This is a genomic window from Paraburkholderia lebeckiae (genome assembly GCF_014201005.1).
Taxonomy (GTDB): Bacteria; Pseudomonadota; Gammaproteobacteria; order Burkholderiales; family Burkholderiaceae; genus Paraburkholderia; species Paraburkholderia tuberum.
Genome location: NZ_JACHDK010000004.1, coordinates 285,256 through 448,166, shown reverse-complemented (window position 1 = coordinate 448,166; position 162,911 = coordinate 285,256). Strand labels below are relative to the sequence as shown.

The window sequence follows — 162,911 nt, the reverse complement described above, 5'->3', positions numbered from 1 at the left end:
CCTTGAATGTATTTCCGTAACGCGCCAACTTGTTCTCTCTTTATCGCCCCCAGATTCCAATTTTATCCAGGCGACAACCATTGTGACGCGGGGGGCAGAGAGTGAGGCGCTTAGATGGTTGAGCATCGCCAACGGCCTTGGCCTGCATGAAGCCGATGATGTTTATATCCCGGTGATGCTGACCGCTTGGCTGATCGTCGCTGTAGTGGCTTATATCGCGATCATGAAGCTATGGCGGCACCATCGCGGCAAAGAGCCACATTGAGAAATAGCGAGTGACGACCGCACTTGTCCGTAGGCTGTTCAAGGTGGCGCTATTTGTCGGCCTGTTCTGGCTTTCCGTGCCCTACGTCCACACATACCCTATACCGATGCCGGAAAGGCAGGCGCTTGCGTGGTTACGCGCTGCAAATCGGCTTGGCATTCGCGACCCGGATGATTTATACATCCCGGTCATGCTGCTGGCTGATCTGCTTGTGGCGACGCTTGCCTATATGGTGATCATGAGGCTATGGCGGCGCTATCAACGCAAAAACTAACAGGGTCGATGAGCAGCGATCAGGCCGAATTCATTCCTGCGCGGTCCCGTCCAGTCCTGCGCGTGATGATCGCGTTGCGGGGGTTAACTGGTGGGTCAGAAAGTGCGCGTTTGCTCAGAGACAGGCGGGACAAGGCTTTGCGCGGCGCGCGCGAATTTTGGTCTGGAAGGCGATCCCTTCGATGATCCCGGTGATATCCGCGATTCTGGTGGAACTCGTCCTGATCTTGCTCATCGTATCGACCAACGGCGGTGCTCAGCGCAATTTTTCAAAGGCCCAGCTCGCTCAGACCTGGGTGATCGTCGGGGCGGCGACCCAGCGGCGAATGGAACTTGCGATCGCTTGCCTTGATCGGCACGTCGTTGATACAGGCATACCGGTGGTGCATCGGACCATCAGGTCCAAACTCCCAGTCCTCGTTTCCGTAGGAGCGGAACCAATTGCCAGCGTCTTCCGCAAGTCGAACCTTCTCGATTGCGGATTCAAGGGTGAACGGTGGGATGGGCGGGCGCACTTCAGCGTTTGTGGACATCACAGACTCACCAGCGCAACCGCGCTACACGTTCGTCATCTCGAAAGAACTCAGTCTGAGAAATCGGTTGACGCCGACAGTGCCTTCCACGTTTCAGTTTCCGTAGCCACATAGGCGTTCTTTTCAGCTATCGCCTTCAGCGTGTCGGTTCCGAGCGGCAGACGCAGTGGCGGTCTCGGTACATCGACAAGCGTGACGAGGGTCTTCGCAAGCTTCTGCGGGTCGCCCGGCTGATTGTGATTCATTCCTTCAGCGAATCGACGCACGTTGCCCGACGTCTCGTCGTAGTCGTTGATGACCTCCTTGCCGACGACGAGCGACGACGCATCGAGGAAATCGGTACGGAAATAGCCGGGTTCAACGACGGTCGCGTGAATGCCGAGTGGCTTCAACTCCGCGTGGAGCGCTTCCGTAATGCCTTCGACGGCGAATTTCGTCGAGCAATACACCCCGAATCCCGCCGCCGAGCGATAGCCGCCGATCGAGGACACGTTGATCACATGGCCCGAGCGCTGTCCCCGCATCACTGGCAGCACCGCACGCGTGACCTTGAGCAGTCCAAAAACGTTGGTGTCGTACATGCGACGCACGTCTGCGTCGGCCGATTCCTCTACGGCTGCGAGCAGTCCGAAGCCGGCGTTGTTGACCAACACGTCGATCCTGCCAAACTTTGCCAAAGCTGCCTGCGCGGCTCTTTTGGCCTGCTCCTCGTCAGTTACGTCGAGCGCGACCGGCAACAGCGCAGATGATTCGCCAAGACGCTCAATGATCGCCCGAACGTTGCGCCCCGCCGCAACCACTGCATTTCCGTCCGCCAGGGCCGCTTGTGCGATCAGTGCGCCTAACCCGCGTGAGGCGCCCGTAACGAACCAGACGCGCTTGAACTCGTGCTTCGTAGCGTTACTCATGATGTGCTCCCGTTTCGTGGTGAATGTGAAGAGAAGCATAGGGCGCGCGATTAACAGCTACTAGGCGTCGAATGCTAGACTCATAATCAACTAATATTTGCGAATGGAGTCAGCCATGAATGAGGTCCGGGCGATTTCGGTGTTCGTCCGCGCAGCAACGCTCGGCAGCTTCCGTCGGGCAGCTGCGGACCTGGGCATCTCGCCGCAGGCCGCGAGCCACGCGGTCATGCAGCTCGAAAAGTCGCTTGGCGTCCGGCTGTTTCATCGGACAACGCGAAAGTTGAGTCTGACCGAAGAGGGGCAAAAACTATTGCAAGGTGTCGAGCCAGCGCTCGCTATGTTGTCGTCCGCGATTGACGATGCGCGCCGTTCGGGAGAGGAAGTTGCAGGGCCCCTACGGATAAGCGCTCCGACGGCACTCGGGCGAACGGCACTCTGGCCATCGATCCTTGAGTTTGCGGCGCTATACCCTGAAGTGCAGATCGATATTCGCTTCGACGATCATTTCACCGACCTCGTCAGCGATCGCGCCGACGTCGGCTTCCGCGGCGGGTCCCCGCCTTCCGAGGGGGCGATTGCCAGGCGACTGCTACCGATTCAGTTGATCGTATGCGCGTCGCCAACCTATCTCGAACGGTACGGCACGCCGAAAACCGTGGACGAGCTCGATGCGCATCGTTGTTCTGGATACCGGCGTGCGAACACCGGCAAGCAGGCGCCATGGGAATTTATGGTGGGCGGGGAGATTGTGTATCGGGAGATGGCTGCTTCGGTTTGTTCGAACGATATCGACGCGGAAACCGAAGCGGTACTGGCCGGCGTGGCAATTGGGCAGCTTGGAAGCTTCTCGGCCGTCTCACACATCCGGGCTGGACGGCTCGTGCCTTTGCTCACTCAGCATTTGACCCAGCGCGAGTCGATTTACGTCTACTACCGTCGCCGGACGGAACAACCGCTGCGCGTGAGAACCTTCATCGACTTCATCGTTGCGCGCCTCGCGGACAACAGTCAATTTTTCCTCACAGCAGAGGAGTTGGTTACTTCGACGAGCAGAAGCAGCCGCGCCAGGAGCAGACGAACTGCCGCGTAGGGGTGTCTGTTGCGGCAAGCGTAGCCAGCCGTGGTAAATCAGGCGCCAACTGCAAGCAAGGCTTCGTAGCGGGACAAGGGCGTAGCGAACGAGCCGTTTCCGCCCTGTACATCAATGATCGTGTAACAATCCCTCCAACGACCGCGAGACGCCAGCGAGCGTCGAGCCGGGGGATGCGCACGTCAGCCCGGGAGCATCAGATGAAGCCCATACGTAATACCGACTCTGTTTCAGGAGAGTGGTACATCGACACTGCATGCATCAATTGCGGTGCATCTCGTCACGTCGCGCCTGGGCTGATTGTCGAGCGCAACGACAAGAGCGTCTTCGTTCGGCAGCCGGCCACACCTGAAGAGCAGCTCGGTGCCTGGCGTGCGGTGCTCGTATGCCCTACGGCGTCGGTACGCAGCGAAACGAAACAGCCTCGTCCGAACGCAGAGATCTTTCCGCAGCAGATCACATCGGGCGTGTGGCGCTGCGGATTCAACGCACGGTCGTCGTTTGGCGCGCATTCTTATTTTGCCGCGCGTCCGGAAGGCAATCTGCTCATCGACTCCCCGCGCTATGCGGCGGAACTCGTGAAATGGTTCGACGGCGCTGGCGGTATTGCGCACATTCTGCTGTCGCATCGTGACGACGTCGCAGACGCGGACAAATACGCGCGTCAATTCGGCGCGCGCGTCTGGATTCACCGCGAGGACGTGTCGGCCGCCCCATATGCGACGGATCTGCTCGATGACGGTTCAGCACTGGACATTGCGGCCGGCGTGCGCGCGATCCCTGTACCCGGGCACACTCGAGGTAGCGTCGTGTACCAGCTCGATGATCGCGTGCTGTTCTCGGGTGATTCGCTTGCCTGGAGCCCAAGCCAGCAGGACCTGGTCGCGTTCAGGGACGCGTGCTGGTACTCGTGGACAGCGCTCACCGAATCGCTCAGCAAGTTGGCCGCGTATCGCTTCGAATGGTTGCTTCCCGGTCACGGTTGGCACGCGCATTTGCAGGCTGAGGAAATGAATGCCCGCTTGCTCGCATTGGTTGCACGCATGCGAAAGGACTGAATTCGCTGTTTTTCGCTAAAACGCGTCGTCCTTGCCCCTGTGGAAACGCTTGAACTCGAACCGCACGAACGTCAGAAAGACACCCCGATAACAAAAGCATACGGACGCTGCAACACCGGGCGAGTAAGCTCCGCCGTCGCGACGCCCCGCATGACGTCCGTCCCTCACGCTCATCAAGCGCGCGGAACAGGACTTCGAAGCTCGCGCCGAATTGAATCGCGCGGACACCGGCAAGCCCGTCTGAGGCCTGCAAGACGCGCATTTGATGAGCATTTCACGCGTTAGCAGCGGATTCGACATCGACATCATCGCAACCGGGGGAACCGGTCGCGAGCGGCGCACTCGCGCCTCGTTTCCTACTATCGAGAGAGATACAAGCAATGACTTCACTATTCGATCTGAGCGGGCGCACGGCGCTCGTCACCGGCTCGGCACGCGGCATCGGCTTTGCATTGGCCGAGGGCCTCGCGATGGCAGGTGCGCGCGTGATCCTGAACGGCACGCAGGCCGATACGGTTGCCGCCGCCGCAAAGCGGCTCGCCGACCAGGGACTCGACGCACGAGGCCGCGCGTTCGACGTGACTGACGAACGGGCCGTCGCCGACGCCTTCGCGCAATGGGATCAGGACGGCGTGCAGATCGACATCGTCATCAACAACGCCGGCATCCAGTTTCGCAAGCCGCTCGTCGAACTACAACTGAGCGACTGGCAGCGCGTGATCGACACCAATCTGACGAGCGCATTCATCGTCGCGAAAGAGGCTGCGCGGCGCATGATCGCGCGCGGCACGGGCGGCAAGATCATCAACATCGGCTCGCTCACGAGCGAGGCCGCACGCGCAACCGTCGGCCCGTACACGGCGGCCAAGGGCGGCATCAAGATGCTGACCCGGGCGATGAGTGCCGAATGGGCGGCGTCGAACATCCAGGCGAACGCGATCGGTCCCGGTTACATCCTGACCGACATGAACCAGCCGCTCGTCGAGAACGCGACGTTCGATGCGTGGGTCAGGAGCAGCAATCCCGCTCAACGCTGGGGCAAGCCTGAAGAGCTCGTCGGCACCGCGGTCTATCTGGCTTCGGCGGCATCGAGCTACGTGAACGGCCAGATCATCTACGTCGACGGCGGCTGGCTGGCCGTCCTTTGAATGCAGAACCGCGCGGTGGATAACACGACAACAGCCCGCCGCCGGCAAGACACCCTTACGCCCTTCCTATCCGGAGACATCATGGAAAGCGTCAAACCCATTGCGACCCAAATCATCATGTGGCTGCCGTCGAGAATGGTCCGGCACCGAGCCGCCCAACTTCGTGATTCAGGAACTCAAGGGGCCAGGAGCAGCATTGCGGTACGTGTTTCCCGGCCTGCCCGAATTCCGCAACGGATAGGGGTACGCCAACGACAGACCGGGGTAACGACGTGGACGCAGACGCGGCTGAAGGACGGCACGTTGCAGATGCCGTAACGTCGTCAGAGCGCGCTTTCGCCGCAAGCCCGCGCGACCTGCACGTGTTCGATTCACTGCGTTCGATGCGGGACATCGTCAGGGAAGGGATACGGTGCGTGAGGCCCCGGCCATTCTGGCGCGGGCGGTCCGCTCAACGCATCGCAACCACTTAAGCCAAAGAGAACCATCCCGGCGAGCAAACCGGTCGCAAGGCGGTGCAGCATCGCTCTTGTGTCCATGTTGCACCTCCACGCACATCACTGTTTTGCGGTTGGACCTGCAATTGCCTACAGGTTGCGCTGCGATGGCGTGCGCACCGTCATGCGCACGCGGCCGAAAGTGTGGCAACCAGCTCAGGCCGCTTCCCGGTTGGCTCGCTGGAAGACGCGAGCGGCTCGCTCATCCGGAACACCGCGACCGCGCCGTCGAGCGCGCCCGCCTGCTCCTCCAGCGACGCCGCGGCAGCCGCAGCCTGCTCGACGAGCGCGGCATTCTGCTGGGTCGCCTTGTCCATGTGCGTGACCGCGCGGCTGATCTGCTCGATGCCCCGTGACTGTTCTTCCGAAGCCACGCTGATTTCGCTCACGATACGGGTCACGTTGCGCGCCGCGCCAACGATCTCCGACATGGTCACGCCGGCGCGAATCGCCAGTTCGGATCCATTCTCGACCTTCGCCACCGAGCCGACGATCAGTTCCCTGATCTCTTTCGCCGCGGCCGCCGAGCGCTGCGCCAAAGCACGCACTTCACCCGCCACCACGGCGAAGCCACGCCCTTCGTCGCCGGCTCGCGCGGCTTCCACGGCGGCATTCAGTGCAAGTATGTTGGTCTGAAAAGCGATACCTTCGATCGCACCAATAATGTCTACGATCCTGTTCGAGCCCGACGACATGTCGGCGATCAGGTCGATCACCTGATCGACCACTTCGCCGCCACGCGCCGCGGTTTGCGACGCGTTTTCAGCGAGCGTATTGGCCTCGCGCGCGTTATCGGCGTTCTGCCTGACCGTCGCCGTCAATTCCTCCATACTCGCGGCGGTCTGCTCCAGCGTCGCCGCCTGCTGTTCGGTGCGCACCGACAGATCGGCATTGCCGCTCGCGATCTCGCGCACACCCTGTGCGATTGCCGCCGTGCCGAAACGAACCTGACTGACCGCGCCAACGAGACTCTGCTGCATGCGGGCCAGCGCGCCCATCAGGCGACCCATTTCGTTGGCGCGCACGCCGCCGATCTGCCCAGTGAGGTCGCCGGCCGCGATTCGTTCGAAGTGCTGGATGACCGCGTCGATCGGTCGAAGAATCGCTGCTTTCACCATGAAGCGCGTGCAGAGGCCAAGCACCAGCGCGACCAGCCCGATTGCAGCGAACACCCAGCACAGCAGACGAAAGTGCTGCTGCGCCGAGGTAAAGCGTGCTTCCTCGTGCTGCATCTGGAAGTTCCCGAGCGCAGATTCGGCATGTTTATAGTCGCTGAACACCGCATCGGGCGTCTGCCTTTCCGTGGTCCGGAACGTGATGAAATCGTTCTGATCGAGCGCCGTGACTTCGGGCAGAAGCACCTGTTTCAGTAACTGCTCGCGCTTTGCGCGCAGCGCGTCGGTCAGCGCCTTCTCGTCGTCGTCCGACGCAGGTTGCGCGAGATAGGCCGCCAGTTCGCGATCGCTGTCCGCGAGCCCGGCGTGGACGCGAGCGAGCACCGCATCGGTGGGCTTTCCCTGTGCCACGAGCGTTTCGTAGGCGCCGAGATCGACGCGCACATTCAGCAGCGCCTCCCCGCTCGCGGCGATGTGGCGCATCGCAACGGTCTCTTCGGTATACATCTTCTCGAGCGCCGCGTTGGTGGCCTTCAAACCAGCGACGGATATCGCGATCACGAACATCAACGCGGCGGTGTAGCCCGCGATGGTCACGGTGAGCGCGGTTCTGATAGTCGTATTGCTGAACATGCCTCTCCCTCGCCTGCTGAAATGAAAAAGCGGCCGCGGAAAAGTCCGCAGCCGCAAGCTGGAGAACATCGTTGAAACGGATGCGCTGCGAGGCTGTGTTCCCGATCAGAATCGGGTACGCACACCCGTGGTCAGTTCGAGCTGGTTGGTCGCGCCGAACGTGCCGCCGACCGTATAGCCGCCATGCAGCCTCATATAGTCGCCGGCCAGATACACTTCAGTGCGCTTGGACAGGTGATAAAACGCCGACCAGTACAGCGTTTCCTTGTAACCGTTGTGCAAGCCCGAGGTCGGATCGAAGGCGCCGATGTTCGCGTTCGGAATATCGCCGTCGGTGTTGTACGCGGCATTCTTCACACGCATCTGCTGATAGCCGAGCTGGTAATCGAGCGGACCCTTCGGCGACAGCTTGAGCGACACGGTCCACGCGTTATCCTGACGCTGACCCAGCGCGCCCTGATTGCCGAGGTAGCGGAAGTACCCTGCATTGGCGCGCAGAATACCGAACGTATAGTTGCCGCCGACCGAGAACGACTGGTTCGTGTTGCCTTCGCGGTTCACGTGGCTATAGAAGCCCGACACGTTGAACGGGCCGCCGTTATAGCCCAGCGCAGCCTGATAGTTGGCGTTGGAGCCAAAACTCGTCGAGTTGCCGAACGCGTAACCCGCACTCGCGAAGATGCCGTTGCTGAACAGCTTCTTCCACGCGACGCCGTTGTTATAACGCGTGCCGGTCGCGCTGGCCGCGTAGAAAATCATCTGCTTGAAGTTGTTCGAATTCGTCCAGCCGCCTTCTTCGTACCTCAGCTTCGCGCTGCCATACGGATCGCCATAAATCGCCGCTGCATCGCGTGCGATGGTGTTCTGGAAGCCTGCCGTAATCTTGCCGAACGTGTCGTTCTCAATACCGACCCATGCGTCACGGTCGAAAATCTGACCCGGATCTTCCATTTGGCCGTTGGCCACGACGAATTCGCTCTCGAGCCGGAAGATGATCTTGGAACCACCGCCGATGTCCTCTGCACCCTGCATGCCCCAGCGGCTGCCGCTGAACCAGGGTTCGCCGTCGTTGCCCATGCCGATGACATGATTGCCGTTCGCATCAGCATGCGTCCGATAAGTCGGGAAGCTCAGGTCCATCAGGCCGTAAAGCTGAACGCTCGACTGCGCGTGTGCGCCGCCTGCCCCGAGTGCGCTGAGCGCGACAGCCAGCGAAAGATACTTCTTCTTCAAGATCGTCTCCTCAGACTACTGCGTTGAAATCGTGTTTTCCGTACTCACGGTTGCGTCCGTTTCAAGGTCCCGGCAACCGGTTCGGTATGCGAATGTTCGTCATGCTAGTCACCCCAATCCTTCACGCTCCTTTCCCGTGTTATTTATACAAATCAGTGACTCTACTGATATACGCAATGACGCTTGCACCAATTATTCGGAATACTTCTGTCTGCAACCTCAACGACCTATTTCGAGCTGACAAACTCGTTCGTATATGTTTTGCCCAACTCGACGTGCTTGCCCTTGACCGACGGATTGAACGCCGACAGCACCTTTAGCACCGTGGTCGGACCGTCGGCCGGCATCTTGCCGTCCGCTGTGTACATCGGCAGCGACGCCTTCAGCGCGCTCACGTAGAGCGGCTTGTCTTTCTGATAATCGTCGGGCATCTTCGCAGCGATTTCTTCTGCGCTATGCGCGTGGATGAACTGCATCGTGCGAACGAATGCATGCGCGAGCTTCGTTGCCTCGGCCTTGTGCGAATCGGCCCATGCAGCTTGCACGTAGAGACTCGACGCCGGATAGGTGCCCCCCAGCGCGGCCTTCGTGCCTTCGACCGAGCGCATGTCGACGAGCACCTTAGCGTCGCCGGACTTCTGTATGGCCGAGACGGTCGGTTCAGTCGTCATGCCGGCGTCGATGCGGCCTTGTTTGATCGCCGCGATGAAGCTGGCGTCAGCGCCCACCGGCAGCATCGTGTATTCAGTGGACTGAATGCCGTGCTGTCCGGCAAGGTATTGCGTAAGGAAGCTTGTCGAAGAACCGAGACCGGTCACACCAAGCGTCTTGCCCTTCACGTCCGCCATCGATTTGACGGTTTCAGCCGCTTTGGTCGAGACCATTTCGACCTCGCCCGGCACTTGCCCGAACACGACGATTGCCTTGACGTCCTTGCCTTTGGTTTGCAGATCGATCGTATGGTCGTAGAACCCGACGACAGCCTGAACGGCACCGGCTAGCAGTTCATTTTCAGCATCGACGCCCGCAGGCTGCGACAGCAGTTCAACGTCGAGCCCCTCGTCCTTGAAGTACCCGAGCTGTTCGGTCAGGCGAGCCGGCAGGTAGATCAGTTTGGTGATACCGCCCACCATGATCGTGATCTTGCTGCTATCCGCGGCTGACGCGTGCTGCGAGGCAAGGCTGAACAACAGGCTGGAAGCAACAGCAATATGACGAAACGTACTGAACTTCGGTTGCATCGATAGTCTCCGTTATTGTCGGCGGCGAAAGGCCGCCTCTCTGCATCGATGGCGCGATTGTCGAAGCGCGAACCCTTCCCCCAGCTTTCACGGCGAGGACCTGCATTTAGGGGATTTCCATGAGACGGCCTGACTATCCGCGCAAGCACGACAGCGTTGCAATCAGCAAGACTCCGTGTAGGCAGCAAATTCGGCGGCCGCCGGTTTTGCTCATGGAAAACCCCCATCGGAACGTGCAGTGGCTGAAAGCGTTCAGAAGGTTCGGCTCTCCTAGAATTGCATCATCGATTGCGGTGATCCCATCGTGCTTTCAACGCCGACCATCGGCGCAATCGCGGCTTGACTTTGCACGGCGACGTCTTTCGGATGGAACGCGATGCTGGACGAGCCGACGCAATGACAATGCGTATACCTGCTACCTGACGACGCGCATGCCGCGATAGCCGCAACATGACTAACGATGGCATTGAGCACTACCTGATCCGCGGCGTGACGTCGCAGTGCAAGCTCTTCCGGCCAGGCGACTGGGCCGAGCGCCTGACCGGAGTTGTTGCACTGTTCGTCGGGGAACGCTGCCCCGGCAACCCGATAGCCAGCACACCGCTTGCGATGCCGGTTGTGGAGCAGGACATCAAATGCCTACGCATCTCGAACGAATTGCGACATATCTGTCCGGACGGATTTGATTTTGTGATGCGCTTCGCCAGCGACAACGACCTGAAGGTCGATATCTGCCGCGCGCTGAACGATAACCCTGGACGAGATCCGCAACCTGAGCGGCAGACATCCGGAAGCAACGCAAAGGACCGGATGAATGTGTCGCCGGTTCCAACTGCCGCTACCGTTGCTACAGAGTCGAGCGGCTGATGCGACCGCCAGGAGAAGGCTGATGGAGACACTCACTGAAGTGCGTTACACCTACGCGTGCGCAGCATGCGGATATCGCGGGCGCGTAGTTCGTCCGGACGCGTCACATGCGAGAAAGCTGGCCATTTGCGCGCGGTGCGATGGACAGGTGTGGCTCAGCGTCGATGCCGCAACCGCCCCCGGAGAAGCTTCGGCGGCCTTTTCAGCGCAAAGGCTATCAGCCCGCACAAGTCGCGGATGATGCAGAAGTTCTGCATCGCCAACCATTCCGGGTTGATCCGTGATTCGATCCGGCACGGCGTAGTGCCTGGGTGAACTCGCGGGCGCCTTTTTGCCTCGTGCAATGGGCCATCCCGCTGCCGTTCATCGATCGGATATCAATTCAACTGTATCGAAACGCGAGCCCGGAAAACATTCCCGGCGCGCTAACTCAAGGAGACACGCTGTGTCCATCACCACACCTACGCCGGAGCATTCACCGGCGGCGCCCGCGCAGCGGTCCGACAACGCCACCCGATTCTGGCCGGAAGGCTGGTGGAAGCTGATGGAATACAGAATCGGCATCATCCCGCTGCCGGTTTATTTCATTCTGCTCGCGCTAATCACCGGGTTCGCGGTGACGGGCAAGATTCCGGGCGAGATTTCGATGGCGATCGCCGTGCTGGCGTTCTTCGGCTTCACCTGCGCGGAGCTAGGCAAGCGCCTGCCGCTTCTGCGCAATATCGGCGCGGCCGCGATCTGCGCGACGTTCGTACCTTCCGCACTGACTTACTATCACCTGTTGCCCAAGCCAATTCTCGGCCTCACGACCGAGTTCACGAAGCAGAGCAATTTCCTCTATCTGTTCATCGCGTCGATCATCGTCGGCAGCATTCTCAGCATGGACCGGCGCGTGCTGATCAAGGGCTTTCTCAAAATCTTCGTGCCGCTCGCGCTGGGTTCGCTGGCCGCATGCATCGTCGGAATCGCGGTCGGCTCGGCATTCGGACTCGGCGTGCGTCATACGCTGCTGTATATCGTCGTGCCGATCATGGCGGGGGGTGTTGGTGAAGGCGCCATTCCGCTGTCGGTGGGCTATTCCGAAATCATGCATCTGCCGCAGGGCGAGCTGTTTGCGCAAGTCTTGCCGCCGGTGATGCTCGGCAGCCTCACTGCCATCGTGCTCTCCGGCGCGCTAGACATGCTCGGCAAGCGCTTTCCCCATCTCACCGGCGAGGGGCGCCTGCAACCTGGCGAGACAGACGAAATGGATCCTGTCCAGCAGGAGATTCGCGGTCATATCGACGTGACGCATATCGCGGCGGCCGGCATCACGGCGATCACGCTGTACCTGCTCGGCTTGATGTGCCGCAACCTGTTCGGTCTGCCCGCGCCGGTTGCCATGCTGTTCCTCGCGGTGTTGGTCAAGCTGGCGCGCGCAGTCTCGCCGCCGTTGCAGGAGGGCGCATTCGTCGTCTACAAGTTCTTTTCGACCGCGGTGACGTATCCGCTGCTGTTCGCGATCGGCGTCGCCATGACGCCATGGGACAAGTTGATCGCGGCGTTCACGTTGGCCAATATCGTGACGATCGTCGCGACCGTGGCGACGCTAATAGGCACCGGCTTTCTGGTTGCGCGCCGGCTCAAGCTCTACCCGATCGACACGGCGATCGTTAATGCATGCCATAGCGGCCAGGGCGGCACAGGCGACGTCGCGATCCTGACCGCGGCGAACCGGATGCAACTGATGCCCTTCGCGCAGATCGCCACGCGCATCGGCGGTGCTATCGTCGTCACGCTGACGTTGATCGTGCTCGCGCATATCGGTTGATGCGTTACTGGCCATGGGCCCGCGATGGTCGCGCAACGCGCATCGCGCGGCTCGCCCAACGAGAGCCGGTCTAGCTAAGCCTGGCCTCGGGCGAAGCAACGAAATGCCCCGGCGTCACGCCGACCGCGCGCCGAAAGTGTCGGCCAAGGTGACTCTGATCGAAAAATCCGACTTCGGCAGCGACCTCACAGGGCGGCACGCCGTCACGCAACAGCCGTTTAGCGTGCTGAATTCGCACCAGACACACATAGCGATGAGGCGAAATACCCACCTCTTTGCGAAACAGGGTGGCGAAGCGCGAAACACTCAACCCGGCGGTGCCGGCGAGCGTCGCGAGGCTGACGGGCTGCGCGAACGAGCTCTCGATAAAAGCCACGGCCCGCCTGATCGCGCGCGACATCCCCACTGTCCTATCGCCTGTGCAGTCGTAGAAGACTCCGGTCATGTTCTATCCCCTCGCGCTACGTTTTCGTAGCGGCATCAGACCCGCACCGTGCCAGACTGCGCGAGCACGCTCGCCGCAGCAGCACCGTCGGGCGGCCCGCTCTGGTATCGCTCCAGTTCCGCTTCGCTGCGATGGCACAGCACCTGCGCGCCGCTCGCGAGCGTGCGCACGCTCGGCGACGTGCGATTGCAGACACCGTCGATGCGCATCGGGCATCGCGCGAGAAATGTGCAAAGCTCCGGTTCATGAGTCGACTCACCGATCGGCGGCAACGTCTGATGACAACGCTCGCCCGCTTGTTCGAGCCAGCCGGCGCGAAGCTCCGGCGCCGACGACACGAGCAGATGCGAATACGGGTGATACGGCGGCGCCGACAACGCGTCGCGGTTGCCCGTCTCGACGCGGTGCCCCGCGTACAGCACGACGATGTCGTCGCTGATCGCACGCACCTTGGCGATGTCGTGCGTGATGAACAGATATGACACGCCGAGCTTCTTTTGCAGATCGCGCAGCAGCTCGAGAATGGCAGCGCCGACCACCGTATCGAGCGCAGACGTGACTTCGTCGCACAGGATCAACTTGGGTTCGGCGGCCAGCGCCCGCGCGAGATTCACGCGCTGTTTCTGCCCGCCCGACAGCTCTCCGGTGCGCCGCTGCGCCAGCTCGGCAGGCAGGCGCACCAAGCCGAGCAGTTCGGCGACGCGGCGCCGCGCGGCCTCGCCCTTCATGCCGTGATAGAACTTCAGCGGACGCGCCAGCGTGCGCTCGACGGTGTGTGTCGGATTAAGCGCGGTGTCGGCGTTCTGGAACACGATCTGGATACAGCGAAACTGTTCGCGGCTGCGGCGGCTGAGGTTGGCGGCGAGCGGCTCACCGTCGAGCAGCAGATTGCCGCGCGCCATCGGCACGAGCCCGGCGATCACCTTCGCGAGCGTCGTCTTGCCCGAACCGGATTCGCCGATCACGCCTACCGTCTGACCACGATCGATCACGAGGTCCACGTCGCGCAGAATGACCTTGTGCGGCCAGCCCTTCGCGTCGGTGCGGCCGTAGCCGGCCGTCAGACCGCGCAGTTCGAGCAGCGGCGCCGTGTTCGGCTGGGCTGCGCCGGGAGCCGCCGAGGTGGAGGCAGCCGGGGCGACGGGCGTCACGGCAGCAATCAGGCTTTGCGTATACGGGTGCGCCGGCGCATGCAGAATCTGTTCAGTGCGGCCCGTTTCGCGGATTTCACCGTTGCTTAGCACGACGATGCGATCCGCCATCTGCGCGACCACCGCCAGATCGTGCGATACGTAGACGGCCGTCATTCCGCATTGGCGGATCACGCTGCGAAACGCTTGCAGCACGTCGATCTGCGTGGTGACGTCGAGCGCCGTGGTCGGTTCATCGAGGATCACGAGTTCGGGGTCGGTGATCAGCGCCATCGCCGCCATCAGCCGCTGCAACTGGCCGCCCGACACCTGGTGCGGGTAGCGCCGGCCGATCGTCTCCGGGTCCGGCAGCGCGAGCGCGCGGAATAGTTCGACCGCTTTGGCCCGCGCGGCGCGCTTGCCGAGCGTGCCGTGAATCAGCGCGCTTTCGATCACCTGGTCCATGATGGCGCGCGCCGGGTTGAACGCAGCGGCCGCGCTTTGCGCGATGTAGGCAACCTTGCGGCCACGCAATCCCGCGAGCGCTTTCGGCGAGAGCCCGAGCACGTCGGTGTCGCCCACCCGGATCGCGCCGCCCGCGATGCGGCAGCCGCTGCGTGCATGGCCCATCAGCGACAGTGCGATCGTGGTCTTGCCCGAGCCCGATTCGCCGATCAATGCGAGCACCTCGCCGCGCGCAATTTCGAAGTCGATGTCATGCACGATCGTCGTATCCGGCTCGCCGGGCCGGCTTCCCACCACGCGCAGGCCCCGTACCTCGACCAGATTCGACGGGGGTAACGGCGCGGTCCTCGAGATGGCCTCAAAGGCCGCCTGGGCACGTCTGAAAAAGGGTGCCTTCATCAGTGACCTCCATCGGCATCAGGCATGCCCTTGCGGCGGCCATGATGCGGCAGTCCGTCGATCAGCAGGTTCACGCCGACCGTGAGGATCGCGATTGCGATCGCGGGCAGGATCACGACCGGCACGCCTTCACCGAGGCCGGCGATGTTCTCGCGTACCAGCGAACCGAGATCGGCATACGGCGGCTGCACGCCGAGACCGAGAAAGCTCAGGCTGCTCAATAGCAGCACGACGAAAGTGAAGCGCAGTCCGGTGTCGGCGAGTATCGGATGAATCATGTTCGGCAGCATCTCGAAGCACGCGATGTAGAGCGCGCTTTCGCCGCGCGCCCGCGCGACCTGCACGTATTCGAGCGTGCCGATATTGACCGCCAGCGAGCGGGCGATTCGGTACGAGCCCGGCATATAGCTGATCGCCGCGGTCACGATCAGCAACGGCAGTGACGAGCCGAACGCGGCGACGATCATCAGCGCGAACATCTTCGACGGGATCGACGTCACCGCATCGAGCAGCCGGCTCATGGTTTCGTCGATCCGGCGGCCGGCCACGGCCGCGAGCAGTCCCAGCATGGTCCCCGTGAGCGCCGCGAGCAGCGCCGCCGCCAGCGCGAGCACGACCGTCAGGCGCATCCCGTAGATGATGCGGGTCAACATGTCGCGACCCAGGTAGTCGGAGCCGAACGGCAGCTTCGCGCTGAAGCCCGCGAATACGTCGGGCGTGAGGATCGCGCCGACCGAATGCGGCGCGATCCACGGTGCGAACGCCGCGACGAACAACGCGCAACTGACCATCGCCAGGCCGATCCAGCCGCCGGTCGACAGGTTCATGCGTTGCGCGAGGCTGCGGCGGCGCACCGGTCGAGGCGCCGGGCCTCCGCCGCCGCCCCAGGACCGCGCGGGATCGGCGCCCTGCGGCATCATGCTGCTGCGTTGCACCGGTTCGAGCGCGCCGAGCCGGTGAGACGCATCGGAAGAAGGTCGAAGAATCGTCATGTCCGCAGCCTCGGGTTCGAGATGATGGCGCACAGGTCGGCTAGCAGCACGAGCAGCAGATAGCCGAGGCAGAACAGCAGCGTGCAGGCCTGTACGAGCGGGAAGTCGCGGTTGCTGACCGCGTCGACCATCAGGCTGGCGAGGCCCGGGTAGTTGAAGATGGTCTCGACGACGATCACGCCGCCAAGCAGATAAGACAGGCTCAGCGCGATTGCATTGGCGATCGGGCCGATCGCATTCGGCAGTGCGTGGCGCAGTACCACGCGGGCGGGGCTCGCGCCCTTGAGCATCGCCATTTCCACATACGAAGAACTGAGTTGCTCAATCACCGCGGCGCGTGTCATGCGGGCCATCTGCGCGATCACGACCGCGCACAGCGTGACGACCGGCATCGCATACGCGCGCAGAAAGTCGTGCAGGCTCTCGATCTCACCGCTGTACGACAGCGCTGACAGCCAGTGCAGCTTGACGGCCAGCACCAGCACCGCCAGCGTCGCGATCAGGAACTCGGGCGTGGCGACCAGCGACAGCGTACCGAGGCTCACGATCCGATCGATCAGCGAGTCGCGCTTGACTGCCGCGAGAATGCCCGCCGACACCGCGATCGGCACCGACACCCCGGTGGTGATCGCCGCGAGGGTCAGCGACTTCGGCAGGCGCCCTTCGATCATCTCGGACACCGGCAGATTGCTCGACAGCGAGACGCCAAAGTTCGCGTGCAGCAGACCGACGAGCCAATGGAAGTACCGCAGGTATGCCGGCTGGTCGAGGCCGAACTGCAGCCGCAGCGCCGCGACCGTATCCGCCGTCGCCGACTGGCCGAGTGCGGCCTGCGCGGCATCGCCCGGCAACAGGTTGGTGATCACGAAGATGATGATCGAGACAATCAGCAGCGTCAGCGCAGTGACGGCGACGCGCCGGCCGATCAACTGGGCGATATTCCCGTTCATGGGCATGAGCTCCTCGGTTAGGCTGCGCGACACGGCGAGTCACACATGAGCCGTGCCGCTCGGGTGCGCTGCGGCTACCTGCCGCGAGCGGCGCGGCGGGGGCCACCCGCCGCGTCCGGGCGCTTCAGCGGGTCACGCGTTCCACCACACGTACTCGGCGAAGTTGAAGCCCATCATCGCGCCGGTAGGCACGGGCTGAAGCCCTTGCAAGTGCTTGTCGTTCGCATCGAGCAGGCTCAGGAAGGTCGGGATGCCAATGCCGCCCTGCTCCGATACCAGCACCTGCATGTCGCCGTACATCTGCTTGCGTTTCGCATCGTCGGTTTCCGAGCGGGCCGCGGCCAGCAACTGGTCGAACTTCGGGTTGTTCCAGCCCGACTCGTTCCACGGGGCGTCCGACTTGAAGAACTGCGTGAACAGCACATCGGCGCTCGAGCGCGGATTGACGTTGCCGAACCCGAGCGGATGCTTCATCCAGTGCGTCGACCAGTAACCATCCGCCGGCACGCGGTTGATGTCCAGGTTCACGCCGATCTTCGCGGCGGACTGCTGCAGCAGCACACCCATCTCGATCGAGCCGTTCGCATCGGTGGTCGCATAGATCGGCGGCAGCGTCGTACCGATTGCTCCGGCTTTCTGGAAGTGGAACTTCGCCTTGTCCGGGTCGTGGGGACGCTGCGGCAGCGACGCATCGAAGTAGCGGTGTCCGGGCGGAATCGGTTGATCGTTGCCGATCACCGCATAACCGCGAAACACCGCCGAGCGGATCTGGTCACGGTCGAACAGATACTTCATGCCCTGCACGAAATCGGGGTTGCCCGTCAGCGGGTTGTCGCGGCGCATGATCAGATCGGTATAGAGGCCCGACCTGGTCTCGCGCACCTCGTAGCCCGGCGTCGCGGCAATGCGCTGCGTCGCGCGCGGATCGACGGAATTGATCAGGTGAACATCGCCGGACAGCAGCGCATTCACCCGTGCCGCGTTATCGCCGATACCGATCAGCTCGATCTGGTCGAGGTAAGGGCCGCCGCCGGTCTTCCAGAAATTGTCGTTACGGATGCCGACGGTCGAAACGCCGGGCTTGAACGTCTTCAGCTTGTACGGGCCGGTGCCGACGGCGGTCGTGAAGTCCGTCGTGCCGTCCTTGATGATCACGAATTGCGGCGTGGCAAGAATCACGGGCAGGTCCGCGTTGGCGGACGCGAGCGTCAGCGTGACTTCGTTGGGACCGGTCTGCTTCGCCTCCACGAACTGTTCGGCAAGCGTCTTCACCTTCGACGCCGTTGCCGGATTCTTGTGACGCATCAGCGAGTAGACGACATCGGCGGGCGCGAGTGGCTTGCCGTCGTGGAACGTGACGCCTTTGCGCAGTTTGATCACCCACACTTTCGCGTCGCTGGTGTCGATCGATTCGGCGAGATTCATCCTCGGCGTCAGCGACGAATCGAGCTGCGTCAGGCTGCTATAGAACATGAAGAAGCGGATGTAATCGGAGCCTGCCGAACCCTTGGCCGGGTCGAGCGTATCCGCGGTCGAGGATGCGTCGTAGGCCACCCGGATCTTGCCGCCTTTCTTCGGCGTGGGTGCCGCGAATGCCGGGCGAGCCCCCGCCAGCAGACCTCCCGCGCCGGTGGCAAGGATGCCGCCGGCGGCCAGCAAACGCATCATGTCACGGCGGCTGAAGCCGCCCGTTTTGATTGGGTCGTCGTACATGCAACTGCTCCTCACTCGTGATTGAACGCGGGGTATCCAGCATTGGTGTTCGACGGCGCTCCGCGTGCTGGTCGCGGCGCGGCGGCATTGCATGAATCGATTTAAGCACTGCAAAAAATGGCGTTGATCGCGTATCGGTGGATTCGACCATTCGAAAACATGGTTTTGAGTGGTCAAAACAGCATGATTTGCCGCTCCTGGCGTTGACCCTGATGTTCTGGACAGGACGCCCCCCACGATGAGAAGTTCGTACTAGTCAATGACCGGGCAACGTGCAACAGTCGCGGCACGGCCGACTATTCACGGAGCGCCCCGTGTCCGATCCAACGCCTCACGCACGTTTCACCTACAGACGCCTGACAGCCGACGACATCCCTGCCGCTCAACGCCTGTCCGCCGCGATCGGCTGGCCGCATCGCCGTGAAGACTGGCGGTTCTCGGCACGCACCGGGATCGGCTTCGTCGCCGAGACGGCTGGCGCGCTGGTCGGCACCGTGGTCTGCTGGAAGTTCGGCGCGGATCAGGCGACGCTGGGCATGCTGATCGTTGCGCCGGAGCATCGCGGCGTGGGTATCGGCCGCACGTTGCTCGCGCACGCGCTCGACGAGCTTGGCAAGCGTGACATCACGCTCTATGCGACCGAGGCTGGCCAGCCGTTGTGCGACGCGCTCGGCTTCGAGCGTTGCGGCGCGCTCGACCAGATGCAGGGTGCGGCGTTCCGGCCGCCGCTCGTTGCACTGCCCGCCAACGAGCGGCTGCGCCCGCTCGGGGCGAGCGACACGCAGCAACTCGTCGCGCTCGAATCACGCGCTAGCGGCCTCGATCGCAGCCACGTACTGCCGCCGCTGCTCGATCTGGCCGACGGTATCGCGCTCGATCGCGACGGCGAACTACTCGGCTTCTCGCTGTTCCGCCGCTTCGGACGCGGCTTCGTGATCGGCCCTGTCGTCGCCAGCGCGTTTCCCGACGCCGTGCGGGCCAAGGCGCTGATCAGCCATTGGCTCGCGCTGAACGAAGGCGCGCTGGTGCGCATCGACGTGCCGCACGGACACGGCCTGCGCGACTGGCTAACCGGCCTCGGTCTCGCACGCTCGGAGACGGTCGTGAAGATGCGCCGGCTTGCATCCGCGCCAGCCGATGGCGAGTCGAGCCGCGCCGACCCGGGGCTGCATCAGTATGCGGTGATCGCGCAGTCGCTCACCTGAGCCAGGTGAAGCCACGCTGAACCTGAACCCGCTGCACCGCGGCGCATCTCTCTTCCACATGCAAACACGGTCGCTCATGCACGGCAGCGTTGGGGTTCGCCCTGCTATTAAGCACGCCCAGCAGAAAATGCTGTCTGCGGGGTGAAAAACGCTGCGTCGACGCTCTTTAGGCTTTTTTTTGGCTGAACGGCACGCATACGGCTGTCGCTACTATCGAGGGGTGACTCTTACCTGATCGCCACGTGCGGGGAACCACCATCATGTCAAACTCATCGCTGATCGACGCCGACCGCAAGCACCTGATTCACCCGGTCATCAACTATCGCGCGCACGAGGCGCGCGGCACCACCGTGCTCGAATCCGGCCAGGGCGCGTATCTGCGCGATATCGACGGCAACGAACTGCTCGACGCATTTGCGGGCCTGTGGTGCGTGAACGTGGGTTACGGCCAGCAGAGCATCGTCGAAGCGGCGACGCGCCAGATGACGAAGCTGCCCTACGCGACCACCTACTTCCACTTTTCGTCGGAACCGGCGATCGAACTCGCCGCTAAACTGGTGTCGCTTGCGCCCGCTTCGCTGCAGCACGTCTATTTCACGCTCGGCGGCTCCGATGCGATCGACTCCGCGATACGCTTCATCACGCATTACTTCAATGCAACGGGGCGCCCGGCGAAAAAGCAGATGATCGCGCTCGAACGTGGCTATCACGGATCGTCGTCGGTCGGCGCGGGGCTCACTGCGCTGCCCGCGTTCCACCGCAACTTCGACCTGCCGCTGCCGCACCAGCACCATCTGCCGTCGCCGTATGCGTACCGTCAGCCGCAAGGCAGCGACGCGCAAGCGCTGATCGCCGCATCCGTCGCCGCGCTCGAAGCGAAAGTCGCGTCACTCGGGGCGGAGAACGTCGCCGCGTTCTTCTGCGAGCCGATCCAGGGTTCGGGCGGCGTGATCGTGCCGCCGGTCGGCTGGTTAAAGGCGATGCGCGACGCGTGCCGCCGCCTCGACATCCTGTTCGTCGCCGACGAGGTCATCACGGGCTTCGGTCGTACCGGCCCGCTCTTCGCGTGCGAGGCCGAACAGGTCGAGCCGGATCTGATGACGGTGGCCAAGGGGCTGACCTCCGGTTATGCGCCGATGGGCGCGGTACTGATGTCCGACGAAATCTACCAGGGCATTGCAGGCGATGCGCGCGATACCGCGGTCGTCGGTCACGGTCAAACCTACTCCGCGCATCCGGTGAGCGCCGCCATCGGGCTCGAAGTACTGCGTCTCTATCAGGAGGGCGGTCTGCTCGCGAACGGTATCGCGCAGGCACCGCGCTTTGCCGCCGGGCTCGACGCGCTGCTCGATCATCCGCTGGTGGGTGACTCGCGTCATCGCGGGCTGCTCGGCGCGCTGGAACTGGTCGCGGACAAGAACTCGCGGGCACGCTTCGATCCGTCGCTGAAGCTGCCGGACCGGATCACGGCGGCAGCCTACCGCAACCGCCTCGTGTTCCGCGCATTCGGCGACAGCATTCTCGGTTTCGCGCCCGCGCTCTGCTTCGGCGAGGCCGAGTTCGAACAACTGTTCGGCCGTCTGCGGCGCACGCTCGACGAAGTGCTCGACCAGGCGGAGGTGCGTGCCGCATTGCGCGGCGCGAGCCGCGCGGCCGCCTGAGCGCGTGATAACATCGGCCTGCGCGTTGCTTGACCAAGGCGAAGCGCAACGAAGCGAAAAGCAGAACCTTCGACGGGCAGACCGATACATGACGACAAGCGGCGACACGAAGCTGGACCGGATCGACCTGCGTATTCTTTCGCAACTCCAGAAGAAAGGCCGTATCACGAACGTCGAGCTTGCGGACGCCGTGGGGCTCTCGCCGAGCCCCTGTCTGATTCGCGTAAAAAGGCTTGAAAAGGCCGGCTATATCGTCGGCTACGGCGCACATATCCAACTGCAGAAACTCGGTGACGTGCAGATCGTGTTCACCGAAGTCACGCTCGCCGACCATCGTCGCGAAGACTTCGCCAAGTTCGAGGCGGCGATCCGTCCTGTGGACGAGATCATTGAATGCCATCTTGCGAGCGGCGGCTACGATTACCTGCTGAAGTTCGTCACGCGCAGCGTCAATCATTATCAGAGCGTGATCGAAGGGCTGCTGGAGCGCGACATCGGCATCGAGAAGTATTTCAGCTACGTCATCATCAAGACGCCATTCGTGAAATCCGAATTCCCGCTGGAAACGCTCTTCTCGCAGCAGCATCAATGAAGCGGTGATGGTTTCGGCTGCGCGCGCCGGCCCGATCGGGTCGAATGCGTTCGAGGCCACCGGCGCGACGCCGGTGGCCTGTCGACTTGCAGTCAACCGTTCGCGCTCAGCTATTCCCCCGGCGTTCTGCCAAGCACACGTTTGAAGTGCCGGCATAGATGGCTTTGATCGAAGAAGCCCACCTCGGTCGCGACGATCGACGGCGGCAAGCCTCGTCGCAACAGGCACTGCGCATGCCGTACGCGCACTAGCCGCACATATTGCTGCGGCGACACGCCAATCTCCGCGCTGAAGCGCACCGCAAACCTCGAAATGCTCAACTGCGCGACGGCCGCCAGTTCGGTCAGGCTGATCGGCTCGGCGAAACAGGCATCGATGAAGTCGAGCGCACGCTGCACGGCACGGCTCACGCGATTCGGCGCGCGCGTCGGATGACGGCTCGCGCCCGCAAGCTCAGGCGCGGATGATAATGAGGTTGGGCTCAGGCTCAGCATCGACGCTCCGCTCACGCAACGCGCGACGTGGGCGGCACTGTCGGTGCCGTCTCCCGACTGGCCGCGAAGCGGCGGATGTCGAACGGCTCGAGCGGCGTGCTGGTGGCGCCGGTGTCGATCAGTTCGGCCATCGTGTCGCCTACGCCCGGACCAAGCTGAAAACCGTGGCCGCAAAAACCGAACGCATAGAACAGGCCGCTGGTCGTCCCGCTTGCGCCCATGATCGGCTTGTCATCGGGCATATAGCCCTCTACGCCGCTCCACACCCGGATGATGCTCAGCTTGCGCAGCATCGGCGCGACCCGCTGCAGCTGTCTGAACTGCAGCAACGCGCTTGACGGGAGAACCTTCGCGCGACGCTCGTCGAGATACGCAGGCGCACGCGCGCAGCCGCCGATCACGATATTGCCGCGCGCGACCTGGCGGAAATACACCACCTCTTCGATCTGCGGCGACGACACGCCGACCACCGGCTGGATCGCATACGGCACGGGTTCGGTAACGGCCATCTGTGGACCGTTGACGGCGATCGGCACCGCTTCGCCAAATTGCTCGGACAGCAGGTTGCCCCACGCACCCGCCGTGATCAGCAGCACGGGCGCATGAAACGTGCGGCCATCGGCGCTCGTGGCGCGAAACTCGGCGCCCTCTTTTTCCACCGTCACGACATCGCAGTTTTCGACGATCTGCGCACCGAGCCGAGTCGCGGCGCGGGCGAACGCGGGCGCCGCGAGGCGCGGATTCGCGTGCCCGTCCATCTGCGAATAGGAGCCCGCCAGCACCTCCGCACCGAGAAACGGAAACCGCGCGCGCAGCGCGTCGCCGCGCAACAGGTCGAGCTTGAGACCGTAGTGCGCGGCCTCCTTCGCATAGGTTTCGAACTGGTCGGCCTGCTCTTCGCGATAACAGACGCGGACATGGCCCGACATCAGAAACTCGGCGTCGTGCTGGATCAATTCCGGCAGACGCCCCCAGATTTCGCGCGAACGGTTCGCCAGCGGCAACTGCGGCAGAAAGCGCCCTTGACGGCGCACGTTACCGAAGTTGGTGCCGCTCGCCTGCTGCCCGACGAGCTGGCGCTCGAGCAGGATCACCGAGCGGCCCCGCTGCCTCAGAAAAAATGCGGCGGACGCCCCCATGAACCCGCCGCCCACGATCAGAACATCGGCTTGTGCACGGTTCACTCGGTATCCTCCACGGTTGCGATGGCCAGCGGCTTTACCGGCGCCTGTCCACGAAGTCTGCCAACCTGCTCGAGCGGCACGTTCGCCGCCGCCGCGATCACCTCCGCACCCGCATGGCCGCAGTAACGTCCCTGACAGCGCCCCATACCGACACGGCTAAAGGCCTTGGCACGGTTCGCTTCCTGCGCGCCTTCATCGCGCACCACGCGGCGCAGTTCGCCCGCGGTGATGCCTTCGCACCGGCAAACGATCGTATCGTCGGACAGACGCGCCGCCTGCGCGGCAGGCCACGCAAACGCCTCCACGAGACCGAGCCGGAAGCGATCCATTTTGCGCAGTTCACGCGTCAACGCGTCGAGCGTGGTCGCCGCAACGGGCCGCCCGAGATCGCTCAGCGCAGCGTGGGCCGCGAGCCGTCCGGCGACCTCGGCGCCGTCCGCGCCGAGCACGCGCGCGCCATCGCCCGCGATATAGACGCCCTTTTCGCTACTGCGACCGAGTTCGTCGATTTGCGGCACCCATTGCCGCGTGATCGCGTCGAAACGGAACGCACAGCGCGCGAGATCGGCAAGCTGGGTTTCCGGCCGCAGGTGATAGCCGAGACCGACCGCGTCGCATTCGACCTGCGAGACGTTGCCGCGCGCATCGCGAAAGCGTACGCCAAGCACGCCGTCGTCCGGAGTGCCGAGAATTTCGAGCGGCTCGATGCCGTTTTCCACCCGCACGCCTGAGCGCTTCAATGCGGTCACGAGCGCGCGGCCCTTGCGCAATACGTCGACGCGCGCCAGCAATTTGGGCAGCGCGCGCAAGCGCGCACCGGTCTTCGACGTGTCGAGTACTGCCGCTACCCTGGCGCCCGCCTGCACATACTGGTTCGCGACCAGATATAGCAATGGGCCGGTACCCATGAAAACGACCTGACGGCCAATCGCGCAGGCCTGCGACTTCAGCGCGATCTGCGCGGCACCGAGGCTGTAGGTACCGGCGAACTGCCAGCCTTTGACCGGCATCAACCGGTCGGTCGCGCCGGGGCACAGGATCAGCGCATCGTAGCGCAACGCGCTCGCGTGTCCTTCATGCACGATATGCAGCTTGCCTTGCGCGACGTTCCACGCCAGCGTCTGCGGACGGTAATCGATCTGCGGGCGCAGTCGCTCGAAAGTTCGATGGAGGTTCTCCGCGCGCGCGGCTTCCGTGCCGTACAGCTTCGAATACGGCCGCGTGAAGCCATCTGGCTGACGCCGGTAGATCTGGCCGCCATCGCGCCTGCCCTCGTCGACGACGATCGGGCGGATGCCGGCCGCCAGCAGCGTTTGCGCGCAGCGCACCCCTGCAGGCCCTGCGCCGACGATTACGATGCGGGGTTCGGCCATTGCGCCTCCGGTTGCGTCGTGACGACGCGCATGCCTGCTTCGACCACCGTGGTGCAGGCGCGCAACCGCTCGCCATCGGCGGTCCATACCCAGCAGTCCTGACACGCGCCCATCAGGCAAAAGCCCGCGCGTTGTTCCGCGCCGAACTCGGACTGCCGCACATGCCGCACCGAGCACAGCATCGCAGTGAGCAGCGTGTCGCCGGCCAGCGCTTCGACCGGCGCGCCGTTGATCGTCAGTTCGACTTTGGCGCGAACCGTCTCGCCTACGCGTACGAATCTGCCGTTCATGCCGCGGCTCCTGCCATACCGTCGGGCGCGACATGAGCGTCGCTGCGATTGGTCAGCACGTGGCGCAGGAACTCGCGGGTGCGCGCCTCGCGCGGCGAGCCCAGCACCTGCTGCGCCGTGCCCTCCTCGATGATGAGTCCCGCGTGCAGAAAACACACCCGGTCTGCCACTTCACGCGCAAAGCCCATTTCGTGGGTGACCACCAGCATCGTCATGCCTTCCCGTGCGAGGGTGCGCATCACGCCGAGCACTTCGCCGACCAGTTCTGGATCGAGCGCCGAGGTCGGCTCGTCGAACAGGATCGCCTTCGGCTTCATCGCGAGCGAGCGCGCAATCGCCACCCGTTGCTGCTGCCCGCCCGAAAGCTGATGAGGATAGGCGTGCAGCTTGTGGCCGAGCCCCACCTTGTCGAGCAGTTCAGACGCTTCGCGTTGCGCGTCCGCGCGCGCGAGGCGCTTGACGTGCACCGGCCCTTCCATCACGTTCTCGAGCGCCGTACGGTGCGGGAACAGGTTGAAGCGCTGAAACACCATGCCGACCTGGGTGCGCAACTGGTTGATGTTACGCGCGCGCTGTTCGACGCGCTCGCCGAGCAGACGAATCTCGCCTTCGTCGTATGACTCCAGCGCGTTAATGCAGCGCAGCAGGGTGGACTTCCCCGAGCCCGACGCACCGATCAGGCAGACCACTTCGCCCTGGCGGACGTTGAGCGAAATGCCCTTGAGAACGGGCACGGTGCCAAAACTCTTGTGCACATTCGTGATTTCGATCATCGCATCCTCACTTCGCACTTATCTCGCCCTGTGCCGACCGAAACGTCGTTCAAGCGTGCGGGTCATGCTCATCAGCGGCAAGCTCATCGCGAGATAGCCGAGCGCGACGAGCGTATATACCGTCAGATTCTGAAACGTCGACGACGCGATCAGTTGGCCTTCGCGCGTCATTTCGGCGACCGTGATGGTCGACGCGAGCGATGAATCCTTCAGCATCATCACGAGCGTGTTGCTGTACGGCGGCAGCGCGACCTTGATCGCCTGCGGCAGGATCACCCGTATCATCGTCTTCACGCGGCCCATGCCGATCGACTGCGCGGCTTCGTACTGGCCCGGATCGACTGCCTCGATACCCGCCCGGAAAATTTCCGCGACGTAAGTCGAGTAACCGAAACCAAGCCCAATGATGCTGGCCTGCAGCGCCGACACCTGGATGTGGATTTCCGGCAGCACGAAGTAGATGTAGAACAGCAGCACGATCATCGGCAGGCCGCGCACGACGTTGATCATCGTGCTCACACCGCGTACGACGAGGGGATAGCGCGACATCTTCAACAATGCCCAGGTCAGGCCGAGCACGGTGCTCAACAGCAGACAACCCAGCGTGATGACGATGCTCATCACCGCGCCTTGCAGCAAAATCGGTACAAAGTCGGCTATATCTTGCCAGTGCATGTCGTGCCTTCCATTGCTCTTCGTATTCGTTCAGTCCGCCGCGCCGCTGCGCGACGGACCTGGCAGGACGAGTCCCGCGTCGCCGCGGGCACGGCTCTTTTCACGCGAAGCCAATCAGCTCACGAGGTGCCACTTTTTGAGGATCGCGTCGAGCGTGCCGTCGGCCTTCATCTTCGTCAGCGCGTCGTTGATCTTCGCCATCAGCGCGCTGTTGCCCTTCTTCACTGCGATCGCGATGTCGAACTTTTCCATCGGCACATACGCGTCGTCGACCCGCGTCCCCGCCATCGCGCCCGCTGCTTCCTGGGCCTTCAGGATCGGATAGTCGTTGAAGCCCGCGACGATGCGGCCAAGCGCGACATCGCGCGTCATGTCGGCGGGGCTGTCATACATCTTCACTTCGGTGAAGATGCCGAGTTTCTTCAACTGATCGCCGTAGTCGGTACCGGTCGGCGCCCCGATCGTCATGCCCTTCAGGTCCTGCACCGAGTGATAGACCGCCTTGTTCGTGTCCTTCACGATGATGCCTTCGCCAAACGCCGTCACCGGCTGCGAGAAATCGACCACTTCGGCGCGCTTCGGCGTCGGCGTCATGCCGGCAACGATGATGTCGATCTTGCCCGATACCACCGACTGGATCAGCGCCGAGAACGGCACCGCGTCGTACGAGACGTTAAAGTTTTCGCGCTTGCCGATCTCCTTGACGACATCCGGCATCAGGCCTTCGATCTGCTGCGTCTTCACGTTCATGAACGTGGTCGGCGCGCTCGACGGCGGCGAGCCCGCGGTGAGCGTCGCTGTTTCGGCAGCGTGGGCGGCGCCGAACATCATCGTCATCGCGAGGCCGGCGCCGGCGGCAAAGCGCTGCACAGTGTTGAAGCGGACGGCGGCTGCAGGCTGGAACATGAAACGCAACATGGGGATTTCCTCTGGGAATAGTGATTTTCAATCTACGCGCTGCCCGACCATCTAACGGTAGCGATCAGTCGATCCATTCAATGCAGTACATCCTGCAACCTGTAATACGCGCCGACGAGCGGCAGAAACCACGCGCGTCCAAAATGTCCTGGAATCGCGGGCCATTCGAGCGTTCGCCACGGATTGCGCGAGGCGGCGCCGAACATCACGTCGGCCATCAGACGGCCCATGTGCACCGACATCTGCACACCGTGGCCGCTGTAGCCCATTGAATAGAACAGTCCCTCATGCTGGCCCGCGCGCGGCAGCCGGTCGGCCGTCATGTCGACGAGACCGCCCCAGCAATAATCGATGCGCACGTCGGCCAGTTGCGGGAAATAGCGTGCGAGCCCATCACGCAGAATCCGCCCGCTTTTCTCGTCCGAACGCGGATTCGACATCGCGAAGCGCGCGCGGCCGCCGAACAGCAGACGCTCGTCCGGCGTCGCACGAAAATAGTTGCCGATGTTCAGCGTCGTCACATACGAGCGGCGCGTCGGCAACACCGCATCGAGGCGCGCCTTGCCAAGCGGCTCGGTTGCGACGATGAAGCTGCCGACGGGCGCGATGCGGCGCCGGAACCATTGCAGCGGACCGACCTGCGACGCGCCGGTGGCAATCAGCACGCGCTCTGCACGTACCGTCCCGAGCGGACACTGCACGTCGAACGCGTTGCCGCCGCGCGGCTCGAGGTTCGTCACCGGCGTGTTCTCGTAGATCTGCGCCCCACGCCGCGCCGCTGCCGTGCCCAGACCCACGCCGAATTTGCCCATGTGCATCTGCATGCCGTTGCGTTGCACGAGGCCGCCGAAAAAGCTGTCCGACCCGATCTCGTTGCGAATCTGCTCGGGCGGCACCAGTTCGACATCGGGATCGACTTCGCGCCGCAACACCTCGTACGACTTCGCGAGCGACGCGAAATGCTGCGGTTTCGCGGCCAGTTTGATCTTCCCGGAGTGGCGCAGATCGCAATCGATCCGCTCCTCCCCGATGATCGTTTTCACCGTTTCGACGGCGCCGGCATACGCGCGGTAGAACTCCGACGCGCGTTCGCTGCCGATGCGCGCGGACAACGCGGCGTAGTCCTGCGCGACGCCCGTATTGCAATGGCCGCCGTTACGGCCCGATGCCTGCGCCGCGAGTCGACCCGCCTCGAACACGATCACCGACATGCCACGTTTGGCCAGCTCCAACGCAGCCGACAGCCCGGTGAAGCCGCCGCCGACCACCGCAACGTCCACCCGCTGCGGTAGCGGACCCTGGGCGCCGCCGGTAAAGCGTGGCGCAGTGTCGAGCCAGTAGGAGTCGAGCTTCATCGTTGATGCGTTCCTGTCGGTTGGTTGCGCCGCTTTCAGCGGCGCGCGCGAAGCGATGTCGTGAGAAGGCCCGACGTGCGAATCAGAGGCCGAGCAGCGATGCCAGTTGCGGAATGCCCGACACTTCGTTGACGCCGTAATACGGGTTCAGCGGCTCGTGACTGCGATTGACGAACGCCTTGTGTTTGATGCCCATGTCGTACGCGGTCATCAGGTCATAGCGGAAGCTCGACGACACATGCAGCACGTCTTCCGGATTGCAGTCCAGTTGCGAGAACATGTACTCGAAGGCTTTCTGCAGCGGCTTGTACGCCTGTGCCTGCTGGGCGGTGTAGACCTTGTGGAACGGCGCGCCGAGCTTGTCGACGTTGCTGTGGATCTGGTCGTCCGACGCATTCGACAGGATCACGAGCTTGTACTTCGAGGCCAGTCGCGACAGCCCTTCCGGCACGTCCGCGTGCGGGCCCCAGCTCGGCACGGCCTCGTAGATCTTCAGTGCGGTCGCTTCGTCGAACGGCACGCCGGTGCGTTCGCAGGTGCGGCGCACCGAGTTCACGACCACGTCGCGATAGGGCTTCCATGCACCCAGCACTTCGTCGAGGCGGTAGCCACGGAAGAACTCGACAAACTCATCCATCTTCGCCTTGCCCAGCTTGTCGCCGTACAGCTCGCGCGCGGTCTGGCCCATCTGGAAGTTGGTCAGCGTGCCATAGCAGTCGAAAGTGATGTACTTCGGCTCGAAATCGATCATGGTCAACATCCTGTCGTCGTGGCGAACCTGGTTGCAGGCTCGGGGTTCAGTTTCGGGTTGAATCAGTGCGGTTGATGCTTGCGTATATCCGGTGTAAGCCGTGCTTCACAGCGTTTCGAAATCGATCAGCACACTCTTGTGCCGCATGCTCGCCGCCATCGCTTCGCGGCCGAGATCCTTGCCGATACCGGACTGGCCGAAGCCGCCCGTCGGAATGATCATGTCGCCGCTGCGGCCGTAACGGTTGATCCAGATGGTGCCCGCGGCGATGCGGCGCATCGCCCGCAGCGCCTGACCGATGTCGCTGCTATGGACCCCCGCCGCGAGACCGTAAATCGGATGCGCGGCGAGCGCGATGCCCTCTTCCTCGTCTTTGAATGTCTGTATCGTCAACACGGGGCCGAACAGCTCCTCGCGCACGGCGGGCGTCTCTGAAGTCACATTGGCGAGCAGCGTCGGGCGATGGAAATAGCCATCGTCGGTGCCTTCGAAAAAGCCGCCGCCGAAGATCAGTTCCGCGCCGCTCTCGCGGCTCTGCCCGATCAGCGCTTCGATGCGTCGCGCCTGGGCGGCATTGATGATCGGCGAATAAGCGGTGCGGTTGTCCCACAGCGGACCGGGCTCGATCGGCTGCAGTTGCCGTTGAATGGCGGCGATCAGCGGCTCGGCAATGCGCTCTTGCACGATCAGCCGCGTGCCGGCCACGCAGGCCTGGCCGCCGTTGGCCGTAAAGCCGCGGGCGACACAGCGCGCCGTATGCTCGAGGTCCCGCACATGTTCGAACACCAGTTGCGGGCTCTTGCCGCCGAGTTCCAGCGTGACGGGCTTGGTGCCATGCATCGCGGCGTCGCTCATGATCGCGGCGCCCGTGCGGGTCGAACCGGTGAAGCTCATCTTCGAGATGCCTGGGTGACGCGTCAGCGCGGCGCCCGCCGTCGCTCCACGGCCATTCACCACGTTGAAGATGCCGGGCGGAATGCCGGCTTCGATGGCGAGTTCCGCGAGACGCAGCGTCGAGAACGGCGTCATTTCCGACGGTTTCATCACGACCGCGTTGCCCGCCGCGAGCGCGGGACCGCACTTCCATGAACACATCGACAGCGGAAAATTCCACGGTGTAATCGCACCGACCACACCGTACGGCTCCGATGCAACAAAACCGAGACTGTCGCGGCGAGTGGCCGCGATATCGCCACCGAGCTTGTCGGCCAGCTCCGCGAAGAAGCGGATCGCCTCCGCGGTGAACGGCACATCTGATGTATAGCTTTCCGTCACCGGACGCGTCGAGCTGACCGTTTCGAGTTGGGCGAGGCTCACCGCATCGCGATCGATCAGATCGGCCCAGCGGCTCAGCACCTTCGCGCGCTCGCGCGGAGAGCGGGTGCCCCAGCCGCTCGTCTTCCATGCCGCTAGCGCATTGCCGACTGCGTGATCGACGGTGGCGTCCGACGCGTCCGGCACATGGCCAAGCAGCGCGCCGTCCGACGGCCGGTGAACGGCGATCTGCGCTTCGCCCGCCGAATAGTACGCACCGCCAATGAAATGCCCCTGCGGCAACGGCACGGCTGAAGGATCGAAATCGAGTGACGGAGTGGACATGTCCGGCTTGATCAGTAGGTTCAAGTGTGTGGCGCAGCGTGCGCTTACGCACTGATGAGGCTGGCACCACTCGGTACTGCTGTTCGCCATCTCGACCGCCGAATGAACGAACATCGGATGAAGTTCATTTTAATGAACACGAAATGAAATACTAGTGGTCAAAAATAAACTTTGTGAAAAGTTCGTTGTGCGCTGCGATACATTGCCTGCCTCGGAGAACGCACCGCCGCACTGGTAGGCACGGGCCGCAAGCCCGCACGGCTGGGGCGCGCACGAGCGAGGCTACGCGACACGCCCGTTCCGTCGTGCAACGCAAAACCGAAAAGTGAATGAGAGAAAGAAAGGCGTTGACGTCAGCCGCCGTCCGTGCGAACCGGACGCGATGCGTCAGAGCGAGCGAGGAAAAGAGAGGGAGGACAGCGCCGCATGCCGCACGACATGCGGCTCCCGTACAACAAACAGATCAAAGATGAATGACGGGCGGCTGCGTGTTCATGATCCACAGCAAACGAGCAGTCTTCCTGCTTTCGTTACGCACGCTATGCGGCACCGTGCTCTTGAACTGGAAGCTGTCTCCCGCGCGCAGTTCGGAGCGCCGGTCGCCGACATTCAGCACGACCGTGCCTTCCAGCACCAGGCCCGCCTTCTCGCCGATGCCCACCAGCACTTCTTCGGAACCGGAGCCGGCCGGCAGCATGATGATCATCATCTGTAAATCGTGATCGCCATGCGGCGACAGCAATTCTTTCTGCATGCCGTTCTTGCCGACTTCGAACAGCGGCCGCTCGGCCGCCTTGCGCACGAAATCGCCGGTGACCGGGTCCGAGACCGCGTCGTCTTCTTCGAGGAGCGTGGTCAGCGGAACTTCCAACGCCAGGCGCAGGCGCTCGAGAATACGCACCGACGGATTGGCCTTGTTGCGCTCGACCTGACTGACGGTGCCGACCGACACGCCCGCGCGCATCGCCAGTTCGTTGATCGACAGACCCTGCGCGACGCGCAGCGCGCGCAGACGAGCGCCGACGTTGCCGTGACCCGGGTCGGCCGCGCGCTTCCTGCTGAGCTCTGTTCGCTGCATGTGTTTCCCGTTGATGACGGTGCGCCCGGCTGCCTATGTGCCGCCGGTGCGGTTGTTGTGCTGGGGCGCGGACGGTCGCATCCGATGAAGCGCCAGCCGCTTCGTTACAATGAACGTCCGTTCAATTGTTAAGCATTATATTGAATATAGCACCCGCGGGGTGAACGCCAAAAATACCAGTGCAATTGCGTTGCGCGTCGCTGCCGCCGTGAACCAGACCCGACCACGCACCGGCCCGAATAACAAAAAGATCGTCCTATGAAGCAGGCACTGGGAATGCCACAGTCTAGGCTGATCATGCCGCCAGCAGGAGTTTGCAGTGTCCGAATCAACCGTGAAGAAATCACTGACCTATCGCCGCTTCACTTCCGATGACATCGCCGCCGCGCACGGCCTCTCGGTTGCGGTGCGCTGGCCGCACCGCGCCGATGACTGGCGCTTCATGTACGACGCCGGCACCGGCTTCGTCGCCGAGGACAATGGCGCCGTGATCGGCACCGCGCTCTGCTGGAAATTCGGCGCGGACCGCGGCACGCTCGGCCTTGTGATCGTCTCGCCGGACGAACAGGGCCGTGGCATTGGCCGCAAGCTGATGGAACTGGTGCTCGAAGAACTCGGCAACCGCGTGACCTTCCTGCACGCAACGGTCGCGGGCAAGCCGCTTTACGAAAAGCTCGGCTTCGTCAGCTGCGGCGGACTCACCCAGCATCAGGGCACGCTCGGCAGCGTGGCCGCTGTCGCGCCGCCGCCCGGCGAACAGTTGCGTGCCGCGAGGCCGGACGACACGCCGAAGCTGATCGAACTCGCGTCGCGCGCGAGCGGCTTCGACCGCAGCGCGACGATACCGGCGCTGCTCGAGTTCGCGCAAGCCGTGGTTCTCGAACGTGACGGCGAAGTGGTCGGTTTCTCGCTGTTCCGTCCGTTCGGACGCGGCTACTCGGTTGGACCGGTGGTCGCGCTGCATGGGGCCGACGATCTGCGTGCCCGCGCACTGATTTCGTACTGGCTCGCGCAGCACGCCGGCGACTTCGTGCGGATCGACGTGCCGGACGACGCCGGCATCAACGACTGGTTGACCCATGTCGGCATGCCGCGCGTCGACTCGGTCGAAAAGATGGTGCGCAACGCGCCCGCCGACGCGCGCGAGGTGGCCCCGGACCCGAACTGGCGCGCGTTCGGCATCATCAATCAGGCGATGGCGTAACCGCCAATGACCGTCCTCTACAAAGCCGATCCGGCGCGTGGAGCGCTATGGGCCGAGCGCTTCGCGCAGCTGGCGCCCGACGTGCCGTTCCGGGTGTGGCCGGACATCGGCGATCCCACGGCCGTGCGCTATCTGGTCGCGTGGCAACCGGGAGACCTCGCGCTCACGCTGCCGAATCTCGAAGTGGTGTTTTCGGTCGGCGCGGGAGTCGATCAACTGGATCTGTCGCAGATACCGGCGCATCTGCCGGTGGTGCGGATGCTCGAGCCGGGCATCGTCGAAGGCATGGTCGAATATGTCACCGAGGCGGTTCTGGCGATTCACCGCGATCTGTTCGATTACGGGTTGCAGCAGCGGGCGCGCGTATGGCAGCCGATGCCGTTGCGCGCCGCCGCGTCGCGTCGAATCGGCGTGCTCGGCCTCGGCATGCTTGGCCGCGCGGTACTGGAGCGTTTGCGGTTGTTCGGCTTCGCCTGCGCGGGCTGGAGCCGCTCGAAGCATGAGCTCGAAGGGATCGACTGCTATGCGGGCGAGGCCGGGCTCGACGAGTTGCTTGCCCGTGCCGACATCCTGATCTGTTTGCTGCCGCTCACGGACGCGACGCGCGGCCTGCTCTGCCGGCGGGTATTCCACATGCTGCCGCGAGGCGCGTCGCTGGTTCACGTCGGCCGCGGACCGCAACTCGTCAGCGCCGATCTGCTCGACGCGCTGGAACGCGGGCAGATTCACAGCGCGGTGCTCGATGTCACCGACCCGGAGCCGTTGCCCGCCGATCATCCGCTTTGGGCGCAACCGCGCGTGCGCATCACGCCGCATATCGCGAGCGCGACGCGGCCCGAATCGGCCGTCGATGCGATACTGGAAAACCTGCGCCGCTATCGCAGCGGCGTGCGGATGATCGGCTTGATCGACCGGACGCGCGGCTACTGATACCCATGCGCGGCCCGACCCCCGAACGCAACCCCATTTCGCCACCCGCGCGGCGTCAGCAGACGGCGCGCGATCACGGCAAGGAGAGATACGTATGACCCGCAAATACCGCATTGCCGTGATTCCCGGCGACGGCATCGGCACCGAAGTGATGCCCGAAGGCCTGCGCGTGCTGGACGCCGCGTGCAAACGCTTCGACATCGGCATCGACTACCGCCATATCGAATGGGCGTCGTGCGACTACTACGCGCAACACGGCCAGATGATGCCCGACAACTGGAAGGCGCAACTGCGGGACTGCGATGCGATTCTGTTCGGCGCGGTCGGCTGGCCCGACAAGGTGCCCGACCATATTTCGCTGTGGGGCTCGCTCCTGAAGTTCCGCCGTGAATTCGACCAGTACGTGAACCTGCGCCCCGCGCGGCTGTTCGAAGGCGTGCCCTGTCCGCTCGCTAACCGCAAGCCGGGCGATATCGACTTCATGATCGTGCGCGAAAACACCGAAGGCGAGTATTCGTCGGTGGGCGGCACGATGTTCGAAGGCACCGAGCGCGAAGTCGTGATGCAGCAGTCGATCTTCACGCGCCACGGCACCGAGCGCGTGATGAAGTTCGCGTTCGACCTTGCACAGCGTCGAGCGAAAAAACTCACGGTTGCAACGAAGAGCAACGGTATCGCGATCAGCATGCCCTGGTGGGACGCCCGCGCCGATGAAATGGCCGCCCGCTACCCGGATGTGAAGATGGACCGTCAGCACATCGACATCCTGTGCGCGCGCTTCGTGCTGAACCCGGATCGCTTCGACGTGGTGGTCGCGTCGAACCTGTTCGGCGACATCCTTTCCGATCTCGGGCCGGCGTGCACGGGGACGATCGGCATCGCGCCGTCGGGCAACCTGAATCCTGATCGGCGCTTTCCGTCGCTGTTCGAGCCGGTGCATGGCTCGGCGCCCGACATCGCCGGCAAGGGCATTGCCAATCCGGTCGCGATGATCTGGTCGGCCGCGATGATGCTCGACTTTCTCGGCAACGGCGCGGGTGTCGAGCGCGATGCGCACGACACCATCGTCGCCGCGATCACGCGGGTGCTGAAGGAAGGCCCACGCACGGGCGACCTGGGCGGCAGTGCATCGACCACGGAGGTCGGTGCGGCGATCGCGGCTCAGGTCGCCAACCCGTCCTGATCACTCACAGAGCAGGCAGCACTGACTGCCCGGCGCGCGTCGGGCGCTCTGCCATCGCATGCCAACCGGCACGGAGACCTCATATGAGCACGAATCTCGAACAACAGGCCCGCGCGCTGATCCGCACGGAGAACTTCATCAACGGCGAGTGGGTCGCCGCCGCGAGCGGTCGGCGTTTCGCGGTCACTGATCCGGCGACCGGCAAGCTGATCGCGAAAGTTGCCGACAGCGGCCCCAGCGACGCACGAGCGGCCACGGACGCCGCCGCTAAAGCGCTGCCCGCGTGGCGCGCGAGGCTGGCCAGCGAACGCGCGGCGGTACTGCACCGCTGGCACGCGTTGATCGTCGCGAATCGCGACGCCCTCGGTGCGTTGATCTCACTCGAACAAGGCAAGCCGCTCGCCGAAGGACGCGCCGAGGTGAACTATGGCGCGTCGTACGTCGCGTGGTTCGCCGACGAAGCCACCCGCATCTACGGCGACCTGATTCCGCAGCAGCAGCGCGGCAAACGGATGAGCGCGGTCAAGGAACCGATCGGGGTCGTCGCGGCCATCACGCCCTGGAATTTTCCGCTTGCGATGATCGCGCGCAAGATCGCACCCGCGCTCGCGGCGGGCTGCACGGTGGTCGCGAAACCCGCGGAAGACACGCCGCTCACCGCGATCGCACTGGTGATGCTGGCGCACGAGGCGGGCGTGCCGAACGGCGTGCTCAACCTGATCTCGGCTTCGCGTGCTGCGGCGGCCGAGACGGTCGGCGACTGGCTCGCCGACAGCCGTGTCCGCAAGATCACGTTCACCGGATCGACGCCCGTCGGCAAGCATCTCGCGCGCGAATCGGCGGGCACGCTGAAGAAGCTCTCGCTGGAACTCGGCGGCAATGCGCCGTTCATCGTATTCGACGACGCCGACCTCGATGCCGCGGTCAATGGCCTGCTGGCGGCGAAATTCCGCAACGGCGGGCAGACCTGCGTGTGTCCGAACCGCGTCTTCGTGCAGCGCGGCGTATACGAACGTTTCTCCGCGCAGCTGTGCGCGAAAGTGGCCGAACTGCGGGTCGGACCCGCCAGCGACCCCGCCTCGCAGATCGGGCCCATGATCAATGAACGCGCTGTGGACAAGATCGCTCGTCATGTCGAGGACGCGCTCGAGCACGGCGCGCTCGTGCTGACGGGCGGACGACGGCTCACCGAGTTGGGACCGCACTACTACGCGCCCACGGTGCTGGGTAACGCCACGTCGTCGATGGTGTTGTGCGGCGAGGAAACCTTCGGCCCGGTCGTGCCGCTGTTCCCATTCGACAGCGAGCAGGAAGCGGTTCAGGCCGCCAACGACACGCCGTTCGGGCTCGCCTCGTACTTCTATAGCGAGAACATGCGCCGTATCGAGCGTGTCTCGCGCGCGCTGGAAGCTGGCATCGTCGGTATCAACGAAGGCGCGCTCGCTTCAGAAGCAGCGCCGTTCGGCGGTGTGAAGGAATCCGGCTACGGTCGCGAAGGATCGAAGTATGGTCTCGATGACTATCTGTCGATCAAGTATCTGTGTCAGGGAGGTCTGGAGTAAACATGGAAGCCTATCCAATCGAAGTCGAATTTCCGGACCTCTCGGCGCACGCCGACGGCAATACCGGCATTGCATACGTCCACTCGTTCGACTCCGGCCAAGCCGGGCCGCACGTGATGATCAATGCGCTCACGCATGGCAACGAAGTGTGCGGCGCGATCACCGTCGACGCGTTGTTGCGCAGCGGCCTGCGCCCGCGCCGCGGCAAGCTCACGCTGTCGTTCGCGAACGTCGCCGCGTATGCGCGGTTCGATCCCGCGACACCAGACAAAGCGCGTTTCGTCGATCAGGACTTCAACCGCGTCTGGACCGCCGCGAAGCTCGACGATCTGGCGACCCGCTCGTCGGAACTCGATCGTGCGCGCGCGATGCGGCCGGTGATCGACACAGTGGATCTGCTGCTCGACCTGCATTCGATGCATGAAAAAAGCGCGCCGCTGATCGTCGCAGGGCCGCTGCGCAAGGGAGCCGACCTGGCCGAGCGACTCGGCACGCCCGCCACCGTGATTCAGGACGAAGGCCATCCCGAAGGCCGCCGGATGCGCGACTACGAGGGGTTCGGCGACGACACGAGTCCGAAGAATGCCCTGTTGATCGAATGCGGCCAGCACTGGGAAGCCAGCGCGGTGACGGTTGCGCGCGACTGCACCGCGCGCTTTCTGTTGCTGTCGGGCATCGTCGACGCAGCCGACCTGCCGCCCGGCTGGATCGCGCCGTTGCCCGACGAAATGCGCATCGTGCGCGTGACCGAACCGGTCGTCGCAAAGAGCATGGATTTCCGTTTCGCGGGCCCTTACACCGGCCTCGAGACGTTCGACAATGCCGGCACCGTGATCGCATGGTCCGACGGTCAGCCAGTCTCGACCCCGTACGATGACTGCATGCTCGTGATGCCCTCGCTGCGCCAGTTGCGCGCCGGTGTCACCGTGGTCCGGCTAGGCCGGATCGAGCGACGTATCGACCTCCGCTCACGACAACAGGAAACAGCGCAATGAAAGTTCAGCAGATCAGGCAAGCCGCGGAAGTCTCCGCACTGGAGGATTGGGGAACCGCGGGCCTGCCCGGTACCGAACCGTCGCGCGTATCGGGACGCCAGTACGTCATTCCCGGTCACGAAGCAATCGATACCGGCGTGTTCGAGTGCTCGCCCGGCACCTATCGGCGCTCCGTCAAGCAGGCGGAGGTGATGCATTTCATCAAGGGCAGTGGCACCTTCACGCCCGACGGAGAAGACACGGTCCGCTTCGCCGCCGGCGATACGCTATTTTTCCAAGCCAACACGGAAGGACTCTGGAACATCGATGAAACGCTGCGCAAGATCTATGTGATCTTCTGACGGCGTACGCACCCGGTATCCCGCTGCTCATGTCAATCATGGTTGCTCAAATATGCTAAGAATCGACGAAGTCCCGAATAGCGAGGGGTTCCCCGATCGCTGCGACGTAGCCGTGATCGGCGGCGGCATTATCGGCGTCAGCACGGCTTACGCGCTGGCACGGCGCGGCGTATCGGTCGTACTGCTCGAAAAAGGCATCATTGGCGCGGAGCAGTCGGGGCGCAACTGGGGTTGGGTGCGTCAGCAGAACCGCGACCTTTACGAGTTGCCGCTCGCGATGCAGAGCCTGAAGCGTTGGGGCGAGTTGAGCGACGAACTCGGCGAGGACATCGGTTTTCGGCGCAGCGGCATTCTGTACGGAAGCGAGCAGTCTGCCGACGTCGCCCAGTGGGAAACATGGCTCGGCAAGGCGCGCGCGCTCGGCTTCGACAGTCAGCTGCTGTCGGCTCGAGAACTGGCTGCGCGCGTTCCGCATAGTCGGGCGAAGTGGGCGGGCGGCGTGTGGTCGCATTCCGATGGACGCGCGGAGCCGTCGCGAGCAGCGGCCGCCATCGCAAGAGGCGCGCAACGACTCGGCGCGCGCGTGCATCAGACCTGTGCGGTTCGCGGACTCGACAGCAGCGCGGGTCGAATCTCCGGCGTATGGACCGAGCGCGGCCGGATTGGCGCGAGCAGCGTCGTGCTGGCCGGCGGCGCGTGGAGCGCCCTGTTCTGCCGGCACCATGGGATCGATCTGCCGGCGGTCAATGTGATCGGCACCGCGCTGCGCACGGCGGAAGCGCCGGCCGTGATAGACGGGTGCTTCTCCGGCCCGAACTTCGCGATGCGGCGGCTGGACGGCGGCTACACGATCGCGGTACCGGGCTATGGACGCATGGAGATCGCGCCACAGAACCTGCGGCACGCGGTCAAGTTTCGCCAGATGTTCCGCAGCAAACTCAACAAGAAGCTCAAATTCCGGCTCGCGCAACCTTTCTTCGGCGGCCCCGAAGGAAGCGCGGACTGGCGCAACGACGACATCTCTCCGTTCGAGGTGACGCGGGTTCTCAATCCTGCGCCCGATGCCGAGTGGCACACACGTGCACTACAAAACGTTGCGACGGTCTTTCCGGAACTGTCTGGATTGCGTATCGCCCATGCGTGGGCAGGCGCGATCGACACGATGCCCGATCTGGTGCCGGTGATGTCACGCGTGGAGAGCAAGCCGGGCCTTGTGATCGCTTCGGGGTTCAGCGGTCATGGATTCGGGCTGGGACCGGGAGCCGGCATGCTGGTTAGCCGCATCGTGACGGACGACGCGACAGGGATCGAGACACAGCCATATCGATTGACGCGCTTTAGCGATGGCACCCGGCTGGCGCAACCCGAGATGATGTAACACCTGACGTCGTACCTGCTTGCAGTCGAGAAAATCTATGGCATGCGATCGATGAACGGTTGATCGCGCAATCGTGGCGAACACTGACCACCAGACCATTGCAGTTGAGTGCCGACCACGCTTGATCCAATCTGCGCCAGCGCATGACCGATGACACGCGGGAATCGGGTTGTAATATCCTGCTAAAAAGGTCATCCGCGAGCGGCTTTGGGCAACCCCAATCGACCTCGACGGAGCCCATGGGGGGAACAGCATGAGGGGCTTCCTTCTGGCATTGGCTTGCGCGTGTGTGCTGCCGGCCGCCGCGGCGCAGGATTTATTGCCTGGCCCTGCGCCCGGAGCCCCGGTCGCCGCGACGGACTTCCTGGCCCTGGCCAGGCGAGTGGTCGACGCCGCTTCGCGACCCGCTACACCCTGGAACGGGCCACGCAAGGGGCCACCTGCGCAATCTGGAAAACACATCGCGGTCGTCGCCGAGGATTTGCGCAACGGCGGCATCCTCGGTGTGGTCGATGGTGTGCTGGAGGCGGCCAAGGTGATCGGCTGGCGCGTGAGGATCTTCGATTCCGCGGGTGCGGCCGACCTGCGTCTGAAGATGCTCGCGGATGCGCTGGCAAGCCGCCCCGACGGTCTGATCCTCGCCGGCGGCGACGCGCGCGCGCTGCTCCCCGCACTGCGGCCGTTTGCCGAGAACAGCATCCCGATCGTCGGCTGGCATGTCGCGGCCCCGGCCGGACCGGTGCCGGGCACGCCCGTCGCGATGAACGTGTCGACGGATCCGCGCGAGGTCGCGCGCGTGACCGCGCTCGCGGCCATCCTGCAGGCCGGCGGGCATGCGGGCGTCGTCATCTTCACGGATACCGATTTCCAGATTGCACGGGACAAGGCGCAGGCAATGGCTGCCGTCGTTCGCGCGTGCAGTGGCTGTACCCTCCTTGAAGTGCGCGACGTGGCGATTTCGCGCAGCCGGGAACTGGTGCCGGGGACGACACGCGCCCTGCTCGCGCGTTACGGCCCGCGCTGGACCTGTGCGCTGGCGATCAACGACATCTACTTTGACTACGCCGCCCCGGTGTTGACCCAGGCGGGAATGCCGAACGCTGCGATGATCATGCTGTCGGCTGGCGACGGCAGCGAGTCCGCCTTCCTGCGCATCCGCACCGGCACGTTCCAGACCGGCACCGTGGCCGAACCCCTGAATCTGCACGGCTGGCAACTGGTCGACGAAATGAACCGACTTTTCGCGGGCGTTGGCGTCACGGGTTATGTGACTCCGGTGCATCTCGTGACGGCGGACAATGTCGCCGCGGACGGCGGCGATCGTCTACTCTACGACCCTGACAACGGCTATCGCGACATCTATCGTCAGATCTGGCAACGACCGTGAAACTGCCTTTCCCACAATCGCTCACCGCTCAATTTGCGCTCGTTGTTTCGTGCCTGGCCGCGCTGGTGGTGGTCGTCGGAGCCACGACGATTTACTCGTTGACCGGTTCGGCCCACTCGATCCGCCAGCTGGCCGAAGAGCGGCTCACGCGCCTCGCGGATGCGCAGGATCTGGTACAGCGCACGCTGACGATCGAACGCCTCGCGTTGCAGTTGTCTCGCGACGATACGATCGATGCCGTGCGCGAGACCCATCGGCATGTGCTCGAACAGCTGGCATCCTTCGACCGCCTGGTTGACCGCCTGGCCTCCGCGAGCGCAAGCGACGACCCTGGGGTCGACGCGCTGACGCTTTACCGGTCGAGCCAACGCTTTCGCAACATCGTCAACATCGAGGCGCAGGTGCGCGAGACTGCGCTCGGCACCCGGGGTGCGCCGGCGGATGGGCAGCGGCCGGGCGTCTCGCTGACCAGCCTCGACAAGGACCTGCGCGGCGCGGCCGAGGCTCTGGCCGTCGCGGCGCAACGGCAGTCCGATTTATTGACGCGCGACTACCGCGAAGCAGTCCAGGATCTGGCCGTTCGCGCAGATCGCACACGCAAATGGGTGGCGGGTGGAGTCGCGGTGAGCCTGCTGCTCACCTGGCTAATCGCCCGCGAATTCCTCGGGCGCCATGTCGTGGCGCGCCTGCGCCGCGTCAGTCACTTTCTGCGGCACGGCGATGCCGGGAGCACGCAAGCCGGAGTCCCTGTGCATGGCGGCGACGAGATTGCCGATATGGCGCGCGCAGTCGAGCAGTTCCTTGAAGACCGGCGCCGGCGCCGCCAGGCCGAGGATGCGTTGAAGGAGCTCAACGCCGGACTCGAGGCGCGCGTCGCGCAGCGCACGGCCGAACTCAGTACGGCGCTTGCGGGTCAGGCGGCCGAGATCGCCGAACGTCAGCACGCCGAAGACGCCGTCCGGGAAAGCGAGAACTTTCTTAACAGCATCATCGAAAATATCCCGGACACGATCTTCGTCAAGGAGGCCGCGACCTTGCGCTTCGTGCGCTGCAACAAGGCGGCGGAGCAACTTCTCGGCTACCGGCGCGAGGAGCTCCTCGGCCGGTCCGTCCACGATCTGTTTCCCGCGGAGGAGGCTGAATTCTTCGCGCTCAAGGACCGGGCCGTGCTGAAGTCGCATCACATGATCGACATACAGGAAGAGCCGGTTCATACGCGACATGGAGTGCGCCTGCTGCACACCATGAAGATCCCGATCGCCGATGTGCGCGGCGTGCCGCAGTTCCTGCTCGGCATCTCACGCGACATCACGGAGCACAAGCAATCCGAAGAGGAATTGCGGCGCTATCGCGAGCACCTCGAAGACATGATCCGCGAACGGACGGCGGAACTCGCCGTGGCCAAGGAACATGCAGATACGGCCAACCAGGCAAAAAGCGATTTTCTCGCGCACATGAGCCACGAACTGCGTACGCCGCTGAACGCGATTCTTGGATACGCGCAGATCCTCACACGCGACACGACTCTCGATCAACGCCAGATCGACGGACTATCGGTCATCCAGCGCAGCGGCGAACACCTGCTGATGCTCATCGACGACATCCTGGATATAGCCAAGATCGAAGCTGGACGAATGGAACTCAATCTTTCCGACGTTCCGCTCGAACAGTTCGTCTATTTTGTTGCCGAGACGATTCGGGTCAAGGCAACGGAAAAGGGCCTGGCCTTCGATTGCGAGATGCCGCCCGATCTACCCGCGGCGGTCCGGGTGGACGAAATACGGCTGCGTCAGGCGCTGCTCAACCTGCTTTCCAATGCGATCAGATTTACCGAGCAGGGGAGCGTGCATCTGAGCGTCGCTTTTACGCCGCCCGCGCGTCTATGTTTCAAAGTGCAGGACACCGGCATTGGGATAGATGAAGGGCGCCAGGAGGAAATCTTCAGGCCTTTCGAGCAAGTGAGCGACAACCGGCACCGCTTTGGCGGCACGGGGCTCGGGCTCGCCATCAGCCGACAACTCGTACGCCTGATGGGCGGCGACATCCATATCGAGAGTCGTCGCGATATGGGCAGCGTCTTCTCGATCGAACTGGATGTCCAGGTGGTGGCGCCCCCGGCGGCTGTCGCCGCGTCCGGACGGATCGTGAGCGGCTACAAGGGGCCGCGCAAGGCTATCCTGGTCGCGGATGACGTGGCGGAGAACCGTGCCGTGATGGTCGATATGCTGAGGCCGCTCGGATTCGACATGGCGGAGGCTGGCAACGGATCCGAAGCTCTGGAGAAAACCCGCTCCCTGCATCCTGCGCTTGTCCTGATGGATGTGGTCATGCCCGGCATGGACGGGCTCGAAGCCACGCGTCGCCTGCGCCAGATGCCCGAGTTCCGGGATCTGCCCATCGTCGCAGTCTCCGCGAGCGCCTCGGGGACCGATGCGGCGCAAAGTCTCGCGGCCGGCGCAAACGCTTTTCTTGCCAAACCGATCGATTTCGGCCGGCTATTGTCCCATGTCGCGTCGCTCCTGAATGTCGAGTGGATCGACGAAGCTACCAAGGCGCAAGTCACTGGGGCGGGCCAAACGGCTGTACTCGCTGCCGCTCGTTTTACCGGGCCCTTGATCGCACCGCCGCAGGGGGAGATCGAAGCGCTGCACTACCTGGCGCGACTCGGCGACATGCGTGCCATCGTGCAACACGCCCAACACTTGAGCGAGCTCGACGAGCGCTATCGACCCTTCGCAGATCACCTTTGCCGGTTGGCGAAGGCTTACCGGTCCAAGGCGATCCTCAGCTTCGTCGAGCAATATCTGGAAAGGAGGCTACTGCGGTGATTCGCGCCTCAGAACGTGAACCGCATCATCCTTCGTTGACTACTCGACGATCATTCCGTGCCGGATCGCGTACCGGATCACCTCGGCGTTGTTGGAAAGCCCGAGTTTCTGCATCAGCCGCATCTTGTGTGTACTGATCGTTTTCGCGCTGAGGGCACACGCCTGGGCAATTTCATTGATGCTCCTGCCCGCCGCGAGCATCTGCAGGACCTGGAATTCGCGGTCCGACAGTACTTCATGCGGCGGCACGTCGCCGCGCTGTGTATCGAACACCATCGCATCGACGAGCTTCGGATCGATGAAACGGCCGCCGTCCGCGAGCTTGCGGATTGCCGCGAGCAGCACCTCCGGGTCACTGTCCTTGGTCAGATATCCCGTTGCTCCCGCGCGCAGCGCGCGAGACGCGACCTGAGCCTCGTCGTGAATGCTCAGCACCAGCACCGGCAACGAAGGATGCTCCGCCCGTACCCTGCGGATCAGGGCGACGCCGCTGATGCCGGGCATCGTCATGTCGAGCAATAGAAGATCGAGCGCGCACGAGCGCAGCTTGTCGATCACTTCCGCTCCTTGCGCCGCTTCCCCCGCAACGACGATATCGCTCGTGGTCGCGATGATCTGTCTGAGTCCGCCACGGACTATCGCATGATCGTCCGCAATGAGTATCCTGATCATGTTCGAGCTCCGCCATCGAGCGGAATATGAATCGAAACCATGGTGCCCGCGCCCGGCGAGCTGTCGATCGAAAGCGATCCGCCGATCAGCCGCGCGCGCTCGTTCATGCCGAGCAGGCCATATGAATAGTTGCGACTCACCACTTGCTGATCGAAGCCGCATCCGTCGTCACGCACCTGCAGCAAGAGCTGTGCAGCCGTCGAAACCAGCGTCACCTCGACACGTGTGGCGGCGGCATGACGCGCGACGTTCGTCAGCGAAGCCTGTGCAATGCGGAACAGGGCCGTCGCGTGGGCGTCGGACAGCGTGGGTTCGCCGCCTTCGATGCGCAATTCACACGCAATGGCATTGCGGCGGTTGAACTCGTCGACAAGCCATTCGAGCGCAGACACGATGCCGAAGTTAAGCGCCGCGGGCCGCAGGTGGCTCGCGACATTGCGCACCATCGAGATCGTGCCTTCGACCAGTTGGCGCATATCGTCGGCTTTTTTTGTCGCTTCCGCGTCGTGCGCGATGCGCATTTTGAGCAGAGACACGTCCATCTTGAGCGCGGTCAGCAATTGCCCCAGCTCGTCGTGAATTTCCATCGCAATGCGCTTTCTCTCCTCCTCGCGAATCGCCTCCATGTACGCGGACAGTTCGCGCTGCTGCTCGCGCGATTCGACGAGTTCCTGTTCCATCTGCTTGCGCCCCGTAATGTCGTTCAGGCCCACATAGATCGCGGGAGAATCGTCGTAAGTCGCGGCGCGCGCCGTCGCCATCGCCCAGAACCGGGTACCGTCCTGGCGCCGGAACTGTACCTCCGTGTTGCGCAAGCTACCCTTGGTCCGCAGATGTTCGATCAGACGCTCGCGCTCGCCCTGCTCGGCGTAGAAATCCGCGATATTGGCGGACAAGCCTTCGTCCATGCCGAAGAGTTCGCGCAACGGCTGGTTCGTGTACAGGATGTGCCCATGCGGCATCGAGGTGATGCACAGCGGCACCGGACTCGTTTCGACAATCGCGCGAAAGCGAGCCTCGCTTGCCTGCAGGCGCGCGTCCGCGCGCCGCCGCTCATCGATCTGCGCCCGCAAGTTGGCGTTGGCGCGCGCCAGCTCTTCGGTGCGCAATGCGACACGTCGCTCCAGTTCGTCGCGCGCTTGCGATAGCGCGGCCTCCGTTTCCTTGCGCACGGCAACTTCCGCTAGCAGTTGCCGGTTCTGCGCGAGAACCTGCTTGTGCATCACCCGCAGCTCGAGGTGCACGCCAACCCGCGCGACCATCTCATCGACGCGCAATGGCTTGGTCACATAATCGACACCGCCCACCAGAAAGCCTTCGACGCGGTCCTCGTTGTCCATCAGCGAGGTCATGAATATGACGGCGATATCGCGCGTGCGCTCGTCGCGCTTGAGGCGCCGACAAGTCTCGAAGCCGTTGATACCCGGCATCTTCACGTCCAGCAGGATCACATCGGGCTGCGAGAAGGCTGCGCGCTCCAACGCTTCGATACCGTCGAGCGCCACCAGTACGCGAATGCCGCGCGCCTCGAGACTGTCGACAACCACGCCAAGATTCCCCGGCGTATCGTCGACGATCAGAATCGTGCCCGTATACGCGACTGGAGCGGCGAGATGGCTCATGATGCGGTGTTCCCTTCGAGATACCGCTCAGCGGGTTGCAGGAGCCCGCTCCACCGTGCGTCGAAAATGTCGAGCGCCATATATCCCCGCGAGTGCCGCCGTTGTGGTTGTCCTATTCTGCACTCGATGCCGGCGCCTGGTCCATCACGCCCGCTCCGGGTTTCAAACGTCCGATGAAACAGCGCGCCCCGTGGCCTCACCGCCGCCGCATGCATGCCTGTAAGCAATTGCGCGCCTGCCCTGCGTTGCCGTTTGCTAGTTCAGCACCTCGCCCGCCACCGCGATCAGTCGGACCGTGCGCGGCAAGGTCAGTTCGTCGATGAGGTCGGCCACCTCGCACAGCGCGCGAAAGTCATACTCGTCGATCTGGTCCGCGTGATTGCGCCGCAACTCACGCATGGTTTCGCCCAGGCGCCTGAGCGCGTTGGTCGTGCTGTCTATCAATGGCCAGCAGTGCATCAAATACGCAAGCGACGTCACGCTGCGCGTCTCGCACCAGGTGTCGAACAGTCGCAGGCATATCGTGTCGATTTGCTCGATGACGTTTTCCCGCTCCGATAGATAGGCGATCATGATGCATCAATTCGACATTGCGTTTCGATGGATCATCATCTACGAGCAGAAAGTGTGTCGCATTCAGCGCAAGCTGGAAAATCAGGTGTGACTTCCTGATTCGCGGGTCAGGAAATCCTTAGTGCCATTCATGCTGAAAGCCCCCGCAGATGCGTAAAGGCCCTTAAATGCCGTTCCACATGCTGTTCCCGTTCAGGAAGTCCTGACGGCTGAAACCAGCGATTCCTGAAACGACATTCCGGCCGGCGCCGATTGGACGCACGCACCGATCGCCGTAGCATCGAATCATCGTGCATCGCGGGGAAAATCATGGCGGGCAACAGATCGCTGCGTTCTCAGGTCGAAAAACTCGTTGGCCCGACGGGGGGCCGAGGGGCACGCGTGCGTCTGCTGAACCGATCGCGCTCGGGTGGAACATGCCGGGTGTGCATTCAAATCGATCTGCCGACCGGGGCGTTTTCACTCTTCTTCTTTCGCCATGCCGACGGCGCATGGCACGTGTTTCCGCCGGGCCAGCGCCGTCCGGAAATGGGGATAGGCCGCATGGCGGCCTGATCGTTCAGCAAGCCGGGGAAACGCTCATGTACGACGACGCTTCGAACACACTGCCGCAGGACGTGATCGAACTGCGCGCGTGGCTCAACGACTGGTACGACCATGCATTCGCCGTAGGCTACGTCCATCCGCCCTTCACGCTCGACGAAGCGACAGCCGACCGGCTCGAAGGCTACTTCAAGGCGGGCCTGACGCCAGCCGAAGGCGCAATTCTGTTCTTTGGCGTCGTGCATTGAGAGGCGAGCGATGAAGGCGAAAGACGGTGAAGTCAATCAATGAAACATCACATTGTCGGGCGTTATCGCGGATTCGTCATCGAAGCGCACTTGGAGCCGCGGGCGGCCCGATTTTCCGATGGAATCGCGCTGACATATCGCGTCACGTGGTCGTTGCGTAGAAGAACACGAAAACAGCACGTCACCGGTGACTTAGCCGATGCCGCTACCTACGAGTCGGAAAGTGTTGCTCTCACGTGCGTCGACCGCAAGGCTCGCGCTCTCATCGATGCCATGCTAGCGAATCAGGAAGCGTTAAAAACCGTGGGGCTGTAACTCCGATGCCTGGAAGGCCCGCGCCTCGCGCAGCGTCAAGCGGACTCGAACGGTCACGAAAGAAAAACGGCTCGACTAGCCGCAGACATCCCTGCCTAGATACGCAGCGACCGCGCCTGTCACGGCGAAGCCAGGCAATTCCTCCGGCGACGCCAGATGCGCGGCGACGATCTCGCGATTATCGAGCCGCAGTTCGGGTAGGCAATCGAGGCGCAGTTCGAAGAAATGCACCCGGTCTCTTCGCCCGTCCCACATGCCGGCGGCGCTGCCTGCTGGCAGTAAGGGGGGAGACGCAAGTCCGATCTCCTCCTCCATCTCGCGCAGCGCCGCAGCAGCAGGTGTCTCACCGGCCTGGATACTGCCGCCCGGAAACCCCCATTCGGCGCGGTACGACGACTTCAGCAGCAACAGCGACCGACCGACGTAGATTGCTACTAACGCGCCCTCATGGCGAGGGCGTCGAAGGTGCCACCACGCGCGGGCGAGCGGAAATCCGAGGCGAAGCGCCATGCGCCAAACAGAGTCGATCAGCGCAGCCATCCGGGCGCGCTCAACGCTCGGCATGAGGTCTATCCTTTACTTTCATTGTCAACGGATCTTCCGATTCGCCAGCACACCCCGATTTCGCTGCTGGCCGCCGCCGGTCCCACGGCGTCCAGCCTCGTCCCCGCTTCAGATATCGCCGACCGAGAGTGGCAATTGCGGTTCGCTGACGCCCCCGGCGTTGATGAGCCTCACGTAGGTCACATATCTCGCCTCAGCGAGCGTCTGCGCCGCCACCAAGCTCCCGGGAAGCGGTGCCCTCAACTCATTTGGCAAAATATCCGTCAGCAACTGCTCATAGAGTACCCGGGCCGCCGGATCGCGGTAACGGTTTTCAATTTCCAGTTGCCCTGCCGTCGTCGCATAGTCGTAGTACTCGAGCTGGCTTCGACCCGAGATGGTTGTCGATTCCGGTCCCCAGAACGAATAGGTGCCGAGCTTGTTCGCCCGAGTGCGTACTCCGATGATATGCGTCGGCGTACTCGACGCGTTCGGTATGTACGACTCAGGCAGTGTTTCGTCGGTCGTGAAGGTGACATAGGGCCGACCGGCTGCCGAATCGCTTTTCAGCATCGGAACAAGATCATGCCTGCCGCCGTACAACTGCGCATAGTCGCCCGTTAGCCAATTGCGGTTGCCGCCATTGCCTATCGTAACCAGCATCGGAAGAATGTCGACCGAAGAAGTCAAACCGTCCCGGATCTTGTCGACATCGCCGGCATACTGTCCCGTCGGGTCAACCACAATCAGCGGGATGTTGTACGCCTCTTCGTGGCATGTCGAGGTCTTGCCGGAAACCATGCCGTGCGCGCCAGCGTATTCGCCGTGGTCGGACGTCAGGATAATGATCGTGTTGCGCGCGACCTCGTGAGGCAGCGAATCGACGATCTCACCAATCCGTTCGTCGACGTCTGTCAGTATCTGTGTGTAGGACTCGAGGCTACGCTTCCAGTAACTGAACGGCGATTTACCGATCCCTTTTGTTACGCCCTGGACCGGCACAGGGTATTCGGTAATAAGAAAATCAGTGCTGTCCGGATCATCCTGGACACCGCCCCAGATTGCCTCCTGGATCATTCTGTTGAATGCCTGAGCCGCCGGCTTGGTACGCTGGATGTGATCTGCCGACTCCCAGTTCGGCGGGACCGCAGCGTATGCCAACTCCGGTGGATTCTTGAGCGGATTGGTATTCCAATCGTAGTTCGGCGGCCCTACCGTGTAGTCCCGCCATTGCTGATAACCGTTCGGGTTGTAGTTCGAGTTCGCGAAATAATCGTGGTAGGTCTGAAATTCCGTTCCCGCCGGGAAGAACTCTTTGTCGTGAGGGTTGACGAGACCTACGGTCAAACACCACGGTCCCTCGTGCGGCTTGCGCTGGCTAAGCCAACCTACCGCCTGGTTGGCAATGTATTCGTCGCTGTAGTACAGGTTGGGTATATCGCCGACCGTGCCCTGCAGGTTGCTGCCAGTTGGATCAGGAAAGGTCATGGCCTGAAAACCATACTCCTGAAGCTCGCGCTGCCCCTGTATGGTGACCGACAGATGCCATTTCCCTATATATGGCGTCGAATAACCGAAGTTGCGAAGGAGCTTGCCATAAGTCGGAAACGCCCGGCTAAGCGCTGGTTGAAGTGAAGCTTTACTTGACGGGTTATCGAAGATTGTTGTCAGCACCCAGTTTTGCTGTGAATAAAGCCCGGTGACCAAAGTGCCGCGCGCTGGGGTACATGCTGAGGCGGCCGTGTAGTGCCCCGAGAACTTCACACCCTTTCTCCACAGCGCATGCGTTCGAGGCATGAAATGCCTGAGAAAATCGCCGGGGCTGCTTATTCCCGCCGGGAACACGCGCGGGTAGCGCATCTCGTCAAGCAGAATGAACAGGATGTTGGGGGTTCCCTTGTGCGCAGCGTTTCCCGCGGCCGACCCGGACGCGCCAGGCGCAAGTTTTGGCGTAGTCAGTGCAGCGCCAATCGCCGATGTCTTCTTGATAAATTCGCGACGATCCATAATCGTTTCTCCATGTTAGATAGAACGACAAAGGCATCTGCCCTGTCGCGTTGCAGCGCAGTGGAGGCGATTCAATCAGAGTGATTTATATGAAGAGACCCGCGTTCGGTCTCCTCTGGATCTTTAAATTAAAAGTATCCGCGGTCCGTTTTTCTGAATTGATATTTTTCAGACCTGAGCCGGCAAAGAGAGGATGCGGGGAAGGCTGTGCGTTGATGCTAGTTTCTTCTGCTCACGAAGGAAGCGGAAACGTCGAGATATGTGCGGTAGCGCACATTTTGTCGCAAACGAAACAACGGCGTTCCGTTCCCGTCCTGGTCTCGCCAGTAATGAGCACGGGTACCGACGTATCCGCGAGCAGCAGATCTTTCGCGTACCTCGAGCTCGACGAGAGGTTCACCGCCGGGAGCAGCAGGGTCAGTCGATCTTCCTCGCCGCACATGCAAGCATCGCGCCACCGATTTGCTGATTGCCACGAGTCAGCAGCATCTCGGCAGGGCCGCGAATATCACGCGCATGCTTGTGTTGACCGAGTTTGCGCTTTCCGACCAGCCGCGTGATCTCGACTTCGAGACCAACGATTCCATCGAGTTGCTCTTCCGGATAATCGGCCGGAGCATCGCCCATCTTCCAAGGCTTCGCTTCCGATCTTCGTGCGAGCGGGTAAGCCGTGCAACCACGCTGCGGACGAACTTCTCATCGTCGCGGATGCGAATCCGGCCGTGCACATGGACGACGACATAGTTCCAGGTCGGCACCTGTTTATGGTGCTCATGCTTGCTCGGATACCACGTCGACGAGACGTAGACGTCGCCGGCGTTGAAGACAACCAGTACTTCATCATTGTCCGCCACGTCCACGTCCCGCCAGACCGGATTCGCGCGCGCGACATGCGCTTGCAGCGTTCCAAACCCGGCTGGCCTGGTGTTGGGATTCAGTGGGTTCAGCCATGCGCAAATGACATCGTCTGCGGAGCGACTCGCCGATCTCATTCATGAACTCGCGCAGACGACTGCAACTCGCCACAGCGCGAAGCGGCGAAGGGCTTCGCGAACCGGGGCGTGAATCGCTGCGTCTCTAACACGGAGACGATCGGTCAGGTGATGCTCACGCCTGGATACAGTTGTGGAGTTCGAATGGTCGCGCGATGGTGGCCGGATTCGGCATGCGAAAAGACGTGGACGACGCCGGGCACGCCCTCGCCGTCTACTGGCCCCGACAGGCCATTTCATTCTGCTGGATCCGAACTACGGGCTGCGGCATCGGAGCGAACTCGCTCATTTCTATTCCCATCCGCGCTGTTGCGGGGACTGGGCGGCGACCTCCTCAAGTCGCCGCCGCCTGCGCTTACGGCAAGGTGATCTGACGGGTGAATTCGGCTGTCAGGTTGGGACCTGTGGCTGTGCCGAATACCGGGTAGATGGTCTTGGGCCCGCTCGCAGTCAGACCCATGTAATCGCCGAGGAAATGGCCACGCGCCACAGGAGCGTTGAGTATGTTGAACGAGGCCGTGGTCAGTCGTTGCTCGTTGCCCCAGTTTGCGGAGCTCGTGCACGCGGACGAGGTCGGGCAGAACAGCGCGAAATTGTCCGTGCCCTCGACGCCGGCAGGCGTGTTCGTGTCGTTACGAAAGTCGTAGTAGGTCACCGCCACCGTCTTGCCGTCGCCCGACGCCACCACCGCGGGGATGAAGGCCTGTTGACGGCACGGGTTCGCGGCATTGGCCGGCGTCTTGTTGATCATCACCGGCGTCGACCAGGTGGCCCCGCCGTCATCCGACTCGCTGAAGACGATCCCGGTGATCGCGATTGACCCGGCCCCGGGCGTGGTGCAGGTGGCTGTCGAAAAGCGATTGTCCTGCCACGCGAGATAGATTGCCCCCGTGACCGGGTTCACAGCGACACTGAAAAGAATGGCGGCATCGCGTATCGGCTGGCCGGTGTCCGGCGTGACCACTCCCAGGGTGCGCACCTGAATATCGTTGACGAACGTCGGCGTGCTCCAGCTCGCGCCCTTATCCGTGGACTTTATATAGCCGATGCTGAGCCCCGAGTTTGTGACATTGATTGCAGTGAAGAAGTCACTCAGGGTCCCATCATGCAACACCCGTACAGTGTTGTTGATCGTCTGCGCGTTCGTGCCCGGTTGATAGATCGGGGCGGCCGTGCTCCAGGTCACGCCGTTGTCGATGGACCGCGAGAAGAAGCTCGGGCCGGTGAAATTGAACTTGGAGACCGGAGCACCACCCGCTGCACCGTTGCGCAATTGACGCGCGATCTCGACACCGTCGTTTCCCGCGAGCAACTGATCGCCGGCCTGGGTTGGCGGGAAAACGCTCAGTTGATCCCACACCGCATAGACGTAACCGTTCGCCGTCGGATCGGCGGTGAGCGAGTTCTTGTCATTGAGCGCGTGCGGCGAGTTGGTGCGGATCAGCGTCACGGGCGCCTGCCAGCTCGCGCCGTGGTCGACTGAGCGGCTGACCAGCAACCCGCTATTGCGCGCCCCAAACGGAGTGGTCGGCTTCATCGGGTCAAACACCAACGACAGGAAGAACGCGGTTCCGTCTTGCGCGAAGTCTACCCACGGATCGGAGGCGCGACGGAATTTGCCCCCGGCGCAATCGGTAACGCCGGATGGGATCGTATTGGTCCATGTGCTGCCCGCATTGGTGGAGACGACGCCGACGAGTCCGCGTGAGCCGCCGTCGTCCCAGCGGTCCTGCTGATGGCCGACGAGTAGGCGGGACGGGTTGGTCGGATCGGCCGCAACCCATGGCTCGATCGACGTGGCCGGAAACAGGACGCTCCCGAATGCGGACTCCTGTGCGTTAATCTGGTCCGCGGTGCATCCGCTGAATGGATCGCCCGCGGCCACCGTGACGAGCGGGCCGACCACTTGCGCCTCGGCACCTGGGACGATCGCGCACGTAAGCGCGATGAAGCTGCCACCTGCAAAACCGCGGGAAGCGGAACGGGATAGCCGTCTGAAAATCGATGTCATGTCGTGCCTCGCGAAAAGGGTAATACGCTTGCGCATTGGCGGGCATCCGTCACCGGCATCCATGTGAAAACCGATTGTTCTTGCTACCGCCCCTCGAGAGTTGCATCGATGCACGTCCGATGCCCAACCATGGAGACACACTAGGACGCGGGCGCCGGATTTGTGTGAAAAATTCCTGACGGATGCTATTTGGGACGCCCCATCCTTATTTCTATTGATGTGGTATGGGGCTTGCAGCAGGACGATGGAAGCATGTATGCGCTTGAAGAAGCAGCATGGCGCCTCAAACCAGATTCGATGGCGTAACTGCCGCCGATCAGGTTCATGGCAGGAAGGAGGTCACTGCATCGGCGCCCTGGTTTTAGATGACCGGGCCGGACGACATTGACGAGGTGAACTGGCGAGATGTGTCTGACCGGAACCAACGCCGCAATGCGGTACTATCGGCGCACGGCGCGTGCCTCGATCTGCGTCCGGCTTCGCCGTTATCTGGTTGGGGAACCCGCAGAGCTTTGGGCCTGTTTAGAGGCCCGGCAGTCCACCTGTGCGCGATACTTCGAAGAGTCGCAGATGAAATGGCCATCGAGATGGATCAGCGCGATCATGGCAGCCTTCGCGGTCGCTGTCGTGCTTGCTCTACCGCTGCCTGAGTCCGTCGACCTGACGACGAAGATTGTCACCGTGATCTTGATCGAGCGACCGGATTTGGTCGTTTTCGACTACGTGACGACACCCGCGCACTGGCCCGACTGGCACCCGTCTTCACTATCGGTAAGGGGGGCGACCGACCACCCGTTGAGCGTTGGTGAACAGGTCGCGGAAGAATTTCGCGTGGCGGGTCGGCGAGGAAGCGTCGTGTGGACGGTTGCTGTGCGGGACCGTCCGCGCAAATGGGTCATCGTCGGCACGATAGATGGCAAGTCCGCCGGCGCGGTGAGCTACTTCCTGAGGCCCGTAGCGTCCGGGACGCGATTTGAGCGTGAGTTCGTGTACCGCTCCCCGTCACTATGGTTTGCAGCGGTGAATGTCTTGTTCGTGCGCGCGCGAATCCAGCAGGAGTCCGAAGAGGCACTCGCGCGACTGAAGAAAACGTTGGAAACGATGCCGTAGACCGGAGTGCACCGGCAATCGGATGGCTCGCCCGCTTCCCGACATGGCAGACGCAGCGCTGGTGCATCGATGTCTTGCCAACAGGCTGGCGGATGGCGCGGAAAGGGACGAAAGACGGCCCGTGAGCCTTGCAGCGCCGAGCTGACGCAGGACTATCGCGAGGTCGAAGTAGACCTTTTCGCAGACCAGATCGGCGCCGTCGAAGACGTAAATCAATGCGCTCTGTACTTCCATCGGCTTGCCCGTTGCGGCAATCCCGGCCCCTGCGCCACGATGTGTCGCGCCGAATCTGGCCTCTACAACGACGACATCGTCGCTGTAGTGGACAGCGTCCTTCTTTAAACTGCTTCGCGATGTCCGACCGTCTCCTCCAACGAACAGCTTGCCGTCCTGCGCCGGACCACGGTCGTCATGCTTTGTCCCCGCGGTCAGGACCCGGTGCGTGCGCGCGATTCCTGGGACACGAATCTCCTGAATCGAAGTTCACCTTGCTGGAGCACTTCAAATTCCACACCGGTCTCCTGAATGACGAACAGCGCAGTCGCAAGTGTGTTCTCGTCGTCCGGGTCAGCAGGGTCATCGCGATAAATAGGCAGACCTTTCGACGCCTTGTCCGAGAGTACCTCCAGGAGACTCGACCCGCCGATGTTCGATAGACTTGGAAGAAGCTCACCGAGTCGGGTCTGCCGGTCGCGGGACGAGTCCGTGACAATCTGCTCCTCGTTGTCACAGCCGACATGGACAAGGTGGTTGGCGTGCCCGCACAGACGGGCCACCTCCGTAACGGAGCAGCGCTGTACAGTTGCTTCGATGCTGAGCAGCCGTGGGTCCCCGACGCAACCCAGCGTGTGGTGAAAGCCGCTGGCACGTGGCACACCATCGAGCACCCTGATGGCGGCGTCAAGTGAAGCGACGTCGAGCACCGCGCGGGTGAGCACCATGCGGGGCACCCCAACGGCGGGCTTCCTGATTCGCAGGTTGTTGATGGCCTGTACCAGTCCGGCACGGTTTACTGCGAAGGTATGTCCGGGCAGGGAGCCCGGGTAGTAGAAGCTCACGAACCCGGGCTTGCCGGTTGGACGAATGTCCACGAGCTCGCACTTGTCGCGCAGATACGGGTCGCCATCCTCGTTATGCGCGATGAGCCGCTCATTTGGCGACCAGGCAGCCAGTGTCGTGCAACCGTCCGGCGCGTTGTGAATCAACTCTCCCCGGCAGTTCCACAGGAACACGTCCTCGGCGGACCATCCCATGCCTGCCGCCATCCCTTCGATTTCTGCGACATGGTCCGGGAACGCACTTTCGGCAGCCTGGCGCAAGGCTCGCACGAACGCGTGCCCGCGCCATCGGCTGACCGCCTGCCAGGCGACGCTTTGGCCCATGTACGCACCCATTACCGGCCGGGCCAGTGAGCCGAGGGCGTATCCGATTTCGTACGGAGAGCCGGAAATGACGGCGGGAGTGAGAACCTTCATATAGGACATAACCTCGCTTAGGACACGTGCTGCAAAAAGTCTTTCAGTCGCTGTGTAGGTGGAGTGTGGATGAGCGCGGCCGGTTGCCCGTCCTCGGCGATGCCGCCCTGGTCCATGAACAGCAGGCGCGTGCCGACGCGCTTCGCGAAGCCGATTTCATGCGTCACGACAATCATGGTCATGCCCTCGTTGGCGAGGTCCTGCATGACCTTGAGGACTTCGTGACGAAGCTCCGGGTCCAGCGCCGAGGTTGGCTCGTCGAACAGCATCAACTTGGGCCTGATGGCCAGGGCGCGGGCAATCGCGACGCGCTGCTGTTGTCCCCCAGACAACTCGGACGGGTAATGATTGGCGCGCGCTTCGAGGCCCACCTTGTCCAGCAATGCCATTGCCTGGTCGCGCGCCTCGGCTCGCGATGCTCCGCGCACCTGGATAGGGCCGAACATGACATTCTCCAGCGCCGTCATCTGCGGAAACAGGTTGAACTGCTGGAAGACCATGCCGGCCTCGAGCCGGATGTTACGAACCACGGAGGCGTTGCCCTTGACGCTCTGCCCGTCGACCAGCAAGTCTCCGCCCGAGATTTTTTCCAGCACGTTGATACAGCGAAGCATCGTGGACTTGCCCGAGCCGGACGGACCGACGACAACCACAACTTCGCCGCTTTCGATGCGCAGGCTGATGTCCTTGAGCACGGCCACGTGGCCGAAGCTCTTCGAGACCGCCTTGAATTCGACCATGTTCATAGGATGCTCATCCTTCTTTCAACGAGACGCAGTGTGAGCGTCATCACGCCAGTCAGAATCAGATAGATGACGGCAACCGCGGTCCAGATCTCCACGGCGCGGAAATTTCCCGCGATGATTTCTTGGCCCTTGCGTGTCAGTTCGCCCACACCTATGACGATAAAAAGGGACGTGTCCTTCAGGCTAACGATGCACTGGTTGCCGAGCGGCGGAATCAACCTGCGAAAGGCCAGCGGACCGACAATCTTTAGGAGGACACGTGGCATGGACAGACCCATCGCAAGACCGGCTTCCGTGAGGCCTTTGGAGATGGACAGCAGCGCGCCGCGCACCACTTCGGCAAGATAGGCGCCCGAATTTACCGTTATCGCGATGATGGCGGCAGTCAGGCCATCGATTCGGATATGCGCAAGCAGCGGCAGGGCGAAGTACAGAAACATGACCTGCACGACAATCGGCGTACCCCGGATCAGCTCAATGTAGGCCTGAGCCAGAATGTTCAGTGCGACAGGCCCATACGCCCGGAACATCCCGGCGATCATACCGACGATGAAACCACCGACAAGCCCGACAACTGCAATAAAGACTGTGAGCTTCACGCCGTCCAGCAAGTCTGGAAGTGCCGCTCCGATAACTGACCAGTCGAATTCCACAAGGCGCTCCTGATTGTTCCGTTGCCAGCGCGACGGTCATGACCGCCGCGCCCCCATTTCCGACATTTCCGAGCGATTACGACTTCGGCGGTTCGGAACCGAACCACTTCTTGTAGAGCTTCGCGTAACGGCCATCTGCCTTGATTTTCGTCAGATCTTCGTTGACCTTCGACACCAGCGGACTTCCCTTCGGAAAGCCGATGCCGTATTTGTCGCCACTGACGGGGGCGCCGGCAACCTTGACCTTGCCTTTGCCTTCCGTGTTGACGAAGTACAGGACATTTGGCGTGTCGTGCATGGCTGCGTCGACGCGGCCCGCTTCCAGCGCCAGATAGGCCTGGTCGATGTTGGGGAACTGACGGATTTCCTTGGGCTTCAGGTGCGCCTTGATCCAGTCGATCGTTGCGGTGCCCGTTTTTGCGCCGATGACCTTGCCATTCAGATCGTCAATGGACTTGATGCTCGTGTTGCTGACTTGCACCATCGCAGCGAGTCCGCTGTCGTAATACGGGTCCGAAAAATCGATAGCCTTCTTGCGTTCTTCCTTGATGGTCATGCCCGAAAGCGCGACATCAATGTTTTGCGTTTGCAAAGCCGGAATCAGACCAGCGAAGTCCATCGGCTGAATCTTGTACTTCCAGCCCTGGTCCTTCGCGATTTCGGCCCACAGGTCAAGGTCGAAGCCGACGTACTTGTCACCCTGCTTGAATTCGAACGGCATGAAGGAGGTGTCGGTACCGACAACCAACTCTTTGGTTTCCGCGTGCGCGATGCTGGCGCCGAACATTGCAACAGCAATGACGGACATAAGGAAGGAACGACGTCCCATGATTCTCTCCGCAGTGATTGGCGATGTCACCTCCTCGACGTGGGAGGGACCAATGACAGCAACACTACATGCAGCGCAACACGCGATGTCTTAGTTAAACTGCGCGCAACGTTTGTTGTCAAAAACGATAGTACTCCGCCAGAAATGGACGTCAACAAAAATCGGGGGAGGGAAAACACGTAGTCCCGGCGTCGGGACTGCGCGACAGATGGCGGCACTACTGATCGGATTCAGCTGACGTATGCACCGTTCGCGTGTAGCGCCTCTTCTGCCTCGGACAATTGCTGGATGGCCCGTCAGCATACGTACGGGAACAGCTAACTACACTGTCAGAGTCAATTGCGGCGTCCGTAAAGACTCAATTACGGGTAAACGCAGGATTGCAACAAACGTTTCCCATGCTTAGATTTTATGCAACAAACGTTTCTTCGCGCGTTTGTGTTTGTCCGAGACGCCACGACCCGTGAGGTATGCCCCACACCGTGAGCGAGCCCATCAAGGTGCAATGACGGAGACGTTCATGGTTTTCGAAACGATAATTTACGGTGTGCAGGACGGGATTGCAGAGGTCAGGTTAAACAGACCGCATCGTCTGAATGCGGTGGTCCAGCAACTTTACGATGAGTTAAACGAAGCATTAAGCCTCGCTGAGGCGGACGGAGCCGCGCGGGTAGTTCTCGTTACGGGAGAGGGACGCGCATTCTGCGTCGGAGCGGACCTCAAGGAACACAAGGCGGGCCGCACGGCCTTCGAGCGTCGCGAATACCTGCGGGGTGAGCAGGTAGTTTGCAAGCGACTGCTGACGCTCGGCAAGCCCGTGGTCGCGGCTGTAAATGGCTTCGCGCTGGGAGCTGGTGCAGAAATCGCGATTGCCTCCGACTTCGTGGTGATGGCCGAGAGCGCGAAGATTGGATTGCCCGAAATAAGCATCGGCAACTTTCTCGGCGGCGGAATCACGTATCTCCTTCCCCGGCTGGTGGGCCTGGCAAAAGCACGCGAGCTGGTTTTCCTTGGCGAGCAGATTGACGGGCAAGAAGCTGCTTGTATTGGGCTCGCAAACCGCGTGTATCCCGATGACGGTTTTCTTCAGAGCGCACGGGCGTTTGCACAGAAGGTCGCCAGCAAGGCTCCGTTCTCGATGCGGCTGGCGAAGGAGCAACTGAACTTCGCTGGCGAGCGCACCCTTGACGCAGCGCTGACCGCAGAACTGGAAGGCATGATGTTCTGTTCAACAACGAAAGACTGGCGGGAAGGCATCGATTCCTTCGCCGCGAAGCGTGAACCGGTGTTCAAGGGAGAATAACGATGAGCAGCCACTCTATTCGCAAACTTTTCTATCCAGACTCGATTGCCGTCGTTGGCGCATCGAAAGACCAGATGAAGCGGGGTTTTCGTTCCATTCAAAAGCTGCTGGAAGACGGATACGCCGGGGCGATATACCCCATAAACCCGAAAGAACCGGAAATCCTCGGCCTGAAATGCTATGCGAGTCTGGGCGACATACCCCGCGACATTGACCTCGCCCTGGTCTGCACGCCGGCAAAGACCCTGCCACAGGTCATCGAGCAATGTGGCAAAAAAGGCGCAAAAGGCGCGGTTGTCCTGGCGGGCGGATTTGCCGAAGCGGGCGATGACGGGCGGCGCCTCCAGGACGAAATGGTGCGAGTCGCTCATGCCTATAACGTACGTATCGTCGGGCCGAACACGTCCGGGGTATTTAATACCCACAAGGCTTGCAACATTGTCGGCTTTAGCAATCTGAAGAAAGGCGGTATCGGATTGCTGTCCCAGTCTGGAAACATGGCGCTTTCTCTCGTGACGGAGGCCGAGGCCAACGGACACATCGGGCTGTCAACGTACGTCGGCATTGGCAACGAATCGGATATTCAGTTCGACGAGTACCTCGACTACTTTGCAGAAGACGAGAACACGAAGGTCGTCGTCGCGTATGTCGAGGGTATGAAAAATGGGCGGGTGTTCCTCGACGCACTGCGTCGCATTACACGTAGGAAGCCGGTCGTACTCTACAAGTCAGGCCGCACCAGCGCCGGACGTAGTTCCGCGAAGTCGCACACTGGTGCGCTGGCCGGAGACTACGCGGTAAGCGAGGGCGTTCTGCGTCAGGCGGGAGCGGTGCTCGCTCGCAAGTCCGACGAGATTCTCTCGCTCGCTGAAGCGCTTTCGCTGCTTCAGCCGCTCGCGTCGCGCCGCGTGGCGGTGCTCGCCGATGGTGGTGGGCACGCCACGATTGCTGCAGACGCCTTGAGCGAACATGGTCTAACGCTGGCTCCCCTGAGCCACGAAACGCGCCAGCGCCTGTCGGCAATCCTGCCGCCGTCGGCCGCCGTTGCGAACCCCGTAGACGTTGCAGGCGGAACGGATTCCAACCCGGCGGTATTTGCCGACTGTGCGCGCATTCTGCTCGAGGACCCTCAGGTGGACGGACTACTCATCACGGGGCTCTACGGCGGATATGGCGTGAGGTTTTCCCAGTCGCTGACACCCATTGAGATGCAGACTTCTATGCGAATTGCCGCAATGCTGGAAGCGCGCGGTAAACCAATCATCGTGCACAGCCTCTATGGGAGCTTGTATTCGGACCTGCGACCGGCCCCTCTGACGTGTATTCGTGAAGCCGGTGTACCGGTTTACGACTCGCTGGAGTTGGCGGTCCGCTGCATGCAGGGCCTCGCAGAGTTTGGTGAGGCGCAGAGGCGACCACTTGCTGTAGCAGAGGACCATCCGGTGCGCTCGCCGGCATTCGAGACGGTCCTGTCGTCCTGTCGTAGCGAACACCGGACGGTTGTGCTCGAGCACGAGGCCCGGCAGGCGCTCGCGGATGCTGGCGTCCCAATGCCGGCTCCCGCGATTCTGGCCAGGTCATTGCATGAGGCGGTGGCGGCGTTCGAGCGCCTCGGTTCGGTGCCAGTCGCGATGAAAATCGTGTCGCGTGACATCATCCACAAGTCGGACGCCGGTGGGGTCAAGCTCAGCGTCGGAAGCTCCGATGGGGTTAGGCACGCGTTCGAAAACATCGTGGCCAATGGCCGGAAACATGTGCAAGACCCGGACATTACCGGCGTCCTCGTGACCCCCATGGCGCCAAAAGGTGGCGTCGAAATCATCATCGGTGTCGTGCGTGACCCGACTTACGGCCCGGTCATGATGTTTGGCCTCGGCGGTATCCTGGTCGAGGTACTCAAAGACGTCGTCTTCCGCTCGCTCCCTCTCACGGAGGACGACGCGCACCGGATGCTCGCCGAGATTCGAGCCAGTGAGATTCTGAACGGGGTACGGGGAGCGGCCCCGACCGACAAGGATGCATTGGTCAAGTTGATGATGGGCATCTCGTCGCTTTGCTCGGCATTTCCGGAAATCGCCGAGCTGGACCTCAATCCCGTGCTTGCCTATTCCAGCGGGGTGGCCATTCTCGATGCTCGCATCCTGCTTGAGGATGTCAGCGCGGCCACCCCTCAGTGGCATTCAACCGAGCAGCCAAGATGAACCATGCACCTGAATTGACTGATGCATTGCTACGCGTCGACGGGCGTGTCGCAACACTGACCTTGAACCGCGATGATCTCCGTAACGAGCTCACCGGCACGAAACTCGTGGACGACATTGATCGCACCGTTCAGTGGATTAACGCCGAGGAGTCGATCGGTGTCCTGATTGTGACCGGTGCCGGAAACGCCTTCTCTTCCGGCGGAAACATCAAGCACATGTTCCATCGCGAGGGGAGTTTCGGTGGGGACGTCTATGAGGTTCAGAAACAGTATCGGCAAGGCATCCAGCGAATACCCCTGGCGATGCATCGTCTCGACGTCCCGTCCATCGCAGCCATCAATGGTGCCGCATTGGGCGCGGGCTTCGACCTCGCCTGCATGTGCGACCTGAGACTGGCTGCAGCTGACGCGATCATGGGCGAGACCTTTGTCAATGTGGGAATCATCCCCGGAGATGGCGGAGCCTGGTTTCTACAACGACTCGTGGGCTACCAGCGGGCAGCCGAGCTCACGTTTTCAGGCCGAACCTTTACCGGGGTTGAAGGCAAGGAGCTTGGCGTCGTTCTCGACGCCGTTAGCGCAGACCAGTTGCTGGAAACCGCTCAGCAACTGGCCAGAAGCCTCGCCGCAAAACCGCCGCAAGCCCTCCGGCTGACGAAGCGCCTGATGAAATCAGCCCAGCGCATGGAACTGCACGACTTCCTCGACCACTGTGCCGTCTTTCAGGGCATGTGCCACAACACTGACGACCATCTCGAGGCGCTGGCTGCGACCATCGAAAAGCGGGCACCTCAATTCAAAGGTCAGTAGCGGCACTCCCTCCTCGCTGAAATAATTCGCACAGTTTCCGCAGGACCGGGTCTTCTCATGGCCACGGACTTCGATGTGAAGCTAGTCAGGAAGATTGAAAAGCAATTGGTCGCGCTGGCCAAACGTATCGTTGCAGCTTGCTCCGACCAGTCGGCGAGTTACGATCCACATACGTTTTCGCCCCGGCGCCCGCGTATGAGAGAAAGAGCGGCTACATCATCGGTTGTGAGCAGGTTTGCTCCCACGAGCTTTTCCCTACACACGGCTTTAGCCAGGCTCTGACCTCGCTTCTGCATGAGCCATCGGATAGGCCATACCCGCGCGGTCTGATCCGCGGACGCAGTTACCACCTGCTGGCCATCTGGGCTGAAGGTGGCGGAGCTTATCGCTCCCTGGTGCCCGCGGAGCTGCGCGATCACCTGGCCAGTCGCCATGTCCCACACCCGAGCGGTCCTGTCCGCGGACGCGGTCACCACGCGCTGGCCGTCCGGGCTGAAGGCGGCGGAGAAAACCGGTCCCTGATGTCCGGTGAGCTTCGCGATCACCTCGCCGGTCGCCGCGTTCCACACCCGCGAGGTCCCGTCCGCGGACGCGGTCACCACGCGCTGGCCGTCCGGGCTGAAGGCGGCGGAGAAAACCGGTCCCTGATGTCCGCTGAGCTGGGCGATCTGTTTGCCGGTGGCCGCGTCCCACACCCGCGCGGTCCCATCCGCGGACGCGGTCACCGCGCGCCGACCGTCCGGGCTGAAGGCGGCGGAATAAACCAGATCCTGGTGCCCGCTGAGCTGCGCGATCTGTTTGCCCGTGCTCGCGTCCCACACGCGCGCGGTCCCGTCCCGGGACGCGGTCACCACCCGCTGGCCGTCCGGACTGTAGGCGACGGAATCAAGCGGGCCCTGATGACCGCTGAGGAGCAAGATCTGTTTGCCGGTGGCCGCGTCCCACACCCGCGCGGTCCCATCCCACGACACGGTCACCACCCGCTGGCCGTCCGGGCTGAAGGCGACGGAATCAACCGGGCCCTGATGACCGCTGAGGAGCAAGACCTGTTTGCCGGTGGCCGCGTCCCACACCCGCGCGGTCCTATCACGGGACGCGGTCACCACCCGCTGGCCGTCCGGGCTGAAGGCGGCGGAAACAACTGACCCTTGATGCCCTCTGAGCAGCAAGATGCCCATCGCCGCGTCCCATGCGCGCGCGGTCCTATCACGGGACGCAGTCACAACCCGCTGACCGTCCGGGCTGAAGGCGGCGGAATTCACCGGGCCCTCGTGTCCGGTGAGCTGCGCGATCACCTGGCCGGTCGCCGCATCCCACACCCGCGCCGTCTTGTCATCGGACACGGTCACCACGCGCTGGCCGTCCGGGCTGAAGACGGCGGCGCTCACCGGTCCGCGATGCCCAGTGAGCTGCACGATCAAGTGGCCGGTCGCCGCGTTCCACACCCGCGCGGTGTTGTCATCGGACGCTGTCACCGCGCACTGGCCGTCCGGGCTGAAGGCGGCGGAGAAAACCGGTCCCCGATGCCCTATGAGCTGCGCGATTACCTGGCCGGTCGCCGCATCCCACACCCGAGCCGTCTTGTCATCGGACGCTGTCACCACGCGCCGGCCGTCCGGGCTGAAGACCGCGGAGCTTACCGGTTCCCGATGTCCGGTGAGCTGTGCGATCACGTGGCCAGTCGCCGCATTCCATACCCGCGCGGTCCTGTCCGCGGACGCGGTCACCACGCGCCGGCCGTCCGGGCTGAAGGCGGCGGAAAAGACCGGTTTCTGATGCCCACTGAGCTGCGCGATCTGTTTGCCCGTAGCCGCGTCCCACACCCGCGCGGTCCTGTCCGCGGACGCAGTCACCACCCGCCGGCCGTGCGGGCTGAAGGCGGCGGAATAAACCAGATCCTGATGCCCGCTGAGCTGCGCAATCTGTTTGCCCGTAGCCGCGTCCCATAGCCGCGCGGTCCTGTCCGCGGACGCAGTCACCACCCGCTGGCCGTCCGGGCTGAAGGCGGCAGAATAGACCAGATTCTGATGGCCACTGAGCTGCACAATCTGTTTACCCGTGGCCAGGTCCCACACCCGCACTGTCCCATCCCAGGACGCGGTCACCACCCGCTTACCGTCCGGGCTGAAGACGGCGGAATCAACCGCATTCTGATGGCCGCCGAGCAACGCAATCTGCACTGATGCTTGCGCGCCACGCATAAGCTCAAGCTCTGCTTCTACCGATCCCGGCGAGAGCCAACCGTTGCCCATCGCCAGCATCGCGAAGCGCATTGCGCGGTCATAATTTCCCGCATCGTTCGCCGTCGTCGCGGCCGACGCCAACGCCAGGGAAGTCTGGCGTGCGGCCGTCCGAGTCTGGTGAATGATCCACCCGGCAGTCACAATTAGAATGAATACGATAGTGCCAATCAGTACCTGGATGCGTCGCTGCGCGCCCTGTCCGTGCCCGCTCTTGCTTGACATGGGCTAGATCCTCAACGATTTGTTGCAACTGCGACTCGCGCTCCGCGCGTGCAACCTCCTCGCGCCCGCAGCAAGTCCATAGATAGGAAAGGTCGTCCGCGCCCAGCCGAAAGCAATTCGCACATGTCCAATTCGCAAAGAAATCGCTCGCCCCACACCGTCGCCCAGACGTCTGAGGGCTCCCGGTCGCATCGTCTCATGCCACACCATGCACTCGATTCCAGGTAACAGCACATCAGTGCGCACCAGTGTCCGCTGACAAGGGGCGGATTCAACCGGTCGATGCAACACAATGAACGTCGGCATTGGCCGAAATGTACTCGTAGACTATCGGACAGGCCTCCGATGCGGTCGGCCATTCGGTTGACGGCTTCGCAGCACAATCGGGTGCCGTGGCATCGAAGTCGATGACGCGCCAGATTTCTGAGCAGACTGAAACCTGGCGCCAGCGGCGCCGCACGAAGCGATGTTAAGTCCGGGCTCGTGCGGTCGTTTTCGCGCGCAAATCTCTTCTGGCAAAACCGGCCGGTTATTGAAGCTCGCCCATCCTAACCTGGCTATGGCCTGGCAACAGTTGGACGGCACTGAGGCCTGGTGCGCACAGTTGCCGAGCGGCCCGGCTCAAGCGATCATTTGCGGTAACGCATTGGACGGAGATCTGACGATGTCAGAGATGGCAAAGATTCGAGGATTCGTTGTGGCACTGGCGCTCGTTGGCTCGGTGGCGCACGCGCAGACCACCAACTTCTGGGGAACGGGTCTTCCCGATCAGCCGACGCAGTTCATTTTCGGCTACGGCTCGCTCATCAACACGCCATCGCGCGACGCCACCGCGGGCAAGCCGGTTGCGGCAATTCCGGTGCGCGTCTCGTCAGCGTTCGGCTATGTGCGTAGCTGGAGCGACCGCGCTGGCTCAGGGTTCACGGCACTCGGCCTGCGGCGTCCGTTAAAGGGCGAGGCGCCGATGACGATCAATGGAGTGATCTATCCCGTTGTCGGCAACGACATGTCCGCGTACGACGAGCGCGAGAAGGGATACGTGCGCGTCGAGGTGCCGAGCGCGCTCATCGAGGCCGTGTCATGGCAGCCGCTGCCGACGCAGGGAACTATCTGGGTCTACGTGCCGAAGGCCGAAGGCAAAGCGCCGGGCGAAGGGCTTCCGGTGCCGGACGCGAGGTTTCCGCTCGTCGAGTCGTATATTGATGTCGTTATCGAGGGCGGGCTCGAGTACGGGCCGGAGTTCGCTCGCGAGCTCGTAGAGACGACCCGGGACTGGAGCCCCTACTGGCTCAACGACCGCACGCTCGCACGCCGGCCATGGGTGTTCGACAAACAGTTCGCGAAGGTCGATGCACTGCTCGCGACATCGGCGCCCTGCTTCGCGCAGCGGGCGTTCCCCGAGGACTATGCCGCCATGAGCGCCGCGATCGCGAAACGCAAAGGCGACGTGTGCCTTCGGGAGGCGCACGGCCGCTAGACCGCACGCTTTCAGCGCCAGTCGTCCATGTTGTGCTTGATCTTGTTGCGCTGGACGATCAGCGTTTCGACGCTCGGCTCCCTGTTCATCGCGCGCGATGGCGAGCTTGGGTGCCGCCTCATGGTTCGTGCGGGACATGTCCTTTTGTCGAGGTCTGGTCCGATCCGAAAACGCGGTTCGATCCAAACCAGGCCGATGATGTACCTTTGCATCGAAGTCGATGACGCGCCTGCGATTTCGGAGCAGACTGAAATCCGGCGCGACCGGCGCTGGCCGCACGACGCGATGCTACTCGCGATTCGTACGGCCGCTTGGTGGCGCAGTTCTCTTCAGGCGAAACCCGGCCATATATGGTCCTACGCTACCGCTGGCACTCGGTCGTTGGAATAACCGGGTGGGCCGAGAGCGGTCGTTGTTGTCTTGGGGCGATCATCGACCTTGGCGTTCATTCAAAGAAAACTCGCCCTGTATCAGCTACCAGCTCTCTTGGCGATATTCGATAACTGGACTTCAGCATAAAGACATGCTTACAAGGCGTGTCGCGCGATGCAGGAGGCGCAGGCGGATAGCCTTCTCCGGTGCGCTGAAACGCCGGGACAGGGCCGAATTCGGCATCCAGATCCGTCCCACGCGGAAAGCGGGCTAGTGGTGCAACGGGGCGGGCCTTTGACGAAAGAGAAATCAAGGTAGACCAATGTTTCTATCGCCGATGGGCCTGCGCTTCAGCCGCGGTGTCATGGTATTCCTTGAATTTCGTGATTCTTCCGTTTTCGATCGTGAAGACGTGAGCCCACTCATCCTCATACGTAATGCCAGTTGAATTTACGCGCCAACGCTGCACCCCAAGCACGACGACCTTGTCTTCGCTGGCAATAAAATCGAGAGGTTCGAACCGTTCGGCAGTCTGAGTCGCAGCAAGCGCACTGAAGAATTCCGCGACCTCCTGAGGGCCGTGCCTTCCACCAGCGAATGGGATGATCTCTGTAGGCCCAGGTATGAACCAGTCGACATTTTCGGCGAGCGTTTTCAGGACGCCCCCGATGTCGGCCTTGCTGAAAGCATCGTATGCTTGCTGCACCAATTGAACATTCTGTTGCTCGCTCATTGCGCCTCCCACAATCGCCGTTTCGAGATCTTCCTGTATTGCTGCGGAATCGAGGCCATTACCAGATCATCATAGTCGAGTCACCGAAAACCGTGCGCTCGCCAACCAGCAAAAAAAAGTTGAGAACCTGCCGGCCGCACCAGGCCCATGGATGGCCGTTGGATCCTAAAGTCTGCCGTTGACTTGGTGCCGGTTCCGACGGCAACCAGGGGTCGACTTGCGCCAACCGCGCCGGCTGTGCGCTTTGCCGGTGACGCCCAGTCGAGATATGGTTGCCAGTCCACGAAGCGGAGTCGCTCGAAACTGGCACTAAGCCTTACACAGAACTGTAGTCACCAGTGCCCGGATATCAGCGTCCGGTCAACCAGCGCAGCGTCGGCCCGTTAGAAGAAATGACCCATGTTCCAGTCGGGCTGAAATCCCACGTCGGGCCGAAGCTCGCCGACTCGCGTAGCTGGGCATCAGTGAGTCCGCTCGAGCTCGCCACCGGCGTTCCCGAGCCGACCCCCGCAGTCGCCCCGGACGACTCGCTATTCCAGAACACGTTCGGGGCGATGCGTCCGCTATTCGTGCCCGCGATACCGCCTGTCGTTGCGCCCGGATCGGGCATGAGCGTCGATTGGGAATAGGACTCGCGGATGACGCCCACATTGCGGCCAACGAGGCCGCCGACCACTGCGCCACCGATCACGCCACCCCTTACGATGTCCTCCGAATATGATTGGTTGATCCCGCCATTGTTCACGCCGACGAGTCCACCGAGCGTGGCTTGTGCACCGCCCGTCACCGTGCCCAACGCGATGGACTGGTCGATGCAACCGTCGTTCGTACCGGCAAAACCACCGACCGTGCCCGCCCCGCTTACGCTCACCCCGGCGAATGACTGTTCGACGCGACCGCGATTTTCGCCGACGATCCCTCCGGCCACACTGCTGGTGCCGCCCGTGGATTGGACGCTACCGAAGACGCTGACCCGCACGATGAGCCCATAGTTGGTGCCGGCGAGCAAGCCGACCGGTCCTGCGGAGGAGGTCGCTGAGCTTTGTGTGAGATCAAAATTGCGCACGACGCCGGTTTTGCCGATCACGCCGAAAAGCCCGGTATCGGCGTCGCCGGGGATATTGAGTCCCGAGACGCCGCCATGGCCCATTCCGTCGAACTGGCCGGTGAACGGTGTGGCGGCGGTGCCGATGCCGTTGAAATTCACCGGATCCAGGAAATCGATTGCCCGGTTGCCCAACGCATAGTTGCCAGCGAGGTTGTTGTTCACCGCACTAAGGTCTGCCAGGTAGTTAATTAGCTGATAGGCGGTGATCTGCGTCACCAGGCCACTAAACGGCGCGGCACTCCAGGAAGGATTGCTGCGCAACGTACCAGGCGTGTATCTGCCGTTCATGTCGTAGAGCGCCGTGACGATGCCCGTGCTGCGCGACCAGTCGATGGTGCCCAGGTTGGTCACGCTGCCGCCGTTGTCGGATCCATGCCAGTCGGCATTCAAAATCAGCGAGCCCGTGCCGTGATTGGCGATGGTCGCGTTCGGCGCAATGGTCAGCGAGTGCGCCGCGTCGAGCGTCAGCGACGCTGCGCCGTGCCAGCGTACGCTCGCGTCGATCGCGATGTCTCCCTCGCCGGTCGCCCCCAGCAGGCCGTCGCCGCCGTTCGCGTCCACGTTGATCGAAGCACCCCGGCTCAGGCTTGCGCTCAGCGTGCGAGCGGTGGAGGCGTCCGCGATGAAGTCCCCGGTTGTGATGTTCCAGGTTTTCGCCTGAACGTCCGCGCCGCCGACCTCGACCTCCTTGCCGGACATATCGACCGCGCCGCCGCTGCCGTCCGCATTGCGTGCGTTGATCTGCGCCCCGCGCGCATCGACGCTACCGGTGTTGATAACCGAAGTGGCGGTAGCGGTGTTCGCGACGAGCCACACGTGGCCGGCGCGTATCGCCGTGCCGGTGGCGCGCAGCGCGCCCGAATGACCCGCGAGCGCGAAAATGTTGCCGTCGGCCGCCTGCAAATTGATGATCGCCGCCTGCACCAAGCCCGTGTTCCTCACCGTGCCGCCGCTTCCTACGTCCACGAAAACGTGCCGATCCGTGCCGTCCAGCAGACGAACCTGACGCCCCACGGCAAGTTCGGCGTTGCCGTTTGGCGCATCGATTGTCCCTGCGTTCTTGACCTTGTTGGCCGATATGAGGAACACGTCCCCGCCCGACGAGATGAGTCTACCGAGATTGATCACATTCGCCGTGGAGCTGCCCGTGTAGACCGACCCACCGATCGCGGGCGGATTCAAAAATGTGTCGTTGGGGATGTCGAGCGTCGAAGCGACGAAGCGCCCGCCCGTCGAGACCACGCCGTTTCGCCCGATTAGAACCCCATGCGGGTTGACAAGGTAAATACTGCCGGTGCCGCTCAGCGTGCCGAGGATCGCGGAGAAGTCGTTACCCGTCACGCGATTGAGTGTCGCGCCGGTGCCGTTGCTGATCGACACCGTCTCGTGCGCGCCGATCGAGAAACTGTTCCATTCGATGATGCCCCGCGAGCCCGTTTGCGGCTGCGGATCCCGACACAGCACCCGGATCGCATGCTTGCGGTGATAGCCCGTCAATTGAATGAATTCGTCCAGGATCTGGCGTTTCTCCGTCCGGTCAGAACGTCGATACCGCTCGCCAACCGCCTCAGTCAATTCCCGTCGTGTTGTCATGCTGAGCCGCCTCGTCATAAGTCGTCCCCGCCAGCATTCTGACGGGTAACAAATTACATGAGGCAACAGGTACCGCTTGGTAGCAAAAATCTTGAGTCAATGCGCCGACCGGCCGTGCTGCTTGACGTTGTCTAGATCGGCCATCAAGCGTCATTCGCCTTGTCAGTCAGACGGACCTTCAGACGTCGGCTCCGCACAGCAAACGGTCACTGGCCGTCGGGACAAGAACACCGCTATATTCGGTCGCCATCTGCTGTCGACGACTCATGTGCCAGTGGGCGTCGGATGTAGTAAGCGTGTGATAACAGCCGCCGCACTACGAGCGGACACAAAAGGCGCAAAACGTTGAGATATCGGCATGCATCCGCAACGCCGACTGCTATTCTTCAGACAGGGCGACTCGCGCGTTTGCGGCAGGCTCTGCGGGTCGTCGGCAGCGCTTCCGCACGCAAGCGGGAAAGGGGGCTGTATGTCAGATCCGGGGCTACCTCGGCCCGCGCGACGCGCACTGCGTCCACAACAATCGCGCGGACACATCTGGCTCGCCATCGGCATTTCGCTGACTGGATTGGCCCTGACGCCCGTGGCGTTCGCCGCGGGCAGCCTTCCGCAAGGCGGCCATTACGTCACCGGCGCGGGCACCATAGCCGGCCAGGGTAACGGGCTGGTAATCACTCAACCAGGTTCGACGCGCGGTGTAATTGAGTGGAACAGCTTCTCGATCGCCCGCAATAACAGCGTGATGTTTGACAATGGCGCCGGCGCGACCCTGAACCGCGTAACGGGTGGCTCGCCCTCGGCCATTCTTGGCAGGCTCAGTGCAACGGGAAGCCTATATGTGATCAATCCCCAGGGCATCGTCGTGGGCCCGTCGGGTGTGATCAGCACGGGTGGCCGCTTCGTCGCGTCCACCCTCGATGTCTGCAACTGTGCGTTCACGACCGGCAGCAGCGCGCTCACACTCTCGGGCGACTCCAACGCAAGCGTGGTCAACCTGGGCAGGATCAGTTCGAGCGGCGGCGATGTGTTGCTGATTGCGCGACACGCGGTCATCAACGCCGGCACCGTGTCAGCGCCCAACGGCACGGCGGAACTGGCCGTTGGTGGCGACGTGCTGTTGCAGGACTCGACGAGCAGCCGGCAGGTGTTCGTGCAGACGGGCAGTCAGGGCACGGTCGTCAACAAGGGGCGGATAATGGCCGCACAGGTCAGCCTGCAGGCCGCCGACGGCAACGTATATGCGCTTGCAGGCGGCGGCACGCGTATCCGTGCGACGGGCACGGCCAGCCGCGACGGTCATGTGTGGCTGGTCGCCGACAGAGGCCGCGTCGAGCAGATCGGCAAGATCGCCGCAAGCAACGCGGACGGCCGCGGCGGGACGGTCGATACACAGGCTGCACAACTGACGTTCGGCAAGCACGCAGCGGTTCAGGCAGGCCAATGGAATCTCTCGACGCCCGCCTTCACAATCGATGATGTCGCCGCGCATGCCTTGCGCCGCAGCCTGAGCGAGGGCACCTCGGTCGACGTCACGGCGACGGGCGCCAACGGCGCAACGGGCGACCTGAGCGTCGCGTCGAGCCTGCGCTGGTCCGGTCCGGCTTCGCTCACGCTTGCCGCGTACCGCGATGTCTCAGTCGCGAGCGGCACAACGATCGCGAACAACGGCGCGGGCAATCTGACCTTGCGCGCCGACGCCTCCGGCATCGACAACGGCGGCAGCGTGATCAACGGCGGCACTATCGACTGGTCGAAAAGTACCGGCATCGTCAGCGCGCTCTACGACATGAACGGCAGCTACACGCCCGGCATGATCGTGGCGAATAGCGCGTGGACAGCAGCTCCGTATAGCGGTCTCATCACCCAGGTGACCGGCTACAAGCTGGTCAATTCGGTCGGCGATTTACAGAACATCGCGCGCGATCTCGGCGGCGCGTATGCGCTCGGCAAAGACCTCGACGCCAGTTCGACCGATACGTCTTTCGCTTTCTCTTCGCTCGGCAATGCGACCACGCCATTTTCCGGTCAGTTCGACGGGATGGGCCACGTGATCGACAGGTTCACCCAGTTCGATCAGAGCTCGACCGAGCAGCCGGCGACGGGACTGTTCGGCACGATCGGGCCGACCGGTGTCGTGCGGAATGTCGGGATGACCAACGCCCGGGTCGTGACCAATATCTATTTCCCGGGCGGGATCCCGCTTGGCATTCTGGCCGGCGAGAACCAGGGCTTGATTACCTACGCCTATACTACCGGCGGCCGCGGCTCTGGCGCGTTCGAAGGTGCGGTGCTCGGCGGCCTGGTGGGACGCAACGTCGGCCTGATCGAGCGCTCTTGGAGCAGCGCGTTCGTCGGGTCGGCCGGCCTGCTCGGCGGCCTCGTCGGTGGCAACGGCGGTACCATCGTGCAATCTTATGCGACAGGGACGGTGAGCGGCGGCAATCATGGCTCCGGTGGCGGTCTGGTCGGCGCTAACGACGGAACGATTTCGCAGTCGTATGCAACGGGGCGAGTGTACGGCCCATTCAGCGCTGGGGGACTGGCTCTTTCGAATACCGGCCTCATCGAGCAGTCGTTTGCGTCGGGCGAAGTCAGAGGACCAACGTTCCAGGGCCCGGATTATGGCACTTATGGCGGCATCGTCGCCGTCCAGGGCTTACCGGCTGGAGTGCCGCTCGCGTCCAACGTCTACTGGGACAAGGAGACGACAACGCGAACGAAGAGCAGCGGGTACGGCGCGCAGCTATCGGCGTCCAACGGGCTCACGACCGCACAGATGAGCAATCCGGCCAGCTTTGACGCCTCGTGGGATTTCAGTGAGACCGGGACGTGGGTCATACCGGCGGGCGCGACCCACCCGATCCTGCGCTGGCAACTAGCGCCCTAGGCGCTGCAGCGAACTGCGGCGCGCACGCAGCACTGGCTCAGCCGCGTCGGCTGGTGGCATCGCAACGACAGATTGGGGGGAAGCCGGCCTCCGACTGCCTGCCTGAGCATGTCTACGAACGTCCGAAGATGGCCAACTGAGCCGGTGAACTGCAGCTTGTCTCCAATGCCTTTTTCGCTCGACGAAAGACTGACCGAGCGTGCGGTCATTCTGCAATAGCTCGCGCCGCTTCGGTAGTGGATTCGCATGCGCACTTATCCCTTGGCAGCAGGTCCGGCCAGGCAAGATTTCTCGCAGACCAAGGCGCGCCCAGTCCACATGCAAACGTGCCTGATTGCGGCGAAAGGATAGCTACATTCGGACTCGTTATTCGCGCTACCATGCCCGATCGCCGCCGTGATATCGGCGTTCATTGCGACAGTCCCAGCCGCGCTTTTCGGTAAAGCCGGTAATGCGTCTGACAGTGAAGCCATTGGCAACGCACAGGCTTCCGTCGGGCGCGAAGCCGAGACCGATTGGTCCCGCGAGCATTGCCTGGTTGGCGAGCCCTCCTTCATCCACCATAGACCCGTGTGCCGGTCCCGGTCGTGCTGACGACTCCCGACAAAGCACGGATGACCGATGTAGCTTGGAAGCAGTCGTTGATGTCGCGCTAGGTCGAACGGCAGAAGTGGGTCGCTATGTAAACCTCCGCATAGCGACCCCTATGCTCAGGTCGCAACTATGCGCAGATGGTCGGTCGCTGACGGCGCCGACTCAAGCATGGCACAGCTCTGGCAAGGCGGGCGAGTAAGGATCTGGACATAGTTCTCATCTGTAGATGCAGCGGTGGTCCCACTTCTGGAGATCACCATGGGCATCGTTCGCCGCTCCCACCGCACTGACATAGACGGTTTCGCCGACGGGCCGATCAGACCATACGTTGGCGCGTTCAAGCAGTACCTGAGCCAACGCCGGTACGCTGCGAAGACGGTCGCTACCTATCTGCGCTGCATCACGCATTTCGCCCAATGGGCGCACTTCGGGCACCATCGGCAGCAACGGATCGACGAAGGGTTGATCGCAGAGTTCCTCGACGAGCATCTCCCGCAGTGCGAGTGCGCTGGCGCGATCCGCCACGATCGGGGTGACCATAGCGCGGCGCTACGACACCTGCTCATGGTCTTGCGCGCTCAGGGCGTCATCGCGGTGCCGGCGGACAGCGCAACAGCGGTAGACGAGGAACTGCGCCGCTACGACGAGTATATGGAGCACGTGCGAGGCCTGGCGCCGAAGACGCGGAGCATGGCGCTGCGCATCGTCGGGCGGTTGCTAACGGCTCGTTTCGGCGAGGGCACCGTCGACGTCGCCGCGATCAAGCCCGAGCACGTTCGGCGTTTCTTCGCCGGGCAAGCGAAGCTCTATAGCAAACCGGCGAATGCTGGGCCAGTCGTGGCATCGCTGCGCGGTTATTTCCGCTACCGCGCCTCGCTCGGCGATCTGGTCCACGGACTGATCGGCGCGGTGTCCTATCCTGCTAACTGGTCGCTGTCCTCGTTGCCCAAGTCGCTGACGGCGGAAGAGGTCGAGCGGTTGATCGGATCGCTCGGCCAACGGGGACGCTCGATGCGGCGAGCCGACGCCATCGTGCGCTGTGCGCTCGATCTCGGACTGCGCAGCGGCGAGATCGCCCGTCTCAGCCTGGACGATATCGACTGGCAAGCCGGTACGCTCGTCCTGCGCCACACCAAGGGGCGCCGGGAGGACGTGCTGCCGCTACCCGTCGCGACCGGCGAAGCCATCGCGGCCTACCTCGAGCAGGAGCGTCCCAGGACTTCCAATCGAGCCGTCTTCGTCCGCCATGTCGCGCCCCGCGATCAGCCCGTCGGTGCCGATCTCGTCCGCAAGACGATCCGCCAAGCCTTCGCCCGCGCCGGCCTTCCTTACACGCGCTCGCATCTGCTGCGCCACACGATGGCCAACCGCTTGCTGGCCGGTGGCTCCTCGCTGAAGGAAGTAGCCGACGTCCTGCGTCACCGCTCGCTGAACACGACCCTGATCTATGCCAAGCTCGATAGCCGCAAGTTGGTCGAGGTCGCGCTGCCATGGCCAGGGAGTGCAGCATGAGAGCGCCGACTTCTGTGCAAGCACGCGTCGAACAGTTTCTGGTCGAGCGTCGCCAACTGGGGTTCTCCGATGATGGCTACGTCCTACGCAGCTTCGCGCGCCATGTCCAAGCTGCCGGCCATCGCGGCGCCTTGACGGTGGAACTCATGGCCGCCTGGGCCCGAAGCGACCGCCACGAGAGCAATGACCCGCGGACCTGGGCGCGACGGCTGAAGAGGCTGCGCGCGTTCCTGCGCTGGCTGCAGCAGTTCGAGCCGCGCACTGAGGTACCCGACGATTCGATCTTCGGACGGTTGCCCGAGCGGCAAGCGCCACACATCTTCAGCGAGGAAGAGATCGTCGACCTACTTGCTCGCGCGCGCCGACTCGGGCCTTCGCCGGGGCTACGCGGCGCCGTCTACGAAACGCTGTTCGGACTGGTCGCCGCCACGGGGCTGCGGATCGGCGAGGCGCTGTCGCTGCGCAACGGCGACCTTGATCTCAAGGACGGGATGCTGACCATCCACCGGACCAAGTTCGGCAAGTCGCGGCAGATCCCCATGCACCCGAGCACCGTGGATGCCTTGCGCCGCTATCGCCGGCTGCGTGACCTGGCCGAGGGGCCGCCGGCGGAGGATGGCCCATTCTTCGTCGGCACCCGCGGTCGACGACGAGGTCTGCCGCTCGGCGAGCGTCAAGTGCATCGCGTCTTCCGCGACCTACACCAGCAGCTGGGCTGGGGCAACCGCGGAGCGCACCATGCCCCACGCATCCATGACCTGCGACATACCTTCGTCGTGCGCCGCATCGTGCAGTGGCAGGCCCAGGGCGTGGACATCGATCAGGCCATGCTGTCGCTGTCGACCTACGTCGGGCACACGATGGTGACCAACACCTACTGGTACCTCTCGGCGGTGCCGGAGTTGATGGCGCTGGCCGCCGGACGTTTCGAGTCGTTCACGACCAGGGCGGAGGTGCAAGATGCGTGAGACCCCTGCTCCGAAGCCACCTTCGTTCGCTGCGCTGGTCCAGCAGTTCTTTACCGAGTACCTGGTCGCGCAGCGGGCGCTCAGTCCGCGTACGGTGGCCTGTTACCGGGATGCCTTGCTGCTGTTTCTGGACTTCGCTAGCGGCCAGCTCAACAAGGCGCCGACCACGATGCGGCTGGCCGACATCCAACCCGATCTGATTCTGGCCTTCCTTGACCATCTGGAGCAGGATCGGAAGAACTCGGTTCGCAGCCGCAATCTGAGGCTCACCGCGCTGCGCGCGTTCCTGAAGTTTGCCGGCCGCCGCGACGTGGCTTCGTTGCACGACGTCGAGCGCGCACTGGCGGTGCCGATGAAACGCTTCGAGCGGCCGATGCTGAACTACCTCACGCGTGCAGAGATGGTGGCCGTACTCGGCCAGCCGGGCGAGAGCTGGTCCTCGCGGCGCGATCACCTGCTGCTGACGTTGCTCTACAACACGGGCGCGCGTGTCTCCGAGATCATTGGCGTACGGGTCGTCGATGTAGTCCTCGACGGCGCAGCGTGCGCGCACCTGCACGGCAAGGGGCACAAGCTGCGATCGATCCCCCTGTGGGACGCCACCGTCGCCGAGGTCCGCAGCTGGTTGCGATTGAATCCAGCGCTGCGCGGCGAAGCCCCCTTGCTACCCAACCGGGATGGGCAGGCGATGTCGCGCTCCAACGTCGCACAACGCCTGGACCTTGCCGTGAGCCGCGCGAGCGTGGAGCAACCCAGTCTGCTCAAGAAGCGCGTCTCACCGCACATCTTGAGACACTATGTGCCCTTCCTGACTATGTCTTGTAAGTCTGCGACAGCCCTGTTTTTAGGGAAGATGCGTGAGGTTTGATAGAGATAGTCTGACTCCTTCAATCACTGTCCGGAGTCGGGGAAGGCATCCGCGATGCAATACATCATCGAGAATAAGCAGCTTTATCACGAGCCACTGAAGCCTCACTTGCATCCCATATCAAATATTCGACTTCCTTCGTAGACGGAAGAGTAGAGAAACTATGTCGTGTGATTGGCTGGGCATGTCTGCTCCACAACCCGCAATCTTCGGCCGGTCGAGGAAGCTCGTCCACATTACCCGACATAGTCAGGAAGGGCACATAGTGCCGCCTATGTCTTCAACGATATAGCCGTCACACGACTGCGATGCACCTGTTGCAGGCGGGCGTTCCATTCAATGTGATCGCCTTGTGGCTCGGTCACGAGAGCCCGATGACAACCCATCGCTACGTCGAAGCTGACCTCGCGATGAAGGAGAAAGCGCTCGGTCGGCTAGAGGCGCCAGATGCCAGGATTCGCCGATATCAGGCACCGGACTCGTTGCTTCGATTCCTGCAGACGCTGTAACTATGCGTAGGCTCCGCCAGCCCCTACCGCACCCCTTAAGGGGCTGGCCGCGCTCGCGATGACCATCTGCGCATAGTTGCGACCTGAGCATAGGGGTCGATCAGAGACCGTCGCGGCAGGTTTGCTATGGTGCTGAGGCGAACCGGCGCGCGGTCTGCCTGGCCCCGCCGGTCGTGCAGAACGTCGAACATGCAAGGCGGAGACGGCTTCCACCCGACCAGGAGCACCACGATGCCGAGCTTCACGATCAACCCGATTCCCGAAATGGTGTCGCAGCGATTCAACTACGTGCCGAAGTTCCTGCCCATCATCGACCCTACCTGCGGCCGCTACTGCCTCAAGTCGCTGCTCAAGTACTGGTACGTGAAGAAGGCCAACCTACGGTATCAGGACGTCCTGCTGCCGAAACCGGCGAACCGCGTGCGCGACTGGATCGCCTACGACCCCTATGACGACTACCAGAACGCCCCAAATCTGCTCGTCGAGAGCTACGACGTTCCGACGACCGCCGACCAGTGGATCAAGCGGCTCCAGGACTACGGGCCGATCATCCTGCGCGGCGTGCTCGGGCAAGCGAGCGTGTCGCACTTCGTCCTGCTGATCGGGGCCAGCTCGGACAATCCGCAGACGTTCAGCTTCAAGGACCCGCTGGCCGGGGACGTGGTCACGACCGGACCCTACGCGGGCATGGCAAACCGGATTGCGGCGCCGCTCGTCTACGGACGCTCCGACATCATGAGCCGCCTGCTCGACGCGCCCGCGCAGCAGGTGCTCGACGCGACGCACTGAGCCGCCGGGCCAGTGCCTCACGGAGGGCCGGCGCGCCGACCCTCGCTCGCTCAGCGAAACTGCGTGATCTTCTTGGACGCGACGATGTTGAGGTTCTCGGCCTTGCCAGGGTCCTTGCGCCGGACCGGATACACATCCTCGTACTCGTAGTCCTTCAGCGACTCCGCGACGTACGGACGCGTATCGTGCGCGATCGACCTGGGGTCCACCTCGCTCGACTTCGCCGGCCGCAAAAGCGCCTGCTGGTCGGGATTGAGCGGACTGGCCTTGGTGTCGCGCTCCATCTTGGTCCAGCGTTTGTACGAGATCCGCATCGTGTCGTGCACGCGGTCGAAGCGCACGTAGAGCGAGTCGGCCTTGCCGACGTGCGAAGTCACGCGCACGCCGTAGACGGGCCCGTCGAACCCCAGTTCGCGCGCGACGCCGAGCAGCATAGCCTTCCAGTCCTGCTCGCCGCTCGTGTCGTGCGTGTACTGGTGCTCCTGGTTGATGACCCCGTAGAGCGCGACGCCTGCCGTGATGTCAGCGGTACCTTGCTGGTCAGCCCAGGAGGCGAAGGCGTGGGCCTTGGCGTCGTCAACGCCGGCGCCGCCGGCGCCCTTGTAGTCGTGGAAGCCGTAGAGGCCGCCGCTCACCTGGAAGCAAACTGCCTGGCAGCCCTTGATGCTCGGAAAGCCGAGGGACTGGGTATCGAACGCGACGTGATTGTTGCCGACATAGTGCATGCGGGCCTCCCTGGCGCCGACGGGCGCAATGCCCCGATCACCGTGCCCGAGGGCCCGGCGAGGTGACGGAAGTGACGGAAGTGACGGAAGTGACGGAAGTGACAAATGACTATAGGCGAGCGCCGCGCGGGATGCCAGGTCTCGCCGTTCGTACGGAAGTCGGCAAACGTCCTGCTCACGGCCGCGGATACGTCAAACAGCCACGGCCCTGTCGCCCGGCCGGGCTGGCGATGCGAATCATCATGTCCAGGCATCTCCGTACCGCGCCAATCTGTCCCAAATGCTGCTTCTCGACATCGCGCCGCACGTCGAAAGACGCGCTGGTTCAAGGCATGGACTGCCACCGCAAGACGGGATGCGTTGCGCCCGCTGGCAGCGCCCAGACGCCTTTCGGGCTGAAGTCATAGCCGACGAATGACGATTGAGTCTCCATCTGCTCCGTGGTGAGACCGTTCGCGGCGGGGACCAGCGCACCCGAATTGACGCCGACAGTCGTTCCAGTGGCGTCCTTATCCCAATACACATTGCCGGCAACGGTCCCGTCGTTGGTATCGGCTATGCCGACGGCAGGGGGGCCGCCCGCCGGCCCGAAATTGCTGATGACGCGGCCAGTCGCAAACGATTCTTCGATGGTTCCGCCATTGTGCAGCACCAACGCCCCTGCGCCTCCGGACAAACATGCGGTGCCGTAACCGCCGCAGTAATTCGGCGAGAAGGTAACGGCACCGGTCGCGTACGACTGGACTATGAGCCCTCCGTTGTATGCGGCTAGTCCACCGCCGCCCGCCGTATGAGCTATCGCGTTGACGGCCCCGCTGGCGAACGATTGGCGAATGGTGCCGCCATTTGTGCCGACCAGGCCGCCGGCTCCGCCTTCGCTGGTCACCGCCGCGGCACTCGAGGAGCGCATGATGGTGCCCGAGTTCCAGCCGACAAGACCGCCGGAACCCGCGTTCTCGCTGCCGAACGCGGAGACGAATACACTGCCACTGGTGTGCGCGTTCGCGATCGTGCCGTAATTGACACCCACTAGCAGTCCGAAGCCGCCATAGCTACCGTAATCGTCAAGATTGCCTTGCACAGCCAGGTTGCGCACCACGCCGCTCGTGCCGACGACACTGAACAGACCGTGTGCGTCATAGCCGTTTGGCGGCGGGCCCGGTGAGAAAAATGCATGGAGGCTGACATTCGAAATCGTATGGCCGACGCCATCGAACTGTCCGGTAAAAGGCGTGAGGACGCCGCCGATAACGGCGCTGCCACCGCTGGCAGGAGTCGCGTCGATGTCCTTGCCGAGCGCGTAATTACCTGCAAGATCGAGCGATATGTTCTGCAAGTCGGTAAGCGAATTGACGAGCTTGTAGCCGGTAACCTGCGTCACGAGACCGCTATAAGGTGCCGCTGTCCACGCGCTATTCGCGACGATCGTTCCGGGGCTGTAGCTGCCATTCATGTCATAGAGCGCGCTGACGGTGCCGGTACTGTTGGACCAGTCGATCGTGCCGTGGTTGGCCACGCTGCCGGCATTATCGATGGCCGTCGAGTCCGCCCGCAAACTCAGATTGCCGCTGCCGGTGTTCCTTAGCGTCTTCCCCGGTGCGATCGTGACATCGTGAGCCGCCGCGAGCGATAGCGACGCCGGACCTGTCCAGCCCAGATTCGACGCAACCGTCAGATCACCGCTTGCGCCGGCCGTGCCAGTCGCGCTTGCGTCGACCGATGTGCCAGCGTTCAGACTGCGCATGAAAGCGCGCGCCGTGGTGCGATCGACGGTGAAGCCTGGTGTGGAGACGTCCCACAGCCCCGCCTGAACCGTTGCGTCGTGCGCGAACGTGAGCGTGGCGGCAAGTGTATCGACGGTTCCGCCGCCGTCGAGGTTCTTTGCCGCAATGGTGCCTTGTTGCGTTACGTGACCGCTGTCGGCAACCAGCCAGATGTGGCCGTCGCGCGTAGCCGTTCCGGTCGCGCGGATTCGCGAGCCGCCACCAGCAAGCGCGTAGATGTTGCCGTCGGCCGCTTCGAGATTGATCTGCGCGGCCAGCGTCGTGCCCCGATCGACCACGGTGCCTTTGCTGCCCGTCTGCACGAATAACTGTCTGCCGCTCGACGAATCGGACAACATCACCTGTTGCCCAACCACGTATTCAGCGGTGCCGTTCGGTGCGCTTACCACGCCGTCATTCAACACGACATCGCGTGCGATAAGAAAGATATCGCCGCCGCTGGAACTGATCTTGCCGAGATTCACCACCTTGCCATTCGACGTGCCGGAGAACGTGAGCGGCCCGCCATTCATGAAGGCGGTATCCGGCAGATCGAGCGTCGAAGCTACGAACCGTCCGCCCGCGCTGATGACGCCACTGCGGCCCACCACGATGCCCTGCGGGTTGATCAGATACACACTCCCGGTTGCATTCAAACTGCCGAGAAGCACCGAAGGCGCACTGGCCGTCACGCGATTGAGCGTTGCGCCCGAACCGTTGTTGAACGTGACGGTGTTGGTTCTGCCGATCGAGAAGCTGGTCCAGTCGATTACGCCACGAGTCGAGCCAGGTTGCGTGATAGTGAGCGCACCGCACTGACTAGCGATGGTTCCCGCGCCTGCAGCATAGTGGCCGCCTTGCGGAAGCACACCACCGGCAAAGGCCGCGTGCGCCAGCCACAACCCAGCGAGAGAGGCAGCGATGACAGGCGTGATGCGTTGAGACGGTTGTCGGCGACGCAGGGCACGTCGTAGCGGCCGGCTTGCGGACAAAGGTGCCATATGTCCCCCTTCCGCGGATGGTGGACGCCATCGGACCGCAATCTCACCGGAGTTGTGTAAACCGTGACTAACCAACAAGCGGAATACTAGTCACCTTGTCTGCGTCACGCCAATACATGTTGGCCCCCTGCGGGCAGTGCTCGCTTCGCCGTTAGTATCCAGCCCAAGGATTTTGCTGCGTGCACTCGCGTAGTCGAAGCGTCGAAGTGCTGAGAGTCCGAAATGCCTGGCGGGAGGTTGCCGCAATTGAGAGCGACCAACCTACTTCAGGGTTCGGCCAATTCGCGACACTGGAGCTTGCTCCTGGCGGAACATCCGAGCGATGGCTTTATCGCGGCCAGCGGTCGCTTGCCGATCCAAACCCTTACGCGCGCTCCCATTGAGTGAAAGCCACTTTTCGTCGCTCGTCTGGCGCGCCACACCCAGTGCCGGTAATTCCGTGAAAAGGCTGCTTAATGGCTGAATAACCAGATAGCGCTCGCGAGCTTAGGGCTCGCCATGATCGCAGGCGCACAAAGCGGCCGCTCGCCGCAACGTCGGCCGAACGGGGCCGCTCGGCTGACCAGCCATCAGCCCGGTCCTCGCCGCCTATTCCGCTCTCAAGGCGCCTGGCGCGTGGCAGTGCGCGGTGCGCGGCTCGTGCCCTGCCATCGCATCCTGGCGATGAGCAGACAGCTGGACATGGCTCGTGCAGCGCAGTTCCAAGACGAGGCTCGGCTGCCCCTCGACCGCGTGCTACGGCCCGAATTGTTGCCAGCGCAGGGCCGGATGGCTCGCACCAGGGAACATGATCCATGCTCCGTTCGGCCCAAAGTCAAAAGTCGGACCGAAGCTGGCCGGCATCCCCATCTGTTCCGTAGTCAGGCTTTGTGCGTTACCGGGCGAACCAAAATCGGCCACGCTCGTGACCGCCACGTCAGTGCCGGTCGCCTGGATGTCCCAGAAGACGTTGTGTGCAATGGATCCTGTGCCGATGTTGGTGGCCGCGATCCCGCCGCCGCCTCGCGGCGTCTGGACGAGCGCAGTCGCGAAGGACTGTTCGACCGTTCCTCGATTCCCACCAATGAGTGCGCCAACGGGGCCACCGTTCGCAGTCACCGTGCCTATTGCATATGATTGCGTGACCAGCCCGTCGTTCAGTCCTACCAGACCACCGGCACCGTTCCCACTGGTAAACGTGGCGGCATACGACTGCCGAATCACGCCGCCGTTGTACCCTACAAGGCCGCCGGTATAAGAGGCCGATGCGCTGAAGCATGTGCACAGAACACCGGCGCTGCTGGCCGACCGGGTTATCGTGCCTGTGGAACTGCCCACCAGACCACCGACGGCGACCGCCTGCCCCTCCGTAAGCGCAATCTCGCCGCCGGTACGAACCCGGGCAATGGTGCCTTCAGAGATCGCAGCAAGAAGGCCATAGTAGTAATTGGTTGCGGCGCCGCTGATAGTCGCCTGCAGAATCAGATTGCGGACAACACCGGCCGCCCCGATTACGGGGAACATGCCCACTGGCGCGCCAAAATTGCCCGACGCGGACATGCTGAGGTTTGAAATCGTGTGTCCCATCCCATCGAGCTGCCCGACGAAGGGCGTCAACGGGAAAGTAAGTATGCTCGAACTGGTCGTTCCCGGCGGCGTCCGCGCGTTTACATCTTTTCCGAGCGCGTAGATGCCCGCGAAATCATTGGCAATGCTTCCGAGATCGGAAAACGAGTTGACCAGCTTGTAGGGCGTGAACTGGCTAACAAGACCGCTATCCTCCGGCGCCGCCCACGTCCGGTTCGAAAGCACAGTCCCCGAACTGTAGCTGCCATTCATGTCATAGAATGCACTCACCAAACCGGTACTGCCCGACCAGTCGATCTTGCCCTGGTTTACCACGCTGCTTGCGTTGTCGATGCCCGTCGCGTCCGCCCGCAAACTCAGATTGCCGCTGCCTGTGTTTCGAAGTGTTGTCGTTGGTGCAATCGTTATGTTGCGATAAGCCGCGAGCGATAGCGACGCAGGACCTTGCCACACAAGATTCGACGCAACGGTCATGTCACCGCTTGCGCCATTCGTACCGGTCGCGCTTGCATCAATGGACGTGCCGGCGTAGAGACTGCGCACGAAAGCCGCGGCTGTGCTGCGATCGATCGTGAAATTTGGCGTCGACACGTTCCAAAGTCCTGCTTGCACCCCAGCGCCATGCGCCAGCGTGAGTGTGTTCGCAAGCGTATCGACGGTGCCGCCGCTGCCATCCTGGTTCGTTGCAGCGACGGTTCCGTGCTGCGTGACGTGACCGCTGTCGGCGACCAGCCAGATGTGGCCGTCGCGCGTAGCGGTGCCGGTCGCGCGGATTCGCGAGCCGCCACCGGCAAGCGCATAGATGTTGCCGTCGGCCGCTTCGAGATTGATCTGCGCGGCCAGCGTCGTGCCCCGATCGATCACGGTGCCCTTGCTGCCGGTCTGCACGAATAGCTGGCTGCTGCTCGACGAATCGGACAGCAGCACCTGTTGCCCAACCACGTATTCGGCGGTGCCGTTCGGTGCGCTTACCACGCCGTCATTCACCACGACATCGCGTGCGATCAGGAAAACGTCGCCGCCGCTGGAACTGACCTTGCCGAGATTCACCACCTTGCCATTCGACGTGCCGGAGAACGTGAGCGGCCCGCCATTCATGAAGGCGGTATCCGGCAGATCGAGCGTCGAAGCCACGAAACGTCCGCCCGTGCTGATGACGCCGCTATGACCGACCACGATGCCCTGCGGATTGATCAGGTACACACTGCCCGTTGCATTCAGACTGCCGAGAAGCGCCGACGGCGCGCCGGCCGTCACGCGATTGAGCGTTGCGCCCGAACCATTGTTAAACGTGACGGTGTTGCCTCTGCCAATCGAGAAACTGGTCCAGTCGATCACGCCGCGAGTCGAGCCCGGTTGCGTGACGGTCAGCGCATCGCACTGACGATGGTTCCCGCGCCGGCGACATAGCGGCCGCCTTGCGGTAGAACGCCACCGGCAGACGCCGCATGCGGCAACGACAATCCAGCGAGAATGACAGCGATGAGAGGCGCGAGATGTTGAGACGGTTGCCGGTAAAACAGCGCGCGCAGTGTCGGACGACCAAATGACAAGGGTGCCATATGTCCCCCTTCCGCGGATGGCGGACGCCATCGGACCGCAATCCGACCGGAGTCGCGTGAGCGGTGGCCAACGTACACGCAGAATACTAGTCACCGCCTTTGCGTCATGCCAGCAAATTTCACCGCCCGTCGGAACGGGGCTTGCTTTGCTGCTCGACACTCACGATGAAAAAAGAGGCTGCTTACAGCGGAGCATGCTGCGCCCGCTGAACTTGTCGCACCGGTGACGACAGTGGCAAGGTCGAATGACCGGTATCGAGTCTTTCGATCGTCCCTCTCGAATTGCTGACGTAGAACCCGGCCCCCTCAATGTCCGCACTCGCCGAAGACGAGTTCATAGATGAAGGCTCGCTATGGCCGTTCCACTGTGGTATCTGCGGTTGGAACCGCGACTACCCGACCGTCGGGAATGGGCCGACACTCGACGATGGCGCCGCCATCGAACAGGCTGCGGCGGATGGTCGGTTGAACCGGCTCGTAGTCCGCAACCCAGCGGGACCCCATACCCCCTACATTTCGCTTCTTTTCCCCGGTGATCTGCTGGGTCGCCTCGAAACACTGGGACCCTGGCAATCCGCAATCTTCGACGACACCTCTGATGGGGGATGAACTTATTTAAGCTCTTCGGAAGGAAATGCGGTGAGGAAATCAAAGTCGCACCCTGCGGCGGCAGAGAGCACGTGATCGTGATAGAGCCGCTGGTAACCGCGCGCATACATCCCTTCCGCCGGACGAATCTCAGCGGCTCGACGCGCCAGCTCGACCTCGTCAACCAGTAGATCGATCCGCTTGTCCCGCGCCGAGAGCCGGATCCGGTCGCCGTTGCGCACCAGCGCCAGCGGGCCACCGAGCGCCGCTTCTGGCGTCACGTGAAGCACGATGCTCCCGTACGCCGTGCCCGACATGCGCGCATCTGAAATCCGCACCATGTCCTTCACCCCCGCCCGCGCAAGTTTCTGCGGAATCGGCAGATAGCCGGCCTCGGGCATGCCTGAAGCACTGCGCGGCCCCGCGTTCTGCAATACGAGAATGTCGTCCGCGCGAACGTCCAGATCAGCGTCGTCGATGCGCGCGGCCAGATCTTCGAGCGAGGTAAATACCACGGCACGCCCTTCGTGTTCGAGCAGTTCGGGAGCAGCGGCGGCGCGCTTCAGAACCGCACCGCCGGGCGCCAGACTACCGTTCAGCACAATCAGTCCGCCCTCGGGACTGACCGGTTTCTCCGTCGAGCGGATCACGGCCGTATCGATCGGATCGGCAAGCGGCTTGTTCAAACGCTCCTCGAGACTCTGCCCGGCGATATCGCGACACGTCACATCGAGCTGGGGCATCAGTCCGCGCAGAACGCCCTCCAGCCCGCCGGCTGCATGGAAATCCTCCATGTAGCCGTTGCCTACCGGCTTGAGATCCACGAGTACGGGCGTTTCATCAGACAGCCGGTTGAACTCGTCGTAATCGATCTTCAGTCCGATACGACCAGCAATCGCCGCCAGATGAATCACGGCGTTGGTCGAACCGGAGACCGCGAGCAGCACGCGCAAGGCATTGCGCATCGACGCGGGCGTCACGATCTCGGCCGGTTTCGGTCCGCCACTGAGGGCCATGCGCGCAACCAGTGCTCCGGTTTCTTCGCAATTGCGCAGACGATCCGCGTGCACCGCCGGAATCGCCGCCGAACCGGGCAGCATCATGCCCAGCGTTTCCGCGATCAGCGCCATGGTCGACGCCGTGCCCATGACCGCACACGTTCCCGCCGTGACCGCCAGACGCCCCTCCACCTGCCTGATCTCCTGCGCCGAGACGTTCCCCGCGCGAAAATTCGACCAGAAGCGCCGGCAGTCCGTGCACGCGCCAAGCCGCTCGCCGCGATGTCGCCCGGTCATCATCGGACCGGCCACCACCATTGCGGCCGGCCGCTCCGCGGAGATCGCACCCATCAACATCGCCGGCACGGTTTTGTCGCATCCGCCGAGCAGCACCACCGCATCCATCGGCTGGGCACGGATCATTTCCTCGACGGCCATCGCCATCAGATTGCGATAGACCAGCGAAGTCGGCGAAAGGAAGACCTCGCCAAGCGAAATCACCGGAAATACGACCGGCAATGCGCCCGCCGCGAGCACGCCGCGCTCGACCGCCTTGATCATTTCGGGAAAGTGGCGATGGCAGTTATTGAAACCGCTCTCCGAGGTGCAGATCCCGACGATCGGCTTGTCGAGCGATTCGCCGGTGTAGCCCATCGATTTGGCAAACGACCGGCGCAGATAGCGCGCGAAGTCGTGATCACCGTAGTTCGTCAGGCCATTGTCGAAGCCACGCGGTTTTTGATTCATGTCCCATTCCTTACGATCAGGCGATGCAGCGCGGATATAGCAAAAGAAAACGTCAGATGAAACCAGGAACGAGGCGGCCTCCGACCTCGATAAGTCTAAACGACGCCTATCATCCAGATACCGCCCGGCGACGCACGCGTGACGGGATGGGCGGGGACTCACGCACTGAACGTGTTCGACGGTCGATCCCGGTTTGGGAGGTCACATGTCATCGCTACGCGCAAACGATCTGCTCAATTCGAAGGAAGGATTCCGCCTGCATGGCCAGGACCTCGACTGCTGGCGCCGCTGGGGGCCTTATCTGAGCGACCGGCAGTGGGGCACCGTTCGCGAAGACTACAGCGACTACGGAACCGCATGGGAGTATTTCCCCCACGATCATGCGCGCAGCCGCATGTACCGCTGGGGCGAGGATGGCATTGCCGGATTCGGCAACGACCCGCTCGACTGGTGCGTGTCGCTCGCGCTCTGGAACGGGCGCGACCCCATCCTGAAGGAGCGGCTGTTTGGCTTGACCAATGCGCAAGGCAATCACGGCGAGGACGTGAAGGAGCTTTACTTCTACGTCGATGGCACGCCGACGCACTCGTACATGAAGATGCTGTACAAATACCCCCACGATGCGTACCCGTATCAGGACCTGATCGAGGAAAACGGCCGGCGCGGCGCCGATCAGCCCGAATACGAAATCCTCGATACGGGCGTGTTCGACGACGATCGCTATTTCGACGTCTGGGTCGAGTACGCGAAGCACACACCCGACGACATCGTGATGCGCGTAACCGTCGAAAATCGCGCGGATCAGCCCGCGCCACTGCATGTGCTGCCGCTCTTCTGGGCGCGCAACCGCTGGGCGTGGTCAGGCAAGCCCGGCAAGCCGTCGCTCACGCTCGAGCCCGCGTCCGCCGAGGGCGCGCGCGTGATCGCGCACAATCCCGCGCTGGGCACGATGATCGTCACGGCCTCGGCGCCGCAGCCGATCGAATGGCTGTTCTGCGAAAACGAAACCAACGTCCGCCGCCTTTTCGGCATCGCCGGCGCAGGCCCGTTCAAGGATGGCTTCAACGATTACCTCGTCGATGGCGACGAGCACGCGATACGCCGCGACGCGGGCACCCGCGCCGCCGCTCATGTGGCCCTGTCGCTCGCGCCGCACGAGCGCGCGGTGCTGTATCTGCGCTGGCGTCCGGCGGCACTACCGGGCATCACGCGCGACGACGTGCCGCTCGACTTCGAAGCGCTGTTCGCGCGCCGGATCGCGGAGGCCGATGAGTTTTACGCCGCGCTCCAGCACGACATCAGCGACGCCGATGCGCGGCTCGTGCAACGCCAGGCGCTCGCCGGCATGCTATGGACGAAGCAGTATTACCAGTTCGACGTAACCCGCTGGCACGACGGCGACCCCGGTCAGCCGAAGCCGCCGAAAGGACGCCGGCACGGGCGCAACGCCGACTGGCGGCATATGTGCAACGGCGACGTCGTATCGATGCCGGACAAGTGGGAGTACCCGTGGTACGCGTCCTGGGATCTCGCGTTTCATGCCGCCGCGTTCGCAATGATGGACCCCGACTTCGCGAAGAAACAGTTGCTGTTGCTCGTGAAGGAACGCTACATGCATCCGAACGGGCAGTTGCCCGCCTACGAATGGGCATTCGGCGACGCGAATCCGCCCGTTCATGCATGGGCGACGTGGCGCGTGTACGAACTCGACCGTGAAGTCACGGGCGTCGGTGACCACAAGTTTCTCGAGGTGATGTTCCACAAGTTGCTGCTGAACTTTTCGTGGTGGGTCAACCGCAAGGATGCAGAGGACCGCAACATCTTCCAGGGCGGCTTTCTCGGGCTAGACAACGTCGGCATCTTCGACCGCTCTTCCCCGCTGCCGACGGGCGGCCGCATCGACCAGGCGGACGGCACCGCCTGGATGGCCTCGTATGCGCTCGACCTGATGCAGATCGGACTCGAGCTCGCGATGACGAACAACGCGTACGTCGAAATCGCGGTGAAGTTTTTCGAGCATTTCCTGTATATCGCAGAAGCCGTCGGTTGCAGCGAAGGTTGCAGAACGGGGCTATGGGACGGTCACGACGAATTCTTTTATGACGTACTGCATCTTCCAGACGGAACCCGTGTGCCGATGCGCGTTCGCTCGATCGTCGGCCTGATTCCGCTGTTCGCCGTGCATGTGCTCGAAGAACGCATATACGGCCACCTGCCCGGCCTGCGGGAACGTCTCGCCTGGTTTCTAGATCACCGGCCCAATCTGGCCAAACTCGTATCGCGTTGGACCGAACCCGGCAAAGGCAACACCACGCTGCTCTCGCTACTGCGCGGATACCGGATGACGGCATTGCTGCGCCGCGCGCTCGACGAAGACGAATTTCTGTCCGATCACGGCGTGCGCGCGCTGTCACGCGTGCATCGCGATACACCGTACGAGTTCGATCATGGCGGCGCGCACGTCTGCATCGCGTATCAGCCGGCCGAATCGGATTCGCGCGTATTCGGCGGCAATTCGAACTGGCGCGGGCCTGTGTGGATGCCCGTCAACTATCTGCTGATCGAATCGCTGTATGAATTCCATCGCTACTACGGCGACGAGTTCCGCATCGAATATCCAACGGGATCGGGCAACCGGTGCTCGCTCAGCGAGATCGCCGACGGTCTCGCGCGGCGTGTCACTACCCTCTTTCTCAAGGACGAGCACGGCGTGCGGCCCGTGATGACGGCTTATCCGCAGTTGCAGGCCGACCCGCGCTCGTCCGATCTCGTGCTGTTCCACGAGTACTTTCACGGCGACAGCGGACGTGGCGTCGGCGCTTCGCACCAGAGCGGCTGGAGCGGTCTCGTCGCGCTGCTGCTACAGCCGCGTCTGATGAAGCTGGCCCACGTGGCGTCCGATACCGCTGCCGAAAACGTGCGGGCAGGCGCGCCAGTCGCCGAAGACGCGCTGCCCGCGATGGCGCGATAGACGAGAATCGAAAATCCGGAATCGATCGAGACGCGATTCCCGAAACGCTATGCCCTCGACCTATCGGACCAAAGTCTGATTGACCGACCTGAAGGTCACGTGCATCGTCAAAGGCGAACCGCGAACGTTTCGGCCTCCGCTGCCGCATGAATCGTAGAAAGAGCGCAAACATGGACTGGAACCGCTGGTACAGCTTGAAGAGTTACCTCAGATCTTCCCTGTGGACGGTACCGCTCGTCGCGGTGGCGATCTATGCCGTGGTAAAGCCGCTCACTGAAATGCTGGGAAGGTGGATGATCGGACACGACATCCTCGATCCGAAAACCGGCCTTTTTGCGCTGTCCATGACTGGAGCGCGGTCACTTGTCGGCGACATCGTTTCCGCAGACCTGGCGTTTCTGGTGTTTACCTTCGGTTCGCTGCTCGTCGCAATCCAGGTCGCCGGCGGTCAATATACCCCGCGGATCATCGCGACCACATTGCTGCGCGATAACGTGATCCGCAGCATCTCGGGATTGTTCGTATTCACGCTTCTGTTCGCCAACAGAACCCTGGGCTGGATGGGTGACAGCGAGGTGCACCAGCTTCAGGTATTCATTGCAGCGCTATTCGGATTCGCTTCTGTAGTCGCATTCCTTTTCCTGATTGATTATGCGGCGAAATGCCTGCGTCCAGTAAGCCTCGTGGCTCGGGTTGGGGAGCACGGGATCGCGGTCATCGAAAGCGTCTATCCCAACCCAACGACGGGCCGAATCACCCCGCCGAGACTTGACCACGAGCACGGCGTCCCTGGCCGCATTGTTCGCCATAGCGGTACATCCGGCATCGTTCTGGCCGTGAATCTCGAAAGACTTGTCGCCAAGGCGAGGCGCACTAACTCGGTTGTCGAGTTCGTGCCGCAAGTGGGCGACTTTGTCGCGGTAGACGAACCCTTGTTTTATTTGTACGGGGACTCTGACGCAATCGATGAAAACCGGCTGCGCACACTGGTTGCTTTCGGGACTGAACGCACGATGGAACAGGATCCTATGTTCGCGTTTCGCATCCTTGTTGATATTGCGCTGAAAGCGTTGTCGGCTGCGATCAACGATCCAACAACGGCCGTGTTGGCCATCGATCAGTTGCAGCGGCTATTGCGTGTCGTCGGAAAACGATCTTTGTACACCGAAGAGATAACGGATAAGTCCGGACTTGTGCGCCTCATCTATCGAACGCCGAACTGGGAAGATTTCGTGCATATCAGTTTCCGCGAGATACGTCAGTACGGCGCGGGCAGCATTCAGATCGCGCGGCGTCAGCGCGCGGCGATAGAGAATCTCCTCCAGTGCTTGCCGGAGCATCGTCACGACGCCTTGCGTGTCGAGCTGACCCTGCTGGACCGTGCGATCGGCTCGAAGCATCCATTTCCGGAGGACCTGGCGCTGGCCCGTATCCCCGACTCGCAAGGGCTTGGAGGCTCGGAAAGCTCGACAGCAAGGCAACCCATCGTTTGAGAGGCAAACCATGCGAAAACTCATCATGGGCATCGTTGAATTCCGGGAGAAAATGCTGCCGCAATACGCGCAGCAGTTCAGCAAACTCGCGCTCGCGCAGACACCTGATGCGCTCTTCATAACGTGCTCGGACAGCCGGGTCGTGCCGGATCTGCTTGCATCAACCCATCCCGGCGATCTCTTTACGATGCGCAACGTGGGCAATCTGATACCACCGGCGACTGCGGAGGGCGTCTCTACCGGAGATCTTTCCGAGGCAAGCGCGATCGAATATGCCGTGCTGGTGTTGAAAGTCGCGAATATTGTCGTGTGTGGACATTCGGAGTGCGGCGCGATGAAGGCCGTGTTCTCCAGGAACGCCAAGCTGAAATCGCCGAACCTCGATAAATGGCTATGCCACGCCAACAACGCAGCGTTTCGCCTCGAACAGGAAGGTCCGCTCGACGACAGCCTGAAAGCGCACGATCAATTGTCGCAACTCAACGTACTCGTGCAACTCGAGCACCTGATGACCTACCCGATCGTCCGCCAGCAAGTCACTGCCGGGGCACTCGTACTGAGCGGCTGGTGGTTCGACATCGCGACGGGCGCCATGTATGCCTATGAGCGCACGAGCCGCTCATTCGCAGTCATCGATCGCACAATGGCTGATCGGATGATTGAGCGCCTTGCCGCACGGGCGAGATGACGGTTTGCGAATCCCGCAATGGAACCGACATGTCGCTAGCGACCAATGCAATCCGTGCGTCGCGATGCAGACGGCAAGTTCTGTTTCAATGTTCGCTTCCGCACACTTTCTGGCAGAAGAACCTGTCACCGCGAATATTGCTATCTACAGTTCATGCGTCGGATCTTAAGAGGCGCGCGTACGCAATCTGCATGCATGAAAACGGGCGATGTTTCGCAGTCGGCATGGAGATCAGATATGAGAGTGATTGAAGTCGAAATGCGATCACCGAACTTTGTGGCCAAGCGCAGTTCTGGTTGCCAGAACGTGGCATGCAGCGCCTGCTGGCAACGGCATTGACTCAGACTGACGAGGCCTACATGACCGATTTGAACACGCTGTGGACATACATCAAAAAGCATGCGCCACCCGGCGGCATCGAGGGCTTTGACGGCAGTCCCGGAAAATTTCGTGACTTGCAGCAGTACCACGAGAAAAAGGTCTCCCGATGGGAAAACGCGGGGGGCGCATCAGTCAGGAAGGCGGGTGAGTTGATTACCGATCCTCTAGAGGTTTGCGGTCTACGGCGCGAAAGTACGCTGCTTTCTACACCGGACAATCCTAAGAGAATCGCCGTCGCGGCCATGCTGCTGGCGATGTCGATCGTCCTGAATCTCGATGAGGATACGCTCAGAAAGGCTAAACCCATTCTGGAAAGGCGCGATATTCTCGACCTCGAGACGCGGTTGAAAATTCTTCTGTCGACGGGCGATGTCTTCCACTCGACGCGATTTCCAAGTCTGGAGTTGAAGAACTTCAACAGTGTGTCGATCGGCTTCGAAAGTGTTAAAACGACTTTCCTCCTCGGCGCGGAAAATGCCTTCGAGAGCGCCACCGATCTGCTTACGTTAATGCATCAGCGGCTTTTGCACGCTTCGTCCGGCATACCGGAACAGTACAAGGAAACATTCACCAGCTATTTCGGTAATCCAGACGAGAAAGTGGATGTCGCGGCGCTTGGATTCCAAGGCGGCTCAGAACTGGGGTTGTCCGGTAGTCAAACCAGAAGCGCGTTGGTGCGCGCGGTGCTGCAATGCGTCTGGAAGGGCATCCAGATGAGGCCAGTGCGCCTCTATTACGGTGGCGGCAGCGTCATCCCCAATGTCCGGGCCTATGCACCCGACCTCAAGACAGTTCGCCGTGACGGGAAAATAAACATACACCTGGCGATCGACTTCTTCAGTCTCGAACAACAGGTGATTCATGACGGAATGAGCATTAGCCGTGGCGCGGGCCTTATTCACGAGTTCACTCATGCACTGGCCGGGACGATAGACGTCGACCAGGCATTTATGCCAGGCCGATGCCGGGCGCTCGCAAGGAATAGGGATTTCGGATCGCGCATGCTCGCCAATGCGCAGAGTTATGCATCGTTCGTTGAGGACGCATTCGGCTGACGGTTGCGCAGTCGACCGCATTCAGCCGCCCGCTGTTTGGATGGCTGATAAGGGGCTCTTATGCACTGTTGAGCGGCGCATCGAACGGGTCTCCCGCCTTCAGGCGATCAAGCGAACGGCCAGCGCTTAGGTGCGCCTTCCGTTCCATTGATCGCGAGCCCCTCACTGTTACAGCAAAGGCGTAAGCACCTGGTCAGATAGAACGAGGCTTCGGCGTCGTCAGCACGACGCTGCGATATCGCGAATTGGTTGCAGTGCCAGATTATTCGTCATCGTCCCCGTGATGATGATGGTGCTCCCAGCCCCTGTGCCAACCATGGTCATGGTGCCAGTGCCTGTCACGGTCGTCGTTGTATTCGTACCCATAGCCATATGTGTAGCTCTAGTGGGCAAATAAACGTGAAGTGTCAGCCTGGTAACCGTTTGTAAGGCGCTGTGCCCTCCGGTTCGCTGCGTGCTTACGAAGCACTCAGCGAATCGCCATAGACACGCACACGCTCACCAACCTGAACGGTAGGCTGCGTGTCGTAGTTGAAGTTTCGATAACTGCCATCCTGCATTCTGACTTGCACCTGGCAGGTGGCATCTTTGCGTACGGCATGTTCGATACCGTTACCGGCAAGGCCACCGCCAACTGCACCCGCTATCGTCGCCAGAACACGGCCGCGCCCTTGACCAACCTGGTTGCCCAGCAGCCCGCCTGCCACCGCACCGCCTACTGCGCTGAGCCCGATGGTCGGCTCTTGCGTTTGGACTGCGTTGACCGCGACCACTTCACCTGCATTCGTCGCCCTTCCCAATTGGTTGGACAGCATGGGAAGCCGCAGATCCACCCGCTTATTCAGGATTGCCGCTAACAGCGGTCAGCCCCGTGAGATTCACACTGCGGGTCGTAAACCATGCTTGAGTTTAAGGACGGAAAACGGTCACCGTTGACCTGTCGTCGCCTCAAAGTCCTCTGAATAGGTGGTCAATCGCCCCTCTTTTCCCTCGTTTGGTTCAGCCCCAAGCTCGTATCATGGGCTGCACATTGGGGTTAATGCAGTATGTCGGACACGTTTTGGGTTACAAAATCCTGACGTTTCTATCGAAGGAAAAGATACATGTCAATTGCAAAGCGACGCGCGAGCTCGGCCAGATTGTCCCTCGTAGCCAACACATCGAGTGCTGTCGCGATTCCCGCGGACTGTAAAGCAACGACATCCGGGCCAATGCCAGAAGCATGGTTCGAGGAAGAAGTCGGCTACATCGGCGAAATGCCGGCGGGTACCCGCATCCCGACTGACACCCACCGTCAATGACCTGAGTGAACGTAAAAGTAATGCCGGCGAGCGCATTCTTTCGCCCCGGGTATCGCTCCACTGAAACGCGCCATTCATGAATACTGTTCGAACTGAATTAACGGGTGATGCCAGCCTTCCATCGATGCATCAGCCACTGGGACTGGCTGCGTTGCTCCGGGCGGCAACGGCTGGGAGCGATCTGACGCCGCTGGGGGAGAGCCTGCTCGAGCACATAAAGCGCCATGACGACCCGTACGCTCTGCTTGATTTGTCGCTGGTGTTGCAATTGAAATACCAGAAGGCGGCCGCTCTCGCCGTCCAGCAGCAAGCGCTTCAAATGACCAGACATTATCGGTTGAAGAGCGCCCAGACGATCAAGCCTCCTTTGAAGGTGCTGGTGCTCAAGGCTCCGGGCGATCTGATGGCGAACACGCCTTTTGAGTGCCTGCTTGAGAACGCCGACCTGCAGATAGAGGTCCTGTATGTCGACACGCGGCCGCTGGGGGATGCCGAGTTGCCCGAGCACGACGTTATCTTCGTTGCGGCATGCGCGTCGGATGAAACCGCGGGCGTTCTTGCCCAAATCGCGTCGCTGACGAGCGGGACGGGTTGCCGCGTACTAAACCGGTCCGAACACATTGCGAAGACAATGCGTGACACCGCCTATGCTCTGCTGGGCGCTGCCCCCGGTATCTGTATGGCCCACACGGTGCGCCTTTCCCGCGAGCGGGTCAACGAAGCGGCTTCGGGAGCGTTGCAGTTGTCCGAGGTACTCGGCGCAAATTATCCGCTCATCATACGGCCGATAGGATCGCACGCCGGACAAGGTCTGGCGAAGGTGTCCGACGCTCAGGAACTCGCGCGCTACATGGCTGAGTCTGACGCCGTGGAATATTACATGGCGCCTTTTATCGACTACAGCAGCGCCGACGGTCTGTTTCGCAAATACCGGATCGTGATGATCGAGGGAACGCCATTCGTGTGCCATATGGGCATCTCGAAGGAATGGATGGTTCACTACCCTTACGCGGAGATGTCGACGCATCCCGACCGGCGAGAGGAGGAATCGCACCTGATGGCGAGCTTTGACACCGATTTTGCTGTGCGTCACCGCGAGGCATTTCGCAACGTCGCGGAATTGACCGGTCTCGATTACGTAGGATTCGATTGCGCTGAAACGAGCGATGGCCGGCTGCTCATATTCGAGATCGCGACGGGCATGGTTGTGCATGACTTGGACGACCAGAGCATCTTTCCTTATAAGGTTCCGCAAATTCGCCGGGTTGCCGACGCCTTTCATGAAATGCTGCGCCGCGCGGCCGCGAACGCATACAAAATCCAACGGCTGGCCTCGGAGGCATAGTGAAGTCCAATGCATTGAATTTTTCCGGTGGTCCCGGAGCGCTCCCTGAAACGGTGCTGGAACAGACGCGCATAGCGATTACCGCGTTACCGGAAACCGGCATCTCGGTACTCGGCATGAGCCATCGCTCGGACTGGTTTCGCTCCATACTGGACGAAGCGGAACAGAATCTGCGCGTTCTGCTCGGTATATCCGACGACTACGCCATTACCTTTCAGCAGGGGGGCAGTAGTCTGCAGTTCGCGATGATCCCGATGAATCTTGCCGCGAAAGGATTCGCCCCGCCCGAATATGTGACGTCCGGCTACTGGAGCGGTCGGGCGACCTCGGAGGCGGCCAAGGTGACTGAGAGGAAAGTTGCGTGGGACGGCCACGCGACGGGCTACCGGCAGTTGCCCGTCCTCGATAAACTGGACATCTCCGGCTCTGCCGCCTATCTGCACTACGTGTCGAACGAGACCGTGGAAGGTTTGCAATTTCCGGTTTGCGAAGAGGCGACGCAGGTACCGCTGATTGCGGACATGTCGTCCGATTTTCTGTCGAAGCCCATTCGGCCAGACGCATACTCGATGATTTATGCTCACGCCCAGAAGAACCTGGGTCCGGCTGGGGTAACGGTAGCGGTAATCAAGCGTTCGCTGCTTGAACGGATCCCCGACGGCTTGCCGGCGATCCTCGATTTTCGCACCCACGTCTCGCACGGTTCCAACTACAACACGCCGCCGGTATTCGCGATCTATGTGCTGACTTTGATTACGCGCTGGCTGCGCTTCGATGTTGGCGGTCTGCACGCGATGCAAAGCATCAATGAGAGAAAGGCGCGGCGGCTGTATGACACGCTGGACGCTTTGGAGGGGGTCGTGACCGTCCACGCGGACCGTCGCTGGCGCTCACAAATGAACGTGGCTTTTAAATTCGGTGATTCTCGGCTCGGCGATGCGTTTATCGGGGCGGCTCGTGAACAGGGTATCGTTGGACTAGAGGGGCACCGTTCAATTGGCGGGTTGCGTGCGTCTCTATACAACGCCGTTACAGAGCAAGCCGTGGACATTCTGGCAAACGCACTAACGGAATTCAGTATGCAACGGGCCTGAACAGCAATGCCGGTTCTCACGTTGACGTGCCGTGCGACTCGAAGGAATAAACGACCGCTGCACCCCAAAAAGCTGCCGATTAGGTGGCGTCTGGTTTAGAGTCCGAAGTGGGTCGAGAGTGTGAGTTCGCGATGCCGGAAGCTGTCGCCCGGCTGCTCGACGCCGCTACCGTCGGCAATCCATCACATTGCCGACGTAGAATCCAGCCTGCCCCAAGGTCGGCATTGGCCGAGGAGTCCGCGTTGAGTATCCGGCGGGTCACGAAGTGGAGCAGTCGTTCGAATGAGCGCTCGAAAATGCGGTCGAGCGGCAGAAACTGGCCGTACTGAGACGGACCGCGAACATCGCAGCTCACCCCATCTCAATCTTTCGGTCGGCGGTGCGATCATTGACGAAACAAGTTGGCTCGATGGCTCGATGCCAAAAAATCGCTCTTGGACGTTTGATCGGAGGGCTATTAGGGCGACGCATGCATGCGCGGAATGTCGCTGCCTCGGGGACGGCCAACGAGGGACCGGATCTTGCTCGCGATGTCCCTGTACTGCTGATGGAAGGGAGCGCGTCATGATCAAGCTACTTGGCATCCTGGCTTTAGCGTTCGGTATTGGCGGTTGCGTCGCTGCCCAGCCGCCCTACTACGGCTACGGCGACGCGCCCGGCTATTATGCGCCGCCCCCCAGTTTCGGCATCGGGATCGGGGCAGGCAGTTTCGGTGGGAGTGGTTTCGGAGGCGTCGGCGTCGGGCTCGGGTTTTAGATGGGGACGATACTGCCGTCAATCATGCGTCGTCTCTGGCCAGCAGGCCGACATGAAGCACGCACTGTCCCGGGCGGAGCCTCATGCGCGACGTAGCGGGAGCGTCAGTTCACTGCGCCCATAGATAATCAGCCATGAAACCGATTTTCTCGCCGGCATCACTTCGCATTCGTCCCGTTTTTTGCGCCGCATTGCGGGTCTTGTGCTCGACACGGCGCGGGTCAAACGGGTCGGGTGTAGTGCTTTCCGAGTCTCGGTTGGGGACGCCGGTTGCCGGGTTTCCCGTGCATGCATAGCGCCATTGTATTTAATGGCGATGCGCGCGTTCGTGCATTGCATGGCCCGAGACGACCGCAGCGATGAGCCTCGACGTCAGGTCTCAGCAAAAAAACGTCGCGCGAATCGCGCTGTAAAGATTACCCTCCCTATCATGAGGGCGTTTAACGGCGCACTGTTGCGAAGATAATCCGCGTTATCGCGACAACGAAGCGACGACATGTGCCGTTCCGAAGTTCTGACGACCCCGATCTTCCGCTTTAAACCATAAAGGTCCTAACACCGACCCACAACGGGCGGCTGAACATGCGTCGGCTAACCGGCAGCTTCAAGGACCATAACAGCCACTTGCGGCCGCACCTTCACTTGCACACCACTCGTCCGATTCACAGCCCGGGCTAAAACCGCTTCGCAAAGCCAACTGTAAAACCGTGCGGGAGAATCTGGACGAACAAGGGTGTCTGCCATGTCGTGCTCAGGTATCCGACCGCCGTGCCGAGCGCCCAGCCAGCGAGAACGTCAGTCTGCCAATGTGCCTGGCTTTTCACGCGTGCAATCGAATCGTAGAGCGGCAACAATTCCAGTCCCCATACCCACGGATCACGCCGACCATAGTTGACGATGAACGGCGTCACAAAACTCGCCTGAAGGGTGACTTCGCCACTTGGAAAACTCTGTCCGCCGCTGAACCATTGGTTGGGTCCCTGGCCCGCGTTGGGCCGCTGGCGACCGAATGCGTACTTCATGCCTTGCGCAGCGACCGCCGATATCGCCGTGGCGTCGGCCGTTTGCCAGAAGGTATGGCCCAGTTCGTTGTCGTTCCCCAGCCACAGAGATCCACCGACGGTCGTGGCGATCACGGCATATTCAAGTCCGAGCTGAACGTTGCGGTTCCATATGCCGCTCTGATCCAGAGCCACCTTGCGGTCGATCCCGCCGGCATATGCGCCCGAAAAAGCCAACGCCGTCATCGCGGCGGCACCCCACCGTCTCGCTCCTACCGTCAGTCCAGAAGTAGACGCTCTCATATGGACCTCACGCGAAAAAGTCGGGTTTACCGGTCAGCCCTTGACGCAATCGAACAAAGAGAGGATCTGCCAGACTACATTCCAACGTGCCAGGCGCAACGCACATGCCCTGACGATACACCACAGCTACGAATCGTAGGAAAGCGGCCTAGCGGCGTACCTCCACCGTGGCTGCGAATTGGCTCTGATATTCGTGGCCAGGTCGCCCTCGTGCATCAATGGAAGTTACGGGACGGCATTACGCGAGCTGCCTACGCACTAACTTCCTGGTTGTCGCCGCTTGCCCGGCCACGCAGTCCGAGCGGTGTTCGCGTTTACGGTAGGAGGAAATCATGCTTCCTGGCTGAACCGGTGTGATGGCACCGGCACTGCGGCGCTCCCAGGTCTGCTTCGCGATTACTATCGACGCTAAGGGCAGAAATCGACTGGTAGGGTCGAGATGTGGTGCGGTAGCGGTAGGTTTGGTTTGTCTGTTGCCGAACGCAAACCCGACGTTCGAGCGTCCATATGACCGCAGGGGCCAACTACCGTTGATGGCCGGGCTTCTGCCACAGCGTGGTCTATGGTTAGCACAACCCCACATACAACGCCCGCGCAATAGGTAGCGCGGTGAAAAGCGAACGTGTACGTCGATCCCAACGCGGGTCTTTCAGTATTCGCAGACATTTCTTCGGTCGAGAATCTGCGAGCGCAAGGTGGGATCAGCAAGGTGCTGCGTGCCCGGCGAGTGATCTTCGCGTTGCGGTACATCCGCGATGTACCGCGGCACGGTCTGGGTGGCTCGCAAGGAAGAACCGGCATCTTCGACGTCAGCTCGTCGCGCCGAAGTACACGGGTTGGCCGAAATGCTGATTGCGCGGCTCGTCGATTACCTGGCGGAACTGCTCGTAGCTGAGCGCCCACTGGTCGATCGACTGGATCTGGATCGCGTTGCCGTCAACCAGACGTTCGCCTTCGATGCGCCCGACCTGTATCTGCGCTTCGAGCGGATCAAGCACGGCATCGGCGGCCTGCCTGTCACTGTCGAAATGATGCTGCGCATACAGAGCGCGCTCGACGTTCTCGTGCCAGTCGCCGCCCATCTGGTAGCGCACCTGTTCGATAAAGGCAATCACGCCATGTCCGCGCGTCGGGCCGAGATGAATCCGGCGCAGCTTCAGACCGAACAGAAAATCTTGCAGCGCCACCTCGCGCACGCCGCGCTCGGTGCACTGGTCCTGCACGCCGCCCATTTCGTTTTCGAGAAAGTCCTGGGTGTGCACCGCGTCGCCTAGCACCTTGAATGCATAGGCGTACGACTGCGTGGCCAGGAACACGCCGGTGCGCTGCGTGCCGTTGACCGTGCAGGTGACGCGGGCCAGCGACACGTCGTTAGCGCGTGCCAGTTCCAGTTGGCTTCGAGTCCAGTGCATGATCAGAGCAGACGGGAATTTGAAGATCTGCTCGTCCTCGATCAGCGGAAAACCGACCGAAAGCTTCATGGTCTCGGCGACGCTCAGTACCGAGAACAGGCAGTTGTCACCCGACGCGATCCGGAAGTACATCCGGTCCTTGTGCGGTGCATGGCTGAATGGATGCCACGGCTGTCCCATGTTGTTGAGGCCGAGATCGACTCGGTTGAGCGCGCCACCGTGCTCCCTGACCGTCGCGAAGTCGCGCCCTTCGCCCCGGCATCCGATCGGTAGGATCAGGCGGCCACCGCCCGCCGTCCTCAGCCGCAGCTTGTTGCGGAAGTAGCGCCGCACCTCGAGGCCGCGCGGAATGCCCCCGGTTGCCGGGCCGCCCGGCATGTCTTTGAAGCCGATCTCGAGGGCGAGTTCCAGGACGGCCCGTTTGTCGGCATCGGTGTCGGGCCAGGATGCGGCCTGCTGGACCACGATGGTCGCGCCGGCCCCCTTGCGCCGAACGAAGTTCATTGTCGGCAGTGTCGGATCGCGATAGACCCTGACAAACAATGCCTTGAGTTTCTCGTCACCCGGATCTAGCCGGCCGCCCGACGCACGCGCTTCCTTCCAGAAATATGCACACCACCAGCCGAAATCGAAATCCTGGTTGCTGGCATACAGTCGTTGCAGTCCCTTGAACTGGTCGAGCTGCTGCTTGGTAATCCAGTCATGAGCCATTCTGGGTGCCTCCTGCAGGCCGTACGAGGTCGGGCGGTGCGATGAAGGATCGGCGCTGCCCCAAAACGCCGGTTGGCAAAATCGTGCGCGGTATCCATGAGCTCGCGCGTGATGAGGCTCGACGCATTGCGGCGACCCCAGCATGTTTATTTTCAGTCATGCGGCGAGACTGCCGACAAATTGTCTGACGCTGGCGAGGACGGCTCTCTGGTCGCCCGCGAAAACCCAGTGATCGACGCCGTCGAGTTCGACGTATCGCGCGTGTGCGATGTGGCTGGCAAGATGCCGGCCAGCGCCAATTCGAACGGCGTGGTCGTCGTGACGGTGCAGCACCAGAGCCGGAGTTGAAATCCGACCCAGCAGATCCCGCACATCCGTATCGCGCAACGCCTCGAGCACGCCCTTGATGGCGCCAGGGCTCGACGCGGCCCGAAGCAAGCCCGCCCACCAGGCTCTCGCCTGAGGATCGCGAGATAGGCTCGGCGCGAACGTTTCGATGCCCGCAGGCCCGCCCCAAGCTGCGACGAGTTGCTGGAGCCACACGTCATACTGACTAGCCTGCAGCGCGTGCGGATAGTCTGGCGTCGCGCTTCCCTTGGCCAGCGAGCCGAACAGGACGAGGCCAGTGACTCGATCGGGGTGATCAGCGGCAAATTTGATGCATGCCGGTCCGCCCTCGGACGCACCGAACAGCACCACCCGGCGGCTCGCGGCGGCGTCGAGCACCGTGCCGATGTCCTGCGCGGTTGCGTCGACGCCAGGCTTGAACCCGACACGGTCGGAAAGCCCGATGCCGCGACGATCGAGCAGGATGAGCCGGCCCATCTCAGCGAGAGAGGACAGGAACGTCCGGCAGCGGGGTTCCTCCCAAACCCGTTCGACGTGGGACACGAATCCAGGCAGCAGCAGGATATCGATGCGGCCGGTGCCGTAGGTCTGGAACGCGAGATGGACGCCGCCGCCCGAGACATAGCGCGTCGGCGGCGGGGCCTCGATCGGTAGCGTGGGGGCGGCGTTCAGCAGCTCACGGGTCTCCGTTTCGGGCGCCACATCGAGCGCCTCGCGAAGGCGCTGGGTCAAGGCATCGAAGTGGCGCTCGGCCGTAGCCCGGTCCCCGGCGAGCAGGAGATTGCGGATGAGGTGCCGCGCATACGCTTCGCTGAATGGGTCCAGCTGAACGAGACGGCCGGCGTGCACAGCCGCAGCCGCGTAGTCGCCGGCCGCATGCCTGTCCTGCACCACCCGTTCCAGCGCGTGGATCGCCCTACCCCGCAAGGCCTCACGGCGAAAGAAAGCCCACTCGTCGAACTGCGGGCAATCGCCAGGCGAAAAACCCTCGAGAAAGTCGCCGGGATAGTGACGGCATGCCCGCTCGAACTCTCCGGCGTCACAGGCTTGCTCGAACAGTTGCGAATCAATTTGCAGGTCGGTCGCTGATGACCATCGAAGCGTCGACCGGTCGGTGGTCAGGACGTCGTCGCCCAGCGTGAGCTGGAGGCGGTACATGAGGCGCCGCAGCCGAACTCGAACGACATCTTCGCCACTATCCGGCCACAACATCGTCGCGACGACGTCGCGCCCGACTGGGCCCTTCGCTTCCGCCAGATAGACCAGCAGGGCCAGGCCTTTGCGCAAGCCTATCGGACACGGCTGGTCGTCCCGACGGATCTCCGGAAAACCAAGCGTCCGCACGCTGAATAGAGCCATCGTAGTGCGACCCTCCATGACGGCGTCCAGGGGACGCTCAGGGGACGCGTCGATCCTACCATGCACGGCAGACGATCATCGCTGCGCTCATTGCGGCGGATCGCACTGGAGGCTTTGCCATGAAGAACCTGGGTAAGCATGCGATCGTGATAGGCGGCGGAATGGGTGGGCTGCTGGCCGCACGCGCGCTATCGGATTTCTATTCCACCGTGACCGTGCTCGAACGCGATGCGTTTCCGGCAGCGGACACCTGGCGCAAAGGCGTCCCGCAGGGTCGTCACACTCATGGGCTTCTTGCCCGCGGCAGCGCGGTGCTCGAGGAATTCTTTCCCGGATATAACAATGAAGTCGTCGCGGAAAGCGGCGGGTTGCTCGGCGATGTCGCTAACGATCTGCTCTGGATCGGACGCAACGTCACGCTTGCCAATGGCAAAAGCGACCTGACCGGTCTGCTTGCGAGCCGTCCCGTGCTCGAAGGCCATCTGCGACGGCGGCTCCTGGAACTGCCGAACGTGCGCGCCATCGAGAATTGCGCAGTGCGAGGGCTCGCCAGCGACTCCGCCCGCGAGCGCGTGACAGGTGTGCGCATACGTGCCGAAGGCGGGCCCGAAGAGACCGTCGACGCGGACCTTGTCGTCGATGCGACTGGACGCGGCTCGTCCAGCGCGATGTGGCTCGAAGAGCTCGGCTACCGACCTCCCGTCAGCGAGAAGGTCGAGGTCGGCATCGGCTACACCACCCGGACCTATCGACGTCGGCCGACTGATCTTGACGGCAAGCTCGGCATCGTCGTCGCCGGGAGTGAGCCGAACTGGCGCAACGGCGTCATACTCGCACAGGAGAGCGACAGCTGGATCGTCAGTACCGGGGGGTTTCTCGGCGACGAGGCGCCCGACAACGATGAGGGCTTTCTCGCGTATCTGGCGACGCTGCCGACCATGGAAATTCATGACGTTGTCGCCACAGCGGAGCCGTTGAGCGGCTACAGGCGCTACCGCTACGTCTACAGTCTGCGCCGCCGGTACGAGACACTTGCACGCTTTCCCGGGAATTACCTGGTTTTCGGTGACGCTATCTGCAGCTTCAACCCGGTCTACGGACAGGGCATGACGGTCGCGGCGCAAGAGGCGCTGACGCTGCAGCGGTGTCTCCGTTGCGCGGGCTCGAACGATCTTGCGCGACGGTTCTTCAGGGAGGCCGCGAAAATCGTCGACATCGCGTGGGACATCGCGGTTGGCAACGACCTTCGCAATCCGCTCGTCAAGGGCCCGCGGCCGCCGATGCTGCGTTTCATCAACTGGTACATCGGCTGGCTTCACGTTGCCGCAACCCGCGACAGCACGCTGGCAACCGCGTTTCTGAAGGTAGTCAACCTGATGATCCCGCCGCCGTCGCTGCTGAGCCCGGCCATTGCCTGGCGCGTCTGGCGAGGCAACCGGAGGTCTGCGCTACCGCTTTCTCGCCCGCGATCGAGCGAGCCGCCTGACAACAAGCGTATTGAACTGACGTAACCCAGAAAGAGCGGCCACACCTGCATTCGCGAATCCGAGCGCGTGCAGTTCTCGTCGAGACGGACTCTTCCGTCGAAGCTAATGTTGATAACAGCCTCCAAAGGAGTACGACATGATCGGTGTATTCGCTACGTTTCGCTACGGTGACAATTTCGATGAACGAGCCGTGCGGACGATTGCCGAGACCGCACGTGCAAGGTTTGAAGGAATGCCAGGGCTACGTTCAAAGGCTTTCACGCTCAATTCCGCCAAGCGTGAGGCCACGAACTTCTACGTTTGGGAATCAGAGGACGCAGCCAGGGCGTTCTTCACCGATGAGCTACTCGACCGGGTAACCGGTCTCTACGGTGTACGCCCTGACGTCGAGTTCGTGCAGATTGCCACGTTGGTGGAAAACGTTCGAGCATGACGTCGTCTGGTGTCCTGGGTAGAGAAACGCGAGCTTGTCTACACCATGATGAATCCGTGCCGCATGCCGAGCATCACCGCTTCAGTGCGGTTGGTCGCACCGAGTTTGCCGAAGATTGACGAGAGGTGGAATTTCACCGTGTTGTCCGAGATGTCGAGGTGCCGCGCGATCTCCTTGTTGCCGAGTCCGTCGGCGAGCATCGCCAGCACTTCGATCTCTCGTAACGTCAAGGCTTCGAACGGTTCGCCGGATCCCTTCTGGCGCGACGGTCTTGTTTCGGCCAGTAGCCTTGCGAGGATGTCGGGCGTCAGCACGCAAAGGCCTGCGGCGACGGCTTCGATGGACACGACGATTTCAGCTGGCACCGCGTTGCGCGGCAGGATAGCCGCCGCATCGGCCGGCAACACATCGAAGATCCAGTCGCTGTCCGGGTCGTCGCTCAACAGGACGAGCGACGGCGACACGGGCGAGAGTTCGAGTAGCGTCTTGAGCGCATCGCTCGCCTCCGGCGCGATGTCGGTGACGACCACATCCGGCACCGATCCGGCGAGGCAATCGACGAGCTTTTCGGCGTCGGCCGCGCTACCCAGGAACTCAAGTGCCGGGTTCGCCTCGACAAGCGCTTGCAGGCTTGCGCGCTCTTGCCACGATGCCGCAATCACTACGACCCGTAAAGGCGCCCTTCGTATCGTCTGTCCATCCGACATTTAGTCGCTTCCCGGACGTCACCTGCACGAATTCCGTTGGGGCCGTTCGCCCACCGTTACCGAACACGCGTGGCGTTCGCCGCCTCGGATCAAGGCGAGGTGCAACTGTTGCCCAACGCTTGCGGAGCCCAGCGCCGCACTTACGTCACCCATGTCGCGGCAAGGCTTGCCGTCCAGTTCGATCAGTACATCGCCTATCAGCACGCCCGCCTGCTCCGCAGTGCCGCCCGGCGCAAGCGAATTGATCAGCAATCCACTGCTGAACGACAGGTTCATTTTATTGACCCAGGCGTCCAGCAGGCCGACCCGCTGCGTGCCGACACCAAGGTAGCCCCGCGAGACGCGCCCTTTAGCCAACAGTTCATCGGTGACGCGCTCCACGGTCATCCCCGGAATCACGATGCCGGCGCCGCGCATCAGTGCCGAGGTGCAGATGCCGATGACCTGCCCGCGCATGTCCGCAAGGGCCGCCCCGGAGAAACCCGGGCGCAGACCGCCATCCAGTCGCACGAACGCATCGAGTTGTCCGCCTTTCCACGTGCGCCAAGGACCACCTATGCTGCCGATCACGCCAAAATCAGCGCTGACGCCGGAATCGTCCGCACGTGCGACGGCGAGCGCAAGATGACCCGGCTTCAGTGAGTGGGCATCGCCAGAACCGATCGGGTCGAGGTCCACGCCGTCCAGTTTCAGCACGCCGACGTCGGACCCCAGATCCAGGCCCGCGAGGACTGCGGCGACCGTACGGCCGTCGGTCAATGTGACTTCGATGCCGTCCTCACGCCTGAGCGTGTGTGCAGCCGTCACAACGACGCCACGTCGCCAGATTACGCCACTCGACGGCATGCGATGTCGGCCGTGTACTGCGACGACACTCCGCCCGACTCGCGCGACAATGTCTGCCAGATTGTCCGAGAGATCCATCAAAGGATTTCCGCTCGAGGATGTGGTTTCCATTTCAAGCCCCCTGTCAATTGCGTGCGACCTGCCAGTGCTTCGCGTCGACGTTTGCTCGCCTGTCCAGCTAGCGTTATGACGACGGGTTCACAATGACAGAACGACGGGGGGCGCACACCACCCAAATGGGTAGCCGGGTGGATGCAGCGCGGACTTCACGATGCAACGAGTCTGGTCTGCGACCGGCACGTCCCTGATCAAACTGCGGTTAGCGCCGCCCGCTACGGCCCCATACATAGCGAACCCACCGCTGCCAGCGGCTTTGCGGTGGAGCGGGCGCGTGGCGCGCCGTCTGCGCTTCGCAGTCGCGCTGGACGGACTTCTGCACCTGTTCGTGGATCTGCCTCAAACTCATGCCGCCTGGGCCTTTCAGTTTGTCGGGATCGGTAGCGGGATCGCCATCGGGATCGTCTGTCATGAGAGTCGCCTGTTTGTGATGAGGCGACTTGATCTTGATACAGATGCTCGGTAGCAGCAAGTTGGACGCGGATCGCCGACCGGCGCGTACTCCGACAGTCCTTGCCCGAGTGCCGTTCGTGAAGTAGATTTTTCTAATGAGGTCCGTGCCGGGAGGGATTGCCATGGAACTGAGCGTGGAACGTGTCGAGGTGTGGGCAGCTACCATCGACGACAAACCGGGAGGTCTTGCGAAAGTTTTAAGCGTCTTGCGGGATGCTGGTGTCGACTTGCAGTTCGTCGTGGCACGTCGAACGCCAGAGGCATCGGGTAAGGGAGTCGTGTTTGTCGCTCCGATACTGGGAGACAGTGCGAGCCGTGCCGCCACCCAGGCGGGGTTCAGCGTCAGCCCGAGCCTTCACTCCATCCGTGTAATGGGTCTGGACCAGTTGGGCATCATCGCGCAATTGACCCAGATGCTGGCGGATGGGGGGATCAACCTTCGCGGCGTCTCGGCCGCTGTACTTGGCACGCAGTTCATTGCGTATCTCGCGGTCGACTCGTTGGACGATGCCGAAAAGGCGATTGACGTTCTACAAAGGGCCTGAAGTACCCGTACCGGACCGCGAACCGGCTTGGCTCTTGCTGACGAGGCAAGGGGGCCGCTCTGTCTGACACGACTGCCGTCGACCATCTCAAATCCGTTGCGACAAAGCCGAGCGGCCATTTGAATGGCGAACGAAGTGCCGGGCATGGCGGCGAATCCCGATGCCGGTAGGAGGTCGACAGTGATGAAAACACCGACGACCAGAAGGCGGGTGCTTTGGGCGCTCTCGCTTTGCATAATCGCGACTTGCATGGCAGTTGGCGGGGCATTGCTGTTCGAGCTGTTGGTGGTCGGCCATGCCGTGAGCGATTTCCGCCGGGACGCGGCCCTGGCGCAAGCGGATATGGCACGTGGCGAGCCGGCTACGCCCGACGAGCGCATCAACCCGCCCTATCTGAAGCGATACGGGTTGGACCGTAACCTTTACAAGGACATTCACGGAAACTTTTCGCCAACAGGTGCTGACTGGCGCCAATGGGGGCTGCGAACCAAGGTCGCAGCCACCGTGATGTGGCTGGGTCACGATCCACCGGGAACGTGGTGGACCTACGTTCAGATCAAGTGCGTTGATCGGTTTCCTCAAGCTCACGCCGACAGCGAACCGATCGTCGATGTTGCGGACGCTTGCCTCGGCGAGCCGCATTGATTGTCCCGTTGGTCACTTCCGATCATCGGAACGGCCAGCGCCGAGTGCCTCGAGCAACGGCCGGAGAGCGTCCAGTTCCGCGCCGAAGCCGCTCCAGTCTCCCGCCTTCAGTCGCTCGATGGCGCGGTCATAGTGGACAAGTGCCTCTCTCGCGCGAGCGTCCACGGTGCCTCGGGCTGGCGATGCCGCTTGTGCGGTCTCACTGAAAAGCGCCGCCAGCGCCTCATCCAGAGTGTTCTCCATCACCACACGGTCCCCATACGCGGCAATCACCCGCTTCAACTCCGGCAACTGACCGGACGCCGCGCGCAAATAAAGCGGCGAAACGTAGAGGATCGAGTTCTCGATCGGCACGACCACGAGATGACCGCGAATGACGCGTGAGCCCATCTGGTTCCACAGCGAGATCTGCTGCGAGATCTCGGTATTCTGCTGAATCCGCGCTTCGATCTGAAACGGCCCATAGATCAGCTTGTCCTTGGGAAAGGTGTACACGATGAGCTTGCCGTACCCGGGCGGATCGCATCGCGCCGCCAGCCAGGCAATCATGTTCTCGCGCTGGCTCGGCACCATCGGCAGCATGAGGATGAACTCGGCGCGTGCGTCGCCCGGGAGTCGCATGATCGTGTAATACGGCGGCATCGTGCTGGCGGTGCTTCCGCCATCCATTCCGACCAGCTCCTGGGGAAACTGCCACAGATCCTCGCGGTTGTAGAAGACCTCCGGCGCATCCATGTGATAGGCGCGGTAGAGCTGCGCCTGGATCAGGAACAGATCTCCGGGGTAGCGGATATGCTTTCGCAGCTCCGGTGGCATCACGTCCAAAGGCTTGAACAAACCCGGGAAGATGCGCTCGTATGTGCGCAGGAGCGGATCGGCGGGATCGCTGACGTAGAAATCGACCGTGCCGTTATACGCGTCGACCACGACCTTGACCGCGTTACGAATGTAATTGGCGCCGTCGCCGAAACCCGGCCGGGAGTAAGGAAACCACTGGCTGACGGTGTAGGCGTCCTGGATCCAGAACAGGCGCCCATTGCCTGCGACGACATAGGGGTTATGGTCGAGAGTCAGGAATGGCGCGATCGTACGCACGCGGTCCTGAATGTTGCGATGAAGCAGGATCCGGCTCTGGTCTGTGATATAGCCGCTCAGCAGGATGTTCGGATCGTCGAACTGCCAGGCGAACAGACTGCGGCGTGCCGCACTGCCGATGCTGACGCCATCGCGCCCGCTATACGTCGTGTAGGCATTGGTCGGCCGTTGGGGATAGTCGAACTCGGCTACGTTGCCGTTCACGATGACATAGTCCTGCCGGCCTTCGCTGAAATAAAGACGTGGTTCGCGAATGGCCGGGCCGCCGTTGGAGACTGGCGGAATATCGTGCAGATAGAAAAACGGTAAGCCTTCGGTGGATTTCTCGGTGACTGGCGACATCACGACGCCGATGCCGTGAGTAAAGATAAGGTGCAGGTTCACCCAGGTTTGGGCGTTGGTCGGAAGCATCGCCGATTCCAGGTCACGCGCCGACAGCATCACCTGTCTGTATCCGGCGTCAAGCTGATAGCGGTCGATGTCCACCGAAATAAATTTGTAGTAAGTCCTGATCTCCTGCAACTGTCCATAGGTATCCATCAGCGGTTGCACATCCCATAGCCGGATGTTGTCGATGGTCGCCCGATTGGCCTGCAGCGAGTCGAGAGTCAGTCCCTGCTCGGCCTCAAACGGTTTAACCTCGATCTTTGCGAGGCCGTAAGCCTGTCGCGTTAGCGCGATAGTGTGCTCGATATAGGGTGTTTCCAGTTTCAGCTCGCTCGGTTTGACATAGAAGCGCTGAAACAGCGATGGATAGATCACAGCGAATACAAACGAACTGCCGAATACGATCAGCGCGAGAACGACGGGTTGCAGATGGCTCCGCCGGCGCATGTTGATCCAAAGGGCAACGGATGAGGCCGCGGCAAGACCGACTAGCATCCACAGGACCGGCAACTCGACGTGGACATCGGTATAGCTGGCGCCGACCACGACGCCGTTGTCGCCATAGAGCAGCAGAAAGCGGTCGAGCCACCACGACCAGGCCTTCACCGCAAAGAACAAACCGAGCAGTGCCGAACCATGAGTGATGGTGGCGGCCGAGAGCGTGCGTGGTGGCCGCTCCAGCGCGATGTCACCGCGCAACCCGTAGACAGCACCTGCCACGATCGCGCTCCATAAGATTAGCTGCAGCAGCCAGTTCTTGAGCGCGACATACGCGGGGAGCGAGAACAGATAAAAGCCGATATCCCTGTCAAAGATCGGATCGCGTTCGCCAACAGGGACCTGATAAATGAAGCGAAGCGCGAGGTCCCAGCTCGAGACTTCGCTTGCGGCAATAATCAACCCCAAGACGACCGCGGCGCAGGCAATACTGGAGCGCCAAGGAACGTGCGGCGCGATCAGTTCGGACAGTTCAACGGCAACTTCAGTCGCACCCGATCGATCAACAGATTGCGCTCGCAAGACATCGACGCGCCTCGCGAAACGATGCGCCAAAATCCCGGACAGCCATATCGCACACGCCGAGACTGCGAACACCGCGGCAAACAGCAGCGCTCTCGCGGAAAGGATGGTCCAGAAAACGCCACCATAGCCGATCGAAGAGAACCACAGCCAGTTGACCAGGATGCCGGTGATGCGTCCGACGACAAGCAGACCAACGATGACGGCCGTCACCGTGATTGCATAACGTCTCAGGCGCACGCCGGACTTCACTTCCGACCGCATGGTCTCTCCTGTGCTGGCCGTCGCCCTGCCCTGCTGCGATTGCGATCCGGATTCGGATGGCTACATTGATTCAAGCTATCTGAAGCCGCTCCACGGCACCATGAAGAAAGGCCCTTGTGGACGTGGCGCGAGTCGAAACGGCCACTCCCGGGCGCAGCGATGCGGCAATTATGCCAAAGTTCATCCATCGCAATCGACGCTCGACGTCGAAATCTCGTTCCAGGTCTCGACGACGGGGGCACGCCCTTTGCTGCGTTGAAACGGTTCAGTTCATCTCACGAAAAGGGATCCCTATCATGAAACTCTACTATTCGCCCGGTGCCTGCAGCCTCGCCGACCATATCGCAATGCATGAGGCCGATCTCACTTTCGAAAGGATTCGCGTCGACTTGAAGTCCAAGGAGACCGAGACTGGGGAGCAGTTCAATCCGATCAATCCAAAGAGTTACGTCCCAACCCTCGAAATGGATGATGGTCAACGGCTTACCGAGAACATCGCGATTCTTTCGTGGGTGGCACAGCGCAAGCCTGCCCTTGCGCCGAATAGCGAACCCGGCAGCCTGCGCCTGCTCGAGATGCTCGCGTTCATTTCGACGGAATTCCACAAACAGTTCGGCCGTGTTTTCAAGCCCACTTCGGATGCTGAAGCAACGGCAGCGCGCGAGAAGCTCGGTCAACGCTTCCAGTTGATCGCCACCATGTTCAAGGGCGAATACCTGTTCGGCAGAGAAGCGGGTGTGGCGGACGCCTATCTGTTCACGATGCTGCTCTGGGCCAAAAAGGTAGGCATCGAAGTGCCGGAGAAATTGCGAAACTTTGCCGAACTGATGCGCGCGCGTCCGGCCGTCCAGCTTGCCATGAAGCACGAGGGACTCGACTGATGAAACGCAGATCCTCGCCGCGCGCACCTTTAGCTGGATGATTCGTGTGCGTTCGGGCTCGCTCAATGCAGTGTGGCGAGTGCGGCCCGGATACGCATCCCCTGCTCTTCGGAGACGAGCCGATCGAGCACTTCCGCGAAATGGGGATGATGCATACCGGAATGGAGGTACTGCCATTGGTAAGCATGATGGAAAGTCGCTTCGATCGACATGGCTTCTGCCTCGACGACGGCACGCCCGCAATTCGCGATGAAATACCGCGAGTCCGCTGTCGCCTGCCCGCGCAAAATGCCATCGATCGCAATCATCAGGTCGATGAACTCGTTGACCGCGTTGTCGCGCGCCGCATCTGTCAGCGTAGCGTCGTGCCGCTTCCATTCCAGCTCATCGAGAATGGCGTGCTGACTTTCTTCCTTCCAGTGGTACAGAAATACATCCTTGAACAGCTCGGATAACTGATCGTCGGGATGAATGCTCTGGCGGTAGTGAATTTGCGAGAAGAGTTCAATATGCAGCGTCATGGCCAGCACCGCCCACGTGCTCTTGCCGAGGACCACGGCGGCAAGCGCATCGGCATCGACGTCGAAGCGATAACCCGCGGGCAGCGTTTCGCCGATCATTTTTTCGATGCGGCGAAACAGCGCCTGGTGTTTAAGCTCTTCGTCGCTGAAACGCACGAGGGCTTCGAGCGCCACCTGATCGCCGAGCCAGTAGTCGCGGCTCACTTCCAGCACCTTCGCGTTAATGAAGCGCTCGACGAGCCCGAACACGTTCGCGTATGTGCGCCCCTGAATCTGGCTGACGAACCGTCTCTCACCCTCCGAGAGCATGATGAAATCCGGCACCAGCGAGAGCCCGTCCGGCAAATACTTCTGGGACATGTCGAAGGTACGGCCTCCAATCACGTCACGGTCGATGTCCCAATTGACCATCTTCGAAGCGCGAATGCATCGGGCGTAGCGATCGCGATCGGACAGCCGCAATATTGCGTTCATGGAAGTTCTCCCAATATGGACCGCCACGCGGTCTAGCGTTGAGTGTCGATTCACCGGGCAGAGCCAGTCGGATGATCTGGCTTTCCGGCACGCTCAATTTACGATCGGGAGTCTTGAAGTTCTATGATCGAGTCGCCGGACGATATGATTGAAACGCCGTTTCGTCACGTTGGTCGCACAGGTCGACAATTGAGTGGGTAGAGACAGCGCGGCGCGTCACGGCAGGCATCACTGATCCTGCAGTTCGGCAACGCCACGCGTAGGTTGCGCGTGCTGCGCTGATGTGGCCACGCCGTTCGACTTTCCTTTGCTCTTACGCCAGCCGGCCGGCGGCATGCCGAATTCGCGTCTGAACGCGCGACTGAATGCGGCTTCCGACTCATAGCCAATCTGTTCCGCAACGGCGTTGAGCGGCTTGCTACCGATCAGAAGTTCGTGCGCCGCAATCTGCATGCGCCATCTCGCGAGGTATTGCATGGGCGGCTGCCCCAGAAGATCGGTAAAGCGTTGCGCCAACGCGGAACGCGACAGGCCCACTTTGCGCGCAAGTTCCTCGACGGTCCACGCATGCGCCGCCTGCGCATGAAGCAGCGAGAGCGCGCGTCCAACGTAGCGGTCACGCACGCCGGCGAGCCACCCGGTCTGGTTATCAGGTAGCGCTTCAATACAGCTCCGGATTGCTTCGACAAACAGCAGTTCCGATAGCCTGGCAAGCACAATCGTGCCGCCCGCGCGCGAGTCGGCCGCTTCCGCGGCAGCAAGTTCGAGAGACGACTCGAGCCATGCCGCACGCGGATCCTGGCGCATGTCGATCTTGAACAGTCGCGGCAGCGATGAGAGCAGCGGATTGCTCAAGGTATCGTCGCAGGCCAGAAAGCCGCACACGATGCGCGTCACAGCGCCCCCGCCGCCATAGGACAGCGTCATCACTTCACCTGGTGCTGTCGCCATCTGCCCGGCCAGTAGCGAGTCCGACGGCACAGGGGAGATATCGATCGCGCTGCCGATGATGTGCGTTTCACCCTGAGGCGCCACGATCAGTTCGCCGGCATGGACGTGAATCGCCGAACCGGGATCGTCGGGCAGCTTCGCCCAGCAACACCCCTCTATGATCAGATGATAAGAAACGACGCGCTCGGAAGGCGGCAAGTAAGCGCCGCAGAGCGATGCATCGGTGCGACCGATCAGACACCACGGCGCGGTGAATGTCCCGTTCAGAAACACGGCGCCGCTCAGACGAACAGCGCGCAGAACCTCAGAGACTGCATCCATGGATAGCTCGCGTGAAATGCGATTTCCCGGGCGAGAAACCTGGCCGCCGCTCATTCTTCAGGATGGCCAAGGGCTCCATGTTATACCCGCAACCTCACTTGATGACAATTCCCTTACTGGCGTTCTTCGCGAGGCTTATGAAACGCTTTGCGGGTCCGTTAAAGACTCGCGCTTTGCAAAAAGCGCAACTCACGGAACGTGCGCTTCGCCAGGACGGCAGGACGATCTTTGTGGACGCCCGCAATGCGCACACGATGCATTGGCAAGAAGTGGACGATCGGTCAAGAAAGATCGACGCACGGGCAGGACGGCAATAGCTTGCCGCGGGCAGAGTTCATGACAGGAAGGAACATCACGGATCGGCGTCATCCGTACTTCGCAAACAAGCCTTCCTCGGACTCTGGAGACCTGGCGCGTCACCCAACTTGCACGAATCGGTTCAAGCACAGCAACTGACCGCTTCGCGCAAATACAGTAGCGTGAGACACCGATGAAACGCCTGATAAGCCGTGCGATGTACCACCCGATCATTGCGCTATCCGTTTTCTATCTGGCCGACGTTATGCATCACGTCGATTACAGCATCGCTGGTGCATTGCTGGTTCTGGCCGCGAAAACGATCTCGCGGGTTTCAAATCTGTTCGACAAGGGATAGAGCTGCGATGCGACGCGTTCGTCGATGAACTTCCGAGCGCGGCGCTGCAATTCAGCATTGGCATAAGAGACACTGGCTGCGATCGGCAAATCGACGAACAGAGGCCATAAAAAAGGCCTGTTCGTGATGCAAACGCACGAACATGATCGATAGAATTTCCTCTAGCACGTTACACACGGTCCCGCGTCCGATATCTGTCGGACCGCTTTCTCACATCGGATCTCCGGTTAATTCAGCATGGCACGGCTTGCACGGCACTACGTCCCCGATCAACCGCAGCACGTTATCTTGCAAGGGCTCGCGGGGCCCGCTTTCATGGACGAAGGAGACTACCTGTACTTCCTCGCCTGCGTGGCAGACGCAGCGCGCGTCGCCGATCTGGCGGTCCATGCGTGGGTGCTCATGCCTGATGCGGTACGGTTCCTCGTCACGCCTTCGTACGAGTCGAGCGTCGCCATGGCAATGCAGGCGGTTGGCCGTCGCTATGCCGAGACCTTCAACCGACGCCATGGACGCCGCGGTGCGGTATGGCGGGGCGAGTACCGGTCGACAGTGATTGAGCCCGACCGGTATTTCCTGCTCGCGAGCCAGGTCATCGATCAGGCGCCGGTGCGCAATGGCCTTGTGGCCGAGCCGGGAAACTACCCGTGGTCGAGCTGCGCACACCACATCGGGCTGCGTGTCGATAGGTTCATCAAGGACCATCCACTGTACCGGGCGCTCGGCAATACGCCGTTCGAGCGCCACCAGGCTTATCGCGATCTGGGCGCACAGCCTGTTGACGAACGCGAGATCGATAACCTGATGCAGTCGACGCTCAACGGCTGGGTGCTCGGCAGCCCCGCGTATTGCGAGTGGGCGGCGCAGACAGCCAATCGGCGCTTGATGCCACTGCTTCTGCGCGACCGGCCGTCCACGGTTCCCACCGCACGCTCGCTCGTACACGTGGGCTAAGCAAAGAACGATCGAGCTTCGCGAGATTACACGACCGCGCCGACACCGCTCGTGGCGCGAGGCCCTGCATTTCACGCAGAACCCATTACAGCTCGCGTCCGCGCGAATCCCTCGCGATAGCGAGCGGCGAGGTGTGTGGCGGTCCGCCGCAGCAACGTCCGGTCGATCGTCAGGGCATGGAGCATTGCTTGCGAAAGTGCCTCGATCCCGACGCTGCCCTGCACGCACGCTGGCTCCCACGTCGCGGCAAACGCGGACTGTTTCGTCGTGTCGTTCGCGCGCGCCGGATGGAAGAAGTTCACCCGCGGCAAGCCGCACGCCAGCGCGACGATCCGTCCGTGCAGGCTGCTTCCCGCATAGGCCGTGGCGTCTGCGATCAGTGCGCAGATGTCCCATATCTCCAGCGAACGGAAGAGTTGCGTACGTGAGACCTTCATCCGTGCCGCAATCCGCTCGTAGCAGGCCATATCGTCATGCCAGGGCGCCGCACCCGCTCGAAAGAAAACAATACCAAGCCCGCTCTCGTTCGACACGCGATCGAGCTCGCGCGCAAGCACACCGAGCGTTCCGTCGTCGCCGAAATCCGCACTGAACTGCACGGCGACATACCCCTCGGGAAACGCCCTTTGCAAATCCGCCACGCCGCTTCGTTCCTTGCACGCGCGAATGTTCGCGCCGAACAGCTCCGTCACCATCACCGCCGGATCCGGCACGAGCCGCGCGAGAATGCCTGCCGCGGCGAGCCCGTTCTGGGTGTGGATGTCACGCACGCTGACGTCGTCGGCTTGCGCGAGCTTCGACAGGACTTCTGCTCGCATCCCGGGATCAAGTCGTTTTACATCGACGCCGCCGGCCGCTTGATAAGTGACGCTCGACGCACAGGGAAACATCTCGCGAGACGCCATGTAGGGGGCAAGCGCATCGAGACCCGTCAGCGCACGCGCCCACGCGCGTCGCTCGTCGTTGTGCGTATCCAGTCGCGCGATAATCTTCTGTGCCTGGTCCCACGGCAGCAGCATCACCGCCGCCTCCCAGTCGCCGCAAGTCAGGATCTCGCCGCCTGCGTGCACGATATGCACACGGTCCTTGCCGCGTTCGGCGGCCAGTTGCGCGAGCGCCTGAACAGCGTGGCCGCCGTAAACGCGCAGGTCGCGCTCCGCGAGCCCGGCGAAGATCACGTCGTCGCACGCAAGCAGTTTTGCGACGACGTGAGGGAACAGCAGGTCACCCAGGTTGTGGCGATCGAAGGCGCCGAACACCACGACCGCATCATGTTTTCCTGTGTCTCGCAACATGATTCGGGCCCCGACCTCCCTCGGTACGAAGTCGCCGCTTGTCGCGCCACTCCTCCACCTGCCAGGCGATGAGTCCAGGCAGAAAGACGATGATGTCACGAATACGGCGGGCGCCCGCGAGCGCGAGGCAAAGCTGCGGATGGAAACCAAGCACCGAGCCGATCAGCAGAAATCCACCTTCCTGAACGCCGAGTGCGCCAGGCACAAAGAACGCGACGCTACTGAGCGCCTGGATGAGCGACTCGAGTACGACTGCCTGCAGGAAACCTGCTTTTGCCGACAGGAAATAGAGCGCGAGCCATAGCTCGAGCGCCGTTCCGATGCATTGGAGTGATTGCCAGATGAGCAGGTAACGGATGATGACGCCGGGCTGATGCCAGAGGTCACTGATCGACTGATCGATGCGCAACGACTCGCCGACGAGCGAGCGGAACTTGCCGCTCGTGATGCGATTGAAAAGTTTAGTGAGCCGGGCGAACGGACTCGCTCGCTGCACGAACGAAAACGCCAGGAGCAGAGCCGCCAGAATGGCGATGCCGCCTCCGAGCCTGGCTGCGAGGTGCAACGCCCTGGAGCCGGCATGGGCGATCAGATAGCCGATGGCCGCAATGGCGAACAGCATTTCGCTGATGAGCGTGAGCTGGAGGTCGACGACGAGGCTCGCCATGGCTGGGGCAGGCTCCATGCCCCATTTGCGCATCATGCGAAACGTCACGACTTCACCGCCCACTCGGGCAACGGGCAACATGCCGTTCACGGACTCCCGAATCCAGACGAGACGCAGTACGGCGAACAGCTTCGGGCGTGTCGCGCCGCGCATCAGCATTTGCCAATTCCTTGCATTGGCGAGCATCGGCAGAATGTGGACCATCCCTGCAAGCGCGAGCCCGGCGCCGGCCGCGCGCATCAAACCGAGCACCTTCTGCGCGTCGGCGTGCCAGACGAGCCAGACCGCGATGGCCAGGCCAGCAAGTGCGGCAGCCCGGGCGAGATATTTCATAAGCTGGCGCGAGCGTAGTGTCAGTCGCTTTGAAGCGGCAACAATAGACTTTTGCGTCCACTTCGGAGATCGAGCCGCAGCTGCGATTCTCCCGATAACTTTTCACCGGGAAACTGGCAGATCGCACCTCGGGCCTCCATTCGAGCTGCCGCATAACTCGTTCCCCGCGCGGGGAGAATGGTGTGTGATTAGCGACTGCGTCGTCGAATGCCTGTTCGTACCTGTCGATGTGCGCTTTCGCCATACGGCAGGTAATCACGCCCGGCAAGTCCCCGCTGCGCGCTGCGGTGCTCAGCGACAGTCACTGGCGAAACTGTTCGTGCACACGATTGCCGAGCGCCGGCGAAGGCGGCACACCCAACGTGTATAGGTCGTCAGATACGTTGTCTGCGCACCTGTCAACGGACCCGTGCGAACGCACGCAGCACGGCGTCGCCGCGCGGCGTCACGTGAGGTAACCGGAAGCCCGGCCCAGCGGGCTCATTCGCAATCAACTGCAGTTCGCGGAGCGCGCCAAGCTCTGCCCGATCCGAATCAATTCGTTCAGGCGCATCCTTCAACAGCAACAACGTGGCCACTTCGTGCGGGCTCAACATGTCGTGTACCTCACGGCGGGAACGAAGAACGGGCGACCAGATCCGGCCACGGCTGCATCGGCAGCACGCGAATACCGGACCCGGCAGGATTGGTGGAAGCTTGTCGCCTATCGGGTTGACGAGCGACGTGCGCGAGGCGGACTTCGTCGTTCCGCCGTGTCAGGCGTCGCCTTTTCGACGCGCTCGAGAAAGGCACGGACCATTTCTCCGACCTGTGCCTCGGCGACGGACTCGCCGTCCGGTTGCACTTCCGCCGGCACGGCCGCGCGCATCATCGCGTCGACGCCCGTTGCGCAGGCCGTCAGGCCAGCGGGCATAGTGTCCTCGTGGAGCTCACGTCCGTCGTCGTGATCGCCGCCGGCGTGGCACGGTCTGATTGTTTCAGACGCGATGTCCATCCAGCCGCGGGTGTATCCGGCGAACTGCAGGGTGAGCCAAGGCATCACATCCGCTTGACGTCTGATGAACTGTTCAGGCGTCTGGGCGCGCAATACGCTTTCCCAGTGCAGCGCGGCACCCGTGACTGCGGACCTGCACGTATCCATGTTCAGCCGTATCAGCGCGCAATAACCGGCGAGGAGTTGGTTCGGCAGTTGCGACACGTCGGTCGGAACGGATAGGGTAAATGGCATCTGTTTTGGGCTGCTCACGGAATATCTCTCAGGTTCTCGCGGGCACGGCGATCGCTGCCACTGCGATTCGTGAAGGTCGTTCCCACACCGGGCCGTTGGCCAGGCAGACGGTCTGAAGCCGTCTTAGAGCAGCCATTCTAACTTCCGTTAAGTCGGGTTACGATTTTTACCAGCCAGGGAGTTTCCCCAATATGTGGGAAATGGACACCTATGATGAGTGGGCTACACGCGAGGGACTCGAAGCATACCTCGACTGGGGTCGTGGCGGCGGCCGGGGCGGTGGTCACTTCATGAGTGGCGGCGACCATGGTCATTGATAGCGACCCCTTCGCGCGCCGCACGACGTGACGGGAATACCGCGCGGCGCGTTGCGAGCCTCGTCATGCGAACGCTACGACGCAGCAAACAGAACCTCAACCGTCGGCGTGAAAGCTCCGCTGAAATGTCGCCAGAGCAGCCCATTACAATGACGCTATCCAAAATACGAATGCGATCTTCCATGCATCTTCCCTCGAGCCGTCGAGCCCAAAAACGAACAGCCCCGTCAGCCTGGATCGCCGCATGCGTCGCGCTTCTTTTGTTGTCGCCACCCATCCTTGCCCAGGACGAAAATCCCGGTATCGCCTTTTCCTCGATCGAGCCCGGCGCATCGCTGCCCGCGGGCTGGAAGAACCTGCCGGTCGTGCGCGGCAAGCCCATCACGCAATACACGCTCGTTCACGACGACCACACCACTGTGCTGCAGGCGGACGCGAACCGCTCTGCTTCCGCGCTGATGCACGAGGGTGATATCGACCTCGCTCGCACGCCCGTCGTGGCATGGCGCTGGAAAGCGGATAGACCGATCGAAGGCGCAGATAACCGCGTGGCGTCGAAGGAAGACGCGCCAGCGCGGCTGGTGTTCATGTTTGACGGAGACAAGAGCAAGCTGTCGCTTTTCGACCGGGCGAAGATGGGGCTGGCCAAGCAACTGAGTGGCAAAGATCTGCCCTATGCCACGTTGATGTACGTGTGGTCGACCACCGCCGCGCCGGGTACCGTCATTGCCAACCCTCGCACGAACCGCGTACAGATGATCGTGGTCTCCGGTCTGCCTGGCGATGCGGGTCAGTGGCAAAGCCTGCGCCGCAATATCGTGCAAGACTATGAGCGGGTCTTTCACGAACCGCCAGGACGAATCACAGGCTATGGGCTGCTGACCGATACCGACAATACCGGTGCCACGACACGCGCCTGGTACGGAGACGTCCAGTTCGTTCCCGGGCCTTGATAACCGAGTGCCATCGAGTTGATCGAGCCCGTCGGCGCGGCGTGGCCGGCTGAGTGTCCCGCGCGCTTTCGTAAGCGGAGATGACGCGCGTTGCCGATCACCGGGTTGCTTTGGGCCGCAGCCATCGACCCTTCATTCCTCAGGCACTCAGATGAGTTCCCGCAGTTTGTAGTACCGCATCCCCAGAATCAAAGCCTGGGTGCGCAACCACGTATTGACGAACTCGTTTCGCGCCCTGCGGCATTTGGTGACCTGGAAATCCCGTTCCGCCACATGAATCGCCTTGATGTTCAGCCGGTGCGCGAGCGCCGCGTCACGAAGATCGGGGGAATGGCCACGAGCGCAGCCGCGCTGCGGGCCGAGACGATGGTTGCCGTGCGGGAACGCGCGTTGCTCGATGTGCATCGTCAATACGAAATGCATAACGGAGACACCCATGGGCTCCCATGGGCCGCGCGTTTTTCGCGGCCGAACGGCGCGACCAGCGGGGCGAGCGGCTATGTCCCGGTCACGGACGAGATCGACCATCCCGCCGATCTGGAGGCCGCGCGCAACCGCCCGCAAAGCGCCGGTTGCGAGGAAGCGGTCAAGCACGGCCGGGCGTCGCCCGTTGCCGACCGCGTGGCCGACGGGTCTGGCTAGGGACGCGCAAAGCAGACGTACGTGGCAAGCGTTCAGTTGTGGGGAGAAAAGCGATGTCCATTCAGGAATATGCGCCGTATCGCGGCTGCAATATCGAGGTGAACGTTACGCTATCGAAGACGCATTGGCTCGGTGGGAAATATCGCCGTTATCGCGTGTCATGGACTGTGACGTTGCCCGGCAATCCGGAAGAGGAACTGCTGAGTTTTCCGGAACAGTTCGATTTTCTGACCGAGCGTGAAGCGTTCAGGTATGGAGAAAATCGGGCGCACACCTTCGTCGATTCGATGTTGTCGACGCCTTCTCAAAGGCGCAGGTTCCGCGACGCGGCCGCTCGGCCCGGAACGCGCCAGGACGTTTTTTAATGGCGCGTCGCCGCGTTTGCCTATGATCCCTTCGAGCTTCGCGCGGCAGAAGAAGCGACCGGCGATACCGGGTCTTCCGGGAAGTCTTCCGACAATCGCAACACCATCTCGCTATCTGGCCTGATTGCCCTGCCGGTCAACTGCGTAGCGTCGGCAATGCTCCAGATATTCGGCGTCGTTTGCGACTGTCAATTCAACCAGCGGGTTTCGAACCGCTTGATCGTGCCACCGGGTAGCGACCAGCGCGACGAGCAAGCAGCGTGCGCGCAAGCTCCGTAAAGCCACTCGCTCGGGCGACGTCGCCACCGACAGGCCGGTTCATCGATGTTTGAACACGATGCGCGCAGAGCGACGATGTTGTTCGGGGGACAGAAAGGTAAATACAATGCGACGCATGGCCGGTTTATTGTTGACGTTTTTTCGACGCAGGAGAAACATCGCACGAGATCGGAGCAGCCCCGTCCGCCCCGCTGCCCCCATGTGTCGCGCTGCGCGCGGTAGTCAGGAAAACATCGTCGTGGCTGATCATGCGGCGGCATCTTCCATTACTGCCCCTAGTGGCGGAGTCTGAATCAAGGCTGGTCGCGTCATCAACTCCTTCGCGGGTGACCCGCGGAAACGAGGTGCGAGTTGTGCCAATCCGAGCGAGCACACATGCGGGACTCCCATGAGCCAGTAGCCGCCGGGCTTCGAAACACGCCTTGGACGCCGACGCTCAGCGGCTCGTTGCTCGCGCTCGTGTTCTGGTGGCAGTCACTGACGCCGACACTGATTCCGCGGTCGTGGGGAACGCAAACCGTGGTCGGCGCGTTCTGTCTGGCCATCGGCTACGGGATAGGCACATTGGTCGGCCGCGGCGCGCATCGGCTGCTGGAGCGATGGGGTCGCGTGCCCGGCAGCGAGATCCGACGGCGCAGCTGGATCGTTCTGGCAGCGGCGTGGCTCATTGCACTATTCGTTGGCTCGAAGCTATGGCTCGGCTGGCAGAACGAGCAGCGTAGTTTCATGGGGATGGCGCCCATCGCCTGGTTCGACGCCGTGCTGGTGAGCGTCCTGTCGCCGTTGAGCGCGGTGTTGCTGCTAGTCATCGGGCGATTGACGGCGCGCGGTGTCGCCGCAGTCAAGCAGGTCATCCAGGGCCACGTGCCTCCGATCGTTTCGGTGCCGGCAACAGCGCTGCTCATCATCGTGATTGGCATGGCGCTCGCTCGCGGAGTGGCCTTTCCCGCCCTCACCACGGTCTCCAACTTCGTCCACGGGCGGGTGAACGAGAACACGACCGAGGGAATCGTGGCCCCCACGTCGTCGGCGGTGTCGGGCAGCAGCACGTCGTTCGTCGCGTGGGACACCTTGGGCCGCATGGGGCGCGGCTTCGTGGCGACAGCGACAAACACGCAAGAGCTTGCGAAGTTCCACGGGACTGATGCGGGACTGGTCGATCCGGTGAGGGTCTACGTGGGAGTGCGTTCCGCGGACTCCCTCGAGCAGCGTGCGCAGATTGCGGTCCGCGAGCTCGAGCGCGCGGGCGGGTTCGAGCGGAAAGTGCTGGTCGTGTGGATACCCACCGGCACGGGCTGGATAGTCCCCAAAGCCGCGGCTTCGCTTGAGCAACTGCACCGTGGCGACACGGCGATCGTGGCGATCCAATACTCTTTCCTGCCTAGCCGACTCGCCATTTTCATGGATGCTGGTCTCGCGAACGAGGCGGGTATCACGCTCTTAAACGCGGTTCGCGCCCGATGGTCGATGCTCCCGCCGAATCGACAGCCAAAGCTCGTTCTGTTCGGCAAGAGTCTCGGCGCCGCGGGGGTGGAAGCGCCTTTCGTCGGGAAAGACGCCTCCGCCTCGGTGGCCAACATGATGGCCCGAACGGATGGCGTGCTGATCGTCGGCGCCAAACAAAGCAACCCGATCCATTCGCAACTCACTCACGAGCGCGATAGCGGATCGCCCTTCTGGCAGCCGATCTTCAATGGGGGGCGTTCGGTACGGTTCTTGAACCGCGATCCGCATCAGGTGGCATTGCACGCCGACTGGCCGGCCCCGCGAATCGTGTACCTCCAGCATCCGGCCGATCCGGCCGTGTTCTGGAGTGCCAGTGCGTTCTGGTGGCCGCCCGAATGGCTGGCTCGGCCACGTGGCTTCGACGTGCCTGAGGCCATGCATTGGTTTCCCATCGTCTCGGGCGTGCAGGCGGTGGGCGACCTGATTCACCAACTCGGCGTGCCGGCGGGTTTTGGTCACAACTACTCGGCGGAAGACTACGTCAACGGTTGGGCCAGCGTAGTGCCTCCCGAGGGCTGGACGCACGCCGATACCGAACGACTGGCCCGGTTCCTCGACCAGATTGCCGGCGATGAATCAGAGCCGTGACCGAGCTGAAGGCGAACGGATTGGGGCGATGCCGCTGCAGTTTGCTGCGCGCACCGCAGAACAGGTCCAGCTAACGCCAGGCCCGTGTGAACTCGCCGACCACGCGCGCCAGATGCGCCTGCATCGCCGTGCGCGCGGCGGTCGCATCTCGCGCCATGATGGCCGCAAAGATGCGCTGATGGTCATCCTGTGAAGCCGCCCTCAATGCGGGAGTATGAAAGTGCTCCTCGATCTTTTTCCACAACGGGTCGGCACGGGAGTTGTCCCACATCGCTGTCACCACGAGCCGGAGCATTTCGTTTCCCGTCGCCCGCGCGATCGCCAGATGGAAATCACGGTCAGCGGCCTCGTTCGCAGCCTTGTCGTCCATGTTTTCGCGCATCGCGCGCAACGCGGCGAAGAGCCGGTCGAGGTCTGAATCTTTGCGCTCGGTAGCGGCTAAGGCCGCGATCCCGCTTTCGATCACCGCCCGCGCGCGCAGCGTCTCGATCGGGCCCAGTCCGCGCGGCAGTTTAAACATGGCGGAGCGCGCCTCCGGCGCTTCTGCCACATAGATGCCCGACCCGACACGGACCTCGACCACGCCCTGCACTTCCAGCGCGATGATCGCTTCCCTCACCTGCGTGCGGCTCACGCCAAAACGCTCGGCCAGCGTGCGCTCGGAAGGCAGGCGCGCACGCGGCCCGACGTCGCCGGCGACGATCAGATCGTAGATCTGCTTCGCGAGCCCGACATAGGAACGGTCGGTCGCGTCCTCATCGGCGGCGCGGCCGGTTGGCGTGTGCGAAAGATCGGCCATTCAGGATTCCAGAAAGCTTCGAAGCCGCCCAAGGATTGGCTCGAGTTCGCCAAAATGGTACACCAATTGCCGGCGTCAGCCTGCATCGGCCTGACGCCGCGCTCGCCGCCCATCGAACCCGTACAGCAGGAGTTTCAGACTACTCGAATCCGCCCGCGACGCCGTGGTAAACCACTATCGCGCGCGGATTGGTATGCCAGTACTGTCAGACGTGACTACGTTCGCGCCGGCCCTTCGTTTTGCTTCGAGGCGGCGCCGTTGAAGAGGTCATAGCACTGCTTCGGCGAGTCCGAGTCAGCCCCGCTGCAGCACATTCCGCAAGATTCCCTGCTTCACGCACAGAATTCGGCGGCGATCCATGGCCGCCATGTTCGCCGGCAATCGGCAAGTTCAATCCAACCAAAAGGAGACGACATGCTTTCAGGAATCCAGGTGCTTCGAGCGGCGGCGACCGCGGCATTCACACTGTGCGCGAGCGCGGCTTTCGCGCAGGCATCGATCGTTTCAGGACCGTCCAGCGATCCAACCTGCATGGTCCCCTGGAAGAGCGACACGAAGTTCGTCAAGTATCCGAAGAAGAACGGGCCCTACCGGATCGCACTCGTGAACGGCTATATCGCGAACACCTGGCGTATCCAGATGATCAAGACGGCCAAGGCCTACACGGCGCAGCCGGCCGTCGCCGCCAAGCTCAAGGAATTCAAGGTCGTCTCGACCGGCGAGGACGTGCCGGCGCAGATCTCGGCCGTCAACAACTTCATCGATGCCGGCTATGACGCGGTCATCGTGGACGCGCAAAATCCCGCCTCATTCGGCCCCGCGATCCGCCGCGCGAAGAAAGCCGGCGTCGTGCTGATCGCGTTCGACAACATCCTCGACAGCGAAGACGCGATCAACGTCAACGTCGACCAGTACGGGCTCGGCGTGCTGTGGGCCAAGTGGCTCGCGAGCCACCTGTCGAACGGAGGCAAGGTGCTCGAGGTTCGCGGGGTGGCGGGCACGTCGGTCGACACGGACCGGCACAATGGTTTCCTGAAAACGTTAGACGACACCGGCAAGAAGTGGAACGTCGTCCAGGTCTACGGCAAGTGGGACGACGGGGTCGCGCAAAAGGCCACCGCCGACGCGATTGCCGTGCAGGGCCATTTCGATGGAATTTCGGCGCAAGGCGGCGACACGGGGGTCGTGCGCGCGATGATCGATGCGAAACATCCGTTCGTGCCTTTCGGCGGCGAGACCGAGAACGGCTTTCGCAAGTTCTGCGCGCAGTATGGGAGCGAGGGCCTGAAGTGTACGTCGGCGGGCACCGGTCCCGCGCAGGTGGCCGTGGCGATCAAGACGGCGCTCGCCGCGCTGGACGGCCAGACGATCCCGGTCTCGATCAAGCTGCCGCTCGACGTCACCGACGATTCGAAGCTGAAGGCGGGCGTCAACTATTTCCCGAACGACTCCGACAACTTTTTCGTCGGCAACTCGTTTCCGACTTGCGGCATCAATTTCTCTGCGCAGGAAATCATGAAGCAGAGCCAGGGCAACCAGTGATCGGATGATGGCCGGGATGTGACGGGAGACGAAGCATGCCGCAGGATGCAGAGCAGCCGTTCTTTCAGATGTCTGGCGTGTCGAAAAGCTACGGCGGCGCCGTCGCGCTGGATCACGCTGAGCTCACGGTGCGCAGGGGCCGCATTCACGCAATCCTCGGCGAGAACGGCGCGGGCAAGTCCACGTTGCTGAAGGTGATGTCCGGCGTCGTACAGCCGGACGAGGGCACGATGCACTTCGATGGCCGGCAGGTCTCGTTCGAGTCGCCGGCCGAGGCGAACGCGGCCGGCATCGTCTGCGTCTATCAGGAGCTGTCGCTGATCCCCGACTTGAGCGTGGCGGACAACATCTTCGCTTCGCACCCGCCGCGACGCTTCGGCATGATCGACCGCCGGGCCCAGCGCCACCAGGCCGAGGAGGCGCTCGCCAGGGCGGGCGCCGCCGACATCAATCCGCTTGCGAAGGTCCGGGACCTGCCGCTGTCGCGCCAGCAGATGGTCGAGCTCGCGAAGGGGCTGGCACACGCGCCGCGCATTCTGATCCTCGACGAAGCCACTTCGGCGCTGACCGCGGCCGACGTCGCGCGCGTGATCGAGGTGCTCAAGCGCCTGCGCGAAGAGGGGCTCGCGCTGCTGTTCATCTCGCACCGGATGCACGAGGTGAAGGCGCTCGCGGACGAATGCACGGTCTACCGGAACGGCCGTCATGTGATGAGCTTCGAGGCAGGCACGCGCTCCGACAACGAGGTCGTCGAAATGATGATCGGCCGCAAGTACCAGCATGCGTTTCCGGCCAAACCCGAGGAGGGCCGCAGCGACGCTCCGGTTCTCGCCTGCCGGGATCTCGCGTGGAGCGACACGCTGCGAGGCATCAGCTTTTCGTTGAAGCCCGGTGAAATTCTCGGACTGGGCGGCCTCGACGGACAAGGTCAGCGCGAACTGCTGCTGGCGCTGTTCGGCGTATTGCGCGGGTGCGCGGGCAAGATCGAGATCGACGGCGAAGCCGTGTCGATCGGCAGTCCGATGGCCGCGCGTGCCAACGGCATCGGTATGGCGCTGATACCGGAGGACCGCAAGACCGAAGGCTTGATGCTGCCGATGTCGGTACGCGAGAACCTGTCGTTTGCCGCGCTCGATCGCATGTCCACCGCCGGCGTAATCGATCGCGACCGCCAGCAGTCGCTCGTCGACCGGATGACGGAGCTGCTTGCGATCAAGTCGTTCAGCATCGACGCGCCCGTGAGCTCGCTGTCGGGGGGCAACCAGCAGAAGGTGGTCATCGCGAAGTGGCTGATCCGGCAGCCGAGGATCCTGCTGCTCAGCGACCCGACACGCGGTATCGACGTCGGCACCAAGCAGGAGCTCTATCAGTTGCTCAGGCGCCTCGCCGACGAAGGCGCCGCGATCGTGTTCTATTCGACCGACTACGACGAGCTGATCGGCTGCTGTGACCGCGTGCTCGTGCTGTACGAAGGCAGGATCAAGAAGGAACTCGTCGGCTCGGCGATCACCGAGCAGAACCTGATTGCCAGTGCACTGGACCTGCCCGTCGGACAGATTTCGCCTTCCACGGGAGTCGCGCTATGAGCGGGCTGCGTTACTGGTATGCGGAGAATCGCGGGGCCGTGTTCGCGTTCGGCCTGTTCGTGCTGATGTTCGCGATCTACCTGGTCAACTATCCGTCGGCGTTGTCGGCCAACGTGTTTCAGACGGCAGCGAACAAGGCGGTGCTGCTCGCGCTCGTCTCGATGGGGCAGGCGCTCGTCGTGCTGACGGCCGGCATCGACCTGTCGATCGGCATGACACTGGTGCTGACGAATTGCATCGGCTCGTGGATCGTCACGGGCGACACGCTGCACAGCGCGCTCGGCATCGCCGGCGTGCTCGCGGCGGGCGCGCTGTGCGGCGCGCTGAATGCCGTGATCATCATTTTCGGCCGGCTGCAGCCGATCGTGACGACGATCGCGACGGGCGCCGTCTACTACGGCCTGGCGCTGCTGCTGCGCCCCGTGCCCGGCGGCTCGATCAACGAGGACCTCGCCGACGCACTGACCGGCAAGGTCGCCGGCGTCCTGCCGGCGAGCTTGCTGATTCTGCTCGCGGCGACGCTGGTCGTCTGGATTCCTTTCAAACGCTCGGCGGTCGGGCGCGCGGCGTACGCGACCGGCTCGTCCGAACCCGCGGCTTTTCTGTCCGGCATGCCGATCCGCCGCGCGAAGTTCGCCAGCTATACGCTGGCCGGCCTGCTCACTGCGATCGGCGGCCTATTCCTGACGTTCTTCACCGACACCGGCGAAGCGAGCCTCGGCAGCGCCAACTCGTACACGCTGTTTTCGATCGCCGCGGTGGTGATCGGCGGCGTGTCGCTGCTCGGCGGCAAGGGCAGCGCGATTGGCGCGATCTTCGGCGCATTCGCGTTCCGCTCGATCGGCGACCTGCTGTTCGTGTTCAACGTCGATGCGCTGTGGCAGCCGCTATTCCAGGGTGTGATTCTTCTGCTCGCTGTCGCGATCGGCGCATGCGGGCTGTTCAGGGTACGCAACCGTCTGGAGTGGTTTCAATGAGCCACGTTTCAGCCACCAGCCGGAACACGTTCGTGTCGAGGCTCACGCGCAGAATCGACAAACCGATCGTGATCGCGTTCGCGTGCATCGTCGCGCTGCTGCTCGTCGGCGGGATGTATTCGCGCAACTTCACGTCGCCGGAGTACATCCTGCTGCAACTGAAGGTCGGCGCGTTCCTCGGCATCATCGCGACCGGCCTGATGATGGTGATCCTGCTCGGCCACATCGACCTGTCGCTGCCGTGGACCATCACCGTCGGCGCAATGATGGCGTGCGCGGTAGCGGGGCACGGCGAACTCGGACGGATCCTCGCGATACCGGTGGGGATTGGTTGCGGCGTGCTGATCGGCGTCGTCAACGGCATCCTCGTTGCGCTGCTGCGCATTCCGTCGATGATCGCAACGCTCGCGACCAATGCGGTCGCACAGGGCATCATGATCGTCTATACCGGCGGATCGTCGCCGCAGGATTCCGCGCCACAGGTGATGCGATGGCTCGCTGCGGGCTGGCTCGTACCGGGCGTGCCGAATGCCGTCGCGCTATGGCTCGTGATCGGCGGCGCCACGGTGTTCCTGTTGTCGCGTACGACCTTCGGCCGCACGTTGTACGCGATCGGCAATACCGAACGCGCGGCGTATCTGTCCGGCATCAATACGCGGCTCGTGACCGTGGCCGCATTCGCCGTGTGCAGCGCGTTCGCGGCGTTCGGCGGCGTATTGCTCGCCGGTTATGCGTCGAAGGCAGCGCAGTCGATGGGCGATGCCTACCTGTTGCCGGCGATCGCGGCAGTCGTGCTCGGCGGCACATCGATTCTGGGTGGACGAGGTTCATACCTCGGCACCGTGGCTGGCGCGATTCTCATCACGCTGCTGCAGTCGATCCTTTCAGTCGCGCAGATGCCCGAGGCGGGACGTCAGATCATCTACGGCGTGGTGATAGCGGCAATGTTGCTGCTGTATGGGCGCAGCAAGCGGGAAGCGTAGGTTTGAGTCGATCCCCTCGACCACCCTGCCTCGCGCAAGCTCATCCATGAGCATCCACCCACGCGCGCGCCCAGTCCAGGCCTGCATGGTGGGCTTCCTCCTCGCTATCGAATAGTCCCAGAATGCCTGATGCCTCGATCAGCTTTCCGCCTCGCGTAATGGTTCCGCTCGCCGCATAGCGCTCCGGTTGCAGGATGCCTTCGCCTTCCTGCTGAAGGATGGCATGCCCCCACAAGGTGTACCCGTCGTAGTCGATCGTTTCCATTAGCGCACGACCCTGACGGTTGCGGCGCGAGTCGTCACTCGAAGCATGTTCGCGCGTGCCTCTGGTGGATTCCAGACCTCAGCGTAGCCCGCTGCCTGCGCGCCCGTGCAAGGCGTCATGATCAGAACCGTGAATCCTGTCTTTTTCAAGGTTTCTCCTTTCCAGCGATTTTCTTCAGTGGCTCGTCGCAACTCTCACTTTGTCAGGCACATCCAGCATCCCTACCGAAGCGGGTCCGGAATTCAGTCAAACAGAGCGAGTCAGCTGCGGTGCAGTATGGCCGAGTGTGTCATTCACCGCTTTGATTCCGTTTCGATCGCCGCAGCGCGGAAAAGACGCCTGGGCATTGAGACTTCACTTGCGGGGAGCTATCGCGGAGACTGGTCGTTCGCTCGCCGCGGTCGACGAGCGTTTCGCGCTGGTCGGCGCGGGTTGAAGTTGTGACATTGTATCGTCAGCCTGCGGGAGCCCTGATAGCCGCCCCGATACCGTCACATCCGTCGACTACGTGAGCCGCGAAACGAATCGACGAAGGAACGTTTCGTGCGTGCGCTACAGCATCCCTGGTTTCCCGACGGTCAGGCGAATGCACTCTTCCCCCGACAGGAGCCCCGCGCCCCGGGCCGCACGAGGTGGTACGCAGGCTGCCTCGTCGCGGCCCGCCCGCTCGTGGGCCGCCGATCTCGGGCCGGGGCTGGCAAGTCTCGGCTGCGACAACGATCCCAGCGGTATCGCCACATATTCACTCGCGGGCGCGTGGTACGGCTACGACCTGCTGTGGACCTGCGTGCTGTCGTTTCCGTCGATGGTCGCGTTGCAACTGATCTCGGCGCATGTCGCCGCCGTCACCGGACATGGCCTGACGGCGAACATGCGCGCGCACTATTCGCCGGTGTTCTTCTATTTCGCGGTGGCGCGGTTCGTGATTGCGAACACGCTGAACATCGCCGTCAATGTGATGGCGATGGCCGCGGTCGTGCAACGCTTCACTCATGGGCCGCTTTGGTCGCTTGCCCTCGCATGCGGTTGCACGTCGATTGCGTTGCAGTGGTTCATTCCCTATGCGCGCTATGCGCAGGTGCTCAAATGGTTGATGCTGCCGATGCTCGCGTATGCCGGCGTGCTGCTGATCGTCGATGTGCCGTGGCACACGGTCGTGCTGCGCTCGCTCGTGCCGCACGTCGAGTGGAAAGAAGATTTCGTCACGATGCTGATGGCCGTGCTCGGTACGACGATGAGTCCCTATCTGCTTTTTTCGCAGGCCGAGCAGGAAGCACAGGAAGAACATCGACAGCACGAACAGCACGCGTCGCGGGGTGATCGACGTTCGTCAGAGCAGCTTCGCCGGTTGCGCATGCAGACCTTGACGCGCACCGGTTTATCGAGCGTGGCCGCATTGTGCATGATGATTGCGGCTGCGGCGACGCTGCATGGTGCACAGACGCGGCCCGGCGAGCCCACGGAGCTTTCCAGGGTGCTCGAACCGCTAGTGGATGGCTACGCCGGCACACTGCTTGGGCTTGCACTGATTGGCTCAGCGCTGCTCGCACTACCTTCGCTTGCGGGTTCCGCTGCGCAAGCGGTCGCGAGTTCGTTCGACTGGCCCCACGGCCAACGGCGTGATCGGCGCATTGCTGTTCTGCTCGTTGCGCTCGCGGGGCTCGGGACGCTGCTTGGCCTTGCGCTCGGCCTATGGCACGTCGACCCTGTCAAGGCGCTGTACTGGAGCGCCATCGTCAACGGTATGACGATTACGCCCGTGCTGGTGCTTCTGGTGCTGCTGGGTGCGAAACGAGAAGCGGTCGGCGAAATCGTCGCGCATTGGTCGTTACGCGCGCTCTGCTGGCTCGCGACCCTGGTCACCGGTGTGGTCGTAGTCGCGCACTTCGTGCTCGAAGTGGCGGAGCGCGTGTCCTGATGAACCCCTCACGCCCGATTTGCGCCGCAGACGCGCAGGCTACCTCACACTTTTGAGATGTTCAGCGAGGCGAGCGAACATTGCGTCACACCATCGGTATGCCCGGACAGCACGATGCCACCACGGTCTCGCGGACCGATCGTGGCGAACAGGTTAGCCTTGGTACGCTCGACGTTATGGAACAGCTCGCTGTCCACACCTGGATCCGCGCGGTATTGCTGCACGAAGCCGATCAGTTCCAGATTGGAGTCGCGGCTGACAGTCGCAAAACCGATCAGCCGCTCGAGCAGTGCACGGCTCGACAACTCACTCATCGCCGGGCACTCCGTAGCTCGGCGCCGCGGTTGGATTCAACGCGCGTGCGATGTAGTCCCGCATCTGCGGCCGATACGCTTGCCAAAGCGCGGCAAGTTTGCCGATCGGATCGTCGTCGGCCCAATCGACACGCAGATCGACGACTGGCCAGACGTGTGTATCGACGATCTTCAGAGCCGCCGAATGGACGGGCCCTGCTTCTCCGCCAGCTTCGACGGCCGCATGCATCGCGTGCAGCAGACGATCGGCGAGCGCGCCTTGTGCGCTCTCGAACGCTTTCACCATCGCGTCGATCACCGGCTTGCCGGCGAGCAGATTGCCCGCTGCCACACACTGATCTCCCGCGACGGCGTGATGCACGCCGAGTGCTTCCTTGCCGGTGAACATCGCGGTTCGCCCCTCACTGTCGACCACCGTCACCTGCCGGTATTCGCTCCATTCGCTCGCGCCTAGCGCCCGTTCGAGCGCCGTATCCGCCGCGATACGCTCGCTTTCCAGCAGATCGAGAATCTGCGGCCCGAGCGCGGGCAGCGTCACGTTCTGCGTCGCCACCGCCCCGACGCCCGCGCGCGCCCACGGACACCTCGCACCCACCGCAATGCTCGACGAACTGATCGCGATACCGAGCTGACCGGTCTTGCCACAACGTCCGACGATCGAGAATGTCATGGCTAGCTCCTCACGCCTGAGATGGCTTCCAGTTGTCCGGAATCACGGCGATCACGTCGATTTCCATCAGCCATTGCGGCTGGCCGAGCGCGCTGACGCACAGCCCCGTCGAAATCGGAAACACGCCCTTCAGCCACTTGCCGACTTCCTGATACACCGGCTCGCGATAACGAGGATCAGTGATGTAAGTCGTCGTTTTGACGATATGCGACAGGTCGCTGCCCGCTTCCTCGAGAAGTTGCTTGACGTTCTTCATCGCCTGCTCGGCCTGCGCGCCCGGATCGCCGAGACCGACCAGGTTGCCGTCGAAATCCGTACCGACCTGGCCGCGCACATAGACCGTATTGCCCGCGCGAACCGCCTGGCAAAGATCGTTATCGAGCGACTGGTTCGGGTACGTATCCTTCGTATTGAACATGCGGATGCGGGTATGCGTAGGCATCAGTTCACTCCCACTTCTTTGGTTTTCGGCGCGTGCGATTCGTCGCACGCGGTATCGGTTGGATTCGCGCCGTGCACGCCGCGCGCGTCCTGCCGACGCTGCGACGCGTCGCGATACGCGAGGTATTTGCGCTGCGTGACGATGTGATCGGCGATGTGCTTTGCGTCGTGCCAGACGCCCCAGATAAACGACGATGCGCGCCGCGACAACCACGGCAAGCCGAGGAAGTACACGCCCGGTTCCTTCGATACACCGCGCTGATGCTGCGGCTTGCCCTTATCGTCGAATGCGTTCACGTGCAGCCAGCTGAAATCGACGGCATAGCCGGTGGCCCAAATGATCGTGCTCACCCCCGCCTTCTGCAGATCCAGTTCCGGGAGCGGATGCGTCACGCACTCCGGGTCTGGTGGAATCAGGCGTGCGTCGGGGTCTTCAGGCAGGTCCACGCCGTTGCGCTCGACGTAGTCGTCGGCCGCGTCCAGTAGCGACATCAGGTTTTCGTCGCCACGCTTCAGATTGGCGGCGAGGTCCTGTTCGAAGGTCGCGACGCCATTCGCGAACGATTTCGTCGTGCCGACCAGCGTCATGCCCTGATGAGCGAGCCTGCGAAAATCGATGGTCTGGCCGCCATACGCGCCGCTGACGGCAATGGTCACATGCTCGCGTCCCGGCACGGCGACTTCCTTGTCCCATTCGCCGAGTACACCCAGCCACCAGCAGAAATCGCGACCGCGATAGGCGCGCGGCGGACGGTCATGCGCACCGACGGACAGATAAACCTTGCGGCCCGCGCGTTGCAGTTCGTCCGCGATCTGCACGCCGGACGAACCCGCGCCAACCACGAGCACCGCGCCTTCGGGCAGCTGCGCCGGGTTCCGATAGTGGGCTGAATGAAGCTGCGTGAGCTCGACGTCCTGTGGCGCGATGGGGGGAATGACGGGCCGCTGGAACGGACCCGTCGCTACGACCACGCGACGGGCTTCGATCGTGCCATCGGACGTTGCGACCGCAAATCCTGCCCGGCCCTTCAGACGCTCGACGCTCGTGACTTCGACGCCCGTGCGGATCGGCGCATCGAACTTGCGCGCATAGGCCTCGAAGTAATCAGCGACCTGATCCTTGGCGGCGAACCCATCAGGATCGAGTCCTTCGAACTCCATATTAGGGAAGCGGTCGTGCCAGGCGGGACCATTGGCGACCAGTGAATCCCAGCGGCAGGTACGCCAGCGTTCGGCAATGCGGTCGCGCTCCAGCACGAGATGAGGCACGCCGAGTTTGCTCAGGTGTTCGCTCATTGCCACGCCAGCCTGACCCGCGCCTATGACCAGCGTGTCGATCGACAATTTTTCAGCCGACATGGCCTTCTCCTTCTGAAAAGCGCTCTGGATTCAGGTCACTCTCTCTCTTCGGTCGGACAGAATGTACGCCGCGCAGCGGGCAACAAAAACTATATTTTAAAAATGCTTTGCATCGTTTTTCGCTATGCAATCGACAATTGGCGAGCGACAATCGGTTCGACCGAACACGGAGCAACTGATGGACGGCAACTCGATACGCTACTCGTTGCGTCAGCTCAGGTATTTTGTCGTCACGGCCGAGACGCTTTCGTTCACGGCCGCGGCAAAGCGTCTGCACATTTCGCAGCCGTCTATCTCGACCTCGCTCGCGGATCTGGAGGAATCGTTCGGCGTCCAACTGTTCATCCGCCATCACGCCAGCGGGCTGTCGCTCACGCAACCGGGCCGCGATCTGCTCGGCCACGCTCGCAATCTGCTTCAGAACGCCGAAGAATTGCAGCTGACCGCGAAGGAAATCGACGGCGGCATGTCGGGCTCCATCTCGCTGGGCTGCATGGTGTCGCTGGCTCCGCCGCTGATGCCAGGCATCATCAGCCGCTTCGTGCAGGACTATCCGGCGGTCACCTTCCGTACGACGGAAGCGCATCAGGACACGCTTTTGAGCGGCCTGCGCGACGGCTCGCTCGATATCGCGCTGACCTACAGCCTCGATATCACCGATGGAATCGCGTTTACCCCGCTGCTTTCGCTGCCACCGTATGTCATCCTGCCTAAAACACACAGGCTTGCACGGGCCCGCAAAGTGTCGCTGGCCGATCTGCTGCCCGAGCCCTATGTGATGCTGGACCTGCCGCATAGCCGCGAGTACTTCTCCGCGCTGTTCGACGCAGTCGGCAGCCGCCCTACCGCGGCTTTCCGGTCGTCACAGCCTGAAGTGGTGCGTGGCATGGTTGCCAACGGCTTGGGTTACAGCATACTCAACTTCCCGCTGAAGTCGACCCGAACAGTGGACGGCGAAGACTTCGTGATTAAACATTTCAAGGAAAGCGTCAACGCGACGACGCTTGGCATCGCACTATCGGGCGCCGTCAAGCCGCGTGAGGTTGTGAAGCGCTTCTCGGCATTCTGTGAAACGTACATTCGGCGCCTCCACATCGGCTAGCGGCCTGGAAAGCGTCCCGGCATAGGCTTGAGCTATGCAGTGCATGCAAAAACAATATTTTACCTAGCAATTTGGATTGTTAGATTGGTGCTCATCGGATGCACACACTGATGGGGGGGGCCCTATGTCAGCCATTCTTCAGTCGACGGACACTGAGCTCGACATCGTTCGCGCCCTGCGCGAGAACTGCGAGCGTCCGTTCGGGGACGCACACGCCATGCCGCCGGCCGTCTACACGTCGGAGGCGTTTCTCGCGCTCGAACGGCGCGACGTGTTTCGCAACGAGTGGTTGTGCGTGGGCCGCGCGAGCGCGCTCGCACAGAGCGGCGACTATCTGACCGCGCAAATCGACGACCAGCCGGTGTTCGTGCTGCGCGATGCGAGCGGTGCGTTGCGCGCATTCTCGAATGTTTGCCTGCACCGGATGTCGGTATTGCTTGAAGGGCGCGGCAACGTGCGCCGGATCGTGTGCCCCTATCACGCATGGAACTACACGCTCGATGGTTCGCTCGCGGGCGCGCCGTTGATGGATCGGCAGCCGGGCTTTTGCAAGGAACAATACAAGCTGCCCGCCGTGCGCTGCGAGACGTGGCAAGGCTGGATCTACGTAACGCTCAACCCGCACGCGCCTTCGGTGGAATCACATTTGTCCGGGCTGACGAAGCTGATCGAGCCGTACGGCATGAGCAACTACGTCGAGACCTTCGACGAAGAGCACGTGTGGGACACCAACTGGAAGATCCTCGCGGAAAATTTCATGGAGAGCTACCACCTGCCGATGCTGCATCGCGCAACGGTCGGACCGCACTCGAAGCTCGAAGAAATGGAATGTCCGCCCGGTTTCCCCGCGTTCAACTATCACTGGATCACCAAGGAAGCATCACTGCCGATCGGCAACGTGCATCCCGCCAACACGCGCCTGCAAGGGCACTGGCGCCGCACCACCGCGCTGCTGGCGATCTACCCGACACACCTGATCACGCTGACGCCCGGCTACTTCTGGTATCTGATCCTGCAGCCGCGGGGCGTCGGCCGCGTGCATATCCGCTTCGGCGGCGGCCTCGCGCCGGATTTCGTCGACGATCCGCGGGCCGCCGATTACATGGCTACGCTGAAGACCCTGCTCGACGAAGTCAACGCCGAGGACCGGCGCGGCGTCGAGGCCGTGTTTCGCGGCGTGCACGCGCCACTCGCGAAGCCTGGCCATCTGAGCCCTCTGGAGCGGCCGAATTACGACTTCGCCCGCTATCTGGCGGGACGCCTGGGCGCGACGTGATTTGCCGCCCCACGTGGACCGCCAACACTCTGCCGAGTTACCCATGTCAAGCCAACCATTTATTTCGTTCGACGGCGTCAGCAAGTCATACGACGGCGTGCATAGCGTCGTCGAGGGACTCGATCTCGATGTCGCGCACGGTGAATTCGTTTCGCTGCTCGGTCCGTCCGGTTCCGGCAAGACCACGACACTGATGATGCTCGCGGGATTCGAAGCGCCGACGCGCGGCGAAATCCGCCTCGGCGGCAAGCGTCTGGACGACAAGCCACCCCATCGGCGCGATATCGGCATGGTGTTTCAGAACTATGCGCTGTTCCCGCACATGACGATTGCCGAGAACGTCGCGTTTCCGCTGTCCGTGCGCAGGGTAAGCCGAAGCGAACAGAAAACGCGCGTGACGCGCGTGCTGGACATGGTGGAGTTATCGCATCTGGCGGCACGGCGTCCGTCGCAACTGTCCGGTGGCCAGCAGCAGCGCGTTGCGCTTGCCCGCGCGCTGGTTTTCGAGCCGAGCGTGGTGCTGATGGACGAGCCCCTTGGCGCGCTCGACAAGCGCCTGCGTGAAACCATGCAATACGAAATCATGCGGCTGCATCGCGAACTGTCGCTGACGATCGTCTACGTGACCCACGACCAGAACGAAGCGTTGACGATGTCGGACCGCGTCGCCGTGTTTTCCGATGGACGCATCCAGCAGGCCGCCGCACCGACCGAACTCTACGAAAACGCGGCGAATGCGTTCGTTGCCAATTTCGTCGGCGAGAACAATGGACTGACCGGTCGCGTCAATTCCGGCGGCGGGGAATGGGCTGCGATGCAGCTGGCCGACGGCAGCACCGTGTGCGGACGACCAGGCGCGGGGCTCGCGTCGGGCGACACGGCAGTGCTGGCGCTGCGTCCCGAGCGCGCGCACATCGCGGCGACGCCGGACGCCGTGCAGGAAGCGACCCGGCAGAACATGAACGTCGTGCACGCGCTCGTCGAGGAACTCGTCTACTGCGGCGATCATCATCGCGTGCATTTGAAGCTCGGTCATGGCGAAAGCATGGTGGTCAAGGTGCCGAACACACAGCACCATGATCTGCCCGCACTAGGCCGTCAGACCGCCGTGACCTGGCGGCGCGACGACTGCAAGGTGCTGCCCGCAATGGCGGCCGCGCCGCAATCCGCCGCCGCGTCCGGCGGCGCCGACTATTCCGCTGTTGCCGTTCCCTCGTCCGCCTCGCCACTTATCGCAGGAGCCAACTAGAAATGAAGACCACACTCTCGTTATTCCGGACCACATTCGCGGCGTGCGCGCTCGGGGTGTTTGCCACGGCCACGGTTCACGCGGCCGATACGATTTCCGTCGTCACCTTTGGCGGTGCGTACGAAGCCGCCGCGAAAAAGGCATGGTTCGAACCGTTCACCGCGAAAACCGGCGACCAGTTCTCCACCGAGTCCTACGATGGCGGCCTTGCCAAGCTGCAAGCGATGGAACAGTCGAAGAACCCGACCTGGGATCTGATCGACCTCGAAACCAACGACGCAATCACCGCGTGCGACGAAGGCCTGATCGCCAAGTTCGACAAAAAGGCGCTCGGCAACACCAGCGATTTCCTGCCGGGGTCGATCAGTGACTGCGCCGTCAGCGCGATGGTGTGGTCCACCGTCTATGCGTACGACACCAGCAAACTGAAATCCGCGCCTACTACCATCAACGACTTCTTCGACCTCAACAAGTACCCGGGCAAGCGCGGCATGCGCAAATCGCCGAAGGTCGCGATGGAATGGGCGTTGATAGCCGATGGCGTGGCGCCCAAGGACGTGTACAAGACGCTCTCCACGCCGGCTGGCGTCGATCGCGCGTTCAAGAAGCTCGACACGATCAAGCCGAGCATCGTCTGGTGGGAGGCGGGTGCGCAGGCGCCGCAACTGCTCGCCGACGGCGCGGTCGTGATGACGCAGGCGTACAACGGCCGCATCGACGACGCCGTGCACAAGGACAAGAAGCCCTTCAAGATCGTCTGGGATGCACAGGTGTACGACTACGAATGGTGGGCCGTGGTCAACGGCGCGAAGCATGCCGACGCGGCGCGGAAGTTCATCATCGCATCCTCGACACCGCAGGCCTATGCGGACCTGTCGAAGTACATCGCCTACGCGCCGCCGCGCAAGGACGCCATTCCGCTGATCGACAAGGCGCGTCTGAACGATCTGCCGACGGCACCGGAGAACTTCAAGCGTCCGCTGCAAATCAACGCGACGTTCTGGGCCGATAACGCGGACGCGATCAACAAGCGGTTCCAGAACTGGCTGACGCAGTAGCGCCAAGTCGAACGAACGTCACCAGAGAGATCGAGCACGATGAACACGCCGCTGCCATCCACTGCCTCTTTTGGCCGCGATCCGCAGGCCGCGAACCGCGAGTCGTTCCGCGCCGCGCGCCGCAAGGCCGCGATGCGCGCCTTGTTGCTGGCTTTGCCGTTGCTCATCTTTCTGCTGGTGACGTTCGTCGCGCCGATCGCGAGCCTGCTCGCGCGCAGCGTGCGAAACCCTGAAGTGCGCGCCGGCATGCCGCAGTTGAGCGCGGCGCTGGCCGGATGGGACGGTGCGGGCGTACCCGGCGAACCGGCCTTTGCCGCACTCGCGCACGACCTGAAGGACGCCAGCGAATCCGGCCAGCTCGGCAATATCGCGCGGCGCATGAACTTCTATCAACCGGAGTTCCGCAGCCTGCTCTTCAAGACGGCGCGTGCCACACGTTCGGAAACACCCGCGCAATGGAAGCCCGCCCTGATCGATCTGGACGAACGCTGGAACGCACCGGAAACCTGGCGTCTGCTCAAGCGTGCGTCGATCTCGCCCACGCCCGACTATTTGCTGAACGCCGTCGACGCGCAAGTCGCGCCTGATGGCTCGGTGACGTCCGTCGCGGCGGACAGTGCCATCTTCCGCGCGGCCTTCGGACGCACCGTTACGATAAGTGCGACGGTCACGCTGCTGTGCCTGGTGCTGGGTTATCCCGTGGCGTATCTGCTCGCGACACTGCCGGAGAACCAGAGCAACCGGCTGATTCTCTTCGTGATCGTACCGTTCTGGACCTCGCTGCTGGTGCGGACCACCGCGTGGTACGTGCTGCTGCAACCAGGTGGTGTAATCAACAGCGCGTTGCTCCGCTTTGGGCTCATCAATCATCCGTTGCCGCTGATTTTCAATCGCACGGGCGTGTTGATCGGCATGACACATATCCTGCTGCCGTACATGATCCTCGCGATCTTTTCGGTGATGAAAGGTGTCCCGCCCGTGTACATGCGCGCGGCGAAATCCCTCGGCGCGCATCCGGCTGTGGCCTTCGTGCGAGTGTATATTCCGCAAACGCTGCCGGGTGTCGGCGCGGGATGTTTTCTCGTGTTCGTGCTCGCGCTCGGTTATTACATCACCCCCGCCCTGCTAGGCGGCGCCGGCGACGAAATGATCAGCCAGCTGATCGCGTCGCAGACCAACGATCGGCTCAACTGGGGACTCGCGGGTGCGCTGTCGTGCTATCTGATCGCATTCACGGCGGTGTTCTATTTCATCTTCAACCGGCTGGTCGGTATCGACCGCTTGCGCTTCGGCTAACGCGCCGCGCAACCGACGCTAACAGGCAGACTCAGATGAAAGACGGACGAACCCGGCTACTCTCGGAACGCATCGCGGGCGCGGGACTACGTGTGCATTGCGCGCTCATTTTCTTTTTCCTCGTCGCGCCGATCCTCGCGATCGTGCCGCTGTCGTTCAACTCCGGCTCGTTTTTCTCCTACCCGATGCAGGGCTTCTCGCTGCGCTGGTACGCGCAGGCGCTGAGTTCGCCGGACTGGCAACGCGCGTTTGCCAACAGCATCGGCATCGGCGCGGCGTCGACGCTGATCGCGACGGTGCTCGGCACGCTCGCCGCGCTCGGCTTGAGCCGCACGCAGTTTCCTTACCGCTCGATCATCATGCCGATCATCGTGTCGCCGATGATCGTGCCTATCGTTGTCGTCGCGGCAGGGTTTTATCTGGTCTTTTCGCCGCTCGGCCTGGTCAATTCGTATCTCGGCGTCGTGCTTGCGCATGCCGCGCTCGGTACGCCCTTCGTGGTGATCACCGTGACGGCTTCGCTGCTGTCGTTCGATCAAAGCCTGCTTCGGGCTGCGTCGGGCCTGGGCGCGCAGCCGTGGGTCGCGTTTCGTCGCGTCACGCTCCCGCTGATCACGCCCGCCGTCGCGACGGGCAGTGTGTTCGCATTCGCGACGTCGTTCGACGAAGTGATCGTCATTCTGTTCATTGGCGGCCCCGAGCAGCGCACCGTGCCGCGACAGATGTGGAGTGGCATCCGTGACCAGATCGACCCGTCGATCCTTGCCGTGGCCACACTGCTGATGGCGTTCGCCATCGCCCTGTTCGCCTGCATGAACTGGTTGCGCAAGCGCGCAGCGGCGGCCAGCCGCTCGTTTGCCTGAGCCGACTGTTGTGCCAGCGTGGTGCCTTGGACATGCGACTTGATGAGCTCACTCTAACCGTCGACCGTTGCCAGCCTCGTTGCGGCAAAGCCGGAACCCTTGGCGCGGCCCGTCCTTGGCCGTTAGTTGCGCTTTTAAAAAGAAAAATATTGAGCGCCTGAGTGTGTGGCGATATGCTTCGCATCGCCGCTAAACCACATGCAACGACCGAGAGTTGAAGGAAACTACAACATGCGATTGCGACGCATCACCGCACGACGCTCACCAGTGCATGGCATGGGACTGTTCGCCCTGCAGCCGATCGCCGCGGGCGAACGGGTGATCGAGTACAAGGGGGAAGTGACCAGCTGGCGGCGCGCCGCCGCCCGCCAGCGAGCCGACGCGGGCCACACGTTCGTGTTTGGGCTGTCCGACGGACGAGTGATCGACGGCAGCCGCGGCGGCAACAGCGCCCGCTTTCTGAACCATGCGTGCGCCCCCAACTGCGAGGCCATCGAAACGGGCGATCGGGTGTTCATTCATGCGCTCGCCACGATCGCGCCCGGGGAGGAGCTTTTCATCAACTACGGTCTGTCAGTGGACGGCGCGGTCACCGACGACATTCGCGCCCAGTACGCGTGTCATTGCGGCGCGCCGGCATGTCGTCGAACCATGCTGGGAAATGACGGGCAGTCGTCGTAGTCCTGCCGCCGCGCAGACGCTTCGATGAGCGATACCTGCGGCGGTTCATCCGACGCCTACCGCGTCTGTGGCGCGCGTCGATGTCTGGAACATGGCCTCGGCGTCGATCGCCGCATGGTCGCCCCGTCGCGCTGCGTCGCGTTTCAAGGTACAACGTCACAGCGCAAACAGCCGCCCAAGATGAGGCTCGCAATCTCCCACGCCGGCGAGCCGCAACGCGTGCCACGCCATCGCGTAGTTGCTCGATATCACCGGCTTGCCGATCGCCGCCTCCAGCTCCGGAATCAACCCGGCGATGCGCAAGCTCGTGCACGATACGAAAATCGCGTCCACGTCACGATTGCGCGCGAGTCGCTCAACACCAGTTCGCAATGACGCCGCATCGATCCGCGCCACTTCGTTATCGTTCGCATGCTCGAACGACGCCATGCGCGTAATGCCGTGCCCACGCGACTCGATATAGTCGCGCATGTATTCGTTGATCGAACGCACATAGGGAGTAAGCAGGGCCGTACGTTGGACGCCTAGTGCGCGAAGCGCCGCCAGCGCCGCGGTGATCGGCGTAGTGCACGCGGCGTCCGCACGCGCTTCGCGAATCCGCGCGAACACCTTTTCCTCCCCAATCACCATCGACGCGGACGTGCAGCCAAACGCCACCACATCGATACGCTCGGCCGGACGGATCAGCGCGACCGCCGGTGCAATACGGTCCTCCATTTCCGCTAGCCGTTCGGGCGTGATGTCCGCCGAGTTATACACACGGCTTTCGTAAAACGCCACGCCGTCCTGCGTCAGCAAGCCCCGCCACTCATGCTCGATCGTATGATCGGTGGCGAGCACCACGAGCCCAATCGCGGCACGACGGCAGACGCCGTCGTCCAGGGTGAAATCGAGCTTCGTGTACACGTCGTCATGCTGTGCAATCGCACTCATTTCGGAGTCGTCCTGTCATGTCGCTTTCGGGCCCGCGAGTCTCTGTCGTCACTGCCTCTTAAAGGTAGAGGATTGCCGCCGCCTTTGTGTAACGGTTTATACGCAAATACCCTATACCGTCCCAACGCACACCGGCTTCTATCATGAAAGAAGCGCTTTAGTGTCAGTGTCAGCGCTCCGGTGAAACCAGCAGTCACGCCGTTGACCTGGTGGGTATGAATCACACGCAATCGCCCCATTTCCGTCCGCATTCTGATGTCACCGGTATACCCGGGTGGCGGATCGTCCGATCCCTCTCACAATAAGGAGTCGCTAACATGTTTGCTCAGACGATTGGCTGGTCCGGTGCAGAGCGAGGCTCGCGGCAAACGACCTTTGCGGGCATGGCGGCCGCCGTGGCCCTGCTTGTCGGCATGGCTCCCGGTTCGGCGCTAAGCCAGGGCGCCACCATCAAGATCGGCGTGCCCGTCCCGCTGTCGGGCAGCAGTGCCAACGCCGGCACGGATATTGTCAATGGCGCGAAGCTCGCCGCCGCCAGAATCAACGCGGCCGGTGGCGTGCTCGGCAAGCAGATCGAGCTGGTGCCCGAGGACGACGCCTGTGACGCGCAGACCGCGGTGCAGGCGGCACAGAAACTCGTCGATGCGGGCGTTGTCGCGGTAGCGGGCGGATATTGCTCCAGCGCGGCGCTGCCGGAATCGACAACCTTTCATCGCGCCGGGATTCCCTACGTGCTGGATGCGTCGACGAATCCGCAACTGACCGAGATGGGGTACGACAACGTGTTCCGCACGATCGGCCGTGACGACCAGCAGGGCCCATTCGCGGCAAGCTTCATGAAAGACGTTCTGCACGCGAAGCACGTGGCGGTGATCGACGACAACACGACCTATTCCAAAGGCCTCGCCCAGAACACCGTGCAAGCCCTGAAGAAGGGCGGTGTCGATGTCGTGTACGCCAATTCGATCACGCCCGGACAGATGGACTATTCACCGACGCTCACGCGGGTCTCCTCACTGAAGCCTGACGTGATCTACTACACAGGCTATTTCTCCGAAGCCGGCCTGCTGGTCAAGGAGGCGCGGCAACTGGGTCTGAAAATGACCTTCATGGGCGGCGACGCCACCAATGACCCCACCCTGATGAAGACGGCTGGTCCCGCCGCCGACGGCATGATCATCACGACGGCACCGCTCGCGCAGTTCCTGAGCGGCGCGCACGCCTACGTCGATGACTATACGAAGGCTTACGGGCAAGCGCCGGGACCGTATTCGGTCTATGAATACGATGCTGTCGGAGTCACGGCGAAAGCCATCGCGGACGCAAAATCGGCACAGCCTGCCGCGATCACGGCTGCTCTGCACAAGATCTCGAACTACCCGGGCGCGACCGGAACGATTGCCTTCAATCCGAAGGGGGACCGCAGTAAAGCCGTGTACATCACCATCATCGTGCACAACGACAACTTCGAGCCCTACCAGCGGCAGGATGCGAGCGGACATTGGGTGGCGATGAAGTAGGCGTCATTACGCGCGCGCCCCCGTCATGAGCGACTTCTTCCAGTTCGTCATCGAAGGGCTGACGACCGGCTCGTTCTACGCGCTCGTCGCCCTCGGCTACACGATGGTCTACGGAATCATCCGGCTGATCAACTTCGCTCATGGCGACCTGTTCATGGTCGGCGCGTTCATCGGCTGGACCGGTCTGATGGTTCTTGCATCCGCGCATCTGCCGCTCGCCCTGGCACTGCTGATCGCCCTTGTGGCCGCAATGACGGTCACAGGCGCGCTCGGCCTGCTGATCGAGCGGCTCGCGTATCAGCCGTTGCTGCGCGCGCCGCGGCTGTCGATTCTGATTACGGCGCTGGGGGTCTCGCTGGCGCTGCAAAATGGGGTGCTGCTGATCTACGGCGCGGGCTTTCGCACCTATCCGCACGTGCTGAGCCAGGCCGGCTTCGAACTCCACGGCGTGCAGATCACCTTCGCGCAGATCGGCATCATCGTGACGAGCCTGGCCCTGATGCTGGCACTGTATTTCTTCGTTCACCACACTTTCCTTGGCACCGCGATGCGCGCGCTGGCGATCGATCAGGACGCCGCGCGTCTGATGGGCATCGACGTCGAACGCCTGATCCAGCTCACCTTTCTGCTCGGCTCGGTGCTGGCCGCCGTGGCGGGCGTCATGGAGGGTCTTTACTACACGCAGATCAATTTCTTCATGGGCTTCGTGCTAGGCCTGCGCGCGTTCACCGCCGCCGTGCTTGGCGGCATCGGCAACATCCCGGGCGCGATGGCGGGCGGCATCCTGATTGGCCTGCTCGAAGCCTTCGGCGCGGGCTATGTCTCTTCGCAATGGACCGACGTGTTCGTCTTCGGCGTACTGATCGCCGTGCTCGTGATCAAGCCGACCGGGCTGTTCGGCGAACGCGTTGTCGAGAGAATGTAGTCCATGAGCGCCAGTCAGGCTTCCGCGCGTTGGGCCAAGCCTGTCGGCGGTGCGCTGCTGGCCGCCGCCGTGGCGCTGCCCGCGGTCGCCGGCAACTATGTCGTCGATGTCGGCCTGACCATCGTCACCTATTCGATCCTGGGTCTTGGGCTGAACATCGTAGTCGGTTATGCCGGATTGCTCGATCTGGGCTACGCGGCCTTCTTCGCGATCGGCGCATACACAACGGCGTTGCTGGAAACCCTGCTGCACTTCTCGTTCTGGGAGACGCTGCCGTTCAGTCTGGCGTTCGCCGGGGTATCGGGCATCGTCATCGGCTATCCCACCCTGCGCCTGCGCAGCGACTATCTGGCGATCGTCACGCTGGGGTTCGGCGAAATCACGCGTATCGTCGCCACCAATCTCGACATTACGGGCGGCCCGAACGGCATCTTCGGCATCGCGAGCCCGAGCCTGTTCGGTTTCGAGATCAGTTCGCCGCTAGCGCTTTACGAACTGGGCATGGCGTTCCTCGTGCTGGTGCTGGTGTTCGCCATCCGGCTCGGCCAGTCGCGGCTGGGCCGCGCCTGGACCAGCATCCGCGAGGACGAGGCAGCTGCCGAGGCCGTCGGCGTGCCGACGCTGCGCGTCAAGCTGCTTGCCTATGTGATGGGCGCGCTGATCGGCGGCCTGGGCGGCAGCCTGTTCGCCGCCCGCTTCGGCACCATCGATCCGACCGGCTTCACCTATCTGCAGTCCGTCACGATCCTGATTGTCGTCGTGCTCGGCGGCCGGGGCAGCATTCCCGGTGTGCTCCTCGGCGCCATCATCGTCGCCGGCCTGCCGGAGATTCTGCGTTTTCTCAACCTCTGGCGCATCTTCGCTTTCGCGATCGGGCTCGTGATCCTGATGCTGCTAAGGCCGCAGGGGTTGTGGCCAGCGCCGTTGCGCCGCGTCGCGCCGCCGCGCAAGGGCGCTGACGCCGATCGCGTCGCTGTGCCCGATCACGCCGTCACCGATGAGATCCTGCTGGAGGTGCGCGACATGCAGCGCCGATTCGGTGGCGTGCTGGCGGTCGGCGGTGTCAGCTTCATGGTGCGGAGCGGCGAGATCGTGAGCCTGATCGGTCCGAACGGCGCCGGCAAGACCACCGTGTTCAACTGCCTGACCGGCGTCATCCGCCCGACTGGCGGCGAGATCGTCTGGTGCGGGGAACGGCTTGCCGGCGGCGCGCCTCATCGCATCGTCCATCAAGGCATGGCGCGCACCTTCCAGGGCATCCGCCTATTCGGCCACATGACGGCCTTCGAAAACGTCCTGACCGGCATGGACCATCGGCTTCGGACACCGCTCGCAGCCGAGCTTCTGGCGTTGCCGTCCGCGCGCGCCGAGGCGGCGGACCATTCCACCGAAGGCCTGCGCTGGCTCGCCTTCGTCGGTCTTGCCGGCAGGGCGGGCGAGCGCGCCGCCGATCTGCCCTACGGCGACCAACGCAGGCTGGAGATCGCCCGTGCGCTCGCCAGCAGCCCTCGCCTCCTGCTGCTCGATGAGCCGGCTGCAGGCATGAACCCGACCGAGAAACGCGCGCTGATGGAACTGATCCGGCGGATCCGGGATCATGGCGTGACGGTGCTGCTGATCGAGCACGACATGATGCTGGTGATGGGCGTGTCGGACCGGATCATCGTGATGGACCACGGCGTCATCATCGCCGAGGGCCAGCCCGCCGCGATTCAGGCGGACCCGCGTGTGATCGATGCCTATCTCGGCACAGCCGAAAAGGACGAGGCGAGCGACGATACCGCCGGGGAGAAATCGCTGTGGGACTCCTAGAAATCCGCGATCTGCGTGTGAGCTATGGGACGGTCGAAGTGCTGCACGGCATCTCGCTGGACGTCGCAGAGGGCGAGATCGTCGCGTTGCTCGGCAGCAACGGCGCGGGAAAAACGACCACACTGCGGGCGATTTCCGGATTGATCCGGCCGCGCGCGGGCGACATTGCAATGGCTGGCCAGCGCCTGAAGGGCTTGCGCGCACACCAGATCGTGGCGCTGGGTCTGGGTCATGTGCCAGAGGGGCGGCGCATTTTCGGGGCGCTGACGGTGGAGGAAAATCTGCATCTCGGCGGCTATCTGATCCGGCGCGACAGTGCGGCATTGCAACAGCGAAGGGATCAGCTCTATGCGACTTTCCCCCGGCTCGGCGAGCGACGCAGCCAGCTCGCAGGCACGCTCAGCGGCGGCGAACAGCAGATGCTGGCGATTGCCCGTGCCCTGATGCTGCGCCCGCGTATCGTGGTGCTGGACGAACCGTCGATGGGACTCGCGCCGAAGCTGGTCCGCGCGATCTTCGGCATGATCGCCGACATTTGCCGCGAAGGCACCTCGATTCTCCTCGTCGAGCAGAACGCCCGCCAGGCGTTGCGGATCGCTCATCGGGCTTACGTGCTGGAAAGTGGGCACATTGCGCTCGCGGGGTCCGCCCGCGAGCTGGCTCAGGATAGCCGGGTCCGCGCTGCCTATCTGGGCGGCAGTGCCATCTCGGCAGAGTAACCCGCCAACTGGGCAATCGACATTGGCTGAAACGGGTCAGACGTCATGGAGGCAAAAAAAACATGTCAGAGATCGATAAGGAAAGGGTCGTTGCGGTGCTGCGTCGCCCGGGCGATGACGACGCCGCCTCGTCGCGGCACGGCGCCGGCCTGAGTTCGACGGAGAATGCATCATGCTGAATCATCCTGCTGCCTATCAGTCCACCAAAGGCTCAGCGCTCGACGTCGACAAGACGTTCTATCGGCGCATCGCCTCTCAGCACGACACCCGCACGCTGGTCGAATCGATCGTCGTGCCGATCCGCTCGGGACAAGCGTGGACCGTGCCGGCCGGCCACGTGTTTCGCATTGTCACGATCGAAGGCCCGCAGGTTGCCGACCTGAACATGTGGAACCGGCACAACCCGCGCGAGCGCATGTGGGCGTCGCGCACGCGCCAGTTGCAGCAGGCGCACGTGAGCACGTTCGACCGTTTGTGGTCGACGCTGCCATTCCTGCGTCCGATGGTAACCATCACGGATGACAGTCTCGCAGGCTACGGCGTCGACGAGCACGGCGGCCGTGTCCACGATCTGCTCGGCACGCGCTGCGACCCCTACGTGAACCGCATGCTGACCGGCGAGGATTTCCATTTTCACTGCCACTCCAACCTGACGCGCGCCATCGCCCCGTATGGATTGACTGAGTACGACGTCCACGACGTGCTCAACGTGTTCCAGTGCACCGGCCTGAATCTCGAGGACAAATACTTCATGAAGGCGTGTCCGGCGAAGAAAGGCGATTACCTCGAATTCTTCGCGGAGATCGATTTGCTGTGCGCGCTGTCGACCTGTCCGGGCGGCGATCTGTCAGTGCCGATGTGGGGACCCGACGCGCGCGACCCGCTGGAAGTGTGCCGGCCGCTTGGCGTCGAGGTCTGGCAACTCGCGCCACGGATGCTGGATGGATGGACGCCGCCGGCGGTGGCTGCCTACAAAGGGCAGCACGGAATGGTGCTGAATCAGCCGCAATGGAAGTGAGACTGGTGCCTCCTGTCCAGCAGGAATCGATGGTGGCGCAGCACAAAAGCCAGAGCGAGACCGCGCTGCCTTGAATGCCCGCCGGCGCCCTTGTATCTGAGGACATCATGAAAGTTATCGTGCTCGGTGGCGGGGTAGTCGGTGTGACAACTGCGTACCAGTTGCAGAAGGATGGCCATGAGGTGGTGATCGTCGAGCGGCAGCCTTTAGTCGCATCGGAAACCAGTTGGGGTAACGCGGGCATGATCGCGCCCGGGCATTCCTTTGTCTGGTCCTCGCCCAAAGCGCCCATGATTCTGCTCAAATCGCTGGTGCTGAAAGATCAGGCGTTGCGGTTCAAGTTCTCGGCAGATCCCAGGCTTTATAGCTGGTCGTGGCGTTTCCTGATGGAATGCACATCAGAGAAGGCACGCCGCAATACCCTGCTCAAGCATCGGCTTGCCGCGTACTCGCAACGCGTGCTACAGAATGTGATCGCTGAGGACGCCATCGAATACGATCGAAATGACCGCGGAATTCTGTATTTTCATCGGACTCAGGAAGCGCAGGATCGCGGAGTCGAGCATATGAAGCTGCTGGAATCCGATGGGCAAGTCATCATGGTTCTCAGCCGCGATCAGGTCGTCGCACTCGACCCGTCGCTGGCTTCGGCAAAAAACAGGATAGCGGGTGCCATTTACTGCCCGACCGATGAGACCGGAGACCCTGCGAAGTTCACCCGCGCCCTTGCGGAAAAGATTGTCGAGCGTGGCGGTACGCTTCTGACGGACACCACCATCGACGGCTTCGAAACCGCTGGGCAGGACGTGGTGGGCATAAGAACGAGTCGCGGCCTTGTAAAAGCCGACGCGTATGTGCTCGCCCTTGGCCCATATAGTCCGGTTCTTGGCCGACAGATCGGCATCGATCTTCCGATCTATCCGATCAAGGGATACTCCCTCACGATTCCGATCGATGGCCGGCCCTTGCCACCCTCGGTCGCAGTGGTCGACGAGCACAACCTGGTCGCAATCTCGCGCTTCGGCGACCGGATCCGGGTCACCGCAACGGCGGAGTTTGCTGGCTACGACACGAGCCACAAGCCTTCTGATTTTGCGTTTATGAAGAGCGTGACACAAGAACTCTACCCGGCCGGCGCCAACTACGATCGCGCCGAAATGTGGGCCGGTCTCAGGCCGATGACGCCGACGAACTTGCCGTTTCTTGGGCGCAAGAAGTATCGCAATCTTTATCTGAATACCGGTCACGGTCATATCGGCTGGACCATGTCACACGGATCGGCTCGAATCACGGCCGACCTGATCGCGGGACGAACCCCGGCGATTCCGATGGTGGGGCTGCTTTGCGACTGATGGCGACGCGTTTTGCAGCCAAAACACGGGGCCCCAGCCGAACGATGCCAGCAAACTATTGCATCGACGGGTCGAATCCGTCGCGCACGACCCGTCGGTACACGTCGCGCTCAAAGAATTGCGACTTCGAGACGCGCTATCGCGCGTCACGCGCAGCTTTTCGCCATCAGATCCACTGGAACACTGGCGACGGTTGCGCGGCTTGTGTCAGGGTTGATACGATCCACGCCCAGCTCGGAGCTTCCTCAAGCGCATCTGCAATTGCTAGGCGTTTCTCGATATCAACCGCAAGCGTGGAGTGGATTGCTTCCAGCATGCAGCCGGCAAAGGTGTTGATTGCGGCCGAGTTGAGCGCCGCGTCAAGAGAATCGGCTCTCCGGCTTGACCACACGGGTCAATTTCTGCCGCACCCCCGGCCCTTCATCAAAGCCTTTTTAATTTGATCGGGCGCCACGGGTTGCCGGGCAGTCTGTCAGGATCGCGCCCCTCCTCCGTAAGCTCATATTACAATGCCGGGCCAAAACGCTGCCCGGTACGGCGGCACACAGACCCCAAGGTTCAATGTCGACCCAGCTTTCGAATCCCACGTCGCTCGGCTCAGCCTCCGACAAACCTGCCGCCGCGCGCATCGCATCACTCGGCTGGCTGTTACCCTTCCACGCGCTGGTCTGGACGCTCGCCGCCTGGCTCGCGCGCGGCAATCTCGACATCCAGGGCGACATGGTCGAGACCTATGTCTGGGGCATCGAGTGGCAGGCCGGTTACGCGAAGCACCCGCCGCTTTCGTCGTGGGTCGCAGCGGCCTGGTTCAGCGTGTTCCCGCATACCGATCTCGCGTATTTCGCGCTGTCGGCGGTGAACGTGCTGGTCGGCCTGGCCGGGATCGTCGCGCTCGCCGGGCGCTTCGTGCCGCGCCAGATCGCGATCATCGCCGGGCTTGCGATGGCGGTCTCGCCGCTTTACTCGAATCTCGCCATCAAATTCAATCCGAACGCGATCCTGCTGTCGGTCTGGCCGTGGACCGCCTACTTTTTCGTCCGCTACGTGCAGCCGGGCAGCCGCCTCGCGCGCAGCGGCGCGGCGCTCGGTCTCGGGGCGTGCGCGGCGCTTGCCGTGCTGGGCAAGTACTTCACGATCGTGCTGCTGCTCGGGCTGTTGCTGGCATTGCTCGCGCGTCCCGCATGGCGTGCGCGCCTCGTCAGCCTCGATTCGCTGCTCGCGGTGGCGGCGGGTATCGCCGTGCTGGCCCCGCATGTGCACTGGATGATGGTGAATCATTTCCCGACGCTCGAGTATGCCGCGCAACGCACCGGCGGCACGCTTCTCGCCGCGGTCGGGCGCTTTGGCATCTACACGCTCGCGCAGATCGGCTATCTCGCGCTCAGTTTCGTTTTCGTGCTGTTGATGGTGCGCACGCGCGGGGCTGCGCGGCTCATGGCGCTGAGCGTTGTTCGGAGCGCGTCGTACCCGGATCTCTGGTGGCTCGCGCTGGGGCCACTGTTCGCGGTGGGCGTGCTGTCCGTGATCGGCAAGACGCAGATGGCCTCGGTCTGGGGCATGGCGCAGTGGTTCGCAATGGTACCGCTCTGGCTTGCCGTGCTCGTGCAGGCCCGCTTCGAGTTCGCGCCGCAGCGTGCCATACGGGTCATGGCGGTGTACTGGGCGCTGGTGCTCGCGGTATCGGCAGTGGTCGGCTACACAGGGGCGCGGCGCAATTCCGACGACGCGGCCGAGCCGCGCGCGGAACTCGCGGCAGCCGCGCAGGCGGTGTGGCACGAACGCACCAGCCAGCCGCTGTCGATCGTGGCGGGCTCGACGCATGAGGCCGCTTCGATGGTGTTCTATGACGGCGGCCGCGCCCGCTTCTGGGACCTACACTGGCCGGCGGCAACGCCCTGGCTCACACCCGCCGATTTCGCGCGCCGGGGCTCGCTGATTGTGTGCCGTGGCGACGACCGAGGCTGCATCGCGACGGCATCGTCGCTAAGCCATGCAGCGCCGATTGCGCTTGAGGTGAGCAAGACCGCATGGGGACGGGAGTTGCCTGCGCATCCCTACCAACTGTTCGTGATCGTGCCGCAGTCGTGAGCCACGCGGACCATCACGCCGTATCGCGGCCGGCCGCTCGTCGTCGATCTCGACGGCACGCAGTTGCGCTCCGACGTTCTGATCGAGTGCGTGCGGGCCTTTCTGAAGGCCTCGCCGCTGCGCTGCTGGCAACTGCCAGTCTGGCTGCTGCATGGTGGCAAAGCGGGCCTGAAGGCGCGGCTCGCGGCCGGCCGTGCGCTCGTGCTTGCAACCGCCACGCACCAGCGTTATGCGCAGGCCATCGCGGATCATCCGGGCTGCTTCGACGAGGTCCATGCGACCGAGGGTGAGGTCAACCTGTCGGCAAGGCGCAAGCGTGATGGCCTCGACTGCCTCTCAGGGGAAGATCGGCTCGTGGCCTAACCGAGCGCGTGGAAAGAGGTACCATGAGTACACCGTCGAACGCCAGGCTCGTCCGTGCCTGAGCGTGTAACGTCTCTCTGGCCAGGGGTCCTGCCATGATCCTGTATCACACCGTTCCCGATTCGCCGGTCATCGAAATATCCGTCGAAGGCAAAATCACCGACCATGAACTGCGCGAAGCCATCGAGCGCATGCGTGGTGATCTTGAACTGAACGGTAAGACCCGCGTGCTCGAACGCATTGAGCATTTCAGCGGCATCGAGCCGAAGGCGCTATGGACCGACATGACGCTCGGCGTCTCCGTCGCCCGCAAGGTCACGCGCGCCGCCGTCGTGGCCGACGCGGGCTGGATTCGCGCCTCGACGCATTTGGCCCGGTTCTTTACGAAGGCTGAAATCAAGGTGTTCCACCTCAACGAGCTGGAACAGGCGCGAGCCTGGATCAACGCCTGAACGTCGTCTCCAGCCGGCCGCATAGGGCAGAGGACGGCCAGTTGGAGCCGCACAACTCAACGTCAGAACTGTTACTGCCGAATCAAGGACACGGGGCGCAACGATCCTATGATGGAATGAGGCCGCGCGACACGCGCGGAAAAGCGCTAAAACAAGTAGGAAAACAGGAGAAGAGGAGCACATGACGAAGCGAGTGATCGTGACCGGCGGCAGCGGCCTGGCCGGAAAATGGGTGGTTCAGAACCTGGTCGAGCACGGCTACGAGGTGATGAATCTTGATCGCGTGCCGATGGCGGCGCGCACGGCGCGCACGTTGATTACGGACATCACCGATGCGGGCCAGGTATTCAATGCGCTGGCATCGAGCACCGCGCCGGGAGAATTCGCCGACGACCTCGAACCAAAGCCGATCGACGCGATTGTGCATTTTGCGGCGATCCCTCGCATCATGATCACGCCCGACAACGAGGTCTACCGGATCAACGTGATGGGCACGTACAACATCCTCGACGCAGCGTCGAAGCTTGGCATCCGCAAGGTGATCGTGGCATCGAGCGAAACCACGTACGGTATGGTTTTCGCGCACCGGGATCGCAGTCCAGAGTACTTCCCGCTCGACGAGGAATACCCGGTGAACCCGATGGACAGCTACGCGACGTCGAAGGTTATCAACGAAGTGACGGCGAAGGCGTTCCACGCGCGCACCGGCTCTGACATTTACTGCTTTCGTATTGGCAACGTGCTCGAACCCAACGACTACGCGAAGTTTCCGGCGTGGCTCAAGGATCCAGCACTGCGCAAGAGGATTGCGTGGAGCTATATCGACGGGCGCGATCTCGCGAACGCGTGCCGGCTTGCCATCGAAAAGGACGGCCTCGGCTTTCAGGTCATGAACGTCGCGGCCGACGACGTGTCGTCCGACGTACCTACCGCGGAACTGCTCCGACGCTACTACCCCGGCGTGCCGCTCAAAAAGCAGCTCGGCGAGTTCGAGACCTTGCTCAGCAACGAGAAGCTCAAGCGCCTTCTTGGGTGGAACCAGCAACACTACTGGCGCGACGAAGCGAAAAAGATCGTCCAGTAATTGCGGGCCGGCACCCGGCCGGCCAATCACGCCGTACGAGTCTTCATCGACTGCCTTGCAACGACGCAGACCGGCGCAATGGCGTCGTTCCCGCAGTCGGGTGGTGGGTCTTGGGAAGAATTTTCGAACAAGCCCGCAGCGAAAATTCTCCCTGCGATGCACTGCGTTGCAGGCGTGCCCCACCTCGAACGCGGACCGACAATGAAGCCAATGGCTCGCCTTCACGGCTGTCAGCGCTGGCGCCTCCGTCGCTTATCCGCCGTCGGTATAGCCATGTTCAGCCGCCGGTCAGCGAGTAGTCGTTTGCAGCAGGTCGCGCGCGGTGCTTAGCATGCCGTCGGCGATCTTTCCGGAATCGACCTTGTAGCTGCCGTCACGCAGGGCGGCCTTGATCGACTCGACCTTCGCCGTGTCGATATCCGAATCGCTGGACGTGTGCATCGCGAACACTGACGAGAGATTAACCGTCGAATTCTGCGCGGCGGCAGCGCTGACTTGGTGCGCGGACTCGACGGTATCCTTCGGATCGCCGTTGATCGTTGCGTGTTGCGGACCGTTCTGCGAAGCCGCGAGCGGAAAATTGCTGGATTCAATCTTCATGGTGTGTGTTCCCCACTGGTTGAGTCCTTTAACGGTTCAGCGTTTGAAATCTTCACCCTGCCGTGGGAAGCGGAACCGTGTCCACGTTTCGCCGTGAGCCGCTAAGCCTTGCCGGGCGGGCACTCTAGCCGCCTGCAGCAAATTGCAACAAAGTGTGAGCAATACCACACAACGGCTATGAGCTGATCGAAGCGTCGACCCGCTCCGAATCAAAGGCGCAGGTATGCTTGAGAACACGACGCCGCACCCCATTTTGCTTGCTGTGAACAAACGTACCCGCCGCCCCTTGCAGCCTCGATGGCCTTTTCCGCCAAGTCGCGATGTCGCTGGTCGCGCCTTTGGCGATCTCGTCGCGCTTCAATATTGCGGCGCGGACGTGTGGCTCTGGCGATGCCGATGCGGCGGCCATGTGACTTCCGCCCTGAAGACGGTAGAGAGCGGTGCAGTGCGTGATTGCGGCTGCCGTGAGCAGCGTCGCGTGTGGCGGTCGCGACCGGGCTCACCTGCGCTGAAGAGCGGCGAGGTTTTCGGCCAGCTGACGACCGAGCGGTACGCTGGCGATGGATTCTGGGTTTGCCGGTGCGACTGCGGTGGTGAGGCGACAGTTAGCGCCGGACGCTTGCGAATGGGCAAGGCGCGCTCGTGCGGCAGGTGCCTCGTCGCTTCGACTCATCGAGTGGCGTAGCGCCGGAACGGAAAATGTTCGTTCGACTCAGGTCAAGCGATCTACACTGCAATTCAACGAAGAAGAAAATACCGCCAGCCTTGGCTGGGTCTGGACGACCGTATTCCGATTTCGCTTTGATTTCGCTTTGATCAAGCGTGGTCCGTACATGCTCCCCTTTCTGTCTGGAGGCGGTCATGAAAAAGGAGAGGAAGACAGCACGGCAAATTCTGTCCGGGAACCCTCGGGAGGTTATCTCAGTGGGCCCCGACGACACGGTGCTGAACGCGTTGCAGTTGATGGCCGACAAGGACGTGACGACGGTGCTGGTGCTGCAGGGCAGCAATCTGGTTGGCGTGCTGTCTCAGCGCGACTACGCCCGCAAGGTCGAGGTGCTTGGCCGCAACGCCGCGAACACCAGGGTTGGCGACATCATGACCACCCAGGTGCTTTACGTGACGCCCGAGCATACCTGCGATCAATGCCTCGCATCGATGCATACCCGGCGGATCCGGCACCTGCCTGTGATCGAATCCGGGCGCGTCATCGGCGTGCTTTCCGACAGTGACGTGCTGGAGGAACTCCTGCAGGAGGACGAGCATTTCATCAGGATTCTCGAGGACGACATGCTCCATCTGACCATTGATACCGGTGGCGCCTATTAGCCAGTCGCGCTCGAATCAGGCGAGGTGAAACGTGAGCACGCAATCAACCGCGGGGGCGCTTTCACCGGCCATCCTTTCCCGCTCGTCCGGCAAAGTGACGTCGGCGCGCGATGCCGTGCGCCTGATCCGCGACGGCGATACGGTCGCGACGGGCGGCTTCGTCGGCATCGGCTTCGCCGAAGACATCGCCATTGCCATCGAGGAACTCTGTACGGCGCGTGACGAGGATGCGTTAGTCACCCTCCCAAAGCCCGCCAACCTCACGCTAGTCTATGCGGCCGGCCAGGGAGACGGCAAGGAACGCGGACTGAACCACCTGGCGACGCCGGGACTCGTCAAGCGCGTCATCGGCGGACACTGGGGCCTCGTGCCGAAGCTACAGCAGCTTGCGGTGGATAACCAGATCGAGGCGTATAACCTGCCGCAGGGCGTGATCAGCCACCTGTTTCGCGACATTGCGGCCGGAAAGCCAGGCCATCTCTCCCGGGTCGGGCTCGGCACCTTCGTCGATCCGCGCTTCGGTGGTGGCAAACTGAACGAGCGCACCACCGAGAATCTGGTCGAGTTGATGCGGATAGGCGACGAGGAATATCTGTTCTACAAGGCCTTCCCGATCAACGTCGCGATCGTGCGCGGCACCACTGCCGACCCGGAAGGCAATGTGACGATGGAGCGCGAAGCCCTGACACTGGAGGCTCTCGCGATCGCCATGGCCGCGCACAACTGCCACGGCCTCGTGATCGTCCAGGTGGAGCGCATCGCCGAAAGCGGCTCGCTCAATCCGCGACAGGTCAAGATCCCCGGCGTGCTGGTCGATTGCGTCGTGCTGGCGCCGCCCGAGAACCACCAGCAGACCTTTGCCACACCATACAGTCCGGCGTACGCCGGCGAAATTCGGGTGCCCGCGAGCAGTGTGGCGCCGATGCCGATGAGTGAGCGCAAGGTGGTCGCGCGACGCGCGGCAATGGAACTCCAGCCAAACAGCGTGGTGAATCTCGGAATCGGCATGCCCGAAGGCATCGCCAGCGTCGCCAACGAGGAAAGGATCCTCGACCTGCTGACGCTGACCACCGAGCCCGGCGTCATCGGCGGCATTCCAGCGGGAGGCTTGAACTTCGGCGCGGCGACCAATGCGCAGGCGGTCATCGATCAGCCCGCCCAGTTCGATTTCTATGACGGCGGCGGGCTCGACGTCGCCTTTCTTGGCCTCGCCCAGGCTGATCGCATGGGAAACCTCAATGTGTCGAGATTCGGGCCGCGCCTGGCCGGCGCCGGAGGCTTCATCAACATCAGCCAGAACGCCAGGAAAGTCGTGTTCGTCGGCACTTTCATGGCGGGCCACAGCCAGATTTCGGTCGTCGACGGCAAGCTGCATATCCACCGTGACGGCACGGCCAGGAAATTCATCGAGGAAGTCGAGCATCGCACGTTCTCTGGCCCGTATGCGGCGGCACTGGGCAAGCCGGTCCTCTACATCACCGAGCGTTGCGTGTTCGAGCTGGGCGCCGAGGGCATGGAACTCATCGAGATTGCACCGGGCGTCGATCTGGAGCGCGATATTCTGGCCAGGATGGACTTCGCACCGATCCTGCGTTCGCCGACGCAGATGGACGAGCGGATTTTCCTGCCTGAACCGATGGGCCTGCGCTCGAATGTTTTGCGACTGCCGCTGGAAGCGCGCTTCATCTACGACGACGACAAGAACATCATGTTTCTCAATTTCGCGCGCCTCGAGGTGAAGCGTCCCGACGACATCGCGGCGATCCGGACTCAGGTATGGCGCGTCTGCGAACCACTGGACCACAAGGTTTATGCAGTGGTGAACTACGAGGGTTTCGTGTTGGACCCCGCGCTGGAGGACGCGTACGTCGAAATGGTCGAGGATATGGTGCAGCGCTACTATCTCGGCGTAACGCGCTTCACTACCAGCGCTTTCATGCGCGCCAAGCTCGGTGGCGCCCTTACGCGGCGCGGGCTGTCACCTTATGTCTATGAGACGGAGGCGGAAGCCCAGGCCTACCTGCGCGAACAGTCGTCAAACCGCTGAATCCGGCTTGCATCGTGATCGCGGCACCGAAGGCCCAGTGCGCCCGCGCCGGGTTCTGTCGGACCCTCGATGTCAGTGCCCTGCCAGCCAGCGCAACTGAGGCCCCGGATATCCCGCGACCCACGTGCCGTCCGCGCTGAAATCCCACGTCGGACCGAAGCTCGCCGGCTCGAGCAACTGGGTGTCCGTGAGTCCGCTCGAACTGGCCACCGCCGTGCCCGAACCGACACCCGCCGCCGCCCCCGACGATTGGCTGTTCCAGAACACGTTCGCCGCGATCTGGCCGCTGTTCGTGCCCGCGATACCGCCCTTCGTCGAGTTCGCGCCCGCCGTGAGTCTGGACGCGGCATACGACTGGCGGATGAAGCCCGTATTGATGCCGACAAGTCCGCCGACAGTCGCGCCGCCGTTCAGGAATTCGTAGGCATACGATCGGCCGATGACGCCATGGTTGGTGCCGACGAGTCCGCCGACCGTGTTTTGCGCACCGGCTGTTGCGCGGCCGATCGCGAAAGACTGATCGATGCGACCGTCGTTCAGGCCGACCAGCCCACCGATCTGGCCCACGCCGACGATGTTCACGCCCGCCCACGAGCGCTCGATGCGCCCAAAGTTCTCGCCGACCAGACCGCCGGCCACTGTGCTCGTGTTGCCCGGGGCACCGATGGCGCCCGTTGCGCCGACGTTCACCATGTATCCGTAGTTGATGCCGGCCAGCAAGCCGACCGTTTCTCCCGAGGACGTCGCGGTGCCGTCCGCGAGCGTGAAATTGCGCACGACGCCGCTCTTGCCGATCACGCCGAAGAGTCCGGTATCGGCCGCGCTTGAGAGACGCAGATCCGCGGGGAGATGCCCCCTGCCGTCGAACTGACCGGTGAACGGATTCGCGGCGGTGCCGATGCCTCCGAACTCCGGCGCACCCGCGAATTCCAGCCCCCTGCTGCCCAACGCATAGTTGCCGGCGAGGTTGTTATTCACTGCGCTCAGGTCCGTCATGGAGTTGACGAGTTGATAGGCCGTGAACTGCGTGACGAGCCCGGTAAACGGCGCGGGGTGCCACGATACGTTGGTGTACACGGTGCCGGGCGTGTAGCTGCCGTTCATGTCGTACAGGCCGCTGACGATGCCCATGCTTCGCGACCAGTCGATCGTGCCCTGGTTGGTCAGACTGCCGCCGTTGTCGAAACCATAGGTGTCGGCGGACAGCGTGAGCGAGCCTGTGCCCCTATTGGCGATGGTCGCCTGCGGTGCGATCGTCAGCGAGTGCGCCGCGTCGAGCGTCAGGGAGGAGGCTCCGTGCCAGCGTACGCTCGCTTCGATCGCGATGTCTCCCTCGCCGGTCGCCCCGAGCTTGCCGTCCGCGCCGTTCGCGAGCACGGAGATGGACGCGCCGTTGCTCAGACTTGCGCCGAGCGTGTTGGCGGTGGGGACGTCCGCGGTGAAGTCCCCAGTGGTGATGTTCCATGCTTTCGCCCGCACATCCGCGCCGCCGACCTTGACGTCCTTGCCGGACATGTCGAGCGTCCCGCCGCTGCCGTCCGCGTTACGCGCGCTGATCTGCGCGCCGCGCGCATCGACGTTGCCGGAGTTGACGACGACCCCATTGACGGTGGTGTTCGCGACGAGCCAGACGTGGCCGTCGCGCGTCGCGGTGCCGGTGGCGCGCAGGGCGCCCGAATGACCCGCGAGCGCGAAGATATTGCCGTCGGCCGCCTGCACGTTGATGATCGCCGCCTGTACCGTGCCTGAGTTCGTCACCGTGCCGCCGCTTCCCACCTCCACGAAGACTTGTTGAAAGTGGCCGTCGAAGAGCCGGACCTGACGGCCTGCGACGAGTTCGGCATTGCCGTTCGGCGCATCGATCGTCCCTGCGTTCGTGACCTTGCTGGCCGATATCAGGAACACGTCCCCACCCGACGAACTGATCTTGCCGAGATTGACTACATCCGCCGTGGAACTGCCTGTGTAACCCGAGCCACCGAACACGGGCGGGTTGAGAAAGACATCGTTGGGGACGTCGAGCGTCGACGCGACGAAACGCCCTCCCGTCGACACCACGCCGCCTGGCCCGATGAGCACGCCATGCGGATTGACGAGATAGATACTGCCGGTGCCCTTCAGCGTGCCGTAGATCGCCGACACATCGTTACCCGTCACGCGATTGAGTGTCGCGCCCGTGCCGTTGTTGATCGACACCGTGCGGCACGATCCGATCGAAAAACTGTTCCATTCGATGATGCCGCGCGAGCCCGCTTGCGTGATGCTCATGCTGGCATCGTTCTGAGTGATGCTTCCAGAGCCGGCGACGAAATGCCCGCCTTGCGGCAGGGTACCCGCCGCGTACGCGACGTGCGTCGTGGCAAGTCCGGTCAGCGAAATGACGATGGCAAATGAAATTCGCACGCTTGCATGACGGCGTTGCGATGGACGTTGCCGCAGCAGAGATGGCCTTCGAGTGCTCATACATCCCCCTTCCACGCTCGCGCGAAACGGCTGCCAACGACCCGCGGAGCCGACCGGAAGCGCGTGAGTCGCCGCGTATGAAGGTTAGCAGTTCGCCTCGTCGCCACTTAACGACCGTGGCTGATTTGGTCGATATTTCGGCCCGAAATGTTGTTGCGCGACTGGGACGGGATCACCGTCGCCTTCCATCTTGATAACGATTTCAATGCAAATTTGAAATACCGTTATTACGGCAGGTCATTAAGTCAATGGTTTCAAGCGCCGTCGACCACCGTCAAGCCCCGTGCGGCGGGCCTTGCAGCCTGGCGGCACCGCCCGCGCCCGGATTCGCCATCGAGCAGCGCGAGCCTTGCTGGGCAACAGCCGCAACGCGACATTTCGGTATACTTCCGAGCTTTCCCAAAAACGATTATTCGCGGCCCTCCTCCCGCGCAGCGACCGCCGTTTCATAGGCGTGCCGCCCTCGCGCGACAAGCGTGTCCGCCCCGCCCATCATGTCCGATCTCTCCACGCCGTTCAGCGCGCCCCGCCGTCTCGTCAACATCAATCCGAAGCCGCTCGCCGTCGCGCTCGCGCTGGTCGTGCTCGGCGCGATCTATCTCGCGCAGACCGTCAGCGTGAAACAGGCCGCGCTATACGTCCTCGGCGCGCTGCTCGGCGTCACGCTCTATCACGCCGC

135 protein-coding genes and 6 pseudogenes (1 of these 141 running past the window's edge) are annotated in these 162,911 nt (G+C 62.4%); 77 read left to right on the top strand and 64 right to left on the bottom strand.

Going from position 1 to position 162,911, the window contains the following annotated elements; all coding sequences use genetic code 11:
• Positions 1-10: 10 nt before the first annotated feature.
• Positions 11-265, top strand: coding sequence for a hypothetical protein (locus HDG39_RS34615; protein ID WP_311667726.1), 255 nt, complete (start codon positions 11-13; stop codon positions 263-265).
• 10 nt (positions 266-275) lie between these two features.
• On the top strand, positions 276-539 hold the full coding sequence (locus HDG39_RS11205) for a hypothetical protein (protein WP_184005860.1): 264 nt from the start codon (positions 276-278) through the stop codon (positions 537-539).
• A gap of 268 nt (positions 540-807) precedes the next feature.
• On the opposite strand, the gene HDG39_RS11200 is transcribed toward HDG39_RS11205, so the two are convergent.
• Together HDG39_RS11200 and HDG39_RS11195 are read right to left on the bottom strand one after the other, a co-directional pair.
• On the bottom strand, positions 808-1,071 hold the full coding sequence (locus tag HDG39_RS11200; protein WP_035471251.1) for a DUF1348 family protein: 264 nt from the start codon (positions 1,069-1,071) through the stop codon (positions 808-810).
• 50 nt (positions 1,072-1,121) lie between these two features.
• Entirely contained in the window at positions 1,122-1,979 is an 858-nt protein-coding gene (locus HDG39_RS11195; protein WP_184005858.1) for an oxidoreductase, read from the bottom strand.
• Between the two features lie 115 nt (positions 1,980-2,094).
• On the opposite strand from HDG39_RS11195, the gene HDG39_RS11190 reads away from it, so the two are divergent.
• The 3 genes from HDG39_RS11190 to HDG39_RS11180 all read left to right on the top strand — a co-directional run bounded on the left by HDG39_RS11190 (position 2,095) and on the right by HDG39_RS11180 (position 5,275).
• Complete coding sequence (locus HDG39_RS11190) at positions 2,095-3,069, top strand: LysR family transcriptional regulator (RefSeq protein WP_184005856.1); 975 nt, start codon at positions 2,095-2,097, stop codon at positions 3,067-3,069.
• Positions 3,070-3,269: 200 nt separating this feature from the next.
• Positions 3,270-4,127, top strand: a complete 858-nt coding sequence (locus HDG39_RS11185) for an MBL fold metallo-hydrolase (protein ID WP_184005933.1) — start codon at positions 3,270-3,272, stop codon at positions 4,125-4,127.
• A 380-nt stretch (positions 4,128-4,507) separates the two neighbouring features.
• Entirely contained in the window at positions 4,508-5,275 is a 768-nt protein-coding gene (locus HDG39_RS11180; protein ID WP_184005854.1) for an SDR family oxidoreductase, read from the top strand.
• A gap of 619 nt (positions 5,276-5,894) precedes the next feature.
• Here HDG39_RS11180 and HDG39_RS11175 read toward each other — a convergent pair.
• The 3 genes from HDG39_RS11175 to HDG39_RS11165 all read right to left on the bottom strand — a co-directional run bounded on the left by HDG39_RS11175 (position 5,895) and on the right by HDG39_RS11165 (position 9,994).
• A complete protein-coding gene (locus tag HDG39_RS11175) occupies positions 5,895-7,520 on the bottom strand; it encodes a methyl-accepting chemotaxis protein (RefSeq protein WP_184005852.1) in 1,626 nt (541 codons plus the stop codon).
• A gap of 105 nt (positions 7,521-7,625) precedes the next feature.
• Positions 7,626-8,753 (bottom strand): porin, encoded by a 1,128-nt coding sequence (locus tag HDG39_RS11170; RefSeq protein ID WP_184005849.1) that lies wholly within the window; start codon positions 8,751-8,753, stop codon positions 7,626-7,628.
• A gap of 227 nt (positions 8,754-8,980) precedes the next feature.
• Positions 8,981-9,994: an ABC transporter substrate-binding protein gene (locus HDG39_RS11165; RefSeq protein ID WP_184005847.1), complete on the bottom strand. Its 1,014-nt coding sequence runs from the start codon at positions 9,992-9,994 to the stop codon at positions 8,981-8,983.
• 450 nt (positions 9,995-10,444) lie between these two features.
• On the opposite strand from HDG39_RS11165, the gene HDG39_RS11160 reads away from it, so the two are divergent.
• The gene (locus HDG39_RS11160) at positions 10,445-10,861 is read left to right on the top strand and encodes a DUF3579 domain-containing protein (protein ID WP_184005845.1); all 417 of its coding nucleotides are present in this window, start codon (positions 10,445-10,447) and stop codon (positions 10,859-10,861) included.
• A gap of 451 nt (positions 10,862-11,312) precedes the next feature.
• Positions 11,313-12,671: a 2-hydroxycarboxylate transporter family protein gene (locus HDG39_RS11155; protein WP_409259220.1), complete on the top strand. Its 1,359-nt coding sequence runs from the start codon at positions 11,313-11,315 to the stop codon at positions 12,669-12,671.
• 70 nt (positions 12,672-12,741) lie between these two features.
• Here HDG39_RS11155 and HDG39_RS11150 read toward each other — a convergent pair whose 3' ends face one another.
• The 5 genes from HDG39_RS11150 to HDG39_RS11130 all read right to left on the bottom strand — a co-directional run bounded on the left by HDG39_RS11150 (position 12,742) and on the right by HDG39_RS11130 (position 18,765).
• Positions 12,742-13,071: a helix-turn-helix domain-containing protein gene (locus HDG39_RS11150; RefSeq protein ID WP_260327710.1), complete on the bottom strand. Its 330-nt coding sequence runs from the start codon at positions 13,069-13,071 to the stop codon at positions 12,742-12,744.
• Between the two features lie 80 nt (positions 13,072-13,151).
• Complete coding sequence (locus tag HDG39_RS11145) at positions 13,152-15,110, bottom strand: ABC transporter ATP-binding protein (RefSeq protein ID WP_260327709.1); 1,959 nt, start codon at positions 15,108-15,110, stop codon at positions 13,152-13,154.
• Positions 15,110-16,102, bottom strand: a complete 993-nt coding sequence (locus HDG39_RS11140; RefSeq protein WP_184005839.1) for an ABC transporter permease — start codon at positions 16,100-16,102, stop codon at positions 15,110-15,112. Before HDG39_RS11140 ends, HDG39_RS11145 begins: the two co-directional genes overlap by 1 nt.
• Positions 16,099-17,052, bottom strand: coding sequence for an ABC transporter permease (locus HDG39_RS11135; protein ID WP_026226132.1), 954 nt, complete (start codon positions 17,050-17,052; stop codon positions 16,099-16,101). Before HDG39_RS11135 ends, HDG39_RS11140 begins: the two co-directional genes overlap by 4 nt.
• 132 nt (positions 17,053-17,184) lie before the next feature.
• Positions 17,185-18,765 carry an ABC transporter substrate-binding protein gene (locus HDG39_RS11130; RefSeq protein WP_184005837.1) on the bottom strand — a complete coding sequence of 527 codons (1,581 nt, stop codon included), beginning with the start codon at positions 18,763-18,765 and terminating at the stop codon, positions 17,185-17,187.
• Positions 18,766-19,079: 314 nt separating this feature from the next.
• Here HDG39_RS11130 and HDG39_RS11125 point away from each other — a divergent pair, with 314 nt between their 5' ends.
• From HDG39_RS11125 to HDG39_RS11115, 3 genes are all read left to right on the top strand, one after another.
• Positions 19,080-19,970, top strand: coding sequence for a GNAT family N-acetyltransferase (locus HDG39_RS11125; RefSeq protein ID WP_184005835.1), 891 nt, complete (start codon positions 19,080-19,082; stop codon positions 19,968-19,970).
• Between the two features lie 260 nt (positions 19,971-20,230).
• Positions 20,231-21,631 carry an aspartate aminotransferase family protein gene (locus HDG39_RS11120; RefSeq protein ID WP_184005833.1) on the top strand — a complete coding sequence of 467 codons (1,401 nt, stop codon included), beginning with the start codon at positions 20,231-20,233 and terminating at the stop codon, positions 21,629-21,631.
• A gap of 88 nt (positions 21,632-21,719) precedes the next feature.
• A complete protein-coding gene (locus HDG39_RS11115; RefSeq protein ID WP_018422359.1) occupies positions 21,720-22,223 on the top strand; it encodes an Lrp/AsnC family transcriptional regulator in 504 nt (167 codons plus the stop codon).
• 110 nt (positions 22,224-22,333) lie between these two features.
• Here the strand turns inward: HDG39_RS11115 and HDG39_RS11110 are convergent, their stop codons facing one another.
• The 11 genes from HDG39_RS11110 to HDG39_RS11060 all read right to left on the bottom strand — a co-directional run bounded on the left by HDG39_RS11110 (position 22,334) and on the right by HDG39_RS11060 (position 32,713).
• Positions 22,334-22,717 carry a helix-turn-helix domain-containing protein gene (locus tag HDG39_RS11110; protein WP_184005831.1) on the bottom strand — a complete coding sequence of 128 codons (384 nt, stop codon included), beginning with the start codon at positions 22,715-22,717 and terminating at the stop codon, positions 22,334-22,336.
• Between the two features lie 11 nt (positions 22,718-22,728).
• On the bottom strand, positions 22,729-23,901 hold the full coding sequence (locus tag HDG39_RS11105; RefSeq protein WP_184005829.1) for an NAD(P)/FAD-dependent oxidoreductase: 1,173 nt from the start codon (positions 23,899-23,901) through the stop codon (positions 22,729-22,731).
• On the bottom strand, positions 23,898-25,274 hold the full coding sequence (locus HDG39_RS11100; RefSeq protein WP_184005828.1) for an FAD/NAD(P)-dependent oxidoreductase: 1,377 nt from the start codon (positions 25,272-25,274) through the stop codon (positions 23,898-23,900). The genes HDG39_RS11105 and HDG39_RS11100 overlap by 4 nt, the downstream gene beginning before the upstream one ends.
• Positions 25,253-25,564: a (2Fe-2S)-binding protein gene (locus HDG39_RS11095; RefSeq protein WP_184005826.1), complete on the bottom strand. Its 312-nt coding sequence runs from the start codon at positions 25,562-25,564 to the stop codon at positions 25,253-25,255. The genes HDG39_RS11100 and HDG39_RS11095 overlap by 22 nt, the downstream gene beginning before the upstream one ends.
• Positions 25,561-26,337, bottom strand: a complete 777-nt coding sequence (locus HDG39_RS11090; protein WP_184005824.1) for an amino acid ABC transporter ATP-binding protein — start codon at positions 26,335-26,337, stop codon at positions 25,561-25,563. The genes HDG39_RS11095 and HDG39_RS11090 overlap by 4 nt, the downstream gene beginning before the upstream one ends.
• Before the next feature lie 18 nt (positions 26,338-26,355).
• Positions 26,356-27,012, bottom strand: coding sequence for an amino acid ABC transporter permease (locus tag HDG39_RS11085; protein WP_184005822.1), 657 nt, complete (start codon positions 27,010-27,012; stop codon positions 26,356-26,358).
• A 114-nt stretch (positions 27,013-27,126) separates the two neighbouring features.
• Entirely contained in the window at positions 27,127-27,930 is an 804-nt protein-coding gene (locus tag HDG39_RS11080; RefSeq protein ID WP_184005820.1) for an ABC transporter substrate-binding protein, read from the bottom strand.
• 77 nt (positions 27,931-28,007) lie between these two features.
• A complete protein-coding gene (locus HDG39_RS11075; protein WP_184005818.1) occupies positions 28,008-29,285 on the bottom strand; it encodes an NAD(P)/FAD-dependent oxidoreductase in 1,278 nt (425 codons plus the stop codon).
• An 82-nt stretch (positions 29,286-29,367) separates the two neighbouring features.
• The gene (locus tag HDG39_RS11070; protein WP_184005816.1) at positions 29,368-30,036 is read right to left on the bottom strand and encodes a haloacid dehalogenase type II; all 669 of its coding nucleotides are present in this window, start codon (positions 30,034-30,036) and stop codon (positions 29,368-29,370) included.
• Between the two features lie 105 nt (positions 30,037-30,141).
• The gene (locus tag HDG39_RS11065; RefSeq protein ID WP_184005814.1) at positions 30,142-31,635 is read right to left on the bottom strand and encodes an aldehyde dehydrogenase family protein; all 1,494 of its coding nucleotides are present in this window, start codon (positions 31,633-31,635) and stop codon (positions 30,142-30,144) included.
• A 463-nt stretch (positions 31,636-32,098) separates the two neighbouring features.
• The gene (locus HDG39_RS11060) at positions 32,099-32,713 is read right to left on the bottom strand and encodes a cupin domain-containing protein (RefSeq protein ID WP_184005812.1); all 615 of its coding nucleotides are present in this window, start codon (positions 32,711-32,713) and stop codon (positions 32,099-32,101) included.
• Positions 32,714-33,032: 319 nt separating this feature from the next.
• On the opposite strand from HDG39_RS11060, the gene HDG39_RS11055 reads away from it, so the two are divergent.
• From HDG39_RS11055 to HDG39_RS11015, 9 genes are all read left to right on the top strand, one after another.
• Positions 33,033-33,917: a GNAT family N-acetyltransferase gene (locus tag HDG39_RS11055; protein ID WP_184005810.1), complete on the top strand. Its 885-nt coding sequence runs from the start codon at positions 33,033-33,035 to the stop codon at positions 33,915-33,917.
• A 6-nt stretch (positions 33,918-33,923) separates the two neighbouring features.
• Complete coding sequence (locus HDG39_RS11050; protein WP_184005808.1) at positions 33,924-34,847, top strand: 2-hydroxyacid dehydrogenase; 924 nt, start codon at positions 33,924-33,926, stop codon at positions 34,845-34,847.
• Between the two features lie 94 nt (positions 34,848-34,941).
• Entirely contained in the window at positions 34,942-36,030 is a 1,089-nt protein-coding gene (locus tag HDG39_RS11045; protein WP_018422373.1) for a tartrate dehydrogenase, read from the top strand.
• A gap of 83 nt (positions 36,031-36,113) precedes the next feature.
• On the top strand, positions 36,114-37,592 hold the full coding sequence (locus HDG39_RS11040) for an NAD-dependent succinate-semialdehyde dehydrogenase (protein WP_184005806.1): 1,479 nt from the start codon (positions 36,114-36,116) through the stop codon (positions 37,590-37,592).
• 2 nt (positions 37,593-37,594) lie between these two features.
• Positions 37,595-38,587, top strand: coding sequence for a M14 family metallopeptidase (locus HDG39_RS11035; RefSeq protein ID WP_184005804.1), 993 nt, complete (start codon positions 37,595-37,597; stop codon positions 38,585-38,587).
• Entirely contained in the window at positions 38,584-38,928 is a 345-nt protein-coding gene (locus HDG39_RS11030) for a cupin domain-containing protein (protein WP_018422376.1), read from the top strand. The genes HDG39_RS11035 and HDG39_RS11030 overlap by 4 nt, the downstream gene beginning before the upstream one ends.
• Before the next feature lie 52 nt (positions 38,929-38,980).
• The gene (locus tag HDG39_RS11025; RefSeq protein WP_184005803.1) at positions 38,981-40,306 is read left to right on the top strand and encodes an NAD(P)/FAD-dependent oxidoreductase; all 1,326 of its coding nucleotides are present in this window, start codon (positions 38,981-38,983) and stop codon (positions 40,304-40,306) included.
• 253 nt (positions 40,307-40,559) lie between these two features.
• A complete protein-coding gene (locus HDG39_RS11020; RefSeq protein WP_184005801.1) occupies positions 40,560-41,693 on the top strand; it encodes a substrate-binding domain-containing protein in 1,134 nt (377 codons plus the stop codon).
• Positions 41,690-44,521 carry an ATP-binding protein gene (locus HDG39_RS11015; protein WP_184005799.1) on the top strand — a complete coding sequence of 944 codons (2,832 nt, stop codon included), beginning with the start codon at positions 41,690-41,692 and terminating at the stop codon, positions 44,519-44,521. Before HDG39_RS11020 ends, HDG39_RS11015 begins: the two co-directional genes overlap by 4 nt.
• A gap of 39 nt (positions 44,522-44,560) precedes the next feature.
• On the opposite strand, the gene HDG39_RS11010 is transcribed toward HDG39_RS11015, so the two are convergent.
• From HDG39_RS11010 to HDG39_RS11000, 3 genes are all read right to left on the bottom strand, one after another.
• Complete coding sequence (locus HDG39_RS11010; protein ID WP_018422380.1) at positions 44,561-45,193, bottom strand: response regulator; 633 nt, start codon at positions 45,191-45,193, stop codon at positions 44,561-44,563.
• On the bottom strand, positions 45,190-46,815 hold the full coding sequence (locus HDG39_RS11005) for a response regulator (RefSeq protein ID WP_184005797.1): 1,626 nt from the start codon (positions 46,813-46,815) through the stop codon (positions 45,190-45,192). The genes HDG39_RS11010 and HDG39_RS11005 overlap by 4 nt, the downstream gene beginning before the upstream one ends.
• 255 nt (positions 46,816-47,070) lie before the next feature.
• Positions 47,071-47,388 (bottom strand): hypothetical protein, encoded by a 318-nt coding sequence (locus HDG39_RS11000; RefSeq protein WP_184005795.1) that lies wholly within the window; start codon positions 47,386-47,388, stop codon positions 47,071-47,073.
• 309 nt (positions 47,389-47,697) lie between these two features.
• Between HDG39_RS11000 and HDG39_RS10995 the strand changes: the two genes are divergently transcribed.
• From HDG39_RS10995 to HDG39_RS10985, 3 genes are read left to right on the top strand one after another with little or no spacing between them, the layout of a single operon-like run.
• The gene (locus tag HDG39_RS10995) at positions 47,698-47,943 is read left to right on the top strand and encodes a hypothetical protein (RefSeq protein ID WP_026226136.1); all 246 of its coding nucleotides are present in this window, start codon (positions 47,698-47,700) and stop codon (positions 47,941-47,943) included.
• A 26-nt stretch (positions 47,944-47,969) separates the two neighbouring features.
• Positions 47,970-48,179: a hypothetical protein gene (locus HDG39_RS10990; RefSeq protein ID WP_018422385.1), complete on the top strand. Its 210-nt coding sequence runs from the start codon at positions 47,970-47,972 to the stop codon at positions 48,177-48,179.
• Between the two features lie 39 nt (positions 48,180-48,218).
• Positions 48,219-48,494 carry a hypothetical protein gene (locus HDG39_RS10985; RefSeq protein WP_184005793.1) on the top strand — a complete coding sequence of 92 codons (276 nt, stop codon included), beginning with the start codon at positions 48,219-48,221 and terminating at the stop codon, positions 48,492-48,494.
• A 75-nt stretch (positions 48,495-48,569) separates the two neighbouring features.
• Here the strand turns inward: HDG39_RS10985 and HDG39_RS10980 are convergent, their stop codons facing one another.
• From HDG39_RS10980 to HDG39_RS10965, 4 genes and pseudogenes are all read right to left on the bottom strand, one after another.
• Positions 48,570-49,058, bottom strand: a complete 489-nt coding sequence (locus HDG39_RS10980; RefSeq protein WP_184005791.1) for an NUDIX domain-containing protein — start codon at positions 49,056-49,058, stop codon at positions 48,570-48,572.
• Positions 49,059-49,166: 108 nt separating this feature from the next.
• Complete coding sequence (locus tag HDG39_RS10975) at positions 49,167-51,044, bottom strand: sulfatase-like hydrolase/transferase (protein ID WP_184005789.1); 1,878 nt, start codon at positions 51,042-51,044, stop codon at positions 49,167-49,169.
• A gap of 417 nt (positions 51,045-51,461) precedes the next feature.
• Positions 51,462-51,958, bottom strand: a pseudogene (locus HDG39_RS35050) (FMN-binding negative transcriptional regulator); the annotation flags it as partial.
• 433 nt (positions 51,959-52,391) lie between these two features.
• A complete protein-coding gene (locus HDG39_RS10965; protein WP_260327696.1) occupies positions 52,392-54,083 on the bottom strand; it encodes a sialidase family protein in 1,692 nt (563 codons plus the stop codon).
• Between the two features lie 534 nt (positions 54,084-54,617).
• Here HDG39_RS10965 and HDG39_RS10960 point away from each other — a divergent pair.
• Complete coding sequence (locus HDG39_RS10960; protein ID WP_184005785.1) at positions 54,618-55,157, top strand: SRPBCC family protein; 540 nt, start codon at positions 54,618-54,620, stop codon at positions 55,155-55,157.
• Here the strand turns inward: HDG39_RS10960 and HDG39_RS35825 are convergent.
• The 5 genes from HDG39_RS35825 to glnH all read right to left on the bottom strand — a co-directional run bounded on the left by HDG39_RS35825 (position 55,053) and on the right by glnH (position 58,860).
• A complete protein-coding gene (locus tag HDG39_RS35825) occupies positions 55,053-55,538 on the bottom strand; it encodes an ester cyclase (protein ID WP_409259219.1) in 486 nt (161 codons plus the stop codon). The genes HDG39_RS10960 and HDG39_RS35825 overlap by 105 nt on opposite strands.
• A 47-nt stretch (positions 55,539-55,585) precedes the next feature.
• On the bottom strand, positions 55,586-56,632 hold the full coding sequence (locus HDG39_RS10950) for a C45 family autoproteolytic acyltransferase/hydrolase (RefSeq protein ID WP_184005783.1): 1,047 nt from the start codon (positions 56,630-56,632) through the stop codon (positions 55,586-55,588).
• Positions 56,633-56,649: 17 nt separating this feature from the next.
• A complete protein-coding gene (gene glnQ, locus HDG39_RS10945) occupies positions 56,650-57,378 on the bottom strand; it encodes a glutamine ABC transporter ATP-binding protein GlnQ (RefSeq protein WP_184005781.1) in 729 nt (242 codons plus the stop codon).
• Positions 57,375-58,031, bottom strand: a complete 657-nt coding sequence (gene glnP / locus HDG39_RS10940; RefSeq protein WP_184005779.1) for a glutamine ABC transporter permease GlnP — start codon at positions 58,029-58,031, stop codon at positions 57,375-57,377. The genes glnQ and glnP overlap by 4 nt, the downstream gene beginning before the upstream one ends.
• 76 nt (positions 58,032-58,107) lie before the next feature.
• A complete protein-coding gene (gene glnH / locus HDG39_RS10935; RefSeq protein WP_184005777.1) occupies positions 58,108-58,860 on the bottom strand; it encodes a glutamine ABC transporter substrate-binding protein GlnH in 753 nt (250 codons plus the stop codon).
• Between the two features lie 520 nt (positions 58,861-59,380).
• Here glnH and HDG39_RS10930 point away from each other — a divergent pair.
• The 3 genes from HDG39_RS10930 to HDG39_RS10920 are packed head-to-tail and all read left to right on the top strand — an operon-like array spanning position 59,381 to position 63,176.
• Positions 59,381-60,163, top strand: coding sequence for an enoyl-CoA hydratase/isomerase family protein (locus tag HDG39_RS10930; protein ID WP_184005775.1), 783 nt, complete (start codon positions 59,381-59,383; stop codon positions 60,161-60,163).
• A 2-nt stretch (positions 60,164-60,165) separates the two neighbouring features.
• Positions 60,166-62,364, top strand: a complete 2,199-nt coding sequence (locus HDG39_RS10925; RefSeq protein WP_184005773.1) for an acetate--CoA ligase family protein — start codon at positions 60,166-60,168, stop codon at positions 62,362-62,364.
• Positions 62,361-63,176: an enoyl-CoA hydratase-related protein gene (locus HDG39_RS10920; protein WP_184005771.1), complete on the top strand. Its 816-nt coding sequence runs from the start codon at positions 62,361-62,363 to the stop codon at positions 63,174-63,176. The genes HDG39_RS10925 and HDG39_RS10920 overlap by 4 nt, the downstream gene beginning before the upstream one ends.
• Positions 63,177-63,334: 158 nt before the next feature.
• Here HDG39_RS10920 and HDG39_RS10915 read toward each other — a convergent pair whose 3' ends face one another.
• A complete protein-coding gene (locus HDG39_RS10915) occupies positions 63,335-65,641 on the bottom strand; it encodes a WD40 repeat domain-containing protein (protein WP_260327694.1) in 2,307 nt (768 codons plus the stop codon).
• A gap of 664 nt (positions 65,642-66,305) precedes the next feature.
• Here HDG39_RS10915 and HDG39_RS10910 point away from each other — a divergent pair.
• A complete protein-coding gene (locus tag HDG39_RS10910; RefSeq protein WP_184005769.1) occupies positions 66,306-67,118 on the top strand; it encodes a gamma-glutamylcyclotransferase family protein in 813 nt (270 codons plus the stop codon).
• 519 nt (positions 67,119-67,637) lie between these two features.
• Here the strand turns inward: HDG39_RS10910 and HDG39_RS35045 are convergent.
• From HDG39_RS35045 to HDG39_RS10900, 3 genes and pseudogenes are all read right to left on the bottom strand, one after another.
• A pseudogene (locus HDG39_RS35045) lies at positions 67,638-67,733 on the bottom strand (LysR family transcriptional regulator); the annotation flags it as partial.
• An 85-nt stretch (positions 67,734-67,818) separates the two neighbouring features.
• On the bottom strand, positions 67,819-68,223 hold the full coding sequence (locus HDG39_RS10905; protein WP_184005767.1) for a nuclear transport factor 2 family protein: 405 nt from the start codon (positions 68,221-68,223) through the stop codon (positions 67,819-67,821).
• A 349-nt stretch (positions 68,224-68,572) separates the two neighbouring features.
• Positions 68,573-70,924, bottom strand: a complete 2,352-nt coding sequence (locus tag HDG39_RS10900) for a two-partner secretion domain-containing protein (RefSeq protein ID WP_409259218.1) — start codon at positions 70,922-70,924, stop codon at positions 68,573-68,575.
• Between the two features lie 469 nt (positions 70,925-71,393).
• Between HDG39_RS10900 and HDG39_RS10895 the strand changes: the two genes are divergently transcribed.
• The 6 genes and pseudogenes from HDG39_RS10895 to HDG39_RS10870 all read left to right on the top strand — a co-directional run bounded on the left by HDG39_RS10895 (position 71,394) and on the right by HDG39_RS10870 (position 79,051).
• Positions 71,394-73,811, top strand: coding sequence for a two-partner secretion domain-containing protein (locus HDG39_RS10895; protein WP_184005765.1), 2,418 nt, complete (start codon positions 71,394-71,396; stop codon positions 73,809-73,811).
• An 852-nt stretch (positions 73,812-74,663) separates the two neighbouring features.
• Positions 74,664-75,917 (top strand): site-specific integrase, encoded by a 1,254-nt coding sequence (locus tag HDG39_RS10890; RefSeq protein ID WP_184005763.1) that lies wholly within the window; start codon positions 74,664-74,666, stop codon positions 75,915-75,917.
• Positions 75,914-76,885, top strand: a complete 972-nt coding sequence (locus HDG39_RS10885) for a tyrosine-type recombinase/integrase (protein ID WP_260327693.1) — start codon at positions 75,914-75,916, stop codon at positions 76,883-76,885. The genes HDG39_RS10890 and HDG39_RS10885 overlap by 4 nt, the downstream gene beginning before the upstream one ends.
• Positions 76,878-77,753 carry a tyrosine-type recombinase/integrase gene (locus tag HDG39_RS10880; protein ID WP_184005759.1) on the top strand — a complete coding sequence of 292 codons (876 nt, stop codon included), beginning with the start codon at positions 76,878-76,880 and terminating at the stop codon, positions 77,751-77,753. The genes HDG39_RS10885 and HDG39_RS10880 overlap by 8 nt, the downstream gene beginning before the upstream one ends.
• Before the next feature lie 305 nt (positions 77,754-78,058).
• A pseudogene (locus tag HDG39_RS10875) lies at positions 78,059-78,262 on the top strand (integrase); the annotation flags it as partial.
• 231 nt (positions 78,263-78,493) lie between these two features.
• The gene (locus HDG39_RS10870) at positions 78,494-79,051 is read left to right on the top strand and encodes a papain-like cysteine protease family protein (protein WP_184005755.1); all 558 of its coding nucleotides are present in this window, start codon (positions 78,494-78,496) and stop codon (positions 79,049-79,051) included.
• Between the two features lie 50 nt (positions 79,052-79,101).
• On the opposite strand, the gene HDG39_RS10865 is transcribed toward HDG39_RS10870, so the two are convergent.
• From HDG39_RS10865 to HDG39_RS10855, 3 genes are all read right to left on the bottom strand, one after another.
• Complete coding sequence (locus tag HDG39_RS10865; protein ID WP_184005753.1) at positions 79,102-79,776, bottom strand: hypothetical protein; 675 nt, start codon at positions 79,774-79,776, stop codon at positions 79,102-79,104.
• 325 nt (positions 79,777-80,101) lie between these two features.
• Positions 80,102-82,540: a two-partner secretion domain-containing protein gene (locus HDG39_RS10860; RefSeq protein ID WP_184005751.1), complete on the bottom strand. Its 2,439-nt coding sequence runs from the start codon at positions 82,538-82,540 to the stop codon at positions 80,102-80,104.
• A 735-nt stretch (positions 82,541-83,275) separates the two neighbouring features.
• Positions 83,276-85,444, bottom strand: coding sequence for a two-partner secretion domain-containing protein (locus HDG39_RS10855; protein WP_311666786.1), 2,169 nt, complete (start codon positions 85,442-85,444; stop codon positions 83,276-83,278).
• A 533-nt stretch (positions 85,445-85,977) separates the two neighbouring features.
• Here HDG39_RS10855 and HDG39_RS10850 point away from each other — a divergent pair.
• Positions 85,978-86,277 (top strand): hypothetical protein, encoded by a 300-nt coding sequence (locus HDG39_RS10850; protein WP_184005937.1) that lies wholly within the window; start codon positions 85,978-85,980, stop codon positions 86,275-86,277.
• A gap of 2 nt (positions 86,278-86,279) precedes the next feature.
• Here HDG39_RS10850 and HDG39_RS10845 read toward each other — a convergent pair whose 3' ends face one another.
• Positions 86,280-88,001 (bottom strand): dihydroxy-acid dehydratase, encoded by a 1,722-nt coding sequence (locus HDG39_RS10845; RefSeq protein ID WP_184005924.1) that lies wholly within the window; start codon positions 87,999-88,001, stop codon positions 86,280-86,282.
• A gap of 205 nt (positions 88,002-88,206) precedes the next feature.
• Here HDG39_RS10845 and HDG39_RS10840 point away from each other — a divergent pair, with 205 nt between their 5' ends.
• The 4 genes from HDG39_RS10840 (at position 88,207) to HDG39_RS10825 (ending at position 94,589) form a co-directional block, all read left to right on the top strand.
• The gene (locus HDG39_RS10840) at positions 88,207-90,972 is read left to right on the top strand and encodes an MGH1-like glycoside hydrolase domain-containing protein (protein WP_184005749.1); all 2,766 of its coding nucleotides are present in this window, start codon (positions 88,207-88,209) and stop codon (positions 90,970-90,972) included.
• 170 nt (positions 90,973-91,142) lie between these two features.
• The gene (locus HDG39_RS10835) at positions 91,143-92,465 is read left to right on the top strand and encodes a DUF2254 domain-containing protein (protein WP_184005747.1); all 1,323 of its coding nucleotides are present in this window, start codon (positions 91,143-91,145) and stop codon (positions 92,463-92,465) included.
• Positions 92,466-92,475: 10 nt separating this feature from the next.
• Entirely contained in the window at positions 92,476-93,153 is a 678-nt protein-coding gene (locus HDG39_RS10830) for a carbonic anhydrase (RefSeq protein ID WP_018422414.1), read from the top strand.
• Positions 93,154-93,464: 311 nt separating this feature from the next.
• Positions 93,465-94,589, top strand: a complete 1,125-nt coding sequence (locus HDG39_RS10825) for a M35 family metalloendopeptidase (RefSeq protein WP_184005745.1) — start codon at positions 93,465-93,467, stop codon at positions 94,587-94,589.
• Positions 94,590-95,047: 458 nt separating this feature from the next.
• Here the strand turns inward: HDG39_RS10825 and HDG39_RS10820 are convergent.
• Positions 95,048-95,374: pseudogene (locus tag HDG39_RS10820) on the bottom strand (glycine zipper 2TM domain-containing protein); the annotation flags it as partial.
• 592 nt (positions 95,375-95,966) lie between these two features.
• Here HDG39_RS10820 and HDG39_RS10815 point away from each other — a divergent pair.
• From HDG39_RS10815 to HDG39_RS10805, 3 genes are all read left to right on the top strand, one after another.
• A complete protein-coding gene (locus tag HDG39_RS10815; RefSeq protein WP_184005743.1) occupies positions 95,967-97,235 on the top strand; it encodes an ATP-grasp domain-containing protein in 1,269 nt (422 codons plus the stop codon).
• A complete protein-coding gene (locus tag HDG39_RS10810) occupies positions 97,235-98,329 on the top strand; it encodes a phosphoserine transaminase (RefSeq protein ID WP_184005741.1) in 1,095 nt (364 codons plus the stop codon). Before HDG39_RS10815 ends, HDG39_RS10810 begins: the two co-directional genes overlap by 1 nt.
• A gap of 564 nt (positions 98,330-98,893) precedes the next feature.
• Positions 98,894-99,085 (top strand): hypothetical protein, encoded by a 192-nt coding sequence (locus HDG39_RS10805; protein ID WP_018422419.1) that lies wholly within the window; start codon positions 98,894-98,896, stop codon positions 99,083-99,085.
• 674 nt (positions 99,086-99,759) lie between these two features.
• Here HDG39_RS10805 and HDG39_RS10800 read toward each other — a convergent pair.
• The 3 genes from HDG39_RS10800 to HDG39_RS10790 all read right to left on the bottom strand — a co-directional run bounded on the left by HDG39_RS10800 (position 99,760) and on the right by HDG39_RS10790 (position 104,219).
• Positions 99,760-100,332, bottom strand: a complete 573-nt coding sequence (locus HDG39_RS10800; RefSeq protein ID WP_018422420.1) for a phosphatase PAP2 family protein — start codon at positions 100,330-100,332, stop codon at positions 99,760-99,762.
• Positions 100,333-101,198: 866 nt separating this feature from the next.
• On the bottom strand, positions 101,199-102,512 hold the full coding sequence (locus tag HDG39_RS10795) for a hypothetical protein (protein ID WP_184005739.1): 1,314 nt from the start codon (positions 102,510-102,512) through the stop codon (positions 101,199-101,201).
• A gap of 156 nt (positions 102,513-102,668) precedes the next feature.
• Positions 102,669-104,219, bottom strand: coding sequence for a bifunctional AfsR/SARP family transcriptional regulator/alpha/beta hydrolase (locus HDG39_RS10790; protein ID WP_184005737.1), 1,551 nt, complete (start codon positions 104,217-104,219; stop codon positions 102,669-102,671).
• 119 nt (positions 104,220-104,338) lie between these two features.
• Here HDG39_RS10790 and HDG39_RS10785 point away from each other — a divergent pair, with 119 nt between their 5' ends.
• Both HDG39_RS10785 and HDG39_RS10780 read left to right on the top strand, forming a co-directional pair.
• On the top strand, positions 104,339-105,730 hold the full coding sequence (locus tag HDG39_RS10785; RefSeq protein WP_184005735.1) for an NAD(P)/FAD-dependent oxidoreductase: 1,392 nt from the start codon (positions 104,339-104,341) through the stop codon (positions 105,728-105,730).
• Between the two features lie 112 nt (positions 105,731-105,842).
• Positions 105,843-106,139 carry a hypothetical protein gene (locus HDG39_RS10780; protein WP_184005733.1) on the top strand — a complete coding sequence of 99 codons (297 nt, stop codon included), beginning with the start codon at positions 105,843-105,845 and terminating at the stop codon, positions 106,137-106,139.
• A 38-nt stretch (positions 106,140-106,177) separates the two neighbouring features.
• On the opposite strand, the gene HDG39_RS10775 is transcribed toward HDG39_RS10780, so the two are convergent.
• The 3 genes from HDG39_RS10775 to HDG39_RS10765 form a co-directional block, all read right to left on the bottom strand.
• The gene (locus HDG39_RS10775) at positions 106,178-106,846 is read right to left on the bottom strand and encodes a response regulator transcription factor (protein WP_184005731.1); all 669 of its coding nucleotides are present in this window, start codon (positions 106,844-106,846) and stop codon (positions 106,178-106,180) included.
• A gap of 18 nt (positions 106,847-106,864) precedes the next feature.
• Positions 106,865-107,770: a S1C family serine protease gene (locus tag HDG39_RS10770; RefSeq protein ID WP_184005922.1), complete on the bottom strand. Its 906-nt coding sequence runs from the start codon at positions 107,768-107,770 to the stop codon at positions 106,865-106,867.
• 241 nt (positions 107,771-108,011) lie between these two features.
• The gene (locus HDG39_RS10765) at positions 108,012-108,221 is read right to left on the bottom strand and encodes a hypothetical protein (protein ID WP_084754273.1); all 210 of its coding nucleotides are present in this window, start codon (positions 108,219-108,221) and stop codon (positions 108,012-108,014) included.
• Between the two features lie 163 nt (positions 108,222-108,384).
• Between HDG39_RS10765 and HDG39_RS10760 the strand changes: the two genes are divergently transcribed.
• Positions 108,385-108,807 (top strand): ACT domain-containing protein, encoded by a 423-nt coding sequence (locus HDG39_RS10760; protein ID WP_184005729.1) that lies wholly within the window; start codon positions 108,385-108,387, stop codon positions 108,805-108,807.
• Positions 108,808-108,930: 123 nt separating this feature from the next.
• The gene (locus tag HDG39_RS10755; RefSeq protein ID WP_260327688.1) at positions 108,931-109,452 is read left to right on the top strand and encodes a hypothetical protein; all 522 of its coding nucleotides are present in this window, start codon (positions 108,931-108,933) and stop codon (positions 109,450-109,452) included.
• A 12-nt stretch (positions 109,453-109,464) separates the two neighbouring features.
• On the opposite strand, the gene HDG39_RS10750 is transcribed toward HDG39_RS10755, so the two are convergent.
• Positions 109,465-112,218: a UPF0182 family membrane protein gene (locus HDG39_RS10750; RefSeq protein ID WP_184005727.1), complete on the bottom strand. Its 2,754-nt coding sequence runs from the start codon at positions 112,216-112,218 to the stop codon at positions 109,465-109,467.
• Between the two features lie 296 nt (positions 112,219-112,514).
• Between HDG39_RS10750 and HDG39_RS10745 the strand changes: the two genes are divergently transcribed.
• On the top strand, positions 112,515-113,099 hold the full coding sequence (locus tag HDG39_RS10745; protein ID WP_184005725.1) for a glutathione binding-like protein: 585 nt from the start codon (positions 112,515-112,517) through the stop codon (positions 113,097-113,099).
• 62 nt (positions 113,100-113,161) lie between these two features.
• Here HDG39_RS10745 and HDG39_RS10740 read toward each other — a convergent pair whose 3' ends face one another.
• Positions 113,162-114,094 carry a hypothetical protein gene (locus HDG39_RS10740; RefSeq protein ID WP_184005918.1) on the bottom strand — a complete coding sequence of 311 codons (933 nt, stop codon included), beginning with the start codon at positions 114,092-114,094 and terminating at the stop codon, positions 113,162-113,164.
• Positions 114,095-114,322: 228 nt separating this feature from the next.
• The gene (locus HDG39_RS10735) at positions 114,323-115,366 is read right to left on the bottom strand and encodes an AraC family transcriptional regulator (RefSeq protein WP_184005723.1); all 1,044 of its coding nucleotides are present in this window, start codon (positions 115,364-115,366) and stop codon (positions 114,323-114,325) included.
• 490 nt (positions 115,367-115,856) lie between these two features.
• On the opposite strand from HDG39_RS10735, the gene HDG39_RS10730 reads away from it, so the two are divergent.
• Together HDG39_RS10730 and HDG39_RS10725 are read left to right on the top strand one after the other, a co-directional pair.
• Positions 115,857-116,021 (top strand): hypothetical protein, encoded by a 165-nt coding sequence (locus tag HDG39_RS10730; RefSeq protein WP_184005721.1) that lies wholly within the window; start codon positions 115,857-115,859, stop codon positions 116,019-116,021.
• Between the two features lie 237 nt (positions 116,022-116,258).
• On the top strand, positions 116,259-116,975 hold the full coding sequence (locus HDG39_RS10725) for a transposase (protein WP_184005719.1): 717 nt from the start codon (positions 116,259-116,261) through the stop codon (positions 116,973-116,975).
• 71 nt (positions 116,976-117,046) lie between these two features.
• Here the strand turns inward: HDG39_RS10725 and HDG39_RS10720 are convergent, their stop codons facing one another.
• The 4 genes from HDG39_RS10720 to HDG39_RS10705 form a co-directional block, all read right to left on the bottom strand.
• Positions 117,047-118,270: a polysaccharide pyruvyl transferase family protein gene (locus tag HDG39_RS10720; RefSeq protein WP_184005916.1), complete on the bottom strand. Its 1,224-nt coding sequence runs from the start codon at positions 118,268-118,270 to the stop codon at positions 117,047-117,049.
• Positions 118,245-119,270 (bottom strand): lysylphosphatidylglycerol synthase domain-containing protein, encoded by a 1,026-nt coding sequence (locus HDG39_RS10715; RefSeq protein ID WP_184005717.1) that lies wholly within the window; start codon positions 119,268-119,270, stop codon positions 118,245-118,247. Before HDG39_RS10715 ends, HDG39_RS10720 begins: the two co-directional genes overlap by 26 nt.
• Positions 119,271-119,668: 398 nt before the next feature.
• Positions 119,669-119,866 carry a hypothetical protein gene (locus tag HDG39_RS10710; RefSeq protein ID WP_184005715.1) on the bottom strand — a complete coding sequence of 66 codons (198 nt, stop codon included), beginning with the start codon at positions 119,864-119,866 and terminating at the stop codon, positions 119,669-119,671.
• A 107-nt stretch (positions 119,867-119,973) separates the two neighbouring features.
• Complete coding sequence (locus tag HDG39_RS10705; protein WP_184005713.1) at positions 119,974-120,498, bottom strand: phasin family protein; 525 nt, start codon at positions 120,496-120,498, stop codon at positions 119,974-119,976.
• A gap of 499 nt (positions 120,499-120,997) precedes the next feature.
• Between HDG39_RS10705 and HDG39_RS10700 the strand changes: the two genes are divergently transcribed.
• The 4 genes from HDG39_RS10700 to HDG39_RS10685 all read left to right on the top strand — a co-directional run bounded on the left by HDG39_RS10700 (position 120,998) and on the right by HDG39_RS10685 (position 125,148).
• On the top strand, positions 120,998-121,768 hold the full coding sequence (locus tag HDG39_RS10700; RefSeq protein WP_184005711.1) for a DUF3047 domain-containing protein: 771 nt from the start codon (positions 120,998-121,000) through the stop codon (positions 121,766-121,768).
• Between the two features lie 90 nt (positions 121,769-121,858).
• On the top strand, positions 121,859-122,410 hold the full coding sequence (locus HDG39_RS10695) for a hypothetical protein (RefSeq protein ID WP_184005709.1): 552 nt from the start codon (positions 121,859-121,861) through the stop codon (positions 122,408-122,410).
• Positions 122,411-122,463: 53 nt separating this feature from the next.
• A complete protein-coding gene (locus HDG39_RS10690; protein ID WP_184005707.1) occupies positions 122,464-122,775 on the top strand; it encodes a hypothetical protein in 312 nt (103 codons plus the stop codon).
• A gap of 654 nt (positions 122,776-123,429) precedes the next feature.
• Positions 123,430-125,148: an alpha/beta-hydrolase family protein gene (locus HDG39_RS10685; protein ID WP_260327687.1), complete on the top strand. Its 1,719-nt coding sequence runs from the start codon at positions 123,430-123,432 to the stop codon at positions 125,146-125,148.
• A gap of 70 nt (positions 125,149-125,218) precedes the next feature.
• Here the strand turns inward: HDG39_RS10685 and HDG39_RS10680 are convergent, their stop codons facing one another.
• On the bottom strand, positions 125,219-125,947 hold the full coding sequence (locus HDG39_RS10680) for a FadR/GntR family transcriptional regulator (RefSeq protein ID WP_184005705.1): 729 nt from the start codon (positions 125,945-125,947) through the stop codon (positions 125,219-125,221).
• Between the two features lie 414 nt (positions 125,948-126,361).
• Between HDG39_RS10680 and HDG39_RS10675 the strand changes: the two genes are divergently transcribed.
• Genes HDG39_RS10675 through HDG39_RS10660 form a run of 4 tightly spaced genes read left to right on the top strand, consistent with a single transcriptional unit; the run spans position 126,362 to position 131,035 of the window.
• Positions 126,362-127,489, top strand: coding sequence for a sugar ABC transporter substrate-binding protein (locus HDG39_RS10675; RefSeq protein ID WP_184005703.1), 1,128 nt, complete (start codon positions 126,362-126,364; stop codon positions 127,487-127,489).
• Between the two features lie 35 nt (positions 127,490-127,524).
• Complete coding sequence (locus HDG39_RS10670) at positions 127,525-129,075, top strand: sugar ABC transporter ATP-binding protein (RefSeq protein ID WP_184005701.1); 1,551 nt, start codon at positions 127,525-127,527, stop codon at positions 129,073-129,075.
• Positions 129,072-130,052, top strand: a complete 981-nt coding sequence (locus HDG39_RS10665; protein WP_184005699.1) for an ABC transporter permease — start codon at positions 129,072-129,074, stop codon at positions 130,050-130,052. The genes HDG39_RS10670 and HDG39_RS10665 overlap by 4 nt, the downstream gene beginning before the upstream one ends.
• Positions 130,049-131,035 carry an ABC transporter permease gene (locus HDG39_RS10660; protein WP_018422452.1) on the top strand — a complete coding sequence of 329 codons (987 nt, stop codon included), beginning with the start codon at positions 130,049-130,051 and terminating at the stop codon, positions 131,033-131,035. The genes HDG39_RS10665 and HDG39_RS10660 overlap by 4 nt, the downstream gene beginning before the upstream one ends.
• Positions 131,036-131,075: 40 nt before the next feature.
• Here the strand turns inward: HDG39_RS10660 and HDG39_RS10655 are convergent, their stop codons facing one another.
• Positions 131,076-131,300: a hypothetical protein gene (locus tag HDG39_RS10655; RefSeq protein WP_018422453.1), complete on the bottom strand. Its 225-nt coding sequence runs from the start codon at positions 131,298-131,300 to the stop codon at positions 131,076-131,078.
• A gap of 586 nt (positions 131,301-131,886) precedes the next feature.
• Here HDG39_RS10655 and HDG39_RS10650 point away from each other — a divergent pair.
• Positions 131,887-133,218, top strand: coding sequence for an NRAMP family divalent metal transporter (locus HDG39_RS10650; RefSeq protein ID WP_184005697.1), 1,332 nt, complete (start codon positions 131,887-131,889; stop codon positions 133,216-133,218).
• Positions 133,219-133,304: 86 nt separating this feature from the next.
• Here the strand turns inward: HDG39_RS10650 and HDG39_RS10645 are convergent.
• From HDG39_RS10645 to HDG39_RS10630, 4 genes and pseudogenes are all read right to left on the bottom strand, one after another.
• Positions 133,305-133,532: pseudogene (locus HDG39_RS10645) on the bottom strand (acetylornithine deacetylase); the annotation flags it as partial.
• Positions 133,525-134,202, bottom strand: a complete 678-nt coding sequence (locus tag HDG39_RS10640; protein ID WP_184005695.1) for a DUF1028 domain-containing protein — start codon at positions 134,200-134,202, stop codon at positions 133,525-133,527. The pseudogene HDG39_RS10645 and the gene HDG39_RS10640, both read right to left, overlap by 8 nt.
• A 10-nt stretch (positions 134,203-134,212) precedes the next feature.
• Entirely contained in the window at positions 134,213-134,644 is a 432-nt protein-coding gene (locus tag HDG39_RS10635; protein ID WP_184005693.1) for a RidA family protein, read from the bottom strand.
• Positions 134,644-136,002, bottom strand: a complete 1,359-nt coding sequence (locus tag HDG39_RS10630) for a flavin-containing monooxygenase (RefSeq protein WP_184005691.1) — start codon at positions 136,000-136,002, stop codon at positions 134,644-134,646. The genes HDG39_RS10635 and HDG39_RS10630 overlap by 1 nt, the downstream gene beginning before the upstream one ends.
• 178 nt (positions 136,003-136,180) lie before the next feature.
• On the opposite strand from HDG39_RS10630, the gene HDG39_RS10625 reads away from it, so the two are divergent.
• From HDG39_RS10625 to HDG39_RS10595, 7 genes are all read left to right on the top strand, one after another.
• On the top strand, positions 136,181-137,104 hold the full coding sequence (locus HDG39_RS10625; protein WP_184005689.1) for a LysR family transcriptional regulator: 924 nt from the start codon (positions 136,181-136,183) through the stop codon (positions 137,102-137,104).
• A gap of 124 nt (positions 137,105-137,228) precedes the next feature.
• Positions 137,229-138,380, top strand: coding sequence for an SRPBCC family protein (locus HDG39_RS10620; protein ID WP_184005687.1), 1,152 nt, complete (start codon positions 137,229-137,231; stop codon positions 138,378-138,380).
• Positions 138,381-138,423: 43 nt separating this feature from the next.
• Complete coding sequence (locus HDG39_RS10615; RefSeq protein WP_184005685.1) at positions 138,424-139,629, top strand: ABC transporter ATP-binding protein; 1,206 nt, start codon at positions 138,424-138,426, stop codon at positions 139,627-139,629.
• 2 nt (positions 139,630-139,631) lie between these two features.
• Positions 139,632-140,687: an ABC transporter substrate-binding protein gene (locus tag HDG39_RS10610; RefSeq protein ID WP_184005683.1), complete on the top strand. Its 1,056-nt coding sequence runs from the start codon at positions 139,632-139,634 to the stop codon at positions 140,685-140,687.
• Between the two features lie 39 nt (positions 140,688-140,726).
• A complete protein-coding gene (locus HDG39_RS10605) occupies positions 140,727-141,983 on the top strand; it encodes an ABC transporter permease (RefSeq protein WP_184005681.1) in 1,257 nt (418 codons plus the stop codon).
• 35 nt (positions 141,984-142,018) lie between these two features.
• Complete coding sequence (locus HDG39_RS10600; protein ID WP_184005679.1) at positions 142,019-142,846, top strand: ABC transporter permease; 828 nt, start codon at positions 142,019-142,021, stop codon at positions 142,844-142,846.
• 231 nt (positions 142,847-143,077) lie between these two features.
• Positions 143,078-143,527 carry an SET domain-containing protein gene (locus HDG39_RS10595; RefSeq protein WP_184005677.1) on the top strand — a complete coding sequence of 150 codons (450 nt, stop codon included), beginning with the start codon at positions 143,078-143,080 and terminating at the stop codon, positions 143,525-143,527.
• 156 nt (positions 143,528-143,683) lie between these two features.
• Here the strand turns inward: HDG39_RS10595 and HDG39_RS10590 are convergent, their stop codons facing one another.
• Complete coding sequence (locus HDG39_RS10590) at positions 143,684-144,460, bottom strand: maleate cis-trans isomerase family protein (protein WP_184005675.1); 777 nt, start codon at positions 144,458-144,460, stop codon at positions 143,684-143,686.
• A gap of 383 nt (positions 144,461-144,843) precedes the next feature.
• Here HDG39_RS10590 and HDG39_RS10585 point away from each other — a divergent pair, with 383 nt between their 5' ends.
• From HDG39_RS10585 to HDG39_RS10540, 10 genes and pseudogenes are all read left to right on the top strand, one after another.
• The gene (locus HDG39_RS10585; RefSeq protein ID WP_260327684.1) at positions 144,844-145,980 is read left to right on the top strand and encodes a branched-chain amino acid ABC transporter substrate-binding protein; all 1,137 of its coding nucleotides are present in this window, start codon (positions 144,844-144,846) and stop codon (positions 145,978-145,980) included.
• Positions 145,981-146,005: 25 nt separating this feature from the next.
• Complete coding sequence (locus HDG39_RS10580) at positions 146,006-146,905, top strand: branched-chain amino acid ABC transporter permease (protein WP_018422469.1); 900 nt, start codon at positions 146,006-146,008, stop codon at positions 146,903-146,905.
• A gap of 3 nt (positions 146,906-146,908) precedes the next feature.
• Positions 146,909-148,717, top strand: a complete 1,809-nt coding sequence (locus HDG39_RS10575) for a branched-chain amino acid ABC transporter ATP-binding protein/permease (protein WP_184005671.1) — start codon at positions 146,909-146,911, stop codon at positions 148,715-148,717.
• The gene (locus HDG39_RS10570) at positions 148,705-149,436 is read left to right on the top strand and encodes an ABC transporter ATP-binding protein (protein ID WP_184005670.1); all 732 of its coding nucleotides are present in this window, start codon (positions 148,705-148,707) and stop codon (positions 149,434-149,436) included. The genes HDG39_RS10575 and HDG39_RS10570 overlap by 13 nt, the downstream gene beginning before the upstream one ends.
• 172 nt (positions 149,437-149,608) lie before the next feature.
• Positions 149,609-150,454: an urea carboxylase-associated family protein gene (locus tag HDG39_RS10565; RefSeq protein WP_184005668.1), complete on the top strand. Its 846-nt coding sequence runs from the start codon at positions 149,609-149,611 to the stop codon at positions 150,452-150,454.
• Positions 150,455-150,561: 107 nt separating this feature from the next.
• Positions 150,562-151,806, top strand: coding sequence for a D-amino acid dehydrogenase (locus HDG39_RS10560; protein ID WP_184005666.1), 1,245 nt, complete (start codon positions 150,562-150,564; stop codon positions 151,804-151,806).
• Positions 151,807-152,367: 561 nt separating this feature from the next.
• Positions 152,368-153,894, top strand: coding sequence for a glycosyltransferase family 39 protein (locus HDG39_RS10555; protein ID WP_184005664.1), 1,527 nt, complete (start codon positions 152,368-152,370; stop codon positions 153,892-153,894).
• Positions 153,895-153,906: 12 nt separating this feature from the next.
• Positions 153,907-154,239 (top strand): annotated as a pseudogene (locus tag HDG39_RS10550) (UbiA family prenyltransferase); the annotation flags it as partial.
• A gap of 113 nt (positions 154,240-154,352) precedes the next feature.
• Positions 154,353-154,709 carry a SpoIIAA family protein gene (locus HDG39_RS10545; RefSeq protein WP_184005660.1) on the top strand — a complete coding sequence of 119 codons (357 nt, stop codon included), beginning with the start codon at positions 154,353-154,355 and terminating at the stop codon, positions 154,707-154,709.
• Between the two features lie 181 nt (positions 154,710-154,890).
• On the top strand, positions 154,891-155,793 hold the full coding sequence (locus HDG39_RS10540) for an NAD-dependent epimerase/dehydratase family protein (protein WP_184005658.1): 903 nt from the start codon (positions 154,891-154,893) through the stop codon (positions 155,791-155,793).
• A gap of 288 nt (positions 155,794-156,081) precedes the next feature.
• Here the strand turns inward: HDG39_RS10540 and flgM are convergent, their stop codons facing one another.
• Positions 156,082-156,393, bottom strand: coding sequence for a flagellar biosynthesis anti-sigma factor FlgM (flgM, locus tag HDG39_RS10535; protein WP_184005656.1), 312 nt, complete (start codon positions 156,391-156,393; stop codon positions 156,082-156,084).
• An 861-nt stretch (positions 156,394-157,254) separates the two neighbouring features.
• Here flgM and HDG39_RS10530 point away from each other — a divergent pair.
• Positions 157,255-157,722: a CBS domain-containing protein gene (locus HDG39_RS10530; protein WP_184005654.1), complete on the top strand. Its 468-nt coding sequence runs from the start codon at positions 157,255-157,257 to the stop codon at positions 157,720-157,722.
• A gap of 31 nt (positions 157,723-157,753) precedes the next feature.
• Positions 157,754-159,769: an acyl CoA:acetate/3-ketoacid CoA transferase gene (locus tag HDG39_RS10525; protein ID WP_184005652.1), complete on the top strand. Its 2,016-nt coding sequence runs from the start codon at positions 157,754-157,756 to the stop codon at positions 159,767-159,769.
• A 72-nt stretch (positions 159,770-159,841) separates the two neighbouring features.
• Here HDG39_RS10525 and HDG39_RS10520 read toward each other — a convergent pair whose 3' ends face one another.
• Positions 159,842-162,232 (bottom strand): filamentous hemagglutinin N-terminal domain-containing protein, encoded by a 2,391-nt coding sequence (locus tag HDG39_RS10520; protein ID WP_221305685.1) that lies wholly within the window; start codon positions 162,230-162,232, stop codon positions 159,842-159,844.
• Positions 162,233-162,726: 494 nt separating this feature from the next.
• Between HDG39_RS10520 and HDG39_RS10515 the strand changes: the two genes are divergently transcribed.
• On the top strand, positions 162,727-162,911 hold the beginning of the coding sequence (locus HDG39_RS10515; protein WP_184005650.1) for a YeeE/YedE family protein. It continues 1,039 nt past the right edge of the window; only the first 185 of its 1,224 coding nucleotides appear in the window; the start codon lies at positions 162,727-162,729; the stop codon falls past the right edge of the window.

Coding starts and splice junctions, on each gene's coding strand:
- HDG39_RS11200 (WP_035471251.1), bottom strand. CDS start 1,071: ATGTCCACAAACGCTGAAGTGCGCCCGCCCATCCCACCGTTCACCCTT.
- HDG39_RS11195 (WP_184005858.1), bottom strand. CDS start 1,979: ATGAGTAACGCTACGAAGCACGAGTTCAAGCGCGTCTGGTTCGTTACG.
- HDG39_RS11190 (WP_184005856.1), top strand. CDS start 2,095: ATGAATGAGGTCCGGGCGATTTCGGTGTTCGTCCGCGCAGCAACGCTC.
- HDG39_RS11185 (WP_184005933.1), top strand. CDS start 3,270: ATGAAGCCCATACGTAATACCGACTCTGTTTCAGGAGAGTGGTACATC.
- HDG39_RS11180 (WP_184005854.1), top strand. CDS start 4,508: ATGACTTCACTATTCGATCTGAGCGGGCGCACGGCGCTCGTCACCGGC.
- HDG39_RS11175 (WP_184005852.1), bottom strand. CDS start 7,520: ATGTTCAGCAATACGACTATCAGAACCGCGCTCACCGTGACCATCGCG.
- HDG39_RS11165 (WP_184005847.1), bottom strand. CDS start 9,994: ATGCAACCGAAGTTCAGTACGTTTCGTCATATTGCTGTTGCTTCCAGC.
- HDG39_RS11160 (WP_184005845.1), top strand. CDS start 10,445: ATGACTAACGATGGCATTGAGCACTACCTGATCCGCGGCGTGACGTCG.
- HDG39_RS11150 (WP_260327710.1), bottom strand. CDS start 13,071: ATGTCGCGCGCGATCAGGCGGGCCGTGGCTTTTATCGAGAGCTCGTTC.
- HDG39_RS11145 (WP_260327709.1), bottom strand. CDS start 15,110: ATGAAGGCACCCTTTTTCAGACGTGCCCAGGCGGCCTTTGAGGCCATC.
- HDG39_RS11140 (WP_184005839.1), bottom strand. CDS start 16,102: ATGACGATTCTTCGACCTTCTTCCGATGCGTCTCACCGGCTCGGCGCG.
- HDG39_RS11135 (WP_026226132.1), bottom strand. CDS start 17,052: ATGAACGGGAATATCGCCCAGTTGATCGGCCGGCGCGTCGCCGTCACT.
- HDG39_RS11130 (WP_184005837.1), bottom strand. CDS start 18,765: ATGTACGACGACCCAATCAAAACGGGCGGCTTCAGCCGCCGTGACATG.
- HDG39_RS11120 (WP_184005833.1), top strand. CDS start 20,231: ATGTCAAACTCATCGCTGATCGACGCCGACCGCAAGCACCTGATTCAC.
- HDG39_RS11115 (WP_018422359.1), top strand. CDS start 21,720: ATGACGACAAGCGGCGACACGAAGCTGGACCGGATCGACCTGCGTATT.
- HDG39_RS11110 (WP_184005831.1), bottom strand. CDS start 22,717: ATGCTGAGCCTGAGCCCAACCTCATTATCATCCGCGCCTGAGCTTGCG.
- HDG39_RS11100 (WP_184005828.1), bottom strand. CDS start 25,274: ATGGCCGAACCCCGCATCGTAATCGTCGGCGCAGGGCCTGCAGGGGTG.
- HDG39_RS11095 (WP_184005826.1), bottom strand. CDS start 25,564: ATGAACGGCAGATTCGTACGCGTAGGCGAGACGGTTCGCGCCAAAGTC.
- HDG39_RS11090 (WP_184005824.1), bottom strand. CDS start 26,337: ATGATCGAAATCACGAATGTGCACAAGAGTTTTGGCACCGTGCCCGTT.
- HDG39_RS11085 (WP_184005822.1), bottom strand. CDS start 27,012: ATGCACTGGCAAGATATAGCCGACTTTGTACCGATTTTGCTGCAAGGC.
- HDG39_RS11080 (WP_184005820.1), bottom strand. CDS start 27,930: ATGTTGCGTTTCATGTTCCAGCCTGCAGCCGCCGTCCGCTTCAACACT.
- HDG39_RS11075 (WP_184005818.1), bottom strand. CDS start 29,285: ATGAAGCTCGACTCCTACTGGCTCGACACTGCGCCACGCTTTACCGGC.
- HDG39_RS11070 (WP_184005816.1), bottom strand. CDS start 30,036: ATGATCGATTTCGAGCCGAAGTACATCACTTTCGACTGCTATGGCACG.
- HDG39_RS11065 (WP_184005814.1), bottom strand. CDS start 31,635: ATGTCCACTCCGTCACTCGATTTCGATCCTTCAGCCGTGCCGTTGCCG.
- HDG39_RS11060 (WP_184005812.1), bottom strand. CDS start 32,713: ATGCAGCGAACAGAGCTCAGCAGGAAGCGCGCGGCCGACCCGGGTCAC.
- HDG39_RS11050 (WP_184005808.1), top strand. CDS start 33,924: ATGACCGTCCTCTACAAAGCCGATCCGGCGCGTGGAGCGCTATGGGCC.
- HDG39_RS11045 (WP_018422373.1), top strand. CDS start 34,942: ATGACCCGCAAATACCGCATTGCCGTGATTCCCGGCGACGGCATCGGC.
- HDG39_RS11040 (WP_184005806.1), top strand. CDS start 36,114: ATGAGCACGAATCTCGAACAACAGGCCCGCGCGCTGATCCGCACGGAG.
- HDG39_RS11035 (WP_184005804.1), top strand. CDS start 37,595: ATGGAAGCCTATCCAATCGAAGTCGAATTTCCGGACCTCTCGGCGCAC.
- HDG39_RS11030 (WP_018422376.1), top strand. CDS start 38,584: ATGAAAGTTCAGCAGATCAGGCAAGCCGCGGAAGTCTCCGCACTGGAG.
- HDG39_RS11025 (WP_184005803.1), top strand. CDS start 38,981: ATGCTAAGAATCGACGAAGTCCCGAATAGCGAGGGGTTCCCCGATCGC.
- HDG39_RS11020 (WP_184005801.1), top strand. CDS start 40,560: ATGAGGGGCTTCCTTCTGGCATTGGCTTGCGCGTGTGTGCTGCCGGCC.
- HDG39_RS11010 (WP_018422380.1), bottom strand. CDS start 45,193: ATGATCAGGATACTCATTGCGGACGATCATGCGATAGTCCGTGGCGGA.
- HDG39_RS11005 (WP_184005797.1), bottom strand. CDS start 46,815: ATGAGCCATCTCGCCGCTCCAGTCGCGTATACGGGCACGATTCTGATC.
- HDG39_RS11000 (WP_184005795.1), bottom strand. CDS start 47,388: ATGATCGCCTATCTATCGGAGCGGGAAAACGTCATCGAGCAAATCGAC.
- HDG39_RS10995 (WP_026226136.1), top strand. CDS start 47,698: ATGGCGGGCAACAGATCGCTGCGTTCTCAGGTCGAAAAACTCGTTGGC.
- HDG39_RS10990 (WP_018422385.1), top strand. CDS start 47,970: ATGTACGACGACGCTTCGAACACACTGCCGCAGGACGTGATCGAACTG.
- HDG39_RS10985 (WP_184005793.1), top strand. CDS start 48,219: ATGAAACATCACATTGTCGGGCGTTATCGCGGATTCGTCATCGAAGCG.
- HDG39_RS10980 (WP_184005791.1), bottom strand. CDS start 49,058: ATGCCGAGCGTTGAGCGCGCCCGGATGGCTGCGCTGATCGACTCTGTT.
- HDG39_RS10975 (WP_184005789.1), bottom strand. CDS start 51,044: ATGGATCGTCGCGAATTTATCAAGAAGACATCGGCGATTGGCGCTGCA.
- HDG39_RS10965 (WP_260327696.1), bottom strand. CDS start 54,083: ATGCGCAAGCGTATTACCCTTTTCGCGAGGCACGACATGACATCGATT.
- HDG39_RS10960 (WP_184005785.1), top strand. CDS start 54,618: ATGAAATGGCCATCGAGATGGATCAGCGCGATCATGGCAGCCTTCGCG.
- HDG39_RS10950 (WP_184005783.1), bottom strand. CDS start 56,632: ATGAAGGTTCTCACTCCCGCCGTCATTTCCGGCTCTCCGTACGAAATC.
- glnQ (WP_184005781.1), bottom strand. CDS start 57,378: ATGAACATGGTCGAATTCAAGGCGGTCTCGAAGAGCTTCGGCCACGTG.
- glnH (WP_184005777.1), bottom strand. CDS start 58,860: ATGGGACGTCGTTCCTTCCTTATGTCCGTCATTGCTGTTGCAATGTTC.
- HDG39_RS10930 (WP_184005775.1), top strand. CDS start 59,381: ATGGTTTTCGAAACGATAATTTACGGTGTGCAGGACGGGATTGCAGAG.
- HDG39_RS10925 (WP_184005773.1), top strand. CDS start 60,166: ATGAGCAGCCACTCTATTCGCAAACTTTTCTATCCAGACTCGATTGCC.
- HDG39_RS10920 (WP_184005771.1), top strand. CDS start 62,361: ATGAACCATGCACCTGAATTGACTGATGCATTGCTACGCGTCGACGGG.
- HDG39_RS10915 (WP_260327694.1), bottom strand. CDS start 65,641: ATGTCAAGCAAGAGCGGGCACGGACAGGGCGCGCAGCGACGCATCCAG.
- HDG39_RS10910 (WP_184005769.1), top strand. CDS start 66,306: ATGTCAGAGATGGCAAAGATTCGAGGATTCGTTGTGGCACTGGCGCTC.
- HDG39_RS10905 (WP_184005767.1), bottom strand. CDS start 68,223: ATGAGCGAGCAACAGAATGTTCAATTGGTGCAGCAAGCATACGATGCT.
- HDG39_RS10900 (WP_409259218.1), bottom strand. CDS start 70,924: ATGACAACACGACGGGAATTGACTGAGGCGGTTGGCGAGCGGTATCGA.
- HDG39_RS10895 (WP_184005765.1), top strand. CDS start 71,394: ATGTCAGATCCGGGGCTACCTCGGCCCGCGCGACGCGCACTGCGTCCA.
- HDG39_RS10890 (WP_184005763.1), top strand. CDS start 74,664: ATGGGCATCGTTCGCCGCTCCCACCGCACTGACATAGACGGTTTCGCC.
- HDG39_RS10885 (WP_260327693.1), top strand. CDS start 75,914: ATGAGAGCGCCGACTTCTGTGCAAGCACGCGTCGAACAGTTTCTGGTC.
- HDG39_RS10880 (WP_184005759.1), top strand. CDS start 76,878: ATGCGTGAGACCCCTGCTCCGAAGCCACCTTCGTTCGCTGCGCTGGTC.
- HDG39_RS10870 (WP_184005755.1), top strand. CDS start 78,494: ATGCCGAGCTTCACGATCAACCCGATTCCCGAAATGGTGTCGCAGCGA.
- HDG39_RS10865 (WP_184005753.1), bottom strand. CDS start 79,776: ATGCACTATGTCGGCAACAATCACGTCGCGTTCGATACCCAGTCCCTC.
- HDG39_RS10860 (WP_184005751.1), bottom strand. CDS start 82,540: ATGGCACCTTTGTCCGCAAGCCGGCCGCTACGACGTGCCCTGCGTCGC.
- HDG39_RS10850 (WP_184005937.1), top strand. CDS start 85,978: ATGTCCGCACTCGCCGAAGACGAGTTCATAGATGAAGGCTCGCTATGG.
- HDG39_RS10845 (WP_184005924.1), bottom strand. CDS start 88,001: ATGAATCAAAAACCGCGTGGCTTCGACAATGGCCTGACGAACTACGGT.
- HDG39_RS10840 (WP_184005749.1), top strand. CDS start 88,207: ATGTCATCGCTACGCGCAAACGATCTGCTCAATTCGAAGGAAGGATTC.
- HDG39_RS10835 (WP_184005747.1), top strand. CDS start 91,143: ATGGACTGGAACCGCTGGTACAGCTTGAAGAGTTACCTCAGATCTTCC.
- HDG39_RS10830 (WP_018422414.1), top strand. CDS start 92,476: ATGCGAAAACTCATCATGGGCATCGTTGAATTCCGGGAGAAAATGCTG.
- HDG39_RS10825 (WP_184005745.1), top strand. CDS start 93,465: ATGCAGCGCCTGCTGGCAACGGCATTGACTCAGACTGACGAGGCCTAC.
- HDG39_RS10815 (WP_184005743.1), top strand. CDS start 95,967: ATGAATACTGTTCGAACTGAATTAACGGGTGATGCCAGCCTTCCATCG.
- HDG39_RS10805 (WP_018422419.1), top strand. CDS start 98,894: ATGATCAAGCTACTTGGCATCCTGGCTTTAGCGTTCGGTATTGGCGGT.
- HDG39_RS10800 (WP_018422420.1), bottom strand. CDS start 100,332: ATGACGGCGTTGGCTTTTTCGGGCGCATATGCCGGCGGGATCGACCGC.
- HDG39_RS10795 (WP_184005739.1), bottom strand. CDS start 102,512: ATGGCTCATGACTGGATTACCAAGCAGCAGCTCGACCAGTTCAAGGGA.
- HDG39_RS10790 (WP_184005737.1), bottom strand. CDS start 104,219: ATGGCTCTATTCAGCGTGCGGACGCTTGGTTTTCCGGAGATCCGTCGG.
- HDG39_RS10785 (WP_184005735.1), top strand. CDS start 104,339: ATGAAGAACCTGGGTAAGCATGCGATCGTGATAGGCGGCGGAATGGGT.
- HDG39_RS10780 (WP_184005733.1), top strand. CDS start 105,843: ATGATCGGTGTATTCGCTACGTTTCGCTACGGTGACAATTTCGATGAA.
- HDG39_RS10775 (WP_184005731.1), bottom strand. CDS start 106,846: ATGTCGGATGGACAGACGATACGAAGGGCGCCTTTACGGGTCGTAGTG.
- HDG39_RS10770 (WP_184005922.1), bottom strand. CDS start 107,770: ATGGATCTCTCGGACAATCTGGCAGACATTGTCGCGCGAGTCGGGCGG.
- HDG39_RS10765 (WP_084754273.1), bottom strand. CDS start 108,221: ATGACAGACGATCCCGATGGCGATCCCGCTACCGATCCCGACAAACTG.
- HDG39_RS10760 (WP_184005729.1), top strand. CDS start 108,385: ATGGAACTGAGCGTGGAACGTGTCGAGGTGTGGGCAGCTACCATCGAC.
- HDG39_RS10755 (WP_260327688.1), top strand. CDS start 108,931: ATGGCGAACGAAGTGCCGGGCATGGCGGCGAATCCCGATGCCGGTAGG.
- HDG39_RS10750 (WP_184005727.1), bottom strand. CDS start 112,218: ATGCGGTCGGAAGTGAAGTCCGGCGTGCGCCTGAGACGTTATGCAATC.
- HDG39_RS10745 (WP_184005725.1), top strand. CDS start 112,515: ATGAAACTCTACTATTCGCCCGGTGCCTGCAGCCTCGCCGACCATATC.
- HDG39_RS10740 (WP_184005918.1), bottom strand. CDS start 114,094: ATGAACGCAATATTGCGGCTGTCCGATCGCGATCGCTACGCCCGATGC.
- HDG39_RS10735 (WP_184005723.1), bottom strand. CDS start 115,366: ATGGATGCAGTCTCTGAGGTTCTGCGCGCTGTTCGTCTGAGCGGCGCC.
- HDG39_RS10730 (WP_184005721.1), top strand. CDS start 115,857: ATGAAACGCCTGATAAGCCGTGCGATGTACCACCCGATCATTGCGCTA.
- HDG39_RS10725 (WP_184005719.1), top strand. CDS start 116,259: ATGGCACGGCTTGCACGGCACTACGTCCCCGATCAACCGCAGCACGTT.
- HDG39_RS10720 (WP_184005916.1), bottom strand. CDS start 118,270: ATGTTGCGAGACACAGGAAAACATGATGCGGTCGTGGTGTTCGGCGCC.
- HDG39_RS10715 (WP_184005717.1), bottom strand. CDS start 119,270: ATGAAATATCTCGCCCGGGCTGCCGCACTTGCTGGCCTGGCCATCGCG.
- HDG39_RS10710 (WP_184005715.1), bottom strand. CDS start 119,866: ATGTTGAGCCCGCACGAAGTGGCCACGTTGTTGCTGTTGAAGGATGCG.
- HDG39_RS10705 (WP_184005713.1), bottom strand. CDS start 120,498: ATGCCATTTACCCTATCCGTTCCGACCGACGTGTCGCAACTGCCGAAC.
- HDG39_RS10700 (WP_184005711.1), top strand. CDS start 120,998: ATGCATCTTCCCTCGAGCCGTCGAGCCCAAAAACGAACAGCCCCGTCA.
- HDG39_RS10690 (WP_184005707.1), top strand. CDS start 122,464: ATGTCCATTCAGGAATATGCGCCGTATCGCGGCTGCAATATCGAGGTG.
- HDG39_RS10685 (WP_260327687.1), top strand. CDS start 123,430: ATGCGGGACTCCCATGAGCCAGTAGCCGCCGGGCTTCGAAACACGCCT.
- HDG39_RS10680 (WP_184005705.1), bottom strand. CDS start 125,947: ATGGCCGATCTTTCGCACACGCCAACCGGCCGCGCCGCCGATGAGGAC.
- HDG39_RS10675 (WP_184005703.1), top strand. CDS start 126,362: ATGCTTTCAGGAATCCAGGTGCTTCGAGCGGCGGCGACCGCGGCATTC.
- HDG39_RS10670 (WP_184005701.1), top strand. CDS start 127,525: ATGCCGCAGGATGCAGAGCAGCCGTTCTTTCAGATGTCTGGCGTGTCG.
- HDG39_RS10665 (WP_184005699.1), top strand. CDS start 129,072: ATGAGCGGGCTGCGTTACTGGTATGCGGAGAATCGCGGGGCCGTGTTC.
- HDG39_RS10660 (WP_018422452.1), top strand. CDS start 130,049: ATGAGCCACGTTTCAGCCACCAGCCGGAACACGTTCGTGTCGAGGCTC.
- HDG39_RS10655 (WP_018422453.1), bottom strand. CDS start 131,300: ATGGAAACGATCGACTACGACGGGTACACCTTGTGGGGGCATGCCATC.
- HDG39_RS10650 (WP_184005697.1), top strand. CDS start 131,887: ATGCACTCTTCCCCCGACAGGAGCCCCGCGCCCCGGGCCGCACGAGGT.
- HDG39_RS10640 (WP_184005695.1), bottom strand. CDS start 134,202: ATGACATTCTCGATCGTCGGACGTTGTGGCAAGACCGGTCAGCTCGGT.
- HDG39_RS10635 (WP_184005693.1), bottom strand. CDS start 134,644: ATGCCTACGCATACCCGCATCCGCATGTTCAATACGAAGGATACGTAC.
- HDG39_RS10630 (WP_184005691.1), bottom strand. CDS start 136,002: ATGTCGGCTGAAAAATTGTCGATCGACACGCTGGTCATAGGCGCGGGT.
- HDG39_RS10625 (WP_184005689.1), top strand. CDS start 136,181: ATGGACGGCAACTCGATACGCTACTCGTTGCGTCAGCTCAGGTATTTT.
- HDG39_RS10620 (WP_184005687.1), top strand. CDS start 137,229: ATGTCAGCCATTCTTCAGTCGACGGACACTGAGCTCGACATCGTTCGC.
- HDG39_RS10615 (WP_184005685.1), top strand. CDS start 138,424: ATGTCAAGCCAACCATTTATTTCGTTCGACGGCGTCAGCAAGTCATAC.
- HDG39_RS10610 (WP_184005683.1), top strand. CDS start 139,632: ATGAAGACCACACTCTCGTTATTCCGGACCACATTCGCGGCGTGCGCG.
- HDG39_RS10605 (WP_184005681.1), top strand. CDS start 140,727: ATGAACACGCCGCTGCCATCCACTGCCTCTTTTGGCCGCGATCCGCAG.
- HDG39_RS10600 (WP_184005679.1), top strand. CDS start 142,019: ATGAAAGACGGACGAACCCGGCTACTCTCGGAACGCATCGCGGGCGCG.
- HDG39_RS10595 (WP_184005677.1), top strand. CDS start 143,078: ATGCGATTGCGACGCATCACCGCACGACGCTCACCAGTGCATGGCATG.
- HDG39_RS10590 (WP_184005675.1), bottom strand. CDS start 144,460: ATGAGTGCGATTGCACAGCATGACGACGTGTACACGAAGCTCGATTTC.
- HDG39_RS10585 (WP_260327684.1), top strand. CDS start 144,844: ATGGCGGCCGCCGTGGCCCTGCTTGTCGGCATGGCTCCCGGTTCGGCG.
- HDG39_RS10580 (WP_018422469.1), top strand. CDS start 146,006: ATGAGCGACTTCTTCCAGTTCGTCATCGAAGGGCTGACGACCGGCTCG.
- HDG39_RS10575 (WP_184005671.1), top strand. CDS start 146,909: ATGAGCGCCAGTCAGGCTTCCGCGCGTTGGGCCAAGCCTGTCGGCGGT.
- HDG39_RS10565 (WP_184005668.1), top strand. CDS start 149,609: ATGCTGAATCATCCTGCTGCCTATCAGTCCACCAAAGGCTCAGCGCTC.
- HDG39_RS10560 (WP_184005666.1), top strand. CDS start 150,562: ATGAAAGTTATCGTGCTCGGTGGCGGGGTAGTCGGTGTGACAACTGCG.
- HDG39_RS10555 (WP_184005664.1), top strand. CDS start 152,368: ATGTCGACCCAGCTTTCGAATCCCACGTCGCTCGGCTCAGCCTCCGAC.
- HDG39_RS10545 (WP_184005660.1), top strand. CDS start 154,353: ATGATCCTGTATCACACCGTTCCCGATTCGCCGGTCATCGAAATATCC.
- HDG39_RS10540 (WP_184005658.1), top strand. CDS start 154,891: ATGACGAAGCGAGTGATCGTGACCGGCGGCAGCGGCCTGGCCGGAAAA.
- flgM (WP_184005656.1), bottom strand. CDS start 156,393: ATGAAGATTGAATCCAGCAATTTTCCGCTCGCGGCTTCGCAGAACGGT.
- HDG39_RS10530 (WP_184005654.1), top strand. CDS start 157,255: ATGAAAAAGGAGAGGAAGACAGCACGGCAAATTCTGTCCGGGAACCCT.
- HDG39_RS10520 (WP_221305685.1), bottom strand. CDS start 162,232: ATGAGCACTCGAAGGCCATCTCTGCTGCGGCAACGTCCATCGCAACGC.